The sequence below is a fragment of the Yersinia sp. 2466 StPb PI genome (genome assembly GCF_041538325.1).
Classification (GTDB): domain Bacteria; phylum Pseudomonadota; class Gammaproteobacteria; order Enterobacterales; family Enterobacteriaceae; genus Yersinia; species Yersinia enterocolitica_E.
Genome location: NZ_JAULSL010000001.1, coordinates 3,632,752 through 3,863,437 on the forward strand (window position 1 = coordinate 3,632,752; position 230,686 = coordinate 3,863,437).

A 230,686-nucleotide genomic window follows, 5' to 3' on the forward strand; every position below is an offset into this window, starting at 1 on the left:
GGGTTAACGTTCTGGTTGCCACTGATGTGGCTTCACGCGGCCTCGACATCGACGATATCAGTCATGTATTCAACTTTGATCTGCCGCTGACATCTGACGTCTATCTGCACCGTATTGGCCGTACTGGCCGCGCCGGGCGCAAAGGTGTTGCTATCTCATTAGTTGAAGCGCATGACCATCTATTGCTGGGTAAAATTGGCCGTTATCTGAACGAACCATTGAAGCCACGGGTTATTGATGAATTACGCCCGACCAGTAAGGCACCAAGCGAAAAAACCACCGGTAAGCCTTCTAAAAAGGTTTTAGCAAAGCGTAAAGAGCTAAAAGAAGCCAGCAAAGAGAAGGTAAAGGTTAAGGTACGTCACCGCGATGCCAAAAATGTTGGTAAGCGGCGTAAGCCAAAGGAAAAACCTGATACCAAGAGTGCTGATTGATTTAGCATTCTTGCGAAGAAGCCGCTTACAATAGCGGCTTTTTTATTATCAGCACGATGGCGACAACCTTACTGTATTTCGCACTCAAGTTGCGTTTTAGCCTATCCGGCTAATATTCTGCTACTGCTGATAAATCTCAGCGAGTTTCTTCCCGCGCAGCCAGGTATTCAATTGCTGGTGTTTTTGTTGCATTTCAGCACTTTGAATATTCAAAGGCGTCATGGCAAAATATTGTTGAAAGGTCGCCCCCTGCTTGTTGCGTAATTCAGGATCAGCACCGGCTTTTAATAGCCGCAATGCCAGATCTGGCGCATTGGTTTTGCCCGCTAAATGCAGTGGTGTATCCCCCATCCGATCAGCCATATTCGGATCGACCCCAGCAACTAACAGCAGGATAACCTGAACTCCGCGCCCCGCCATAACAGCCGCAGCCAATGGCGTCGCCAGTGTCACACTATTGCGCGCATTAGGTTTCATACGACCTTCAAGTAAAATTTGCAGGTAATGCGCATCTTGCACACTAGCCGCCGTATGCCAGGCGGTATCACCCCGCATGCCCGACTGAAATGGATCAGCATGCTCTTGCAGCAACGCCGCTAAACTTTCTGGCTGTTGGTTGAGAATAGCCCACTGCATCAGGGTTAGCGACCGATCACCTTGCTGCTGCAACAACTTTTCATTTGCTAACTGATGGATCTGTTTTACATCTCCGTGGACAATCGCATCAGCGATCGGTATTACAGTCGGATCAGTAAAAGCTGTATTAATATCTGTCATCGCCTGCCCCTCAAAACTTATTAATGGCATCAAAACACCGTAGATGGCATAACGCAAATGGCGCCTCACCCTCATTGCCAGTGTCGATTCAGGCATACTGCCGCTCCCAAGGTTGTTGTTCACTCATTGAGCTGATCACTTTATCAATACTGTGTGCCGATAAGCGGCGTTCAAGGTGCTTATGTGGCAGCCAATCATCTATCCCTGTGAGTTTGTCACTATTTGTCAGAGTGATTTTATGGCCTACCGCATCAGGAATTAACCACGTAGATTCCTGTGCATCTGTCAGCAAATCATATTGTTCGCTATAGCAGCGCACACCACCGTTTCCTGCTGAAATCCGTGCTTGAGTGGGGTCCATACCAAGGCGATTTATGGTATGGTCTGAAACACCCGCGGCATTAAATGTCACCGCAAATGTTCCACTCGCTAATGCTGCGGTCGCCGCCAAACCGCCCCCCAATGAGTGCCCGGTAATCACCAGCGCATCACCAAATGCCATTTTTGCTGTTTTCCCTACAGCAACGGCTTGATTATACTGTACATCATCGTAGCCAGTGGCTTGCCGGATGTTACTTAGCCAATCATTTACATCATTGGTACCGGCAAAGGATAAAACATACTGCTGATTATCATGATAAATCCCAGCCTGAAATCCTGAAGCACTATTAAATAAACTCGCCGGATCTATTCCCGCAGCCAGTAACTCACCATCACTCAAACGTGTAAACCCGCCGATGCTCCCAGCAGCAGGAGCGTAAACATCTTTAGCGAGTAATGCTAATGAATAGTCCCCTTGCTGTGATCCTTGTCCATTTGATATCGCAACATGCTCACTCCCCGTCGCAGATCCGTTACTTCGTGTCAGGCTAACGTTAGCTTGCATACTGTAACAAAGCTCATTACCTGCCAGCGTTGCTGCTGTATGATGAGTCGGTTGTCCCACTGAAGGCTTGTCCGCGGTGGTGACATCCCTCTTTGGCAGTTCCGATGGGTTCACTTGACTCATTAAACCTACTAATGCAGTAGGCCCAATCAAACTGACAGGTCCACTCATGCCAACTCCTTGTCGAAAGATAATCCAGATAATTAGTTCGGCGTTATGGGTTTATCTATCGACACATCGGATGAGTTCTTAAATAGAAATGATAAGATTTACTTATAAATATAGAGAAGTGTGATCGTTATCAAATTTATCGACCACTAAATAGCAGAGATGAAAAAGGGAGCCGAAGCTCCCTTAGAATTTTTGAATGACTTAAACGTTATGACAAAAATTACAGACTTTCAGTGAAAGTACGAGTAATCACATCACGTTGTTGTTCTGGTGTCAGAGAGTTAAAACGCACTGCATAGCCAGAAACACGAATCGTCAACTGAGGATATTTTTCTGGATTTTTCACTGCATCTTCCAGTGTTTCGCGGCGCAGAACGTTAACGTTCAAATGCTGACCACCTTCAACACGCACTGTTGGCTGCACTTCCAGTGGAACTTCGCGATATTCAATCTGGCCTAACTCACTGGCAGGAACTATCTGATCTTCGGCATAACCCGCTTTAGCGCAAACGCAGCGCAATTCAGATTTTTCATCATCCAACAGCCAAAAAGAGTTCAGTAAGGCTTCATTGTTAGCTTTAGTAATTTGAATACCAGTAATCATTTGGTGCCTCCATAATGCGGATATAAATTCCAAGGGGGAGAAACTATCTTGGTTATTTGGTAAAACCATTGTTGTCTTATTGTTCTGTATACCAGTCAGACCGTCGCAATTCTTTGACTTAAATCAATCTTTCGGCCATGTCAGTAATAACTCCATCGGCAAATTTATGTTTTATATCAATTTTATCAAAACGACTGACAGCAAATATTTTTGTAAATTTTCAACATTTTTTGCATAAAAAGGTCAAAAAATCATCATTACGTCACAGAGTCAGGTTTAACGGTTTCACTCACCGGTTTGAACCGGTAAGCTAACGCACATCAATACTTTGCAGAAACCAAGGAGAGTGTTTATGTCTGCCTCCCTTACCTGGCACGATGTGATCGGCCAGGAAAAAGAACAGCCTTACTTTAGAGATACACTGGCCTATGTGGCAGCAGAACGCAGTGCTGGCAAGACTATCTATCCTGCGCAAAAAGATGTATTTAACGCATTCCGCCTGACTGAATTGGATCAGGTTAAAGTGGTTATTTTAGGGCAAGACCCCTACCACGGCCCCAATCAAGCACATGGATTATCATTTTCTGTGTTACCTGGTGTGCCGGCGCCTCCCTCTTTGGTGAACATGTACAAAGAGTTGGCTACCGATATTCCAGGCTTTGAGCGCCCCAATCATGGCTTCTTGCAAAGCTGGGCCGAACAAGGGGTATTGCTGCTCAATACCGTGCTAACCGTTGAAGCAGGTAATGCGCACTCTCATGCTAACCTTGGTTGGGAAACCTTCACTGATAAAGTCATTGCAGCCCTGAATGAACATCGTGATGGGGTGATTTTTATGCTGTGGGGAGCACATGCCCAGAAGAAGGGCCGGATCATTGATACCCAACGCCACTTTATTTTAAAAGCGCCGCACCCATCGCCGCTGTCTGCCCATCGTGGTTTTCTTGGTTGTAAGCACTTTTCACAAGCAAATCAGCTACTGCAACAGCACAATCAACAAGCTATTGATTGGCAACCAAAACTACCAACAGCAGATTAAAATACCAAGATAGTTAAATAAAAAAAGGCACCCGAAGGTGCCTTTTTCACGTCAGGACACCTTAAGCTTTCGCTTTAGATACCGCAACCATTGCCGGGCGTAGCAAACGGCCATTTAGCGTATAGCCTTTTTGCATCACCATCATCACATGATTTGGTTCATGATCAGCAGATTCAAGCATCGTCATTGCCTGATGAACATCAGGATTAAACGGCACATGGGTATCAGCGACAACCTCAATGCCGAATTTACCTACTGCATCGAGCAGTGATTTCAGCGTCAACTCGACACCTTCAATCATCGAAGTCAGTTCGGCATTGCTTTTATCAGCAGTATCCAGTGCACGTTCCAGATTATCGATCACTGGCAATAATTCAGATGAAAATCTTTCCAGTGCAAACTTATGCGCTTTTTCAACATCCAATTCAGTACGACGACGGATATTCTCAACTTCAGCCTTAGCGCGTAGCAAGCTTTCGCGCTCACGCTGTACGGCTGCAGCCAACTGCGCTTCAAGCTCGGCAACACGCGGATCTACACCTTCACCCGTCTCTTGTGTCGCTTCCACTTGCTGCTCTGCTGCATTTTCCATTTCTTCCGAGACTTGCTCGTTTGGTGTTTTCTGTTCTTTACTACTCATGGATATCTCCGCGTTTTAGCATTAATCTCGCTACTTGGCTTATTATGGGGATCAAAACCGGGGATTCAAGGGAACCGGTCATAATGTGGGGTAAAAGACACCCCAGTAAGGAAAATCACGGCAATGAATAATAAAAGATTCAATTGTATTGGTATTGTCGGTCACCCACGGCATCCGGCTGCACTTGCCACCCATGAGATGCTCTACCACTGGTTAAACGCCAAAGGTTATGACGTGATGGTTGAACAGCAGATCGCCAAAGATCTAAATTTAACCGATGCCATTACCGGCAGCTTGGCTGATATTGGCCAAAAAGCCGATTTAGCCGTGGTGGTCGGGGGCGACGGCAATATGCTCGGTGCCGCGCGAGTACTCGCTCGCTATGATATCAAAGTCATCGGTGTCAACCGAGGCAATCTGGGCTTTCTGACTGATTTGGACCCGGATAATGCCCAACAACAACTTTCAGATGTACTGGAAGGCGAATACCTAAGCGAACAACGCTTCTTACTAGAAGTACAAGTGACTCGTACCAATCAGCAAAGCCGCATCAGCACAGCAATCAATGAAGTGGTTTTGCATCCGGGTAAAGTGGCACATATGATTGAATTCGAAGTGTATATCGATAACCGCTTCGCTTTTTCTCAACGTTCAGACGGCCTGATCATTGCCACCCCTACCGGCTCGACGGCTTATTCGCTCTCGGCTGGTGGTCCAATCCTCACCCCCACCCTAGACGCCATCGTATTGGTCCCGATGTTCCCACACACTCTAACCGCCAGACCTCTGGTCATTAATAGTAGCAGCACCATCCGATTGAAGTTTTCGCAAATCACCAGCGACCTGGAAATAAGCTGTGATAGCCAGATAGCACTACCGATTCAGGAGGGTGAAGAAGTATTAATTCGCCGTAGTGATTTTCACCTTAATCTTATTCATCCAAAGGACTACAGTTATTTCAATACGTTAAGTACAAAACTAGGTTGGTCGAAAAAATTATTCTAAAAAGTGCCGCAAGGACTTTACTGTATATAAAACCAGTCTATACTGTATTCAAATACAGCCATGTGTTTATGTACAGGAGATTTACCATGCTGGCCCAATTAACCATCAGTAATTTTGCAATTGTGCGTGAGTTAGAAATCGATTTTCAACCCGGGATGACAGCAATTACTGGCGAAACAGGGGCAGGTAAATCTATCGCCATAGATGCATTGGGGTTATGCCTTGGTAGCCGCTCAGATGGCAGCATGGTGCGTTTAGGTGCAACGCGTGCTGATATTTGTGCTCGCTTTTCACTGACAGACACCCCATCGGCCCGACAGTGGTTGGAAAATAACCATCTTGATGACAGTAATGAATGCCTATTGCGGCGGGCTATTGGAACCGATGGCCGCTCAAGAGGCTTTATTAATGGTACGGCAGTCCCCCTGTCACAACTGCGAGAGTTAGGCCAACATCTCATCCAGATTCACGGCCAACATGCCCATCAGTTGCTATTAAGACCAGATCATCAAAAACAGCTATTAGATGCCTACGCAGACCAGTCTGCTTTGCTGAGCGAAATGAAAACAGCCTATCAAATCTGGCACCAAAGCTGCCGGGCACTGGCACTCCATCAACAGCAATCTCTGGAACGTAACGCCCGAAAGGAATTATTGCAATATCAGTTGAAAGAACTAAATTCATTTGTCCCACAAGCGGGGGAATATGAACAAATTGATATCGAATATAAGCGTTTGGCAAACAGTGGGCAGTTGTTGTCACTCAGCCAACAAGCCTTACAATTGCTGTCGGATGATGAACAGAATAACATTCTCAGCCAGCTCTTCTCAGCCAAACACCAGTTAGCCGAACTGGCTGGCATGGATGAACAATTTAATAATTTATTAAATATGCTAGAAGAGGCTTCTATCCAAATCAGTGAAGCCAGTGATGAGCTACGCCATTATGCGGAGCAATTTGATATGGACCCTAACCGTTTGTATGAATTGGAACAACGGTTATCTCGTCAATTAAATCTGGCCCGTAAACACCATGTAGCACCAGAAGAGTTACCCTTGTTTCACCAGCAATTGCTGGATGAGCAAGAACAGCTGTCACGGCAAGAAAACGACCATGAGCAACTCAGCCACGCGGTAAATACTCACTATCAACACGCGTTAGAGATAGCTAACCGGTTGCACCAAGAACGCCAGCATTATGCTGATGAATTGGCCGCGCTAATTACCGAAAGCATGCATGAATTATCAATGCCACATGGCCAATTCACGATTGACACCCATTTTGAGCCAGAGCACCTCAGTGCTGAAGGGGCGACCCGCATTGAGTTCTGCGTCACTACCAACCCAGGTCAACCGCTACAAGCACTGGCCAAAGTCGCCTCCGGTGGTGAACTGTCTCGCATCGCATTGGCGATTCAGGTGATTACAGCGCGTAAAATGGATACTCCTGCGCTTATCTTCGATGAAGTTGATGTTGGTATCAGTGGACCAACGGCAGCCATAGTGGGCCGCCTGTTGCGTCAGCTTGGTGAATCGACTCAGGTTATGTGTGTGACCCACCTTCCACAAGTTGCGGGTTGTGGCCATCAACATTTCTTTGTGAGTAAACAAACCGATGGCACTGAAACCGAAACCCATATGCATCGGCTAGATAAAAAAGCCCGCTTGCAAGAGTTGGCGCGCCTTCTGGGCGGCAGTGAAGTGACGAAAAACACCTTGGCAAATGCAAAAGAATTGCTCGCAGCATAGAAAAGATTAACTTTTTTCCTTTCCAGAGGTCATACAGGTGCCCTGTAAAGGTTTCCAACTGCTGCAAGGTCTATTATCATCGTCATCCTACGCCCTAAAGGAATGTGATTACTATGCGCTGTAAAATGCTGACTGCCGCCGCTGTGATGCTTGCAATGCTTACTGCGGGTTGTTCAACGCTGGAGAAGGTGGTCTACCGGCCTGATATTAATCAGGGTAACTATTTATCATCTAATGACGCGTCCAAAATTCATAAAGGTATGACCCAGCAACAAGTGGCATATACCTTAGGCACACCAATGCTACAGGACCCGTTTGGCACCAAAACCTGGTTCTATGTGTTCCGCCAACAACCTGGCCACCAGAAAGTAACACAACAGACGTTGACGTTGACCTTTGATAGCAGCGGCGTGCTGACTGATATCAAAAACGAACCAACATTAGCAGGAAATTAATTTATCCGAAGATTGCAGAACAGATGAAGGGAACGAATACTGATTATGGTTTTAGGCAACAAGCCGCCTAATGCTTATGCAACCATAGGATGGCGTACGCTTTTTCTTCGATAGCAGTTCAGGGCTACAATAAAAATAAGGCACAGACGGTGCCTTATTTTTTTGCCTGTTCGGCGCGTTGTCGGCGTAACTCTTTAGGGTCTGCGCTCAGAGGGCGATAAATCTCAACACGATCACCCGTGGAAAGCTTATCTCCCAGCTTTACCGGGCGGCTGTAAACACCCACTTTATTTTTTGTCAGATCAATATCTGATCGTAACTCAAGTAAACCTGATGCTTTGATAGCATCCTCAACAGTACTGCCAGCCTCAAGTGAAACAGTCCGCAAATATTGGCGTTCAGGCAAGGCATAAACCACCTCAACGCGAATCTCAGACACTGTATACCTCTTTAGCACGTTGAGTGAACGCCTGCACCATATTGCCAGCTAATTCCTTGAATATTTTACCAAAAGCCAACTCAATCAGCTTATTGGTAAATTCAAAATCCAGGTGCAGTTCAACTTTACAAGCATCTGCACTTAATGGGGTAAAATGCCATCCGCCCATTAATTTCCGAAATGGCCCATCTACCAATTGCATATTAATGCTCTGGTTATCAGTCAATGTATTGCGTGTAGTAAACGTTTTACTGATACCAGCCTTGGCGACATCAACTGCGGCCGTCATTTCATTTTCAGTAACATCAAGCACCCGGCTGCCGGTGCAACCAGGCAAAAATTCTGGATAAGAGCGAACATCATTAACCAGTTGATACATCTGTTCTACGCTAAACGGAACCAACGCAGAGCGGCTAATCTGTGGCATAACATTTCCTGTGAGACATAAAACGCGCTGATAATACCATTTATCTACCGCCAGACAAAAAATCTGCTAGGCATTCTACGCAACAAATGAGACAAAATGCACAGGCATCCTGCGGGAAAGGATTTCATTCGCCTCCGCATACAGTATAATGATCAATACTATGACAAAGAAAAAAGCATACAAACCCGGTTCCGCAACCATTGCGCAAAATAAACGAGCCCGCCATGAATACTTCATTGAAGAAGAGTTCGAAGCGGGTCTTGCGCTGCAAGGTTGGGAAGTAAAATCTCTGCGTGCTGGCAAAGCCAACATTAGTGATAGCTACGTAACCTTTAGAAATGGCGAAGCCTTCTTGTTTGGCGCCACCATTACGCCGTTGAACGTTGCGTCGACTCATGTTGTCTGCGAGCCAATGCGTACCCGTAAACTGCTGCTAAACAAACGCGAGCTGGATTCGCTGCTCGGTAAAGTTAATCGCGACGGTTTTACCGTAGTTGCCCTTTCCGTATATTGGAAAAATGCTTGGGTTAAAGTTAAAATCGGTGTCGCAAAAGGTAAGAAAGATCACGATAAACGTGATGACATCAAAGATCGTGAATGGCAGGTCGATAAAGCCAGAATAATGAAACACGCTAACCGTTAAGTCTCTGGCTTATCAGCGTATAGTTCTGGTATACTATAGAAGTTCTTTGGGGCTGATTCTGGATTCGACGGGATTCGCGAAACCCAAGGTGCATGCCGAGGTGCGGAGGCCTCGTAAAAAACCGCAAAAAAAATAATTGCAAACGACTCGCAATACGAATCTGCTGCTTTAGCAGCTTAATCAGCCTAAGAAACTGAAGGTTCCCTCTCTCCCTAGCCTCCGCTCTTAGGACGGGGATCAAGAGAGGTCAAACCCAAAAGAGCTCGTGTGGAAACCTTGCCTGGGGTTGAAGCATTAAAACTAATCAGGATAGTTTGTTAGTGGCGTGTCCGTCCGCAGCTAACCGGCGAATGTAATGACTGGACTAAGCATGTAGTGCCGACGGCGTAGTAATTTCGGACGGGGGTTCAAATCCCCCCAGCTCCACCACATTTTGTTTTATTGAAGTATAGTAAAGTCTACTAAGCCCGCATGGAACCAGCCTTGCGGGCTTTTTTACGTCTATAGTAGTCTACCGAGAATTGCTAGAAACCACTACTTATGGCACCCTCCTTGGGACCCTACACAAAGGGTCCAAAACTTGAGGGTCCCAAAATGGCAAAACTCGCTAAAAAACTCACGGATACTGAAATCAAAAGCACTAAACCTGCAGACAAAGAAATCAACTTGTTTGACGGTGATGGCCTAATGCTAAGAATCGCCCCCCTCTCAAGGGGTGGAAAGAAAAATTGGTATTTCAGGTATGCAGTGCCAGTAACTAAAAAGCGAACAAAGATAAGCCTCGGAACCTACCCCCACCTCACGTTAGCAAGAGCAAGAGTTTTGCGGGATGAATACCTATCTTTACTTGCCAATGGCATCGATCCACAAGTCCATAACAACGATAAAGCTAATGCATTAAAGGATGCTACTGAGCACACGCTACAAGCCGTTGCTCGAAAGTGGTTAGATGAGAAGGTAAAGACATCTGGTATATCCAAAGACCATGCAGTAGACATTTGGCGTAGTCTTGAACGAAATATCTTCCCCGGATTAGGCAATGTTCCTATCAAAGAGATCCGGCCTAAGTTATTGAAGCAGCATCTTGACCCAATTGAACAACGCGGTGTATTGGAAACCCTGCGCCGAATCATTTCCCGCTTGAATGAAATCTTCCGCTGGGCAGCGACAGAAGAACTTATTGAGTTTAATCCTGCTGATAACCTCGGTCAGCGTTTTAGTAAACCTAAAAAGCAAAATATGCCCGCCCTTCCCCCCAGCGAACTACCAAGATTTATGGCTGCATTGGCGAATGCTTCCATACGGCTGGAAACACGTATGCTGATTGAATGGCAGTTACTTACTTGGGTTCGCCCCGGAGAGGCTGTTCGTGCGCGTTGGGCTGACATCGATACAGAAAACAAAATCTGGAACATCCCCCCTGAATTTATGAAGATGAAACGTCCTCATAAGGTGCCGCTCAGCAAAGAAGCTCTTCGTATACTAGAAAATATGCAGCCTATCAGTAGCCATCGTGAATGGGTGTTCCCCAGCATAAAAACTCCGCTGACCCATATGCATGAGCAAACAGCCAATGCAGCGTTAATCCGTATGGGTTTAGGTGGTGAATTGGTTGCCCACGGTATGCGATCTATCGCAAGGACTGCTGCAGAAGAAAGCGGTAAGTTCAGGACTGAAGTGCTTGAATCAGCTTTAGCTCATACCAAAAGCACTGAGATTATAGCTGCTTACAATCGTGCAGAGTATCTCGTCGAAAGAGCAGATCTTATGCAATGGTGGGGGGATTATATTCAAGTGCAGAAACATAAGGCTATTGCTGCGTGATAGTGATGCGCTCCTATTATTCCAACAAAGAAAGTCTGCGTTAAATGAGTAATCATACCCAAGCAGAAGTATGTGGTTGTGCTTTCCGTTCTAAGACTTGTAGCATATTGTGATTGAATCAAGTTTGTGGTCAAAGAACGCCAAATAATCCATCCGCGTCATACAGCTTATATGGGTGCAAGCATCTTGACTTGCGCAGGCCGATGATGCGGTGGTGGGGGAATTTAATCGGGATGGGATCATTAGGCCGTTTGAATTTGCTCATAAGTAGTAATCAATATATACAAGAACATACCCTTCATGATAAGAATATACCGAAGACATAGTATATGTAGCTTCACTATTTTCGGTTGTTAGAAATTGATTTAAGCATAAAAATATACCATAAAGTTAGACTATATTATTTAACTTTCAATTTAATCCACTAACAAGCTTGGTTTTTAATAGACTTTTAGCGTGAGCCTTAATAAAAGGTGGAGGCAATGCATTACCTATCATAAGAGCAATAGCGCCTTTCCCATGTTTTATATTAAATAAATAATCCACAGGAAACCCTTGCAATACAGCTGCTTCTCTTAAACTAATGACTCGATCTTCAGTTGGATGTAAGAATCGACCTTTGGATGGATTATTACATCCACTTGTAATTGTTGGAGAAACATCGTCCCAAGACATACGTCCATACACATCAAAAAAACCTGATACCTTTTTATGGCATGCTAAATGATATTCCTCAGGTAAATCAGTTCTACTCCCCCCATTTCTAGGAATATGCTTTATAATGTTCATAACATGCTGTGAACGATTTTCTTTTAAATAATGAAGAGGATCGTTGTTAGCAATTTTTAATTCAATATTAAAAATAGCCTCACGAATATTAACAATCTTCTTATTTTTTTCGGCCAAGTTCGGTTTATGACCTTTACAAGCTAAAAGTATTAATCTTTTTCTCCGCTGTGGTACACCATAGTCAGAAGCATTTAAAACATCAAAAGTAGACAAATAGCCATTAGAATCTAAAAACTGTAAAAGTTTATTAAATCGGCCATCTGATACTAAATTAGGTACATTCTCAAGCATAACCATTTTTGGTTTCATAACCTGAATGAAACGTATAAATTCGAAAATAAGATCATTTCTGCAATCTTCAATCGAAGAAATTTTATTTTTGGTTCTCAAACGGGAAAATCCTTGGCATGGAGGGCATCCGGCCAATAAAGTTAATTCTCCCGGATTCATATTTAGATCATGGAGAATTTTATTAGGATCTAAACTTCGAACATCTGCATGATACATTAAGGAATGGGGATGGTTCTGTTCATATGTTTCTTTTGCCTTAAGATCAATTTCTATTGCTGCCTTAACACTAAAACCTGCTTGTAATAATCCTTGACTTAATCCACCACAACCACTAAACATATCTAATGCACTGATTTCTATCCTATTTTTAGGTAATTGTGACATTTTAACTCCAAGATTATACTGCAAGTAACCACTCATTAAGCTTATCGACTATTTTAATCAAATTAGGATTATTGTCATCCATTTTATTTAGATAATGCACAGCTATTCCCGATAACTGCTGAGAATTTAAATCCGCCCCCCCTGCTTCGCGACAAAATCTTTCTTTATATTCTTGAGATGTAGGATATTCATCCATAATTCCCATTGCGTTCAATACTATTGCATCAGGACATTTTAAAGGTAAATAATCTAGTTGACTGCGAATCCAGCTTAAATAATCTAGTTTTTTACGAATCCTATCTTTATTTATCCCCTCAGAATCATTCCCACCATTAATAAGGAGTTTTGGCACGCAACCAATATTTGATTTTAATATATCATCTAAATTTTCATATTCCGATGGCGAAACTGTTTGAGGATTAGTAAATTCTTCAACATATTTTTTATCCCCATCTAAATATACGAAGCTATTTAAACCCGCCTGAATAAGCACTGGTATTTGATAAACTAAAATGGAGTCAGAGCCGCCTTCGGCTACCATTACTTCAAATGTATCGGCATCCCCTTTGTCTAAAATCTTCATGGCCCTGTCTATAACATTTTTAGCCATAATATCTTCAACATAGATTCTACGCTTTGAAGTCGTAGACTTACCAAGACGGTGTAATGCCACATGAGGGGAGCAACTATTAATTATCCGAGTTTTATTTTCCCCATTATCCTCTAAAACTTTTATCGCATCATAAGGAATATCTTCAATAAGATCCATTGAGTGGGTAGATACAATAACTTGTAGTTTCTTAATTATTATCAAATGCAATATAAATTTTAAAAGCTCTTTTTGTGCTCCGGGATGCAAAGATGTTTCAGGTTCATCTAAAAGAACAAGCGAATAATCTTTACAGGATAAAAGCTTAATAACAATGCTTACTACCGAAAGTTCTCCACTACCAGCGTATGCTTCTGAATATTTAATCCCCCGATCAAAAATCACGCTTACATCTTCACCTTCTTGTTTAGGGTAAAGAGAATGTCTTATATATTGTGCAGAAATGTAATCTCTGCCTAAAATAGATGAAATAAACTTCAATTCATTATCACTTAACATCCGATTTTCAAAAACACGTTCTCTTCCACCTCCGAGAGACCAACTGTTAACATTTCTATCAACTACCCTACGTAGCCTCTTTGAGCCATTTAACATCTCTTCATTTTTTTTACTTTGGCCTTTTTTTAACGAAGTAAAATCTTCACCTAAATGCATTGTTCTATCAAATGCACCTATAATCATTTTTAGGTTTAAATAAAGAACATCTTTTTGAACAGGATTCCAACGGTCAGAAGATTTTCTTGGAAAGTTATCAACAGGCATATCAACCATGCCATCACCTTTGCTTACTTTCGTCGGCTCCCAAACCTCATAACTTCGAGTATCCCTTTTTACTAATGATTTTCTTGTTTCAACAATGCTGTTATATTCAGTATGCCAATGACCATATACATATCGAGGTGGATTTTTATTAACTGAAAGAATAGGATCTAGTGCTGTTGAAAACCAAAACTTTGAAGTGCTATATCCCTCAGGCATTCCGAAAAGTGCATGGAGGATAGAGCTTTTACCTATTCCATTCGCACCAACTAATGCGGTAAATGGAAAATTGAAATCAACTCTTGCAAAATTTTCAAGCCCTTTAAAATTAGGAAACCTAGCATGCGTTATATAATTTTTGAAAAAACTATTTTTATCTTTTGATTTTATTTCTGAGACTAGCTCTTGAATACTATATTTCTCTAATGGTTTTTTCTTAGCCACTTTTAAGTCCCTAAGTTATCATTTAGCGTGAATAGTTTCGTATCTTTTCAAGCATATGTAGCCATTGAATTAGGCTGCAAAAACGCGTCGGTATACTATTAAATTATATCACTTATATGATAAGTGCAAAGCAAAATATCACCACAGTCAATAACCGGCAAGCAATTGTTTTTAAATAACTTTATTACATTTCTCATCAAAGAAATGTAAGGTAAATCACTATACCAAGTAAAAGAAAAGTTAACTTTCACTAAAAAAATCTAACCAAGGATCAATAATATACATGGATTATTATCCATTAGCTCAGTTAACAGGCGCACAGTAAAGATAACCAGCTGTGTAAGTTGCGTAAAAACCACCAACACCGACAACCACATAGTTGGCAGGGCATCGCCCCCCATCTCCTACATAGACATGTATCGCAGCATCAAAGTTGATGTTCATACCGCCAGAACGCCACGCTCCTGATTGGCAGAAAAGCGCCCCACCAGTATTTGACCGCCCAATAAGCCCATTAGGTGAACAGGTTGCGCCAGATACAGCAATCCCATTTATCTGAACATACTCATCTGTTGTGATACGTCCTGTCGACTGGATATAACCGGAATAAACACGCTTACTGCTGATATCTGCAGTCGTATTGATATTGCCGGTGGCGTTAATCACATTATTAACCTGAACAATACCGCCATAGGTTGAAGCACCACTGACCGATAAGGTGGATCTTACTTCTACAGGGCCAGTCAAAGTCGAATTCCCTACAACGGTTAAGGCACCGCCAACATTGGTTGCTCCTGTCGATTTTAATATCTCAGCCATCACAGTGCCTGCAGCGGTAATATCTTTGGCGTTTTTAATACTTTTGCCGCCCATATTCAGGTCTCCCGTCATTGGCAATGTGCCATCACGGCGCAGATAAACCGAATACATTGATGAATCATAGCCCACACGATAGGCCAATAAACCTTCTGTAGTGATATTGTTGTAGTCAGATGATTTTTCATTCCATTGACCACCATAGCCAGAAGCTACAGTGGGTGATCGGGTCATTCCGCTGTCTATTCCTGCCGATTGCATCGCTTTACCAAGGAGGTCATAGCGAACTTTTCCTCCTTCATTCCATATTGCCGTTGTCATCACAAGGCCATTGATCACATAGTTAGGAGCTATACCTGAACGTTTCAATAAAACCTTATATGAAGATTTATTGGCATTTATCCCGGTATAACTGACAGGCAATAGTCCTTCATTAATTAATGTCTGATAAGTGATTTCACAGCCATTGGATGAACAAACTCTTGGCCCCGGATCATTGGATTGACTGGTGCTGCTTGTCAGGGTTGAAAGCTTGTCATAGCGGATACTGATATAGCGATTAACTGCCTCACCAACTTGCTTTATCTGCGCTCCTACCGTATTAGCTATAGCAACTTCTTGCTCATTTTTCATATCTTGAAATTTAATAAAAGCCATTGCAGTGCCAACCCCTAAAACCAATACCAACTCTAATAAGGAAAATCCTTTTTTGTGCTGTTTAATCATTTTCTTGTCCTTTTTTATTTTCACGTAATCATTTAATTAACAAAAATAAAAAAGAGGTCAAGATGAACAAAGAATATTTTTAACATAGCGGAATAAAGAAATAGACTACCGCGCCCATCTGGGGCTTGCTCAACAGCTCACCGGCTTAAAAACAAGTTTTAAACCGGTTCACCGTTCGGACGTGAAATAAAATGATATCAGGATTTAGATTTATTAATGACAGTATCAAGATAAATCTGGCCTCGCTCACGATAGTTTTCAATATCACTCTCATGAAGAGAGTAAATATCCAGCAAGATACCAAACACTAGTTTCTTATCTACTTGACTAATATCACATCTTAAAACTTTAGCAACCTCTGCGCCTAAAATTATTTTCTGTCGTGTATTTAATTTTTTGTCGTCTTTTTTCTTTTTAGATTCCAAAAAGTAAAGTCGTTCTTGTGCTGTTGCGATTTGTTGTTTAATTGTCTTTTCTGTCATAAATCCCCCTTAGTATTTATTTTTATTTCTGTAAGGGATATTCACACTTTCATGATCAGAACTCAGTTGTTTCTTTATTGATTTTATCTTCAATCGAAACTTATTTTTCTCTTGTCTCTCTTTTGCTTTTTCCCTTATATATATTATTGTTTTTTCTGCTTCTAAATAGGCTTTTTCAAAATCAGTAAAGATCCCGTCATCAAGCAGCCTTTTGGCTTCTAAATCGATAGCCTCATCATTTTTTTTAAACATATATGCCCCTTGTATTTTACTCCTTTTCTATTCATTAGCATATTTACAATAAAAATCAATGTTATGAGTAATATTTATTTCACTATCCATAAGCTCAATAGTCCAATATTAATTCCCCACATTATTGCATTAACGCCAAGTAAAACTAATGCCACATCGTTAAGTTCACCAAACCTCATATTATTTCCTTTTTATATCTTCTCTTTATTATTTACATCATATTTATTTAAATAACAAACTATTGATAACACTAACTGCCATTAATCCGCCATGAAACGTATTTATGCAACACGATTGTAGATAATAGTTATTTCCAAAGCCTCTTACTCACCACGTTACTTAATTTTCCCCATTCCTGATTTTATTTTCATAGTCTAATAGATAACTCGTCTTGTTCTTCGGACATTCATTGCAAGCCATCTAATAACATTAACGGATAACATCTTCCTTTTATCTATATTGCGCCGCTTAATTCGGCGTTTTGTTTTCTCTTTATTTACAGTCTTTCATATTAGTTGTATTAATTAATAAGGAGAGCTTTTACATTGTTATCAAAACAATGCCCACTTATACACTCACTTCGTGAGCGTGTGGGGTCTACCTACGGTAGCCTGCCGCAGGCTAAAAAAAACCAAGGTCAAAACAAAAGTTTTTCTTACGAAAAACTAACAGCAGCATAGTTATATTTAAGGTTTGTATTTTATGGCGATATTTCATCTGGAGTTTAAAATTGTGAAACGGTCTGAGGGTATGTCTTCCTGTAGAAAGGCGGCTTATCATGCGCGTTGCAAAATAACAGATGATCGCACAGGTAATACTTACGATTTCAGCCACAGGATAGATTTATTCCATCATCAAATATTAGCACCAGTTTCTGCACCGGCTCGTATTATTGAAAGTTCAGCAACCTTATGGAATGAAGTCGAAAGAGCTGAACGCCAGAAAGACGGTCAGACAGCCCGTTATTTTGATGTTGCTATTCCCTGTGAGCTAAACAATGAGGATAAAATAAAACTGGTGTTGGAATACTGTCAAAATAATTTTGTCGATAAGGGAATGATTGCCGATATCGCATTCCACGATCTGGACAGTAATAATCCCCATGCACATGTGATGTTGACATTAAAGCCAATTACGGCTGAAGGCTTTGGCAAAAAGGATAGAAGCTGGAATGAGAAGATAAACGTGACCCTATGGCGTGAAGCGTGGTCTACCCTCACCAATGGTTATCTTGAAGCCGCTGGCACTGCAGAACGTATTGATCACCGTTCTATTGATGCTCAACACAATGAAGCCTTGGAAAATGCCGCTATTACATTGGATGTTGAAGACAAGGCGTTATGGCTTGCCAAGGCAACGTTAACCAGTCGTCCCCCGATGCAGCGTATTCACCGTGCTAAGTGGAAAAGCAAGAGTGTTCAGGAAAACCGTGCTGCTGAACAGGCTGTTCGTGATGAGATGAAACAGGAAGCTCAGGTCACCTACCGAACCTTTAAAGATCTGGACCAACAGATCATTATTGACCTCAGAAGCTTCACCGTGTCCGAGCTGCGTGAACCTGTTGAAATCGTATTGCCTGAAACGGGTTCGCAGTCATCATCAGAAGACCAACAGCCTGTTCTGATTGCTCCCACACCTTACACACGCACTAAATTGAAAACCCCATCCTCAGCAAAAACCAGAGCAGGTAAACGCGCTCCTGTTAAGTCTAAGAAGAAACAAGTTGAACCCCGTCAGGATGGTATCTTCAAGCGTTTCACTCTGTTGGTAGTAGGATATATAAGAGAGAAATTTGTCTGGGCCAAGAAGAAACCTACGGCCACTGACGTTGAGCACGATAAGCGCATTGCTGAAAACTATGTCTTTGATGAGGTGCTGGGTATCTATGTTCCCCGTGCTGAGTTTGAGAAACGAGCAAGGTTTAACAGTGATGACTATATACCGACGAAGGAGGAAATCAATCGTTTTCCAAGTCGCTACAAGCAGGAAAAACAAGATATTGATAACCGCATGAAACTCACACCATCCATGCAATCAAAGCAAACCGGAAAGAGCAATGTTTCAAGACTACGACCTCCGGGTTATAGGGATATATAACGATCGTAGACAATACAATATTCTTTTTAATTCATTGGCAATAATGTATCATTGATAATGAATCATACCTTACAACTAAGGATCATATTTTGTTAACCATTAACGAAATAAAAAAAGAAGCAATTAAGTTTCGGGAGTTGATCGAAAAATGTGATAAAGATAACACCTGTCTTGTTATCGATTCTTTTCCAGTTATGAGTTGCAAATTATCCTCAATGCTTCTTTCCTATCATTTTCTGACATTATGGCCTGAACTTGAGTTAAGAGGAGTAAGTGCTACGACTGGAAAAAATAGCCAAATAAGTCACTATTGGCTAGAGATTAATGACTTTGTAATTGATATAACAGGGGATCAATATAACCTTATTGATGACATAGAGCTAAACAAAAAGATTATACAAAGCAGACCATTCCCTGCCGTACATGTATCACAGATCAAAGAAAGCTATCTCTATAAATTATTTAAAATTAGAGAAAAAGAGTGTTTAGTGTGCGGATTTCCTACAATTAGAGAGTGTTTTATAGAAGAAATGGAACGCGGGTATAGCCAATTATTGAATCAAGAAAATGGATGATAGTAATAAAATGGCATCATACTTTAAAAGTTATCGTTATTATCCTCAGCTTAAAGTTAGCTGAATACATAGGGGAGATGAGCGTGATTTTTGTCGAACAACTTGAGTCTCATACTGGTTGTGGGATTGCGGTAGCAGCAATGCTAATGTCGAAACCTTATTCTGAAGCCAGTGACGTTGTTAAAAAAATCAAGCTTTGTAATTCAAACCTTAAAATTACAGTAAGTCAAATGCGGCAGATTCTCAATCATATATTTAATGTGAGAATCCAAGGGCGTCAAGTCTCATCATTTGTTATAAATAAAAATTATGTTTGCTATTGTAGGTATTTAGGATCAAAAAGCTACCATTGGATAATATATACAAATGGTAAATATTATGATCCCTTAGAAAAAGGACCAGAAAAATTCACTAAACATATGATAACATCGTTATTCGAACTTCCTGATAGCTTTCTTTAAAATCAACACCTATTTAACTAACTTTGCCGTACAATACTAGTCTCAGTCATAGAAATAATAAAGCCATGCATCACAAAACCATTTTATCTCTTCATCTTCTGATAAATACTCATAGCCAATAATATTTTCTTTTAGATATGATTCTTGTAGTGGTGTTAACTCCTTAAGCAGGATGTGCATTAAATCCTCTGAAGGATATTTATCAAACTCATCTCTTTTTATTCTTGTCTTATTTTCAATAATCACTAATGCTTTTAATATTTCATCTAAAACTTCTTTTTGCTTATCACTCATTATTAACTCCTTTGTTTATTATTATATACATTGCAAGTGAAATGAATGTCAAATATATCACATGATATTTTATTGTTTATTTTAAGATTGAACATTTATTAATGAGGTTATGAACGCTATGTACCACATAAAAAAACCACGCCTGTTTAATAAGACGTGGTTCAGGTTTATTCGAAATACTGATATTACATTCTTCGCCTGAAAACAATATTATCTTTAAAAGCGATCTTACCTACAACAAACCCTACAACAGCAATTATTGGCATACTGATTACAGTTCCGGCAATCCCTGCTGCCATACCTATAAAAGCAGACAGTCCAAAGGACAGCAGGATAATGGAAAAGGCATACCAACTGGGATAAGTGCCATACAATACTGAAGCTTGGCACCCTGTGCAGACGTGAACTCCACGCAAGCTCTCTTTGAAACAGTACGGGCATTTAATTGTATTATTTTCCATTTATCAATCCTTCTTAAACTTCACACCCTGATATATGATGCCATCATTGACTTTTTCGATTTTAAAAGTCCAAGCACCGAGATCTTTATTTTGTGTTTTGGCAACATAGACAGGCTTCTGACTTTCATCCCAGCTTTTCACGGTGAATACTCCGTCTTTAAACTTGATCACGTCTTTCTGAATATCAAGCCTCACCCCATATTGAGGACTTTCATAACTGCCATAGATGCCTTTATCACCGCAACCGAATAACAGAGCCGCGAGACCAACAACGAATAAAAAATTACGCATAGATTTAATCCTTTATTAATGACTGATAGTGCCGTCTTTGAGGACAACGAGACGAACCGGCATATCAGCATTGTTTACCGTAGTGAAACCACGAACTTCGAAATTATTGATAGTCCCGGTAATGCTGACCTTCTGACCTTTCCTGTAAGTAAGAACAGCATCATCAAGGCCAGAGTAGTAATTGATCCACACCATACCGCCGCAATAGCTGGTATCTGATGTTTTGAAGAGCAGGTAATAGTTGGCATGAGCCGCTTTTGGCATACCATTGAGCATATCGCTGGCACTCCTGCCTTTAGTGACTTCAAGAACAGTGGCATTAGCAATTGAGATCCGTTTACCCGTCCAGTTCTTTTCTGCTGCCATTGCATTTTCTTCATAGTCCTTACAGACAGGACCAAGGCCAGCAACTGAGGATGCCGGGCCGGTATCTTGTTTTGCTGTGGAAAGACCTAATGCGTTATCTACTGTTCCGTTCAATGAGGATAACGAGGTATTAATCGCCCCATTGACCTTATTCACGCCTTCATTAAGTTGCTGGCACCCTGATAAAGCTATAACCGTCAGTGCCAGCGATAGCGCAATGCTTTTACTCATACACACCCTCGAAAGAAGTCAGTTTGAGAGGATAAAGGCCGTTCCGGCACCAATAAGATGGCTCTATACGAGGCATCGATTGATACGAAGGAACAAACCAACTTTTTAACCAATTGATAGGATTAAATTATTTTTGTTTTTCGTCATATCGTTTGTAACGATCAAAATCAAACTTATGATAGCTATTACCTATCATAAATATATTATCGATCGTTTATATCAATTAAAAACTCGATCAATAAGAGCCAATTAATCGTTAAAAACTATCAATGTTAGTTTATAGATCGTTTTAATCGATCATTTTCTTGCTATATTGAGAGTGGATGAGTAGAGTGAGATGAAGCTCAGAGAGCGATTTAATGGCTTTTTAAGTAAAACAGATGAAAAAGTCATCTGACAATATGTAGTTATTCATACAATATCAGGGAAAGTTTTAACAACTTAAAGATCATGATTTATATAATGACTTAATAACAAGAAAGGCCAGCATCAGACTGGCCTTATTAAGACAAGAGATGTTTCAATTATTTCCTCCTCAAATCTGAGTTTTATCTAAGCATTTAATATGTTTCATCAAAATAAAATATTACCAAAGCACTGCAAACCAAATGCATTGAATGATTTATATTCATTGATATTTTTATCTTTAAATTTAACATCAAGTTTTATAAAAAAGTTTCCTGATATCATTGTTCTCTTCGTTTTAGCAAAAACTTATTGAGATCTTTTTTGAAAACATTTTTATCTTATGAGCTAAAGCTCATGGTGCTGTCGCACGGCTACGCCCCAACGATGATATCAAAATTGTTTTCTTCACTCGGTGAAGTAGTTTGCATCTATTTCAATGCTAAATATGAAGGTAAATGAAACAACAGTGAAGAAATAGTATCATTATCAATAAAAGATTACTCTTAATCCCATATATCGGAAAAATATAAATTGATAGCAGCGCTTTGTGATTGTCATTAACAATCACTCTGCTGTGAGGAGCTTGCCTCCGATAATGATGGATTTATCCATAAAAAATCGCGGCGTAGCCGCTAATACAATGACACGGAAAAACAAATTAACAGAACGTCATTGGGTGCCATTTTATTCGGCACTCGATAAACAAAAAGAAAAGCCCGTCATCTGTTATAAAAATCTAGGGCGAATGCCCAATCCTCTTAGTTCTTATATTTCTTATACTTCTTAAGGGAAAATAACTCATTTAGTAACAATGAGTTAGAAGTCTATTTTCTTCGTTATTGTAGATCTTTCTTCACGATTGTAGATTTTTCTTCGTGATTGATGGTGATTACTTCATTATTGATGGTATTTACTTCATTACTCCTATAAAAAATGAAGATAAAACTTCAAACTATATTTGACATTTCTATTAAAAATATTATATAGATTAAACATAATAATAAAAAGGAGTATTTATGGCTGGAAAAACATTTAACCAAAACCCATTTATTTTCGAAGATGATATTGAAATAGAAACCAGAGGCCGAAAAAGAACTGTGGCGCGTGGAGAGAAATTTCAAACACCCGAAGGTGATAAATATGAAAAAGTCATCCACTCGATACAAGAAGTGGATAAAGCCAAGTTCGTAAAAATATTCATATCACGAGTCCGGGTTTTATTTGATCTAACCCTTACCGGCAACAAGCTTTTTTATATTTTTATGTTCGTGATGTCTGACGTCATTGGTAAAGATGAAGTCTATATGAACTTTGAAAAAGCAAAAGACATTGCAGCTCAATGTGACTTTAATTTATCTAACCCTGTTTACTATAGGGGCATCAAAGAACTTATTGATAAAAAGATCATCGCACAAAGTAAATCAAAATATATATATTACATTAATCCTGCGGTTCTTTTTAATGGTGATAGAGCCAAGTTTATTGAAGAGATTAGAGTCAAGGAAGAAAAAAAGCTAAAGTAATATGTATTAGCTCAGACCTGATCTGACAGTTTTCTCTGGCAGAACGCAAACAAATCTGACAGTCTGCTTTGAGCGAGAAGCGGACATTTGTGCATTATGCTCATCGTCTCGATTAAACCTTTTTAAAGGCCTTAAATATGACTATGGGCCTGTGACGATTTACTCATGACTTTTCCGGCCGCAACCTAAGCTCGAAGCTCTTCATAAGATACAATGACGTGTTCCCGGAAGGCTGGACGGGAGGAAAGTCGCTCATAATAAGAAAGCAAAGCGGGCAAAGGTCGTCGAATCACGTTAATGTCGTAATAGCGGTATAAAACATGGCCAAGTTGGATGTCGGCTAGGGTAAAGGTATCGCCAGCTAGAAAACGATTCTTTCCGAGCTGCACTTCTGCCACAGAAAGATTCTTCTCCAAATTTGCCATAGCTTCTCTTATCTCATTTTCATCACGTTGTTTCTCCGGTGTGCGGACAACACGCCAGAACACCGGTGCGGTGAATGCCATCGCAACATTAATTTTTGACCACTCAGCCCAGCGATCAACATTCGCCTTTTTCAGTGCATCTGTAGGCCAGAAGCTTTCCGAGCCGTAGGAATTTGCCAGATAGCGGAGAATTGCGCCTGTTTCCCACAGTGGAAGAGCCGAACCATCCTGTAGAACCGGGACTGTTCGATTTGGGTTTAACGAAAAGAAAAAATCTGTATCAGTCCCCCCATATGTATGCCCTATATCGTGCCTTACATACGGCAGCTCCATTTCTCCAATGCACCACATCAATGCCTGTACATTCGAAGACGTTTTTCGACCCCATACGGTTAACATATTGATCCCTTCTCAGCCTTACATAGCGGTGCATTTATCATACGAATTCGATTTCGTACCAAAGTAGTGAACCAGTGTCATACTCGAGTTCTGATAGAAACTCCAGCAGTTGAAGAAGAAAACTTTTTTCGGAGTGTAGTCGTACACGGAATTAGTATTCTTCCGGAACGGTTAAACGTCCGCTGTTGGCACAAAGCTGCCTATCAGATTAGGTTAAGCTCTGTATCGTGACAATGGCAGATCAAGTCTGAGCCAATACAAGTAATATATGATACAACACTAAGAGAAACCGTAGATTATCTATCCCAGCCTCGTTAGAGGCCAGATATCAATCATAATGGTTAGACTAACCCTTCACTTATTTTTTCTTTCAGGATAACACCGAGCTTCTCTATGACTTGGTCTAAATCTACCTCATCAAGGTTTTCATTATATCCATAGGTCTCAACCATATTTTCAAAGTTATTGAATATATACATAACGATATTGTTTATCAGAAGTTTCAATAAAACATCGTTGCTTAATGAATCAGTTCTATTACCATTGTAATAGCTGCTGATTTCATCAATACTTTCCTGACATGCTATTAAGGATACTGCATAGAAGAAAAATGAATTTTTATTTTTAAAATCTTTGACAGTTAATCTATTTTTCATTTAACACCTCATTATATTTAGTTCAAATTGATGGCGTAGTTCTATCAGCCCCTTTCGGGGCTAAATAAGCATTACTGGTATTTTTATTAACTTACGATATGCGTTAATATAGAATGAATATTCCTATTAAAAATCAGCACTCGTTTATTTCTAATGCCTCGGTGTGAGTTTCAAACAGCGCTCTTTTCACTGCTTTGAAATCAACATCTGCTAGTTTTTCATCTGCGCCATAACGTTTGACATAGTGATTAAAGTTTTTCTCTATGAGACTTATTATTTCTGAAAAGAATGCATCCATAAATGGAATATTCATTGCTCGGTCACAAAATACACTATAACTTTCTTCTGTATCACTGACCGCCTCTACATAAATCTTCATTGATAACACATAAAAAAACTCTGTTGCTGTATTTTCAAAAGTTTTAATCTTCATATTTATCACCTTATTTTAGTTAAAAGAATTCCATACAGTTTTCATCTGTATTTTTATAACAATATTTTTATTTTACGATATTGAAATATCAGGCCGATTTATTTCGGGATAACTCAATCATCTGATCAATCCATTCATCTATTTCACTCTCGACAAATGCTATTGCACGCTCACCAAGCTTTATAGGTTCAGGGAAACGATCTTGACTAATAAGTTTATAGATCCAAGCTTTGCAAAGACCCGTTCTTTTCAGCACTTCAGGTAAACGGATAAATCTTTTTCTTTCTGTCATACATTTCTCCATTGTTGTTTTGATGGAGGTAGTATCTTCAGATCGCTTATGACGATCAACTCTCAAAAAGCACGAATTGATCAAGATGTGAGGGATTTTTAGGCAGATTAGAGATGGGAGTAACGAAAGCCAGTTGCCGTGGGCTTTGAAGCATTTTTGCAAAAAGTGCTATTTTTTTACTCTATTTGAAGTTATTTAATATTTTGTTATTTATCATGCGGTTAATTTCTTTGAGTTTAAATTCTGAACTATCATCTGTTATTCATCTTGCTTCAGGCTAAAAAATGTTTGGGTAGGTGTAAGATTTACCACTGAGCGTTAAATATGCTATTTCTGACCCTAATAGATTTTGATGCTTGTCGTGAGTTCAACTCCTCAGCATTAGCGTTATCGATGATTTTAACGCTGAAAGACGAAACAACTTTGCTCATGTTGTTTCTTTGGTCCCTTCATTGAACCCTCAATTAAATATAAAAACAAAATAATTATAAAAATCAATTTATTATACGCTTAATTACAGGGACCCCAGCACTTTTGATAGGACAGTGACCGGACAGTATCATATAAACCAGTGACTTATGATAAATGACCGGATGAAGCACTGACCTAGTTTGGACCAAAAGGATACGTAAAAAATACGCGGCTCCTTTGAAGATTAAAAAGCCTCTGCTAACCCAGAGGTTTTTTTTCGCCTATAGATCGCCGTCATGGGGTGTCGGGGGTAGGAGGTCGGAGGTCGGAGGTCGGAGGTCGGAGGTTCAAATCCTCTCATGCCGACTAAATATCCCAAATAAAACCAATCCGTTAGGGTTGGTTTTTTGTTTGTGGGATTTGGCAATGGTAAATTAATGGTAAGAGAATGGTAAAACTCCGTCTATATTTGGTCGCTATGGCTCAATATGTCTATTCAGTGTTGAGCCCCATTCACTACTTACCACCTTCATCTCACAACCGGTAATTCAGCCCACCCGGGATAGCATCTCACGTTTCATCTGCCATGCTTTCTGTATGCCTTGTCCGGCAAACCACACCTTTCCTTTGTCTGACCTATTAATATCGTCTAGCGCAGCCATCAGCACTGCACTGTTAATTTCTGGCTGATTATCATCAAATAATCCTAATTGAGCGATGCCCTGGCTGTAGAAATTACCTAGCATTACCCCGCTATTTTGATAACGATAGCATTTCCTATATTGCTGATAATATGGAATCAGGCTGGTTCTGCTGTAAACCGATAACCGGTAGTATCACTACTGAAAAAACTAAATTTTATGCCATTAAAAATGGTTGAGCTTGGTTCATTATCTTTTGTGCTGCTCTTATTCATTGCCATCAGTTTCATCATTATTATTCCTGGCTCACCCGTTTTCATCGTATTTTCTCCCAGCGTGGCGGAGAAAGCCGAAACAACCACAGCGCCAATATCTATACCAGACTTAGCAGTCCCATCGCCGCTTGTTATCAGGGTTATCTCTGATAATTTTTGACTGGGTTTGTCGATCGTTCCCACAATAACCAAATGATCATTAAAGGCATAATTGAACGTATTCTTAACTCCATTTTTTTTAAAATTAATTTTTAGTCTAAGCGAACTATTAGATGTTTCTAAGTTGGCATTCATTCTTTTTTCAAAAATGTCCGGGCTAATACCCAACGTCTTTATGCTTTCATTATTATCAGGATTGCGAGGTTCCTCTATAAGCACTTGAGGCGCGATTGATTTCGTCTTTTCTTCATGCTTATCAATTGTTTTTTCTGGTATAGTCGTTGTGACGGATGAGCGAGAGTTGGCTGATGTCAATATTGTCTCTTCCGGTATCGGGATTACCACAATAATCAAAAAAGTAAAAGCAACAACTGCACCAACAATAACCCCACTTGTTTTACTCATCAAGTCTCGATGCCCTTTATGAATGAAATATTTAGCTAAAAATTTAGCAACAATCACCCAGATTACTAGTGTTGCTATTAGTATTAATAGTTCTTTCATTTAGACTCCATTCGCTATTATTTGGCTTTAATCTGTTTACCACTCTGAATATTTAAGGTGGGTTTAATATTGAATTAACTCAGAATTAAAGTCTGTTTTGCTGTGATATACCATTCCATAACAGCAGAGATCTACCATAGATCTCCGTCCCAGTCATTGAATTATCGTTATTTGAGCTTGTGCTGATATTGCCTGTCCGGTTCCTGCAGACAAACGACTTGCTGTCATTGAAAGCTTTGCCGGTGTGCCGTGGAACATCCCGCAGCCATAAGTTGTATGATCCGGTATAGTCTAAGTCCCGCCAGAATGTTAGCTTTCTACAGAAAGTACCGATACTTCGATCCACTAGATAAATATTTCAAATGAAAAGCCACCGGCTTATAAGGCCAGTGGCTTAAACTCGTAGGTGGTTAAAATCGCTGATGAGTATCCTTCTTTGGATACTTAATCGAATACGCCATTTATTACTGATGCAACAATCGCTGTACTTAATGTAATAAGTACTAAGTCATTGCCAACTATACGCCACTCATATCCTGGGTAAGCAGGTAGCTGCCCCAGTAAAGATGCAGGAACTGCTTTCTTAGCGATGCCTGGTGGAAGCGGCTTACCCCGTGCCAGATTTTTAGCGATACCGGGAGGTAATGACTGATAACCAGTCAATCCGTAATTAACAGCTAATGGGCGCACACGGTCATAGGTTAGATTTACTGAAACTAAATTATCACTACCATTTTTGGCTTTACTCCCCTTATTAGCGGGTCCATTGCCCCCACTATTACCGTGGTTTCCGCCACTGTTTCCGTGTCCACCGCCATTCCCATTACCGGGATTAGCTATGGAAGGGGCTGAAGATAACGATAGAGAATCAATCAGCGCTAATGCGATCACAGACAAACGGTGCTTAAACATTTTCTATTACCTTTGCTAGTCGCTATATATAAATTAAATCTAGTTAATCCTATCTATATAAGCCATATAGAATGGTCTTATTTCATACAATGAAGCGGTAGCTGTTAAATACTAAACCTAAGAACACCACCATTAGCAATGGTAACTAATCAACATCGCGCCATATTTTGATCCCCCACCTTTTGGTGAGACAATTATTCAGGCATGAGGAATATCCTCATAATTTCCATATTGAACTTTATTTGCTATAGGAGTTAACTGAACGTACATATTGAGATAGAGGACCCTGTTATGCTCATTTATGGTGTTTTTGGTCGCCGCTTGGGTGTTAAAAGTGTTGCCAATGAATGGCAGCTATTCCGAGTAGATTGCAATGAGGGGAAATCATCTCGAATATATGACGTCATTATTCCTTCATTTTTGACTGAGGAGGAAATAGCTGCGTGGTTAGCTGATATCTACCATGAAGCCGCGAGTGAAAAACACCCCGATGTAAAAAGGATAAAATGAGTCGCTACAAGGGATGTTGGACAGAAATAATTGCCGCAGCGGAACAAATACCACCAGCCAAGCTAGCCTTAACTTTTGCGGTCATTTATACCTCGGCCTCGATTTTTTTTAATGCTTTACCAATTACCTCAACAGTCGCTGGGCGTTTATCCCCGCATCACTTTCCTACATGAGGATACGTTTAGGAATGCGACACGGATCTTAACTCAATTTTCATCAAAAAATACAATATATTCAAACGCCCAAAAACATAATAACGAACTCTCTTTATTAGTTAAAAAGCCTCAAAAGCGAGGCCTGAAAAGTGATTGCTAATACTGTTAGTTTATTAAAATTTAATGAATCAAATATAGATATCTATATTGCCATCTTGTGCTTTTATCTGGTCTACGTTCTCAATAGCACTACTTTTCCCATCATGCTTTAGCTGCGCTTGTTGTGCCTGACGACGTAACAACTCAGCCAGTTGCTGCTGTAACATCGTTAATTGAGCTTGAATACTTTTTCGCTGATCTTCTGACATATCAATGCCATCTTTGAGTTTTTGCGTAACCTCAGCGATTTTTGCTATTACATTCTTTATCTGAGATGCCAAATCATTTCCTGCACTTGCAGTATTCTTGCTGCCATTTCCCGTCGTTGCTGCTATTGGTAAACTCGCATTTATACCCATCGGACATATCCTTATCACTCGCTAAGTCAGTATAATGATTATCGGCAAAGGGCGACTTTATGTTAATAATTTCAGCAATCCAAATATGACCCCAATCTATAGCCACGCTGCTCAATGGCTTGCTTTAATGCCGGCGACGTCAGCACGTCCAACTCGGTCAAGCGTGGATAACAATAGCCGCTGGTCATGAGGATGTTATCAACAAACGCCGGATGGCACATAATCTCAAGTGAGTTAATTGCTTTTTGACTGGCATTTTCCAACAACTGCAAAAATGTCTGCTCAGATAAAGCCTCACCATAAAAACCGGCATCGAACCACTCACTGCTTCGCGGGTTATTAAGCACAATCTCATGCCGCTGTACTTCATTGCGATCAATACGCAGTGGAAGAGATTTCTCGTGGGCAAAAGCAACAACCAGCGGATAAATTTGCGGCAACATATGTATATGATGATGGCTGTCGATGTGAGTGGGTGCACGGCCGAAGACAGCAACAAACTTATCAAACTGAGCCGCCAACTCCCGAGCTATCTCGCCAGGATTCAGCTCACCCGCTTCGGCGCGTTGCCACAACCATTTGCCCAGAGCACCACTGGCATCAACTAATGATGGCATTGACGTTAACGGCCGCCCGTAAGTGAGAACAAAATGCATCCCCACAGCCAACGTTGGATTTTGCTTACTCAGTTCCGCTGCATGATAGATATCCGCACAATTCATCATCGCTGTAGTCGATGAGACAACACCATGCCGGAATGCTTCAATGATTCCGTAATTTTGACCTTTGCATAGACCAAAATCATCAGCATTAACAATAAGTAACTTTTCCATTGAGGGTACCTTGTCAGGCCATTCCAGTAGCAGCTATCTGGCCGGAAGCTAATCGGATAACCCCTCTCTGACGCAGTTGAACTTTTTGCGATAGTTCCCCGGCGTAAAAGAGGTGAGTTTTTTGAAGTTTTTAATAAATAACGTGGTATCGCTGTAACCTGCTTCAAAAGCAATGTCAGAGACCAGATAATTGGTCATTTCAAGTTGAGTTTTAGCAAAGTTAACTCTGATTTCATTGATAATCTGCATCGGCGTTTTTTGGTAATAACGCCGGGTAGCGCGGGTCAAATACTCTTGGGTTTTGCCAGACAGTTCGATCATATTCACCAGCGCTTTTTCACCAAACATCGACTTATCATGCATTTTGTCGATACTGGTCTTCAGCCACAGTGGAATATCGTCGTTAGTGTCACTTTCTTTATGATGGCTGATGCGGTTAGTGACATAAAAAGTCAGCAGTTCTACCAGTTCAGTAAGCTCATCGTCCCTAAAGTGTGGCGCAGAAATTGCCGATTCAATATAAGAGAGAAAATCACCCTTTAGGCGATAAGCCTGAGAGGCCACAATAGGCCGCGATAATAGATGAGAATAGTGCTCTTCAAAGAAGGTTTTACTTATTCCCACATTCAGAATACGGGTAGCACCAAACTCATAGAAACTTTTATGATGGGACCCCATCGGAATAAAAACAAAATCGCCGCGCTCTAAAAAGACTCGCTTACCGTTTATTTCCTGATAACACATACCGGTTAATATCAACGTATATTCATAATAATCATGCTGATGTAAGCCGGTGGCACTTTCCGTTTTGTTATAAATAAACAGATGGAATTCTTTTCCGTTAAAAAAATCTTTTTGACGTACTAATCTGACTTCCATCTTATTTACCTTCACCCTCGTTCAAAATAGCCAATGTGTTAGACAAAGTTCACTGTAACTTTCGATGCAATTCGATCAGCTCATCAATTAACTCTCTGGCTAACATTGCCGTCATCAAATGATCCTGAGCATGTACCAGCACCAATGTTACTTTGGTTTTCCCCTCACCTTGATCAGCTTCAATCAACCTGGTCTGAACTAAATGTGCTTCATTCAGCGCCAGACGAGATTGCACCATCAGCTCATCCGCTTGGGAAAAGTCACCCGCCTTGGCTTGTTTCAGAGCCTTGTAGGCCAAACTTCTGGCTTGCCCGGCGTTGATAATCAGCCCCATAACCACATCTTCCATCTCATCGGTAGGCTGCACCTCACCCACGATTTTATCTAAATCAAACATGCTATTGTTACTCCGTAAATTAAAGCCATTAATTAAAACCATTCTGCCTGGCGACATCAGCAAACCAGTAGCCACTTTGTTTCAATACTCGCGTCTGGTCGGCAATATTCAACCGAACTAAACCATAGCGGTTTTTGTATGCATTGAGCCAAGACCAGCAATCAATAAAGGTCCACAGATGATACCCTTTACAATTACTGCCCTCTTGTAATGCTTGATGTAGCCACTTCAAATGTGCACGGATAAATTCGATGCGATACTGGTCATCAACCCTACCTGATGGCGTGATAAACTGCTCTTCGCCCTCAACACCCATGCCATTCTCAGAGATATAACACGCAATATTGTTATAATTCTCTCTTAGATTTTTCAGGATGTCATACAGCCCTTTTTCGTAGATTTCCCAACCACGATGCGGGTTGATTTTGCGCCCTTGCATCGCATAAAAACTGAACAAATCCTCCGGCGTTTTCACCAGCCCTCGAGGGGTTGGGATATCTTTCGCCTGAACCCGTCTTGGCTGATAATAGTTAACCCCTAACAGATCAACGACGCCCGCCGCAATGCACTGGCAATCACCGTTTTCAATTTGTGGCAATAAGTCGTGCTCTCGCAGCAACGTAATCAGTTCATCAGGGTAAACCCCCTTGGTGACGGGATCGAGGAAGCTACGGTTAAGCAATAAATCGGCATGATTAGCTGCAATCAGGTCTGGCGCACTGTCGGAGCGAGGATAGGTCGGGGTGAGGTTCAAAATGATACCAATTTCCCCCCCCTGCTTTAGCTCTCGGTAGTTTTGCACCGCGTTGGCATGGGCCAATACGCTGTGATAAGCAACAGTCACCGCACGTTTAAAGTCAACCACACCAGGGTAATGCAGGTCGTTCAGGTAGCCGGCTTCAACAGGCACAATCGGCTCATTAAAAGTAAACCAATGCTTTACCCGATCACCAAACAACATAAAGCAGCTTTTAGCATAGCGGCCATAGGCTTCCACAACCGCACGATTTTCCCAACCGCCTTTCTCTTGCATGCATAACGGCATATCAAAATGATAGAGATTGATGAAAGGGGTAATGCCATTCGCCAGTAGGCTATCGATCACCGCGTTATAAAACGTGACAGCTTTGGGGTTAAGCTCACCGTCACCCTTTGGTATCAGCCGCGACCATGAAATCGATGTCCTGAACGTGTTATGGCCCAGTTGCTTTAATAGCAAAATATCTTGCTGATAGTTATCGTAAAAGGTGGAGGTGTTTTCAGGACCAATCTGACCATGAAAACGTTCCGGTGCAATTTCGTACCAATAATCGAAGATGTTCTTGCTCTTGCCATCCCGCAGTGACGCCCCTTCGGATTGGGCTGCGGAGGTGGCACTGCCCCACCAAAAATCATCGGGAAATTGATATTTCATACCGGCCTCCAGCCTTATACGATAAACAGATTTAACGCTTAGAATTTCAAGCTATCAGCAATCTCTTCTTCACTTTCAACCTGACGATCTATCTCGCTCTGCGCCTTATTGGCAATTATTACGAATGGCAAATACATCAATGTCGCGATACCTAAGTTGAATAAACTTAATAACATCGCGGCAATGCTGCCGTTGGTATTGAAGAAGGCACCTAAGCCGACCGGCATGGTCCACGGCGCAATATTGGTGATTGGCGGAATAAGGCCGGTGTAATACGCCACTGAAGTGATAATTGCTAATACCGGTTGAACCAAGATGAACGGAATAAAGAACAGCGGGTTCATTATGACCGGCAAACCAAATAGGATAGGTTCATTAATCTGGAAAATACTAGCCGGTGCACCCAATTTTGCTACCTGACGATAGTCTTCACGGCGAGAAGCAATAAAGATGGCAATAACCAGTCCAAGTGTTGCGCCAGTGCCTCCCAAGAAGATATAGGAGTCAACAAACGGCTTAGCCCACATATGGAATTCTTTACCGGCAGCCAGCGCCGCAGCAACAGAACCATACTGGGTATAGGTTGCGACATTCTCCAATGCAAATGGCATCATAATGCCACTTTCCAGTGCAGATAAGGCCATCGCACCGTGTATCCCGAAGAACCACAACAGTGAGGAGCACATGACATACACCCATCCCACAACACTGCCCATTTTCGACAACGGTGCTGAAATGGTGTCCATAATGATCTGGTGGAAGTTGGTGCCATGCAATCCAAGGGCATAAGCAATCACGCCCATGATGGAAAGAATGATAAACCCGGGAATTAATGCAGAGAAAGAACGGGAAACTGATGTCGGCACACTGTCTGGCAGGCGGATAACCCAGTTACGTCGCACGATAAAGGTAAAGAGCTCTGCAACCACCAAACCGATGATGATACCGGAGATAATATTCGCCCCTCCCAACCAATTAGCCCCGACGGCATAGGCCTCGCCAACACTGTATGGCGTCACGGTCATAAAGGCAGCAATTGCCAGCAGGGCCGCAGCCAGAGGATCGACCCTTTTCTCTTCAGCCAACGCCATACTGATAAAAAATGGTGTCATTAACGACATGATACCGAGAGTACCGTTATAAACGTTGCCGCCTATCGCTTTAAAACCATTGAGCATGGTAATGGTATCGGCATCTAATCGTACGCCCATTGAGAAAAAGAACGACCCTTCGCCAAAACTTAAGAAAACGTTGTTGATCAGTACAAACATGGCACCCGTCAGGGTTAACGGCATCAGCCGAATAAACCCATTCTTGATAGCATTAATATGTTGCTGTCTGCCTATTTTAATAGCAAAAGGCAAGATGACCCTTTCCAGAGAATTAATAAATGCGCTCACAGTGCACCCCTTATTGTTTTGCTTTTTTTATTGCGGCTACGGCAGCTTTTAATACCCCCAGACCGTCGACTTTGCCGTATAGGAGCGCGTCGATCACTTCAACGGGTTTATTGGGGAACATTTTTGCAACTTCAGGCAACATGTAAGCGATTTGTGGTCCTAACAAGATGACATCCGCTTGGGCACCATGTTCTGCGGCCAGGGCCTCGGGGTAAGCATTGATAATCACTGGCACCTCATACTTCTCTGCTTGTACTTTCATTTTGGAAACCAGTAGCGAGGTAGACATACCGGCTGAGCAAAATAGATAAATTTTTTTCTTTTCCATACCCAACACCTTTTGATGTTCAAAAGACACACGTTAACTGTATGCCAGTGCAATGGTGAATTCCCTTTATCTGTACTTTATCGTGCCCCTTGCCCAGCCCCATTGTTTCTGGTTGTCGGCAGTATATGGCGTTGATAGTTAAGACAGTAATTCAACTAGTCATATAATCGTCTCTAATTGACTTTTCACATTGATGCTCTTCACATTTCTAAGCAAATGCAATGTGATGTTTATCGCAAAATTATGATTCTTTTTCTAGGCGAATTAAGTTTAATGTAGTTATATATCATTAAGTTAATGATTATTCACTCATCAATTATGGATTTCTCGTACTCGCAATAGCCATGAGTGGCTGGCAGCATCATTAATTAGGACACCTTATCGGTTTGCAGAATTGTCTGAACTTAGCCTTTGCCACTTTTTCGTCTGCTCAGCTTGTGAGCTTTTTTTGTGAAACGAAATCAGAATGCACTCCTCAGCATGGCACTGGCTACAGTAATGTAGTCGCTGATTTTACTGGTGTTATTCGCTGACTTGCCCTTAATACTCTAAAGTTAACAGTTGTTGGCATTTTAAAGGAGCAACTGATGACAATATTGGGAAATAGAACACTGGGCTATAGCTTGAGTGGCCTGTTATTTAGCGTATTTGTTTCGATGACCGCCCTTGCCGCTCCGGCGGTGACCGTAACGGAATTACAGGATGGATTGGATCATCCATGGTCACTGGCATTTCTGCCTGATAATGGGGGAATATTAATCACTGAGCGTTCTGGGCAATTACGTTTATGGCAAGCAGGGAAGCCACTATCAGAACCTTTAAAGGGGGTACCAGAAGTCTATGCCAAGGGGCAAGGTGGTCTGCTAGAAGTGGCATTATCACCGACATTCTCTCAAGATCGCCGTATATACCTAAGTTTTGCTGAAGTGGGAAAAGAGGGTAAAGCGGGCACCGCCGTGGGTTATGGCCATCTTAATCCTCAGGGGACAGCCATTGAAAACTTCAAGGTATTCTTCCGCCAGCAACCCAAATTATCTACCGGCAACCATTTTGGTGGCAAATTAGCCTTTGATAAACAAGGCCATATCTTTATTACTCTGGGCGAAAACAATCAGCGCCCTACGGCTCAAGACTTAAGCCTACATCAAGGTAAAATCGTACGTCTGACACTTGATGGTAAGGTAGTAAAAGATAATCCATTTGCCAATAAGTCTCCGGCAAAGCCAGAGATCTGGTCCTATGGCCATCGCAATCCACAGGGTCTGGCGCTTAACCCATGGACTGAAGTAATGTGGGCTAATGAGCATGGTCCTAAAGGCGGCGATGAAATCAATATCCCGCAGGCCGGGAAAAACTACGGCTGGCCATTAGCCACTCATGGTGTTAACTACTCAGGTTTAGCCATTCCAGAGGCGAAAGGTACCCATGTCGAGGGTACCGAGCAACCGGCATATTACTGGGAGAAATCACCCGGTATCAGCGGCATGGCTTTCTATGACGCAGCCCGCTTCCCCACCTGGCAACATTCACTATTTATCGGGGCATTGGCACAGAAAGAGTTGATTCGCTTGCAGTTGGATGGTGACAAAGTGATCGCAGAGGAGCGTTTACTGGGTGATCGCGGTGAGCGTATCCGCGATGTCCGGGTCGGGCCAGATGGTTATGTCTATCTGCTAACTGATGAGAGTGACGGCAAACTACTGAAGCTAGGGCTGGCGGAGGACTCATCACCCAAAGCAAAATAAGGGTTTTGCCCCTAAAAAAGCCGGAGAACATCTTCGGCTTCTCACGTTATCACCGGTTAGCGGTCCGAAGAGGCCTGCCATAAATTAAGCTGACCCTCGGCCACATGCTGATCAATCTCACGTAACTCTTCAGCGCTGAAACTCAGGTTAGTCAGGGCTGCACAGTTTTCCTCCAACTGCTCTGGGCGGCTGGCACCGATCAATACCGAGGTCACACGATTATCTTTCAATAACCAGCTCAATGCCATTTGTGCCAATGATTGCCCACGTTGTTGAGCTAATGCATTCAGTGCCTTGATACTGCGCAGATTGGCGGCTGATAACATATTTTCCTTCAACGAGCCGCCCGCTTCTTTTTTCATTCGAGAATCATCGGGAATGCCATTGAGGTATTTCCCCGTCAACAGCCCTTGAGCCAATGGGGTAAAAGCAATACAACCCACCCCCTGTTGCTCCAGCGTATCTAACAAATGAGTCTGCTCAACCCAACGATTCAAAATATTGTAGGAAGGTTGATGAATAAGCAGCGGAACCTTCCATTGCTGCAATAGCTCGACCATTGTGGCGGTACGCTCAGAAGAATATGAAGAAATCCCCACATAGAGTGCCTTGCCACTTTGTACCGCCTGAGCCAGTGCCGAGGCGGTTTCTTCCATTGGCGTATTTTCATCTACACGGTGCGAATAGAAGATATCAACATAGTCCAGCCCCATACGCTGTAAGCTTTGATCCAGGCTGGCAAGCAGATATTTGCGCGAGCTGCCCGCACCATACGGGCCAGGCCACATGTTATAACCGGCTTTGGTCGAGATTATCAGCTCATCACGGTAAGGCTTAAAATCGTCGTGCAGCAATTTACCAAAATTTTGCTCGGCAGAGCCAGGAGGTGGGCCATAGTTGTTGGCCAAATCAAAATGAGTAATCCCTAGGTCAAAGGCTTTGCGCAATAATGTACGTTGCGATTCTAATGTATTGTTAAAACTGAAGTTATGCCACAGCCCAAGCGATAACGCCGGAAGCTGTAAGCCACTTTTTCCACAAAAACGATATTGCATTTGGTTATATCGGGAAGGGTCTGCTTGGTAGGGCATGATGGCTCCTGTCTCTGCTTATCGGATTTCTGAAACGGCATTTCTATTTTAACGCTATCCTTTGTCCCTGCAAGTGATACCCCCCACGCAATCGGTATAAAGTGCTATCTGTAGCGACCTGCGTTTATAAATTCACAAACCTGCATTTATCGCGTTTTTCGACCCGAATTATCTGTATGTATTCGGAGTGGTAAACCCAGATTAAGTGCAAATGAACCTGCATTTGATGGCGTCAACCTGCATTCCATTCAGACTAACCCACATTAACTGCAACCAGGCCCACTGGCACTGGAAGCGAAGCTGTGATTTGACGACATTTTGGTTTGAGGTACCAATGGTACTAATCGTGCTGTATATGGGGTTGTAAGCGCAAACCGCCGAAAATTCCGCGAGGGTGGATTGCAGTGACCTCTTGCCTTTCTGGATGATTTAGCAATAGGTTTTTGCATCAAATAAGCCGTTGATTTGCCGATGCCCTATAGTAACCAAGCATAAACGAACGTTTGTGCAACGGGGTTATGCCTCAAAAAATCGATTAACAGGCCAGACGGAATTTTCGGCGGTTTGCGCGTGGAACCCCCCTTAGCGACTATTTGCCACAGTGCCCTTTTTATGCTCTCCACTTACTAAGTAAAAATACCTAGTAGGTTAAGTAATCGAACGAATTGTTTCCTTGCTTCGGGCTGGTTATTTTAACTGAATCAATTGCGATGATGTAAATAATCCAGACTGCGATGTTCTACATCATCATTAATTTTCTTTAAAGCAAGGAACGTATGAATATTAAACCTCTTGTGCTGGCTATTTCTTTAGCGACTATTTCTGGCCAGGCTTTTGCTGATAATTATTTGCAAGGTTATTACGGTTCACTGAAGTTACTGCATGTTGAGCAATCTGCAAAAAATATGGACACCAGCAGCCGTCCGGGCGTTGGGAGTTTTGTCCGCGGTAACGAAAGAGAGAGCTTTTTTAATGGTGCTGCGGCCGCGGGCTATCAGTTTGGTAATGGCTGGCGCACTGAGGGTGAATACGTTTTCAAGAAAAAGAGCGAATACACCAGCGGTTCAACCACCTTTGCCAACAGCTTTAATCACCACAAAGTGGATGTACAACGTTTGATGCTCAATGCTTACCGTGACTACGCATTGGGTTATGATTTCTCGATTTATGGTACCCTTGGTTTAGGTATCGCTAAAGTAGAATCTGATGGCTGGCAGGGTAATACCTCGCGTCAATATGGTTCAAATACGCAAACCAACCTAGCTTACTCACTTGGTGCAGGGATCAGTTATGCGCCGATAAAGCGTCTTAACCTCGATCTGGGCTACCGTTACGTTGATATGGGCAACGTTGAAAGTGGCTACAATAACTTCAACAACGTTAGAGGGTTGAAAGACGAGCAAATGAAAGCCCGTCTGGTTTCCAGCGAAGTGGTGCTGGGTGCTCGTTATCTATTCTAATTTCTGCTGATCTTCATTTATTACGGTTCTGTCGCATTAGCGTAGGTATCCAAACTGTCCCCATTTAGGGCGCGATATCCGGTTACGTCGTTGTGCCAGATTTTTGACGTTCATCGCAGTAGCTACCGGCATTGGCATAGCCAGACTGATGAACCCGATGCTGAGCGAGTGGTTAAACGCAGCCGGGTCAAAGAAGCGTGGAACGCCAGCGGCGGCTCTGGCCAATTTTAGTTGACCACTATAAAGTCTGGATCAGATAATCTTGCACATACCCACCCACTCTTCAAAGAGATGTGCCTGTTCTTTTTCAGGCACTGTTAGTCGTTGGATTATATTTAACTATCTAGTCTTGATAAATTTGAAGAATGATGAGAGTGAATACTCTATGAATAGGTTACCAAAACTAAGCCAACTTAAAGCATTTCATGCCGTGATAAAGCATGGAAGTTATCGTGCTGCGGCTGAGGCATTAGGTCAAACTCAGCCATTACTGACTCGAGCGGTAAGAGACTTGGAAAAAACGTTAGGTGTTCCTTTATTGATAAGAGGAGCTAAGGGGATAGTGCTGACGGAAATGGGAAGAGTCTTCAGACCCAGAATGCAATTAATCTTAAATGAGATACAACGGGCCACTGATGAAATAGAACAGATTCACTTATCTTTAAGCGGAACTATCACACTAGGGTGTTCGTATTTACTATCCTTCTCTATTCTCCCTGATGTAATCATAAAGTTTCAAAAAAAATATCCACACGTCAATATAATCCTGAGCGAAGGGCAATTGTCAGAGCTGTTGCCTGATTTACGTATTGGTCAGATGGATTTCTTTGTTGGTATCGTTAACCCACATATATCACTCGGTAGCTTTGTTGAGAAGCCTCTGATGACATCAGAGTTTTGTGTCGTTGCCTCTAAAGGTCACCCGCTTGCTATGTGTACTTCATTAGCTGAATTGAAGGAAGCAAAGTGGTATCTACCAAAAGCTAGTGCAGGATATTACAGTGATATGAATAAATTTGTCTTCCCCAATGGTCGGAGTCCATTAGGTTCTCTAATTATTGGCGATTCAACAATACTGGGAGAACAACTTATTCTTAATGAAGGGTACTTAACTATCGCGCCAAAAGAATTACTAAACGTTCCCTATCTTAAAGACCGATTGTGTTATATCCCGATTAAAGAGTCTTTACCTCAGGGGCACTATAGTTTTATTCATAGCCAGAATGTGGCACTAACTCCAATGGCACAACGTTTAGTTGACGACATGATTTTGGCGTTCGAAGACTCAGCGATAAGGGCTGTATCATATTAAGGCAACAATCAAGTAACATACTGTTTTTTAGGCTCGCAGTGCTCGGGGATCACTGTTGCAAATAGTCACGAAAGGTAAGTTTCCTCTCAGGTCAAAGGCCTCAGAGACTGAAAACATAGTTCACCAGGCGCACTTCGCCCTGAAGATGGCCATAAAGCCTGTCCTTTGCGTAATGAGCGCATCACCTCAATGCCTTTAATCGTGACGTAAGCCGTCTTCATCGACTTGAAGCCCAGCATCAGATTGATTATCCACTTCAGCTTACTATGATCACATCCAATCACGTTGTAAGGTATTTCACCTGCCGATGCTCAACGCCAGGTGGACATATTCCCTCACTTGTCAGCAGCGCCAGTGCTCTGCCATAGGTCGGTGCCTTATCTGTAATGCGGTGTCGCGGCTATTCCCAATCTCTTCGGTTACCCAGCATTTTCTTCAAAAATCGATAGTCCGACCGTGGCTATCGACGGCCCAGTACAAATAAGCCCATTTACCGCTGATTTTGACGTAGGTTTCATCCAAATGCTAGGGATGCAGGTCGGTGAGATGATGCCAGTACCAGCGCAGCCATTTTTTCATTTCAGGGGCATAGCGCTGAATCCTTCCCCAATTAATTTATACTATGTTTATCCTCACCCAAGGGGTATGGTCAGAACATTCACAGAAATGATTCTATAAATACAAAATTATCTGGGAAATTTCACACAAATCTGGGTAATGACTCCGAAAATAAATAAACGAAATAAAACAGGTTTTAATGTGGTTTATTTAACAAAGAAAATGACAATAAAATCACAACCCATTGTTATTAAGCAATTAATTAATTTTTTAGTTCAAAATAAGCATCACGCACAACAGAAATGGCGACTTCCGCTACCGAGAAATATCTCATATTATTTGCACACAATTTAGCGAGAATGCTTATTAAATTGTTTACCTTAAAACAGAAATAAAAAATTAGAGATATTTAAAAATGCACCACCAACCTTTATGGAAGCTGTATTTCTGATTTAAAATAACATTACTTAATCATCACCAATGCATTCGATAAATATATCGAAAAGCAATAAAGATGATTATTCACTTTAGGTGAACATTCACCTGTTATATGAATTTATATTTCATATAGCTCAATTAAAACGTTAGGAATATATATGAAAAAGTTAGCTATTATTGTCTCAATCGTTGCTGCATTCGCGGGTGTTAACGCTGCTCAAGCCGCTTCTACCGGTACCATCACCTTTAACGGTGAACTGACAGCGTCTACTTGTGACGTATCCGTCGACGGCCAGGGTGCAGACGCAACAGTGGTACTGCCAACTGTCGGTACCAACCAGTTGACTTCTGCTAACCAGGTTGCTGGTAGCACAGGCTTTAACATGGCGCTGAGCGACTGTGCTGGCACCCTGAAAACAGTTTCTGCTTTCTTTGAAGCAGGCCCAAGTGTCGATGTGGTTACCGGTCACCTGAAAAATGTAAGCGGTACTGCCGGTCAGGTTAGCCTGGAACTGCTGGACGCGTCTAACGCCATGACGCCAATTAAAGCCGGTAACAGCAACCAGACGACCAGCACGACTTATATTGATGCTTCTACGGGTTCTGCTTCACTGCCGTATGCGGTTCAATATTATGCTGATGGCGCAACCACTGCCGGTACAGTTATCAGCAACGTGGTTTACTCTATTCAATACAAATAAGTATTAACGAGTAACATATAAATTTTAAAGGGCAGATATCTGCCCTTTTTGACGATAATAACTAAAATTAAAGCATGCACACATTCAATAAGTGTCGAGGTTGTTATGAACAGCACTAACCGTCTTTTATTAACAGTATTTTCAGCCTTGTTCTTGATTCTATTTGTCGGACGCTCTGTTCAGGCCAGTGTGGTTATTACCGGCACCCGGGTAATTTATCCGGAAAAACAAAAAGAAGTGACGGTAAAGGTTAATAACACCGGCACCGGCCCGGTGGTATTACAAAGCTGGATTGACAATGGGGATGTGAATGCCCGCCCGGAAACCTTGAAAGTGCCTTTTGTGCTTACGCCTCCAATCAATCGCGTCGAACCAAATAAAAGCCAGACATTACGCATCAGTTATACCGGAGCCTCTTTACCCACAGATAAAGAATCGGTGTTTTGGTTGAACGTATTGGAAATTCCCGCGAAAGTGGATTCGGGTAGCAGTCAGAATTATTTGCAGATGGCGTACCGCTCCCGTATTAAATTGTTTTTCCGTCCCGCAGGGTTAGTGGGTAATGCGAATGATGCTGCACAATCTTTAGTCTGGACCAAAGTCCCTGGCGGACTTAAAGCCACCAATCCGACACCGTTTCATGTTTCTTTGGTCACGGTGGGGATAACGGGCAGTAAAACAGCGCCAGTTGAAGGCCAAATGATTAGCCCTAATAATTCGCTGACCTTTTCGTTACCGGGAAATACCGCCGGCAATAACGTTGATTTTGAATTTGTTAATGATTATGGCGCACTCAATAAACTGAGTCAGCCCATTAAACCTTAATTTAATTTATATACAGCAGTTATACACAGCGTCCGCTGGTTATCTCGTGGGGGCGGAATACGTCTGTACACTACGGAATAATTGAATAATGAAACACCCTGCAATGCCTTTTTCAGCAGAACGGCGTACCCGCAATGTTGGTTTAACACCCGTTGCGGCGGCGGTTATTACCGTTTTTTTGTCACCAACTGTTTTTGCTGTTGATAGCATTGGAAAAACAGAGAGTACTGTATCACTTGAGCCTAATAAACCTCAGGCGGTGGAGTTTGACAGTATTTACTTAAATACCGAACACGGTGGTTCCGGCATTGATTTAAGCCGCTTCTCGAAAGGGGGCAGCGTGTTACCCGGCACTTACCGGGCTGACATTTATTTAAACAATACCCTGATTGGCAATGAGAATGTGGAATTTAAGGCCCGCGACGATAAAAGTGTCCATGCCTGCTTATCCTCGTCGGTCATTGCCAGTCTTAATCTCAAGACAGAAGTATTGCCGCCTGAATCACTGGCCCCGCTGAAAGAAGAGGACGGCTGTGTTGATCTGGCGTCGCTGATCCCCGATGCCCAGGTGGCTTTTGACAGCGGCGAACAACGGCTGGATATCGCTATTCCCCAGGCATTGTTACTCCGTACCGCCCGTGGCACCGTCAACCCCGCGTTGTGGGACAGCGGCGTGACGTCAGGGATGTTGGGCTATTCACTCAATGGCTACAGCTCCTCCGCCAACGGACAGACATTTAACTCGGCTTTTGCCGGGATTAACACCGGGGTAAACCTCGGCTCATGGTATTTCCGTCATAACGGCTCGTATAACTGGCAAGAAGACGGTGACAGCAAATACACCAGTATTAACAGTTATGTGCAGCGGGATGTCCCGGCTGCGCTGGGCCGGGTGTTGCTGGGACAATCCAATACCACCGGGCAGTTATTCGATACCGTGCCTTTCACTGGAGCACAATTCAGCACCGATGACCGCATGTTGCCAGAGTCCCTGCGTGGCTATGCGCCGGAAGTGCGCGGGATTGCCCGCACCAATGCGCTGGTGACCGTGCGCCAGAGTGGTCAGGTGTTGTATGAAACCACGGTTTCACCGGGCGAATTTATCATTGATGACCTCTATCCGACCGGTTACGGCGGCAATCTGGATGTCACGGTGCGTGAAGCCGACGGCAGCACACAGAATTTCCAGGTGCCGTTTGCGGCAGTGGCGCAATTGCTGCGCCCCGGTTCGCAGCGCTACAGCCTGACGGTGGGTAAAGTGCGCAATGATTCGCTCTCCTTTACCCCGGGTCTTTATCAGGGAACCTATCAGCGTGGTCTGAACAACAGCATTACCGGTTATACCGGGGCGCAGGCCAGTGAAGACTACTATGCCGTGCAGGTCGGGACTGCGTTCAGTACCCCGATTGGGGCGGTGGCGGTCGACGTGACCCAGGCCAATACCCGCCTGCGTAACGGCAATGAAAGTGGCCAGAGCTATCAGGTCAGTTACAGCAAGGTGATTGCTGAAACCAACAGTAACCTGAGTGTGGCGGCGCACCGCTTTTCGACTCAGGGCTATCTCGATTTCGCCACGGCGATGCAAACCCTTGATGCCGAACGTCAGGGCTATGACGCCAACAGTATCTACCGGGCAAAAAACCGCTTAACCGTGACCGCCAATCAGGGGTTACCGGACGGCTGGGGCCAGATGTATATCAGTGGTTCTTTGCAGGATTACTGGAATAAAGGTGGCAGTGACCAGCAGTATCAGGTGGGTTACAGCAACAACTATAAAAGCATGACCTACGGCGTCAGCGTGAACCGCAGCCGCTCCGGGTTTGGCGAGATGCAAAATACTTATCTGGTCAGTATGAGTTTCCCGTTGGGGCGTAATGACCAGCAGAACGTGCCGCAAATGCGACTGGAAATGAACCGCAATGGTCAGGGCAACTGGGGCGAACAGGCATCGGTTTCAGGCAGTGCTGGCGAGCAAAGCCAGTTCAGTTATGGGGCAACCGCCATGAACAGCAACGGCGGGTCGGGGGCCAGTGGCAGTGTCAATGGTCAGTACCGCGGTTCTAAAGCCACCAGTATGGCGTCTTACGGTGGTGGTCGCGACTATCAGAGTGGCTCGGTCGGCATTTCAGGCAGCATGATTGCCCACCCCGGTGGCGTGACATTAACGCCGTACAGCAGTGAGACCTTTGCGGTGGTGGAAGCGAAGGGCGCTGAAGGGGCCGAAGTGTCCGGTTACTCCGGCGTGAAAATTGACTCCCGGGGTTATGCCGTGGTGCCGTATCTGAGTGCCTATCAGATGAATGAGATAACCATCGATCCGAAGGGGACCTCTTATGACGTGGAGCTGGAATCCACCAGTCAGAAAGTGGCGCCGAATGCCGGTGCGGTGGTGATGGTGAAATATAAAAGTACCAAGGGCTATCCGATATTGGTCAATGCCACCCAGTCAGATGGCGAGCCGGTGCCGTTTGGGTCGCAAGTGTTAGACACCAAAGGTCAGGTAGTGGGTTCTGTCGGTCAGGGTGGTCAGATTTATGCGCGGGTGAGCGAGGAGCGTGGCCGTTTGCAAGTCAGTTGGGGTGAAGGTACCGGCCAGCAATGTTACCTGAACTATATTCTGCCGCCGCAATTAGCCAACGGTAAAGCCAGCGCGATGATGCGGTTTACCTCGACCTGTGTGCCTCAGGAGCAATCACTTCGTGAGTAAAGGCTTCGATATGACGTATTTTTTCAGCGGAAAAGACGATAACGCTGCAGGAAGGCACTAACCCAATGCTGTTTACTGCCAGAAAAAGAGGCAATGATGTATGAAACTATCTATGAATAAAGTGGGTGGGCTGTTTGGCGGCCTCTTGTTAAGTGTTATCAGTACCAGTAGCTGGGCCGTGGCGAATTGTTCATTTCCCGCTGGCTCGACTCAAACCGAAACAGTCCCCTTGAGTCCACCAGTGATTTCGGCAGGGGTCGATATTCCTGTGGGGACGGTTCTTTATCAAGGGGCCTGGGTGATGAAAAATACGCTTATGGAGTGCCAGTGGGCACAGGCTGACGTAGGTAAATCATTTTGGTACAGCAGTTCAACGTTGATTAGCCATGCCCCACTCCCTCTGAGCGGCTTGATGACCGGTCCGTTTGCGGGTGCCGTCTATCAGACCAATATTCCGGGGATTGGTGTGGCCATTTCACGAACCCCGGATGGCAATCCGATAATAGTTAACCGGCCTGCGGTAATCACGGATGTAGAGAACCCTATAAGGCAGGTAAGCAATGAATTAGGCGGCGCCTTGAATTTTGGCGGTTCAACACGTTATGTCTCGCTCATTAAAACGGGGGCTATTACCCCCGGTAGCTTTACGATTAGCGGTGCAAATTTCCCGAGTATCACGACTGCGATTGAGCCCGCGGTGAATACTCATGCGGGTTCTGTTCCCGTCACCGGGTTGCCGTTTACTTTTTACAATATCAATTTTCAGGGAACCCTGACGGTGTCTACGCAAACCTGCACCACACCAGATGTCACGGTTGCATTGGGACGTTATGACAAAAATGAAATTTTTAGGGGGATAAACTCAACAACACCTTGGATTGATGCGTCAATTAACCTTATAAATTGCCCTAGATTCTACGGTTTTTATAACAGTACCAATACGACGATATTGATGGATTACAATACCGGAATGGGGAGTCCATCCAACTCGCTCAATAACGGTATTGGCGTGCGCCTGACACCTGCTACCAATGTAATTGATGCCGCCAATGGGATTATGGCTATCGACTCGACGGTATCCGGTGCAGCATCGGGCGTAGGTATCCAGATTGGTTGGGGAAGTAGTAGCCAAACCCCAACGCTGTTTAACTTTGCGGCAGAACAAACAGTGACGCTGCCAAAAGACGGCAGTTCTACAATCCGTGTTCCGCTGTCTGCCCGTTATATTCAAACAGAAGCGAACGTCACACCGGGTAAAGCGAATGGTAAAGCCGTGTTCTTGATCAATTATTATTAATGTCCTACGTCGAATGCGTTATTAACCTCGCCCGAGGGAAGTGAATTTCCCATGGCGTGTTGGATAAATAACGTTGAACTTAATAAGTCCGTAATTTTAGGCTGTTGAGCGTAACGGTGATTTTTATTGTTCTGACAGGAAAGTATTTTTACGATTAACCGCTATTAAACCACGATGGATAAAGAGACCAAGGAAGGTCTCAACGCACACTCTTTAATCCACACCAGATATTTGATTTTGCGTTTAACTGTTTTTTATTCAATTAATCGTTAGATAATTTAAATGCAAAAGGTGATTTATGAGAGATATTGTTATATTCAGTGGCAGTGATTTAATCCGATTCGCCTTAAGAGCGATTATAGAGCCAGTGATCATTCACCAGCCTGATAGAGTCAGTACGGTCCTTAAGGTCTGTACCTCATTGCCAGAGTTTGAGCGTGAGATATTAACGTCCGTCAATCCGGTTGTTGTTTTTGATATTGATAATGTGCCCATAATTAATCAGTATTCTATACTAGAAAAGATTAAGAGAAAAATAAATAAAATCAATCTTGTTCTTTACTCTAAAGAAAGTAAATTATCAAATAATTATTCCTATTTTAAAGGTGTGGATGTAATACACCTTTGTAAAACAGCAACGCTCATGGAGATAGAATCAACCATATTTCAGTGTTTTCATAGACTTGTAACTTCCCGGAATAAAATTCCAAATATTTCCATGTCCCATGAAAATAAATCATTGAAATTAACTAGGCGGGAAAGTGAAATATTATCACTTTTAATGTTTGGTATGGACACTAAAGACATTGAGGATTTATTGAGTATTAATTTAAAAACAATCAGTTCTCATAAAATAAATATACTTAAGAAATATGAAGCGACTAGCTTGGTTGAACTCTATAATAAATGGAGGGAATTCCCGTTTTAAATACTACCTTACCTTTGTTTTGAAAAGGTATTGGATGTTTTAATGGTTTTGCATTGTCAGTATGCAACACTATTTGTGAATAATATTTACTTATGGTGTTGTTATTTATAAATATTTCCAGCGCATCGAGATACTGTATCCAGTCGCGGTCGCCACATTGATTACTAATATTCCACTATAAGCTTCAACTTTTTTGTGACAAATCACGTCTTTTGAGAAGAATACAATTATTTTTTTGTGCACGGTGTAGCTATATTTCCGACAATTGTGGTTGTTCCTTATTTTCCCCTCATATTCTACTGAATTCAACATGTTTATTACAAATCATTTTATTCCTATTTTGAATGGTTTTAGCAACAGGAAAATTTATACATTTTCAAAAGCTATTATTTATAACTAATCTGAGTTACTGCGAAGGTTTTTTCTTTATTAAGGTAGTTAATATTAATCATCTTGTTTTTTATATCAGAAACAGCACGCACCGTTTTACTGAGACGGTTAATGCTCGTGAGAGATTTTTCAAAGTCACTTGCTCTATATGTAGATTCTGTTATAGCACCTACAAATCTAATCTGACCATTTGCGAGGGCTGAATTTACACTAAACACAATGAAAATTGTCGCGATTAATTTTGATATCATTGAACACCTTCTATTGGTTAGAGGATCATCAACGGTACTTAATGAAACGTTACAATTTAACCATAGGACAGACAATAAAAAACGTCAATTGACTATTGGTGGCCAAATCACTGTAGGTGGAGAAAAGCGGCATTAAGCTGGCTACGCTGATTTCTGCTCTGTTCTATGATTTGGTTCAGGATAAAGCGGTACAAATTCCCAAGCAAGGCGAACGTCGGGAACGAGAATTGCAGGAGTTGATTAAGAAAAGTAAGCGTCCCGTCGCTCTGTTTGTGGATGAAGCGCATGATCTTAATGGTCATACCCTCATCGGTTTAAAGCGTTTGATGGAAGTCGTGGAGTTACGTGATCGTATTTTGGCTGCCGGATTACCTATTTAGTATCAAAAGTTGACCAGCTCATAGCGAATGATTACCTTCGAGTGCTTCTGGCGTTTAAAATTTTAGAGTTGCAGTTATTGTGGGTCCATGAAGATGGAATGCAGGTCAGCCCCATAAAATGCAGGTTCATTTGCAGATATAGTGGGTTTATATCCACTGATAATTGCAGTTAATGTGAGCCGAAAAACGCAATAAATGCAGGTTTGGCGGATTTCAAACGCAGGTTTCTACAGCTATCGTTGGCAGCAATAGCAATATAGTTTCACTAGGGAACAATACAGAAGATGAACTATATTAACTTCCGGTTATCTTCTTCACCGATCTTCATTTTATTTATATTAGTTCCGCGGATTAAACTCGAATAAAACATAATACTTAAGGCCGATAACTCGCCATATTCGAACGATCACGTAATTTATTTATACTACAATTATTCTTATTCTGACGAATTACCATTGAGGGGTTTGTTATGACTGTAATCGATGTAATGTGGGTTGGATTTGGTGGCGGTATCGGATCACTTTTACGTTGGTGGATAGGGCTGAGGGTTGGCAAAATATATCAAGGTAATTTTCCCCTAGGTACTTTTTTGATTAATATTTCTGGTGCCTTTGTTATTGGATATTTGAGTATTCTCTTTAGTGTTGACTGGCGTGATCGCTATGGCGACTTAATCAATGCAGCGGTACTAACCGGTATTCTTGGCGGTTATACCACCTTTAGTAGCATGCAATTGGATGCAGCAAAACTGGCCACTGCTCGTGGTAGAGCAATGGCTGCTGGATATTTAATTATTTCTGTCATCGTCGGTCTGGCAGCAGCGGCATTGGGTGCCTGGTTGGCTTATTAATCAGAGGGAAATGTTATGCTAAATCTTATTATTTTAGTCTTTGTTGGTGGTGCTTTTGGTGCCATGTGTCGCGAGTTTATTATGTTATCCGTGCCGCGACTGGCCGACGGCTTCCCAATGGATATTTTTGTCGCCAACATTATTGCAGCATTTTTATTAGGGCTGACTACCTCTTTATTTAAAAAAGATAAAATTAACCAATATGTGCATTTGATGGTCGCAACCGGGATCATGGGCGGTCTTTCAACCTTTTCCAGTTTTGTCTTTGGTGCGGTCGAAATGATGAGGAACCCTACAGGAATTTTAGTCTCAATCTGTTATTTGGTCGCCAGCCTGATCATAGGCTTCATCGCTGTTGAATTAGGTTTGATGATTGGCCCTAAAGAAAAACCAAAAGACCCACATGCAGCTACCCAATAAAATACTCTCCAACAATAAAACACCCTCAATGCTGAGGGTGTTTTTGTGTACTACTGCAGATTAAGCTCGCCAGATCAATCTAACTTCTGACAGTTACCAAAGAACATCTCCGTAATAAGATCGTTATTAATGGTATCGCCATTCAGAGTCCTAACCAGTAGTTCACTGCCAAGCAACGGCAATGAGAACACCATATCAGGATTTACCCGTTTAACTTTTTTCATATTCTGGCTTTCATTCACTAATGCCAGCGTCTTGGTGGACTCACCCGCAATTTCTTTGGCAGCTAAAATGGTAAAGGTATTATCAGCATCACTGTTACATAAGGCGATAATATATTTTGCTTTAGCCGCACCTGCCAGTTGCAATGTCGCAACCGATGATGGGTCGCCCTCGATAATATCTGCATCGGAAGGAAATTCATGCTGGCTACCGACGGCGCAAACCACAGTAACCTCATCACCCCGGTCACGTAGACCATTATAGACATTCAGTGCCAGGGAGTTGGTACCGACAATAATAAAATGATTTTTACGTTCCACGTGAGAAATCCTACCTTTAACTATACGTTTGATATTATTACTGATCATCGGTCCGGCAATAGAAGAAATTGAAGCAGCAAAGACCGTTATACCGGAAATAATCACCGTAAGAGTAAACATCCGTGCCAGCGTAGAGTGAGGAATAATATCCCCGAATCCCACTGTCGACATACAAACGATCGCAAAATAGAAAGCCGTAGGTAAATCGGTAACGGCCGGAGCAAACTCATCCCCCATATAGAGCGTACCGAGCATGCTATAGACGATCAATGATGCAATACTGACGACCGCAAAGAAGGTACCGCTGCCGAGGCTGTGATAATCAAAATCGCGCCAATAAAAAAGCAAGGCAACAATAATCACAAGAGAATAAGTCGTCAGCGTATTATGATCTTTAAGAATAAAGAGATTGATAGCAACGATAGTAAACAGCAATAACACGGTGAAAAACCATGCAATGCGGGTTCTCATCGAAAGTGCGATTGCCATCAATATCAATACCAGACCGATCATAAATCGAGGAATTTCAAATAATTCAAGAAAACTTAATGCCTCCTTCCATGTACTGAAATTGTTTACAGCATCGGTTGAATGAGATATCGCCCGCAACAGCACTGGGCTTAAGACCATATATCCATTTATTGCCACCAGAATAGCGAGGCAAAGTGGTATCGAAACTTTAGACTTAATTTCCTGTAATATTTTCATCAATAGAGTGACTAAAATTGTTATAGGTGAATTAAGTATAGATAAAAAATGAGAAAAATCATGGTTAAGTAGAATTATTTTTGATGAAAATCAAATAATAGTTGTATTTAATCGTGGGTTATTTGCCCTCATTTGTAGCTGCCTAATATTCACGGAGTGTAATTAAAATAAAGTAGTAAAATAACATTCATTACCATTCCTAGATAGATTACATCTATAATATATAAAGCCCACTTTACACATTGTAAAGTTATCCATACTGGATGACCAATTATATAATACGTTTAATTAATGGCGTTAATGCCATTAATATATAATAATACAGCAGCACTCAGGAATAGAACATTATCCTGAGTCGCCATAGCTGAGTGATATACATCACCCTTAGTTTAACTTTGTAAATATTCAATGATATTTGACAAATAAATAAGGAAATAAGCATGTCCTTCAAATCACTTCGTAATATTGCATTGACTGGTTTACTGCTTTCCGCTGCCGCAACAACCTTTGCAGCAACATCTACAACCACTAAAGCAACGGGCACGACCCCGAGTGATATGACCTGCAAAGAATTCCTCGATCTGAATCCTAAGTCATTTACTCCGGTTGTGTATTGGGTATTGAATGATGATACTCAATATAAGAAAGGCGATTATGTTGATCTGCAAGAAACTGATACTGTCGTGACACCGAAGGTAGTTGAAGTATGTAAGAAAGCACCTGAAAGTAAACTTTCTGAAATTAAACAGGATATTGTAGGTTTCGCTAAGAAACATATGTAACTTGTAGGTGCGCAACGTTAAACACAGAGTCGCGAAGTAAATAAGGCGCTAATTAACTTTAAATGTTTAATTAGCGCCTTATTTTTGTGATAAATGTAAAGTTAACGACTAACACTCAACTTATCATAACCTCGCACATAATAATTAACAGCCGAAATTATCCAGCATAATATAAACATGCCTATTATCCAGTAACCAATCTCGCCTAAATTCTCACTAATATTATTAATCGGCGTCCAGACTCCTCCGGTTAAATTCATTTTGTCTGCAATCAATCCTAACGCTTCAATCCCACCGATAAAGAAAGCAATAATAACCGACGCTGCCGTAATGGTAATATTATAATACAATTTTCGCACCGGTTTAGAGAAGGCCCAACCATAGGCACCAATCATGACAAAATTATCGAGTGAGTCGATCAATGCCATACCCGCTGCAAATAAAATTGGGAATACCATAATGGACCACAAGTTCATGCCATGAGTAGCACTGGCGGCAGAAATCCCTAACACCCCCACCTCGGTCGCCGTATCAAAACCCAAGCCAAATAAAAACCCCACCGGATACATGTGCCAACTTTTATTGACCATATTAAATACGCGTCTGAAAACTCTGGCCAGCAGCCCCCCATTGTTGACGACTAAAAGATCCAGTTCTTCTTCTTGATAAACATGGCCCGCTTTGACTTGTTTAAATTTTTTATACACTGAAAGCAAGATAGTTAAATTGAGAAAAGCGAATAGTAATAAAAATACCGATGACACCAGCGTACCAATCAACCCACCGGTTTCATGAAACCACGCCATATCATCTTTAAATGCCATAGCCGTCGCGGCAATAGCCAGCGAGGCTAATATCACAATAGTAGAGTGGCCGAGCGAGAAAAAAGTCCCGACAGCAATCGGCGTTTTACCTTGTTGCATAAGCTTGCGAGTAACATTATCGATAGCCGCAATATGATCCGCGTCAACAGCATGGCGCAGGCCAAAACTGTATGCCAGAAAAGCCATCCCCATCAGTACCGCATTATCATTAAATTCGGTAAAAGCCCAAACCCAAGCTAACCCATTAACTACCAGCAATCCGATAAGCAGATAGATGGCGTGGCGTTTGGTTTGCTGATTACCAAACGCCACTCTTTTTTCTGTCACTGTCGTCATGTTCGCACTCCAGATTATTTTCAGCCGTATAGCGATCAAATGTTCAGAGCAAAACGTCCAGAGCGGAATAGTTATTGTCGATGTGCTGGCATCACATCTTTATTCGGAACCAAGAACAGCCATGAAGCTAAAACAAACGGCATGGTCAGTGTTGGAATACCAATCGGTAACAATAAGGTATTCAGCGCCCCCTGAACCAACACGGTAAATATAACCCCCACAATGGTGTAAGCCAGCACACGCCAACTGGGTTTATTAAAGGTCGAGCCCAGAGCTATCGCGGTCAATACCGCACTGAAAGCATAAAGCCCGGCGTTAATATCATGGGGATTAGCATCTAGAAAAGCGGCGGTGAGGATGGCTAATATCGCACCACAAATGGCAAAAATAGCCGCCCACAAAGATTCCACCGCCAATCCGATAACAAATAGAATCCCTCCGACCAGGCTACTGAATAAGAATACCTGAGAAATACCGTTAAACATGCTGACAAAAGTATTGCCGCCACCAAAGATGCTCCCGGATTCCAATATAAATTGATGTGGCAAAGCCGGTGTGGGTAATGCGCTACTGTGCAAACCGCTAAAGGCGTAACTTGCCAGCAGAATCATCCAAGTGGTGAACACGAAGGGTGCAGTTAATGCCGCGACTTTCCAGGTTTTTAAAATATCGGCAATACACACGGTGGCGATTACCGACACGATACTGCCTAGCACAATGCAAGCCCATACCACCGGAGTTGCCATTAAAAATGTCGGGAGAGCCGCGCCAACCAAGCACCCATTATAGCCATACAACCCTGCACGCCATGATTTACGGTCACGCATGGTTAAACCGGTAAGCGTGGCAACCACCGTACCTAACACACAGCCATAGGCAACAGCCGGGTTACCTTCACCATAAGCACCGACAAATATGGCGATAAAAAAGAATAGCCCGGTGAGTGGATTATTCTGGAACATTACCTGAGCACAGCCACGCAGAGTTGTATCAATAAATTCAATAAAAACATTCGAAGCGGCCAGTTGTGTCCAGCCAGATTGGTTATCTGTTTTTGCATTCATTATCTTTACCCTTCTTACTTGAAGCTGCAGCAGTATTAGCTGCTCTCACGCACCCGAATCACTTACTGATGTAAGCTCATCGGGATTCATTCGTTTGCTGCCTTGCTGCAACTCCAATTAATTTGGGTAATCCCCTTCTAGCTTGAAGCTGCAGCAGTGTTAGCTGCTCTCACGCACCCGAATCACTTACTGATGTAAGCTCATCGGGATTCATTCGTTTGCTGCCTTGCTGCAACTCCAATTAATTTGGGTAATACCCTTCTAGCTTGAAGCTGCAGCAGTATTAGCTGCTCTCACGCACCCGAATCACTTACTGATGTAAGCTCATCGGGATTCATTCGTTTGCTGCCTTGCTGCAACTCCAATTAATTTGGGTAATACCCTTCTAGCTTGAAGCTGCAGCAGTATTAGCTGCTCTCACGCACCCGAATCACTTACTGATGTAAGCTCATCGGGATTCATTCGTTTGCTGCCTTGCTGCAACTCCAATTAATTTGGGTAATCCCCTTCTAGCTTGAAGCTGCAGCAGTGTTAGCTGCTCTCACGCACCCGAATCACTTACTGATGTAAGCTCATCGGGATTCATTCGTTTGCTGCCTTGCTGCAACTCCAATTAATTTGGGTAATACCCTTCTAGCTTGAAGCTGCAGCAGTATTAGCTGCTCTCACGCACCCGAATCACTTACTGATGTAAGCTCATCGGGATTCATTCGTTTGCTGCCTTGCTGCAACTCCAATTAATTTGGGTAATCCCCTTCTAGCTTGAAGCTGCAGCAGTGTTAGCTGCTCTCACGCACCCGAATCACTTACTGATGTAAGCTCATCGGGATTCATTCGTTTGCTGCCTTGCTGCTCTCGTTACTCGCCCATCCTTGGGCCTCGCCTCCATAATGTTGATTACCCAGCCTGAGTATTAGCGCCACAAAAACTGCGCCGGCAGCGTGATACCAAGAATCTCCTCACGAGCTATCTTCCAGAACTGGCGAATCTCGGCCTTCACTCCGCCGCTGTCGATACCCAGTGCTTTAAACACTAAACCACAGTCATTAGGTAAGCGTGTTGCCCCACTGGCGATACCGGCTTTAATGTCAAAATGGGCCGCCACCCGAGCCAGAATGCGGTCATGATGCTCTTTCGGGGTTAATAAAATCACGTTGCCGAAAGCATCAAATGTTTGCATCACACCAACAGCATCAAGACTCTCTGACTTCGGCTCCAGAACATATTTCTCAACAAATAGCTCTTTTCCTGCCAAATCATGGGCCGCCACTTTCGACGAATACACATCAAAGCCGAACCGTTCTTCGGCATGATGGTATTTACGCCCTGACATCAGTATTTCTGAATAAATTGCGCTTGCCGTCGGATGAATATTAATAGTGGTATCAGTAATAAAACGTGAATTACGATGTGGGATCAGCGGGTCCGGCATAAACTCCAGATAGCCTCCCTCTTCCACGGTGAAATTCTGTATCTGCGAGGCATAGTTCGCATTCATCATATGAACTTTGGTGGCCGACTGTGTGGTAACATGCGCGCAAGCTCCAGCCTCCACATGTATATCAGTTGCCAGCCGGTCCCCTTGTAAAATACACCCCGAGGTCGAAATCATGGTGACGCAAGGTAATTCAGGCATTTCTTCATCCCAGTACAGTGCTTTTTGTACCATCGACGGCACCCGTCTTTCCATTTCGGCCAAAATACTGCGATGCTCACGTTTGGCAAATCTCAGTTTGAGATAACCACTTTTCCCTACGGCCCCGCTACGCATCTGCACCGGTTCATCCTGATATCTCGCTAATTCCGGCGCGTTAACACCTAATGCGTGAGCGCGAACCCGTGAAGGTGTCTCCACGATATTCTGGCTCTGCGATGTCATGCATTTGCTCCTTCAGGCTGTACGTGAGTAAACAGAAAATCACGCATAATCATATCCACCAGCTCTTCAATCCCCTGACCGGTTTTACAGTTAGTCAAAATATAAGGGCGCGTGCCACGCACCACTTTGGTATCACTTTCCATCACATCCAAACTAGCGCCGACATAGGGGGCAAGATCAATCTTATTGATGACCAGAATGTCTGCCTGAACCAGTCCAGGGCCATTTTTGCGCGGAATTTTTTCCCCTTCAGCCACATCGATAACATAGATATAGAAGTCAGCCAGTGCCGGGCTGAAAGTCAGTGTCAGGTTGTCACCACCACTTTCAATCATAATCAGGTCACTGTCCGGGAAACGCTCTTCCATCTCTTCTACTGCGGCAATATTCATGCTTGGGTCTTCACGTACCGCGGTATGCGGGCAGGCACCAGTTTCAACCCCAAGGATTTTCTCTTCATCCAAAATGCCTTTCAGGGTACGTTTCACCTGCTTGGCATCTTCTGTTGTCACAATGTCATTAGTAATAATCAGTGGCTTAATCCCCCGTTTAATCAGAATCGGGGTGATCACTTCGATGATGGCGGTTTTACCTGAACCTACCGGGCCACCAATACCAATGCGGGTAATCTTTTTGCGTTTATCGGTTGAATGGCTATTCACGGGGTAATCCTCTTAATTTTGATCTGGCTTTAGCTCTGCACTCGGTTAATACAAAACCAAGCACTCAGAATACAATTTATTAATCAGTTAGTTACTAAATAATCTGACGTGTGCTTTCACATGCACCGCCGCCAATACATCCACAATCGGCACATAAGAAGACATCTGGTCAATATCACCTATCTCGGCAATATCACAGAACGTCTCAATGTCATGGTTCAACTCAAACAAGATGCGCTGGGTGTCGAAATGGGTCACGCGCATCAAACGCATAGCCGCACTTAATATCGTCATCGCTACACCGTATTGATGCATAACCACCACTTCCCGCTGCCTTATCCCTTGTGCAGCCATAACTACCGCCTGAGTCACCGGATAGGTGCCTGCGGTATTGCCACTTTTTATCTGCCCCAGCCACCAACTGATCAGCGGGTGCTCCACCACATGGATAGACATCTCCGCCAATTTTTTCCCCATTCGGGTTGCCATCAAGCGGCTTTCTTCATTTAACTTACGATTATTTACTGCCCAGTCAGCACGGATGATGCCATCACTATCATCCGCCATTACGGCCCGATGGGCCGCGACAACCCCCATACCATCACAGCTCGCTGCCTGCTTTAACGCCGTCAGGACAAAGCCTTTTAATGTGGGCACGTCATGAACCACGCCGGTTTGAATGGCTGATTCCACACCATTGGAAAACGTAAAGGCCCCGACCGGCAGTACGGAATCACCAAATTGCATGATACGAATCAGATCTGATGCATTCATTGCGGTGCCTCCCTGCCTCAATCAGTGTTTATGGTCGCTATCATGATCACCATGACTGTGATCGTGGTCGTGGCTATGGCTATGACCTTCACCATGAGAGTGAATACTGTGAATATGTAAGCCAGAACCATGGGGTTCATCCAGAGGGCTGGCAACATGAACATGGGTATCAGTGTCTTCAGCGCCACCAAACAACAGCCGTGCTTCAGAGTTGGTCAGCAATGGCAGAATCTCTGCCCCTTTAACAAAACGGAAAGGTAAGTGCTGGAAGCCATGTGTTCGCATGACCGAGTCCATCATGGTGGTAGCAACCGTTAGAGGTACGTACACCTCATTATTTTTAGTCACCGCTTTCCAATGCTGATTACCCAATGCGTGGCCCAGTTCGAAGCAGGTTTTAATCAACTCATCCGCTGAACGGTTTTTCAGTTCACTCAAATCAATCACCATCACATCGCGCAAATGGATCTGCACCACTACTGCTACGTTGCTTTCTTCATCCCATGTCAGCACATCACCATCAGCAAGTACCACGTTCCTGTCGAGAGAAATACCGAGATCCAACCCCTGCATGGTGGATTTACGGCAGCGGCTTTTTTGCGCTTCCCGTTGATCCAAAACCAACAGATCAACAGTGGCATTTTTAAGTTTCGCCTGCCAAACCGGATCCTTTTTCACATTGCCAAGAATGTGCTCTATCAAAATCATGTTGTTGACTCCTTGCCTGTGTCAGATTGCCCACAGTAATGAAATCCTTTTCTGTATCATTCATCCAAACGCGCCCCCTCCTTGGCACTAAATAATACTTACTGTGGGCAAGCTGAATTCTGAAGTAACGGATTAGCGTCCAAACCTCCTATTAACCAAAGAAATAGCGCTGGTTCATTGATGCTGTTTCGATAGGTTCACAGGTGGCATGTACGCCATCCACTTTCACCGCAAAGGTTTCAGGGTCCACTTCAATATTGGGGGTTTGATCATTACGCACCAGATCATGTTTAGAGATGGTACGGCAGTTTTTAACCGCCATAACCTGACGTTCCAGCCCAGCTTTCTCTTTCACGCCATCGTCGAGAGCGGCTTGGGAAACAAAGGTGACGCAAGTGTCTTGCAGGGTTTTGCCCATCGCACCAAACATTGGGCGATAGAATACCGGTTGTGGCGTTGGTAATGATGCGTTCGGGTCACCCATTGCCGCCCAGTTGATCATGCCACCTTTGATAACCATTTTAGGTTTAGCTCCGAAGAAGCGCGGATCCCACAGTACCAGGTCGGCCATTTTACCTACTTCGACTGAGCCGATAACATGGCTAACACCCTGTGCAATTGCGGGGTTAATAGTGATTTTTGCCACATAACGTAGTACACGGAAGTTATCGTTATTCGGTGCATCTTCTGGTAATTTCCCGCGTGATGCTTTCATCGCGTTAGCGGTTTGCATTACACGTAGCCAGTTTTCCCCGACGCGCCCCATGGCTTGCGAGTCACTAGAGAACATGGAGATAACACCCATATCGTGCAGAACGTTTTCTGCCGCGATGGTTTCCGGACGCACACGGCTTTCAGCAAATGAGACGTCAGCTGGCACATTTGGATTGAGGTTATGACATACCATGATCATGTCGAACAACTCAGCCTGACTGTTGACACCGTATGGTAGAGTTGGGTTGGTTGAGCTTGGCAACACGTTAGGTTGGCTGGCCACGCGGATAATATCGGGTGCATGCCCCCCACCCGCACCTTCAGTATGGAAGGTGTGAATAGTGCGGCCTTCGAATGCATCAATGGTATCTTCCACATAGCCACATTCGTTCAAACTGTCGGTATGTACCGAAACCTGAATATCCATCTCATCTGCCATGCGCAATGAGTGGCGCAGGGCATTGGCGGTCGCACCCCAGTCTTCATGGACTTTATAGCCAACCACACCAGCAATGGCTTGTTCCAGCAGTGGACCACGTCCGTAGGAGTTACCTTTACCCAGAATACCCACGTTGACAGGCAGACCTTCGATAGAACGTAACATCTGGCGAATATTCCATGGCCCCGGCGTCACAGTTGTCCCGTTGGTACCATCGGTTGGGCCAATCCCGCCACCAAAGAAGGTTGCCACACCGTTGGACAGCGCATGATAGGCCTGCTGTGGGGAGATTAAATGAATATGACTATCAATACCGGCAGCGGTCAGAATCAAATGCTCACCTGAAATGGCATCAGTACTGACACCGACCACCATTCCTGGTGTCACCCCATCCATCACACCTGGGTTACCACTTTTACCGATACCGGCAATTTTGCCATCGCGAATACCGACGTCAGCCTTAATTACCCCTAAACGAGCATCAACAATTGTGACGTTGGTTATCACTAAATCCAGCACACCATTATCGCGGGTCAGATGGTTATTCGCCCCCATCCCGTCACGCAATGACTTGCCACCACCGTAAACGGACTCTTCACCATATCCACGCAGGTCTTTTTCGATTTCGATAAACAGATTGGTGTCACCCAAACGGATTTTATCGCCAGTCGTTGGGCCAAATAGACCCGCGTATTCTTGCCGAGAAATTTGAGGCATCTGTCGCTCCTTTCTTTTTCCGGTACGTGTAACTATAGAGTTGATTACACATATATAGCTGATTACACGTATGTGAATTTCTATATTATAAAGGTGTCATTTAGACGATTTGAAACCACGCTCAGCCGCACGACGGATAGCCTCTAGCTTATCTGGGCGTTCGCTATTAGGCACCACGCCTTCGCCGGTCCAACCATCCACCAGATTGTTAAAGCCATACAGTGTTTGCTTGCCACCGAAAGGGATCAGCGGAACTTCGGTTTCATCACCGGGTTCAAAACGAATTGCGGTGGTTGAGGAGATATTGAGTCTCTTGCCATAAGCCGCAGCACGGTCGAACTCCAGTGCACGGTTAACTTCGAAGAAGTGGAAATGCGACCCCACTTGAATGGGTCGGTCACCGGTATTGCGAACTTTAACTTTGGTTACTGGCTTATTTTCATTAAAGGTGATCGGTGTATCAGCTAAAATACAGCCCCCGAGAGGGGTATTCTGTTCTGCATTATCTTTAGTGCTTTTCTTTGCGCTCATGCTTTAATCCTCTGCAATAATCAGTTCAGGTTTTACTCGCATGCTGCCATCGGTGTTATTTAATAGGATCGTGCACCGTGACCAACCGGCTACCGTCAGTAAAAATTGCCTCAACCTGAACATTCGGAATCAGATCAGCTACCCCGTCCATCACATCATCTTTAGTGAGAACTTTGCTGGCTTCTTTCATGACATCTTCTACCGATTTGCCATCTCTGGCCCCTTCCATTGCAGTCACGGTGATGATAGAAACGGCTTCGGGATAATTGAGTTTCAAGCCACGCGCTTTGCGTTTGAACGCCACATCAGACAGCGTGTAGATCATGAGTTTTTCAACTTCTCTTGGGGTGAGCTGCATAAGCCCTCCTGTATGGTGTTAAGAAAGTGAAAGTGAGAAAAACAACCTACTAGCTCTATAACTGCTAGCCCTCTAATTTGCCTTGTCAGTAAAGGGTTATCCCTTGTTATTACTGATAAAATAGGCTTTTGATGCCAGTTAATTAGTATATTTCAGAATTTAAGCGCATCCTCCTGCATATCTTGTTAGATTCTTCATTTGAGTTCTGCTTTTGCGTTTTAACCACCCTCAATATGCTGCCCGACATTTGCGCTGCAACTTAAAATATCGAAAGAACGACTGCCGCCCGTTATACAGCAAGATATTACAATCGTGTATAAAGGTGTTATCCCGCTGGATTGATTTGTATGATGAATTTTTGATGGGTATTTTTTACCGCTTTTAGTTATGCCAATCAATAGGTGAATGGCATCCGCTAATATTTTTTTACTAAAACAGAAAAGGATTACTGCATTTATCCACAGTAAACAACAAACGGATGAATCGATTAAACGTTTGCTTCCCATAGCTAACCAATCCCTTATTCAGCGCTCAGTTTCGGTATGTTCTTTTTGTAGCATAGATAATTATAAATCAATATGTTGCTATAAAAAAAACACCTCTAACCAATATAGACCAAAAACTGGAAAATTCATCATTAATTACCAACTTGATAAAAAACACTGTAGCGATGAGGGTAGGGTAATTAAATGTAATTGAAAATCAATTAGTTAGATGTAAAATGATGCGGTTTTATATTCATCACAAATAAAGAACACCAGAACTCCCACCAAAAATAGATGTTAAGTCGGCATGCTGAGACAGAAACAAAATCACACAAACCCTAAGGGGTGTTAGCCTGATAAGAATACGTTAAAATACTAATCACTGTGTATAGAATAGCCACCTACTTCAAGTTAATATTGAACGCTATCTCAATTTATTTATGTAAAGTTATCTTACCGTGATGTTAATTATCATCTCCACTGTATAACCCCGCGTTTTTATCATTATTTAAACAGAACATGATCCTAATCAATAATTCTATTTTCACTTGGAAATAAAACATCTCATACATTGAGTGACTATCACTCTAGATAATTATTTAATCGATTACATTTTAATTTACCGTTATTAACTCATCCTGTTTTTATCAATGCCAAACCAATTTGAGGCTTAACCACTGGTTTTTGATAAAGAGGGATTTTACTTTCACGCTCTGGTATCCATATACGTGAACACACCTTTTCCAATAAGGATTTATTGTGGCTGAAAACAATGAGCCCCAATGGGCGGTGTGCCGCTTCGTCTAATAAAACGCGCCAAATTTGTGCCTGAACATGTGCATCCAGTTGTGCCGTTACTTCATCGGCAATCAAGTATCGGGTGCGCGGATCCAGTGCCCGCAATAGTGCGATACGCGCCAACTCGCCCCCCGACAATTCATCAGGCCGGCGCTTCAACCAATCAGGATTAACGGCCATCCGCTCAAGCCAATGTGCTGCGGGTCGCCAGGCATCATGCAAGCTCTCCCCCGTAGTCCGGTAAGGATTGAAACTTTGTTCTGGATGCTGTGGCACTAACTGAATAGGACAATAACCTTTTTTTGCCAGTGGCGCGCCACCGAGCAAAATCTGGCCGGAAGTGGCTGACTGCCATTGTGCTAATACCCGGCCAAGGGTCGTTTTACCAAAACCACTGGGAGCCGAAATACCTAAGCGCTCTCCGGCTGTTAGAGAAAATGAGATGCTATCCCACAACAGTTTGCCACCTTGAACCACCGTCAGATTATCGACACTAAACATATTCGCCCACCTCCGACAAGGCTATGTGCTGACTGACAAATTGTTGCTCCGGTAGCGCCGCCCATAGTGACTGTAGCAAGGGGCTACCACCGTTATTCTTCAATTCTTCAGCACTCAGCGTCTCATGTAGCTTACCCTGATGTAACACCGCAATCTTATCGGCAAAACGTGCCGCCAATGCCAGATCATGAGTTACCCATAAAATGCCCCGCCCTTGTTGGCAAAAAGCCCGCAGGTGAGTCAGTAACTGGCAGGCATGCTCGTCATCGAGCCACGAGGTCACTTCATCAGCCAAAATATAGCGGGCATTGGTCAGGGTGGCACAACTGGTCAGCACCCGTTTTGCCATGCCGCCAGAGAGTTGGCGAGGGAAGTCATGCACCAACCTTGGCGCAAGATTGTAGGTTTGCAGTTGCATTGCCACATCTTCTAGCCGCAGTTTTACACCACTAAGCTGCGCGGCGCGGGTCATTTGTGAGCCGACTTTAATTAATGGATTTAGCGCGCTGACCCCTTGAGGAACGTAACATAACGTTTTTCCGCGCCGTTCAATTTTGTCTTGGGCGCACAACACCTCACCATCAAGGATAATCTCGCCATGACAACGCATATTGTCTGGCAATAAACCCAATGCACTTTGTAACAACAGACTTTTGCCTTCACCGCTACCGCCAACTAACGCCACCAGTTCCCCCGGATTCACCTCCAAAGAAATATTACTCAGCAGAGGATGCCAGGTTTTTCGCCCCAGCCAGCGGTAATGAGCAACATCAATAGCAAATTTTGCAAATTTCAACATCAGGTTATCCTCACCCAGAGTTGTTGCAGCGACCGGGCAAACTGGTCAAATACTAATACCAATCCCACCAAAATCAGGCCAGGGAAAAAAGCCAGCCACCATGCCCCACTGCTCAGGTAACGCAGTGCATCCGCTAATAAGATCCCCAACGACGGCTCATGAGGTGACAGCCCAAACCCAAGAAAACTGAGCGCTGCGCTGTGTAACACCGCATGGGGAAACATCAACAGTGTGCCAACAATCCATTGTGGCAGTAATAACGGTAGCAGATGATGACGCCAACGGTAAAAATTACTGTTACCCAACCGATGAGACAACATCACATAATCAGTCTCGCGAATACGTAAGATTTCTGCGCGTAAAATCAGGGCAAGCTTTGGCCAATGGGTGAGGGCTACCGCCAGAATAACGCCTTGTTTCCCGCCCCCCAAAGTGAAGCAGATCAGCACCAATAACAGCAAGTGGGGCAATGCCAACATACTGTCAATTAATCCGCGAATGATATAATCCAGCGTTTTATTGATAGCACACAAACTGGCAGTGAGCATCGCCAGCAGCCCACTGGCAAAAGCAGCAATCAGGCCAATTTGTAAACTGGTTGTCATACCCTGAAAACAGCGCAACCACAAGTCGCGCCCCAGACTATCAGTACCAAACCAATAAGCCGGTGATGGCGGCTGGCGGCGCGCCATCAGATCCATCGGAACTTCAATGGGATAAATAACCCAGCCATAAACAATTAAAATGAGTAATAGCGCCAATGAAACGAACAGCCGAAACAACGCCCGGTTTGGGTTATAAGTCATAATTGCCGCGCAGCTCCCCTATTTAAGCGGTGTAACAGTGCGTTGGCAACGCTGTTACCGCAAAAGACCAATATGGCGCAAAACATGACGATCCCCATCAGTAACGGAATATCGCCGTGAAGCCCGGCATCAATAGTGGCTTGCCCTAAGCCGGGATAGGCAAAAACTTTCTCCGCTAATAGCGAGCCACCCAGTAATTCCCCCACAGAGGCAAATTGCAGACAAAGCGCTGGCGTAATGGCATGGCGTAAAATATGGAAGTGAACCAATGACCAGCCCTTATCTCCCTGAGCACGTGCATAACGAATAAACTCGCTATTCATCACCTCAGCAACCCTGGCTCGGGTATGCAACGCAATATTGCCAACCCCCAATAATCCCAAGGCCAGCATCGGCAGAATGAGATGACGCAGTTTGTCGCTCCAACTGGCTGTTTCAGCATTGCTTCCAGGTGCCCATGCACAGCAAATCGGCGCCCAATTCAGCTTCACCGCAAATAATGACAGCAACAATAAACCAATCCAGAAAGTGGGTAGCGAAGCTAATAAATATGACAGGGTTGAGATCAAACGATCAGGCCAGCGATTAAGATAACGCCCCGCAGTCAGCCCCAGCAGTAGCCCAACAATGCCGGAGAATAGCCATGCCGAAAGCAGTAACGCAAACGAGGTGGCAAAACGTTCACCAATGACCTGTGAGACCGGCGCGTTATACAGCATGGAGTAACCCAAATCACCTTGCAAAACCTGAGTAAACCAATGCAGAAAACGCTGCCACAAAGGCAGATCCAACCCCCACCGCGCCGCAATCAGCGGATATTGTTCCGGTGGAACATGCAGCAGCTCACTGCCAATATAGGCGCGTATTGGGTCTACCGGGGAAAAACTCAGCAGCGTAAAAGTGCCTACTGCGGTGATTAGCAGCAGGCAAATTAAACGCAGAGTAAATAGCGAGACCCCCTTCATTACTGACAGGTCCATTTCCAGCTATCCAGGCTATTAAGCAGTGACCAGGAACCATGGATTTCCGGTGCCCCCTTACCTAAATCAACGCAATCATTAGCCAGGTAAGTATGCTGAATATTCAATAACCACGCCCACGCCGCATCACCGCGAATACCGGCACCGGTCGTTCCATCCCAATCAACCTGTTGCCAAAATGGCACTGCTTGTTCCCAGGTTGGCGCATCCAGTGCCTGTTGCAGATGTTTATCAACTACCGGATTCTGGTAGTAGCCTGGATTATAATATTCAACACCGGCAGCTTTACTGCTGTAGTGATGGTACAGCTCCATGGGATCAAGGCTACCCCAGCCAAACAACGTGGGGTTAGCATGCATATTACGTTCAACGGTTTCCCAGCTACCGGATTTCAAATCAACATCAATACCAATAGGTTTCAGCATCGAACGCAACGCCTGGGCTAAATCGCGGCGCGTAGTATCACCGCTGGTATACCAAAGCGTGATTTTGGCCGGCACCCCACTTTTTTCTCGAATACCCTCACTGTTCAGCGCCCAACCGGCCTGTTCTAATATCTGTTTGGCTTTTTCGCTATCACCATCTTTAATGGCCGAATCTGGGTTATTCCATGGCAGCCCCTGTACACCTGTATAGGCAGGAATAGCATGACCCTCCATAATTTGGTCGGCCAGGAGTTGGCGGTTAATGGCATAGTTAATGGCACGGCGGATAGCAACATCAGCCGTTACATCATTACCAATCGGATAACCCTGAGCATCTTTCTTACCCGCCGGAGTGGTCGGGAACACGATGCCACGGTTTTCTACACTTGGCCGCACCCATAACTTCATGTTATTGACCGGACCTGCCGCCATCGATGGTGGAATGCGGACGACCCCTAACTGCCCACTTTGCGCCGCGGCAAAGGCACTGTCTTCATCAAGAAAAACAAAAATCAGTTTATCGAAATCATTCTTATTACCGGCATAATGAGGATTGGCTTCCACGATCATTTGCTGACCAGGTTGGAAGCTCACCAAACGGTACGGGCCAGCACCAATAGGGTTTTGTGCATAGGTTTTGGCATTATATTTATCAGCAGAAACGATCCCCAGCGATCCCAACACATTTACAAAAGTACTTTGTGGCGCTTTCAATTGGATTCGAATATTGAGGGGATCGATTTCTTCGGCGCGGAGGAAATTACCCATATCGACTTTACCGCCACTGGCAGCAGCATTGTTATAGGTAAACACCACATCTTTGGCCGTCAGAGGAGATCCATCAGAGAATTTGAGGCCCGGCTTGAGCGTCAGAGTCCAGGTTTTACCGTCGTTGCTGGTTTTATACTGGCTCAGCAGAAAATTATTCCAGCTAAGATCTTCATTTTGTTTTAGCAACGGGCTATGCAATAGCAGATAACTGCCATGACTCCAGCCTAGCATTGGGTCAAAGCCTTCGGTGGGTTCATCACCGATAGCCAGTTGCAGTGTATGTGTTGCGGCACTAACGGGAACAGAAAAAACACTGAGTAGAGCGGCTGTGAGTAAGGTAGTTCGGAGCCATAGACGTTTAGACATGAATCATCCTTTGATAAATTAGCCAGTGAATATAGGGCATTGCCTGTCAGGCAAAGATTCAACAAATAATTAAGCGTAGCACTAAACATTAATATGGGTAATAGATGTCTTTTTTAGTATTAAAGACCAATTTCACAACTTTAGTTAGAACTTAACAGCATTCAACTAACAAAAGTCAGGTTTAGATGAGGTAAATCAAAAAAAAACAAGACAGATCTAAAATTGATTATAAATAAAATTGATCTACATCTATAAAAACGACAAAGATAGTAAATGAAATAGTCGATATATTCCTTATAATATCGCCTTGCAACAAGATTCGCCGATTAGTACCCACAAACCAAGAGATATAGCCTATTAATTCATGGCCGCGTTATTTTCAATCAAGAAGATTAATTATCGAGCCATTGGTGCAATTTTTATTTTTCCGTCAAGCATCGGAACACTGCGAGGATATTAAGATAAGTTCCAATCGGGAATTATTACCCATTGAGGGAAATCTATCATAATAATGAGAGAAAGAGAGTGATTGAGTAGACATTCTTTCGCACCAGAATAATTTTTCTGACACAGATTATCCCTCACAGCCCTTTACACGCCCACCCACCTTGAAGGTAAAATACTTGAATATCTGGGTATACATATCGATAGACATATCACAGGCCTGTCACGATCAACATCAGGTGTAGCTGGATTTTCGGACACCTGTAAATCATTTCATGCACGAAGCCGCTCTGTCGCCAGTTCGGGTTAATATACTGGTAATAAATAATGTTCCCAATTCCAATTAGAATAATACCCGCAGAATAGTACTCATATTATTACATTTATTTCTGTTACGTAATGCCGTTGCGATATCTGACAAAACCACACCAATACCTGGATATCATAACCTCCATCTAATTCACCGCTAAATCCTTTATGCGATAAATATTAAAGTAATGAAACTATACTATTTACACGTATATTAAAATTCACAATATGCAGTAGCTATTCTAGCGAACACACAAATTTACAGTAAATACTTAACCATTAGGCTGGTAGGTCATCTCGTAAAAATAAGCGCTAAACGGCAACTCATACAAAACTTGAGTACTCTCCAAAAGCGAAGGGAGGATTTTTGGCTCGCAGCGTGAATAGTCTTCTGTAGGATATTGGCGCTGACAGTATCCCCGAGGGCTATCGATAAAATCCATCTTAGGAATGCGTTTAAGCACTAAAACTTTCCCTTCACTGTTCCCCATTTGAGGTTCAATAAAAAAGAAGCTGAGCTGAGATATGAGCGCCGTAATGCTAATAGCCACTACGACTATCCACAGATAAATAGAACGCATACAGAATTCCTGCAATGAGTAAACACGATTACTCTATCAGCTAACCTATAATGAACGCCAAGAATAATAGCAGTGGTTGTCCATCGCAGGAGAAAAAGCACTTTTATATTCAAATATTGCAGCCACAGCTCACTGGATCCCTGGGTTTATCTATGTCCGTGATTTTCGTGTGCAGCGGTAACCCCTCATCACGCCAGCCGGTGACACCTCCTATCATCTCTTTAACCGCATAGCCAAGTTTGCTCAAATTAACGGCGGCGCGGTGAACACCGTTGCAGTGGGGACCAGCACAGTAAATCACAAATAATGTCTCTGGCGGATAGAGTGAAAGCAAAGTGGTATCCATTAATCGATGAGGAATATTGATAGCTCCCGGTAGGTGTAGCGTGGCAAACGCCGCCTCACTACGCACATCTACCAACACAAAATCTACATTACCTTGCTGCTGGCTGGTATAGACATCTGAGCAATCAGTTTCAAATGCTAAACGCTGGGAAAAGTACTGTAATGCGCGTTCTGCACAAGCCGCTGGGATCTGACTGACTAAACTGCTCATATGATTTCTCCATTCAATATTATGAAGCATCACTTTATGAAATGGCATTAGCCGATTACAGTGGCAGAAATGACAATAAACCACTGAGATACGCCAATGAATATTTCAACTGCATCAATATCTGCCAACAGACCAACGGAGGAGCCGGGATTAGTGGTGACGCTGGCTTACGACGGATTGTGCCTATTTGAGTTTGGTATTGCGCAGGAAATATTTGGTTTAGCTCGCCCTGAATTTGATTTTCCCTGGTACCGGCACCAAGTGGTCGGTGTAGAACAACACATCACTACGGCCAATGGCAGCCTACATATTCAAGTTGATACCGATTTGTCCCTACTGGAACAGGCTAAAACCATTGTGATACCCGGTTGGCGCAGCCCTGACGCCCTCCCTCCAACAGCACTTACCGAGGCTTTGCAGCAAGCAGTTGCACGTGGTGCACGCATTATATCCATCTGTTCTGGCGTTTTTGTACTGGCGGCTGCGGGGTTATTACAGGGGAAAAGCGCCACAACTCACTGGCGCTATACCGATTATCTGGCACAACACTATCCTGACATTCATGTCGATGCCAATGTGTTGTATGTAGATGAGGGGCAAATTATCACCTCTGCGGGTAGCAGTGCCGGTATTGATGCCTGCTTACATCTGATTACCCGTGATTTTGGGGCTAAAATCGCCAATCAGGTAGCACAGCGGTTAGTCATGGCTCCCCAGCGACGGGGCGGGCAACAGCAATTTATTCCGCTGCCGCTTGCCAAAGAAACGCATCGGGATATGGCAAAAATGATGCAGCAAGTGCGCGGGCAACTGGCCCAAAATTGGAGTGTCAGCCAAATGGCCGCCGAATTGGCGCTCAGTGACAGGACATTTTTACGGCATTTTTCTGCCGCCACGGGCCAATCACCCAAAATATGGTTACAGCACGAGAGAATGCACAAAGCGAAAGAATTACTAGAAAGGGATCAGATGAGTATTGCGAGGATTGCCGAATATTGCGGATTTCAGACCATTGAAGGTTTTAGAAATGCATTTCGCCAAAAAGTAGGGATCACACCTGCGGTGTATCGGCGGCAGTTTAAATATAACTAAGGGGGATATTCCAGAGTAATGAATCAATATCGACGATTTTAGAAAACTAAAAACCCCGCCGTGGCGAGGTTTTTAGGTTGTTGGTTAATCTTATTTTAGAGATAAGAATAATATTATTGAGGATATTATTGTCTGCTCCGGCTTAGGCCATCATCGCTATCGCAACTTTCCAACAATACTTTTTACCAACAATACGTTTACCAAAAAAAATCTGACCTGAGCCAGATTTAATTACAGCTAAACGTGATAGATAGCAGTGTAAATTACAGTGCTACTACGTTTACAGCTGAAGGGCCTTTCTGGCCTTGCTCGATGCTGAACTCTACGTTCTGGCCTTCATCAAGAGTTTTGTAATCAGTGCCCTGGATTGCAGAGAAATGTACGAATACATCTTTGCTACCGTCAGCAGGAGAAATAAAACCAAAACCTTTACCAGCGTCAAACCATTTTACTAAACCAGTCATTTTATTAGACATAGAGATATTTCCTTCATTATTTGTGCCAAAACGTGGCAATTGTGGTCTGCTGATCAAGAGTTACTTATGGGGGCACTAAAGAAGGAAATTCGTCGGAGAAGTGATGTCTAAAAAATATCGCTTTAACTAGGAACTGCTTTACTTAAATGGCTTACATAAATAGGTCTGTGCTACAAACCGATGAAGCTATTAACGCATGCTGAGATATTAATAGCAAGGCTTATTTATTTTGAGTATTAAATGAATGATAAAAACAAATCGTGCATAAATTATGATATACCCTAAATAATTCAAGTTGCAGGAAGGCAGCAACGAAATGAACCCACGGAGTTGAAATAACTCAATGACCTGGGTGAGTGATGGCAGCCAACGCACATGCAGTTTGAAGTATGACGGGTATAAAACCAACTGTCATACATCGTCCGGTGGCATCCTGTGCCGGGATAGAAAGACAGATTCTAGCGGGTGAGGTTATGCTCAGACTTCGTTATAATGCCAATGAAAATCGGAAGCCGTCATAAAGGAAAAGCAATGACAATGCGTGAGCTTGAAGTACAGTTTCTTAATGCAATGAGTGAGTTGCAGTCAACTTTTGAGAAGCAGCATCAGACATGGCAGGCAAGCTACAATGCATTGCAACATGAACTGGAGCAGTCAAAAGCACGGGAAACAGCATTGCGTGCTAAAAATGATATGTTGCTTAGAAAGCTTAATACTGCCAACACCTTGCCAGAACAACATTCATTAGTTAGGCAGATTAAAGTGTTAGGTGCACATCTTGATGCTCTGGCGAAAGATGCTGCCGCTTTCAATCATCATCTGAATAATCAGCAACAAAATAGCGATAATTTCAGTGGCGATAACCCTTAAACACTTCGTTGACTTTATCTACTCAGGCGATTTAACAGCCAGATAATTTTACGTTGTCAATTACACCTTTTATGGCGCAAAGAAACATTCAATGACGTGGATAATTATTGCTGTTTTGATCGTAGTTTTTATTGTCGGCTACCGTGTGTTGACATCAGATACCCGCAAAGCGGTGGATACACTGGCCAATTTACTGAAGATAAAACCGATTTACATTGAATCCATGTTGCAAGAGATGGGGCAACGTCAGACACAAATGTTTATCCGCTCCACCAGCAATGGCTATGCCGAGGATGTGAGAAAGGCAGCTTATCTGGTCTTTATTTACCAAACCTTTATCAAAGACTCTTCCGATGAAAATGTGATGCAATGGCGCAATACGCTGATTCGCTCACATATATCCCCAATGCTAACGGCCGAACATACCGAAGCGGCTTTGTTCTATTTCGCAGAACTGGATTTAGATGCCTTTGAATTGGCGCAATTCCGCCGACAATATAATATGCAGTTTAATCAGGAAGCTGACGCCGTATTGCATTGATTCTGGCGCTACGGCGCGGTGACATTTATTGCGCCAAGGCGAGCTAGTTTTACGGGTACATACTGTTTAGATAACGCAATAACATTTCTCTTGAGCTAAAACCGTGGGCAATACCGTAGCGGTCATCAGCTTCACCGGCCAGATAGAGCGGAAACTCCACATACTTATCACTGATACGAATAGTTGCCGTGGGTGTGGCAAACAACAAGCTTTTATCTTTATGCGCTGGGTGAATAACCAATGCTGTTCTGCCCATTCGGGCTTCACGGTTAACATAAACGTAATGCTCCGCTTTACGATAACCGTAAGCCTGATCAACCGTATAATCCCGATCAAAACCGGCATTCTCCAGGACCTTAGCCACTTCATCTGGCCGTAAATACATTTATTTCCCCTCTTTTTGACTACTATTGAGCGACCTTACCGTAATAAATAAGGGAAACCACGTATTTATTGGCTCAAAACGACTATTTCGGAATAGTCTACACGCCATGTTCATCTCATCAGCGTTGTTTCTACTCGACTGGCGCGTTAATAATCCGTTGCTGGCGTGGTAGCGTCGCACGCCAAAACCACCACAAAAAGAGGCTGACTGAGTTACGGATAATAAAATCTTATTCCGCCCCCAGTGAGGGCTTGTTTTCACGCCATTGCGATGGGGTAATGCCCTTAACTCGCATAAACTCGCGATTAAAATTTGATTTAGTCTGGAACCCCGCCTCTAGCATAATATCGATCACTGGCAGCTCCGTACGCATCAATAGCATCGCGGCATGATCGACCCGCAACTGATTAACGTATTGCGAAACATTTTGCCCCGTTTGCTGATTAATGGCCTGCGACACTTTGCGCGGGGCAACACCAACTTTGCGCGCCAACGTTGATAAGTTGAGTTGACTCTCCAGATACAGATTATTTTTCTTTAAGGTCAATAAGATGACAGAGAAAAGCGCCTCCAGCGATTCAGCTAATGGCTTATCATCCATTACCGCCAACTCAGCCGACACCGCAGCAATCGGCTCTTCACGATGTGCGCTGGTCGCTAGGGTGTAGCACATTGCCAACGTAATCAAAAGGTTGCTCAAGCTGGCTATTAACCCAGCCTGATTTCCGGCAAAAAATGCATAGTCAGCACTGATAATGATATCGCCCACCCCCGACCCAATCAGCAAGATAGCCATCAGAAGCCATAACCGGTAGCTAAGCCAAATTTTTTCCACAGAGATCTGTTGCAAACGATCCTCACCAGGGCGCAAGTAAACCAGCACCGCAAGGCCATAAGACAAATAACTGATAATGACCATTGCATCGAGCCACTGCGGCGCGATCCAGACACAAATTGCCGTACCGATAGGGCCTAAAGCATGTATCCCAAGCTGGCGAATACCCGCCCTCCTCTCCCCGGTTGTACTGAGGAGTGCTAAATAAGTCAGCGGGGGGATAGTCATAGCGACGATAGGTTGTAAGCCATTAAACAGGGCAAGATGATAGCCATAGCGCAAGCCAATCAACCCGCTTTGTAATGCACAAACCAGCAATAGCAGCAGTAATAATCCTCTCTGTTTACCGGATTTAATCAAATGATAAAACAAACCAATACATAAAATTGATAACAGAAAAGAGACGGGAATCAGTGGCATAACCCTTGCCTTAACAAGTGGATATCGTGAATAACGGTTTTGTAGTGTAGACAGCCAGATAAGCGAAAACAAGCAGGTTCAGGGACTGGATCATGATCGAGGTCGCGGCTAAATGCTCTTCCCTCTAAGGTGACAAATAACTCAATCAGTCAGGATATTAAATCATGAAAAATGCTGTGCTGTGCTTCTGTTTTTTGCTGTTTTTCCCGATGGTCAGTTATGGCTGGCAAACAGCGGTTACTCACATTTCATTCAATGACACTCAACGCCTGCGCCAACTTGATAGCTTAATTTATTATCCAACGGCGAAACAGGGAACAACGTCCCTACTGGGTGATAGTGCCGTCTTCAACGGTATCTCGGTTTTACCTGATGCCCCCCTTGCCACAGGCCAATTTCCATTGATTGTCCTCAGCCACGGCAGTGGTGGCAACAATACCAGTATGGCGTGGTTGGCAGATAAGTTGGTGCAGCAAGGTATGGTGGTAGTCGCAGCCAATCACCCAGGCAGTACCACTGGTAATTCTATTCCGGCCAAATCGGCACAGCTATGGTTACAAACTGAAGATATCTCTTTTATTATTAGCGCATTACTGTCTGATTCGCGCTGGAAGTCGGTACTGGATAATCAGCCTATTGGGGTAATTGGCCATTCGAAAGGGGGTTATAGTGCTATTGCGGCATTGGGTGCAACGCTTTCATTTCCACGTTTCATTGCCAGCTGCCAACAGCAGCCCGAACAAGCCAACTGCCAGTTTTATACCCGTGCGGACGTAAAATTAAAGGCACTTCCAGTGCGGAAATTTGAAGGGAATTATGCCGATAAACGTTTACGTTTTGCGGTCGCTTTGGACCCCGGCATGGTGCCCTTTTATCAAAACAGTAGCCTGTTTCATTTAACAGCCCCACTGCTTCTGATTAATGCTCACTATTTTATCTCACCGAATATGGCACTAAATCTGGGCGGGAGCGAGTGGATAAAGCAGCTTAATCCGCCGGGTATAACCACAAGAACCTTAGCCCACAGCGGACATTTCGATTTCCTGCCAACCTGTAAACCGGCAGCCCGCGCAGTTCTGGCAGAGGAAGGCGAAGACTTTATCTGTGCGACGTCAGTGACGGAAAGAGAAAAGTTACATCAGCAAACGGTTCAACAGATTGTTGAGTTCCTGCATCAACAACATATTTTGCACTGATATTTCAATATGATAATGGTGACGCACAAACCATGCAAACTGTGCGAGGCTAAATAAAGGTGTCGGTAAGAAACAGCACACAGGCAAGTGATACACCACATAGGGTCATCACACTGAAAATCAGCTCGAACAGATAACGATTGATCATGATGGTTAGCCTATAAAAAAAGACACCCGGCGTTAACCGGGTGTCTGGAATTGGCTAGACTGTGCGGTACTTAGTAGCCCGCATTCCGGCATAATTATGCTGCTGGCGCTGTTGCTGATTTTTTAACAGCTTTATGGTGTTTTTTAGCGGCTTGGGCTTTCTGAGCTGGCTGAGCTGGCGCTTTTTTCACGTGTTTTTTAGCGGCCTGTGCTTTTTGAGCAGGTGCTTTTTTCACATGTTTTTTAGCAGACTGTGCTTTTTGTTCTGTGGTTTGTTTGGTTGCTTTATGTTTTTTATGGTGAGTTGCTTTAGCTGGTGCTGCATTTTCTGCGGCAGGCGCAGCAGTAGTGCTGGTTGCAGTTGGTACTGCTGTAGCGGCCGCAGTAGTTTCAGCAGCGAAAGCAACAGAAGACAGACCCATGGTTGCAGCAACGATCAGCGCTAATACTTTTTTCATTTTAAAATCCTCAGAGTTTGTTTCGCTAAGCCCCCGGTGGGGCCGTTGAAAGAATCATAGAGGAATCAATTTTTCCTTTCCGTGAGTCATTGGTTTCGCTAAGTAACCAAATGTACAAAGTAATAGTGATTATTATTTACGCCATACATTATGAATCACGCTATTTAAAAGCAGCCCTGTTCGGGAGGCATGGTGGTTAATTCTCCCCTCGCCTTCGGATTAGTCCTGAAGCGCATGTCACAGCGACGTGATGGACTATGCTTAATGTTCATCAGGCAAAACGGAGAGTCAAATGTTCAAGAAATCAGAAAAAATTGAAAGAGATCTCAATCAGGACGTGACCCTTCTGGCAGATACTCTTGACGATGTATTGCGTTCATCAGGTGAGAAAACCAAAGAGGAACTGACCAAAGTGCGCCACAATGCCGAAGGTGTATTACGTGATGCGCGAGCGCGTTTCAACGGTTCGACCAGCCTAAAACAGCATGCCCGAGATGTTGCAGGTAACGCAGATGACTACATCCGCGACAAACCATGGCAAGGTGTCGGTATTGGTGCTGCGGTCGGTATCGTTCTGGGTGTGCTGTTAGCACGCCGTTAAAAATAATCTGATAGCTGATAAATCGCCGGTATCTTATCCCCCTCATTGCTGTGTCTACTTATAGGGATGACGATATCTGGCAGTTTGGTTAATCGGTGGCCCCAGTGATAATAGATGCACTGCGGGCCAATTCATTTACTCGGTAAATGGTGGTTATTAAGCAGACATAGAAGTAATAACTTTGGCCAATAGGGCCACCAGCCGATCAGTTTCTGCCACAGAAGTGAGATTAGTGAATCCCATCAACAATCCATTTCTACCGGTTGCCTGGCTCGTTTCCGCCAACGCCCAATCTGATAGCGCCTGAACCGCTAACCCTTGCTGCCGCGCCCGTATTGCTACGGCATAATCAGCAAAACCCTTATCCAATCGCGCCAGTAATTGTATCCCTCCAGCTTGCTGTTCAACCTCAACAACGCCTGCCAACTGACGCCTCAGACTTGTCGATAGCATCTCACGCCGTTCGGCATATAAATGACGCATACGTTTCAGATGGCGATAAAAATGCCCCTGATTGATAAACTCCGCCACACTGGCCTGTATCAGTGGTGGGCTGGTACAAATGCGTAACTGGCATCGCTGATTAAATAGTGCCACCCGTTCTGCTGGAACGACCAGATAAGCCAGCCTCAGTGCCGGAAACATCACTTTGCTGAAGGTACCGGCATAGAGCACCCGCCCCTGCCGGTCCAACGTTTTCAACGGTGGCAGTGGCCGCCCTTGATACCTGAACTCACTGTCATAGTCATCTTCAATAATCCATGCATGCTGCTGATCGGCCCAATCCAACAGGGCAATACGTCGTGCCAGACTGAGCGCCACCCCTAACGGGCTTTGATGGGCTGGGGTGACGATGGCAAAACGTGCCTGGGGGCAGTCGTTAATTGCCGCACCGACATCCATTCCGTCCTGATCAACTGCGACCGGATGCGGAATAAGCCCAGCTTCGCGAATCAGTTGCCGTGTCACAGGATAGCCGGGGTCCTCCAACCAGCCACGATCGCCCGGTTGCAGTAAGGTACTGATCACCAGATCCAGCAATGACTGATAGCCTGAGCAAATAAAAACTTGTTCAGGCTGGCAACTCACCCCGCGTGATAACTGTAAATAATGTGCTATTGCTTCGCGCAATAACGCCAGCCCGGTAGCGGGGGGATGTCCAAGGGATGATGCGGTGAGATTATGTAACTGTTTGGCCATGATTCGCCCCCATTGCGCTCGGGGGAAAGCGTCCAGCGCCGGTAATCCTAGCTCGAAGGGCCGCGCCACCGGACTAACCGTTGAGACTTTATTCACCACAACAGGCTGCGCACTCTGAGTTAATGGCAGCAAAGGGGTATCACGTAACTGAGCGGAAACGTAAGTCCCACTCTGCCCACGACTTTGCAAATACCCCTCGGCAATTAATTGACCATAGGCATTTTCCACCGTACCTCGTGCTACCCCCACTTCACTGGCTAGCACCCGAATCGAGGGTAACCGCGAGTCAGGCAGCAATGCTCCTTGCACGATGGCATCTTTAATACGCTGATAAAGCTGACGGTAGACCGGCTCGTTTTGTTGGCTATCCAGGCTCAGAAGATGTGAAAAAGACCTCATCATGACCCACTAAAATAAGTAATTTATGGCTCTATAGTATAGGTCATCACAGCGCTAGAGTAGCGCCATACTCTACGGTACCTCACAGGAACATATCATGGTTGAACAACGTCTTTATTTTTCCGAACTTTCACCTACAACCTATAAAGCACTGGTTAATGCGTCTCTCTCGTTAGATAAGAGTTCATTACCTAAAGCATTGATAGAAATGATTTTTATGCGGGTATCACAAATCAACGGCTGCGCATTCTGCTTGAATATGCACGGTAAATTCTTGCGTGAGAACGGTTTTGATAATGCCAAAATGGATGTGATAGCTGGCTGGCGACTCAGTAATGCATTTACTGAAGCAGAAAGAGCAGCATTAGACTGGGCAGAAGCGGTGACTTACATCACCACCAGTGGCACACCTGATAATATCTTCGCCGCCTTAAAAGTACATTTTACCGATGCTGAAATTTCCGATTTAACTTTTGCTATCAGTATCATGAATGCCTTTAACCGCTTAGCCGTCAGCCTGCGCCAGTAAATCATCTTGCCCGCAACAACTCCGCAATAGAAATATTTTTATCCTCCTTATTATTACTAAATCTACCGCCAGCCCCGTGCTGGCGGCCCTGTCGCTGAACAATGCATGAATTCTCAATAAATAACTACATGTAGTGTGGTTGAATTAAATAAACACTAGATATAGTATTTATTTTATCACCTACGGAAATGAAACCGCAGTTGATTATCAGAGGCAGGTCGTCGCGGCACCTTAACAACCTGACTAATCCGCCTTTCCTCATTACAAAAGGTAAATGCGAATCATGAGTATTATCATTTACAGCAAACCTGATTGTGTCCAGTGCAATGCCACTTACCGAGCATTCGACAAACAAGGAATATCCTATCAAACAATTGATTTAACAGCAGATTTGCAAGCATTAAATCATGTGAAATCTCTTGGTTATCAGCAGGTGCCAGTGATTATTGCCGGCAATGAACATTGGTCCGGCTTCCGCCCTGACAAAATTAACGCACTGGTTCAGGCCGTCAGTGCCTGATGGGGGGACAAGATGAATCCGCTGGTCTATTTTTCCAGCTCTTCGGAGAACACCCACCGTTTTGTCGGGAAGCTGGAACTCCCGGCAATACGTATCCCTATTGCCGGTGCCCGGAAAACACCGCAGATCGAGCAGCCCTATATTTTGTTAGTGCCCAGTTATGGCGGTGGCAGCCCGATAGGAGCAGTACCGATTCAGGTGATCCGTTTTCTAAATGATCCACACAACCGTTCATTGATTCGCGGCGTTATTGCGGCGGGTAACACTAATTTTGGCGACGCCTATTGCCTGGCAGGGAAAATCATCTCCCAAAAATGTCAGGTTCCTTATCTGTATCGCTTTGAACTACTGGGTACAGCAGAAGATGTGGCTAACGTGCGCAAGGGAGTAACTGAATTTTGGCAACGACAGAACTGAATATCACTGATCCATCCAGTAGCGAGCTTGACTATCACTCACTGAATGCGATGCTAAACCTCTATGATGCTGATGGACGTATCCAGTTTGATAAAGACCGGTTGGCGGCACGTCAATATTTCTTGCAACACGTCAATCAAAACACCGTGTTCTTCCACAATTTGCAAGAAAAACTCGATTATCTGGTCGAAGAAGGATATTACGAGAAAGAGGTGCTGGCTCAGTACGATTTCAGCTTTATCAAAAGCTTATTCCAGCAGGCCTATAGCAAAAAATTTCGTTTTCCCACTTTCCTTGGCGCCTTTAAATATTACACCAGCTATACCCTGAAAACCTTTGATGGCAAACGTTATCTGGAACGCTACGAAGACCGTGTTTGCATGGTGGCGCTGACACTGGCAGCAGGTGACCCGACACTGGCGCAAGAACTGGTAGAAGAGATAATCTCTGGTCGATTCCAACCGGCCACCCCGACATTCCTCAATTGTGGTAAAAAACAGCGTGGTGAGCTTGTCTCCTGCTTCTTGTTACGCATTGAAGATAATATGGAATCAATTGGCCGCTCCATTAACTCAGCACTGCAATTGTCCAAGCGTGGCGGCGGGGTCGCTTTCCTGCTAAGTAATATTCGTGAAGTCGGTGCGCCAATCAAACGGATTGAAAACCAATCCTCCGGCGTCATCCCTATCATGAAAATGCTGGAAGATGCCTTTTCTTATGCTAACCAGTTGGGCGCACGGCAAGGTGCGGGGGCAGTATATCTCCATGCCCATCATCCCGATATTTTACGTTTTCTGGATACCAAACGCGAAAACGCCGATGAAAAAGTTCGTATAAAAACCCTCTCATTAGGTGTGGTTATCCCGGATATTACCTTTGAGTTGGCGAAGAATAACGAAGAAATGTACCTGTTCTCTCCTTACGATGTAGAACAGGTTTACGGTTTACCGATGTCAGAAATCAGCATCAGCGAAAAATACCGCGAGATGGTCAATGACAAGCGCATCCATAAAAGCAAAATCAAGGCACGCGAGTTCTTCCAGATTCTAGCCGAGATCCAGTTTGAATCCGGCTATCCCTACATGATGTTTGAGGACACAGTTAATCGCGCCAATCCGATTAAAGGTCGAATCAATATGAGTAACCTGTGCTCAGAAATTTTGCAGGTTAATTCACCAACCGAATACAATGACGATCTTAGCTATCGCCATATCGGTAAAGATATCTCTTGTAACCTTGGTTCGATGAATATCGCGCATACCATGGATTCACCAGACTTTGGCAAATCGATTGAAACCGCTATTCGTGGGCTGACTGCCGTCTCCGATATGAGCAATATCCGCTCAGTACCTTCTATCGAGAAAGGTAATCAAGAATCCCATGCCATTGGCTTGGGGCAGATGAATCTGCACGGTTATCTGGCCCGCGAGCGTATTTTCTACGGCTCTGAAGAGGCGCTCGATTTTACTAATATCTACTTTTATAGCGTGGTATATCACGCCATCCGCGCCTCGAACCAACTGGCAATAGAACGAGGCCACCACTTTAAAGGCTTTGATGAGTCAGATTATGCCTCGGGTACTTATTTCACAAAATATATCGAGCAGAGCTGGCTGCCTAAAACCGCCAAAGTACAGGCACTATTTGCTCAGGCAGCTATTGTACTGCCCGACCAGCAAGATTGGGCCGCGTTACGCCAATCAGTGATGGAACACGGTATTTATAACCAGAACTTGCAGGCGGTGCCGCCTACCGGTTCTATTTCCTATATCAATCACTCGACATCGAGCATTCACCCGATTGTCTCACCGATTGAGATTCGTAAAGAAGGCAAGATTGGCCGAGTCTATTATCCCGCACCTTATATGACTAACGATAACCTTGAATATTATCAGGATGCTTATCAGATAGGGCCGGAGAAAATTATCGATACCTACGCTGAGGCAACACAGCATGTCGATCAAGGGCTATCACTGACCCTGTTCTTCCGTGATACCGCCAGTACCCGCGATATTAATAAAGCGCAAATTTATGCCTGGAAGAAAGGGATTAAGACCATTTATTACATCCGGCTGCGTCAGATGGCGCTTGAAGGCACTGAAGTCGAAGGTTGTGTTTCTTGCTCGCTGTAATTCGCGGCACTGAATGAATAAAAATGGTTGATAAGGAAAATGATATGAACGCAGTAAAACCGATAACACACGTCAGTGCCATTAACTGGAATAAGATTGAAGACGATAAAGACCTAGAAGTATGGAACCGCCTGACAGCTAATTTCTGGTTGCCGGAAAAAGTCCCACTATCAAATGACATTCCCTCTTGGGCAACGCTGACACCTAATGAACAACAGCTTACGATTCGGGTTTTTACCGGCCTGACACTGCTGGATACTATTCAGAATACATTGGGTGCGCCGGCACTGATTAAAGATGCCATTACCCCTCATGAGGAAGCGGTATTCTCAAATATCAGCTTTATGGAGGCGGTCCATGCTCGCTCTTATAGCTCTATTTTTTCTACTCTTTGCATGACATCTGATGTGGACGATGCCTATCGCTGGAGTGAAGAGAATGACCCACTACAAAATAAAGCCAATATTATCTTACAGCACTATCATAATGATGACCCACTGAAGAAAAAGATAGCCAGTGTATTTCTGGAATCATTTTTATTCTATTCCGGTTTCTATTTACCGATGTATTGGTCCAGCCGGGCAAAATTAACCAACACTGCCGATCTTATTCGATTAATCATCCGTGACGAGGCAGTACATGGTTATTATATCGGCTACAAATTTCAGAAAGGGTTGGAGAAAGTCGACAATAGTCGCCACCAGGAAATAAAGAACTTTGCCTTCGATCTGCTGCAAGACTTATATGACAATGAGGTGCGTTACACCGAGGATCTGTATGATAAGGTTGGCTGGACCGAAGATGTCAAAAAGTTCCTTCATTATAATGCTAATAAAGCATTAATGAATTTAGGTTATGAAGCCTTATTCCCTACCAGTCAGGCAGCAGTCAGTCCGGCCATTCTGGCGGCATTATCACCAAATGCAGACGAGAATCACGATTTCTTCTCCGGTTCTGGCTCCTCTTATGTGATTGGTAAGGCAGTCAACACCGAAGACGAAGATTGGGATTTTTAAGCGTTCCCTATCGGTGCCCCACCCTCACTTTTATGGCATAAAAATGAGGCGATCCACATCCACTGGCAGCCGCAGCAAGGCTGCCCTCTATTTGGTGATGATTTAATGCCTCAATCACCTTGTAAACTCACCACCACTCATCCGCTATATTTACCTACGCAATGAACAGAACCACAACTAAAAACTGAAATTATTACCTGACTACTAATTTAGGCGCAGGCCAGTATATAAGGGGGATTCAGCATGTCTCTTGTGACGATAAAAATGTCATATCAGCACGATGACGGATGCTCAAGCCCAAGGCTGACCACAAGAAGAATCGAGGGAATATAATCAATAACAGTATATTCAATAGAATGAATATATATGGACAATATTCACGCTATTAACTGGCTAATTATAGTCCACTTAGCATATCAATATTAAGCAAGATGTGAACATCAAAAAACCACAATATTAACGTATATAAATTAACAGATTAAAAAGATATATCCTGGGATAAGGTCTATTACAATTCAGATTATAAGAACATTGAGGGTTGTCTCAGATTCTCATTGTGTTAGGGTATATGGCGCTCTATTTTTTCATCAGGATAACATTGATCGAATAAACATAATTCAAAATTGACAGAGGAATACACCAGCTGCATGGCAATTAAACTCGAAGTAAAGAATCTATATAAAATATTTGGTGAGCATCCAGAACGGGCTTTTAAGCTGCTTGAATCAGGTAAGAATAAAGAGCAGATATTTGCCAAAACTGGTTTGTCCGTTGGCGTTAAAGATGCCAATCTGGCCATTGAAGAAGGCGAGATATTCGTCATCATGGGGTTATCCGGTTCTGGTAAATCCACCCTGGTACGCCTTCTCAATCGTCTGATAGAACCCACCCGTGGAGAAGTACTGATCGATGGCGAAGATATTGCCAAAATATCTGATAGTGCCCTGCGCACCGTACGCCGTAATAAGATCAGTATGGTCTTTCAGTCCTTTGCATTAATGCCCCATTTGAATGTTCTCGATAACACCGCATTCGGTATGGAGCTGGCTGGCGTCCCTTTGCAGGAACGTCACGACAAAGCGCTGGAAGCACTGCGTCAGGTGAGTCTGGAAAGCTACGCCCACTCCTACCCCGATGAACTTTCCGGCGGGATGCGTCAGCGCGTCGGTTTAGCCCGGGCGATGGCCAATAACCCTGACATCTTATTAATGGATGAGGCCTTTTCAGCGCTAGACCCCTTAATACGTACAGAAATGCAAGATGAGCTGGTCAAATTACAGGCCAAACATCAAAGGACCATTGTTTTTATCTCTCATGATTTGGATGAAGCCATGCGCATTGGTGATCGTATCGCCATTATGCAGGGCGGCGAAGTAGTACAGGTCGGCACCCCGGATGAAATACTGAATAATCCGGCTAATGACTATGTGCGCACCTTCTTCCGTGGCGTCGATATCAGCCACGTCTTTAGTGCCAAGGATATCGCGCGCCGTCGCCCGGTATCATTAATTCGTAAAACTCCGGGTTTCGGCCCTCGTTCAGCGTTAAAACTGCTTCAAGATGAAGACCGCGATTATGGCTATGTGCTGGAACGCGGGCAGAAGTTTATTGGCGTGGTATCGATAGATTCACTGAAAAAAGCCTTGGCGGAGAGCCAGTCGCTGGATAGTGCCTTACTGGCCGATCCAGCGCCGGTTCCCGCAGATATGCCCCTCAGTGAGTTGATTTCACTGGTTGCCCAGGCCCCGTGTGCGGTCCCTGTGGTCGGTGAAGACAACAGTTATATCGGTATTATTTCCAAGGCCATGCTGTTGCAGGCTTTAGATAAGGAGACGCCAAATGAGTGATCCAATTCAAAGCAGTACCCCCGTAGACAGTAATCCTTGGGCGACGGATGCGGCAGCTTCAGCAGCACCGGCGGCAACAGATACCGCCCCTCAGACACTGTCAGCCGCTGTTGACCCGTGGGGAGCGAGCATGGCTGAGGGTAGCCATGCCGCCAGCAGTACCAGCCATGAGGTTGCTTCTCAGGCCGTTCAGAGCACTGCGACACAAAGTACCGATTGGTTGAATAGTACTCCGGCCGCTGCTCCCGAGCATTTCAGTCTGATGGATCCGTTTCATAACACCTGGGTGCCACTGGATTCCTGGGTCACCCACGGTATCGACTGGGTTGTGCTGCATTTTCGCCCCCTGTTCCAGGGCATTCGCGTGCCGGTTGATTTTATTCTCAGTGGCTTTCAGCACCTACTACTGGGTATGCCAGCACCGATCGCCATTCTGGTTTTCGCGCTGATCGCCTGGCAGTTCTCCACCTTAGGAATGGGCGTAGCAACCCTGATATCACTGGTTGCTATTGGCGCTATCGGTGCGTGGTCACAAGCAATGGTGACACTGGCGCTGGTTCTGACTTCGCTGTTCTTCTGTATTCTTATCGGGCTACCGATGGGGATATGGCTGGCACGCAGTAATAATGCCGCACGTATAATTCGGCCGTTACTGGATGCCATGCAGACTACACCGGCATTCGTTTATCTGGTGCCCATCGTCATGCTGTTCGGTATCGGTAACGTCCCCGGCGTGGTCGTGACCATCATCTTTGCTCTGCCACCCATTGTTCGTCTGACCATTTTGGGCATCAAACAGGTACCAGAAGATCTTATCGAAGCCGCTGAATCCTTTGGTGCCAATCCACGCCAATTACTGTTCAAAGTGCAGTTACCGCTGGCGATGCCAACCATCATGGCGGGTGTGAACCAAACCCTGATGCTGGCACTGTCGATGGTAGTCATCGCCTCGATGATTGCTGTAGGGGGCTTAGGTCAAATGGTACTGCGCGGTATTGGCCGCCTTGATATGGGGCTGGCCGCAGTCGGCGGTGTCGGTATTGTGATTCTGGCGATCATCCTTGACCGCCTGACCCAATCATTAGGCCGCGATCGCCGTACCAAAGGCATTGGCCTCTGGTATACAGCCGGCCCGATTGGTCTTATCACCAAACCTTTTAGAAATACTAAGTAATTTCAAATTATTACGCTCAAATTTAAGCGTAATTGTCGCAGGCAGTTTGGACATGGACAGCGCGCAATCACCGCAATGTACACATAGTACGTAAGGATGATGAGCACTGTCCTCGTTCAAAATGGCAAGTAAAATAGCTTAAAAAGGAACAACTATGCGTTCGACAGGAATCTGGGCTTTGGCCCTCACCACACTGATCAGCACTCAGTTATCCGCCGCAGAATTACCGGGCAAAGGCATCACTGTCCAGCCGCTGCAAAGTACCATTTCGGAAGAGACCTTCCAGACCTCTCTGGTCAATAAAGCCTTGGAAAAACTCGGTTACGATGTCCAACCGACCAAAGAAGTAGATTACAACGTCGCGTATTCAACTATCGGCGCAGGTGATGCCACCTATCTGGCGGTAAACTGGGAACCACTGCATAACGACCAATATAATGCTGCCGGTGGCGATGCCAAATTTTATCGTCAGGGTAACTATATTGAAGGATTGGCACAGGGTTATCTGATCGATAAAAAAACCGCTGATAAATACCACATTACCAATATTGAGCAGCTAAAAGATCCGAAAGTCGCCAAATTGTTTGATGCTAATAACGATGGTAAAGCCGATCTAACCGGCTGTAACCCAGGTTGGGGCTGTGAAGCGCCGATAAATCATCAGATCAAAGCTTATGGTCTGAGCGATACCGTTATCCATAATCAGGGTAACTATGCCGCGATGATTGCCGATACGATTACACGTTACAAAGAAGGCAAACCAATCCTGTATTACACCTGGACACCTTATTGGGTCAGTGATGTATTGGTGCCGGGCCGTGACGTAGTATGGTTGCAGGTTCCATTCTCTTCCCTGCCAGATAAAACTATCGACACCAAGCTGTCTAACGGTGCGAACTACGGCTTCCCACCGAGTGTGATGCATATCGTGGCTAACAAAAAATGGGCTGAAGCTAACCCGGCCGCCGCTAAGCTGTTCTCTATCATGAAATTATCGATTAATGATGTGAATGCTCAGAACATGCGGATGCACGCGGGTGAATCGTCAGATGCCGATATTGAACGTCATGTGAATGGTTGGATTCAGGCCCATCAGGCCACCTTTGATGGTTGGGTAAAAACAGCCGCGCAAGCAGGTAATGCGAAAGCTACGCAGTAAATTCTACAATGGGTTTATTGATGTGTTACCCAAGGGGGGGGAGTTCTATTATTTTGCCCCCCAGCGGCTTCAAGTACCAAGGGTATACCCAAAGTAATTGGAGTTGCAGGTAGGCAGCAAGCGAATGCATCCCAATGAGCTTACACAGTCAAGTGATTTGGGTAAGTGAGCGTAGCTAACCCCCCAGCAGCTTCAAGTGCCAAGGGTATAGATACAACGAAGCCCTGAGTTAGCAATAACTCAGGGCTTCTGAATGTTGGCGGTGCGGACGGGACTCGAACCCGCGACCCCCGGCGTGACAGGCCGGTATTCTAACCGACTGAACTACCGCACCACGCTGCTGTTCCGGTTAAGAACGAGACGGATATTACGTATGGAATGCAATCTCGTCAATACTTTTTCCAGCAAAATAAGCCGGTTGCGCAGTTTTTCATCTGGAAATCATTTTATTCTGCATTTGCACTATCTTCCGATTCAAGCGGCATCCGCCACAAACAACTGCCGCCCTTCTTCATCACCAAATCCAGACGCGATTCATGGGCTGACAACTCCTCTTCAGCCGCATAAATTACTTTCAACGCAGATGCTGGCCGGGTAATACGCTGGATATTTTCAGAAGAATCATTCTGCGACTGATCACCTTCCATAGAGAAAGACAGAGACGTCTGGCCGCCGGTCATCGCCAGATAAACTTCTGCCAGAATTTCGGCATCGAGTAATGCGCCGTGCAACGTTCGCTTGGTATTATCTATCAGATAGCGATCGCATAACGCATCAAGGTTATTACGCTTGCCGGGGAACAGGCGGCGCGCCAATAACAGGCTATCGGTGATGGTACAGAAGGTTTCCGTTTTCGGAATATCCTGCTGCAACATACGGAACTCGTAATCCATAAAGCCGATATCAAACGCCGCATTATGAATGACTAGCTCAGCACCACGGATAAACTCGAGAAACTCCGGTGTAATATCAGCAAATGTGGGTTTATCGGCCAGAAACTCATCACTGATACCATGGACACCGTAGGCCTCTGGGTCGACCAGACGGTCCGGTTTCACATACACATGGAAGTTTCTGCCGGTCAGACGGCGGTTGATCACTTCAACAGCACCGATCTCAATAATCCGATGGCCTTCATAATGAACGCCCAGCTTATTCATACCAGTGGTTTCAGTATCCAGAACAATCTGTCTGGTCGGGGTAACTTGCATATTGCCAGTGCTCATAGCGCTCGTTTATGTCAGACTTAACGTTTAAACAGATAGGAAGAGTCTACCAGAGATGACTAAACAGGTAGAAATTTTCACCGACGGATCTTGCCTTGGCAATCCTGGCCCCGGTGGTTATGGCGCAATTATGCGTTACAAACAACATGAAAAGACCTTTAGTGCTGGCTACCGTTTGACAACCAACAACCGTATGGAGTTGATGGCTGCTATCGTCGCCTTGGAGGCATTGACATCACCTTGCCACGTGACGCTCAGCACTGACAGCCAATACGTGCGTCAGGGCATCACACAATGGATCCACAACTGGAAAAAGCGCGGGTGGAAAACCACAGACCGCAAACCGGTACGTAACGTCGATTTATGGCAACGGCTGGATCTGGCAATCCAAGGCCATACCGTACAATGGGAATGGGTTAAAGGCCATGCTGGCCATCCTGAAAATGAGCGCTGCGATGAACTGGCACGTCTTGCGGCCAATTCACCGACACAAGACGATATTGGTTATATCCCCAACTAACTCTTCTTACCTGACGTTGCCACGGTATTAGTGGCTTTCACACACCGAATCAAGGTTGGTCGCGATAACTTTTGGTTGCGCCAACCGCACGGCTAAACCAAGGCTTACGTGCACCAAACTTCATCGGATTAAATGTCAAAGGTATGGTGCGCTTACGGGCCACAATCAGGCTGACACACCCCAGCGCATGTAGATGGGTGCTGATAAAGCGCCCACCTTCTTTATGCCAGGGTAAAACGTGAAAGCACGACATATGCATAACTTCATAATTCAGCAAACTCAGCCAATCCAGCAAACGCATCTGAGTAAACATTCGGCTAATATAAGGCTGCCGCTGGCGTAATATTGGCACCAGCTTGCCGGCACCCAGCACACTCATCGGATTGAAGTTACTGATAATCAACCAGCCGTCATCAATAAGCACCCTATCTGCTTCACGCAAAATACGATGTGGGTCAGTGGCATAGGCTAAAGAATGAGATAACAGACAGGCGTCCACTGACTTTTCAGCAAAAGGTAACTGGTATGGGCTGGCCAGCACCTGCATATTAGTACCTTGTTCCCCCACATTAACCTGATGGGAGATAGCACATTTATCGCTGGCGATTTCCGCACTCAACTGGCCTATTTTCAACAGATGAAAACCAAATAGCTTCGGCCACCAAGGTTGTAATTGCTGTTCGAGCGCTGCGCGATAATACTCTCCCCAAGGTAACTCCGCCCAAGATGCAGGCGCATCGATCTGTTGGTGTGTTTGCGCTGGTTTCATGTTTCTACCCAATAGATTTCAAGGTGCAGGAAGGTGGCAAGTAAGTGAACCCCGATAAGCTAACCCCCGTAAGTGATGCGGATGAACGGGAGCCGCCAATACACCTGCGATTTGAAAGATGACGGGTATATTATCTTCTTTCACACTCAAGCGGTTGCCAACAAAAAAGAGGTATCCAATGAATCTTATCAGTATTCCGGCATTTCAAGACAATTACATTTGGTTATTGGCAAACCCACAAAAACACTGCGTTATTGTTGATCCGGGTGAATCAGCGCCGGTGCTGTCTGCACTGGCACAAGGCCAATACACTCCTCAGGCCATCCTGCTCACCCATCACCACAACGATCACGTCGGTGGTGTGGCACAATTACACCGCCATTTCCCCAATATTCCCGTCTATGGCCCGCAGGAAACAGCAAATAAAGGTGCGACAGTTATCGTAAATGGGGGTGATCACCTGACAATTGATGGTCAAAACTACACCATTATCGCCGTCCCTGGCCATACCCTTGGGCACATTGCATACTACAGCGAACCTTATCTTTTCTGCGGCGACACGCTTTTTTCTGCCGGCTGCGGCAGACTATTTGAAGGCACACCAGAGCAAATGTATGCGTCAATTCAACGGCTGGCGCAGCTTCCCGCTGAAACCTTAATTTGCAGCGCGCATGAATATACTCTCGCAAATCTTAAGTTTGCCCGTTTCATTTTGCCCGCAGATCAAGATATTGCTACATATCAACAACAAATCATGCAATTACGGGCAAAAAACCTACCTAGTTTGCCGGTAAAATTGCAATTAGAGCGTAAAATTAATGTTTTTTTACGTTGCGATGACATTGATTTACAAAGGAAAATAGGCGTCATCTCGCCACCAGCCTCACTTGCTTCAGTTTTTTCCGAATTACGCGCCCAGAAAGACCACTTCTGAGCTTTTAGTTGTGTTTTTTGTCGAAGCAAAGTATGATTGGTCGTCTTTTAAGCAACTGACATTGACACACACATGAAGACCAAAGCGATATTTCTCGCCTCAGTCTTGCTTGTTGGGTGCCAGACGTCCAAGCAGGACGTACAGGTTCCCGTACAGCATGCGCAGAGTTTGTCTTCAGCAGGTCAAGAGAGTGAAGCAGGAGAGTACACAAATAGCGTCCGAGAGGGCAGCGCGCGATGGCTTGATAGTGAAAGTGGCCTCGCGCAGCAAGATTTGTGGAACTTCATTAGCGACGAGCTGAAGATGAAGGTTCCGGAAAATTCCCGGATCCGTGAACAAAAGCAAAAATACTTAAGAAATAAGAGCTATCTCCACGATGTAACATTACGGGCAGAGCCGTACATGTACCTGATAGTCGAGCAGATTAAGAAACGTAAAATGCCGATGGAACTGGTACTGCTACCCATAGTGGAGAGCGCTTTTGACCCACACGCGACATCATCCGCCAACGCCGCAGGGCTATGGCAGATAGTGCCGAGTACAGGTCGAAACTATGGCTTGAAACAAAACCAATGGTATGACGGTCGCAGAGATGTGGTTGCGTCTACCAAAGCAGCGCTTGATATGATGGAGCGCCTGAACAAAATGTTTGACGGTGACTGGTTGTTAACAGTCGCTGCTTATAACAGTGGTGAAGGCAGAGTCATACAAGCGGTTAAGGCTAATAAGGCAAAGGGTAAACCGACCAACTTTTGGGCATTGTCGCTTCCACGTGAAACGTCAATTTATGTTCCAAAAATGCTGGCCTTGGGTGATTTAATCAAGAACAGCAAAAAGTACGGTATAAACTTGCCAGAACCCGACAAAGACCGTGCATTAGCACGTGTTGATGTAGGTCAGCAGATACAGCTAACTCAGGCGGCTGAGATGGCGGGGATGTCACTTACTAAGTTGAAATCCTTTAATTCTGGGTATAAGCGCAATGTAACGGCACCTGATGGACATGGTCCTCGTTATATTATGTTGCCAAAGGCCCATGCTGAGCAGCTTAAAGATTCATTGGCAGATACTGATATTGCCGCCGTTCAACCAACCAAGTTGGCACAGAACAGCTCAAAATCAGCATCAGGTTCGCAGTATAAAGTTCGCTCCGGTGATACCTTATCTACGATTGCCAAGCGGTTGAATATCAAGACCAGCGATTTGCAGAGTTGGAACAACTTACGTGCCAAGAGCACCTTAAAAGTTGGGCAAACCCTGCAACTGGCAAGCAATACAACGACCAGCAACAGCATCACCTATCAGGTTCGTAAAGGTGATTCTTTTGCCAGTATTGCCAAGCGTCACGGTGTAAACACCGACGATGTGATGCGATGGAATTCGGTAGTCAGCAAGGCTAATAGTTTACAACCAGGCTTGAAATTGACGTTGTTCGTTAACGGCAAATCGACCCCGGATACGTAGAGTCAGAATCGCGATTAAAGCTGTTAAAAAGCACCCTTCGGGGTGCTTTTTTTATGGCTGGAATTCAACCAGCAGTGGATTGTGATCAGAGGCTCGGGTCACTAATACTGATGCATCTGCCAGAGTAAGACCCCGATAAAAGACAAAATCAAGCGGTCGGCCAAACGCACGGCTACGGTTATCAGCCCGGAATTCAACTTCAGCTAACCCCACCACTTGGGCAAAACACTGTAAAGCATTAACCCGCTGTCGGCTCCAGGCATTAAAATCCCCCGCCAGAATCACCGGGCCACGATGCATCGCGATTTGTTCCCCAATGGGCTCGAGTTGTTTACTGTAAACATCAACACCAAGACTGAAATTCACCGCGTGAATATTAACCACCATCAATAAACGGCCGTCATGGATTGGGTAAACAGTAATTAAGGCCGATTTAGACAACCGCAGTAACGGCTCTCTCTCACGCAGGGGGCAACAGTAGACCGGATGGGTGGCTGCAAGCGTCATCACACCTGAAGGGTGCTGAGGCAGTGCAAAGGCAGGAACCTGATCGGCGGCCTGATAGTGAGACGTAGCAAACCGCACCAGCTCAGGTGTTGTTTGTGCTTCTTGCAGTAACATCAGTTGAGTATCACGCCCGAATTCTTTGAGCACCGAGAGCCATTGCGCCCGCTGCTGCTTAAAGATATTCCACACCATCACCCGCAAAAATTCAGATGTTGGCAATGGCGCGCCTGGCGGTAACCCCAGCCCCAGTTGCTTAGCAGAACCTGGGTAGATTTGTTCAACCGGTTGACCTGCAACATATCGCATTGCATATGTTCGTTTCGGCACTTTGATGGCCTATTCCTTATTCGAAATCACTCTGGCTCGAGAGGTAACAACAGCCGGTAGTTCACTGATTATACGCCCAGATGCTCCTGTCAGTAATTTCTTTTAGCCACGATATTATTCTGATGTTGGGATACACAAGCAGAGATTCAATCTATGTGATTCATAATGCACTAATAAGCCTTCTATTAACAAAGAAGCCCACAATCGCGGGCTTCAATAGATACTGGCAGGGATTTAGCTGACAGCAACTTGCCGTGGGTGCTTCTTATCCAGCTTGCCACTCAGTGTCACCAGTAATAGCGCACCAATAACAATCACGCCACCGATCCAAGGGGTCTGAGCCAACCCAACCCGGATAACTGTCTGCCCACCAATAATCGATCCTAACGCGATTCCGACATTAAACGCCGCGATATTCAGGCCCGAAGCCACGTCAACGGCATGTGGCGTATATTCTTCCGCTTTCTGCACCACATAAACTTGTAAACCGGGGACGTTACCAAAGGCAAAAATCCCCATGACCAGCAACGTAATTAATGCCGCAATACTGTGGTTAGCACTGAATTGGAAAACAAACAGTAAGACAGCAAGTGCGGTAAAAATAAAACTTAAAGCAGGTACTGCACCATGGCGGTCTGCGAGTTTACCGCCCCAGATATTGCCGATAGCGACCGATACCCCATACGCCAGTAAGATCCAACTCACTGCGGCAGGTGAGAATCCTGCCAGCTCTTGCATCACTGGCGCGAGGAAAGTAAACATGGTGAAGAAACCACCGTATCCCAAGGCGGTAATGGCATAAATCAGCAGTAAACGTGGGTGGGTGAGCACCTGTAGTTGCTGCTTTATACTGGCTGAAGCCTTATTGGGGATATTACTGGGAACCAAAATGGCGCTGGCAATAATGGCAATGACCCCAATCAGTGACACCGCAAGGAAAGTCTCCCGCCAGCCAAAATGCTGGCCGATAAATGTCCCGAGCGGAACCCCAGTCACCAGTGCCACCGTTAAACCACCAAACATAATAGCAATCGCCGACGCCGCTTTCTCCTTTGGCACCAAACTGGTAGCAATAGTCGAACCAATCGAGAAGAACACACCGTGAGCCAGACCGGTGAGTAAACGAGCAACCACCAGAGTCTCATAACCAGGTGATTGCCAGGCTAATAAGTTCCCTAGGGTGAACAAGACCATCAAGCCAATCAATAGCATTTTACGCGGTATGCGCCCGGTTAATGCGGTTAACACTGGAGCACCAATAGCAACGCCCAATGCATAGATTGAAACTAATAAACCGGCGGATGGCACAGAAACTGCCAGTTGTTCTGCGATGGTCGGAACCAGCCCGACAATCACAAATTCAGTGGTACCAATAGCGAATGCACTGATGGTCAGTGCCCATAATGCAAGTGGCATAATTACTCCAGAAATACGGGTCAATTTAATAGCGGCTATTATGTACCTATGGTTAAATGACAAAAATGCTCAAAATATCAAAATATTTTTGCTGGAGTGGCAACAATGAAAGCGCATTCAGATGAACTGATTACTTTTGTTACCGTAGTGGAATGTGGCAGTTTTAGCCGTGCGGCAGAGCAACTCGATCAAGCTAATTCAGTCGTCAGCCGGACAGTAAAAAAACTCGAAAGCAAGCTAGGGGTGACGCTGTTAAATCGCACAACCCGGCAAATCAGCTTGACACAAGAAGGCGAGCACTACTTTCGGCGAGTGCAAAATATTCTGCGGGAAATGGCCACGGCGGAAAACGAGATACTCGATAATCAGTTAAATCCCAAAGGATTGCTGCGTATCGATGCTTCTACTCCAGTGGTGTTGCACATTCTGGCTCCGCTGATGGCGGAGTTTCGTCAGCGTTATCCGTTGGTGACATTATCACTGGTTTCGTCAGAAACCTTTATTAACCTAATTGAAAGAAAGGTTGATATTGCTATCCGGGTCGGCACGTTACAGGACTCAACCTTACGAGCCAGAAAGCTGATGACCAGTTATCGCCATATTTTGGCCTCACCTGCCTACCTAAAGCAACATGGTACCCCGCAAACGGTGGCTGATTTACAGCATCATTTATGTCTGGGGTTCAATGATTTACCGGTGCTAAATCGTTGGCCGCTCGCAGGTGCTGATGGGCAACTTTATGAAATAAATTCAGATTTAACGTCAAATAATGGGGAGACGCAACGCCGCCTTTGCCTTGAGGGAAATGGCATTGCTTGCTTATCGGATTTCATGATCAGAGGCGATCTACAACGCGGGGACTTAGTGCCGCTACTGGTAGAACAGACTCTACCCGTCGTTATGCCGATTAATGCGGTGTATTACAGTGATCAGGTCGTCAGTAACCGGCTGCGTTGTTTTATTGATTTTATCAATGAACGTCTGGCACAAATGTTCCCTGCAAAATAAAAAACCACCCAACATAGGGTGGTTCAGATAATGGTTTAAAGCGTGATCAATCCCATGCAGGTGCCAGGCCTTCAGGGCTGACTAACCTCTCACCACGATCCAACGACGCTATCAGTGCCATATCTTCGGCACTCAAGCGCAATTCCTGCGCTAACATATTACTGGCCAGATTAGCGGCTTTGGTCGATGATGGGATCACACTATAGCCCAGTTGCATCGCCCAGCTTAAAATCACCTGAGCGGGAGTGGCACCATGTTGCTCCGCAATCGTTTTAATCACGGGTTCTTCTAGCGCTTTACCATAAGCCAGCGTCATATAAGAAGTGATCGCTATGCCATTTTCTCTCGCAAATTCAACGACCTTACTGTTCTGCAATAAGGGTGACAGTTCGATTTGGTTAGTAGCAATTACCTCGGCCCCCACCGCCGCAATGGCCTGTTTCATTAAATCGATGGTGAAGTTAGAAATACCAATCTGCCGGGTTAAGCCCAGCTCTTTGGCTTTCACTAATTCAGCCATAAATTCAGCGACGGGTACTTCATCGTTTGGTGAAGGCCAGTGAATCAATGTTAAATCCACATAGTCTGTTCTCAGCTTCTGCAAGCTCTCTTGCAGGCTAGGGATGAGCTTGCCCTGCGCTAAGTTAGCAATCCAAATCTTAGTGGTGATAAATAACTCATCACGCTGGATGCCGCTTTGCGCAATAGCTTGGCCAACAGCTGCTTCATTTTCATATATTTGTGCGGTATCGATAACACGATAGCCCGCGGTTAATGCCTGACTCACTGAATCAATAACAACTTGATCTTGAAGACGAAAAGTTCCCAGGCCGAATGCAGGTACGCTCATAGTAATTCCTCATTTTGAATTTTTATCGTGCTTAGACATGTTTAAAATTGGCTGATTACCGGGGGCCATTTACCCGAGCCACCCGGTAAAAATCTGAACTGATTATGCCCAGAGTTTTATTGCCAAAAAATGCCATATTCAACACAATACTTTTGATAAAAAATCAACAATGAGGAAAGCAATGGCGGTTACGGCCAGCGACGGATCACCAATGAGGTGTTAATGCCGCCAAACGCGAAGTTATTTGTCTGGAAGAATTCGGTATCAATATAACGCCCCTCGCCCATCAGGTAATCCAGGTCACCACAGGCAGGATCAGGGTCGGTCAGATTAATGGTTGGTGCGAAACGCCCGGCCCGCATCATCTCCAGACTCATCCAGGCTTCAAGAGCACCGCAAGCCCCTAAGGTATGACCAAAATAACTTTTCAAAGAGGAAATGGGGGTCCGGTTACCAAAAACAGCCGCCGTAGCCTGGCTTTCTGCAATATCGCCACGCTCAGTCGCGGTACCATGAGCACTGATATAGCCAATATCAGTGGCAGCCAGGCCCGAGCTTAGTAACGCCTTTTCAATGCAGATTTGCATGGTCTCTTTTTGTGGTTGAGTAATATGGCTGGCATCGCAATTAGTATAAAAACCAATGAGTTCACCGTAAATAGTGGCACCACGTGCTTTGGCGTGATCCAGTTCTTCCAGAATCAACGTGCCAGCCCCTTCACCAATAACCAAACCATCACGTTGGCGATCAAATGGCCTTGGTGATAATTTTGGTGAATCATTTAGCTGGCTAGTAGCAAACAAGGTATCAAATACCGCCGCCTCGGAAGGACACAGTTCCTCTGCACCACCAGCAACCATCACTTTCTGGTAGCCATGACGGATTGCTTCATAGGCATAACCAATTGCCTGACTACCTGACGTACAAGCACTTGAGGTAGGAATAACCCGCCCGCGCAACCCAAAAAACAGCCCAGTATTCACCGCCGCCGTATGCGGCATCATTTGCACATAGGTCGTGCCGGTAATATTGTTGGTGTGTTTTTCGGTTAACATCGTGGCAAATTCACTCACCGGCTTAGTGCTACCGGTAGAAGAGCCATAGGCAATCCCAGTATCCCCATTGGTAAGTACATCCTCCCCCATCAGACCCGCTTGCTCTAGCGCCAGCTCAGTGGCTCTGGTGGCCAATAAGGATACCCGCCCCATCGAGCGGATGCGTTTACGGGTGTAATGTGCGGGCACCACAAAATCATCAATCGGCGCACCTAAATGGGTATTCAACCCCTGATATTCTTCCCACTGCGGCATATATTGCACCGCATTTTGACCGGCATAAATACGTGCTGAAATATCCGCCCAGTTATTGCCAAAGGCAGTGACCCCACTCATGCCGGTAATCACAACTCTATTGATGGCAACCATCCTGCTGCTCATACCATTCCTCCATTAATTGAAATCACCTGACGCGTGACATAACCGGCGATATCTGACATCAGGTAACTGGCTAAACCAGCCACCTCTTCAGCTTCTCCCATCCGTTTAAGTGGGATCATCCGCATGGCTTCTTGCAGCGCGATAGGCTCCATATTGATCATGCCAGTATCAATCAACCCAGGTGCAATACAATTCACGGTAATCTTGCGTTTAGCCAACTCCAGCGCCAAAGCCTTACAAGCCCCGATAACCCCCGCTTTAGCCGCACTGTAATTCACCTGACCACGATTCCCCACCACACCGGAGACCGAAGAAAGCGCAATAATGCGCCCGCCGTTACGTAAACCGATCATCGGCATTACGCAGGGGTGCAACACATTATAGAAACTGTCCAGATTGGTATGAATGACGCCATCCCAATCTTCTTGCGTCAATGCTGGGAATGCACCATCACGCGTAATACCGGCATTGTTCACCACACCGTAGTAAGCGCCATGAGTGGCGATATCCTGCTCGAGTACCTCTTTACACTGCGGCCTGTCGCTGATATCAAAACAGATCAAGCGCCCTTCACCACCCGCCTCAATAATCTGAGCCAGTGTCGCTTCACCGCCAGTAAGATCTTGGTGATAATGAACAACCACTAAAAAACCATCCGCAGCCAGACGGTGTGCGATGGCCCGCCCGATCCCTTTGCTGGCCCCGGTGACTAAAACAGAACGCTTCATGCGCCTTTCCTCAATGTGAGTTTTTTTATTTCTTCGGCATCTGGCTGATAAGTATTTAGCCGACCACGAGCAACCTGCTTTCCAGCCATGTTGATACTGCACTCGAAACTGCCAATTTTTTCATCTTGCAGGATTAACTGGACACAAACCTGAAGTTCGCTACCCGCAGGAAATGCCGGTAATTCACAGCTGATAGCTCGCCCACCAAGTAGCATCCCTATCGTGGGAGGTATCGCTTGCGCCAAGCCATGCCAGCCACGCCACACGCCGATAGTTTGTGCCATTAATTCGATAGCAAACCAGTTGGGGAGGCAGCCCTGAGCATCGAGGAACGGCGCAAGCACCCCATGCTTACTCAAGGTGACCCTGCATTCAGCCCCGTCCTCCCCTACCCAATGGACGTTATCCAGCATCACCATTGGTGATTGATGTGGGAGGTAATGTTCAGCGGAATACGCCATCAGCCGGCTCCTAATATCACACACGCATTGTTGCCACCAAAAGCGAATGAGTTCGACAAAATAACCGGGGTTTTAAGTACTTCCGGCTTGGTGACCAAATTAATCTCGGCCAAAGTAGTATCCCAAGAAGCATGAGAAAAATCTTGTACTGGTAAGGGTAGAGTCCGGCTTAACATCAGCCAACTGAGTGCCGCCTCTGTGGCCCCAGCGGCCCCCAGCGTATGCCCGGTAAGATGTTTAGTTGAACTACAAGGGGTCTGATGACCAAAAACCCTATTCACGACCTGCGCTTCTATCTGATCATTTAACCGCGTCGCCGTGCCATGTAGATTGATGTAGCCCACATCAGCGGGCTGCAACCCTGCCTGACGTAATGCCATCCTGATAGCCTGTTCCGCCCCATGCCCTTCAGGATGGGGGGCGGACATATGCCAGGCATCGGAGGACTCCCCAACCCCGAGTAACGCTACAGGTGAAGGTTCACGTGATAATAAAATCAACGCCGCTGCCTCACCCACGTTGATCCCTTTGCGCTCGGCGGCAAAAGGGGTACAACGCTCAGCCGAAAGTGACTCCAGGCTATGAAAACCGTTGATGGGCATACGACATAAACTGTCAGCGCCACCGACTATCGCCGCATCGACTATTCCAGACTCAATCAAACGCTTACCGCTGATAATCGCCCGTACACTGGAAGAACAAGCCGTAGACACGGTATAACTCGGGCCATTCAGCCCCAAATAACGCGAGAGGAAGATGCTAGGATCGCCTAACTCCTGCTGTTGATAGTGATACCCTGGCGGAAACTGCCCGCCGACGTCACCAGAACCAGGCTGATATTCTCTAACCGCCCGTTCCCCCTCAAAAATACCTGAGGTGCTGGTTCCCATAATCACAGCAATCCGTGATACGCCATAGCGAAGAATGCATGCGGAAACCTCAGGTTGAATCTGCGACAATGCCGCCAACAACAGGCGATTATTCCGGCTATTGTGCTGTGAAAGTGGCTCGGGCAAGGTAGGCAATTCAGTATTCACCGCACCCAGCCAAATCGGCGAATCACCCAAGAGCCACCCTTGCTGGGGAGCCATGCCTGGGGCTAACCCGGCACGAAGGCTCGCACTCACTTCAGACAATGAGCTACCTAACGCATTAACCATGCCAACAGCAGAGAAATAGACCATCGCTGTTACTCCTCCACATTTTGGATAGTAATACGGTAGTGAAAGACAAATTGCTCAATAGTGATTGGCTTACGGGTGTTACCTGATAGCTGGTAGCGAATCTCTGTCACTATTTGGTTTTTGTCATCATAGAGTCTGCGTGTATCCCCTTCATCCACCAACCGCCAATTTCCGGGTAATAACGGACGCCATGATATGATGGGCCAATAACTCAGCATAATATCGGCAAGAACCTGATTTGCTGGAGGTAATCCAACAATTTTCATGGTTTGCTCTAAATGAATACCTTGCAGGTCATAGGAAACCTTGAACAAGCGGATCCCAAGCGGCGACAGCCCAACCAAGGTTAAGCGCTGCCCATCAGCCTGAAGTAACACTAATAATGACTGCTGCTTCCCCTGCGCTGTTGCAGTCAGTAATTGCTGCTGATTGATAGGTTGTGCCAAAGTCGGTTGCGGCAAAGCGACCCGCACCCCGGGCTTAAGCCAGGCTTTAGGCTGTGTTTGGTCCGGCGAACTGGCACACCCTACAATCAATAAGGCTAAAACGAGTAACACCCCACAGCGTTTATAATTCACTCAGGCTCTCCTTTTGGCTTGGGCAGCGCCAGAGGCGCTAATAAGAAGGCTGTAAACACACCACTACTCAGCACAATGCCAAAGCTACTGATGGCTTGGGTGTGGCTAAATACCAGCATGCCGAAAGTCAGTTGCGTGGTGAACACCGCCATAAAAATAGCAAACATTGACGTGCTAGGCGTCCCTCGGGGATTGGTAAAGAACAGGGTATAATTGATACCAATCCCCAGAACCAATATTAATGCCAGCAACGAGAAGAGATTTAACGAGTGGCCGGTAAGAGAAAGTACCGCCAGCCCCATCCCCAATGAAAGTAACGTCGGTGCCACACAATAGAGGCCGCGACGCAGACCCAGGCGCCAGCAATAGACTACAGCTATAGCAACCACTGCAATGAGTAACAACCATGATAGATAGGCGCGGTAGAGAGAAAATAGCGCATTGAACTCTGTTTTCCTGTCAACCCAAGTCACTCCTGGCACGGACTCCGCTAACTGTTGCAGTGCCGCCGGATTACTGACACCACTTACCGGCACCAACATCGCTGTGCGCCCATCAGGTAATGAGAGCCAAAGCAATCGCCAGCCCTCACTGACCACCGAGCCAAGCCATTGTTCCGGGGTCACCCATGTATGCTGGTTGCCTTGTGCTGGCAAATCTGGCAGAGAAACGCTAATACCCGCCTGTTGCAATTGGTGGATAATAGTTGGCGCGGTTTGTTCAAGTAATGCCAGATTTTGTTGCTGCCGCAATAATGATGGCAGCGGCAACACACGATAACTTTCAATCCATCCAGCCTTTTTCGCCTGTGATAGCTGTGGAGAGAATTGCTCCAGACGTTGCAATGCCTGTTCAGCATTATCACCATACACAACGAACCATTTTTGATCGCTGTGCTGACCGGTAAGTGCCGCAATGCGCTGTTCCTGTTGCTGGAACTCACGCGGCATCGCCTGCAATTCACTGATATCGTCATTAATTTTTAATGTGGCTAACCCACTGATAGTCAAAATAGCAATCAGGGCCGGCAAGCCTAAACGTAACATTCGGTTGTTTTGCCAACTCTCTAGCCACAGATAAATAAGCTTTAGGCGCGGAACCGGGCGCACCGGCAACCGTTTAGCCAATATCGGATACCAACACATCACCGTGATACAGGCGGCGGTTAGACCTGCGGCGGCAAAAACAGCCAATTGCTGCAACCCAGGGAAAGGCGCAATAAGCAGAATCAGATAGGCAATTACGGTGGTGAGTAGCGCCATTGACAGGGCTGGGAAAAGTTTTGCCAGGCTCTCCAATGGCGTCGTTTGGCCACCGTGCGCCATGCGGTCTGTCAGGTAATAAAGCGTGTAATCCGCTGAAATACCAATGATACTGGCACTCAATACCAGCGTCATAACATGGACTTCGCCAAAGACCAGTAACGTGGCAACCGCCCCAGCCAATGCCCCAATAGTTATTGATAAAAGGCATAAGGCGAGTGGCAATAGCGATTTAAACATTATCAATATCAGCAGGAATACACCGGCGACGGAGATCAAACCAATGGTCGAGATATCACTTTCAGCCTGCTGACTCGCGTAATTACTGTAAAAAAGGGTGCCGCGTTCCAAGACTTCAGTACCGGGCCAACGCTGCTGAAGTTGCTGCTTTAATTCAGCCAATGACTCAACGGTGCTACGGGCACTGGCCATATCATAAGATGAAGCGCGTAATTCACCGTGAATCAAATACCATGGGCGTCCCTGGCTATCTTTCGCCACCAGCCAGCCCTTACTGATACTTAATGCCCCACTGTTTTGTTGTTGTGCTAATTGAGAGCCACGAACCAACAGTAAAGGATCATACTGCAACTCTTTACCACTCACGCCAGCAAATGCCGAATACGCCAGCCCCAATATCCACTGAGCCTGTGCCGCTCCACCATGGCTTAATCGCAGACGGGTAGCCTCATCCAACAATACATTACGATGCTGAAAGAAAAAGGCGCCCCACGCCTGTAAACGTTGAGCAGTCATCTCACCACTGACCTGATGCAGCGCAGGCATTTTTTGTAACTGCTGCAACCACCAGTTCACCGGAGCCAATTGGTCTTCTGCTGGGCTAACCAGCCACACTAATTGGCGATCAAGACGCTGATTAAACCCTGCGGTTAATTCGACAGGTACGCCTGCCAACTCCTGCTTGGGCAATAGTGCCAAGACACTGCTGTTAATCTGACTACGAGGGATCAGCCAGAGTAATGTTGCCAGTAACAGCAAACAGATAAGTAACCAGCCGATAGCCAGTTTTCGATGGCAATCAGTGCGCAAAAAGCTGCTGTTCGGCATGGCTCAGTATCTTAGGTTCAGTTAATTGGTTGAAAAACCGGATGTGGGTCCCATCTCCCTGCATATCTTCAATATCGATAGTTTCCAGAAAATATTGACCGTGCAACGTGATGCTTTTAAAGAGCTTATCCAATGGTGTGGTTTTCGGGGTGAGTACTAACACCCAACGATCTTGACCACTATCAGTGAAAGCTAAGGTAAAATTCTGCTCCAAAATCGACGTATCAGCATGAAATAGTGCCGTTAATAAGTGATTAAATTGGAACATTTGCGGATTGCTGTCAGCAGTAATAACCTGCGCAGGCTGGCCGGCCATGGTTTGCACCATGCGCTTATCGTCGAGTAGCAGTGTCAGAACGAAAGGTTGCTGCTGTGACCACCACAGCCCTTTATCCTGTGAAATCAGTAAATTACCACTTGATTTTAAAGGTTTATTCATTCCACTAATACTGCGCTGCTGTTCAAATTCGGCGCGCAACACCGGTTGTTCGCTGAATCGTTGTTGTAACGATGCCAACGTTACCGCATGAGCGCTGATACTGAGACACAGTAAGAGAACGGTGAATATCGATTTCATGAGACGATACCCATTCTTTCCAGCAGTACCGGCGGTGAAACAAAGCTCATTTCTTTCGTGGATGCTTTAACGGCAACCTGAATGGTGTAGCCGGTTGTCATGCGCTTCCCGCTGGTCGCATCATAAATCTGGTAACCGATACGTAAGCGGTTCTCATATTCTTCAATAGAGGCACAAATATGAATACGCTGTTCAAATTCGAGCGGGGCAATGTATTTCACTCGCGTATCAACTATTGGCCACACATAGCCTGACGCCTGCATCGCGCGGTAACCATAATCAATTTGATTCAGTAAAGCCTCACGAGCAATTTCAAAATAACGGAAATAATTGCCATGCCACACCACCCCCATAGGGTCAATATCATGAAACGGGATATTGTGAACTATCCGGGTAGTAAAACGCGGGTCATCGGGTAAATTCATGTCACTGATTTCCTTGGTTTGGCTTTTCATCGTTTAAATGCCAAAAATCATAAAAATTAAACCAATCGAGCGGCGCTAATAAACTGTAGTGCTCCAGGCGGGCGGCGTAACTCTCCACTGCCTGTTGCAATGCCGACTGACGATTTGCTCGCGGTAATATCAATGGATCGGCGAAAGGTTCAAAATAAACATGTAATCGGGCAGCAGATGCGGGATCAATAACACCTGATGGTGCAGCCTCCTTCCCCTGCCTACCGAGTTTTAAACCAAACATCAAAAACACCGGGCAGCGCAATGCCGCAGCTAACGCAAACGGCCCAACCGGGAAAGGTGCTGGGTGGCCTAAGAAGGTGCTCCAAATGACTCTTGGTTGGTTATCTCGTTGATAAGGGCTGACGGAGGTTCTATCACCAACAATCGCGACCCACTCCCCTTCATCCAGCTTCTGGCGCAATAAAATGGCAGTATCAGGTCCAATAGAGGTTACCTGGATAAGGTTAATCAGTGCGTGTGGGTTAATCTCCTGCATGACCTGATTAAAACGGGCAGCATGCTGGGTAAAGACCAATGCATTAACTTTTACACCAACAGATAGCTCAGCCAAAGCGCGACAAGATTCAATATCACCTAAATGCGATGCCAGAATTAGCGCCCCCTGACGGCTGGCAATTTGTGCCTCACAGCGCTCACGCCCAACCAAAACCACATCTTTACCCATCACTAAATCCCCTTGCCAGCTCGCCAGTTTATCGAGCATAGACTCACCAAACCGCATGAAATGGCGGAAGCTGTTTAAGGATGCCGGTAAGGGGTGATTTTGCTGTTTGGCGAAAGCCGTAAGGTGTTGTAAATAATGGTTTGATGCCTGGCGCTGACGATGGCCGGTAAGCCAAAAATAGCCAATAACAGGATATAACAACAGGTTAAAAGTTGTGCGCCCCAGAATTTTATAACTGCGTAACATCAAGCGCATCCCCCACAAACCATTGCGTTCTTTCGTCTGGGACCAATGGTGCTCGGGCTTTTGCATATTACGCTTTAGCAACGCAGGAATACGCGGCAACATGCCAAAAAATAGCCGGGTATGCATCCACGAAATACGTAAGTTGTCATGCAGCGCATCAAAATGTGAAATACCTTCTGCGGGATAGGTGACCTGTGTTGGCAAGAACCGGCTCTCAGTTCCCTGCCAATATAATCTCACCATCACCTCAGTATCAAAATCCATTCGCACACCCAATGGGTGCCGGGCAGCCAAAGCCTGTGTTTCGGCAATCGGATAAACGCGAAAACCACACATACTGTCTTTCAGCGACAAAGATAAAGTTTCGATCCATACCCAGAAGTGGGTGATATAGCGGCCATAAAGCCGCGCCTTCGGTACAGACTCATCGTAAACCGGTCGCCCTGAAATTAGATGATGGGGGTATTTTTCCGCCTCGCCCAGCATTATTGGAATATCAGATAATTGGTGCTGGCCATCAGCATCGACTTGTAGCGCATGGCTGTAACCCTGCTTTTGTGCCACGGTCAGTCCATTCAGAACGGCATGCCCCTTCCCCCGATTTTCGGGTTGTGTTATTAGCACCACCCACGGGTATTTCGCCGCCAGGCGTGTTAGCTCATTGGCAGTATCAACATCACTGCCATCATCAATTATCAGACACGGCAATTGATACATAGCCAACTGAGATAAAACACCCGCCATAGTCTCACCATGATTGAAACAAGGGATAACCACGCACGGCGCGAAAGTGGTTACTGACATAGAGATATTTTTCCACTACTGGCAGTTATTTCGCCATGGACAAGGTACTTAAACATCAGTTTATGATTTGTTCGTTGCCAATTAAGTACGAGAGTGACTTCATCATCAGGCATCAGTGGCCGCTGGAATTTTACGACATCGATACTTCTCACGACCGGCAACTGACCCAGTAACTGATTGGCGTAGTGCATAACCCAATTGATTTGTGCGACGCCGGGCAATATTGAACAGGTGGGGAAATGACCACTAAACCACAGTAAATCAGCAGGTAATAAGAGATCGATGCTGGCAAAGTGATCACCTGTTATTTGCTGACTGACGACGACGGGCAACATCATAAGAATAGCTCCTGTAAGCGGGCATAATCACGCTTCCCTTGTGGATTCAGCGGGATAACATCAATCACACGTAAACGACGAGGAACAGAGACCGGCTCAAGCCAGTGACGCAAAGTATTGCGTAAGCTTTGAGTAAAAGACCTCAATGATTCTGCTGCAAGTTGCTCTTTACCTGTGTCGGTCAATACCACAACAGCAGCAATGTTCACTCTTTCGTTTTGGCTTAAGACCAATACCGTCGCATCTGCAATTTCAGGAAGTGACATTAAGCGCTGTTCTATCTCTGTGAGTGAAACACGCTTCTCTTCTATTTTAACTATTCGATCTTTACGCCCCAGCAGATAAAAACGCTGCCGGTTATCGGATAGCTCTATAATATCGCTCATTGGTATACCTGTTGATTCAGGTATCAAGGCAGAGTAAACAGTGAAAGTATTGTCGCTGTTGATGTCCAAACTGACACCGGAGAAAAACTGCCATGCTTGTTCAGGTGCTGATTGGTGGCGATAAGCAATAACACCGGTTTCAGTGGCACCATAAATCTCTGTTGGCAATGTACCCAGTGTATTTAAAGTAGATTGCGCATCCTGATAACTGAGCGGCCCGCCCGCGGAAAATATCTGTCGACACAAAATCGGCGACAATTTTGTATCCATGCGCTTTAGAAATGCCGGACTACTGATAAATATTGGTGAGCAAGATTCAGGTAGTGACTGAAGTTGTTCATGATAACCAATCAACTCAGCCTGAAAGGGAATACCCAGCGAGAGGGGTAAAAAGATACGAAAAGTCAGCCCGTATAAATGTTGATGAGACACCGACGCAACAATTAATGGGTTATTCTTTCTATCAAAGCGCCCTCCCCATTGAACAGCCAGCCAATGGCTTTCGGTATCCAAACTCGCAACAGATTTAACGACTGCTTTTGGAGCCCCCGTAGAACCCGAGGTGAAGAGGATTAATGACGCAGCAGAAGGCCAATCAGGTAATGGATGATAGGCAGTCTCACTAGAGGCATGGCTTGCGACTATAACGCTTGGACAGGCAAGATTCAGTAATTGATCCGTCAGCAGGCCATCAAACTCATGCAATTGCTCTTTGAGAACGGCCTCACGTGCATGGCCGAAAATTACCGGCGTTTTTTGGCAATACAGCGTAGCCAGCAGCGCAACAGTAAACCAATAGCTATTTTCAAAACATAATGCCCAGCGCTGATTGGGTAAAAAATTAATTTTATTAAATAGATAGGTAACATCGCACCTAAATTGACTCAAGGTTATGGTCTTTGCGCCACACATGGCGATAACCTGGTCATCATCCCGAGAATGATCCAACCAATTCGCCATGGGTAGATTTACTGCTGTTGAACCCTTTTCCTGATTATCCATTCCAGACCCATCAAAGAACCAATAAGTAAATAGCTCAAGCCACCGTTATATAAAGCCCATATATGCATATTGCCGTATAAACAGGTTGCCAGAGCAATGGTGCCATTTACTGCAAAAAATCCGCACCATACCTGTGTCACCTTTCGGGTATAAGCCACCGCTCGGGAAGATAATTCAGGCTCGGACAGCCTTGCCAATCTTTCAATGATGGGTGGGGGGCGAAATAAAGAATAGGAAAACAGCACCAGTAAAATGATGTTTACCGCGACAGGATAAAACAACAACCACTGCGCCTTGCCTAAACCCCAGCTTGCCAAAGACAGAATAATGCCAGCAAGCGCCAGCGCTTTACCTAACCAAAGTTGTTGCTTAATTTTGCTGCGCACGGCAAAGAGGCGCAATGTAAACATTAATAACAATATTGGCGCTAATACCTGCATTCCCCAGCGCGATAAACCAAACCATACCGCCAGTGGGTAGGCTGTAAGTGCAATAACGGTGAGGATTTTGAGCAAAACAGTCAGGCGACCAATGAATAAATTACGCTGATTAGCTGTCACCTGATTTCACCATTTACGACTTGGTGTTTAATAAATTATCGACGGCATCGACAATATCTTGAACCGTTCGAACGGATTTGAACATTTCCGGCATTATTTTTTTACCCGTCACTTTCTGCAAATGTACAACCAGATCGACAGCATCAATACTGTCTAGCTCTAACTCTTCATAAAGCCGTGATTCTGGTTTGATGTCAGCTTCATCAATTTCAAATAGCTTAACCAGAAGAGCTGTAATTTGCTGATAAATTTCTTGTTTTTCCATTATGACAATATCCTGTTAGTTACGCTGTTGAGAAATAAATTTCGCGAGCGTTTCTACCGAATAAAAGTGCTGACGCATATCTTCACTCTCAGCAGAGAGTACAACGCTATATCGGTTTTTGAGTGCTAATCCCAGTTCTAGCGCATCGATTGAATCTAAGCCTAAACCGTCACCAAATAATGCAGCCTGTGAGTCAATATCATCCACCGACATACCTTCCAGATTTAGGGCATCAATAATTAGCTGTTTAATCTCACAACTTAGTAATTCCATTAACTCTTTCTCTTAGATTCAGGCATTAATGCACAGGTTAAATGTTTAGTAAGTCGTCGTGCAGCAAGTGCTAACGATAAATCGCTATCTTGAATAAAGTCATTACTATTGATTTTATTTTGAACAATAATATTAAATTGAGGTTTTACCGGCGGTATATTATACCATTTTAGTTCTTTCGTCAGCATTGGTGGGTTGCAATCAATATATACTACGCGAATATCACACCCACTATGTAGCGCGATATTCGCCGCTCCTCGTTGCAAATTCAGTGCACAACCTGCGGTTGTCCTGGTCCCTTCAGGAAATATAAGGATACTTCCTCCTCGGCCTAAACGCGCTTTACAGTGTGCTAATAATTTATCTGATTCAGCATTAACTAAGTATCCTGCGGATTTAATCACACCGGAAACAAATATGTTATTTAACAACGCTTCTTTGACAATACAATCACATCTTGGCATGTGTGCTGCCAACAGCACATAATCTAATAAGCTAGGATGGTTAGCAACAATCAGACACCCCGAGTCCTCACAAAACAGCTCATTATTTTCTATTTGATAATCAAAAACACCCAGAAATTTAGCAATACGCAAGAACAGTTGAAAACTATAACGAATACTTTGCTGAGTGATCTGGTTACGCACTACTTCAGAGCGAACAATTAGGCGCAGAGAGGTAAACCATAGAATAGATAATAACAGCCCACCTAGGCCAAAAAGTGCAAAACAAAAACCGGTTGCAGCCACTCGCCATAACCGATTTAGCAAAGAAGAATGTTGGGGTGCAGTTTGTACTGCAAGAGAACTGTCCATCACTGACTCCAGTGCCAATTATTATGCTGGCCTTGTATAACGAAAGAACCCTTTTTGCTCAACCAATTACGTAAAAAACTAAGACCCTGAGGCAATTCAGAATTATTAACATCAATCTTAGAAATACGTTCACACTGTAAATCATCGCCGGTGGTTAACACTAATGCCAAGGCATAGGGCAACCCTATTGGAGAAGTCTGAGAATGATAAAAATCAGGCATTACTCCATCGAAATCGACCAATAACACACGCTCAGCGCCGCAAGCCAGCATCCCCATAGCTTCGACTATACCTTGTTGAAAACTATCTATGCCTGCGGCAAGAGACGTCACTGGCATGGTATTGCTCGCCATGATAGTTAACCAGCCGGAGGCAGTATTATGCACTGACATAGCAAAATCTGTTGGCGAAATATTCTGCTGCTGATGGAGGGATTGCAATATTTTATAAGTGCGCTCTAATTCCCCATGGCGACTGGTAAATATCGCCATATCAGCCGTGTCTTCCTCTAGTAACGAAAGCCCCGCTTCAACAGCTAGTCGGCTGCCTGTACTCATTCTTCTAGCGGACATCATAGGGATATGCGATGACTTGGGTAAATCCCCTTGCCATATCGCCGAGAGTGCCTCCTCCTGTGCCCAGGCAAGCCAGTGCTCTTGCGACTCCATACCAGGAGCCAAAGCACGCCAGTTCAATACATTCAATGAATGAGCCACGATATCAGAACTTCCAGACAGCAAAGCGAGATAATTTATTCTATTTTTAGGTAAAAAGCATTTAAAAACTTTATCTATTATCTTTTGGTTTAATTATCGGCCATTCACATCGCATTTTTTAAAAAATTAAAAAGTAAAATATTTTATTTATCGGCATAGCTTCAACATTCTTTAGATAAAAACTCAATAAAAGTAATTATAATTTTAAAATAAAAAATGACGCAAAATAACAATATAAATTTTACATTTATTTAAAACAAAACAAACATAAGAATATTTGTGTATTAGAATAAGTCAGAGTATTTTATCTCTGCTATTTAGCATTCTTCCGTTACTCCTATCATGGGTTAACATGAAAATCATTAATTAATTGGATCATCATGAAACTATTAAAAGCACTCTTGGTCGGGTTGGTATCTATCACATTTATTGTTGGATGTGCAGGTACGACGCCTATCCAAAACGTTAACCAAACGATAATTGGTAGTCACACGACTTCAGAAGTACAAAAAGCGATTCTGGCTGGTGGGATAAACCGTGGTTGGGTAATGATACCTGGCGCTGAAGGCGTGATTAACGGGAAGTTAATAAATCGCGATCACACTGTTGAAATCCAAATTAATTACAATGCTAATAATTACCAAATCAAATATATTGGCAGTACTAACATGGATGCCAAAAATGGGAAAATACACTCAAAATATAATCGCTGGATCGCTAACTTGAATAAAGATATCCAGATTCAACTAAATCGCCTGTCAATATAAAAACATTATATAACAAATAGTTATCTTAATTTTATGCTCACCATTAAAGCTGAATAATGCTAAATGGTGAGCTATTACCTGAATTACGAGGACGTAAGCTTGCGCTACGGATATGATAAAGACCAAATTAGTGCTTTGGCGGCAATCACTGAAGCTCAGAAAATAGCTTTTGCCCCTATGCTATTTCAAGCTGCGCTTAACCTGAGAGAGTCAGGAATCTTAGCTGCATTAGATGAATCAGGTAAAGGTGGTATTACACTCGATGAGCTTCAGACTCATTGCACACTAAGCCGATATGCAATCAGCATCCTGCTAGACATGGGGCTTAGCGGTAATATCCTCTACCAACAGGAAAACCGATTTTATCTGGGCAAGGTCGGTCACTACTTATTGCATGATCAAATGACCCGCGTAAATATGGACTTCACTCAGGACGTTTGTTATCAGGGTTTATTCAATCTAAAAGAAGCACTAGAGACAGGAAAGCCAGCCGGATTATCCGTATTTGGTGAATGGCCTACTATTTACCCTGCACTAAGCGAGTTGCCGACTGCCGCACGTGAAAGTTGGTTCGCCTTTGATCATTTTTATTCCGATAATGCCTTTCAGCTTGCGCTAAAAGCTATTTTTGATCTTGAACCAAAACATATATATGACATTGGTGCAAATACTGGGAAGTGGGCTTTACAGTGTGCGGCCTATGACCCTGATGTGAAAATAACATTGCTGGATTTGCCACAACAGTTAGTCTTAGCTAACGAGAACGTCAAAAGCAAAGGCTATAGCGACCGTATCAGTACATATCCTGTGGATCTGTTATTAGCTGATCGATTGCCAGCAGAAGCAGACGTTTGGTGGATGAGTCAGTTTCTAGACTGCTTTAGTGAAGAACTAATCGTCCATATTCTTAAGCTTATTCATCATGCAATGAAGCCCGATAGTTACGTATGCATCATGGAGATATTTTGGGATAGGCAACAATTTGAAGCTGGTGCATTCAGTTTGAATGCCTCATCTCTTTATTTTACATGTATGGCTAACGGTAATAGCCGTTTTTATCATTCAGATACTTTTTACCAGTGCTTATCTACCGCTGGATTCTACGTTGAGAAAGATATTGATGGTCTTGGTATTGGGCATACATTATTAATTTGCCGTAAAGAACCCGCATAACATTAAGCCCTCTGTCTGAGGGCTTACCCCATCAAGAATCGATATTTCCTTATTCCTATAGTGTATCCAGGCTGCTCTTAACCATTCTGTTCTGTTAAAAGTGTGGTAAATAACCCATTGAATTAAAATTATAAATAGCACAGAGAGCCAGATGGTGGAGTCGCAAACTGACAATAAGAGAGTTGTGGTTGGGTTTTGTCGCAGAAATATATCCAGCAGATCAACAATATATAAAAATTACAATGCAAAAAACCCTGAATCAGAGATCCAGGGTTTTGCAATAAGTGGCGGAACGGACGGGGCTCGAACCCGCGACCCCCTGCGTGACAGGCAGGTATTCTAACCAACTGAACTACCGCTCCACCGATTCTTTTACGCGTATCTTCCCGATACTTACCCTTGACAGGGCCAGCGCTCCGCGCTGTGCAAAACCGCTCTAAGCGATTTTGTTAGTTACCAGATGTCACTCTGGTAACTCGTGTTTGATGCCTGGCAGTGTCCTACTCTCGCATGGGGAGACCCCACACTACCATCGGCGCTACGGCGTTTCACTTCTGAGTTCGGCATGGGATCAGGTGGGACCACCGCACTATGGCCGCCAGGCAAATTCTGTCTAAACTAAACCCGCTATATGTCTCCACACAGCCAGCCAGCCCAATCTCGGAACTTCGCTGAAAATTTCTATCTCTCAATCTAAAACACCTTTGGTGTTGTAAGGTTAAGCCTCACGGATCATTAGTACTGGTTAGCTCAATGCATCGCTGCACTTACACACCCAGCCTATCAACGTCATAGTCTTTAACGTTCCTTCAGGGGGCTTAAAGCCCCAGGGAAGACTCATCTCGAGGCAAGTTTCCCGCTTAGATGCTTTCAGCGGTTATCTCTTCCGAATTTAGCTACCGGGCAATGCCATTGGCATGACAACCCGAACACCAGTGATTCGTCCACTCCGGTCCTCTCGTACTAGGAGCAGCCCCTCTCAATCTTCCAACGCCCACGGCAGATAGGGACCGAACTGTCTCACGACGTTCTAAACCCAGCTCGCGTACCACTTTAAATGGCGAACAGCCATACCCTTGGGACCTACTTCAGCCCCAGGATGTGATGAGCCGACATCGAGGTGCCAAACACCGCCGTCGATATGAACTCTTGGGCGGTATCAGCCTGTTATCCCCGGAGTACCTTTTATCCGTTGAGCGATGGCCCTTCCATTCAGAACCACCGGATCACTAAGACCTACTTTCGTACCTGCTCGAGCCGTCACTCTCGCAGTCAAGCTAGCTTATGCCTTTGCACTAACCTCACGATGTCCGACCGTGATTAGCTAACCTTCGTGCTCCTCCGTTACTCTTTGGGAGGAGACCGCCCCAGTCAAACTACCCACCAGACACTGTCCTCACCCCGGATCACGGGGCCGAGTTAGAACATCAAACATTAAAGGGTGGTATTTCAAGGTTGGCTCCATGCAGACTGGCGTCCACACTTCGATGCCTCCCACCTATCCTACACATCAAGGCTCAATGTTCAGTGTCAAGCTATAGTAAAGGTTCACGGGGTCTTTCCGTCTTGCCGCGGGTACACTGCATCTTCACAGCGAGTTCAATTTCACTGAGTCTCGGGTGGAGACAGCCTGGCCATCATTACGCCATTCGTGCAGGTCGGAACTTACCCGACAAGGAATTTCGCTACCTTAGGACCGTTATAGTTACGGCCGCCGTTTACTGGGGCTTCGATCAAGAGCTTCGCCTTGCGGCTGACCCCATCAATTAACCTTCCAGCACCGGGCAGGCGTCACACCGTATACGTCCACTTTCGTGTTTGCACAGTGCTGTGTTTTTATTAAACAGTTGCAGCCAGCTGGTATCTGCGACTGGCTTCGGCGCCGGGAGCAAGTCCCATTACCTAATGCCAGCGTGCCTTCTCCCGAAGTTACGGCACCATTTTGCCTAGTTCCTTCACCCGAGTTCTCTCAAGCGCCTGAGTATTCTCTACCTGACCACCTGTGTCGGTTTGGGGTACGATTTAATGTTACCTGATGCTTAGAGGCTTTTCCTGGAAGCTTGGCATCAACTACTTCACCACCGTAGTGGCTCGTCATCACACCTCAGCGTTGATAAGCAACCGGATTTACCAAGTCGCTCCGCCTACATGCTTAAACCGGGACAACCGTCGCCCGGCTAGCCTAGCCTTCTCCGTCCCCCCTTCGCAGTAACACCAAGTACAGGAATATTAACCTGTTTCCCATCGACTACGCTTTTCAGCCTCGCCTTAGGGGTCGACTCACCCTGCCCCGATTAACGTTGGACAGGAACCCTTGGTCTTCCGGCGTGCGGGTTTTTCACCCGCATTATCGTTACTTATGTCAGCATTCGCACTTCTGATACCTCCAGCAACCCTCACAGGTCACCTTCAACGGCTTACAGAACGCTCCCCTACCCAACAACACCTAAGTGTCGCTGCCGCAGCTTCGGTGCATGGTTTAGCCCCGTTACATCTTCCGCGCAGGCCGACTCGACCAGTGAGCTATTACGCTTTCTTTAAATGATGGCTGCTTCTAAGCCAACATCCTGGCTGTCTATGCCTTCCCACATCGTTTCCCACTTAACCATGACTTTGGGACCTTAGCTGGCGGTCTGGGTTGTTTCCCTCTTCACGACGGACGTTAGCACCCGCCGTGTGTCTCCCGTGATAACATTCTTCGGTATTCGGAGTTTGCATCGGTTTGGTAAGTCGGGATGACCCCCTAGCCGAAACAGTGCTCTACCCCCGAAGATGAGTTCACGAGGCGCTACCTAAATAGCTTTCGGGGAGAACCAGCTATCTCCCGGTTTGATTGGCCTTTCACCCCCAGCCACAAGTCATCCGCTAATTTTTCAACATTAGTCGGTTCGGTCCTCCAGTTAGTGTTACCCAACCTTCAACCTGCCCATGGCTAGATCACCGGGTTTCGGGTCTATACCTTGCAACTAGACGCCCAGTTAAGACTCGGTTTCCCTACGGCTCCCCTATTCGGTTAACCTTGCTACAAAATATAAGTCGCTGACCCATTATACAAAAGGTACGCAGTCACCCAACAAAGTAGGCTCCCACTGCTTGTACGTACACGGTTTCAGGTTCTATTTCACTCCCCTCGCCGGGGTTCTTTTCGCCTTTCCCTCACGGTACTGGTTCACTATCGGTCAGTCAGGAGTATTTAGCCTTGGAGGATGGTCCCCCCATATTCAGACAGGATGTCACGTGTCCCGCCCTACTCATCGAGTTCACAGCAAGTGTGTTTTGGTGTACGGGACTATCACCCTGTACCGTGCGACTTTCCAGACGCTTCCACTAACACACAAACTGATTCAGACTCTGGGCTCTTCCCCGTTCGCTCGCCGCTACTGGGGGAATCTCGGTTGATTTCTTTTCCTCGGGGTACTTAGATGTTTCAGTTCCCCCGGTTCGCCTTGCATGGCTATGTATTCACCATGCAATAGTGCAACGAATTGCACTGGGTTTCCCCATTCGGGTATCGTCGGTTATAACGCTTCATATCAGCTTACCGACGCTTTTCGCAGATTAGCACGCCCTTCATCGCCTCTGACTGCCTAGGCATCCACCGTGTACGCTTAGTCGCTTAACCTCACAACCCAAAGGTGTTTTTCGTTATTGGTGTGGCTGTGAACACACTCGGCTATGTTGTGCAGTGCGCGCAATCCTCATGAACGTTAAGTTCACTCCGGTTGCTGTGCGCTGTACGCCTTGCTGAGTGTCTTCTCGCTCACACTGCAACAATGATTACCCATTGGCATTGCGATTATTTGAGAGACTCTATTACAGGTTACTCTTTATCTCAGTACATCTACGGAGAGATAAATTTCGGCTGTAATGTTTCAATTTTCAGCTTGTTCCAGATTGTTAAAGAGCAATATCTTAAACACGACTCGTTAAAGTCATCTTTAAGATATTCAGTTGATAATGTCTTTCACACATTATCGGAGTGGCGTCCCCAAGGGGATTCGAACCCCTGTTACAGCCGTGAAAGGGCAGTGTCCTAGGCCTCTAGACGATGGGGACACAAAAATTTCTACTGAATCACTGATTCAGTATTTTTGTGTAAAGGTGAGAATGTGGTGACACATTCGAACGACTGATGCAGTAAAAACTCGATACCGAGGTCTTATTGCACAATCATCACCCTCATCAACAGGTGCTCTTGCTCATTTACATTCATCAGACAATCTGTGTGGACACTGCGCAATGCGTATCGTTAGGTAAGGAGGTGATCCAACCGCAGGTTCCCCTACGGTTACCTTGTTACGACTTCACCCCAGTCATGAATCACAAAGTGGTAAGCGCCCTCCCGAAGGTTAAGCTACCTACTTCTTTTGCAACCCACTCCCATGGTGTGACGGGCGGTGTGTACAAGGCCCGGGAACGTATTCACCGTAGCATTCTGATCTACGATTACTAGCGATTCCGACTTCATGGAGTCGAGTTGCAGACTCCAATCCGGACTACGACAGACTTTATGTGGTCCGCTTGCTCTCGCGAGTTCGCTTCACTTTGTATCTGCCATTGTAGCACGTGTGTAGCCCTACTCGTAAGGGCCATGATGACTTGACGTCATCCCCACCTTCCTCCGGTTTATCACCGGCAGTCTCCCTTGAGTTCCCACCATTACGTGCTGGCAACAAAGGATAAGGGTTGCGCTCGTTGCGGGACTTAACCCAACATTTCACAACACGAGCTGACGACAGCCATGCAGCACCTGTCTCACAGTTCCCGAAGGCACCGAAGCATCTCTGCTAAGTTCTGTGGATGTCAAGAGTAGGTAAGGTTCTTCGCGTTGCATCGAATTAAACCACATGCTCCACCGCTTGTGCGGGCCCCCGTCAATTCATTTGAGTTTTAACCTTGCGGCCGTACTCCCCAGGCGGTCGACTTAACGCGTTAGCTCCGGAAGCCACGCCTCAAGGGCACAACCTCCAAGTCGACATCGTTTACAGCGTGGACTACCAGGGTATCTAATCCTGTTTGCTCCCCACGCTTTCGCACCTGAGCGTCAGTCTTTGTCCAGGGGGCCGCCTTCGCCACCGGTATTCCTCCAGATCTCTACGCATTTCACCGCTACACCTGGAATTCTACCCCCCTCTACAAGACTCTAGCTTGCCAGTTTCAAATGCAGTTCCCACGTTAAGCGCGGGGATTTCACATCTGACTTAACAAACCGCCTGCGTGCGCTTTACGCCCAGTAATTCCGATTAACGCTTGCACCCTCCGTATTACCGCGGCTGCTGGCACGGAGTTAGCCGGTGCTTCTTCTGCGAGTAACGTCAATCAACCGTGCTATTAACACGATTGCCTTCCTCCTCGCTGAAAGTGCTTTACAACCCGAAGGCCTTCTTCACACACGCGGCATGGCTGCATCAGGCTTGCGCCCATTGTGCAATATTCCCCACTGCTGCCTCCCGTAGGAGTCTGGACCGTGTCTCAGTTCCAGTGTGGCTGGTCATCCTCTCAGACCAGCTAGGGATCGTCGCCTAGGTGAGCCATTACCCCACCTACTAGCTAATCCCATCTGGGCACATCCGATGGCGTGAGGCCCGAAGGTCCCCCACTTTGCTCTTGCGAGGTCATGCGGTATTAGCTACCGTTTCCAGTAGTTATCCCCCTCCATCAGGCAGTTTCCCAGACATTACTCACCCGTCCGCCGCTCGCCGGCAAAGTAGTAAACTACTTCCCGCTGCCGCTCGACTTGCATGTGTTAGGCCTGCCGCCAGCGTTCAATCTGAGCCATGATCAAACTCTTCAATTTAAGATTTGTTTGATTTGCTGCTAATAAAAGCAGCGATGCTCAAAGATTACTTTCTGCAAATAAGCATTCGAACCGAAGTTCAAATGTGTACTGCTTTGGTCACTCTTCAAGACTTTGATATTTCTTCTGCCTGTCGAAACAGGCTTCGATATCGTCTTGCGAGTGCCCACACAGATTGTCTGATAAATTGTTAAAGAGCGTTCGTTACCCGTTTGCCTTTCGGCGAATCTTACGGTAACGCGGGAGGCAGATAATACGCTTTCCCGCTACAGAGTCAACCACTTAATCAGTTAATTTTCTCTGTTCTTCCCGGCCACTCTGTGAAGTTGCTCACAGCGCCGTGTCGATGGATGCGCATTATAGGGAGCCGCCTCAGAATGGCAAGAGTTTATCTTAAAGTTTTTTCCAACTGCTGATTATTTGAACGCAAAGACTACTTATGACGCGTTTTTATCGCTTTTGGCAGGTCAGCCAGACTATTTAGCACCCAATCAGCTAGCGCCTCTCCTTCTGCGCTAACAGGCTTACCAGTGCGAACTAACACTTTAGTGCCGACATTAGCCGCTAATGCTGCCTGCATATCTTCAATTTTGTCACCAACCATATAAGAAGAAGCCATATCAATGTTCAATTCGCTTTGTGCTTGCAGTAACATGCCAGGCAGCGGTTTACGGCATTCACATGTTTCACTGAACTCCGCTACACTGCCATCGGGGTGATGCGGACAGAAGTAGATGCCGTCCAGGTCAACACCACGGTCAGCCAGAGACCAATCCATCCACTCGGTGAGACTTACAAATTGCTCTTCGGTAAACATACCGCGTGCAATACCTGATTGATTGGTTACCAATACCAAAGCGAAACCCATTTCTTTCAATTCACGACAAGCATCAATAACACCGTCTATAAACTGGAAGTTATCAATTTCGTGGACATAACCGTGATCAACATTAATTGTACCATCACGATCTAAAAATATTGCGGGGACGGGCTGAGTCACTTATCTGCTCCTGAGGGCTGTAAACCCCACTAGTATCGCATGTTTCATTACCGATTGAGAATGGAAGAGAATCGGTGTTGCCAGTTGACTTGGCCGTCTAGACGCCTTAACATCCAATCTATACTTTGGTTCCGCTGAAGTTTACTTTTTATCTAGCCACGGAAACGACGATAAAATAAGAATAATATGATTAAACTTTCTCACATCAGCAAAGTGTTCCAACAGGGTTCGCACACTATTACCGCACTTACAGACGTGAGTCTACACGTCCCTGCTGGACAAATTTATGGCGTTATCGGTGCATCAGGTGCGGGTAAAAGTACACTGATTCGCTGTGCCAATATGTTAGAGCGCCCTACCAGCGGCCAGGTTCTGGTTGATGGGCAAGATCTGACAACCTTATCTGAAGGTGAACTGACGCGCGCGCGTCGTCAAATCGGCATGATTTTTCAGCATTTCAATTTACTGTCATCTCGCACGGTGTATGGCAATATTGCGTTGCCTCTTGAGCTGGATAACACGTCACGCGCAGATATAAAGAAGAGAGTTACCGAACTGTTGGATCTGGTCGGTTTAGCGGATAAGCAAGATGCTTACCCGGCTAACTTGTCGGGCGGTCAGAAGCAGCGTGTTGCTATCGCGCGTGCTTTAGCCAGTAATCCAAAAGTCTTGTTGTGCGATGAAGCCACCAGCGCATTAGACCCGGCAACCACTCGTTCGATTCTGGAGCTACTTAAGGACATTAATCGTCGTCTGGGGCTGACTATTTTGCTTATTACTCATGAAATGGATGTGGTGAAACGCATCTGTGATCAGGTTGCTGTAATAAGTGAAGGCAAATTGATTGAGAAAGACAGTGTCAGTGAAGTGTTCTCGCATCCGAAAACTCCGCTGGCGCAACAATTTATCCAATCAACACTCCATTTGGATATTCCAGAAGATTACGCCCAGCGTATGACGCAGGAACCAACTGCAGATCGCGTTCCACTGCTGAAATTGGAGTTCACCGGTCAGTCCGTTGACGCACCACTCATTTCACAAGCGGTGCGCCGTTTCAATATTGATATCGGGATTCTCAGTTCGCAGATGGATTATGCCGGTGGCGTTAAGTTTGGTGTCATGTTAGCAGAGCTGCATGGCGACGATCAGGATGGCCTCGCTGCCATCAAGTTTTTGCAAGATCATCATGTAAAAGTAGAGGTTCTGGGTTATGTCTGAGGCAATGATGTGGTTAATGGGCCGAGGCGTCTGGGAAACTCTAATGATGACTTTTGTGTCTGGTTTCTTTGGCTTTGTGCTAGGGCTACCGGTTGGGGTGCTGCTGTATGTCACCCGCCCAGGGCAAATTATCGCTAACAATAAGATTTACCGCACCCTGTCTGGAGTTGTGAATATTTTCCGTTCCATACCTTTTATTATCTTATTGGTGTGGATGATTCCATTCACTCGAATGATTGTCGGTACATCGATTGGGTTACAGGCGGCGATTGTGCCACTAACGGTCGGTGCAGCCCCCTTTATTGCTCGTATGGTGGAGAATGCCCTACTAGAGATTCCATCTGGTTTGGTTGAGGCTGCCCGTGCGATGGGAGCGACCCCAATGCAAATTATTAAAAAGGTGTTGTTGCCCGAAGCCCTACCCGGCTTGGTGAATGCCGCCACTATTACATTAATTACCCTGGTCGGTTATTCCGCGATGGGTGGTGCAGTCGGTGCCGGTGGCTTAGGCCAGATCGGTTATCAGTATGGTTACATTGGCTATAACGCCACGGTAATGAATACTGTATTAGTATTATTAGTAATTTTGGTTTACCTGATTCAGTTCAGTGGCGATCGGATCGTAAAAGCCGTTACCCACAAATAGTTCTTAACACATCAATTACCCAAAGGAATTGATGTTGCAGGTAGGCGGCAAGCGAACATATCCCGATAAGCTTATTCAAGTAAGTGATTCGGGTAAGTGAAAGTTGCTAACAACCCTGCAGCGCCAAGTACCAAGGGTATAGCGACTGCCTCACACAGCGGCGCATCTTAACGAATGTCTATAGAGGAAGGGATATGTCTTTAAAATTCAAATCTATCGCGGCAGTCAGTGCACTGATTGGTACCTTAGCTCTGGTGGGTTGCGGCCCGGCAGAGAAAGATCCAAACCACATTAAAGTTGGTGTCATTGTGGGTGCCGAGCAACAAGTTGCTGAAGTTGCTCAAAAAGTGGCAAAAGATAAATATGGTCTGGATGTTGAACTGGTTACCTTTAACGACTATGTATTGCCAAACGAAGCATTGAGCAAAGGTGATATTGACCTGAATGCCTTCCAGCACAAGCCTTATCTGGATCAGCAAATTAAAGATCGTGGCTACAAGTTAGTGTCTGTGGGTAACTCATTCGTTTATCCAATTGCTGGTTACTCTAAGAAAATCAAGTCATTGGAAGAGTTACAACCGGGTTCTCAGGTCGCACTGCCAAATGACCCGACCAATCTGGGCCGTTCTCTGTTGCTGCTGCAAAAAGTGGGGCTGATTAAACTGAAAGACGGCGTTGGTCTGCTGCCAACCGTGTTGGATGTGGTTGAGAATCCTAAAAACCTGAAACTGGTTGAACTGGAAGCCCCTCAGTTACCACGTTCTTTGGATGACCAACAAATCGCCTTGGCGATTATCAATACCACCTACGCCAGCCAGATTGGCTTAACACCTGCTAAAGATGGCTTATTCGTGGAAGATAAAGAGTCACCTTACGTCAATCTGATCGTAGCCCGCGAAGACAATAAAGATGCGGAAAACGTGAAGAAATTCGTTCAGGCATATCAGTCTGATGAAGTTTACGATGCAGCAAACAAAGCATTCAACGGTGGTGCAGTAAAAGGCTGGTAAGTGTTAATTGGCTATTTTGCTGAATATGGCGTTAGCTAAAATCAGTGTTTGCTAAATATATTGCAAGACGGGCCATGGCCCGTCTTGTTATTTGCATCATAGATTGCTTCAATAGCGCCTCTTAAATAAAAAAGGCTGAGGAATCTCTATGCGTGCGTTACCTCTGTGTCTGTTAGCACTTTCGCTAACTGGATGCTCCATGCTTCAATCAAAGCCATCCACCACAGAAAGTCCGGTTAAGCAACCACCTCCGGTGACTAAACCCAGCCCAACGGCAGCCCCTCGTCCGGCACCGGTAAAACTTTATAAAAGTGCTGAAGAACTTGTTGGCAAGCCTTTCCGCGACTTAGGCGAAGTATCCGGTGAGTCTTGCCAATCTACCGTTCAAGACTCTCCAGCCAGTATCGCCACCGCCCGTAAGAGAATGCAGACCCGTGCTTCTTATATGAAAGCCAATGCGGTGCTGCTACACGGATGTGAAATACAAAGTGGCGTTCCTGGCTGCTATCAACAAGCGGTGTGCCAAGGTTCTGCACTGAACGTTTCATCAAAATGAGTGTATTTTCCTTCAATCAGATCGGGGTGATTCGCTCACCCTATAAAGAAAAGTTTGCGGTGCCAAGACAGCCCGGTCTAATTGAAGATGGCGGTGGTGAGTTACAGTTAGTGGCTCCCTATAATCAGCCGGAAGCCGTGCGTGGGTTATCTGACTTCAGTCATGTATGGGTGATGTTCGTTTTCCATCAAACCATGGCGGGGGGTTGGCGTCCGACGGTTCGCCCGCCACGTTTAGGCGGTAATACACGGATGGGCGTATTTGCCACTCGCTCCACTTTCCGGCCAAATCCTATCGGCATGTCGTTGATTGAGCTGAAAGGGATACGTTGCCAGGGCGCAGAGGTGATTCTGGAGTTGGGTAGTCTGGATCTGGTTGATGGTACCCCGGTGATTGACATTAAACCCTATCTGCCTTTTGCAGAGAGCCAGCCACTGGCGCGCGCTGGTTTTGCGCAGACAGCCCCAGATGCAGGTATGCCGGTGTGTTTCTCCGCCACCGCTGAGCAACAGTTAGTACAGCAGCAGACGCGTTATCCACATTTGCGGCGTTTTATCAGCCAGGTTTTGGCACAAGACCCCCGCCCAGCCTACCGTAAAGACGATAATGAAAGTCGTGAATACGCGGTTCTGTTGCTGGAATTTAATGTGCGTTGGCGGGTTATGGGCCAGCAAACAGAAGTGTTGTCGCTCGACCCACGCTAAATTTCAGCCAGTTCTCTTTTGACAACCCGTACTCGCTGGTAAACTAAACCACTTTTTACTTTTTGGACTGCCTCTACTTGTTGCAGTGCTAATGGAACCAAAACATCATGCGTACTAGCCAATATCTGCTCTCCACTCTAAAGGAGACACCTGCCGATGCTGAAGTGATCAGTCACCAACTGATGCTTCGTGCCGGGATGATCCGTAAACTGGCATCAGGTCTTTATACCTGGTTACCGACCGGAGTTAGGGTGTTGAAGAAAGTCGAAAACATCGTGCGCGAAGAAATGAATAACGCCGGTGCTATTGAGGTTTCAATGCCCGTCGTACAACCGGCTGATTTGTGGCAGGAGAGTGGTCGCTGGGAACAGTATGGTCCTGAGCTATTGCGTTTTGTCGATCGCGGCGAACGCCCTTTTGTGCTCGGCCCAACTCATGAAGAAGTAATTACTGACCTGATTCGCGGTGAGATCAACTCTTACAAACAGTTGCCGCTGAATTTTTTCCAAATCCAGACCAAGTTTCGTGATGAAGTTCGCCCACGTTTCGGCGTGATGCGTGCTCGCGAGTTCCTGATGAAAGATGCTTACTCTTTCCATACCACTCAGGAATCGTTGCAGGAAACTTACGACGCGATGTATGCGGCCTACAGTAAGATTTTCTCTCGTATGGATCTGAATTTCCGTGCAGTTCTGGCAGATACCGGTTCAATTGGTGGCAGTGCATCGCATGAATTCCAAGTGCTGGCCGAGAGTGGCGAAGACGACATTGTGTTCTCAACCAGTTCTGATTATGCCGCTAATATTGAGTTTGCTGAAGCAGTGGCTCCTGGTGAACCACGGGCTAGCGCCACGGAAGAGCTGCGTATCATTGATACCCCGAATGCAAAAACCATCGCTGAATTGGTCGAGCAGTTCAACCTTCCAATAGTGAAAACAGTGAAAACCTTATTAGTGCATGCTCACGAAGAGAGTGGTCACAAGCTGGTTGCGTTGCTGGTTCGCGGTGATCATGAACTCAATGAGATTAAAGCAGAGAAACTGCTACAAGTCGCCAAACCACTGACCTTTGCCAGCGAAGAAGAGATTCGTGCAGTGATTGGCGCAGGTCCAGGGTCATTAGGCCCGGTTAATTTGCAGTTGCCAATCGTGATTGACCGCAGTGTGGCAGCGATGAGTGATTTTGGTGCTGGCGCGAATATCGACGGCAAACACTACTTTGGTATTAATTGGGAGCGTGACTTACCGCTGCCACAAATTGCCGATTTACGTAATGTGGTTGAAGGCGATATCAGCCCTGATGGCAAAGGCACATTACTTATCAAGCGTGGTATTGAAGTCGGTCATATCTTCCAGCTAGGCACTAAATACTCGGAAGCGATGAAAGCCACGGTTCAGGGCGAAGATGGCCGTAACCAAGTGATGACCATGGGTTGTTACGGTATTGGCGTATCCCGTGTAGTAGCAGCGGCCATTGAGCAGAATCATGACGACCGTGGCATTATTTGGCCGGATGCGATTGCACCGTTCCAGGTAGCCATTTTGCCAATGAATATGCACAAATCTTTCCGCGTGAAAGAGTTGGCGGAAGAGCTGTATGCCACTCTGCGTTCCCATGGTATTGACGTGATTCTCGATGACCGCAAAGAACGCCCAGGCGTGATGTTTGCCGATATGGAGCTGATTGGCGTGCCACACAATATCGTGATTGGTGACCGCAATCTCGACAGCGAAGAGGTGGAATATAAAAACCGCCGTATTGGTGAGAAGCAGATGATTAAAACCAGCGAAATCATTGAGTTCCTGCTGGGCCAAATCAAGCGCTAATTGACCCTAAGTAAACCGCTGAGCCGCTGGATAGTTAACTCACTACCAGCGGCTTTTTATTGCAGCAACGGATAGATTCTATTTACTGCCGCAACTCTTACTGGCATTAAACTTAATGTTATCAGCCGGAATCAGCGTTTTGTCTGATTGCCCTTCTTCCATCGATGGCCGCACATCAAAATGGCCATTAAGGGTTAAAAATACCGGTTCACCGACCTTTTTACGGGCTTTTAAATATCCGGTTTCCAGTGCAATATTATTCTCGACTGGGAAGGTTCGGCCGGTAGCACAATCGGTAAATACGGCAGCATCAGCAAAATACTTATACATACCGCTCAACGGCATCGGCGTTTTGGGTAACGGCTGATCACTCGGGGTAAGCTGATAATTCAATGCTGACTGAATCGCCAATCCTTGTTGGTCGAGCATCACCAGATTTTTACCTACCGGCCGAAAGTAGCGTTTCTCCCCTTGCCCATTAGTAAGTACCAACTTATCAGCAGTACGCGCCCACTGACCGTATTCAGCAAAGGTTTGATCGCTCTCGTTGTTATCGCCAGCATGAGCAGTGCCACGATAAATTTCCTTCAGGATAAAAGTCCCATCGCTATCAAGGAACAGTGAGGTATCCAAACCACTGCAATCCGCGCAGGGTAATACGCCCTGATAGCTTTGCTGCATAGGTTGTAAAGCCTGTTCAACCGGTTGATGTCGATTGTTGCAACCTAATAATGACAGTGCACCTACTGCCAAAAATAGCGTTATTGTTAATTTTTTCACAGTTATTCTCCCATACTGTGTCCGATATATAAGGAATGAAGCCACATTAGTCACAATGTATAAATCCCAGGCTAAATAATGGCATCACTCCTGATGTATTTTGCCGCGCAGTGCTTTGGTCGCACCTTTGCGGACTTTGCCCTCGACTCGCCTTATTTTTGAGCCTTTGGTCGGTTTTGTCGCCCGACGAGCCTTTTCTACCACCATTGCCTGATGGATTAATGCCACCAGCCGCGCCAATGCCGCTTCGCGGTTCATATCTTGACTGCGGTATTCTTGCGCTTTGATGATAACGACACCCTCTGCCGTCATCAAATGGCTATTTAGCAATAATAACCTTTCTTTATAGTACTCTGGCAGGCTTGAAGCCTTAATGTCAAAGCGCAAATGAATGGCAGTTGAGGTTTTATTGACGTGCTGTCCCCCCGCGCCCTGCGCCCGGATCGCCGTCAGCTCAATCTCACTGTCAGGTAGACTGACATAATTAGATATAATCAGCACGCTTATTGCCCGTCGCCTTGCCATTCATCAAAACTAATTTCCAGATTATTCTGAGCATCCGACAACCAAATAGTTCCCTCTTGCAACGTAGCCTGTAACGACATATTACGATTCGCAAGTGCCGCCAACTTGGCCATCTGTTCATCACCCAAGAAGCGCACCCGCAAATTACGGTGCCCGGATAACTTATCTCGGGCTTGTGGCCACCACACCTTGGCGGCGCGTTCACTGTAGGCATACAGCACCACTTGCTGTGACTGATTACAGGCTTTACGCAGACGTTTCTCCTCTGGTAACCCCAGCTCAACCCACAATTCAATACCGTTATGGTCATTATGACGCCAAATCTCCGGCTCATCGTCAGCGCTCAGACCTTTAGTAAACTGCAAACGCTCATCAGCATGGCAGATCCATGCAAGTAACCTCAGCATCATACGTTGGTCAGTTTCGGAGGGGTGCTGCGCGATAGTCAGGTTAACATCCTGAAAAAAATTACGATCCATATCCGCAATGTTAACAGCAGCTTTATGGATGGTTGCTTTTAGTGCCATGGGTGACCTCTTAATTATCTGGCAGACAGTGTACTTGATCCAGTCTGCCAGCAGCCAGCCAACCCTGCATAAAGAGAACGATTAGTGGCATCAATGCGAAAAAGAAACCTTGTGCCACACTCTAATATCTCTATCACTCCTGTGCTATAGTCCTTATAAGTTCAGAGTTTATCTTCGTAGGTTGACAGTGTGTCGCTTCCGCTGAGAATCTACTGGGTTAAACTTTTCCAGGAGGATTACTGTGCAGCAATACTGTGAATTAGTACGCCGTTTTTATGCCCAAATTGGAAGTGGCGATCTGGGTTACGTACCAGACGCATTGCGCTGTGTATTGAAAGCATTGGACGAAGTTGCGGCTAACGACGCACTACCGTCCTCCGTTAGAGAACAGGCGGCCTTTGCCGCCGCTAACTTATTGGTGAGCGATTATGTCGATGAGTGAAGAGTATCAACCCATCAATTGTGATGACTACGATAATCTAGAGCTCGCCTGCCAACATCACCTGATACTGACGTTGAAGTTGAGAGGCGGTGAGATCGTAGAAGGTAAAGCCAGCGATCTGCTGCTGAGAAAAAAGGTCGAATACCTGATTATCGAGCAAGAAGGAACAATGCGCGAGTTGCGTCTGGACTATATTGCCAGCTTCAGTCACCCCGAGATAGGGACTGTTGTGGTGAGTGCATCATAGCTTCATCCCATTATATTGATGACGGGCCGCTGAAGAGTGGCCCGTTTTGCATTCAGGGCAGACCAAACCGAATCAAGGTTTTAAACTGGCATAGTAAGCCGCCAAATCAGAGAAATCCTCGTCGGTTAAAGGCACAACATAAGCCTGCATCACTCCAGCTTGCCCACCAGTACGCTCTCCTTTTTTATACGCTTTTAATGATTGTTCTAAATACATGGCATTTTGCCCAGCCAGATTAGGATACATCGGCACCGAAACCTTACCTTGTGCACCATGACAAGCCACACAACTGGCAGACTTAACTCGCCCCGCTTCGATATCATTTTTTGCCAACGCCGAGAAACTACTCAATCCCCATAACATCATTATACTGACGACTAATTTCATCATTGCTCCTCAAAATAGACTGTTCTGCGTGTTGTTATTTTATTATTCCGCGTTGGTCCAATTTAGGTACCAACAAGGTTCGCCTTCTTTTGCCTGGCCTGCCTGAGCCACAAACACTCCAGCCGCAGCAATTAATTGTTCGCCAAAGTAGAGTAGCGGAATACGCTCCCGTTGCCACGGCGGTACCCCCAACTCTTGCCAAATCTTTTTGCTATGGCGCGAATGATGCCGCCCGACAATCTTGATATCACCTTGTAAACCGAAACGGATGCTGATTACCTCGCCGGTTGCCGCAGCCCTGACCGCTTGCCCCCCTTCAGTAATAAAACTCAATACCCCCAGATTGGCAGGTAGAATCAAAGGGCCAGGGGGGATTGCGACATGATTAGGCCCAGCCTCAATGTTGGCCCAAGGTAGATGCCGTATATTTATTTCAGCCAGCGGTGGCAATAGATATAAATATTGCCGGAAGCGGCGAACCTGATGTGCCCCCAAAGTAAGCTGAGGCTCTGCATCTTGCCTTGCCATAGCAACTTCTAACCACAAACGTTGCAGTTGGTTTTGCGATGGCATCACTGCCCCCCATCTAGCCAGCCAACGGCGTAATATCGCCCCCCGTTTGGCTTCTGAGGCCAGTAATAACCCCTCAATAGAAAGCGCGCCATCCAGACTTTGCAGTTGTTGCAGATTATCTGCCAACAACTCATCCAATAATTGTTCCTGCGCAGCGCACAGACTTGCACTGCGCGCCGTCGCTTGAGCAAAATGCGGCCAGCGCTGATGAAGCAGAGGCAACACACTTAATCGCAAGAAGTTACGATCGAAACGATGGTCCTGATTGCTGTCATCTTCAATCCACCGTAGTTGCTGTGCTTGAGCATAGTTCTCAAGCGTTGCGCGGGAAAAGGCCAACAATGGCCGCAACAACTGGCTATGGGCAAACGGCATTCTGCCTGCCATTGAGGACAGCCCCGCCGGACCACTGCCCCGCTTAAGTGCCAGTAAGAAGGTTTCACACTGGTCATCCAGATGTTGAGCCGTAAGTAGCACTTCATTGGCAGCTAAATGTGAGGAAAATGCCTGATAGCGAGCCGTTCTGGCGGCAGCCTCTATTCCATTGTGTCGCGGATCAATCTTCACTCGCACTACTTCAAGTGGAACTTCCCATTGATCACACTGCTGCTGGCAATGTTTTACCCAACTGTCTGCCAATGGGTTTAATCCGTGATGAATATGAATCGCACGAACTTTCAGCTCAGGGAGCAATTGTTGGCGCAGGCTAACCAATAAATGCAGTAATACACTGGAATCCAACCCACCACTGAACCCCACCAGCACATGGCGATGATCACCCAATTGTGCGAACAAAGGATTGAGTAACACATTAGGCATAAAGGTGGCTGAGTTCATGTCATTCCAGCGTTATTTCGTATAGCTCCAGAGGTAAACCATCTGGATCAGTAAAGAAAGTAAAACGTGATTGGGTATAGGGATCAATGCGAACCGCTTCGCAAATCACACCGGTAGCCCCCAGTTCACTGACTGCCTGCTCAATATTATCAACCTGAAAAGCCAGGTGACGTAAACCACAAGCCTCTGGGCGGCTAGGTCGTGTTGACGGGGAGGGAAAAGAAAACAACTCGATAGTATATTGCCCATTTAAGGCTAAATCAGCTTTCCATGAGTCGCGTTCTTCACGATAGACCTCGCTTATCAAGCTGAACCCCAGCACCTCACAGTAGAATTTTTTACTGACCTGATAATCTGAGCCAATGATTGCAATATGATGTATCTGACGTATTGCTAACATGTATTACTCCAGTTTAATCATTTGTCTTCAGCACATTGACCCAATAGCGACCATCATCATCACGTTTAGCTCCGTGAATGTCGGTTTCAAACCCAGGATAATGCGCGCCAATTGCACACAGCATCAGCAGGAAGTCCAAGACTGCGCGGCTCTCTTCACTGATCATTTCACCTGGCATAACCAACGGTACCCCCGGTGGGTAAGGCAGGATCATGTTGGCCACGACTTTGCCTATCAAATCACGCATTTCGCAGGCCGCTATATTACCGCGAATCTGCTGTTGGAACATGTCATACGGCGTGAGTTTCATCTTTGGCAGTACATCAAAAGACTGGCGCATTAAACGGGGCAAGTCGTGTTTACGGATCAATTGGTGGATACCGGCGGCCAACTCCTGAATGCGCATATGGCGGTAAAAATCGGGATCTTCAGCAAACAGATCCGGCAGCATATTTTTAACCCGCAAGTTAAGATCATAAGCGCGTTTAAATTCAGTGAGGCCGCGTAATAAGCTCATCGCCTTGGTTTTATCAATGCCAATACTGAACAGGAACAGTAAATTATATGGCCCGGTTTTCTCTACCACAATGCCGCGTTCATCGAGAAATTTAGCGACTAATGCCGCAGGGATCCCTTCGTCTTCAAGTTCCCCCTCACTGCTCATACCCGGCGTCAGGATGGTCACTTTGATCGGATCCAGATACATATGGTCTGCATCCGCATTACTAAAGCCATGCCACTTTTGCCCCGGTTGCAACGGCCAACAGGCTATTTCGTCAATATCTTCTGGCTGCCAGACATCAAAGAACCAGTTGTCACTTTGTGAACGTAAACGGCGAACTTCTTTGCGAAAATGCATCGCACGCTCAATGGAGCGCATAATCATGCGCCTGCCCGGTTTACCACGCATCATTGCTGCGGCAGTTTCCATTGATGCCACAATGCCGTAATTCGGAGAGGTGGTGGTATGCATCATATAAGCTTCGTTAAAAGTGCCTTCATTGTAATCACCTTTAATATGAATCATCGAAGCTTGAGAGAATGCGGCCAACAATTTATGTGTCGATTGCGTTTCATAGAAAACTTTACCCGCAATCCGTTCCCCGCTCATGCCACTTTTCCCTTCATAAATCTCATGGAAATTGGTATAAGGCACCCAGGCGGAATCAAAGTGAATTGAAGGGACGTCCAGTGTCTGCTTAATATAATCAGTATTATAGAGCAGCCCATCATAGGTTGAGTTCGTTATCACCGCATGCACTGGCCAGCTGGCATTCTTGGTTTGTGCAATTTTCTCAGTAATAGATTCGCGCGTAAATTCGTGCTGCGGGATGCCGCCCAAAATACCGTAAGCATTACGGGCCGGGCGCAAATATAGCGGAATGATATTGGTCATCATCAAAAGATGTGTCAGAGACTTATGACAATTACGGTCAATCAATACCGTACTGCCCGAAGGGGACGAATACATGCCAATGATTTTATTTGCCGTTGATGTCCCGTTCGTCACCATATAACTCTGCTCAGCATTGAAAGTACGGGCAATATACTCTTCGGCTTCCAGATGCGGGCCACTGTGGTCTAATAGTGATCCGAGTTCAGTCACTGAAATCGACACATCAGCCTTGAGGGTGTTAGCACCAAAGAAATCATAGAATAAGCTGCCTACCGGGCTTTTTTGAAATGCCATCCCCGCCATATGCCCCGGCGTACAGAAGGTATATTTCCCTTCTTTGACGTAATTAAATAACGCCTTGGTTAGCGGCGGAGTGATGCTATCCATATACTCAGCGGTATATTGTTCAATATGCTGGGCAATATCATCTGCCGCATTTAACGTATATTCAAAGAAATAAAGAGCCATGCGCATTTCATTCAAACTGACATCCAATGAGGAGGTCGTATTGATAAATGCGTAAAGTGGGAGATATTCGTTCAGATCATTAATTTCAGTGCAAAGCTCATTACTGTGCTGGTCCCAATCGAAAATCACACCAATAATCCGCGCATTATGCTCGATCAGTTTAAGCAGATCACCACGATCCTGAGGGTAGATCAACTGAAAACCTTTAGCCAGCAGGGCATCGTTTAACTCACGAATAGGTTCATCTTTGTAGTAAACCCCCATCGGCCCCATGATTGCGATGATATTCATCGGTGAATCCTCATATTGTTCGCCAATTACCTATAACAACATGAAATTAAATTTTTGCCAAAATTATTATGGGGTTAGATATTATGACTCAGAATCTATAAGTAAAAAATCCGGCTCATAATATATGAGCCGGATTTCAATATTTCTCTGCGATGCCCAATAAATCGGGCATGCTTAATCAGCAATAACCGTAATTCATCAGACGCTGATAACGACGATTCAATAATTCTTCGTCATTCAAAACATCCAGATCACTAAGATCAGCCAACAGTTGCGCCTTCAAAGCAGCAGCAATAGTGATGTAATCACGGTGTGCGCCGCCTAAAGGTTCAGGGATAACCGAGTCAATCATCTTTAATTCTTTCAGACGATGAGCCGTAATACCCATGGCCTCTGCGGCTAACGGTGCTTTATCAGCACTTTTCCACAGAATAGATGCACAGCCCTCTGGGGAGATAACGGAATAGGTGCTGTATTGCAGCATATTCACTTTATCGCCAACACCAATGGCTAATGCGCCGCCTGAGCCACCTTCACCAATAACGGTACAGACGATAGGAACACTCAGGCGTGACATCTCACGCAGGTTACGTGCGATGGCTTCAGATTGACCACGCTCTTCTGCGCCAACACCAGGATATGCCCCCGGTGTATCAATGAAAGTAATGATTGGCAGCTTAAAGCGCTCAGCCATCTCCATCAGACGCAGTGCCTTACGATAACCTTCAGGCGCTGGCATACCAAAGTTACGGCGAATTTTTTCTTTGGTTTCACGGCCTTTTTGATGACCAATGATCATCACCGGGCGACCATCCAGACGAGCAATACCACCGACAATAGCTTTGTCGTCGGCATAAGCGCGATCACCCGCCAGTTCTTCGAAATCAGTAAAGATATTAGCGATATAATCCAGGGTATAAGGACGACGAGGGTGGCGTGCCAGTTGGGCAATCTGCCATGCGCCGAGGTCCGAGAAAATTTTCCGCGTCAGCTCAACACTTTTCTCACGCAGACGCTGGACCTCTTCATCCAGATTAATATCTAATTTTTCGTCTTGACGGCTGACTGCAGTCAGCGAGTCAATTTTCGCTTCCAGCTCTGCAATCGGCTGTTCAAAATCAAGAAAATTCAGACTCATAGCATTCCTATTTTAGTCAAATTCCAGTTCCACCTGCTCATTACCTATCAGCGTTCGCAAATCTATCAATAAGCGATCGGTGGGCGTCACGCGCCATGTGGCTCCAAACCGCAGCCGGGCGCGAGCATCTTCCCGTTGGTAATAAAGATGCACTGGGATCGTCCCCGCTCGATGGGGTTCCAACGACTGACGGAGACGGTTCAAAAGCTGGTCATCAATTTGCCTGTCGGTCAGCGATATAGCAAGCCCACGGGCATATTTTTCACGAGCTTCACTGATGTCCATTAACTCACGGGCGGTCATTTTAAGTCCACCACTAAAGTCATCAAAGCTGACCTGTCCAGTGGCTATCAGGATACGGTCTTTTTCCAATAAATGCTGATATTTTTCCAATGCATCGGTGAATAGCATCACCTCCAGACGCCCGGAGCGGTCATCCAAAGTACAAATACCAATGCGATTCCCGCGTTTTGTTACCATAACCCTTGCAGCGATTACCAGCCCTACCGCAGTGGTCATTTTGCCCCGATCCGTCGGATGCATATCTTTCAAACGCAGCCCGCCAGCATAACGTTCGATTTCCTTTAGATATTGAGTAATCGGGTGGCCGGTTAGGTATAACCCCAGCGTTTCCCGCTCACCGTCTAAAACAATTTGTTCCTGCCACCGCGGCACATTAGCATAAGATTGCTCAACCTGCTCAGGTGCATCAGCCAATACGCCAAACATATCGGCCTGACCAATGGCCTCTGCTTTCGCATGTTGGTCTGCGGCTTTTAACGCTTCGCCTAAGGAGCTCATTAATGCGGCACGGTGCGGCCCCAAACGGTCAAAAGCACCGGACATGATTAACTTTTCTAATATCCGCCGATTCAGCTTTTTCGTATCGACGCGGGCACATAAATCAAACAAATCTTTGAAGTGACCGCCCTCTTTACGCGCCTCCAGTATCGCGTCGATCGGCGCCTCACCAACCCCCTTGATAGCACCAATCCCGTAAACAATTTCACCCTCATCATTTACATGGAAGTGATACAGGCCACTGTTAATTTCTGGTGGCAGAATCTTCAGCCCCATACGCCAACATTCATCAACCAGGCCAACGACTTTATCGGTGTTATCCATATCGGCGGTCATTACCGCAGCCATAAATTCAGCCGGATAATGTGCTTTTAACCACAACGTCTGGTAGGACACCAAAGCATAAGCAGCGGAGTGAGATTTGTTAAAACCATAACCGGCAAACTTCTCTACCAAGTCAAAGATTTTTATCGCCAATTCACCGTCAACGCCCTGACTTTTGGCCCCATCTTCGAATACCGAACGCTGTTTTGCCATCTCTGCTGGGTTTTTCTTACCCATAGCTCGACGCAACATATCCGCGCCGCCAAGGGAGTAACCAGACAGAACCTGCGCAATCTGCATAACCTGTTCCTGATACAGGATGATGCCATAGGTCGGCTCCAGTACAGGCTTCAGGGATTCATGTTGCCATTCGATATCAGGATAGGACAGTGCTTCACGACCATGTTTACGGTCAATAAAGTTATCTACCATCCCTGATTGCAGCGGACCGGGGCGGAATAATGCCACCAGAGCTATCATATCCTCGAAGCAGTCTGGCTTCAGCCGCTTGATAAGATCCTTCATACCTCGGGATTCAAGCTGGAATACTGCTGTCGTTTCCGAACGTTGCAGCATATCGAAGCTTTGCTTATCTTCCAGCGGAATAGAGGCGATATCTATCGGTTCTAGCCCAGTTTTGGCGCGCTTGGCATTGATCATCTCCAGCGCCCAATTAATGATAGTTAGCGTACGCAAACCGAGGAAGTCGAACTTCACCAGACCGGCATATTCCACATCATTTTTATCGAACTGAGTAACCGGGTTTTTGCCTTCCGCATCACAATATAGCGGTGCAAAATCAGTAATTTTGGTCGGAGCAATAACCACCCCACCGGCGTGTTTCCCAGCGTTACGTGTTACCCCCTCCAGCTTACGCGCCATATCAATCAGCGCCCTAACCTCTTCATCGGCTTCATAAATTTCAGGAAGTTGCGGTTCAGCGGCAAAGGCTTTTTCCAGCGTCATTCCAGGATCTGGTGGCACCAATTTTGAGATACGATCGACAAAACCATAAGGGTGGCCCAGCACGCGACCCACATCGCGGATAACCGCTTTGGCAGCCATCGTACCGAAGGTAATAATCTGAGAAACTGCATCGCGTCCATACATTTCGGCCACATGTTCAATCACCAGATCACGTTTCTCCATACAGAAGTCAACGTCGAAGTCGGGCATTGATACACGTTCAGGGTTGAGAAAACGTTCGAACAGCAGGTCAAATTCCAGCGGATCCAGATCGGTAATCTTGAGCGCATATGCCACCAGAGAGCCTGCACCTGAGCCTCGCCCTGGCCCTACCGGAACACCATTATCTTTAGACCACTGGATAAATTCCATTACTATCAAGAAGTAACCAGGGAATCCCATCTGGTTGATAACTTTTAGCTCAATATCGAGCCGCTCGTCATACTCTGGCCGTTTTTGCGCCCGCACTTGCGAGTCGGGGAAGAGGAATTCCAACCGTTCTTCCAAACCTTGCTTTGATTTTTCTACCAAAAAATCTTCCGTGCTCATCTCACCGGTAGGGAACTGCGGTAGAAAGTATTCCCCAAGGCGGATGGTGACGTTACAACGTTTGGCTATTTCAACACTGTTGAGCAGCGCTTCAGGAATATCCGCGAACAGCTCACACATCTGTTCTTCATCGCGCATAAACTGCTGAGGACTATAATTTTTAGGCCGCTTAGGATCAACCAATGTAAAACCGTCATGAATAGCAACGCGGATCTCATGGGCGTCAAAGTCAGACTCAACGATAAAACGCACATCATTGGTCGCAACAACTGGCAGGCCGCGCTCAGTCGCTAGCGCGACTGCCGCATGAAGATAGTTCTCTTCGTCTGGCCGACCGGTACGGATTAGCTCCAAATAGTAACTGTCAGGGAAATGCTCTTGATAAAACTCAAGACACTGATCAACCTGAGTCTGATTACCGCGCAGCATAAACTTGCCGACATCCCCCATCCGGCCACCGGATAGCAGAATCAGCCCCTCTTTATGCTTGATCAGCCAATCGCGATCAATTATCGGACCAGCTGCGCCATAACCACGTTGATAAGCTTCGGAGATCAATAAGGTAAGGTTTTGATAACCTTCATTATTGCGTGCCAACACAGTAAGGTGAGCCAACTCATCACCCAAGATTTCACTTTGCACGTAGAAATCTGCGCCAATGATGGGTTTAATCCCAGCACCGTGGGCGCTACCGTAGAATTTCACCAAACCACAAAGGTTAGTGAAGTCAGTAATGGCCAGAGCGGGCATACCTAATGCAGCAGCTCTCTTCACCAAGGGTCCAATCTTGGCTAATCCATCGATCATGGAGTAATCGCTGTGAACACGCAGGTGGACAAAACGAGGTTCGGCCATATCCAGATACCAGAAATTAGTGGATTGAATCACACCCGCAGAACAGAGTGTCTGAGGGCATCATAACTATGAGTGTCTTTCAGCGACAATACCGGCTTATATCAGCCCTAGCACGCGCTTAACCGGGCCAAAGCTGCGCCGATGGTGCTCAGTTGCGCCTAGTGCTGCCAGCCGCTCCAGGTGGAATGCTGTCGGGTAGCCTTTGTGCTGCGCAAAACCATACTCGGGGAAAATGAGATCCAGTTCAGTCATTTCACGATCACGGGTCACTTTAGCCAGAATAGAGGCGGCACTGATCTCTGCAACTCGGCTGTCCCCTTTTACAACGGCTAATGACGGCATCGCCAGTTTTGGACAGCGATTACCATCAATCAACACATAATCGGGTGTGATATGTAATCCTGCTACCGCTCTTTGCATTGCCAGCATTGTTGCATGCAATATATTTAGGTGATCAATCTCTTCTGGCTCAGCGCGACCAAGGCTCCAGGACAGGGCCTTATCCGTAATTTCGTCATAAAGTGATAGACGCCGCTTCTCACTCAGTTTTTTCGAGTCTGCCAAACCGACAATTGGCCGTGTCGGATCGAGAATAACCGCCGCAGTGACAACAGCCCCCACTAATGGGCCACGGCCAACTTCATCCACACCGGCAATAAAATTCGCCTGCGGGTATATAAAAATATCTGTCATCGACCTGCTAACTCCAATACCGCCTGTGCTGCCTGTTCATCCGCGCCACAACGGATGCTCTGATGCAAAATCAGGAAACGTTCTTTTAACGCCTCAACTGCATCACCACCTTGTAATAGCGGTAACAATGCATCGGCTAATGTTTGTGGTTGGCACTCTTGCTGCAACAATTCTGTCACCAGCTCTTCGCCTGCCAACAGATTCGGTAATGAGACATAAGGTGTTTTAACTAATCGTTCTGCTAACCAGAAAGTGAAGGGTTTCATACGATAACCTACCACCATGGGGCATTTAGCCAACATGCATTCCAACGCCGCAGTGCCCGAGGCGAGCAAGGTAGCATCACTGGCAATCATCGCCACCCGGGCATTGCCATCTAATAAATGGACGGATAAGTCAGGGGCAATTTCAGCTTTAATTCGTTCGAACTGCTCACGACGCTTGCTGTTAACCAATGGAACCAGCACTTCCAGCTCAGGCAGCTGTTGCCTCAAGATGGCAGCAGTACGCAGAAAATCGGCACTGAGCATTTCCACTTCTGAATGGCGACTACCCGGCAACAGGGCCAGACATGGCGCATGTAACGCAATCCCCAATTCTGTTCTTGCCGCTTGCTTATCAGGGATTAAAGGCATGGCATCAGCCATGGTATGACCAATAAAGCGACATGGAACATTGAAACGATCGTAAAACGCTTTTTCAAAAGGAAGAAAAGCCAACACCATATCGGTCGCTTTACCAATTTTGAAAACGCGTTTTTGTCGCCAGGCCCAAACAGAGGGGCTGACATAATGAATGGTTCGGATGCCACGCTGTTTCAAACGCCCTTCGAGGGTGATATTGAAATCAGGCGCATCGATACCCACGAAAACATCTGGGGAGAGTTCACTAAAGCGTTGGGTCAGATCTTTGCGGATCTTGAGTAACCGTGGCAAGCGTTCTAATACTTCAACAACGCCCATCACTGCCAACTCTTCCATCTCATACCAGGCTTCACATCCCTCAGCTTGCATCAACGGCCCAGCAACACCAACAAAGCGGGCATCGGGAACCTGAGCTTTCAGCGCACGAATCAACCCAGCGCCTAAGATGTCGCCAGAAGTTTCTCCGGCGACTAAACCGATAGTTAAAGGACGCCCGGTATTCGACGGACAATCAACAGCTAATGGGCTATTTTGCATAAGTTAGCGAATAATGCCGCGAGTAGAGCGCGCAAAGAAATCACTGAATGCCTTAACCGCCGGAACCTGCTCCGCCAATTCGGCAATTTCTGGTTTCACTTCATCCAGCGTCCGACCACTGCGGTACAACAACTTGTAAGCATTACGGATCGCATGAAGTGATTCTTTGTCAAAACCGCGACGTTTTAACCCTTCAATATTGATACCAAATGGTGTTGCATGGTTGCCCTGAGCAATGACATAAGGAGGCACATCCTGAGCAACGCCTGAACAACCGCCCACCATCACATGCGCACCAATCACGCAGAATTGATGGATAGCCGTCATTCCGCCAATGATGGCAAAATCGTCAATTTCCACATGACCACCCAAAGTTGCATTGTTCGCAAGAATGCAACGATCACCAATGATACAGTCATGGGCGATATGGGCATTAATCATCAGCAAATTGTCGCTGCCTACTTTAGTTAATCCACCACCTTGGACCGTACCACGGTGGATAGATACGCTTTCACGGATACGGTTACGCGAACCGATCTCAACGCGAGTAGGCTCGCCTGCATATTTCAGATCCTGATTCGCCTCACCAATGGAGGCAAATTGGTAAATCTGATTGTCACAGCCAATCTTGGTTACACCATTAACGACGACATGGGATTTCAGTTCCGTGCCAGCGCCAATTTCCACCTGAGATCCGACAAAGCAGAAGGGGCCAATACGAACGCCGGCACCAATAATGGCACCTTCTTCGACGATAGAACTTGGATGGATAATGGCGGTTTTGTCAATCACGTATCAGGACTCCTTAACTGCGGGTTCGACAACAACAGACTTTGCAACAACAGCTTCTGCTGGTGGGGTTACTGGCCTGCTACGAGCACACATCATCGTGGCAGTACAGACGATTTCACCATCGACTTTCGCAACACCAGTAAAACGGGTCAGACCACGGCGTTCTTTAACGAACTGAACTTCCATGATCATTTGATCACCAGGCACTACCGGACGTTTGAAGCGAGCTTCATCAATGCCAGCAAAATAATAAAGTTCACCCGGCTCAAGTTTACCGCGGCTTTTAAATGCCAAGATACCGGTCGCCTGCGCCATCGCCTCTAAAATCAGCACGCCTGGGAAGATAGGTTTACCCGGGAAATGGCCTTGGAAAAATGGCTCGTTGAAAGAGACGTTCTTCACTGCACGCAGAAATTTTCCTTCTTCGAAATCAAGGACACGATCTACCAGCAAGAACGGAAAACGGTGCGGGAGTAGATCCAAAATCTCTTCAATATGCAGAGTATGAGTGTCAGTAGTCAAAATACTCTTCCTGTCTAAAAAACTAATGCTATCAACAACACGGCCTGCACTGCCCCAAAAGGGAGGCATTAGGCAGGCCGCAAATTAGGAACTCTGTATACCCTTCGAACTTGACGCAACAACGGCGTAACTGCACGTATTTACCTGAATCACTTGACACATAAGTTCATCAAGATTGATTTATTTTGTCAGGCTGCGACACCAATTTCTTTAAGTATCTACTTTTGGCATCACTTGCCAATAAGCTTAATTATTGACTCAGAGTATCAGTCTTGAGTGACTACTCTTTATCGATTTTACGCTCAATAGCTTTTAAGCGTTTATTAATTCCATCGATATTCATCACTAAAGCAGCGGTCTTGCGCCAAACTTTATTTGGTTGTAACGGAATGCCGGAGGAGTATAACCCAGGTTCAGTGATTGGGCGCATCACCATTCCCATTCCGGTGATGGTGACTTTGTCACAAATCTCCATATGACCATTGATCACACTCGCGCCGCCTATCATACAATAGCGGCCAACTTTCAGACTGCCTGCCATGATAACACCACCCGCAACCGCGGTATTGTCGCCAATCACAACGTTATGTGCAATCTGACATTGGTTATCAATGATGACGCCATTACCAATAATGGTATTATCTAGTGCACCACGGTCAATCGTGGTACAAGCGCCAATCTCAACACGGTCACCAATATGCACTGAACCGAGCTGTGGAATTTTTATCCAATTACCACGATCATTTGCATAACCAAAACCATCTGCACCAATGACCGTACCGGATTGAATCAAGCAGTTCTGCCCAATAACAACTTCATGATAAACGGAAACATTGGCCCACAAACGGCTACCAGCACCAATGTGAGTATTCTTGCCAATAAAGCAGCCAGCACCGATAACCACATTATCGCCTAGCACAACACCGGACTCTATCACTGCATTTGCACCGATAGAAACCGTCTCTCCCAACGTTACCAGTGGAGCGATAACTGCACTCGGTGCAATATCCTGGGCCGGTTGAGGTGTGGTATCCATTATCTGAGCCATACGTGCATAGGTTAAATACGGATTTTTAACCACTAGAGCTGCAGATTTACAGAAAGGTAAGTCAGCCTCAGTCAATACCACCGCACCTGCATTACAAGTAGCGAGTTGTTCTTGATAGCGACTATTTGACAAAAACGTGATTTGCGAAGGCTCGGCGGAATGCATAGAAGCGATGCCGGTGATGACGAAATCGCCATCACCGTACACCTGTGCATCCAACTGCTGAGCTAAATCAGCCAGTCGAATTGAAGGCATGTTTTATTTAACCTGTTTCAGCACGTCAGCAGTGATATCTTTAGAAGGGTCTGCATATGCAACAGCATTTGCATCAATCACCACATCATAACCACCTTTGCTAGCAACAGATTTAACAGCATCCTGAATACGGCTCAGAATTTTGTTACGCTCTTCCATCTGACGACGGCGATTATCTTGCTCAAAAGCCTGGGCTTTAGTAGAGAAAGTTTCACGCTGTTTCATTACGTCGCTTTCCAGCTTGGTACGATCACTGGCTTTCATGGTAGAACCGTCACGTTGCAGCTTCTGCATTTTAGTTTGCAGGTCGCGCTCCATTCCTTGCAGTTCGGTTGCACGGCCTTTGAATTCATTCTCCAGCTGCTTAGCTACGGTTTCACGCGCAGGTAATTGTTGGAAAATGCTGGAAACGTTAACAATAGCAATCTTGTCAGCGGCTTGAACGCTGGCAGAAGCTGCCAATGCTAAACCAAGACCTGCGGCACACAACCACTTTTTCACTATAAACTCCTTACCATTACCCGTTTGTGTCAGAGACACCTTGAAGTGCACTTAATACTGAATAGTGCCTAAAATAGCGCCAAACTCACTAGCGCTACCTTAGGTTATTTCAACTACCAGTGCTGTCTTTAAAATTCAGAACTACTTTGCCAATCAATTACCAAGTCTTACCAATGTTAAACTGGAATTGCTCTGACTTATCACCTTCGTAATCTTTAACCGGTTTAGCATATGAGAACACTAATGGACCCAATGGCGACATCCATTGTAATGACACACCGGCAGACACACGAATATTACTCGCCTTACTGTAATCAGGTACACCAGCAGCACGCGTCAGTGCGGTATTTTCCCAGTTAGTATCCCATACAGTACCTGAGTCAATGAAGAAGGAGGTCCGTACAGAGTTTGAGTATTTTTCACTGATAAACGGCGTCGGTGTAATCAGTTCTAAACTAGCCACCGCCATCGCGTTACCACCAACCGCATCGGTTGAATCTCTGATGGTCCCATTAGCATTATAGTATGCCGCTTTAGGACCGATATTATTTGATCGGAAACCACGGACAGTGCTGGAACCACCGGCATAGAAGTTCTCATAGAATGGCATCTCTTTCGAACCGATACCGTCGCCATAACCCAAGCGACCACGGCCTAAGAGCACCCATGAATGATCTTCATCTAACGGTTGGTAAGCAGATGTATCGAAAGTGATTTTATAGAACTCGTTATCAGAGCCAGGTACCGTCACTTTGGTATTAACTGATGATTTAACCCCTGACGTTGGGAAGAAACCACGGTCAAGGTTGTTATAAGTCCAACCCAGATTCAGTGTGAAGTCATCCGCTGTGAAGCTGGCACGATCAGTCAGATTAGGATCTTGACCAACAGAGTCAAGATATCGCCACATCGCGACTTGTGGTTCCATGTCAGACAGGGAGTTATGGACGTAACCTAAACCAACCCGTAATGAGTTATTCTCATTAATTGGGAAGCCTAAAGTACCGTCAATACCATAACTGCTGTTGGTATAGCCAGACAGGTCTGCGTTATCTGCTTTAAAATCATTATAGAAGATACGCCCGCCCAGACTTACACCATCAACGGTGAAGTAAGGGTCAGTTAAGGTAAATTCAGCATAAGTCTGATAGTCGTTCTTCGTACCATTAATACCGACGGTATTACCAGTACCCAACCAGTTATCTTGCTGAACCCCAACCTGGAAGCTGACACCACTTTCTGTGCCGTAACCAATACCAAAGTTTAAACTACCGGTATTGCGTTCCTTGACTTTATAAGTGACATCGACCTGATCAGCAGTTCCTGGAACACGTTGAGTTTCAACATCAACGGTTTCGAAATAGCCCAGACGGTTTAAACGTTCTTTGCCCGCTTCGACCTGATCATTACCCAACCATGCACCTTCCATCTGGCGCATTTCACGGCGCAATACGGAGTCTTTACTGGTGTCATTACCTTCGAAACGAACATTGCGGACATAGAAACGGTTACCCGCATCTACGTTGATATGCAGTTTGACTGTTTTATCAGCATCGTTAATTTCTGGTTGAGAGACCACACGCGGATAAGCATAGCCATAGCGGCCCAGCATCTTCTTGATGTCTTCTTCAATGCGTGTGACTTTACTGCCGTTAAACAATTCACCCGGTTCAATCGCTGCCAGCTTATCCGCTTCAGATTGATGCCCTGCAAGATTACCGCTCACAACAACGCTATTAAGCTTGTATTGATCGCCTTCGGTAATGTTGATGGTGATATAGATGCCTTTTTTATCTGGCGTCAAACTCACCTGAGTAGAATCGATATTAAATCGGGCGTAACCGCGATCTAAGTAGAAGCTGCGCAAGATTTCGAGATCACCGGCTAGCTTCTGCTTCTGATATTTACGATCACCAACCACGTTCCACCATGGCACTTCATCACGCAATTGGAAGCGTGAGATAAGCTCATCAGTTGTGAAACTGTGGTTACCTACGATGTTAATCTGCTGAATTTTTGCAGAGACACCTTCGGTAAAGACCAGTTTGATATCAACACGATTACGCGGTAGCGGTGTAACAACAGCCTTCACTGAAGCGCTGTATTTACCCACACTGTAGTAGAAGTCTTCGAGTCCTTTTTCAATGCTGGATATAGTGGTACGGTCCAGGGCTTCGCCAACCCGGACGCCAGAGGCTTCCAGATTCTGCTTAAGCATGTCATCTTTCACCGCTTTGTTACCGGAGAAAGTGATGCTGGCAATCGTTGGGCGTTCTTTGACTTGAACAATCAGCGTATCACCATCGCGCAGGACACGAACGTCCTCGAAGTTGCCTGTAGCAAACAACGCACGGATAGTTTTACCGATGTCATCATCACTGACGGTATCGCCTACGCGAACCGGCATATTAAGTAACGCCGCACCGACGGCGACCCGTTGCAGGCCTTCGAAATGAATATCTTTCACTACGAACCCGTCTGCACCGTATACGGTGGCGCTGCCAAACAGCAGCGACGCTATGAGCAACTTTTTCATCGCCATCGTTGTTATGCGTTCTTCCTAACCTATCCCCAGCCGTTAAAGACGGGAGAAATCATTGAAAAGTGCAAGCCCCATTAATAACACCAGCAAAATCGAGCCGATGCGATAACTGAAGTCCTGTACTCGCTCAGAAACCGGCCCACCCTTCAGCTTTTCTATCGCCAGGAAGAGCAGATGTCCACCATCTAATACCGGTAACGGGAACAAATTGATAATGCCCAAGTTGACACTGATTAGTGCCAAAAACATCAGGTAATACACCAATCCGTACTCAGCTGAAACCCCAGCGCCTTGTGCAATAGATATCGGGCCACTCAAGTTATTCAGTTTAACATCACCAGTAATCAGTTTACCCAACATGCCTACCGTCAACCGCATCAACTGCCAGGTTTTATCCCCAGCTTGGTAGAGTGCCGTGAACGGGCCATATTGGCGAATCGTTCTATATTCATCCGGAAGCGGTATAACTTTCGGCACTACACCCGCAAAACCTTCATTGCGGTTTTCTCCAACCGATTTTGTATCTGGTATTAAGGTTAAAGACAAGGGGGTACCACCCCTTTCAATATCTAACACCAGTGGCTTACCGGGGTTATCACGAACCTGTAAAACAAATGTTTGCCAACGATCCAGTGGCTGACCACCAACTTTAACTATCCTATCCCCTGCTTGTAAACCTGCCTTTTGTGCCGCAGACCCGGTTTGAACTTCAGCCAAGACAGATTCAATCTGCGGGCCTCGTGGAATAATACCCAACGCCACGACAGGATCTTGCTTATCAGGCTCGAACTGCCACTGTTGCAGATCCAGTGTCTTTTGCACCACATTAGCAGAACCAAATGGTGCCACACCCACCTGTGTTTGTTTATCACCGATTTTGCCGACGAGGGCCAAACGAACAGAGTCCCAGTCAGGCGTTTCGATACCATCTACAGACTTAAGTTCCATTCCTGGAGAAATATTGGCTTGTGCAGCAATGGATTGTGGCGAAATGTCACCCACTACCGGGCGCACACTTGGCACACCAATGATAAACACCAGCCAGTAAGCAATGACAGCAAAAAGGAAGTTGGCAATAGGGCCCGCGCTGACGATTGCCGCGCGTTGCAAAACAGTTTTATTATTAAAAGATTGATGACGAAGCTCAGGAGCAACAGCTTCAACACGCTCATCTAGCATCTTAACATAGCCGCCCAGCGGGATAAGGGCGATAACATACTCGGTACCTTGACGATCCGTCCGACGCCACAGCGCTTTACCAAAACCAATCGAAAAGCGTTCGACACGGACACCACAGCGCCGCGCCACCCAAAAGTGACCGAACTCATGCACTGTAATTAAGATCCCCAGTGCGATAATAAACGCGGCCAGGCTCCAGAGTATGCTCATCATATTCCCTAAACTCCCCGTCAGTGACGGATTAAAACACTAACAGCATTAAGCAGGCAAATACCGGCACAGCTGCGGTCAGGCTATCGATACGATCCAGTATCCCACCATGACCAGGAATCAGATGACCACTGTCTTTGATTCCCGCTTCACGTTTAAACATACTTTCGGTCAAATCGCCAAGTACTGAGGCCAATGCAGCCACCACGGAACAGATTAACAGTTTTTCCGGGATGATATCCAACGGAGCATAACGACCGAACAACCATGATATCAGAGCTGATGTCAGTAAACCGCCAATTAATCCTTCCCAGGTTTTACCTGGTGATACTTTAGGCGCTAATTTATGTTTACCGAATAATTTACCAAACATGTAAGCGCCAGAATCCGCACCCCATACCAAAAGCATCACATACAGCAGCCACCAGGCGCCGATATGGTGGTTCTGCTCATAACCATACTGACGTAATGCCACCATGCCCCAGAAAAAGGGAACAATAGTCAGAACGCCGAAAATTATACGTAACAGACGTGAATCGCGCCACAACGCCGCAGAGCGTGGGTAAGTAAGCACCAACAGCAATGCTGCGACCCACCAGCCCATAGAGAGCCAGAGAGGGACACTCACTTGTGGTAGATGAGCAGAATGCTGATAGGCAGGAAGGCTAAGCAGCATTGAGATCAGTAGAAAACCACAAAGTATTGCTAACCAAATACGCTGAGAACGACTGGCGAACCCAGCTAATTGCCCCCACTCCCAGGCTGCAAGCATACAGACAAAGAGAGTGACAATAGCAAAACCAACCGGCGGAAGCAGGAACAGGGCACCAATGACAACCGGAATCAAAATCAAAGCAGTTATGAGACGATACTTCAGCAAAAGTTCCCCCTAGGATGCAGTGGCATCGATAGGTGTAGTTCCCCCGAAGCGACGCTCGCGTTGTGCAAATGCATTCAGCGCACCTTCAAAGACATGTTCATCAAAATCAGGCCAGAGTACATCAGTAAAGTAAAGTTCAGCATAGGCAATTTGCCATAACAAAAAATTACTGATGCGATGTTCACCACCGGTTCTGATCACTAAATCCACCTCAGATTGCTCATGCAGGCAGATATGCGAGTTTAGCGATTCTTCACTGATATCTGTGGGCTGCAACTCACCTTGCTGTACTTGCTCAGCTAGATGGCGCACACCCTGAATAATATCCCAACGGCCACCATAATTGGCAGCGATGTTGAGTTTCAGACCGTCATTGTCGGCAGTTAGCGCTTCTGAGCGACGGATCCGTTGTTGTAAACGTTCACTAAATCGACTGATATCACCAATAACAGATAAACGAACATTATGTTTATGCAGACTTTTTACTTCACTGTCCAGCGCACGAACAAAAAGCTCCATCAGAGCGGTGACTTCCTGAGCAGGGCGATTCCAGTTTTCACTACTGAAAGCATAAAGCGTGAGCGCATCCAAATGGTGATTGGCAGCAAAACTTACTGCACGACGAACTGATTTCACTCCCGCTTTATGACCGAAGACCCTTAATTTACCCCGATTTTTAGCCCAACGCCCATTACCATCCATAATGATAGCGACATGACGCGGAATCAGGGGGCACAAGTTAGCCCTATCTTCATTTACAGACGACATAATGCGAACTCATTTCCTCAATAAATCAATTGTTCGTCCCGAACATTAGGCAGTAAGCCCACAAAAAAAGCCGTGTACCAAGTCACGGCTTCTTAAGTGACAGCCAAAATAGACGGTTTAAATACCTATTGGGCCACTAATCAACAGTCTATCTATCTATTGACGGTGCAGACTATACCATCTCAGCCTTGCCCTAACAAATTCCCAAAACAGCCAATACAACTTAATGATTCAATTTTTCTATTGCTTGAGCTGCCGTATCACGGGCTTGACGATCAATGATCAGCACCTCATCCACACTAGTGGGTTCAGCCAATGATAACTGTTCCACAACCCTAAGGTTGATGGCTGCAATATCAGTGAAACGAATGCGTGAAGCTAAAAATGCCATAACGGATATTTCGTTCGCGGCATTCAGTGCCGTCGTTGCTGCCTGGCCTGCATTAGAAGCATCAATAGCCAGCTTCAGGCATGGATAACGTTGATAATCCGGTTCAGCAAAAGTCAATTCATGTATCTTGCAGAAATCCAGTGGTTCGACACCTGAACTTACTCGCATAGGGTACGCCATCGCATGCGCAATCGGGGTACGCATATCTGGCGTTCCCATCTGTGCCAATACACTGCCATCATGGTAGCGTACCATCGAGTGAATGACAGATTGAGGATGTAAAATAACCTCTACCTGCTCTGCGCTGGCATTAAATAACCAACGGGCCTCGATATATTCAAGCCCTTTATTCATCATAGTCGCAGAGTCGACTGAAATTTTGCGCCCCATAGACCAGTTTGGATGAGCACAAGCCTGATCTGGTGTGACATCGGCAAATTGCGATAAAGGTATTTCACGTAGTGGGCCACCCGAGCCAGTTAAAATAATGCGCGAGACGCCATTCTCACTTAGTGAAGAGTAGCCTAGTTTACGCTGAATTTTCTCAGGTAAACTCTGAAAAATCGCATTATGTTCGCTGTCGATTGGCAGCAGTTGTGCATGGCTGTGTTTCACTTCATCCATGAAAAGCTTGCCGCAGGTAATCAGTGACTCTTTGTTAGCCAGTAATACCTGTTTACCTGCACGAATAGCCGCCAGCGTTGAAGACAGGCCTGCCACACCGACAATTGCTGCCATCACTTGATCAATATCGTCTAACGCAGCCAGTTCACCGGCCGCTTTTTCACCATGAAAAACTTCGGTTTTCGAACCGTGCTCAGCCAATAACTGGCGCAACGCTTTGGCCGATATTTCATCTGACATCGCGGCATAGCGAGGAGAAAACTCGAGGCATTGCATTGCCATCTGCTCGACATTGCGACCAGCCACAAGTGCAGTAACGTTGAATAATTCGGGATTAGCGCGGACAACACCCAAAGTGCTGTTACCGATGGAGCCAGTAGAACCAAGAATAGTCAGTTGCTTCATGAGAGTGCTCTGAATAACTGTTTTTATGATAGGCGAGAGCGCAACCGACCCGAATAACAGGTGGTCTAATAAAGATCCTCGGCCCAATTTTATAGCGTATTACTGCCGATATCGCATGACTCTACTAACCTAGTGAATCGGCAAAATAGTGATCCTGCTAAAAACAAAGCGCCACCTAAGCGACGCTCTGTTTTTTGTCAGTCAGAATTAGAAATCCATCAACTCAGCTTCTTTAGCCGCTAATGCAGTATCAACTTTCTTGATAAAAGCATCGGTCAGTTTTTGGATATCATCCTGAGAACGGCGGTCTTCATCTTCACTGATCTCTTTATCTTTCAGCAAAGCTTTCACTTTTTCGTTAGCATCACGGCGCACGTTACGAATCGATACACGGCCCTGCTCTGCTTCTGCACGAACAACTTTGATCAAGTCTTTACGGCGCTCTTCTGTCAATGCTGGCAGTGGAACACGAATAACGGTACCCGCGGAAGAAGGATTCAGCCCTAAATCGGAGGTCATGATCGCTTTCTCAACCGCGGCGCTAAGGCTGCGGTCAAACACGGTCAATGCCAGAGTACGGGAGTCTTCAACCACAATGTTAGCCAACTGGCGCAATGGCGTAGCAGTGCCATAATACTCAACCTGAATGCCATCAAGAATACTTGGAGAAGCACGACCGGTACGGATCTTACTGATATGGTTTTGGAAAGCTTCAAAGCATTTTTCCATACGCACTTCAGTATCTTTTCTAATTTCGTTAATCACGTTGTGAACCCTTGGAAACTGGTTACTTGGCAGGCCATAGCATGAGTATAGCCGGTGAATATACAAACCAACAGTTGCAGGCATTGGGGGCATATCTGAAAGCCGCATGCCCCTGACAATACAGGCTGCCGCTTATTTAGCGATCGCTGTCACTTCTTTAGTGATCAACGTCCCTTCATTCTCACCCATCACCACGCGACGCAGAGCGCCAGGTTTGTTCATATTGAAAACACGAATTGGCAAGTTATGATCACGGGCCAAAGTGAAGGCCGCCAGATCCATAACTTTTAGCTCGCGCTCCAGAACATCCTGATAGGTTAGCTGCTCAAACAGTGTTGCGTCAGGGTTTTTAACCGGATCTGCGGAGTAAACTCCATCAACTTTCGTCGCTTTCAGCACCACATCAGCTTCGATCTCGATACCACGCAGACAGGCCGCGGAATCGGTGGTGAAGAAAGGGTTACCTGTACCTGCGGCAAAAATCACCACACGGTTATGACGCAGCAAGCTGATAGCTTCAGCCCAACTGTAATTATCACACACACCATTAAGTGGAATAGCAGACATCAGGCGGGCGTTCACATAGGCACGGTGCAGTGCATCTCGCATTGCCAGGCCGTTCATTACGGTAGCCAGCATTCCCATGTGGTCGCCCACTACGCGGTTCATCCCAGCCTGTGCCAAACCGGCACCGCGGAATAGGTTACCACCGCCAATGACCACACCGACCTGAATGCCCAATTCGACCAGCTCTTTAACTTCTTGAGCCATGCGATCCAAAACGCTTGCGTCGATACCAAAACCTTCCGCGCCTTGCAGGGCTTCGCCGCTAAGCTTAAGCAGGATACGCTGATATACGGGTTTTGCATTGGTTGCCATGGTGTTCTGTCCTAAGCAGCAGTAATAAATATTGGGAACTTGACCGTCAAATGTTCAAAGCAATACCGTGTGCTGAAAACTGACAGGACTAAGCTTATACCCTAAATAATTCGAGTTGCAGGAAGACGACAACTGAGCGAATCCTCAGAAGCTTACATAAGTAAGTGACTGAAGTGAACGAAAGCAGTCAACGCACCTGTAATTTGAAGTATGACGGGTATCGAGTGGATAAAATGGAACCGCCGATTGGCGGCCCCATTTTTAGCATTAAGACTGTTTGCTCATTGCTGCAACTTCAGCAGCAAAGTCAGTCTCAACTTTCTCAATGCCTTCGCCCACTTCGAAGCGGATGAAGTTTGTTACGTCAGCTTTGTTCTCTTTCAACAAATCACCAACGGTTTTGCTTGGGTCCATAACGAAGTTCTGACCAGTCAGAGAAACTTCGCCGGTGAACTTACGCATACGGCCTTCAACCATCTTCTCAGCAATTTCACGTGGTTTGCCGGATTCGATAGCAATGTCCAACTGGATTTGGTGCTCGCGAGCAACAACTTCAGCAGGAACATCGTCTGGCTTAACATATTCTGGTTTGCTTGCAGCAATGTGCATAGCAATGTGCTTAACCAGCTCTTCATCAGCGCCAGTTGCTGCAACCATAACGCCGATACGAGCGCCGTGCAGATAAGTACCCAGAACATCGCCTTCCAGAGCAGCAATACGACGAATATTGATGTTCTCGCCGATTTTAGCTACCAGATTGGCGCGTTGCTCTTCAAACTTAGCTTTCAGAACGTCGATATTAGTGATTTTGTCAGCCAGAGCTGCGTTGATAACTTCTTCGCCAAATGCTTTGAAGCCAGCATCTTTAGCAACAAAGTCAGTTTCGCAGTTCAGTTCCAGAATCACACCGAACTTACCGTCGACTGAAAGTTGAGCCAGGATGATGCCTTCAGCAGCGATACGGCCTGCTTTCTTGGCAGCTTTAGCCTGACCAGATTTACGCATATTGTCGATGGCAAGCTCGATGTCGCCGTTAGCTTCAACCAACGCCTTTTTACATTCCATCATGCCTGCGGCAGTACGCTCACGCAGTTCTTTTACCAAAGCAGCGGTAATAGCAACCATTTAAATTTCCTCGGTTCTCTTGTGAAAACAAGATCTCACATTAGATACGCAAAGGGGGCCTATAAAGGCCCCCTAACCAACATATTTCAATACCTGGTTAATAAGGGCTCCAACGAGCCTGACTTATTATTCAGCTTCTACGAAGCTTTCTTCCGCTTGAACGGCCAGATCTTGAGAACGACCTTCAGTGACGGCAGTAGCAACGGCGTTCAGGTACAGTTTAACTGCACGGATCGCGTCATCGTTACCTGGGATGATGAAGTCAACGCCATCTGGATCGGAGTTAGTATCAACGATAGAGAATACCGGGATACCCAGGTTGTTAGCTTCTTTGATAGCGATGTGTTCGTGATCAGCATCAACAACAAACAGAGCGTCTGGTAAACCGCCCATGTCTTTGATACCGCCCAGGCTGTTTTCCAGCTTGTTCAGTTCACGAGTACGCATCAGCGCTTCTTTTTTGGTCAGCTTGTCAAAGGTGCCGTCTTGAGACTGGATTTCCAAATCTTTCAAACGTTTGATGGACTGACGAACAGTTTTCCAGTTAGTCAGCATCCCGCCCAACCAGCGATGGTTCACGAAGAACTGGTCGCAGTTGTTGGCAGCGTCTTTTACCGCTTCGCTTGCTGCGCGTTTAGTACCAACGAACAAGATCTTACCTTTACGGGAAGAGATCTTTTTCAATTCAGCCAGAGCTTCGTTGAACATTGGTACGGTCTTTTCCAGGTTGATGATGTGAACTTTGTTACGTGCGCCGAAGATGAAAGGCTTCATTTTCGGGTTCCAGTAACGGGTCTGGTGACCGAAGTGAACACCGGCCTGGAGCATGTCGCGCATGGAAACAGTTGCCATGATTAAAACCTCTATAGTATCAGTTGGGGTTATGCCTCCACGTGCCCCATAACGCCGACCCCATAAGAAATTGATAATCATCAAAAACTTTAGGGCACCCCGGCGTATGTGTCGACACGTGTGTGTTATTTACACATATGAGTGCGATTGGTATTACTCAGCTAAACAGCTACCTGCCATCAGGACATGCCCTGAAATCGGACCTGAAACGACAACATAATAGTGCGGTTTGCCGGCGCGCTTTATACCATAAACAGCCGCAACACACCAACTTTTGTTGCATTTAGTGTCGTCACTGCAAACGAAAGTTTGGCAGCTAATTGCAGGGCTGGTACCATTAGCGACAGGTTATTTAGGGTATATGATATTTATTACCTGCTTATTCATATTACGGCGGCTGGTTGGTATTCACAGCCCCTACGGACACTTTTGCATGGCAATCTCAATAAAAACACCTGAAGATATTCAAAAAATGCGCGTTGCTGGCCGCCTGGCTGCTGAAGTGCTGGAGATCATTGAACCTCACGTAAAACCGGGGGTAACCACTGGTGAACTCGATCGTATCTGCCACGATCATATCACCAACCATCAGCAGGCTATCTCTGCTTGTCTGGGTTACCACGGCTTTCCTAAATCGGTTTGTATTTCCATTAATGAAGTTATTTGTCACGGCATTCCAAGTGATGAGAAAGTGTTGAAAGACGGTGACATCGTCAATATCGACGTGACTGTTATTAAAGACGGTTTCCATGGCGATACATCAAAAATGTTTATCGTCGGCAAACCTACCATTTTAGGTGAGCGCCTGTGCCGCGTCACTCAAGAGAGCCTGTACCTGGCAATCAAAATGGTCAAACCGGGTATCCGCCTGCGCACTCTGGGTAAAGAGATCCAAAAATTTGTGGAAGCAGAGAACTTTTCTGTGGTGCGTGAATATTGTGGCCACGGTATTGGCGAAGGTTTCCATGAAGAACCACAAGTGCTGCACTACGATGCAGACGACGGTGGCGTAATCCTACAAACTGGTATGGCTTTCACCATTGAGCCTATGGTCAACGCAGGGGATTACCGAATTCGTACCATGAAAGATGGCTGGACGGTAAAAACTAAAGATCGCAGCTTGTCGGCACAGTATGAGCATACTATTGTGGTAACCGATAACGGCTGCGAAATAATGACGTTGCGAAAGGATGACACCATCCCCAACATCATAACGCACGAGTAATAATGACAAGCCGGCAGCCGCCGGCTTTTTTATGGGCTGCGTCTTTTTATCAGGTCGCATTTATCGGGTAAACATATGTCTGACAATCACACCGAGCACTCTGTATCCCCTGCGGTACCGAAGGTCATTCCTGAGCAGCCCGCACCACCGAGCACTTATCTCGATAGTGACCTTAATTGCCCGATTCTCAAGCAGCGGCTTGAGACTTTCCAACTTTGGCAGGCGGAAGCATTCAATGGCGGAATCAGTGCCGAGATATTAATTGCTGCGCGCAGTGATTACATTGACCGCCTGTTACGGCGGCTGTGGACCTTCTATGGCTTTGATGATGTGGCTGAAACCGCGCTGGTTGCTGTGGGCGGCTATGGCCGTGGTGAACTACACCCCTTATCAGATATTGATGTATTGGTTCTCAGCAGGCAGCGTCTAAGCGATGAAGATGCGCAACGCGTCGGCCAGTTGATCACTTTGCTATGGGACCTGAAACTGGAAGTCGGCCACAGCGTGCGCACACTGGAAGAGTGTTTGCTCGAGGGGTTAGCCGACCTCACTGTCGCCACCAATATGATTGAGTCACGCTTGATTTGCGGTGATGTAGCCCTGTTTTTACAGATGCAGAAGCACATTTTCAGCGACAATTTCTGGCCCTCTCCGCAATTTTTCCATGCCAAAATCACCGAACAACAAGAACGGCATAAACGCTACCATGGCACCAGTTATAACCTAGAGCCTGATATTAAAAGTAGCCCTGGTGGGTTACGGGATATCCACACCCTACAATGGGTAGCCCGCCGCCATTTTGGTGCCACATCCTTAAGTGAGATGGTTGATTTCGGTTTTCTGACCAAAGCTGAGCGCAATGAGCTGATTGAAAGCCAGAGTTTTCTGTGGCGCATCCGTTTCGCGCTGCATTTGGTATTAACTCGCTACGATAACCGCCTGCTGTTTGACCGCCAACTGAGTGTGGCTCAGCTTTTGCAATATCAGGGCGAAGGCAATGAACCGGTCGAACGGATGATGAAAGATTTTTATCGTATGACGCGCCGGGTCAGCGAACTGAACAACATGCTGCTACAACTGTTTGACGAAGCCATATTGGCGCTGGGTACCAATGAAAAACCACGTCCACTGGATGATGAATTTCAGTTACGCGGGGATTTGATAGATCTGCGTGATGAGAACTTATTTATCCAGCAGCCTGAAGCTATTATGCGCATGTTCTATCTGATGGTGCGCAATCAGGATATCAAAGGCATATATTCCACCACAGTACGCCGCTTACGCCATGCCCGGCGGCATCTGAAACAGCCTTTATGTAACATTCCTGAAGCCCGCAAGCTATTCATGGCCATTTTGCGCCACCCAGGTGCGGTTTCCCGAGCATTATTACCGATGCATCGCCACAGCGTGCTGTGGGCCTATATGCCACAATGGGGCAGTATCGTTGGCCAGATGCAGTTTGACCTGTTTCACGCCTACACCGTAGATGAGCACACTATCCGCGTGTTACTTAAACTCGAAAGCTTTGCCGATGAAAAAACCCGGCCACGCCATCCTCTCTGCGTCGAGCTTTACCCACGCCTGCCTCAACCTGAATTATTGTTGCTAGCAGCGCTGTTCCACGATATTGCCAAAGGGCGTGGGGGCGACCATTCAATACTGGGCGCTCACGACGTATTGGAATTTGCCGAGCAGCACGGCCTTAACTCGCGCGAAGCTCAACTTGTGGCTTGGTTAGTTCGTTGCCATCTCTTGATGTCAGTGACAGCTCAGCGTCGGGATATTCAGGACCCTGCGGTTATTCAGCAATTCTCCGCCGAAGTACAAAGCGAAACTCGCTTGCGCTATTTAGTCAGTCTGACGGTGGCTGATATTTGCGCCACCAATGAAAATTTGTGGAATAGCTGGAAACAGAGCCTGTTACGCGAACTTTATTTCGCTACAGAAAAACAGTTACGCCGTGGTATGCAAAACAGCCCGGATTTGCGCGAACGTGTCCGTCACCACCGGCTACAAGCTCTGGCGCTGCTGCGGATGGATAATATCGATGAAGAAGCATTGCACCGCATCTGGAGCCGCTGCCGGGCTGATTATTTCCTGCGTCATTCACCCAATCAATTAGCCTGGCATGCCCGCCACTTATTAGAGCATGACTCAACCAAGCCACTGGTGTTAGTTAGCCGTCAGGCAACACGGGGGGGAACCGAAATATTCATCTGGAGCCCTGACCGCCCATCACTGTTTGCTGCGGTGGTCGGTGAGCTGGATCGCCGCAATCTGAGTGTTCATGATGCACAGATTTTCACCAACCGTGATGGTATGGCGATGGATACCTTTATCGTATTGGAGCCAGATGGCAGTCCACTGGCTCAAGATAGACATCCCATCATTAGTCATGCCTTAGAACAAGCGATGACCCAGCCGAATTATCAACATCCGCGCGTCAGGCGGTTATCACCTAAATTACGGCATTTCAGTGTACCGACTGAAACCAATTTCTTGCCAACCCATAACGAGCGCCGTACTTATCTGGAGCTAATTGCACTGGACCAGCCGGGCTTACTGGCTCGGGTAGGTGGGATATTTGCAGATTTAGGGTTATCGCTGCATAGCGCACGTATCACAACTATTGGCGAGCGGGTGGAGGATTTATTTGTATTAGCAGACAAAGATCGCCGCGCTTTAAGTATTGAAACCCGCCGCGAATTAGCACAACGGTTGACAGATACCCTCAATCCGAACGATAAACTGTGATACAAATAACTTTTTAGTCATTAATTTTTCTTACAACCCATTTTGAAGGGAACAGGATGCAGCAACTACAGAACGTTATTGAAACCGCCTTCGAACGCCGTGCAGATATCACGCCGGCCAACGTTGATACCGTAACCCGCGAAGCGATTAACCACGTGATTGATCTGCTTGATACCGGTGCACTACGGGTGGCAGAAAAGATTGACGGCCAGTGGGTTACCCATCAATGGCTGAAGAAAGCGGTACTGCTGTCTTTCCGTATCAATGATAATCAGGTCATGGAAGGCGCAGAAACGCGTTACTACGACAAAGTACCAATGAAATTCGCCGGTTACGATGAAGCGCGGTTCCAACGTGAAGGCTTCCGTGTCGTACCACCAGCAACCGTACGTAAAGGCGCATTTATCGCTCGTAATACCGTACTGATGCCTTCTTATGTGAATATTGGCGCTTTCGTTGATGAAGGCACCATGGTCGATACCTGGGCAACTGTCGGTTCTTGCGCGCAAATTGGTAAGAATGTGCACTTGTCCGGTGGTGTCGGCATTGGTGGCGTGCTTGAGCCACTGCAAGCCAACCCAACCATCATTGAAGATAACTGCTTTGTCGGTGCGCGTTCAGAAGTGGTTGAAGGGGTTATCGTCGAAGAAGGTTCCGTTATCTCTATGGGCGTATTTATTGGGCAAAGCACCCGTATTTACGATCGTGAAACTGGTAAAATTCACTATGGCCGCGTTCCGGCCGGGTCTGTTGTCGTTTCCGGTAACCTGCCCTCGAAAGACGGTAGCTACAGCCTGTACTGTGCAGTTATCGTGAAGAAAGTTGACGCGAAAACCCGTGGAAAAGTCGGTATTAATGAGTTATTACGCACCATCGACTAAGATGAATATAGCGGGCTAATCACCCGCTATTTTTTTGCTTTGTGAAGTTATCGCCTGCAATCACATACTTTGGCGAAATTTACCGTCATAATCATAAACTGTGGAATATAAAATCAAAAAGGTGGCGCTATGTATGACAATCTGAAAAGCTTAGGAATCACACAACCAGAAGATGTCGATCGCTATAGCCTGCGTCAGGAGGCCAATAACGACATTCTGAAAATTTATTTCCGCAAAGATAAAGGCGAGTTTTTTGCTAAGAGTGTGAAATTCAAATATCCACGCCAACGCAAAACTGTAGTGGCGGATAACGCTGGACATGGTTACAAAGAAATCAATGAAATCAATCCTAATCTCCGTTACGTCATTGATGAGTTGGATCAACTGTGTAAGCGCGATCAGATTGAAGTGGATTTGAAACGCAAAATCCTGGATGACTTACGCCATTTAGAAAGCGTTGTCGCCAATAAGATTTCAGAAATTGAATCAGATTTAGAAAAGCTGACCAACGGCCGCTAAATCTAGCTGAACACGTATTGTGGCAGCACACTGCACGCCACAATACGTCATTGAGCAGAAGCTATGTTACTTAAGCAAGCGGCCCCATTTTTCTACCCACAACGCTGAAACCACTTCTGGCTCAGGGTGTTCCATCGCGTCAATATCCAGTCGTTCACCAATCCGGGTCGCCCCTTGCTCTTGCAGCAGTTCATCAAATGCTCGCCCTGCGCCGCAGAAATTATCATAACTGCTGTCACCTAGTGCAATGACGCCATAACGTAGCTCTGGCTGAAACCCTACCTGATCACGAACAGCGACGAACAGTGCTGCTATGCTGTCAGGGAAGTCGCCTTGTCCGGTAGTAGATGTGATAACCAGTGCATAATGTTGACGATAATACTGCCAGGCTTCTAAAGTCCCCTCTTCAAACAGTGTTACCTCATGCCCCTGCTCTTTCAGTATGTTTTCAGCTTCTTCCGCCACTAACAACGCATTACCGTAGACAGTGCCGACAAAAATCCCGACCTGAGCCATAAAAGATATTCCCTTTTAACCAGAAAAAATTATTCACTATCCTGACCTTCGGTCGCCGGAAACTCAACCCTTTCAAGATGAGGGGTAATACCCAACCAGCCAAAGTGTGACATCAAGCCTTGCCAGGATTCATCCCAACGCGCCGTAAGCGAAAGCACCTCACCAGTAACTGGATGATTCAATTGTAAATGGCTAGCGTGCAACATGAGCCGTGAGCAATCAAAGTGTTGGGCAATGCCTCTATTCTGACGCAAATCACCGTGGGCACTATCACCAATAATTGGGTGGCGTATATGTGCCATATGTCGCCGTAACTGATGCTTACGCCCTGTTTCCGGTTTCAGCTCCAATAAACTGAAGCGTGATGTGTCATAGCGCCCAATAGCAACAGGAACTTCCACTTGAGCCAAAGGCTGATAGTGGGTAACTGACGGTTGTGGTGCTTTATCTTGTTTGGAATGTTTATCCGCGATTTTATCCAGTTCTTCGCTCATCGCGTAATCAACCGTACCACCTTCCAGCACATAGCCACGAACCACCGCATGGTATATTTTCTGAATCTGGTGCTGTTCAAACTGCGCCGAAAGAGCACGGGCAACATCACTGGATAACGCCATCAGCAGCACACCTGATGTTGGGCGATCCAGACGGTGGACGGTATAAACATGCTGGCCAATCTGGTCGCGCACCGTTTGCATCACAAATACGGTTTCATTACTGTCCAACCAACTACGGTGAACCAGCCAACCGGCGGGTTTATTCACCGCAACTATATATTCATCTTGGTAAATTATTTCCAGCATTAGTTACTTTCTTTATTCAACAGATCATCGAGACACTGTAATTGTGCCAGCAGTATGGTGCAATCTGGCCGACTATCACCACTTAATGCCTCTTCAAAGTATGGCGTAATGGCGAAACGTGTCGGAAGTGGGTTATTCGATTCCAGCAATGCATACATTCGGGGAATCAGTACCCATTGCAACCACTGCTCGGCATCCATGGTATCGATACTGAAAGGCTCATTACTTTCGAAGGCTGCCGCTGGCGGTGGAACAACTTGCCAAAGATCAATTGCTCGCATGGCAAGCTCAATATCCCGTAAGTTCTGACGCACCTGATTTTCTATACTCATGATTATGCTCTCAACCAAAAAACAGCCATTCGCCGGGCTGGTCCAACGGCGGCCAAGCATACCATTGAAGAAGGCGATGCCCAAACTCACGCCATAGACAACAGAAGGATATTGGGCAAAATAAGCATAAAAAAAGGGGTACTGTTTTACCAGTACCCCTCAATTCGTTTCATAGCTATCCCGCTAAAAGTGATGCTCCCTGCTCAATCCATGAAAACTTTTCCGTGTGGTTATCCTAACCAGCAATCCGTCGCAGTGTCCTACACCATCCCGATGCTAATCCTGAGGTTATCCTAACCCACCATTCATCCTGAACCGGCTCTCAATCTCCATCCTGGAGGTGTCCTTTGTTCCATCCTGAAACATCCCTTCACTCGTCCTAAGCAGTCCCAGTGTTCTTCATCCTGAAGTGGTAGCATCCAGATACCGTCCTTCTCCGCCAGATCCTATCCGGCGATTAGAAGGATCGCTTAATCGACAAAGGGTGGCAAGGCACTGTAAGAATAATGATGCTGATACTTTTACATATAAAAAAATGAACGTTTATAACAAAATGATTTTATTGAAGATAAATTTGACACAAAAACTTTACAGTTAAAGAATAGAAGTGATGTCTCACAGCCGGTGTGAGAGATCTCGCACACCGACTTGACCAGAATAAACAATAACCACTCGCTTATTCAGGTAATACTGGACGCAATGCATCAAGAAAATGTATGAGAGTCGATGCCAGCAGGGTGCGCTTACTACTACCAAATTGCTCTAACACCACATTACCTGTGACATTGCACAATGAAGCCATTGTCATCTCTGACTCGGTGGTTGCTAAAAACAGCGTTGGCGAGAGTTTCAGCCTTTTTTGCGTGACCAGATGACCAATTAGATTCTCCTGTAAACGGATAAAATCATCTTCGCTCCACACTTGTAGCAGCGTAAAACGGTGATCACCTAAATCAGCCATCATGTCGCCAGCATATTGGCAGGTGTAAAACGCATGAATATCCGGGTGAAGCTGAATCTCCAACGCCCGTTCAATATTAGCCAATGTGGCATCGGCAACCGCTGGCTGTGGCAACCAAAATACCTGGCTGTCCTGAGTTTCCACGATGCAAGGTGAAGGAACACCATAAAGTTCTTCACTGGCGGGCAGATGCCCGGTCTGCTGCTGCCATAGATTGATATAACGTTGGGTAAAGCTATTCAGTGCCGTTGAAACATTCTGGTCCATTCTCGATTCTCAGTATCGCGGCGGCTTGCGCTGCATTTCTGAGTGTTACCCCAACTCAGAAATGCAGTTAAACGCGGCATAAATTGATAAACTAAAGCTATTGTACCTTTCTCTCATCATGGGAACAGCATGTCTTCATATCAAGACCATAAGGCTCTGGCGGAACTGACGCTGGGCAAACCAACCGCTTATCGCGATCACTATGACGTCACCTTGTTGCAAGCTGTGCCACGCAGCATGAACCGTGAACCTCTCGGTTTATATCCAGATAACCTGCCCTTTCATGGTGCAGATATCTGGACGCTCTATGAATTGTCTTGGCTAAACAGTAATGGCCTGCCACAAGTTGCCGTGGGTGAAATCAGCCTGAATGCGGATAGTACTAATCTGATTGAATCCAAAAGCTTTAAACTCTATCTCAACAGTTTTAACCAAACCGTGTTTGCTGATTGGGAAAGTGTTCGCGCCACATTGCAACGCGATTTGGCGGCCTGCGCTCAAGGTGATGTCAGTGTCACGCTATATCAACTCAATGAAATAACACATCAACCCATTGCCGATTTCTCGGGCGAATGTCTCGACCAACAGGATATTCGTATCAATAGCTATGAATTTAGCGCCGATTATCTGCAAGGGGCTACCACGGCCAACAGAGTAGAAGAGAGCCTGGTTAGCCATCTGCTCAAATCCAACTGCCTGATTACCCACCAGCCAGATTGGGGATCAGTACAAATCAGCTACAGTGGCCCACAGATTAACCGAGAGGCACTGCTACGCTATCTGGTCTCTTTCCGGCACCATAATGAATTTCACGAACAGTGTGTAGAGCGTATTTTCAACGACATAATGCGTTTTTGTCAGCCTGAAACACTGTCGGTCTATGCTCGTTATACCCGCCGTGGCGGACTGGATATCAACCCTTGGCGCTCCAATACTGATTTTTTTCCATCAACTGGCCGTATGGCCCGGCAATAAATATATGCGTACATGTACGCAACATTTAAGCACAACGCACGTTAGTATTGGCAAAAACCGAGGGACAACGTTAAGGTTAATTACCGTATCTTCACGCTATTTTTCAGTAGAGAAATCAGGGATAGATACTTAAAGATCTCTATGATATTCCACGGCAAAATAGAAAGCAGCATTCTGATATACCCAAAGTAATTGGTGTTGCTGGTAGGCAGCCAACACCCAGCAACGTTAAGTACGAAGGGTATACACGGACACTACCACCCTCCGGGGTGTAAAGGAGTAACTTTGATTACACATGTCAGCCCACTCGGCTCAATGGATCTGTTATCACAGCTCGAAGTGGATATGCTCAAACGTACAGCCAGCAGTGATCTGTACCGTTTATTCCGTAACTGCTCCTTGGCAGTTCTCAATTCAGGCAGCCTAACCGATAACAGCAAAGAGCTTTTATCGCGTTATGAAACTTTTGATATCAATGTATTGCGCCGTGAACGAGGTGTAAAACTCGAACTGGTAAATCCACCAGAACATGCTTTTGTTGATGGCAAAATTATTCGTTCATTACAGGCAAATCTGTTTGCGGTGTTACGCGATATTTTGTTTGTGAATGGTCAAATTGTTAGCGCTGGGCGTTTTCAACATCTCGATATGGAAAGCTCCAGCCATTTGACCAATCTGGTCTTTTCTATTTTACGTAATGCCCGAGCCCTCCATCTTGATGAAGACCCCAATATGATTGTGTGCTGGGGCGGCCATTCAATCAATGAAACTGAATACTTGTATGCCCGTAAAGTGGGGAGCCAACTGGGTTTACGAGAGTTAAATATTTGCACTGGCTGTGGGCCAGGAGCGATGGAAGCACCGATGAAGGGTGCCGCCGTTGGCCATGCCCAACAACGTTACAGAAATGGCCGTTTTATTGGTATGACTGAGCCTTCCATCATTGCAGCAGAGCCACCTAATCCGCTGGTCAATGAATTGATTATCATGCCGGATATTGAGAAACGGCTTGAAGCGTTCGTCCGCATCGCGCATGGCATCATTATTTTCCCAGGTGGCGTAGGGACAGCGGAAGAGTTGCTCTATCTGCTAGGCATATTAATGGATCCAGAGAACAGTGAGCAGGTACTGCCACTTATCTTAACCGGGCCAAAAGAGAGCGCGGATTATTTCCGAGTGGTGGATGAGTTCATCATGAACACTCTGGGTGATGGCGCGCGCAAATACTACAAGATAATTATCGATGACCCGGCTGAAGTCGCCCGTCAAATGAAGAAAGCGATGCCACTGGTGAAAGAAAACCGCCGTAATACGGGGGATGCTTATAGCTTCAACTGGTCTATCCGTATCAAGCCAGATTTACAGCATCCGTTTGAACCGAGTCATGAAAATATGGCGAATCTCAATCTGTCTCATAACCAGCCCCCTGAAGAACTGGCTGCGGCACTACGCCGTGCATTCTCAGGCATCGTTGCGGGTAACGTAAAAGAAGTGGGAATTCATGCCATCGAAGCCTATGGGCCTTATAAATTGCATGGCGATCCACAATTGATGAAACAAATGGATAGCTTACTGCAAGGATTTATTGCACAGCATCGAATGAAACTGCCTGGCACTGCTTATACCCCTTGCTACGAAATTTGCAGCTAAGCCTTAAATAGTAATACCTCACCGGGCAGCGCCAGCACTTAGTCGTGTGGCTGCCCGACATTAATCTGGCTTAATGACTATATAAGACAGGCTATGCAAATCCATCTTCTTATCGTTGATGCACTTAATCTGATTCGTCGCATCCATGCAGTACAAGGTTCACCTTGCATTAATGCCTGCCAGCATGCGTTGCAACAGCTTATTTCACATAGTTTACCCACCCACGCTGTCGCCGTGTTTGATGAGGATGATCGTTCCGATAGTTGGCGTCATCAATGCTTGCCTGATTACAAAGCTGGCCGCTCACCGATGCCGGACAACCTGCAACAAGAAATGCCGCAGATCCGTGAGGCGTTTAGTTCACTCGGGGTCGCTTGCTGGCATTCTCCTGGCAATGAAGCCGATGATCTGGCGGCAACTTTGGCGACCAAAATTGGTGGAGCCGGCCATCAAGTGACGATCGTTTCCACCGACAAAGGTTACTGCCAACTGTTAGCGCCAAATGTACAGATTCGCGATTACTTCCAAAAACGCTGGCTGGATATGCCATTTGTAAAACAAGAGTTTGGTGTATTGCCACACCAACTGCCTGACTATTGGGGGCTTGCGGGCATCAGCAGCAGCAAAATTCCAGGCGTCGCGGGGATAGGTGCCAAAACTGCCGCACTGCTATTGCAGCATGCCAGCAACCTTGAAGTGCTTTATCAAGATCTGGAATCAGTGCCGGAGAAATGGCGGAAGAAATTGCAGCAACACCAAGATATGGCATTTATCTGTAAGCAAATCGCTACACTGAAAACCGATTTGACATTAAGCGGTAATTTGCAACAACTTAGGTTACCTTAAAATTAAGGGGCCAAATGGCCCCTTGCGGATAACACGATACTCATATTCCAGTAATTGGAGCCACCGCTAAACCACTGCGGCTGCAAGTACCAAATATATATGACTATTGACGCTCATCCCGACGCCCCGGAACACCGGACCAAATACGACGCACATGCACCGTCACTTCTTCACGGTCATGATAGAGCTGTTTAGCTTGAATATGGGCATTGATACCGTTTTCTTTCAACTGTTCATCCATCATTTCCATATTTTCCAAAACGATTTCAAAACGTTTTTTCATCGGTAATTTCAAGTTGAAAATTGCCTCACGACACCAACCGTTTACCAACCACTTGATGATAAGTTGCGTCACTTTAGCCGGCTTTTCTACCATATCGCATACTAACCAATAGATATTGCTACGCGTTGGCTCATATTTAAAACCATCGACGCGATGATGGGTTACCTGTCCGGTATCCATCAGGCTTTGTGCCATCGCACCATTATCAATAGCCTGAACCATCATGCTGCGCTGCACTAATTGGTAGGTCCAACCACCGGGGCAAGCACCTAGATCAACTGCATGCATACCACTGGCCAAACGCTCCTCCCATTCATCCGCAGGGATAAACACATGAAAAGCTTCTTCCAGTTTTAAGGTTGAACGGCTTGGTGCGTCAGATGGGAACTTAAGACGGGGGATACCCATATAGAACGGCGAGTTATTATTGCTGTAAGAGTAGCCAACATAACAGCAGCCAGACGCGATAAAGAACACGTGTACCACTGGCCGATGAGGATTTTCACGGGCAGAAAGAATTTTTTGTTCCCGCATTGCGCTGCGTAAAGGTACCGTTAACTTACGGCAAAACTTAAGCAACTCTTTGCTTTCATTGGTATCAGGAACTTCAACACGTAACTCACCGGCTTTTTCAATAACACCGACTAACATCCCCACAATCGGTGAAACACGGTCTTCCGGCGGCAAATCTTTTAATAACTCACCCACCACCATCATCTGGCGGGCAAAAATCAACTCACGAAAAGGCACTTCACGAATCAAGCGATCGGCATCTTCCAACTGATAGCACTCAAACAGCACATAACCGCTGTTTTCTTTTACTCGAGCGAAACCAAAGATTTCAAGCTGTGCCGCTTTCGCGGTAATTTCTGCCGCACACTCTTTCTCAAAGCCAGAGCGGCAATATAAAGCAATTTTATTATTCATGGCGTTCTGCCCTTTTTCTTAGACGCAGCGCGCCAATCAACATCAAAATCCATCCCGCCAGAAAACATACGCCGCCGATTGGCGTGATATATACCCACAGTTTCAGGTGCGATAGAGCCAGGCAATATAAACTGCCGCTAAAGAGTAGCGTTCCGAGCGCTAACAAGGCACCACTCCAGTAAAACCAAATACTTACTTGCCGTTGCATCGCAACAGCTAACGCCAGAATCGCCAGCGTATGGAACCCTTGGTACTCCAGCCCAGTACGAACCCAGGCCATCTCATTCGGCCCCAGTGAGGCGCTCAATACATGAGCACCAAAGGCACCAAAAGCGACATAGAAAAAACCGCTCAGTGCGGCAAATATCAGCATTAAACGACCATTCATCGTCATTAACCTTAAATTAGATAGAGTTATACCCTTCGTACTCGACATTGCAGAAGTGCTAGCTGCGATTCCAATGACGTGGGTATATCGTTATATCGCCCGACAATAGCCCATTTTATCGTAGCGGGTTACCATCGTGAATGGGTTGTCATTACTACGCAGAATAGGGTGATTAATCAGTTCTCATAGCGAAAGCGTAACTTTTCTTGCTCGCTGGCAGCTCTTGCCAATATCCACTGACGAAAGGCGGCTATTTTACCTAGTTCTGCCTGACTGTCATGACAAACCAGATAAAAAGCATTTTTACTCACCAAAACATCATTAAACGGGCACACCAAGCGCCCTGCTTCAATCTCTGCCTGAGCCATGACGTTATTCACTAACGCAATACCTTGGCCGTGAACGGCAGCCTGAACCACCATCGCACTATGGCTGAATATCGGACCTTGTTGCACATTAATTTGAGGAACACCCAGTTGACGGGTATAGGCCATCCAATCCCGGCGGGAAGTATCATGCAACAACGTATGATTAGCCAGATCTGCCGGTACTTTTAATCCATGCTCACCCGTTAATAAAGTAGGCGCACAAACAGGAAGTAAGAATTCTGCATACAAACGCTCAGTACGCAAACCAGTCCAATTACCCCGGCCATAGAAAATAGCCACATCAACGTCATCAGCAAGTTTGTCCTCCTCCCGATCTACCGCCTGAATCCTGACATCGATCCCCGGATAAGCCGCATTAAATCCAGATAGACGAGGGACCAGCCATTGAATAGCAAAGCTAGGAGGGAGGCTTACAGTGAGCGCGCCTTTCGCGCTACGCGCCTGCAATTTACGAGTTGCTTCATTGATGGAGGTAAAAATCTCTTTAATATCGAGGTAGTAGCTTTGCCCCTCCTCAGTCAGTAACAGCGAGCGGTTACGACGGCGGAACAGTTTTAGCCCGAGAAAATCCTCCAGGGACTTTATCTGGTGACTAACAGCCGCTTGCGTGACAAATAATTCATCAGCAGCTTTAGTAAAACTCAAGTGGCGTGCGGCCGCATCGAAAACCCGCAAGGCGTTCAGGGGCGGTAATCGTTTTGACATGAATTGGATACTTTTTTATAACGGCTCATCCTTAGATGAAACCCTTTGTTTACTTATTAGTTTTTATAATCCGAGACATTATAAATTGTCCGTTGATGATGCGCCAGCAAATACCTATAGTGGCGGCACTTCCCAAGCCGGAACGAAAAGTAGGTTTAGTATCCAGGTACTGAAATGCTTTTGGCTTTGTGGTTGTGATGTTGTGTTTGCAAATGGTCTGGTAGTCCAGACATAGTAGCTAAGCTACTGTTTTTTTTCACTTCCTGTACATTTACCCTGTCTGTCCATAGTGATTTTATGCAGCACCGCTATTTTAGCGGTGCTTTTTTTTACCCTATTTTCAGCGCTTAAATTTAAACGCGACTTTGCATTGCACATAGTCAGAGCTTAAATTTAAGTTGTTGCAGAGGGTTTGATTGCCGTATTAGGCATCTTTTGAACGGTGACTTCGCGTTAAACTACTTACCCTCAGCCATTTCTTTTACTTCTGAACGGTTAATTTGCTGCTCGGTGCCGTTGGCATCGGTGTAGCTTATCATCCCAGTTTCATCATCTACTTTAGGTTTACCATCAGCAACGATAGTGCGACCATCATTGGTATGCATAACATAGTTGCTTGAACAGGCTGCTAAGGTAAAAGTGAGCATAAGTGCAGAAATTACGGCAGCTGTCTTTTTCATGGGTGACTCCTTGCAGATTAAAATGCTAAAAAACTCATTTTCATTACCAGACAAATGGTTATGTCCGTTACTATTTAGCATAACTCACTTATGACATATTTCCAGTGAACCGAGCCATTAGCGGGCAAATTATGAACAAAATGAGTCAAAATGAGACAGTTCCGAAGTAACCCAAAGGATGAGAACAACAGTATGAAAGCTTTTAATCCCACGGATTTTCGTCAGGAATTCCCGGCTATTAGTGATGAGATAACCTATCTGGACAGTGCGGCAACTGCGCTGAAACCCCGCGCCATGATTGAGGCGACACAACAGTTTTATCAGCAGGACTCCGCAACAGTACATCGCAGCCAACATCAATCAGCATTGTCATTGACGGTTCGTTTTGAGGAAACCCGCCAACAAGTGGCTGACTTTATCAATGCACCCGCAGCAGAAAATATCATTTGGACCAAAGGCACTACCGAAGCCATTAATTTAGTAGCACAAAGCTATGCCCGCCCTCGTCTGCAAACGGGTGATGAAATTATTGTCAGTGAAGCTGAACATCATGCCAACTTAATCCCCTGGCTTATGGTTGCAGAGCAGACAGGGGCCAGAATGGTTAAATTACCCATCGGCCTTGATCATCTCCCCGATTTACAGCAATTACCGCAATTGCTTAATGATAAAACACGCATATTGGCGCTGGGCCAAATGTCTAACGTCACGGGTGGTAGCCCCGAGTTAGCTCAGGCAATCGAACTTGCCCATCAATATAACTGTGTAGTGATGGTAGATGGGGCGCAAGGTGTTGTGCATAACCCGGCAGACGTTCAAGTGCTAGATATTGATTTTTACGCTTTCTCAGCCCACAAGCTTTATGGGCCGACCGGCATAGGCGTGCTGTACGGCAAGTCTGAATTACTCGACGAGATGCCAGCCTGGCACGGTGGCGGTAAAATGCTCACTCATGCTTCCTTCGGTGGATTTACGTCCCATGAGGTGCCATACCGTTTTGAGGCTGGTACGCCAAATATTGCTGGCGTCATTGGTTTCTCTGCCGTTCTTAGTTGGCTCGAACATATTGATCTGACAGAAGCAGAAACCTATAGCCAAGATTTAGCCACATTGGCAGAGAATAAACTGGCTAAATTACCGGGTTTTCGCAGCTTCCGTTGCCAGCAATCCAGTTTATTGGCGTTTACTTTCGATGGTGTGCACCATAGCGATTTAGTAACGTTATTGGCCGAACAGGGTATCGCACTGCGCGCCGGGCAACATTGCGCACAACCACTCATGGCAGCATTAGGGGTGAGTGGCAGCCTGCGTGCCTCATTCGCACCGTACAATACCGCGAACGATGTTGATATATTGTGTAACGCGATAGCTAAGGCTCTGGAACTATTGCAAGATTAAGAACTAACAGATAATAATTTCGCCCAATAACCACCGGTCTAATTGAGAAGATGATGATTGCCCCACACCCTTTTGGTCACGATATTACTGCTGCTAAACTGCTGGAGACATTCAGCGTTCATAAACAGTGGGAAGATCGTTATCGTCAGTTGATTTTGCTAGCAAAACAGCTTCCGTCATTACCGGAGCCACTAAAACAGAATGAACTGGAGCTAACTGGATGTGAAAATCGAGTGTGGCTGGGGCATCAACGCCTGCCGGATGGTAGCTTACATTTTTATGGTGATAGCGAAGGCCGCATTGTTCGTGGATTACTGGCGGTTATTTTAACTGCGGTGGAGGGGAAAACCCCACAGCAGGTATTAGCAGAAGACCCATTGGCGCTGTTTGAGCAGTTAGGGCTACGCCAGCAGCTAAGCACCTCGCGCGCCAGCGGTTTACTGGCGCTGGCACAAGGTGTAAAGGCTATCGCCGCCCAATATATAGAGTAGGGGTTATTTCACCTGACGGGCTGCTTTCGCCATCATTTTTTTCAATGCATGGGACACAGCAACAAAACCAAAGGTCGCAGTAACCATGGTTACCGAGCCAAAACCTGAAGTACAGTCCATTTTTTTAGGTCCTTCCGCTGTGCTGCGCGAAGCACAAACTGATCCATCAGCCTGGGGATAAACCAGTGGTTCGCTGGAAAAAACACAGTCGATCCCCAGTTTACCTTTGCTGTTTTTCACCACATTAAAGTCACTTTTCAACCTTTCACGTAGCTTAGCCGCCAGCGGATCCTGAATAGTTTTTGCCAGATCGACTACCTCAATACGTGTTGGATCGAACTTCCCACCTGCACCACCGGTGGTGACTACTGGGATTTTATAGCGGCGACAATAAGAGAGTAGTGCCGCCTTAGGCCGTACACTATCAATTGCATCAATGACATAGCTAAAATTGTTATTTAAAAGCTCCGCGACATTATCCGCAGTAATAAAATCATCAATACACGTCACGCGGCATTCAGGATTGATAGCCAGAATACGTTCCGCCATCACTTCGGTTTTAGCTTGGCCGACATTGTGCCGTAAGGCATGGATCTGACGATTAGTATTGGTTACGCAAACATCATCCATATCAATCAACGTAATCGCGCCGATACCAGTGCGCGCCAGCGCTTCCGCTGCCCATGAGCCGACACCGCCAATACCAATGACACAGATATGCGCCTGCGAAAACAGTTCCAGCGCCTGCTGACCATATAGACGCGCTATGCCACCAAACCGCTGTTGGTAAGCTTCGGAAAAGGCTGTGTTCATCAATGTGTTACCTTAATTGCTTCGAAATGACGTTAATAATATCGATGATATGAAGACAAAAGCGGCCAATTGGCCGCCTGATAAAGAGTGAAACCGACCGTATACCGGCAATTGTAGGTAATAAGGAAGCTTACTGACCCTGATTATTTACCAGTAATGATGAACCATTACCCGCTGGCGCGACTGTTTTGCCACCTTGATAAGCGGTAAATAGCGGTCCGCTGCTTTGGGCATTTTTCAGTACCCAAACCCGACCATAATGATTGTAGTACCCAGCAGCCTGCCCAGCTTCATGGCCAATCCCCTGATAGATATCAAAGTGCTGACCTTTAATCGCACCACCAACATCCAATGCCACCATCAGGCGCATCTGATATTGACCCGTGAATTTGCCCTGATTATCCAGCAAAGGCACTTCAGCTAGTAATGTGGTGCCTGGCGGAATCAAGGAACGATCAGATGCAACTGACGCTTTGGCAATCAATGGAACCGCACTGGCCCCTTTCACCGGCGCGTACATTTCTGGTTTAAAGAACACAAAGGACGGATTCTGCTCTAAAAGCTCTCTGACCTCAGCTTCACTATGGGTTTCAGCCCAGTGGCGGATGGCTTGCATCGACATATCTGCTTTAGCGACTTCGCTACGATCAATCAGCACTTTGCCAATACTACGGTAAGCATGGCCATTTTTACCTGCATAACCGAAGAAGGTCAGTGGTCGCCCATCGCCATAATCAACATAGCCGCTGCCCTGTACTTCCATCATAAAGTTATCCACCAGCGAATTGGTGTATGCGATAACTAAACTGCGGTTATCCAATGCACCTGCATAGATAGCAGCGCGATCGGGTAAACGGCGCTTTCCTTTAGCGGGCATCCGATAAAGTGGGTGGCGGAATTCACCTTGTGGCGTATAACGGGCCTGAAGCACCGGAGTGTAGTAGCCAGTAAACTGTACGTTACCGAAATTATCGACCCCCTCCATCTGATAGGCATTCAAACCAAATAAACTTAGCTTGCTGGTATCGGCCCCTGCCAACATCCAGTTTTCGACCGCATTGAATGTATTACTATTGCGGTTATAGAGACCCGGTGAAGATTGGTTAATCACTTTCACCTGATCAGAATAATCTTTTGCGTTAACTGGCTTACCTGTTGCATTTGGTTCATTCACCAGTTCCAGTGATTGCTCCAGACGCCCATCCTTATATTGCTGCCCACGATCGGTTGGCCGCGATTGGCACCCCGCCAGAACAGCAATCATTATTCCACTTAGTAGGTATTTGCCCCAACGACTTGTCATTTCACGCCTTCTTTTACTCATTTTATCTACTGGCGAACGATAACAAACGCCTATAGATAAAGGAATCGGCAGGTGGAAAAAAATCCTCCTGACCCCGTTATGGGGAAAAAGGAAACAGATAGTTGATAAATTAATCGAAAAAACCTATTTACCCTAATTAAGTGGCAAAAATACTTGCAACAGATCTCATCCAGAGTATAGTGCGCTCAATCGGACGCGGGGTGGAGCAGCCTGGTAGCTCGTCGGGCTCATAACCCGAAGGTCGTCGGTTCAAATCCGGCCCCCGCAACCAACCGATACTGGCTACCAGCAGTATCAAATGTCGTTCGATAGTCTTGAAAGTTAAGACGAATTAGGTAGAATAGTAGTGAGAAGCAAATAAAGTGTAGTGACGGACGCGGGGTGGAGCAGCCTGGTAGCTCGTCGGGCTCATAACCCGAAGGTCGTCGGTTCAAATCCGGCCCCCGCAACCAATTACACGACTAAGTAGTAAGATAGAAAATAGTATTAAGACGGACGCGGGGTGGAGCAGCCTGGTAGCTCGTCGGGCTCATAACCCGAAGGTCGTCGGTTCAAATCCGGCCCCCGCAACCAATTCTTAATCATTTTCATATCAACATCAGACACCCTCAAGGGTGTTTTTTTGTTTCTGGCTTTATACCCGTCATACTTCAAACCGCATGTGTGTTGGTTGCTTTCGTTCACCCGAATAATTGACTAACGTCAACTCAGCGGGATTATCTCAGTTGCCGCCTTCCTGCAACTCGAATTATTTAGGGTATATATCTCAATCAATAACAATGCCCTACGCGTTAAAGTCGGGCCATCGCCCCACCATTAGCAAAATAGGCTTTGATGCCAGCAAAAATAGATTCTGCGACTTGTTGCTGAAAACGGCTGGTACGTAGTTTGCGCTCTTCTTCCAGATTACTGATAAATGCTGTTTCAACCAAAATTGAAGGAATATCAGGTGCTTTCAATACAGCAAACCCCGCCTGATCGACACGGTTCTTATGCAGCGTATTAATCTTCCCCATGCGATTCAGCACTTCTTTACCAAACTTCAGGCTGTCATTAATCGTCGCCGTTTGCAGTAAATCAATCATGGTATGGTCCAGATAGCGATCACCACTTTTGCTAACCCCCCCAATCTGGTCGGCCTCATTCTGTGTCTGGGCCAGGAAACGCGCGGCGGTACTGGTTGCGCCCTTGGTTGATAGCGCAAAAACGGAGGAACCTCTGGCCGCCTGACTGGTAAATGCATCCGCATGAATTGAAATGAATAAATCTGCCCGCAGTTTGCGCGCCTTCGCTACCCGCACTTTCAACGGGATAAAAACATCTTCATTACGGGTCATAAACACCCGCATATTGGCTTCTTTTTGAATTAACGCCCGTAACCGACGGGCAATTTGTAGCACGATGTCTTTTTCACGGGTTTTATTTCTACCAATAGCACCGGGATCTTCTCCGCCGTGACCAGGATCCAGCATGATAACTATCGGTCTATCGCGCCCTGCTTTGCCTGCTTTTGGTGTCTCTGCGGGTAAGCTACGCTCCACGTCGCCTTTATTATAATCTTCCAATAATGCCAACAATGGATCGTCCTCAGCAGAGTTGTTGCCCTGAGCGGGATATAAATCCACCACTAAACGATTTCGAAATTCAGCAAAAGGTTTTAGAGTAAATAGCTGGGGGCTGATGCTCTGCTTCAACTCCAAAACCAAACGGACGGTATTTTTATCAAACTGCCCTACTCGGGCTTGCTTCAGATAAGGGTCACCGGACTGAACCTGATTAGTTATCTGTTTCAGGACGCTATTTAAATGTACCCCTTCAATATCAACCACAATACGATCAGGATTGGTAAGAGCGAACTGACGATACTTCAGCGGAGTATTGGATTCCAGCGTGACTCGGGTATAGGTTGAAGAGGGCCAAACCCGGACTGCAATAATATGTGAGGAAGCAGCAAATCCAACTCGACTAACACTCAGCATCCAGGCGCTCGCAGCACCTTGCAACAGACGACGACGCCCAGGATTATGATTTGAATCTGCCATGTAACTCCAAAGTAACTACCAAAATATGAATAAAAAGCGCACAAAAAAATTTATGTGCAAAAACTTTAACGAATCAATCCCACGCTGTCATTAGAAAAACATTTTTATGTTATTCAATTTATTAATACAGATACGCCATACATATGCATTTGATAGTAATTTGGTGCTTGCCATCTTGGTCAAAAAAGAATAAAAATACAAAAATACCGAATAAAAATTCAAAGAGGGTCTGCCGTGAAGGAACGTAGTACTGAACTGGTCCAGGGATTTCGCCACTCAGTTCCCTATATCAACGCGCACCGTGGCAAGACATTCGTTGTCATGTTGGGTGGCGAGGCGATTGAGCATGAAAACTTCGCGAATATCGTCAATGATATCGGTTTGTTGCATAGCCTTGGGATCAGGTTGGTCGTGGTATACGGTGCGCGCCCACAGATCGACAGCAATTTGGCACAGCATCATTACGAACCTATTTATCACAAGCATACCAGGGTAACAGATGCCCGAACTCTGGAAATGGTGAAACAAGCAGCCGGCCTATTGCAGTTGGATATCACTGCAAGACTATCAATGAGTCTCAATAATACCCCGCTACAAGGCGCACATATTAATGTAGTCAGTGGCAACTTCATTATTGCTCAGCCGCTGGGGGTGGATGATGGTGTGGATTATTGTCATAGCGGGCGTATTCGTCGTATCGATGAAGAGGCAATTCACCGTCAATTAGATAATGGCGCAATCGTGTTACTAGGCCCGGTTGCTGTATCGGTGACCGGCGAGAGCTTTAATCTCACATCAGAAGAAGTTGCCACCCAGTTAGCTATCAAACTGAAAGCAGAAAAGATGATCGGTTTCTGTTCATCCCAAGGGGTGACTGACAGTGAAGGTGACATTATTTCAGAGCTGTTCCCAAATGATGCTCAAAAACGGATTGAAGATCTGGAACAAGAGGGTGATTACAACTCCGGTACGGTACGCTTCCTACGTGGTGCAGTGAAAGCTTGCCGTAGCGGTGTGCGCCGGAGCCATTTACTGAGTTATCAGGAGGATGGAGCGCTAGTCCAAGAGCTATTCTCCCGCGATGGTATCGGTACTCAGATTGTTATGGAGAGTGCTGAACAAGTGCGCCGCGCTACCATCAATGATATTGGTGGCATACTTGAATTGATTCGCCCGCTGGAACAACAAGGCATTCTGGTGCGTCGTTCGCGGGAACAGCTTGAAATGGAAATCGACAAATTCACGATTATTGAACGGGATAATTTGACGATTGCCTGTGCAGCGCTCTATCCGTTCCCTGAAGAACAAATAGGTGAGATGGCCTGCGTGGCAGTACATCCTGACTATCGCAGCTCTTCTCGGGGAGAAATGCTATTAAAGCGCGTTGCTAATCAAGCGCGACAGATGGGGCTTAAAAAATTGTTTGTACTCACCACCCGCAGTATTCACTGGTTCCAAGAACGCGGTTTTACACCTGCCGAAGTAGAGGTTTTACCGATTCAGAAGCAGGAACTGTATAACTATCAGCGGCGCTCAAAGATTCTGTTGGCTGATTTATAGCCGTATTGATTATAAATATTGCGACCAAATGCTTTATCAGGGTTTTATTTAATTTATTCCCAACATAATTAGCGTTATAGGGAGGCCGCAAGCAGCGGCCCCCCTTGCCAGACCAAGGAATGGTCCGTGTAACGTGTTCCTTGTGGCTTCAAGCAGCAGCGTATAACTCACGTCAATGCATTCAAACGATCCACTAACCCACTCAGACGAAGAGTCGGTGTGCGTATCGCATTGCCCAATATCGTATCGCTACAATACAGAGTTAAACGCTGGCGGGCGCGAGTGATCGCGGTATAAACCAATTCGCGCGTTAATACCGGCATAAAAGTATTCGGTAATACCAGGGCGGTATGTTCAAACTCTGATCCTTGCGACTTATGAACTGTCATGGCATAAGCCGTTTCATGGCTGGGAAGACGGCTGGGTTGCACCGATTTTATGTTGCCATCCGGCAACTGGAAATACACCCGTAGCTCTCCTTCATCGTCATATAACGCGATACCAATATCGCCATTAAAGAGACCTAACGCACTGTCATTAAGCCCAATCATCACCGGCCGACCGGCATACCAACGCCCAGATGGGCCAGGTGCGCGCTCAATTAACCTCTTGCGATGCAACAACTGCTCAATCCGTTCATTCAAGCCACTGACACCAAATGGCCCACTTCGCAATGCACACAACAATTGATAACGACCAAATGCCGCCAGCACATCCACAGCATGCGCACCTGTAGCTGCCAATTGGAGGTAATGCTGATAGCCCGCAACGCAATCCTCCAGCAACCGTTGGTAGTCATCTGAATCCGTCAGAGAAAAATGTTCAACATCTGAATAGGCCCCCTTTAATACTGATAATGCATCCCGATACTTGCCTGCATTAACCGCTAAAGCGAGCTGCCCGATACCCGATTTCTCATCAAACCGATAGCTCTTACGCAATAAACACAGGCTATCACGCACATTGACCGTATCCGTAGAGACTGCTCCAATCGGTATATTTCCGGCCAATGTGCATCCTGTCAGCCGTGCTAACTGTTCTGCACGAGCCTTGCTATAACCCAACTCAGCAAAGCGACAAATATCCCCTAATACCGCCCCGGCCTCAACCGAAGCTAACTGATCTCGGTCCCCGAGGAAAATGACTTGAGCTTTAGCGGGCAAAGCGGCAATTAGCCGCGCCATCATGGGTAAATCCACCATAGACGCTTCATCTACCACCAGCACATCAAGATTTAGTGGATTACCTCGGTGATAACGCAAACGTTGACTATTTGGTTGAGCACCTAATAAACGGTGCAGAGTGGATGCTTGATCTGGGAATAACTTGCGCTCGGCGTCTGTAAGTGTGAGTTGGCGGATGGCATTCCCCAATGACTCAGTCAGCCGCGCAGCGGCTTTACCCGTTGGGGCAGCAAGCTGGATACGTAAACGCTGCCCTCGGCTAAGCTGTATCAGCGCAGTTAATAGCTTGGCTACTGTGGTGGTTTTCCCCGTCCCCGGCCCACCAGAAATCACCGAGATACGGCGAGTAGCGGCTACTGCGGCGGCCACCTTTTGCCAGTCAATCTCCGTGTCTGATCGACCAAATAGGCGGTCCAGTGTCTCTGTTAATAGGCTTTCGTTAATCCCCCTGGCCTCATTAACGAATAAAGCGGTATTGTCACTGGCAATAAACCGCACCACATCACCCTCGTACTGCCACATCCGTTGGAGATACAAACGTTCATTTTGCAACACCAACGGCGTTGGTAATGAGCCATCACTGACCGCTGGAGAATTATTTAATCCTTGTATCCAACGCGACAGCTCTGGAGCACCAGCAGCCAGCCATAATGCTTGAGATAACCCAGCCTGCCGCCCACCAAACAGTTGTTCTGGTTGCAGATAACTTAATGGCAGGCACACATGCCCGGCTCCCGCCTCGGCGCTGAGAATAGCCGCCGCCAATTGCAGCATAGGCTCATCATCCCCTGCAATCATGCGAGAAAATTGAACATCCAGAGGGCGTAGTAAGTGGTCACGAACCGCTTGGTCCAGTAGAACCATCATCTTGATGAATCCTCATCTGCCTGAGCTGTACCACTTTCATGACCTGAAAGTAGAACGACCTCATTGCCACTGAATAAACAATCCATTCCTTCAATCAGCTCCTGTTCAGGGCGACAACTAAAGATACCATTACCCGGATGTTGTTTATCGACACCACGCAAGAAGAGATAAATGACACCCCCGAAGTCCCGTTGATAGTCATAATCGCCCAAGCGATGACGTAAATAACGGTGTAAAGCCAAGGTATAAAGCTGATATTGCAGATCATAACGATGCTCAGCCATCGCTTGGGCCATCAATTGTACGGTATAAGCACTACTGTCTTCTCCCAGCCAGTTAGATTTGTAATCTAATAAGTAATACTTACCCTGCCAGCAGAAAACCAAGTCAATAAAGCCCTTAAGCATCCCTCTGACTTGCTGAAAATCTAACACCGGACACTGACGTGAGAGCGGGTCATAATGCTTGATTAAGGCATCTAATTGATTAGCGCGTAACAAAGTATCGATAGGCAAATAAAACTGTAGTTCCGCCTGCTTACTCTCCGGCGTCAATCCCGCCAGAGTTACGCCCGCATCGTTAAGGGGGACTTGCATAATGTCACTTAGCCATTGATACAACATTGGCGACCATTGTTCACCAAAGCCCTGTTGCTGTAGTTGCTGCGCCAGCCAGTCTGGCTCAATAGGTTGGCTAAAATCTAATGGCTCAAGTAAATCATGCAGGAAAGTCCCCGGTGCCGCCCCCCGCGGGAAGGTATGGGGCGTTAAATCAGCTGCGGTGATGAGTGCCTGCTCACCGACGGCATCACTATCTAGCCGTGGCAATAGCTCCTGTAAAGGGAGATTCAGAACCTGCGATTTGGCACCATGCTGCTGTAGGCCGGAATAACTGGTAACCCGCCAAAAGTCGTGCATTTGTCGGTTAAACTGGCGCGCGGCGAGTTCTGGCAAAACTTCAGGCCGTGGCTGCCAAGCTGTAGCGTCAGGACGTTCCGCCAGTGAGACCGAAATATCACCGCCCGAAAATGTGGTTAGCTCCGCCAACTTATCCGCCAGATATTGCGCGTCGCCAGCTTGTCCATGTTGAACCAAATAGCCTAAAGCGCTAAGGTGCATGTCGCTTTCGCCCTGTTTTTTCCGCCCGCCTTTAATCAGCGGCGCAATACCGATACTGCAATGATAAACCGCGCGGGTCAGCGCAACGTAGAGTAACCGTAAGTCTTCTGCCAACCGCTCTTCTTCCGCCAAAGCCTGGCTCTCTTCATCAGCATTCAGATCAAGCAGAGCCTCAAAGCTATGACGATCGTGATATAGCACGTCCTGCTGCTGACGGAAATTGCCGACAAAAGGGAGCCAAACCAACGGATACTCCAACCCTTTTGATTTATGAATTGTAATCACCTGAACCAAATGGCGATCACTTTCCAAACGCAATTGTTGATTATCTGACTGATGATTTGGTTGTGCTATTTGTTGTGCCAGCCAACGGATTAGTGCGTGCTCACTATCAAGCTGTGATGCGGCCTCTTGTAATAACTCTCCCAAATGCAGTAAGTCTGTCAGCCGACGCTCCCCACCAGGGGTCGCCAACAAGTTTTCAGCTAAATGACGCTGTGCCATTATTTCTCGCAGCATAGGAAGCACACCACGGCGCTGCCAATGTTGGCGATAGCCATCGAATTCATCGACCAGAGAATCCCAAGCCCGTTCATCGTGATTCAATGCATCCAGCATCTGTGCATCCAACCCTAGCATCCCGGTAGCCATCGCACTGCGTAAGGCTCTTTCCTGCTCAGGGGCCAATGCAGCTTGCAATAACCACAATAGATCTTTGGCTTCTGCAGTATCAAAAACACTGTCGCGATTGGATAAGTAAACCGATGGAATAGCTAAGGCACTCAGTGCATCTCGAACCAGCGCAGCCTCTGCCCGGCTACGAACCAAAATAGTAATATCAGATGCCTGAACCGGCCTTGAGCCTGTCGTTGTCACTAATTGCGCCAGCCCATTCTGCCCATCCACCAGCCAGTCACGGATTTGACTGGCGCACTGCCTGGCCATCAATTGCTGGTATTCACTAACCCCAACCCCTTCACCCGGTTGCAGCCAAAAAGAGATGGCTGGCTGTTTTTTCCCTTTAATTTCAAAAGATAGACAGCTATTTTTTTCAGCCGCCGCCACCTTGACAAAAGGGATTTGTTCAAACAGAAAGGGAACCTCAACCGAACTAAAAAGCCTGTTTACTGATTGAACCATCGGGAAAGAGGAACGCCAATTGGTCTCTAACGTGTAGTGGGCACTTACTTCTGAACGAGCACGAATATAGGTAAAGATATCTGCGCCACGGAAAGCATAAATAGCCTGTTTAGGGTCGCCAATCAGTAATAAACCACACTCACCTTGGTTACCATAAAGCGTGTGGAAAATACGGTATTGCTGAGGATCGGTATCCTGAAACTCATCAATCATTGCAACTGGATAACGGGTACGAATAGATTGAGCTAACAACTCACCACCTGGCTGCTGTAATGCCACATCCAATTTACTGAGCAAGTCATCAAAACCCAATTCTGCCCGCTGCCGTTTCTCCTGCTGGACGGAAGTTCGTATCTCGCTAATTGCGCGGGCTAAAATCAAATCTCTTAGTGTCAAAGGTTGTTCGAAGATGCGGTCTATCGCACTGAACACCGAGTGTTGGGGGATCGCACCTTTTTTGGTTTTCTCAGATAATATCGATTGGCGAAACTTTTCTAGCTCTTTAGGTAACTGATAATCACCGGTTTCCTGCTCTGCCCATATAGCGACCTTTTCTAGCCAGTTAGCTAAATATCGGCTGCTATAGCTGCGCTTATCAACGCCAGATGCACTAATTAAAGCTTCCAACTCATGAGCCACCGCACGCCATTGCGCTTTGACAGCATCAATTTGCACAACTATTTGCTGATGCCGGCTGAGTATCGTTTCATCATCACCTGGTGCTTGCCGAAATTTTGGTGTTTCACCTTGTAAATAAGCAGCAAGGTCTTTGAGCAATGCCTCCGGCCCGCTCCATTCCTGGCTGACTGCGCGTGCAACAGCCAACGGAAGCGGATAGCAATGACGCCGCCAAAAATCGGCACAGGCCTGTCTGCGTAAGGGCTGTTCATCCTGAACCAATGTTTGTTCAAACAAGATGCCAGATTCAAAAGCATTGTTCGTCAGCATTCTCTGACAAAAACCGTGAATAGTATAAATTGCGGCTTCATCCATCTGACGCTCAGCAGTAAGTAACTGTGCTGCGGCCTCGCCCAGATCACTAATTTCAGTTAATAAAGCCTTATGCATTAGGTCATCACTGACTCCCCGTACGCAAGCAATACGCAACCCATGGATATTGTCGCGAATTCGCCCCCTCAACTCTTCAGTTGCCGCCTCAGTAAAGGTCACCACCAGGATTTCCTCTACTGTCAGGGGACGACTGAATGCTGCCTCCCCTCCCAAACCAAGCAGCAATCGCAGATAAAGAACCCCAATGGTAAAGGTCTTACCAGTACCGGCAGAGGCTTCAATCAGCCTCTCACCGTATAAGGGGAGCGTCAGCGGCTCCAGCCGCTGGGGAGTCATTGATGTCATGGAGCTAATACCTTCTGCGGCAGGGTAGCCTGCAAGGCAGATGTTGTCGGATAGGTCGTCCATCCTTTAAGCACCGCATATCCGCCAGCCGTTTGCCCCTGACCTTTAACTTGAGAAAGCAGTGCCAGACCTTGCGGTTTAATAACCGCTTGCTGGAAGAAATCAGCTAATACAGTGCTATTAAGTTGCTTCACCTGAGCAATCATTTTTTCGCGACTATCAAACGCAAAATTATTACGATTGAAATCATTACTGTAACGACTAGCCTCTTCATCCAGAGTTTGTGGTCGTTGCAGTAATTGGTTAATTAGCCCTTGTTTATATTGTTCAAAATCAGCAGGTTTCATTTCACGCAGGCGCTTTTCTGCCTGTGGATAGAAGGCAAGATAGCGTTGATAAAGGTAATCAGGTTGCTTGCTGTTACTTTGCAGCAAGAACCCCAAGCCCCACTGTCGGCCAACCGACATCGGGAAGGCAAATACTGCATAGCCGAGTTGCTCTTCGGTTCGTAATTGATCATAGAACCACGGTTGAACAATTTGCCCCAGCAAAGCACTACGCGCCATACCATCAATTTCCGTATAGCCGGTTGGAACATAGACTGCCGCCAGCGCAGCATCAGAACTGCTGCCAAGCCGCTCCATATTGGCCAGTTGTGCCTTATCAACAACAACATCCTCGCCGGTCCACCAAGTAGTTCCCGTCAAAGCCAATTGTTTTTTCAACGATTCCGCCAGAGTGGTAACTTGCTGGGTAGTCATATTACCCACTGCCAATACTTCCAGCGCAGATTGCTTCAGCAAGCTATCACGATAAGTCAGCACATCTTGCACGCTGATAGTATCAAGCAATTTGCGCCGTTCGCTGCGTTCAGAATAAGGAACATGAGACAGCAATTTCGCTGGCTGAATCGCCAGTTCATAAGCTTTGCCTTTCTCAGCCACGTCCAACTGCTCGCGATACCAAGATTTAGCCTGCACTAATTGATCTTCTGTTGGCGTAAAACTGGAATAACCTTCAACCAGCGTGGTTAGCAATTGTGGCATCCGCTGTGTGAAGCCATTAGCACTGACATATAAACCGTTGTTAGGGGCGGTTGAGAAGCTGATTCCGCCGATCGAAGCCTGATAGCTCAGTTCATCCAGTGAAAGGCCGGCCAGATAATCAGTCAGGGCGAATAGTACCTGATGGCGGGCGGTATCCAACGCATGAGGATTGCGGAAAGCCAGCGCGATATCGGCTTTCGGTTCATCAGCAAAATACTGACTTGGCATGTAAAACACCCGTAACCCCGGTTGTTCCGCAACATTCTGTGGCCGGGTGATATTTTTATCTGCTTTGATCAGCGTAAAGTCATCTGGGATATAGGGGTTAAGTGCCGGTAGGCTCAGAGTGATATTCTCCCCAAGTTGTTGCCAGTCTTTCATCTCTTGTGGACTAATTTTATTGACCTGATAAGGGGCATCAACAAAATAGGCCACTTTATTGTGAGGCTCTTCAGGGCTGACAAACCAGATCCGCGCATTCTCTGGCGTCATTTCAGCCAACCGGGCAGCAATGGCCTTGGGATCATAATGATCCGCCAGATAGGGCGCATCAAGCACATGTGCGACAGGTACTCGCAACATCATATCCACCAGCCACTCGATGTAATCCATATCTCGCGTGATTGAGGGATAACGGAAATCCAGATTTAAAACATGGGCTATCTCATCGAAATAGCTCTGTTTAATGCCGTCTTTTTGCAACATTTTGATGTAATCAAAGATAGCGGCCACCACGACGTCACGTTTGGCCAAACCTTTATCCGTAAGTGATACCGAAATAGAGAACACCCCACCATTACGGTCTACCATTGGATCGGCACCGGCATTAATAGCATCTGCCAGCCCCTGTTTTTGTAGCCAGTCGGACAACGTATCTTTACTGCGATTACCAATCAAATAGCTAACATAGGTATCTGTTTTGCTGCGAAATTCTTCGCTATTGTTCTCAATGCGAAAGTCTATTTTTAACTGTTTACGCGGTTGGGCTGGAACATAATGAATAATAATACCGGTTTGGTCCGGTGTTACAGCAGGTACCGTAATTGGAGGGACTTTTGCCTCCCGATTCGGAATCCGGCCAAAGGTATCAGCCGCTAATTGTGCCAACTGCTCCAGAGACTGATTGCTATACAGCACCCCCACCATCAAATTGGCAGAATAGTAACGATGATAAAAACTCAGCAGCTCATCATGTAATTTGCCATCAGGCTTGTCTTTCAGCGTATCAAGATTACCCCCCGAAAAACGCGCACTAGGGTGTGCTGGATTAAGCGTTTCAGCATTAACCTGCGCCATGCGCATCCCATCGCGCGAGCGGGCCATCGTCAATTCAGCATTGACCGCATTACGTTCACGATCAGCATTGATAGGGTCTAACAAAGGCTGTGCAATAGCATCGGCTAAACGCTCAACTGCCGGAGCTAATGCATCATTTTCAATTTCAAAATAAAAAGCGGTTCGATAAGAAGCCGTACTCGCATTATGGCTACCGCCATGCTTTTTCAGAAACTCGGCAAAACTGCCTGGTTCAGGAAAACGCGTAGAACCCATCAATAACATGTGTTCCAGATAATGAGCTAAACCCAACTGGTTATTGGGATCTTCCAATGATCCGACAGGCAACGCCAGTGCTGCCAAGGATTTAGGTGCTTGCGCATCAGAAACTAGCAATACCGTCATACCATTAGGCAACTTTATTGCCTGGTATTTACGCAGGTCATGTTCACTTTTGTGAATGGCTTCTGCCAGAGGTTGCCACGCAGGCGCAGCAGCCCAACTGAGAGGTGCCAGCAAACCTAATAAGAAAAATATACCCATGATGCGAGCAAACTGTTTATGCATTCCGTTTCTCCCCTAACCCCTTAAAAATTACCGCTTAAAGCCGCAGCCAACTTTCTGGTATTGATATGTATGAAAGCCTGGTTTGGCCATCAGCAGTTCTCACGCCTTATTATGGCGGGCAATCGGTAATAAATAACGTTCCGTTTCATGTAATATCTTGTCGAGATGTGGATTATCCATCAGGCGGAACACCCTTTGCACATAGCTATCCTCACCTTCACCTGCAACTCGCTGATCACCCTGCCAAACTTGTAAAAGTTTCATGCGGGCTTTAGTTTGTGTTTCTTCATCCCACAAAATCTGACCTGACTCGCGTTCAAAGCACTGGCTCAGCCATGCCCAACCACTTTTGCTCAGCAATAACAGTGGTTCACACATTCCTTGCTGATACCCACTGATTAACTGTTGTAAATAGTGATGAGCCTCATCACGGCCCAAAGAATCATAGCGCCATGCAGTTCCTTTGCGACCATACATCCGGCTTTGCCCATCACCTCCACCAGCACAATAGACCAGATGTTCAATCCATAATAAAAGCCCGTCTATCGCCGTTAATGCCGCGGGACGCCAACGAATTAATCCATCTTCCTGAACCTGATGAATCCAACCTGTAAGGGTGATGTCACCCAATTCGATATTTAGCTCAATGCTATGATGCTCAAGGCGCTCGCTACGAATCTGTTCAGCTAATGGCACCATTTCCTCTTGCTGGCTTTCCCAATAAAGCTCACCGAACGATCCATAAGGCAGGCTACCGGCCGCTCGAGCTCGGGTAAACACGCTATTGATGTCTCCCTCATCTATCAATGCATTCAGTAACTGAGTATTAAACTGATAGCGGTTGAGGTTATCTAAAGTAAATGGCTCTTCATCAGGTAATTCTGTTTCTTCAATAACAAAATTCACTCCTAGCCGGAGTTGGAAGAATGCCCTCACAGGGTGGCGATAGAAGCGGATTAACTCATCCAATGTAATTTCAGATAAAGGTTCAGGCGATAATGGCTGATTAAACTCTGGATGCGGTCGCCCTTTGGACTCAGCAGAGGGTAGCCATTCAGCAGCGTAACTCTGTAACTCGCTATGCTGAATAAAATTTTCTGCCGCAAAAGGCATCCGCGCATGCCAGCAGAGTAAGTGCTGAATCACCCGCTGAGCGCTCTCATCAGCATTGAGCATTTCGTCACCCGGTAAATGATAACTTTGTGAGATATATTCAATCAGTTCACTGACCAACACTGATGGATAACGCTTACTGTTATCCTGGATAGAGCGCCCGATATAGCTGATATAGAGCTGTTGCTGAGCCGAAAGTAGCGCTTCGAGGAACAGATAGCGGTCATCGTCACGGCGGCTACGGTCACCACGGCGAACCTGCTTTGCCATCAAATCAAATCCCAGCGGCGGCAGCGTTCGTGGGTAAACGCCATCGTTCATCCCCAATAAGCAAACAACTTTAAATGGGATCGAGCGCATAGGCATTAGAGTACAGAAGTTGATTGGCCCGGCAAGGAAACGCTGGCTGATGCGCTCATTATCCAAGCGCGAAGCCAGTTCATCCCGTAACAGATTAAGTGGCACCACATCGGGATATTGGGCAGCAATACCATAGCTGATAACCTTCTGCCACTGTTGTTCAATCAGCACCAACACCGCTTCAGTGTCATTATCGGGTTCAAAGAAGGTATCCAATAATTGGCGGCACAGGGGTAACCATTCGCTGAGTGCTCGGGGTTCACTTAATTGCTGCCGCCATTGGCTTAGTTGCATCAACATATCTGCCAATTGCCCAGCGAGTTCAGCAGCTAAGCCACTCGACTCATCATATGGCAGAACACCCTGCCAATCTCCGGCGGTGCTATCCATGGCATAACCCAGCAACATGCGGGTGATACCAAAGTGCCAGGTATGCTGACCCGTCGCGGGTAAGGAGAGTTCCCGTACATTGTCATCATCCAGCCCCCAACGAATACCCGATTCCCCCACCCATTGCCGTAAGCGGCGCAAGCCATCTTCAGTAATACCAAACTTACTGGCTAAAGCAGGTACCTCCAACAGCGCCAACACTTGTTCAGAGGTGAAACGGCTTTGGGGGAGATCAAGTAAGGTAATAAAAGCCTGTAGCGCCGGATGGGCCTGACTGGCTTTACGGTCAGAAATCGCAAACGGCAGATAGCGGTCCCCTGTCGCATTACCAAATGTGGCCTGAATATAAGGGGTATAGCTGTCAATATCGGCAACCATCACAATGACATCGCGTGGAGTAAGTTCAGGATTAGTTGAGAATAAATTCAATAGGTTATCTTGCAAAACCTCAACTTCTCGCTGAGGACTATGGCAAACATGCAGGCTAAGAGATCGATCACTGAGATCTAATCGACGCTTTTGGTCGCTACGCGCTAAGGATTCCGCCGTGATGCCAATAATTGCGTGGTCTTCCAGCTCCAACATATCGTGCTGAATACCATGTAGTAGATTGTCAGGGTCAATATCAACAAAAGCGTGGACCTCTTGAATATCATCAACCTGAGATAATAAATACATATGATCCCGCCCGAGCCGCCCCCACGAGGCTAATAATGGGTTACTGAGTTCTTGTTCACCATTCGCATTAAAGAGCTGTTCAGCCTGCTCTGGCTGGCGGAACAGATTGACTTCAATTGATTCGCGATAATGTCTACGTTTGCGGCTTTGCAATTTAGCCAAAAAAGCATAATCCTGAATATCGCCCCAAGAATAGCGGCAAGGATTCGTAAACATCAGATGAATATCAATATGTTTACCCAGCGCTTGTAGAGCTTGTAAATAGATAGGAGGTAATGCCGATATGCCGCAAATAAATACCCGCTTGGGTAACCCAACGGGGCAGACATTCGCTTCAAGCAGGGTGCGGATAAACCGCTGGTAGAGATTGGCACGGTGCCATTCGGGCTGTTCCAATTGGCGGGTATAATTGGTCAGTTCCACCCACAACTTGGCTTGCCACAGTTGAGCATCGTCCAGATTGTCAATGAGTTGGCCCCGTTCCCAACTGGCAAGCCATTCAGGACGATACACTAAATATTGGTCGAAAAGGTCAGCAACCCGTGCTGCAAGTTGATGGATTTTGCGCTTATCATTATCGTCACTTAAATAGCGTTTCATGGGAGAAAATACCGGGCTTTCCAGTAAATCTGGCAGCAACCACATAAGTTTCCATGTCATGGCGTCTTTGCTAAATGCGCTTTCTTTTGGGATTCCGGGCAAAACACGGGTAAACATATCCCAGATAAAGGTTGCGGGCAGCGGAAACTCAATATTAGCTGCAATACTAAATTGTTGTGCCAGTTGCATTTGTAACCATTGTGCCATTCCTGGGCTTTGAACTAGCACCACTTCTTGCTGGAAAGGGTTATCCAACGGCTCTCGTTCTATCAGCGCAGTCGTTAGCGCTTTGAGTAAATCTAATTGATTAGAATGATAAACCGTGAACATGATTACTCCCTTAAGGCACTATGGAAAATAGCCATAAGTGATTAAACCAGTTTATTATCACTTGTGGGTAAATCCTGAGGCTTAATACTCTAACTTGATAATGAATGAGCGCAATAGGTTATCTCTATTATAAGACCGATATAGTCGCTCATCTGTATACCTCGGCGGTTCATCAATCAGGATCCCCTTGTTTGCCGCCTCAGCAACGTCGTATCTATGGGGGATAACTATGCCGTTAGCCACTTCCATTCGTAGAGCAAAACCAACGGGTTAACTCTGCTGACAGGTTTTTCCGTACCGCAAGAGTGAAATTAAGCTCGGCGCATTCCCCTTCAATTCGGCTAATGGACTGACGATATAACCAGTTAGGTTTCATTCCCGATATGAATCCCCTATCAGGTCTAGCCTCCCCTGCACTGTCAATATGTTGATGAAGCAGAAACCAAGCCTGACGCTGTTGCCACACAGAAGAGAAACCCTGTAAAAGAGTCTGATGGTATTGCAACAACCCCAGTAACGAGACAGAGAAAAACAGTGCCGCAATTAAGGCTTCAGGCAGGCTAAACCCTCGTTGGTTGCGAGGATCGCATTGGTCACTCCGTTTCATCAACAAGCACCTATTGCAGCATTTTAGTAATCGCAAAACTGTGCATCCTTATCAGGACAGAAATCCAACCAGCCATGAGCTGCCTTAACCAGTTGATAGTGACCCACAGACCCTTTGCCAATATTCAGCATGACCCGTTGATATAGCATCAAGGGTGGCTGTGAACCGAGGAGGTAACTCTCCCCTCTGAGAATAAAAAAACCGCTTAGTGATGCTGGTTTAACACAGGCCTTTAAGCCATATTGCTGCTGCTGAATGCAATACCATGTTGAACCTGTCCGCCATGGCAAACTGAACGACCAATCCTGACGTATCCCCCAGTTCAGTGATGATGTTGCCTGATTAAAAGCACGTAAATAGTGCTGTTCTTCAGATGTAATCTGTTGAATATTATCCAATTGACGGTGTAGTGCTGACAGCAGAAATAAACCAAGAGCGAAAAGTGTAGCGACGGCTGCCAATGTACTGGTCCCCCGTTGATGATTCAGCTTCATAGATTGTTCCCGCGTATCGTATAAGTAAGCTGATGATGGATTACCGGATTACCTGTTTTTTGCCCCGCTAATTGCACCCGATAAACCTGATTTGATGTTTGCTGAGGTAACCGACTAATAGAAAAATGGGTTATCGTTATCTCTTGTGGATCAAGCAGCTTTTCCCACCCACTGCCAGCGCAATTCAGTTCACCACGTTGGACCTCTAATGCTTTATTACGCAGGCGGTAGCCAAAGTATTCGGACTCCTGATGTTTCTCCCCTTCCCATCGACCATTTCGATTGAGATCGTAAGCAACTATCAGACACGAATTTGTCGCTTCTGCGGGATAATGATGGGTTGTAACCGCTTTTCCCTGACACTCGCCATGGCAAAATCCTGCACGCCGCAGATCTTTTTCTAGCACAACCATAACCTGACTCAGTGCCAACTCCAGATAATAGCGCTGCTGCAAAATTGATATTTGTTTGCGTAGCTTAGGGAAAACCTCTGCGGCACCAAGCATAATCAAACTACCAATGCTCAATGCCAACATCATTTCCGGTAGCGTAAAACCTGTTATACGTTTCCGCCCAGAACAGACCGATGCTGGCATATTTTTGACCATTATTAGCATATATGAATACCTGACATTGGCTGGCCCTCACTACACAGTCTTAAGCGCCCTCGACTGGAAATAACTAACCGGATAGACCCTGCCGGGTTACTGAGCATGATATTTCCTGCCTGTGCCGTATTCCTCACACCAAAGAAGCCCATCTCTTTTTGCAATGAAGTCGCAATAGCGACATCTGGGTAAGGTGGAATAAACACGCCGTCGGTAAGTGCCGAACAGCGAGCCGTAGGTTTATCACCACTTCCCAGGCACCCCTGGCCATTCTGCTGTATCCACAGCAATTCTGTGTCATTGCGACGATTAGCCTGTGCTTGTAAGTGTGTTAAGAAGGCGAGTAACTGACGAGCACTGTCTGCGAGCCGTTCCCGCTGCCGGTAATGATGCCAACTTTGCGCCCCCCAAAGTGCTGTTATACCCACTAATACAATCACCAGCAGCAATTCAATCAGGCTGATACCTTTTTGTTTTTTAAGAGAATTCCTACGAGTCAGGTAAGTTTTCGTTAATCTTATATTGGTGTCCATGGCGTAAGTTTACGTGGCTGAAATTTGAGGTCGAGTGACGAATTATCAGGGCTGGAAACGGTGCGCAAAATTTTATCTACGACGACATAAATGCAGAAAAGAGTGCGGCGCAGCTCGCATTTTTATTGCAGGAAGGATGCTGGTAGCAAAGAAAAGGGTTTGACGAAAATATACCCAATAGCTTTCCAGATGCAGGGAGGCAACAAGCAGAGGCAAGAGCTGGATATGGGAATGGGAATGGGAATGGGAATGGACCGAGTAAACAGGAGCAGCCCCCTGAAACTTGAAAGGTGACGGGTATAAAACCGGAGCCATTGCGGCTCCGGTCTAAAGATTAGATAGCAATCGGCGCTTTAATTCCTGGGTGAGGATCGTACCCCTCAATTTCAAAATCCTCAAAACGGTAATCAAACAAAGAGTCAGGTTTCCGTTTGATAATCAGTTTCGGCAATGCACGTGGCTCACGGCTTAATTGCAGATTTGTCTGCTCAATATGGTTGCTGTACAAGTGTGTATCCCCCCCTGTCCAGACAAAATCACCCACTTCCAAATCGCATTGCTGCGCCATCATATGTACCAGTAAAGCATAGCTGGCAATGTTAAATGGCAAGCCGAGGAATACATCACAAGAACGCTGATACAGTTGACAAGAAAGCTTGCCATCTGCCACGTAGAACTGGAAGAAAGCATGGCACGGCGCCAGTGCCATTTGCTCCAGTTCACCCACATTCCATGCTGAGACGATGATACGGCGTGAATCGGGATCCTGCTTAAGCTGTTTTACCACGTTGCTGAGTTGGTCAATCTTACGACCATCTGCAGCCCCCCAAGCCCGCCATTGCTTGCCATAAACCGGGCCAAGGTCGCCGTTTTCGTCAGCCCATTCATCCCAGATTGAGACATTATTTTCCTTCAAATAGCCAATATTAGTATCGCCATTGAGGAACCATAACAGCTCATGGATGATGGAGCGCAAATGGCAGCGCTTAGTGGTTACCAGTGGGAAACCGTCTTGTAAATTGAAACGCATCTGATGCCCGAAAATCGACACAGTACCGGTACCGGTACGGTCAGCTTTTGGAGTGCCTTCTTCCAGAACTTTTTTCATCAAATCCAGATACTGTTTCATGTTACCTCACGAAAGTTGTTGCGCAGGACGGCGATACGCCCAAATCATCATAATGATACCGGCCAGAATCATAGGTACAGAGAGTATCTGCCCCATGCTGATCACGCCATCGAACAAGCCGAGTTGAGCATCTGGCTGGCGGAAACACTCCACAATAATACGGAACGCACCATAACCAATCAGGAATAGGCCAGAAACACTGCCCATAGGACGCGGCTTACGGATAAATAGGTTCAGGATGATAAATAACACCACCCCTTCAAGAATCATTTCATACAGTTGCGAAGGATGACGCGGCAGTACACCGTATTGATTGAATATCGCCTGCCATTTCGCCGGGTCAGCAGCAACGATGGCGATATCTTCGCCACGAGAGGTTGGGAATAACATCGCCCACGGGGTATCGGTAGTCACACGGCCCCACAACTCGCCGTTGATAAAATTACCGAGCCGGCCCGCGCCTAAACCAAATGGAATAAGGGGAGCAATAAAGTCAGCGACCTGGAAGAAATTGCGTTTAGTGCGGCGGGCAAACCACAACATCACGCAGATGACACCAATCAAACCGCCATGGAATGACATACCGCCATCCCATACCTTAAACAGGTACAGTGGATTATCGAGGAACATCGGCAGGTTATAAAACAGCACATAACCGACACGGCCACCGACAAATACCCCGAGGAACCCCGCATACAGCAGGTTTTCGACTTCTTCTTTGGTCCAGCCACTACCCGGTTTATTTGCCCGACGAACCGCCAACCACATGGCGAAGACAAAACCCACCAGATACATTAAACCGTACCAATGAAGGGAAACCGGGCCAATGGAAAAAATGACCGGATCAAATTTAGGAAACGCCAGATAGCTATTGCTCATCTATCACCACGAAATGTCTCATATTTTGAGAAAATTAATGTTCTTGCCCGGTTAGGGCTACAGGTTGCGCATAATAGCATAGGCTTAGGCCGGTCTGGGCTGCACCAAACAGAAAAGTTCTGTAAACAACACAACCCCAGAAAGTGAATGTCACTCGCAAACAAACCAAAAAGCCTTGGAATAGTCGCCAGTGACTGGCACTAACAACGCTATAGCGCCAACGGGATACGCTTACTTCCCGCCGCGGATCAAGCCGCCTAAGCCCCTGCGTTCCATAAACGCGGCTGTTAAATGACGCACATCAGTGGTCATTTGGGCGCTCAATACTCGTTCGGCCAATGCTGCCGCATCTGCTAAATCGATATTGCGCAGCAGGTATTTAATTCGTGCCACACTGCGACCGTTCATACTGAGATTGCGATAACCCAGCCCGACCAGCAACAATGCGCCCATCGGGTCACCCGCCATTTCACCACAAAGGCTCACCTGCAAACCCGCTTGTGTCGCCTGCGTCAAAATATGGCTAAGCACCTGTAGCATCGCCGGATGCAGGCTGTCATACAGCGACGCAACGCGAGTATTATTGCGATCTACTGCCAGCAAATATTGGGTCAGATCATTGGTGCCAACTGAGATAAAATCTACTCGCGACTTGAGGTAGGGCAGCATAAAGATCATCGCGGGTACTTCTATCATTACCCCCAATTTAGGCTGTGGCAATTTATAGCCCAAGACTTCTTGAACCTCACGCCCAGCACGATCGATCAGGCGTTTAGCTTCATCGACTTCTTCCAGGCTGGTGATCATTGGCAATAGAATACCCAAATTACCGGTTCCGGCATTGGCACGCAGCATCGCTCGAACCTGGATCAAGAAGATCTCTGGCTGATCGAGCGTTACACGGATCCCGCGCCAACCCAGGCATGGGTTTTCTTCGCTGATGGGCATGTAGGGCAACTGTTTATCGGCACCGATATCCAAGGTACGTAACGTGACGGGTTTGTTGGGATAAAGCTGTAACATGCCTTGATATTGCGCAACTTGTTCCTCTTCCGATGGGAAGCCGCTTTGCAACATAAAAGGGATTTCAGTGCGGTATAGACCAACACCATCAACCCGCCCACCCAGCAATTGCTCATGTTCCGGGCTAAGACCCGCATTCAGCATCACCTGAATCCGCTCACCACTTTTCAGGGCCGCAGGTTGTTCGACATCGTCTTCAGCCAGCTTGCTGAGCTCAATCTCTTCAGTAACCAGCCGCTGATACTCTTTGACCAGTACCGGTTCGGGATCAACCAGCACCTCACCACGGTAGCCATCAACAATCAATAGCCGCTGGTTCAGCAAAGCAGGCTGGATATCAGCGCCCATCACCGTTGGGATGCCCATGGCGCGCACTAAAATCGCGGCATGCGAGTTAGCGGCACCATCACGCACCACCACCCCCGCCAGACGATCTTGTGGCACCTCGGCTAATAGAGTGGCGGTTAACTCATCGGCAACCAGGATAAAACGCTCAGGCCATTGGCTGGCCCCAGAGGTGCTATCATCGAGGTGGAACAACAAGCGCTGACCTAATGCCCGCAGGTCACTGGCTCGCTCACGCATATAGGTGTCTTGCAGGCTGGCAAATTGGGCGGCAAATTGTTCAACCACTTGTTTAACGGCCCATTCAGCCACCGAACCGGCGTCAATTTGCGCGAAAAGCTCACGCTTCAGGCGAGCATCATTTAACAGGTGCGAATAGAGATCGAAAATTGCCGCGCTCTCTTTTTGTGAGCTGGCAGCAAAACGCTTACTGAAGCGACGGAATTCTGCCGCAGCCTCTTCCAATGCCTGAGTCAGGCGTTCACGCTCCTGAACAGTATCGAGCGTTGAGGCCTCATAAACCAAATCAAGGGACGGTTGTGAAGTATCCTGCCAACCTTCCGCCACTGCCACGCCAGGAGCCGCCGCCAGCGCGCGGATTCGTGTTTGACGATATTGGCCAAAAATCGCATTCAGTTGCGATTGGGAGAGGATCCCCGCCAGTTGTGTGGCCAGCGTAACCATGAACGACTCTTCGCTCTCATCAAACTGGCGATGCTCGCGCTGCTGTACCACCAATACACCCAGCAACTGTCGACGATAAATAATAGGTACCCCGAGAAACGCCCGGAAGCGATCCTCTTTAACTTGTGGTACATATTTAAAACTGGGATGACTCTGAGCATCGGCCAGGTTAATGGGTTCGGCCAAACGCCCCACCAGCCCGACGATACCTTCGTCAAAAGCCAGCGTAATGGTGCGACCACGGGGCTTTTTCAAACCCCGTGTCGCCATCAGGTAGTAACAACGGCGGTCATTATCTGCCAGATATATCGAGCAGACTTCCGTGTCCATCGCCAGACAGGTTTCATTGACCAACAGCTCTAACGCATCCGTCAGGCTGGTTGCCATCGCCACTTTCTCAACTATTTCTCGCAAACGCATGAGCATGATCGGCTTAACTTAACCTCTTTTACGGCGATAAGCGGGCGGTACCCGTGGTGGAATAACCTCCTGCACAGGCATTACGGTTGCAGCAAATTCTTTCATCACACGACGATAAACATCACGTTTAAAAGAGACCACCTGACGCACCGGATACCAATAACTGACCCAGCGCCAGCCATCAAACTCCGGGGTACTGCTACGTTGCATGTTGATATCGGCTTCATTACACATTAACTGTAGTAGAAACCATCGTTGTTTTTGGCCGATGCACACCGGCTTTGTATCCCAACGCACCAAACGCTTTGGTAATTTGTAACGTAACCAGTTACGGGTTGAAGCCAGAATTCGGACATCCTTTTTGTTAAGTCCTACCTCTTCAAAAAGTTCGCGATACATTGCCTGCTCTGGTGTTTCACCGGGGTTTATTCCCCCTTGTGGGAACTGCCAAGAGTGCTGACCGTAACGCCTGGCCCACAACACTTCTCCCTGCCGATTACAAATTACGATACCCACGTTCGGGCGGTAGCCATCATCATCGATCACCGGACTACCTCGATAAGCTTAAAACTCAAAGATGCTCTGATTGTTTCACACTAGCAACAGGCGGTAAACCACTGCTTATCAGCCAGCTAAACCTGATAACTCGGGGATAACTCACAGATATAAGCAAAGTTATGAACACCCTCAGGGCTACGCACGACATTTTATTCACTTTTTCTGTGGATATAGGTGTGTAGAACTCTAGGGAAAAGTAGGTACAACTCATTTTAACGGAATAATACGACAAAAATATCTAAAAAAATAAATGATTAATTTCAATAAAATAACAGGTTTCCCACAGGTTTTCACGGCAGTAATATGTGATCTATCTCCGTTTTGGATCTGTAGCTGGCTAAAGATCCATCAATGTAGTTTTTATCCACAGATAATGCGTCAAAGTTATGCAAAAAAGAGTAAAACTCGCAAAAAAAGCCGTCGTCAAGGCTGTAAATTGAACCAGTGATCGGGATTTATTGGGGTTATCCCATAAATCTGTGGATAAATAGGTGTAAGATCCTGTTCATTATCGCTGTCAGTAGGTGCACAAGATAATCAGAATAAAAGTATTTCATCCGTGGGAGGAAAGAAAACTTCCGTTAAATCATGCTATTATTCATTCCATCCACAATGCATAACAATACATCTAGCGTCACTTTTAATTCAGCTTGTTTTTTAACCGACTTTAGCAGGTTTATCCCCATGTCTGTTTATTCACTGCCACCGGCACCACCCACTGATGAACATCAACTTTTTCAACGTGCTCAAGCTTTGTCAGGTTTTACCCTTGGCGAATTGGCAGCGCGTGCTCAATGGGTTATTCCGGCGGACTTAAAGAGGGTAAAAGGTTGGGTTGGTATGTTGCTGGAGTTTTATTTGGGGGCCAGTGCTGGCAGTAAACCTGAACAGGACTTTGCCGACATCGGCATTGAGCTGAAAACCATACCTATCAGCGCTCAGGGCAAACCATTGGAGACCACCTTTGTTTGTGTCGCCCCCCTGACCGGCAACAGTGGCATCACTTGGGAAAGCAGTCATGTGCGGCATAAACTGGCCCGAGTATTGTGGGTACCCGTAGAAGGAGAGCGGCAGATCCCGCTCGCGGAACGTAGAGTCGGCGCGCCTTTATTATGGAGCCCGAATGCGCAAGAAGAAGAACTACTGCGGCGTGACTGGGAAGAGTTAATGGACCTTATCGTTCTTGGCAAAGTAGAAACCATCACCGCTCGCCACGGTGAGGTACTCCAATTGCGCCCGAAGGCCGCCAATAGCCGTGCGTTAACTGAAGCCATCGGTGAAAAAGGGCAACCGATCATGACACTACCCCGTGGTTTTTATCTGAAAAAGACCTTTACTGGCCCGATGCTGGCCCGTCATTTCTTGTTGTAACCAGTGCGCTAGACTCCCTACTACAACACCAATTACTTTGACTCTGTTCCGATTAATAAATAAAAGCGTATAATTGTATTTTTGTGTTTCCGTAAGGTGTATAGGCGCAATGTTTGAATGGGTTGCCGATCCAAATGCCTGGTTGGCGCTAGGCACGCTGACTATCCTGGAGATTGTTCTTGGGATAGACAATATTATTTTCCTCTCTTTGGTGGTCGCAAAATTACCTAAAGCGCAACAAAACAGAGCCCGCCGTATTGGCTTGGCTGGGGCCATGTTAATGCGTCTCGCATTACTTGCTTCTATTGCCTGGGTTATCCGCCTGACCGAACCTCTGTTTACAGTGGCAGGCCACGGTGTCTCTATGCGGGACTTGATCCTGTTGTTAGGGGGGCTGTTCCTTATCTGGAAAGCCAGCAAGGAAATTCATGAAACCATTGAGGGGAGCGATACTGAACACACCAGTAATGTCAGTTCTTTCTTTGCGGCTATCGTGCAAATTATGCTGTTGGATATCATCTTTAGTCTGGATTCAGTGATAACAGCAGTTGGGCTGTCAGATCATCTGTTTATTATGATGGCTGCCGTGGTTATTTCTGTCGGCGTGATGATGTTTGCTGCCAGACCAATTGGTGAGTTTGTTAATCGCCATCCATCAGTCAAAATGCTGGCGCTCTCTTTCCTGATATTGGTCGGTTTCACGCTGATGTTGGAAAGTTTCCAGATCCACATTCCAAAAGGCTACATTTACTTCGCTATGTTCTTCTCAATGGGGGTTGAAACCCTGAATTTGATGCGCGGAAAAAAGAGTAAGCCAACTGATAAAAAAACATCTACTCAATAGATTTAAAGGTGCGAGAAGGCTGCTTGCAATAGAGAGGCCCAAGGATGGGCCGAGCAATACACTTGCAAGATAGCGGGTTCAACACCTTCCAGGAGCAGTTCACGGCCCCGTTTCCCACTTTTTTCTGTACTTTTCCCTTACACGCTTCCCCCAACTGCGGTGCTTCGATATAGTCGAATAAGGCAAGTTTTACTTATACCCAAAAAATTGGTGTTTCAGTAAGGCCAAACGAACACATCCTGAAGCAGTTATTCAAATAGAAAATTCGGGTGCGTGGGCGTAGCTAACGACGCTGCAATACCAACTACCAAAGGTATGGCCTGATAATTTCAGACATTAAGGAAGGTCGGCAATGCAATATCATCGTATCCCCCACAGTTCATTAGAAGTCAGCCTGCTGGGTCTGGGCACCATGACATTTGGTGAACAAAATAGTGAAGCCGATGCCCATGCGCAACTGGATTACGCCGTTGCGGCCGGTATTAACTTGATCGATACCGCAGAAATGTACCCAGTGCCCCCAAGGCCAGAAACCCAAGGGTTAACTGAGCAATACATTGGTAACTGGATAAAAGCACGCGGTGAGCGTGACAAAATCATTTTAGCCAGTAAAGTCTCCGGGCCATCACGCGGCAGCGATCAACCGATTCGCCCCAATATGGCACTGGACCGGAAAAATATCCGCATCGCGTTGGAAGATAGCCTTAGACGCCTCAATACTGATTATCTCGATATTTATCAGTTACATTGGCCACAACGTGAAACCAACTGTTTTGGTAAATTGAATTATCGCTACAGCGAACATACTGCAGTGGTCACCTTGCTTGAAACACTGGAAGCCCTGAACGAGCAGGTGCGGGCAGGGAAAATCCGTTATATCGGTGTATCAAATGAGACCCCATGGGGGGTGATGCGCTATCTGCAACTGGCAGAAAAACATGATTTACCGCGTATTGTCTCAATACAGAACCCCTACAGCCTGCTTAACCGCAGCTTTGAAGTTGGTTTGGCCGAGATAAGCCAACATGAAGGCATTGAGCTATTGGCTTATTCCAGCCTGGCCTTCGGCACCCTGAGCGGCAAATACCTTAATGGCGCAAAACCTACCGGCGCACGGAATACATTGTTCAGCCGTTTTACACGTTATACCGGGCCACAATCCGAGTTAGCGGTAGCGGAATATGTGGCACTGGCAAAACGTCATGGGCTGGACCCCGCACAGATGGCGCTGGCTTTCGTTCGCCAGCAACCGTTTGTGGCCAGTACACTGTTAGGTGCAACCACACTGGAACAACTGAAAAGTAATATTGATAGCCAGAATGTCGTTCTGGAGCAGGAGGTGCTTAATGCATTGGAAGAAATCCACACCCGCTTTACCTTCCCTGCACCTTAAATTCAGTTGAGTTCAAATAGCAAAAAGGCCGCTAATGCGGCCTACAACTCTTTTTTAAAATCAATCACTTACATATAAAACAGTCACTTATATGCGTGCTGCTGCGTGGTGAAACCTGCTCCCGCGTAGGTGATTTGGGCAATTTGTGGATCACTATCAGGTTTAGTCTTTACTTTGTTTGGCCATCTTTGCAGAAAGGTACGACCAGATCTAAAAGTTGGCTAAGTGCCAAAAGCTGACTTAGCGCCCCCAACATGTGCGGCTTTTAGTGAAGTCGAATCCGCAATAAAAAAACCATTGCCGTGACTGGATTAATTAACTTTCATTTGAACTATCAGTCGGCTCAGCCTTCAAAAAATCCTCCAATGTCATAGATTTGCTTTCGTCTCTCTCCAAATACTCATTGAATCTATCTTGAAAAACCTCATCTTTATACCTAACAACCCCAGGGCCCATCCGGCCTATATCAATGATGGCATCAAAAATCACATGCCTGATGTCAGTTGTCAGCGTTATAAAACTGTTCCAATCGATATTTATACGATTTAAAAATTCTTGGCCGAATCGCACTTCGTAGTAAGTACCATCACTTTTCAATAATGCAGATCGTCCAAAAGAGTTTCTGGCATCAGGTATTTCTCTAACGGCGACAATACCTGCAGAAGTGAGTAGCTCCTCAAATCCGATATTCCCTTCTGTTACAACATTAAAATCGGGGAAGTTAATCCCAGAAAGAAAATCGGCAAGTCGCCTGTATTTAATTACACCTCGCGCAACTTCTCTATTCTGAGCATTACCAATAGTTGAAATCATTGCTGTTTTCAAGTCTTCAATCTGCTCAGTGATTGTAAATAACTTTCTGCTCTCGACCTGTTGTTCTCTCTGTTCTCGAAGAAGACGCTGAAAGAGAAAACCCCACTGTTTTTTGAGATGATTTTCGATATCTTCAATTTTTCCGAACGGAATAATGCTGTTTCCTTTATTCCTGTGAGAAAGAAAATTGATAAATTCGAATATATACCTTGCTGTTTCGGGCTTATCGATAGAAGGGAATGTGATCTTATCAACTAGTTCTTTATTCTTCTGATATACATGATGATCATGCATCACTTTTTCATCGACAAAAGCAAATACTGGTACAGCTGCATCTATAGCTTTCAATACCTCTAATTGAGTTATCGATAGTTTTTCTGGATCATTCAACACTGTTACATCAAAACTGGTGTTAACTAGGTTTTCTAAATCTACATTTGACAATGCATCAGGTATTGCTTTCCCACCAAAGCGAGAGCCGATAAGAACTACAACGATATCGGAATTTGGCACTTCTTGAATACAACTTGTATGAGTGTGTGCCCTAGGATCATAAAGCACATCAGAATACTCACTTAAAATCGGGTCATAGCCTATTCTCAATAAAAATGAGCGAAGTTGCTCCCTTGCCATACCGAGGTCATAGCATGTTGACGACACAAATACTTTAGGACTTGGCACATGTTCTCCTTGAAAATTTTGCGTTTAACATAAAACTCCTTGCCCGGAAATAGGAAATTTTCTTACTTTTTCCTAATTTTAACTAATCCCAAATTAACGACTATGTGCATAATTTTCAATAGATTGTTTATTAAAACATAATAAATCTTCAACAAAACACATTCAGAGGATACGAAAAGTATTCTTAGATTTACTCATGAACAACCACTGAACTGAATATTTAGCCATCGGTTTAACATACTCTTCAGTCTACAGTATTAGTAGTTGAGAGAAGTTTATGACACTTAGCCGACTTTAAAATTTAATTACATCCAGAATAGCGAGAGTGTTAGATTGAGAATAAATCAGAGCGATTGTTCTGGAAAAACTCTAAAGTCGTGGCCAATTTTTGTTGACCACTACAGATAAATATATCGTTCTGATGTAGCCCTACGAGGAACCATACCCACTGTAATTATTTCTTCATCAACCTCTGGAACATATGAAACTACAGGGTCTTCTTTTCCATACTGCACGCACTGAAGTGAAACGCCTTTGTCACTAAGATATTTGGTGAATATCTCTTTAGTGACCTGTTTCAGATGTCCCTTGAATTTATCTGTAATCGGTAAGTCGATCATTTGGCACTTTCTGATTTCTTAAGAACTACTGGCCGTAGCCAAAGGGTTAAATCTAACTGCATCCTGCAAGTAGTCCGGTGCAAGATGCGCATAAGTCATGGTTTGCAAAATATTGGAGTGACCGAGTATCTTTTGCAGTGTCAAAATATTGCCTCCGTTCATCATAAAGTGGCTGGCAAAGGTATGCCGTAATGCATGGATTGCCTGACCTTTTGGTAAGTCGGGGGCAACCTCTTTAAGAGACTGCCGTACCAGCAAATAATCAACATCTGGAAAAACCTTTCCATTACCTTTTGCTTTCAGCTCTTTAAATAATTCCGACGAAATTGGCACTGTTCTGTTCTTGCCGTTCTTGGTATTAACGAAAGTCACACGTTGCTGAATAACATCATTTTGGGTCAGCTTAACAACCTCGCCCCACCTCGCGCCGGTGGATAGACATAGCTTTGCGGCCAGTTGTTCTTTACCCGTTAGTAAATCGAGTAAGGCGCTAATCTCATCTTTAGATAAAAATCCCATCTCACGCGCATGAATGCGCATCAAATTAATACCAATGATTGGATGTTCGTTGTGATAGTTACCGTTATCAATCAATACAGTGAACAGCGACGACAAAGCCCCTTGTTCGCGGTTGACTGTGGCCGGTTTTATTCCATTTTCAATACGTGCTGCTCGGTAGTCAGCAAAGCTGGCGCGGTTGACCTGCGATGCTTTGGGAAATCCCATAGCTTCATCAATGCGCTCTAATTTTTGCAATATGCTTTTACCTGCTTTCATTGTTTGGCCTTGGTATTTCCACCACAGCGCTATTAATTCTGTCAGAAGCCGGTTGTCTGCTGGTTTTTCCAGCCAGTCTTTATCATTTTGTGTAGCAATAGCCCAGCGTTCAAATTGCTGCGCCTCAGACTTAGTTTTAAACTTCTTCCTGATCCGCTTCCCTTCACGGCCTTGTGGTCGCACATCGACCATGTAGCCTTCAGCGCCAAGTGACTTAATACTCATCGAAGAAGTTCCTTTCGTAGCAAATCCCGCCTTTACCCCAAAATTTCTTTATTTTGTAGGCAATTAACCAACCTTCTGGCATTTTTGGTTCGCAGATGTGCTTTCTGGCCCATCAGGGGAGAGATCTGGTGAGATCTGGCCGATTTCTGGTGCGACATCCCCTGTCATTAACCACATCGTGTATTTCTTGAATTGGGGATTGTTAACTACAAGCTCAATAACTTTTAAACCAGCCTCTACCTGACCAGTTTCATAATTCTTAATTGTTCCGAGTGGGATACCTGCTTGTTCGGAAAAAGACTTCTGAGTTAGCCCTTCAGCTTTGCGGATGGCTTTTAGCTTTTGCGCATAAATGCTTGACAAGGTCACGTCCAAATGACTATCCTCTTATCAAGGTCACGTGTAAGTGACCTAAACAACTTAAAAGTGCGTGATCTTAGAGGGTATCACTTATGCTAAAGAAACAGAATAGAAGTGTGAATACGTCAATTATCAGGGAGTTGCCCCCAGATTATCCTTTTGGCGATAAGTTGTCTGAGTCCATCGCTGACTATGCCAAACGACTAGGTATCAACAAGAACACGATCCGCACCCAAGCTGATACCGGACGTTTACCTATCATCCAGCAAAAGAAAGGCTCAAAGCGTGAAGTGAATCTATATGCGATTTACTTAAACGCCCGCTATAAAGCCGAGCGCTATGTGGAGATGATGAATTGATTAGCCCATTGCAACTATCCGCTGCTGCAAGCCAATTAGTTTACAACCCATGTCATGCGCTGGTGAAAGTCAGCGAACACACCTGCGTTTATCGTGGATTCTCTATTACCCGCCTGAAGCGGAACAAAATAAATTTGATTACTCGCTACCAAGTGAGCCAAGGCGATCAGTCTTACGGCAAGTTTGACGCGCAGGCACAGGCGACGAATTACATTGATCGATTGCATGAGATGAAGGGTTAAAGCCCTCCCTCAAATAAATCAATTTGCGAAAGGGTTTTAAAGATAACTAGGAAAAGATAATGACTAGAACTGCGACACTAAAAAATAGTAATGGTGACCAGGTCGGGATTAGTTTTCGCTATTCAAACCATGGCAAAGGGCAAATCCTTAATGAGTCTGATTTTCTGGTTTTATTTCGGAAGCATTATCAATGTAAGTCTGGAGAGCAGCTGCGAGATCCTTCGCCATCTCAAGATTTAATGAAGTAAATAAAATTCCATCTTTAGGCAGTTTGCTTGGCGGGATTAAATCGTAGTGGAATCGAATACCTATATTTCTGCCGGAATCAATGTATCGGCACTCAATTTCGGCAGGAATGTAAACAGGAACAATTTTATTTTTCATAAATTCAATTTCCTTTGTGGTTGGTAGGTATAACGCCGGGGTTCCTTCTCACAGTATGAACCGGCGTAAAAACAGTACCACAAAAAAACGTGCGCCGGGCGCGATGCACTACCCCTGCAACTACTCATTTGATGGAGATCACTTTATGACCGCTAATCAATGTCCGTCACTGGCTGCAATGCTACGAAACGGCCAAGAAATGAACCGACGCCAGTTAACGCACCGTTTTCATTATCACGGTTGGTTAGAAACGCCAGACGGTCGACACTTCCAACCGAAAGCTAGCGAAGTGCAGTTTATCCCAGGACTGAGAACACCTTATATGGCGAAACCCAGAGCACCACGTCGCTGGTTTTCCCGCCTTATGGGGATATTCGCTTAACTCATCTTTGCCGGAGGTATTGCTATGCAAAAGTCTGCAAGAGCAATTGAACTCACAGCGGAGCAAATAAAAATCGGCCTTATTCAAACGGCCAACGTCCGGCTAATGCTTAACAAAGCATTAAGGAGAACGAACAGAGTTTCCGCATTTTTATCAGGTGTGTCATTTCGCCACAGAGGTTTGATTTACTTCACCGCTGGGCTGCATCGCGATAAACATAAATTGAAGTTTCACGAATTGGATGAATCGGATCGGTTGGCTGTTATTAAGGCGATGAGGGAATTATCGGAATTAACCGTCACATTCCCGAAAGAACTACCCGATGCTGATGCTGTAATCAATCAAGACCCGTAATTAATGACCAGAAAAACCACAGGCGTTTTATACCGCGCCGGGATTCCTATTGCCTGAAAACGAGGAATATCAAAATGATGAATCGCAGACTTGCCGCAATATCCGCTTCAACTGAAGCCATGCATCAACATTTAAATAATGCCCGAATAGAAGAACGCAAAGCCTTTGCGCTTAATCTATCAGAAAAGTTAACCGCCCTTTCCGATCATATATCTCAGCGCGACCTAAATAGCATTGAGGCTATTGAGCTAATCCGTCAGGTTGCTGAAAACCTCAAGGCTGTATCTGAGGGGCAACGTTAATGGCTGACTTAATCGATATCGCCCAAGAACGGCAAGAAATGGTATTAGCTGCCCAGATAGCCAATGCACGCTACAAGCCAATCACACCGTCTGCTTTTATCTGCGAATGCTGTGAGGCTGTAATTCCAGAGCAACGGCGCATCAGTGTGCCGGGAGTGATATTTTGTGTCACTTGCCAGCAAATCCATGAAGAGAAGAAAAAACACTATCGGGGTGCCTTATGAATCGCTCCCCGCTGAAATGGGCCGGTTCTAAAGCCCGAATTATGCCAACCTTACTTCAGCATTTACCAACGGGTAAACGACTGATAGAGCCGTTCGCTGGCTCCTGTTCTGTTATGTTAAATACGGATTATGATGAATATCTGATAACAGATATCAATGATGATCTGATTAACTTCTATGAAATGGCCAAAAGAGAAACGAGCGATTTAATCAATGTGGCTTCCTCACTGTTTCTCACTGCTAATTCCCACGAACAATATTATATTTTCCGCAAAATATTTAATGCACGAAACCGTGATGATATATCCAGAGCAGCTATCTTCCTTTACCTCAATCGCCACTGCTTTAATGGTATTTGTCGCTATAACCAACAAGGGCAATTTAACGTCCCGTATGGCAAATACAAAGCACCCTATTTCCCCGAATCCGAGATACGTTTCTTTGCTGAAAAAGCCAAGAAAGCGACCTTCTTATGTTGTGATTTTTCCGAAGCACTGGAAATGGCTGTTGCGGGTGATGTGATTTATTGCGATCCACCTTATATCCCAGTATCCCGTACCGCTGATTTTACGAGTTACCACACCGACGGTTTTAGCGCTGATCAGCAATTTCGGTTAGTTCGCCTACTGGCAAGAGCGGCTGAAAATGGTTGTCATGCTGTTGCGTCCAATAGCGATACCCCTGTCACCCGAGATCTCTACAGCTGCTTCACCCTTCACTCAATTAAGGCTCCGCGCTCTATCAGTTGTAAGGGGGATGGTAGAAAAAGCACTGGGGAAATCATCGCTACTCTTAGGCACAATTGAATGGCTAACCATTCTCGCGGTCGTAGCGCCCCAACCCCATCTGAACCTTACCCCGGTAACACTGAAACGTTTACCGGGGCTTACTCATGGAATGCGCCACGACCAGCAATTGCGACCGCTGCCGGTGAAAAACCGATCAGCGAGGATTTATTCAGGCGCTTTGCTCAAATCAATGAACCCATTCCGCGCGCGCGTCGTGTTATGCGCCGCCTTGAGTCGCTGCCTCACTATATCCGCCGTTACTACACCCAACGAGTGGAGAACATCAAACAAAACAGTGGAGCCAAACGAGCCAATAGCTACTTAATTAACTCAATCGAAAAGTATCTATTACCGCGTATCGACTCTGTAACTGACCAATATCAGATTGATATTCGGTCCCATGTATTACTCCCTTTCTACGATGATTTTCGCCGTATTCCTTACTATGGTAAGCGAGATATCAAACGGTTGGCCTATCGTCTGTCAGATTGCATGACTGGCGAGTTTATCCGCGAATATGACCATCAAATGGGATTGCCTGATGGTGATATTGAAACCGCAATTGTGTCCGGCTATGGTTATATCGGTTTTTTAACTCGTCAGCTAAATACTAACGCACCGGGCTGGGGATTATACGAAAGCCAAACGATGACAGCGGACGAAGCATTACGCGCCACTGCCCGTATTGAGTCCCCTTCATGGTGGTTACGCCGTCTGAAGCATATCCATGATCAGTGGCGTGAACACCTGATGATTGCGGCGGGTTATGTGCACGCCAAATCAGCACCCTATTGCAGTGATCCCGCCCTCAAGGAATGGCAAGCACAGAAGAGGTCTAACCGTGAATTCTTACAGGCGTTTGAGCTGGAAGATGAAGACGGAAACCGGATTTCGCTGGTTGATAAATACGACGGCAGTATAGCCAATCCTGCGATCCGCCGCTGTGAATTAATGACCCGAATGCGCGGGTTTGAGGATATCGCGGAACAAGAGAATTTAGCCGGTGATTTCTACACCTTAACAGCGCCGTCGAAATTCCATTCCATGCACAACAGTGGCAAGCGCAACCACAAATGGCGCGGTGCAAATCCACGGCAAACACAAAAGTATTTGTGTCGTATCTGGTCACAGGTCCGTGCAGCCTGGAAACGCGCGGGTATCCGGGTATTTGGTTTCCGTGTGGCGGAGCCTCACCACGACGAAACACCCCACTGGCATATGCTGCTATTTATGTTGCCTGCTGATATCGAACCGGCCCGTGACATTTTTTGCACCTATGCCCGTTGGGAAGATTCAGAAGAGTTGCAATCACAAGAAGCGCTTAAAGCCCGTTTTCATGTGGTACCCATTGATAAAGAACTGGGTAGCGCCACCGGCTACATAGCCAAATATATATCAAAGAATATCGACGGTTATGCGCTTGATGATGAGCTGGACGACGAAAGCGGAAAACCACTGAAGGAAACAGCCAAACGAGTCAGTGCCTGGGCGTCTCGTTGGCGTATTCGCCAGTTCCAGCAAATAGGTGGTGCGCCGGTCACGGTATACCGTGAATTACGCCGTCTGCGGGATAAGGAGCTGCGTTTATTCCCAGAGATATCACCAGCTCAGGTTGCCGCAGATGAAGGCAACTGGGCGGGTTACACCCTCGCACAAGGCGGCCCATTAGTCGCCCGCAAAGATTTGCGCGTTAGGCTCAATTACGACATCACCGAGAATGGCAACGATTACGGGGATAACGTCAGCCGGATCACTGGCGTCTTTGCCCCTGAATCGGGTTCTAATTCAATTATCTATACTCGCACCACCACTTACAAAATTGTCCCTAAAATCAAAGCTGATGCGGATTTTTCTGTTGACGTTCAGGGCGGCCCGCCGCCCCTTGGAGTTCTGTCAATAACTGTACGCGGTAGCGATCCTCAACCAGTAAGATCGATTGAAAGCACCCCGCCAAGCGCAGAATTTAGTTATCCAAAACTACCCAAGAACGCAACAGCCAAGCAGATAAAACGCTATCACCAGCAAACCAGCCAGCTTTTTGAAGATATGGGGCGCAAGGAACGGCGAGAACTGGCCGAACGTATCCGCAATGATGGGGATAAGGGTAAGAAAGTCTCTGATAATCGCGAGGTGAAAAAAGCAGAGATAGCGGCTCAGTATCAGCCTGTCGGTGAGTTAGCGGATCAGGTACTGAGCTTCCTGCGAAAAATCGGTATAGAGCCGGAGTCGTGGGAATTGCGGGCGCTGGCTATGGGGGGTAAGGTGGATTTTGGGGATGCTGTTTTCTACCTACAAAATGAGCAGTTGTTATGTGACAAACATCCAAAATAGCAGTAAAAAAAACACTATCTGCAATCAATTTTAGTGATCGTATTTGAGGATTAATTGACTTTATTACTTATCTATAATAAAAGTTAATAAAACATAACTATCTAGACATTATGAATAGAGAGCTTTTCCGTAACTTGACATTGTTATCCCAAAATCAGCCTTGGGTAGACAAGAAGATGGATCGCCTTGAAGATCTTTTATTTAAAGATTGTGACACACATGATGAGAGAGAACTGCTCATTAGCTTAGTTAGTAGAATCGAGTATTTAGATAGCGAAAGGTTCGTACAAATTCTTAAAGATCTAGCCTTGGATATAGTCAGTGACCCAGGGTTGCACGATAGATCTACTGTTGTTACAGCTATGACTATGGGTCATGATGCTGATAGTGGCCAATTAGTTCTATATTCATTAAAAACAATATTACAAGAGTTAGATTGGTCAAGTTATAAACATGTAAATAACGCAGCCCATGCATACAAAACAATAATGTCGTCTGCCCCACATAGAGACATAGTTCTAGTCGATGAATTTGTCGGTTCAGGCAAAACAGTCATTGACCGAGTGAAAAGTATAATAAACCAATTTGGGACCGATAAAAAAGACGAATTCTCTATTAAAGTAAAAGTTATTGCTGCCACAGAGGAAGGGTTAAATAACGTCAAAAAAGCAGGAATAAACATCAGCTCTCAAATAACCATGTCTAAGGGAATAACAGATTATTACCCAGAAGACATAAGAAAAGAATACATTGATAAAATGCTAAGACTTGAAGAAATTCTTTCTAAAAAATATAATGATAGATCACTTCCAAGCTTAGGATATGGATTTGCTGAAGCTTTGTATTATAGAGCTGATGGAAACATTCCAAACAGTGTTTTCCCAATATTCTGGTGGAACAGATATCGTAATGAAAGTACTAGATTAACGTTATTTACAAGAGCGATGGGGGATGCATAGTGAGTAATGTTAACAATATAGAATTTAAAATTCTGATTACGTTGTTCAAGGCTAGAGGGAAATTAGACAGTTTTTCAGCTTTTAATAGAGTTAAAATTCCTTTCCCCGATTTTAACCAAGCCGTAAAAAGGCTTGAAAAAATAGATTTTTTATATTCAAAGGAATTTATAATTGAATTAACCATAGCAGGGAAAGATTTCATATTAAAAAACTCATCTAACTATGGTGGAAGAAAGAAAGTATGGAGAAATGTTCCTCCTGATTTTATTTCTCCAAAATTAAATCCAGAAATAAAATATGTGCCAAGTATAAGATTGTTAGATAGAGATATATTTCCAATACATAGAAAATATAGAGCCTAAAAAGTAATTGACATTCAATAAAAGTCAGATAGTATAAAATCAGTGGCTTACAGAAGCTAGTATGTTAGAGTGGTGTCGCTCACTAGTTTAGGATCGCGTTAGCCCAGTCCGTAAACCTCTCGTTGTTCGGTTTACGGAAGTGGGCAATATAAAGCTCGTAGCTCGTTACTCGCTACTCACTTTATATTGCCGGTTCGATCCAGCAATTTTTTGCGTTATCGCAAAAAGTTGCTGCCTCGAACCACTGGCTTAAAGTATTGAAGGTATCTTCTGTAAGTCACAATTATGAATATGAAAAAAAATACTCTTGAGCATTGGTCTGAGTTCTTTCACGATAGAGGTATATCCTACGAATTATTCGAGGTATATCTAGTTTATATACAAAAATTAATCAGTACTGAATCTCCTATTATCTTCGAAAAAGAACATCTATCACAGTTGCTTGGGATAAATGAATCTATTCTTAATAAAATGATTAATAGTCCAAATAATTTTTATCGTAAATTTACCATTCCAAAAAGAAGAGGTGGCGACCGTAATATAGTTGCTCCATATCCTTCTCTACTTTCTTGTCAGCACTGGATATATAAAAATATCCTTTTAACTGAGCACCCCCACTACTCATGCCATGGATTCACCCCAAAAAAATCTATTATTTCTAATGCTAAAATTCATATTGGCTCTAAAACATTACTAAAAATGGATTTAGAAGATTTTTTTCCATCGATTCCAATTAATTGGGTTGTAAGATATTTTCAACAACGAGGGTATGCTAATAATGTTTCATTCTATTTAGCCGCATTATGTTGTTATGATGAACATCTAGCTCAAGGAGCAGCTACAAGCCCATACTTATCAAATCTACTTTTAAAAGGGTTAGATGAAAGGTTAACTAATCTTTGTCTGAAGTATAACTTAAAGTATTCCCGATATGCTGATGATCTAGCAATTTCTGGCGATTATGTTCCTCATACGCTGATCGAAGTCATAACAGAGATAGTTTCAGATTACGGTTTAAAGGTTAACACTAAAAAAACAGCATTACTTATTAATGCTCAAAAAAAAATAATAACTGGCATCGCGATTACCGAAGATAATATTCGTGTCCCCAGAAGTTTCCGCCGTGAATTAAAGAACACTATGAATTTCATATTAAAATATGGTTTTATATCGCATGTGACACAGTTAAAAATAAAAGATCCATATTATTTATTTTCATTAATCGGAAAGGTTAATTTCTTAATGCAAGTCGAACCAGAAAATAAAAACGCTCGCGAATGGAAATCTACATTAATAAACATCCTAAAGTCACAATAAGTTATTTTAATAAAATCCAAATGAAGCTAATACGAAAACTTCATTTGTTGTTTTAATGAAAAATATTTTCTAGCCTTTATATTCGTCATTTATGCACAGACACTCCAAAATTAAACCGTAAATTTTATATAAGCCCGCTTCGGCGGGTATTTTTTACCCGCAAAAGTACCCCGCAATTCTGCACAAGTTTGCACAATATTTTTGATGCTATTTAGCCCCTTTCAGCCCAGAACTGGCGCGGCCTGCTGCCAGTTGCACAAATGCACAAAAAGCGCCCCTTTTTGCGTGCAGGCGTGGAGGGGAGACAATCGCGCGCTGAAGGGTCTAAGGGAGGTCGGGCACCTTCGGCTGATTCGCTGCTTTTGGGTCATAGTGATGTGCATTCGGGTGATGGGTGTCGTGATCGGGTGCGTGAGGCGTGCGCCTCGCTATGAGCCGCACAGCGCGTTATAGCGTAATGGGAGAATTGCACACGGCGCAGGGCGCGCCGGTGTGGGTAGCTGACCGTGACGCTTACACTGGCGTAACCGCCTACTGGCTGGATCTGAATTTTGGTAAACCCAAAAAAGCCACGGTCAAACGCCGACGCCGACGCAGGAAAACCGCAACACCCGCGCCCGCCAAGAAAGCGAAAGAACCGGCATCAACCAGCAAAGAGGGTGGGTATCTGGAGGGTGAGGAGGGGAATGTTTTTGTGATGCGCGAAACGTTCAAGACAGAACGTGCAGCACGTCGCGCCGCTGCCGCGAAGTGGTCGAAACTGCAACGCGGCGCGGCTGAATTTACGATGACACTGGCACGCGGCCGTGCTGACTTATTCCCAGAACTGCCTGCTGTCATGCAAGGATTTAAACCAGAGATTGATCAGGCGGCATGGATAATTACCCAGGTCACGCACACTATCGGGGATAATGGATTTACTACCGCGCTAAATTTTGAGGTGAAAATATCCAGTTGGGATATGGCCGGAGAAGAAACAGAGTAAAAGAATTCAGGGAATGAATAGGTTATACTTTAGCCAAGCAAGAAAAGGTTGGAGTTATTATCATGATGTCATGCCCACAATGTGGTGCTGTTAGTCGCACCCGCACAAGCAGAATGATAACCGGCAATACCAAAGAGAATTACCACCAGTGCCAGAACCTGCTTTGCAGTTGTACGTTCACCACACTGCAATCAGTCGATAAAATCCTGTCCCGCCCCAGCCGTAATAACACCGCAACCCTACCCCGCGATCTGTTTCTGCCAGGGCATCTGGGTAACGACCAATTTGATCTGGGTTTTTGATACCCTCCCCGCTTTCAATCAGCCTGCCGCGTGCGGGCTTTTTTGTCGGCTCTTTCTTTCCCCACTCGTTCAAACTCATCCACTGTAAAGTTTGAAAAATAGGCTAATCCTGTATACAGACAAAAAGCTGTGATAAAGAGTGCAGCCCATAAAAATGGATAATCGACATTCAATACCATAGATGCAAAAAGAAGAAACCCACTGATTATGAGCATCACACATAGAAATACACTTGAAAGCTCATCTAAGGTTTTATAAATAAATCCATTAAGATCCCATCTCTTAAAAACGAATACCCACTTTAGGGACAGAGAAATGACATAAATTCCTGCTACGGAATATTTATAGATTTCATCATTACCTACCATAGAACCAAAAATGGTCAAGGCTCGCTCTTCACCGCCCCATAAGTAAGCGATAGCAGGAAAGCCACATCCGATGATAAATAAGTGTGCAAATATCTTCGCGCTATCTTCACGTAACTGATTGTAGATAGTTGCAAAAAACTTAATCCCTTTACTTAATCCTGAAAATTCCATTTCAAATCAACTCTATTGTTTTTTGAGATCCCGCCTCAAGCTAAGGCAAAAGCAAAAATTAGGAAGGATAGCCCCGAGCTGCGGTCAGCATGTGGACACAATTAAAATAAAATAGCTGAATTTCAATAAGTTACATTCAATAAAAAGGCCGCTAATTCGGCCTTAGACTACTGACAATAAATAATGCCGCACTCGGCGGCATTGATATTGACTATTATTCCATCACTTAGCCGCTTTACGGCGCAGTTGCTGCCACTGCCAGCCCCATAGCAACGCAATCGCCAGCGCGAAGAGCACACCGAAACCAACGCCAACCGCGACGACCGGCGCACCCAGCTTTACTACCACCGAGTACAGCCCCAGCATCAACAACATTGCGGTATTCTCACCCAGATTTTGCACTGCAATGGCATTCCCGGCGCCCACACTTTGTTTGCCGCGCTCTTGTAACAAGGCATTGAGCGGTACGACAAAGAAACCGCCTAAGATCCCGATAATAATCAACAGTAAATAGGCCATTGGCATACTGTGTTGCAGTGAGAATGCCGCCACCACCACACCAATTAATACCCCCGCCGGTAAACAGCGTTTTACTGTTTTAAGTGTCACGAAACGTGCCGCAGCACCCGCGCCAATCACAATCCCAATCGCCACCATGGCATTTAACAGCGTCGGGGTGGCGTTATCGGCAATCCCCAATGCTACCGGCACCCATAGCACCAGCAGGAAGCGCAACGTGACCCCTGCGCCCCAGAACAGGCTGGTCCCCGCCAGTGAGAAGCGAGTTTCGCCATCCCGCCACAGAATGCGGCATGCGGCAAAAAAACTGCCGGTCATGGCCCGTGGCCGCCATGAGCTGCCGGTTCGGGCAGCAGCCAGATGTGGGATAAATAGATTAGCCACCACCGCAATGGCATACACCAGCGCACAGACACTCAATGCCGCGATCAGATGCCAATCAGCCAGCACCCCACCGGCGACTGAACCGAGTAAAATAGCCGCAATGGTTGATGCCTCCATCATACCGTTGGCTTTAACCAACTGCTCGCCGGAAGTGATTTCTCCCAAGATGCCATATTTAGCTGGTGAATAAGCCGCGGCCCCGACTCCAACCAGGCTGTAACCAAGAAATGGATTCAGACCAAAACAGATAACTAATGCACCAGCCAACTTCAGGCCATTCGCGACCATCATCACACGCCCTTTGGCAAAGCTATCAGCCACTTGCCCGACAAACGGAGCCAGGATGATATAAGTGGCCACAAAGGCCATTTGCAAGATAGGCTGGCTCCAGTCGGGATATAACTGCTGCTTAATTAATGCCAAGGTGGCAAAAAGCAGTGCATTATCACCAAAAGCTGAGAAAAACTGAGCGCCAAGTACAGCGATCATTCCTCTGGAGAGCAAAGGCTTATCTGACAATTCTTGCTGACTCATTCGCTCATCTCCGCATCTTGTGCCATTTTAGTTAACGTAACAAAGTCAGGTTTACCACTCCCCAGTAGGGGTAATGCTTTCACCACTCTGATATCACGTGGAACTGCCAGTTCTGGCACCCCACCCTCACGTGCGGCTTTAATCAGCCGTTCGCGGGTAATTTCACTGTCAGTGGTAAACAGCACCAGTGCTTCTCCTTTGGCGCTGTCGGTTTTAGCCGCTGCGGCATGTTGCCCCTCGGGCGAGATACGTAATGCCAGTTGTTCGACACTCTCCAGTGATACCATTTCACCAGCTAATTTGGCAAAACGCTTCACCCGCCCGCGAATGGCGCAGAACCCCCGCTCATCGAGGGTGACAATATCACCGGTATCGTACCAACCCTCCTCACGCTCACCCTGAGCATTCTCCGCCGCCGGTTGTTCCAACACCCCCGGATGCTCTACGCGCAGATAACCGCGCATAATATTGGGGCCGCGCAATTGCAAACGCCCACCTTGCTCGATTCCCGGCACAGTTATCAAGCGCGCCTCCATACCAGGAAGAATGCGCCCAACGGTATTCACTTTCGCTGCCATCGGCACGTTAATCGCCACTACCGGCGCACATTCGGTGACGCCATACCCTTCCAGAATACGAATACCGAATTTGTCCTGCCAAATCTGTTTGGTGCTATCAGCCAGTTTTTCAGCCCCAGCCACCACATAACGCAACCGAGCAAAATCATAAGGATGAGCAAAGCGAGCATAGTTGCCCAAGAAAGTTGACGTGCCAAACAGCACGGTGCAGTTACGGTCATACACCAATTCTGGCACCACCCGATAATGCAGCGGGCTGGGATAAAGGAATACTCGGCTACCGGTCATCAGCGGAGTGAATAACCCCACCGTCAGGCCGAAAGCATGGAACAGCGGCAGCGAAGACATAAAGCGATCACGCGGGGTGAAATCAGCAATGGTGCGGATCTGCTCAACGTTAGCCAATATACTTGCATGAGAATGTACTACGCCTTTTGGGTTCCCCTCCGAGCCGGAAGTGAACAAAATCAGTGCGCTATCATCCGCCTGTTGTGGCAACATCGCCCGGCGCGGACAACATAAATGGAATAAAATCCACAATTTGTCGGCCAGCGTAACCGTGTCTTTTAAATCTTCCAGATAGACCCAATTTGCCTCAGTAACCTGTTCGGGCAAATGTGTCAGTTTGCCTTTTTCCAAAAACTGGCGCGAGGTGACGATGGTTTTCAACGACGCCGCAGTAATTGCACTCTTCAACCCTTTGGCACCCGAAGTGTAATTAAGCATTGCCGGAATACGGCCACGCAGAGAAGCACCAAAGATCGCCGCCGCAGTAATCGTCGCATTCGGTAATAACATCCCAACATGCTCGCCCTGCGCGGTGAAGCGTTGCAGGATACGGCTGACACCGAGGATTTTTTTCAGTAGCGTTTGATAACTGTCTTCTTTAAATGAAACATCCTCAATACAGGGTTTAAAACGCCCATAACGAGTTTGTGCCGATAACAACGCTTCAAACAGCGTTTCCCGTGGCACGATAGCCATACGCGCGGCCATCATAATGGCGTGTAAGTGTTCACCCGCCAACACCCGACGGTCACGGGCACGCGGCGCTTGCGGCATGGGTAACGTGGTCGCAGGCAAAACATGAATGCTGATTTTTGGGAACCAGCGGAGTTTGAGCACATCACCCAAACGCCCAAAATGAGTAAATTCTGGCCCTTCCAAACGGATTGGGACGACCGTAGCGCCTGATTTGGCGGCAATAAATGCAGCACCATCATAGATTTTCATCAATGAGCCGGTCACGGTAATACGCCCTTCAGGGAACACCACGACTGGCCTGCCTTGTTCCACCATCCTGACCAAATGTTTGATAGCCATTGGCTTGGTAGGATCAAGTGCGACAAAATCGATATAAGGTTTTAGCCAGCGCATATACCAGCTCTCAGAAACACTGGTATAGACCGCAAAAACCGGCTTGATCGGCAGAAATAATGCGAGCAAAGCCCCATCAAGGAAAGAGACATGATTCGGCGTAATTATCAGTTTTTGATGGGTAAACTGATCCGTCACACCATCAATGGTGACACGAAATAATCGACGAAAAAGAGCACGCAATAAGCGATAACCCATGTTTATTTCCCTATAAGACAATGAATATGAAAAAGAGAGAATACTATAATAGTGGCTAAAATATTGCTAAGAGGGGGCTGATAATCGCAACAGCAGGAAGAAATAAAAAAAAACCTACGCATCTGCGTAGGTTGGTGCAAATAAAAAACTGGCTTTTAACACACAGCGTATGTTGATTACTCACCAATTAATACCTCTGGGATGAACACTGTATCCGTTTCAGTGAAGCCACAGCCAGCAAGCAATCGCAACATTTACGTGCAAAGTGTAACCAGTAGTGAACATTGTCAGAAAGACGAAATAGGTTTGTAATTCATTGAGGTGCATTGCCAAAATAATGGGTGCTGCCGCTATCCCACCGGCAACACCCTAAGCCTGGCTAAGATAAAATTAGTACCGCGCCACCTCAACCAGACAACTCATTGCATTCGGGCCTTGAGTTAAACGCGAGGTACCAATGTCTAGCGTCAGAACGTTGGGGTTACCTGATTGTTCAACTTTATGCTGCTTGCCGCCGAAACCGGGATCAAACCAGGCCCCTGTTGCCATTAACACTACCCCTTGAGTAACACCATCAGTAATACGCACTCCCGCCAGACAATGACCCCGTAAGTTGCTGACCTGAACCTGACTGCCCTCAGTAATGTCACGTTTGGCTGCATCTTGTGGGTGCATATACAGCGTTTCACGGCCGGCAGTTTTATTCCCTTGCGCCAATGGTGCAGGATCAAGTTGGCTATGCAGACGATCCTCGGGTTGAATAGAGATCAGATGCAGCGGCCACTGCTCAGCTTGTGGTGCCCCTAACCACTCAACCGGTGGTTGCCACTCGGCATGAGGCGCAAAATCCTCATAGTGATAGCTGGCGATTTTCTCACTGAACAGCTCAATTTTGCCACTTGGCGTTTGCAGCGGATTAGTCTGTGGGTTTTCGCGAAAAGCATCAAAGAACACGAACTCCTTTGGCGGAGCAGGTAAATCAACATGGCCCCGTTGCCAGAAAGATTCAAAATCAGGCCATTCCACCCCGTGTGGCTGTTGTGCCACTCCGCACTCCTGGTAGATATGCCGAATCCAGGCCATTTCATCTCTATTTTCGGTAAATTCACTGCGATAACCCAGTCGTTCGGCCAGATCAGCGAAAATATCAAAATCGTTACGGGCCTGATGTTGTGGCGCAATCGCCTGATGCATCGCCAATACATAGCGATCCCGTGACGAGCCACCAATATCATTACGTTCCAGCGAACTGGTCACTGGCAGCACGATATCGGCCATTTTAGCCGCAGGTGTCCACCAGATATCCTGCACAATCACGGTGTCCGGCTTTTGCCACCCCTCCACCAGCCGATTCAATTGCTGATGATGGTGGAATGGATTGCCGCCAGCCCAATGCACTAAATGAATATCGGGGTAGGTATGGGTTTCCCCTTGGAACTGATACGGCTGCCCCGGTTGCAGCAACATGTCACAAATGCGGGCCACTGGAATAGCCAATCCAGAGGGGTTCTTACCCACAGGCATGCTTGGCCCCGGCGTGTCTATCCGCGGGTTACCCACACCGTTCATCGATCCATGACCAAATGAGAAGCCACCGCCGGGCAGCCCCACTTGCCCCAGCATGGCTGATAAGGCAATCACCATCCAGTAAGGTTGCTCCCCACGGTGCGCGCGCTGTACTGAATAGGAACAGGTCATAAAGCTGCGAACACCGATAAGTTGCTGGGCTAACAGGATAATTCTTGGTGCGGGAATACCGGTAATCTCGCTGGCCCACTCAGGGGTTTTAGCAATACCGTCATTCACCCCACGAATGTAATCAGCTAATTGCTCATAGCCCACGCAATGAGTAGCCAGAAAAGCCTCATCCTGCCCGTCAACACGTTGGATTTCATAAGCCAGCGCCAGCATCAGTGCTACATCTGTATTGGGACGAATCGGTATCCATTCGGCATTCACAAATGCCGGGCAATCATCCCGCATCGGGCTGATGTTAATCACTGGCGTGCCTTTTTGTGCCAGTTTTTCCAACCAGGGTTTTAATGAATGTTCCGCCGAGCCACCGGAAGAGACCTGAGCGTTTTTCAGTGCCAACCCGCCGAACGCAATAAACAGTTCACAATGCTCAACCACACTCGGCCATGATGTCACCCTGCCGGTCAACGGGCTAAAAGTACCAATCACATAAGGCAGAAAAAACTGTGCCGAGCCCCAACTGTAGTTGCCCAGTTGATCAACCCCGCCGCCGCCGCTGAAATAGAAACGCCGGACTAATGAACGCGCGTGATGTAAACGCCCGGCAGAAGACCAACCATAGGAGCCGGTAAATATCCCTGACAGGCCATAATGGTCCCTGACCCGGCGATTCTCTTGCGCCACTAAATCCAGCGCGACATCCCACTCCACCTCAACAAAGTCTTCCCGACCACGCAAAGTTCGATCACTTTTCTCTCGCTGCTGTAACCACGATCGGCGTATCGCCGGTTTGCGAATACGTTTATCGGAATAAACCATGGGTGTAATGGATTCCAACAACCGAGAAGGGTTGGGATCATTGGCAAATGGCTCGCAACGGATCAGTTTGCCATCTTCAACAACAGCGGTAAAAGCGCCCCAGTGGGCAAGCTGGGGGTAACGGATGATGGACATGGCTATCTCAGGCAATTAAATAGATCATAAAAATAACATTCAGCGGGCAGTAAGACCAAAGCACAATTTAGACTAAACATAATCGTTTTGTACTAACCGTTTCATTTAATGCGCTGGGTTAACCAAGGCAGGTCAAATCGAAACCTGTGGCTTGCGAAAACCACAGGTAATCGTGCTAATTGCTGTTTCTGTGATTTTTTCTCACCAAGTTGCGATCTTCCCCCCTTGCGGGCAACACCGTTTTCCGCAAAACTGAGGGATGTAAGCGATTACCCTGAAAATCTCTGGAAGAAAAATGGCCACTATTAAGGATGTTGCCAAGCTGGCGGGTGTTTCCGTCGCGACGGTATCTCGTGTTATCAATAATTCTCCCAAGGCCAGTGAGACATCACGTATGGCGGTCTGTAACGCCATGGAACAACTGCAATATCACCCAAACGCCAATGCGCGGGCGCTGGCCCAGCAATCAACTGAAACGGTAGGCATGATTGTTTCTGATGTGTCAGATCCATTCTTTGGATCGATGGTCAAAGCTGTCGAACAAGTGGCCTATGCCACCGGAAATTTCTTGCTGATTGGTAACGGTTACCATGACGAAGAGAAAGAGCGTCAGGCCATCGAACAACTGATTCGCCATCGTTGTGCCGCCCTGGTGGTTCATGCCAAAAAACTGTCCGATGAAGAATTGACATCATTAATGGAACAGATCCCCGGTATGGTGTTGATTAACCGCACATTACCGGGTTTCGAAACCCGCTGTGTCGCATTAGATGACCGTTATGGTGCCTGGTTGGCAACCCGCCATCTGATTCAGCAAGGGCATAAACGCATCGCTATTATTTGCTCTAATCACCAAATTTCCGATGCCATTGATCGCCTACAAGGCTATTTGGACGCACTAAAAGAGTTTGAGATTCCGGTTGATGACCGCTTAATATCCTACGGTACGCCAGATGAGATTGGCGGCGAACAGGCCATGACCGACCTGCTCGGCCGTGGTAGACACTTCACGGCAGTTACCTGTTATAACGACTCCATGGCTGCTGGCGCATTGTCTGTTCTCAGCGACAACAGCATCGAAGTGCCGCAAGAGATCTCACTGATTGGTTTTGATGATGTATTAATTTCTCGTTATCTGCGCCCCCGGCTGACCACCATCCGCTACCCGGTCGTTGCGATGGCGACACAGGCCGCAGAATTGGCGCTGGCGCTGGCCAACCATACCCCGTTGCCAGAAATCACCAATATGTTCAGCCCAACGCTGGTCCGCCGCCATTCTGTCGCCAGCCCGCAAACGCCCGCAGATGACTGAGAACTGTCGATAACAAAGAGCTGCAACCCGCCTGCGCTATGCTAAACTGCCGCGATATCCGGCAGTTATGCCACAAAAATCGCCCACTACGCCGCACCCAACGAGAGTGCCACGCACGGCAGTTATCGTGTTATGACACGGGCCGACTGGGGCAATAGCTACCCAGCCAAGAGGTTTACGATTGATGATTACCATGTTGGATGTCTCTTTGCGCGCCGGTGTTTCCAAGGCCACTGTCTCCCGGGTATTAAACGGCACCGGGCAGGTGAAGGAAAGCACCCGTGAGGCGGTGTTTAAGGCGATGGACGAACTGGGTTACCGCCCTAATTTTCTAGCACAATCACTGGCCAACAGAAGCTCCAACAGCATCGGGTTAGTGGTTTCGAACTTTGAAGGCCCCTACTTTGGCCGTTTACTCCAGCAGGCTGCGAAACTGATTGAAGCCAGTGGTAAGCATTTGATCGTGACAGATGGCCACGATACGCCACAAGGCGAACAGCAGGCAGTTCAGTTACTGGCTGACCGTTGCTGTGATGCCATTATTCTTTACACTCGCTCAATGTCTGAAGTTGATTTAATGCAATTGCTTGCCAACGTTGCCGCCCCCTTGATGGTTATTAATCGTGATTTACCCCAAGCCCGTGAGCGCTGTGTGTTCTTCGAACAGCAACAAGCTGCATTTAATGCGGTTAATTATCTGATACAGCAAGGGCATCGTGATATTGCCTATATTACCGGGCCAATCACCACCTCCACGGCCCAATCCCGCCTTGCCGGTTATCAGCAAGCGCTGGAGGCGCACGGAATCGCGCTGAATGAAGATCTGATTATCCATGGCGATAGTGGCGTACCTGACGGTTATCAAGGATGTCAGGCGCTATTGGCACGCGATATTAGCTTCAGCGCGCTGTTTATCTACAATGATGATATGACTATCGGGGCGATGAAAGCCCTTAATCAGGCGGGGAAAAAGCTACCACAAGATGTTTCGTTATTTGGTTTTGATGACGAACCTACCGCACCTTACCTGCAACCGGCACTCTCAACTGTGTATCTGCCAATTGATGCGATGATTGAAGCCGCCATTACTCAGGCGTTGAAGCTGATTGCGGGCAAACCGGTGCTACCGCTGCCCCCTTTCATCGGTGAGTTAAAATTACGTGATTCGGTGGTACCAGGGCCCTATTACCGCTGAGGACGTTTGTATCAAATGCAAATAGGATCAAATGCAGGTAACCGATAGCCTTGAGTTATGTCTCTGGCTATCGGCTGAGGACTTTTTTGTATAAGCTAATTCAACCTATCCTTTTGATAACAAAGTCGTTAAATCTGCTCTAATGCAATAAGTTCTTCAATGGTTTGCCGACGGCGAATTAAGCGTGGCTGCCCCTGTTCGAACAGCACTTCCGGCAATAATGGGCGGCTGTTGTAGTTCGAAGACATCGACGCACCATAAGCCCCGGTATCGTGGAATACCAAATAATCACCAATTTTAGCGGCTGGCAATGCGCGGGTTTCCAATCCACCACCCGCTTCCTGGGTGAATACATCACCTGACTCGCACAGCGGGCCGCCAACTACCGTATCAATCAACGGTGCCGATGTGAGGTCGCGCTCATCAGCAGGCAGCAACGAAATATGGTGATAACTGCCATACATTGCTGGCCGCATCAAATCGTTAAATCCGGCATCCACCAACACATAGTGGCGACGGCCCATATTTTTAACAGCCCGCACCTGCGCCACCAAAACACCTGACTCTGCCACCAGAAAGCGGCCTGGCTCAATTTCCAGACTAACCGGATGACCGAGATGGGCAGCAATTTGCTCTCTGGCTTTATTCCATAAGCCATAATAATGTTCGGTATCAATCTCATCATCACCAAATTGATAAGGGATCGATAACCCACCACCGGCAGAGATAGCGCTGATATCCTGCCCCAGTGCAATCACCTGCTGAACCATGGCATCACAAACTTGCTCCAGATGTTGATAATCAACACCAGAACCAATATGCATATGAACACCCACCAGCGTTAAACCATATTTTTTAATTTTCTCAATAGCTTGTGGTAAATCTTGATGCCAGATACCGTGTTTGCTGTTCTCACCGCCAGTATTGGTTTTTTGGCTATGACCATGGCCAAAACCCGGATTTATCCGCAACCAAACGGGGTGCCCTGGGGCATGTTGCCCCAGTTGATCTAGCATGTCGATTGAACCGGCATTGACCGGAATGTTTAATTCAGTCACCCGTAATAACGTGGCCTGATCCAGCAGATCTGCGGTAAATACGATCTCGGCCGGTTCCTGCCCCGGCTGGAAGCCAGCATGTATCGCACGTTCTATCTCACCCAACGAGACTGAATCGACTTTGACACCCTGCTCACGCATCAAACCGAGAATATGAATATTCGAACAGGCTTTCTGGGCAAAACGAATAACATCAAAGTTTCGTAATTGGTTGATTAGTTTAACAATAATCTCACCATCATACGCCCACACCGGGCAGCCAAATTGCTCAGGCAGAGCCAGCAGATTGTGGGCAGTCAGTGCCGAAGTGGTGTCATAAAGTGTGCGCGGCATAGGTTTTTCCTAATAATTGTTCATCAATATGTTGGGCGAAAAAAATGATTTCGCTGATACCTCATTATTAGCAACTGAATACCTGTTAGGAAAATATCTATTTACCGTGAGTCTATTCATTTATGATATGGCTTTCAGTAAACCGTCGCCACTTCAGGAGTGTTGTGATGCCCACCATTTCCCTACGACAAATCGAGATTTTTCATGGTGTCATGACCACCGGTAACCTGACTGAAGCCGCCTTATTACTCCAGACATCCCAACCCACCGTTAGCCGTGAACTGGCCCGCTTTGAGCAATTAGTCCAATTAACACTCTTCGAGCGTGTACGTGGCCGCCTCTATCCCACAGTACAAGGCTTGCGGCTATTTGAAGAGGTACAACGCTCTTATTACGGTCTTGATCGCATCCGACAAGCTGCTGAGGGTATTCGTCAATTCCAACAGGCGCAGCTTTCTATTGCCTGCCTACCGGTCTTTTCTCAATCGCTGCTACCCGCCGTGTGCAAACCCTTTATTGACCGCTACCCGGAAGTCAGTCTGAGCATCATCCCGCAGGAATCGCCCCTACTGGAAGAGTGGCTTTCAGCTCAGCGTCATGACCTTGGTCTGACAGAAAACACCCAGACTCCTGCCGGTACGTTGCGCCATCCTCTGATGACCGTGAATGAGATTTGCGTATTGCCCAGTGACCATCCGTTGCGGGATAAATCACTACTGACACCACAAGACTTCCAGGGTGAAAACTTTATCAGCTTGTCCGTTACCGACAGTTATCGCCAATTATTGGATAAACTATTTATTGAACAAAGCGTTAGCCGAAGGTTAGTGCTGGAAACCCACAGTGCTGCATCGGTCTGCGCCATGGTACGGGAAGGGGTGGGGGTATCGATTGTCAATCCACTCACGGCATTAGACTATATTAGCAAAGGGGGCGCTGAAGGTGTGTGCGTGCGGCCATTCAGCGTCGAAATCCCTTTTACTATCAGTTTGATACAACCGAAACATCGCCCATCATCTACTTTGGTAGATACGTTTATCGAGCATTTAAAGCAGCAGGCCATCACTTTCCAGCAGCGCCTAACCCAAGTGATTACCCAACAATATTAAGTTTTCGCAACGGGCCTAAACAGCTTTCACCTTACCGGCCCGCGCCCGGGAGAAGGTAAACAGACACAGTAGCAGCCCCATCACCGCCAGTGCTGCGGCGGCAAAGGGCACTGCGGTTAAACCTAACCCACGAGCAATCACCACACCACCAACCCATGCCCCTAAAGCATTGCCGACATTAAAGGCGGCAATATTCAGGGTCGACACCAGATTAGGTGCTTTTTTACCATAGGTAACCACATTGATTTGTAGTGCAGGTACTGCTGAGAAAGCTGCCGCTGACCATAGAAACAGCGTCACTTCTGCTGCCAATAATGAATAGCTGGTCCAACTGAACAAGGCAGAAAACAGCGCGATTAACAGGAAAGTCATCGTCAGACTGACGGAAAGGTGCCAATCGGCCAGCCGCCCCCCGACAATATTGCCCAATGTCAGACCAACCCCCATCAGCAACAATGTCCAACTGACACCATGTTCCGAAACCTGCGTCACTTCTGTCAGAATGGGGGCGATGTAAGTAAAGAGAGCAAACATAGCGGCGGCAAAAAAGACCGTCATCAATAAAGATAGCCAGATTCCCCCTCCGCGCAATGCGGCTATCTCTTTACGCAGTTCGGTCGGGGCCTCCTCCTGAGAAGAAGGTAATTTGCTGTAAAGGGCGGCCAGTGAGAATAAACCGATGACTGAAACCACCCAGAATGTTGAGCGCCAACCGAAGGCCTGCCCCAGCGCGGTCCCTAGGGGCACGCCCAACACATTGGCCAGCGTCAGGCCAGTAAACATCAGTGCCACCGCCGAAGCTCGTCGATTCGGCGCCACCAGATTGGCGGCAACCACGGCACCAATCCCAAAGAAAGCACCATGACACAGCGCCGTTATCACTCTGGCCAGCATCAGGAAATCATAGTTGTATGCCAGAGCACACATCAGGTTACCGATAATAAAGATCACCATTAATAGTAATAATGTCTTTTTACGTGGCAACTTTGCGGTCAGAACTGCCATGATAGGTGCGCCAATTGCCACTCCCAGCGCATAACCACTGATTAACCAACCGGCAGTTGGAATCGAGATATGTAAGTCACCCGCCACCTGAGGTAGCAGCCCCATAATGACAAATTCGGTGGTACCAATAGCAAAAGCACTCAGTGCCAATGCCAGCAGCGCAACAGGCATAATACCAGCTCCCAGTCAGACAATATCAGCTCGCAGTAGATAGCGGGCAAAACAAATTGTTGCCGATAATGGTTAATTAACCGGCACCATGTAGTGAGTCACAGAAGAGGTGAAACCGTGAGCATCGCCAAAAACGCAGTAATAACCTTATAAATTATAATTGTTTATTTTCTTAACTAACTAAATAGAAATAGCATGAGTTGAGGAATACTGACTAGTAGTGAACAAGGTTATAAATAGCGGAGTAACTAAAAAGGCAGCATTTGCTACGTATAATGCTATGAAATAAAAAGTAATTTATAGGCATCACCGATCACAAAAATATGTTTGAGAATGTAACTCACCGCTATAGCGTCAAGAAAGCAGAGTTAAGCCAATGGGGATTGGTTGCAAACCACTCCACGAGAAAATCTAACATTGTCCTTAATGTTGCTGGCATGTGCCGCCGTGAAGTATAGATACCGTAAATACCCATTGCTTGCGGCTGATAACCCGGTAATAAGCTGACCAAATCGCCTCGGGCGATATAGGGGGCGGCAGAATAACTGGGTTGCAGAGTAATCCCGGCCCCGTCCAACGCACCACTTAGCAAAACTACTGACTCATTGGCACTCAAATTGCCACTGACTGCAACGGCTGATTTTTCGCCCTGTAAATCAAAATGCCACAAACTTTTGCCAAAATATGAGTATGTCAGGCAGTTATGTACTGCCAAATCATAGGGTGTTTTGGGTATTCCGTTGGCTGACAGGTAGGCCGGAGAGGCACAGACAACGGAATGGCACATGGAAAGTGGCCGTGCAATTAAATTCGGGTCTAACTCATTGGTTATACGCAATGCTAAATCAATGCGTTCTTCTACCAGATTGACTGCCCGGTTATTGATTTGTAAATCAACCGCGACCTGGGGATAACGGCGTAAATAGTCAGTGACAGCAATCACCAAAGCACTCTGCCCAAGAGACTGAGAACAACTGATTCGCAATAAACCGCGCAATTCATCACTGCCTTGCCCTGCAATCACATCCATCTCTTGGGCAAACTCAAGCATACGTCGGCAACGTTCAAGGGTGGTTTCGCCAGCATGGGTCAGGCTCAGTTTTCGTGTTGTCCGATGTAACAGCCGCGCCCCCGCCCACTGCTCCATCTCAGCCAGATAGCGTGTCACCATCGCCCGTGACATCTCTAATGCTTCGGCGGCAGCAATCATACTGCCACGCTCGACAATCGCGACAAAAACCTCAGCAGCAGTGATCCTATCCATTATTAGCTCGATTTAAGCAACAAACAGTTGCTCATTATCAGGTTTTTCTATCGAACGATGCAATCTATTATCTAACCCATACCCCAGTCATCCTCAGGAAAACCGATATGTTTAACAAAACGCTATTACAAATGACCTTTGCCGGCCTGGCAACCTTCGCAGCCGTAGCAAACGCAAGTGCTGTCGAACAACTCAAAATGGAAGTCTATAATCCAGGCGAAAAGAGCATCTTCCCAGTCTCTTCTGAGATTATCAGCGGCAAAACCGAAGTGGTTCTGATTGATGCGCAATTTCAGCGCAATGACGCCGAAGCACTGGTGAAGAAAATCCAGCAAAGTGGCAAAAAACTGACCACCATTTATATCAGCCAAGCCGATCCTGATTTCTATTTCGGTCTGGATGTCATCACAAAAGCATTCCCACAAGCCAAGGTACTAGCCACACCCCAGACCATTGAAGAAATAGAAGCGACCAAAGACGGCAAAATGGCCTATTGGGGACCGATTCTAAAAGAAAATGCGCCTACCCGGATAATTGTTCCGCAAGCACTACAGGGCAAGAGTTTCACTATCGATGGGCAAAACATTGATGTTGAAGGGCTAGACGGCCCATCACCTGAAAAGACATTTGTCTGGATCCCATCCTTGAAAGCTGTTGTTGGCGGTGTCGCTGTCTCCGGTAATATCCATTTATGGGTCGCGGATACTCAAACCGCAGAATCACGCCAGCACTGGCTAACAACATTGGAAAAGATTAAAGCACTCAAACCAGTGACCGTGGTTCCTGGGCATTATCTCGATAACGCGCCACAAACATTGGCATCAGTGACCTTTACTCAGAACTATTTAACCACACTGAATACAGAGATTCCTAAGGCGAAGGATTCCGCAGCACTGATTGCGGCGATGAAAAAACACTATCCAGAGTTGAAAGATGAATCTAGCTTGGAGTTAAGTGCTAAGGTACTGAAAAACGAGATGAAATGGCCGCAATAAGCGGCGCTTAAAATGAATCAGTACGGCATTACCCTGTCATCAACCAAAGTGCCAGAAGGCGGTAACTTGAATGGTGACGGGGACTAAGAGGAGAACATAATGACCCCGCTAACTTTACATTACATTTTCGACCCTTTATGCGGTTGGTGCTATGGCGCAGCGCCATTGGTGCAAGCCGCACAAAGCATTCCTGATCTGACACTGGTACTGCACGGTGGTGGGATGATGTCTGGACCGAATCGTCGCCAGATAGATAGCCAATGGCGTGGTTATGTGATGCCTCATGACAAACGTATTGCCGAACTCACCGGACAAACGTTTGGTAAGGCTTATTTTAATCACTTGCTGAATGATACTTCAGCGATTATGGATTCCACGCCACCTATTGCCGCCATTTTAGCGGCTGAACAATTGGCCGGACAAGGCGCGGATATGCTCCATCACATCCAGCAAGCTCATTACGTAGAGGGCCGCCGTATCGCCGACACCTCGGTATTAATTGAACTTGCCACTGATATTGGGTTAAGCCGGACAGCATTTATCAACGCATTCAGTTCCGCCCAGACAGCATCGACTCAGCATATTGCTGATAGTCGCGCCTTACTGGCGAGGGTGCATGGACACGGCTTCCCAACCTTTGTGCTACAAGATAGGCAGGGAAAACTGTCCGCCCTACCCGCAAATGAATATTACGGTGATCCAATTGGATGGACCAAGATGCTGAAAAGCATGCTGGTGCACTAAAAGTTGGCAGGGGCCGCTTCATAACAACCTTGAGCCGACCGCCCAGTAGTCGGTAAACAAAAACGAGCAACAGATTGATTGAGCTGGAATGCTTGTTTTTGTAATACCTCCGATGCACCGGTGGATTGCTGGGCTAACTCAGCATTCAATTTTGTCACTTCATTAATCATCCCCACTTGTGTGGTTATCCCCTCAATACCTTGACTCTGATCGTGTGATGCAGCAGATATTTCCGCCATCAAATCAGTCACCTTTTTAACTGCATCAATAATAGCCCGTAAGTTATCACCTGACCGCGCTACCAAACCGCTCCCTGTGGAGATAGAGCTGGATGAATTATGAATAAGCCGCTTAATATTCAGCGCGGAATTGCCACTTTGATGTGCCAACAAGCCAACCTCTCGTGCTACAACGGAGAAACCGCGCCCATGCTCACCGGCGTGCGCTGCTTCAATGGCAGCATTTAATGCTAAAATATTGGTCTGAAAAGCCACCGATTCGATGAGCGTAATAATTGCCGTTATTTCCTGCGAACCGGCAGAAATATCAGCCATTGATACCACGACGCTAGACATCATTTCCCCGCCTTCACGGGCGATAACGCCGGTTTCATTAGCCAGAAGATTGGCTTGATCGGCACTCATCGTGTTCTGTTTTACCCGGGTAGTGAGCTGATACATGCTTTGTGTTGTTGCGGCCAGTGATTGTGCTTGCGACTGTGTTTGCTCAGCAAGACGATGGCTATCTGCGGCGATTTGATTAACACCTGTCAGGATGATTTCTGCACCTGCGCGAACCTGACTCACCAAGACAATTAAGCCTTGTTGCATTTGGCATATGCTATCAGCCAATTGACGAGCCTCGCGGCTGGTAAACGATGAATATGTAATCTGGCGTGATAAATCACCGGCGGCAATAATGTTAATATGGGAAATAAGGTCATTAAGTGGCCGGATAATTAAGCGTGTAACACCGAGCCAAACCGAAAAGGCAAGGCACAGCAATACCGTCAATGCTGTAATAACCCCCTGCTTTGCTGACGATAAGGACGATAATAGCTGGCTATCCATTACAGCCCGATTACTCTCACTTTGCTGCAAATAGTGGTAATACTTTTCGGTAAAATCACTTTGAAAGCCTTGTATCGGGACTTCAAAAAACCGATCAATATTACTGTTCTTTGACAACCCCTGCCCAAGCTCAGTCAAACCTTGATATAACTGCTGATAACTTTCCTTTAATGCAATGAATTCTGGTCGTTTATCGTGAACAGAAAGAAGTAATAACTCACGATAATTTTGCTGTGACTGCTGCATAGATTGCAGTGCTTCATTCAAAAGACTATGCCAGCTCCCCTCAGAACCGGTCTCTTTGTCCTCCATATAATAGATACCGGCCCGATTGAATTTGTCGCTAGCAATTAATAGCTCCATTCTGGCGCGATCCATCAACACTTCTTGCTGATGGCTATAGTGCGTTTTTTCAACATTAACGGTGGTACTATCCAATATATGAGATAAATACCCGATGGAAAATAACTGCAATAAGGAGAAAAGGCTAATAACGAGTATTAGACCAAACAATATACCGATTTTTCCATCGGAGATTGGGCCTAATCCTTTAACATGCGAGAGAAGCCTTATAACAAACAACCTGATGTGATATAACATTATTTTTACACCGACGATAATTAATATACCAACATTACTCGCCAAACATTACAAGTATATTTCAGGAGATTACATCATGTATCACTGCGTGTTAATAAGCGAAAATTATGAATAGGATGCCCCTGGGATTGTTCAATCAAAATAGTATTTTCATCTAATTTATAGAAAACAGGGTAACTTATTGCATAGGGTGTATTAAGGAAATCATATAAACAATTATCGTCATTATTATATATTGATAGAGATAACACATCACCGATAAAAACTCCTTTACTCGCATCAACCACACGAAAGACAATATTACGCCGTGCTTTCAAATCATGATTTTCACCATACACATCGGCAGATGAGTTTATCTCTCTTCCCATAATATTAACTCTGGAGTAAACATGATAAGTGTTAGGTGAATGATTAAAACAATAGTTAACCTCCCAATAGCCTTCAATCTCTTTCATTGGGTGAATATAAGAATATATACGCCCAGCGCCATACCCTAGCCCTATTGATATAAAAACACTAAAGATCAAAATAAATATTATTTTCGCTCGCATATCAGCTCCCCAGTTTGATATTTACAAGCAATATACTCCCCCTGTTTTGTTTTCTTTAAGTAAACGTAGGGTGCCTTGCGGTATGTGGATAAGAAAATTTCATCTAGCGTGTTATCCAAACCTATCAATATAGGCATGATTGTAGGATGTAATATCTTAATTGTATGGGAATTTAATGTCACATATAACGAAGTAAAAAAACAACTTATAAACACTGCCAGTAAAACAACTTTATAACGAAAACCAACGCCGGATAAAATATATTTATTATTTTTAACAACATCAAGACAATCTACTCCTCCCCCACCACCTCTTTCTTTTTCTTTACTTGAAATAAAAATCGGTTTAATACCAATGCAATATCCTTTTTTGGGGATAGTCGTCACTAATTCATGTGCTTTATCATCTAATGCATTACGCAAGTTACTAATTGTTTGTGTTAGTGTGTTATCTGTTACATAGCTACCTCCCCATATCTCCTTCTCAATATCATCGCGGGTGAGAGAGTCTGGATAATTATGGCATAATAAAAATAACACTTCAGACTCTTTATTCCTCATTTTTATGAAAGAACCCCCTTTATTGATTATTCTCTTTTGTGGAGTAAAGAGAATATCTCCAATCATTATTTCATCCATTTCCTTCCCCACATGGTAGTCATCACTAAATAAAATAGCAGAAATAGTGTTACCTGACAGTCTCCTTCAAACATTAATAAAGTTAAATTCGTTAGTTTTAAGCGAAAAATGATAGAGAACATAAGAATCAATAGCAAAGGTGAAAGTCTATCAATAAATATTGATAACCAACAAAAAATATCCACCATGAAAATTACATTTTTGAGATATTATTAGTAACAATGAAAAATCAAGAAGGTGAATGATCATAATGAAACTCAGGGTGATTTTATTTTTCACACCAATTATTTTTGGATGCCAAACACACAAAAATGAAAATTTAACTCAAAAAGTAAAAATAGAACAATTAACTGCATTAACGGCTGGGATGCGTTATCTAAAAGAAATATGTGGTATGGAAAAGTTACCAAGTGAAGAGAAAATAGTGAATAGTGCCATAACTATGATGAATTCTGATAACTCTCTCAGTTTACAGCAGAGTAGTCATTCGCGGTCAGAACTAACAGAGGTAAGATATGAAAAATTAAAAAATGACGGTATGAATAACGATTACAAATGTAAAGAGTTGAGCGAAATATTAAATAAATTCATTATTAAAATAAGCTAATAACCTCCCCTAGAAATAGATGAGCCACACTAGCCAGACAAATATAAGGGCCAAAGGCGATGTGTTTTACTTTCTTCTTTGACAAGAGAGAAATCACCATAGAGATAATGATACCTAAACTAGAGGATAACAATATCAACATGGGTATTGCTGATACACCAAACCAAGCTCCCATAGCTGCCATTAATTTAAAATCACCATATCCCATTCCCTCGACACCCTTAAATAACTTAAATAACCAATAGGGTAACCACAAAAAAACATAACCCACTACAGCACCTAGCACTGCAGATGACAGAGAACAAAAAACATTGTTTATATTAAAAACAAGTCCTATCCATAATAATGGCAATGTAATACAGTCTGGAAGTAAGTAACAATCAAGATCGATAAAAGACAACGTAATCAGCGACCAAATTAAAAGTAAACAGGCGACTGTTGAATAATCGCTTTCAGCCCAAAAGGCAACAAGTAAGGTTAAAATAGCCGTCAATAACTCTACAATTAGATAACGAGGATTAATTCTCTGATGGCAGCACCGGGATCTACCACATAATAATAACCAACTGACTACGGGGATATTGTACCTAATAAGTAACTGGCTATTGCAATTTGGGCAAAATGATTTTGGAAAACATAAATTAATGTTGTCTTTGAGGCTATCATCCTTAATTCGTCGACTGACGACCCTATGTTTGGGTGCAGTAGCAGAAAGCATAATTGGTAGCCGATAGATAACAACATTCAAAAAACTCCCTATGCATAGCCCAACAACAGTATAAAATAAAACACCGACCAGACTATAAGTATCAATCATAATTTAATTATATTCCTTTTGATTCTCGCTTTACAAAATAAATATTCCCCATTACATACTCACCACTTTCACTGTCATTACGATAAATATTCACATCACTAATATAAATATTATAGTAGTGAGACATAAAATGAATCACATCTAGTACGTTAGAAAATTTAACCCCATCAAATTTTATAGCAGCAGTTCCATCGGATAATGTCGATATCTGCAAGATGTTATTCCCGCCGTTAAAAATATTAATAATCTCTTTATCAAATTTGTCATGTGAATAATAATCATGCCATACCTTATACTGCCGACGTAGATTTAGATTTGTAGATTCTGTAGAATAATGAAGAATTTCATCCCTTAATAGCACCTGTTTCTGCCGTAATATATTACAATCCATCAAAATTTTAATTGTATAAAGTACCACAATAACCATCAATAAGAATGATAGGATGGTTCTTAATTGCCAAAAATAGTATAGAACAGAATGTGAATTTAACTTCATGGTGTATTATTAAAAATAATATCATGCGTACTATGGCCATTGGCTATTTTATTTAAAATCACTCCTTTAAGACTTTCATTTCCTTCGTTTAATTCAAGTGCTATAGCATCAGGTTCACTTGTGGAGATATTATATGACATCATTTGTGTATCTCTATTAAAGTTAACACTATTTACATGCAAATTAAACCTATCAATAACAACACCTGATTTGTGCATTAAATCAAGAAAGCTGGTTTTTGATAACATATCTCTATGATGACCGATGTAATCATTAAAATGACTTATATCATCAATGTCACTTTCATTAACTGGAAAAAAATTAGTATAAAAATATGT

General features: G+C 45.8%; 221 protein-coding genes, 6 tRNA genes, 3 rRNA genes, 1 other RNA gene and 4 pseudogenes (2 of these 235 running past the window's edge). 88 read left to right on the forward strand and 147 right to left on the reverse strand.

What is annotated here, in order from left to right:
* Positions 1-434, forward strand: the 3' portion of a protein-coding gene (gene srmB / locus Q2T72_RS16425) for an ATP-dependent RNA helicase SrmB (RefSeq protein ID WP_005188653.1). The gene continues 892 nt to the left of window position 1, outside the view; the window shows 434 of its 1,326 coding nt (coding positions 893-1,326); the start codon falls outside the window, past its left edge; the stop codon is at positions 432-434.
* 120 nt (positions 435-554) lie between these two features.
* Here srmB and Q2T72_RS16430 read toward each other — a convergent pair whose 3' ends face one another.
* The 3 genes from Q2T72_RS16430 to grcA all read right to left on the reverse strand — a co-directional run bounded on the left by Q2T72_RS16430 (position 555) and on the right by grcA (position 2,872).
* Positions 555-1,211, reverse strand: a complete 657-nt coding sequence (locus Q2T72_RS16430; RefSeq protein ID WP_372569480.1) for an ankyrin repeat domain-containing protein — start codon at positions 1,209-1,211, stop codon at positions 555-557.
* 88 nt (positions 1,212-1,299) lie between these two features.
* Entirely contained in the window at positions 1,300-2,268 is a 969-nt protein-coding gene (locus tag Q2T72_RS16435) for a DUF2974 domain-containing protein (protein WP_083163118.1), read from the reverse strand.
* Between the two features lie 220 nt (positions 2,269-2,488).
* On the reverse strand, positions 2,489-2,872 hold the full coding sequence (grcA, locus tag Q2T72_RS16440; RefSeq protein ID WP_005188661.1) for an autonomous glycyl radical cofactor GrcA: 384 nt from the start codon (positions 2,870-2,872) through the stop codon (positions 2,489-2,491).
* 352 nt (positions 2,873-3,224) lie between these two features.
* Here grcA and ung point away from each other — a divergent pair, with 352 nt between their 5' ends.
* Positions 3,225-3,911, forward strand: coding sequence for a uracil-DNA glycosylase (gene ung / locus Q2T72_RS16445; protein WP_372569481.1), 687 nt, complete (start codon positions 3,225-3,227; stop codon positions 3,909-3,911).
* A 61-nt stretch (positions 3,912-3,972) separates the two neighbouring features.
* Here the strand turns inward: ung and grpE are convergent, their stop codons facing one another.
* Positions 3,973-4,551 carry a nucleotide exchange factor GrpE gene (gene grpE / locus Q2T72_RS16450; protein ID WP_083163114.1) on the reverse strand — a complete coding sequence of 193 codons (579 nt, stop codon included), beginning with the start codon at positions 4,549-4,551 and terminating at the stop codon, positions 3,973-3,975.
* A gap of 123 nt (positions 4,552-4,674) precedes the next feature.
* Here grpE and nadK point away from each other — a divergent pair, with 123 nt between their 5' ends.
* The 3 genes from nadK to bamE all read left to right on the forward strand — a co-directional run bounded on the left by nadK (position 4,675) and on the right by bamE (position 7,759).
* Positions 4,675-5,556: an NAD(+) kinase gene (gene nadK, locus Q2T72_RS16455; protein ID WP_083163112.1), complete on the forward strand. Its 882-nt coding sequence runs from the start codon at positions 4,675-4,677 to the stop codon at positions 5,554-5,556.
* Positions 5,557-5,642: 86 nt separating this feature from the next.
* Positions 5,643-7,304: a DNA repair protein RecN gene (gene recN / locus Q2T72_RS16460; RefSeq protein WP_372569482.1), complete on the forward strand. Its 1,662-nt coding sequence runs from the start codon at positions 5,643-5,645 to the stop codon at positions 7,302-7,304.
* A gap of 113 nt (positions 7,305-7,417) precedes the next feature.
* Positions 7,418-7,759 (forward strand): outer membrane protein assembly factor BamE, encoded by a 342-nt coding sequence (gene bamE / locus Q2T72_RS16465; protein ID WP_372569483.1) that lies wholly within the window; start codon positions 7,418-7,420, stop codon positions 7,757-7,759.
* A 154-nt stretch (positions 7,760-7,913) separates the two neighbouring features.
* Here bamE and Q2T72_RS16470 read toward each other — a convergent pair whose 3' ends face one another.
* Positions 7,914-8,198 (reverse strand): RnfH family protein, encoded by a 285-nt coding sequence (locus tag Q2T72_RS16470; protein ID WP_083163106.1) that lies wholly within the window; start codon positions 8,196-8,198, stop codon positions 7,914-7,916.
* Complete coding sequence (locus Q2T72_RS16475; RefSeq protein ID WP_005188672.1) at positions 8,191-8,625, reverse strand: type II toxin-antitoxin system RatA family toxin; 435 nt, start codon at positions 8,623-8,625, stop codon at positions 8,191-8,193. The genes Q2T72_RS16470 and Q2T72_RS16475 overlap by 8 nt, the downstream gene beginning before the upstream one ends.
* A 160-nt stretch (positions 8,626-8,785) precedes the next feature.
* Between Q2T72_RS16475 and smpB the strand changes: the two genes are divergently transcribed.
* The 3 genes from smpB to Q2T72_RS16490 all read left to right on the forward strand — a co-directional run bounded on the left by smpB (position 8,786) and on the right by Q2T72_RS16490 (position 11,092).
* Positions 8,786-9,268, forward strand: a complete 483-nt coding sequence (smpB, locus tag Q2T72_RS16480; RefSeq protein ID WP_049608454.1) for an SsrA-binding protein SmpB — start codon at positions 8,786-8,788, stop codon at positions 9,266-9,268.
* Between the two features lie 48 nt (positions 9,269-9,316).
* Positions 9,317-9,697, forward strand: a transfer-messenger RNA (tmRNA) gene (gene ssrA / locus Q2T72_RS16485).
* A gap of 165 nt (positions 9,698-9,862) precedes the next feature.
* Positions 9,863-11,092, forward strand: coding sequence for an integrase domain-containing protein (locus Q2T72_RS16490; RefSeq protein ID WP_372569484.1), 1,230 nt, complete (start codon positions 9,863-9,865; stop codon positions 11,090-11,092).
* 411 nt (positions 11,093-11,503) lie between these two features.
* On the opposite strand, the gene Q2T72_RS16495 is transcribed toward Q2T72_RS16490, so the two are convergent.
* From Q2T72_RS16495 to Q2T72_RS16515, 5 genes are all read right to left on the reverse strand, one after another.
* Complete coding sequence (locus tag Q2T72_RS16495; RefSeq protein ID WP_372569485.1) at positions 11,504-12,556, reverse strand: DNA cytosine methyltransferase; 1,053 nt, start codon at positions 12,554-12,556, stop codon at positions 11,504-11,506.
* 13 nt (positions 12,557-12,569) lie between these two features.
* The gene (locus Q2T72_RS16500; RefSeq protein ID WP_372569487.1) at positions 12,570-14,369 is read right to left on the reverse strand and encodes an AAA family ATPase; all 1,800 of its coding nucleotides are present in this window, start codon (positions 14,367-14,369) and stop codon (positions 12,570-12,572) included.
* A gap of 303 nt (positions 14,370-14,672) precedes the next feature.
* Complete coding sequence (gene pilV, locus Q2T72_RS16505) at positions 14,673-15,911, reverse strand: shufflon system plasmid conjugative transfer pilus tip adhesin PilV (RefSeq protein ID WP_372569488.1); 1,239 nt, start codon at positions 15,909-15,911, stop codon at positions 14,673-14,675.
* 197 nt (positions 15,912-16,108) lie between these two features.
* Positions 16,109-16,393, reverse strand: a complete 285-nt coding sequence (locus tag Q2T72_RS16510; protein WP_372569489.1) for a conjugal transfer protein TraD — start codon at positions 16,391-16,393, stop codon at positions 16,109-16,111.
* Positions 16,394-16,402: 9 nt separating this feature from the next.
* Entirely contained in the window at positions 16,403-16,645 is a 243-nt protein-coding gene (locus tag Q2T72_RS16515; RefSeq protein ID WP_372569490.1) for a hypothetical protein, read from the reverse strand.
* A 702-nt stretch (positions 16,646-17,347) separates the two neighbouring features.
* Between Q2T72_RS16515 and mobQ the strand changes: the two genes are divergently transcribed.
* From mobQ to Q2T72_RS16530, 3 genes are all read left to right on the forward strand, one after another.
* Positions 17,348-18,742 carry a MobQ family relaxase gene (mobQ, locus tag Q2T72_RS16520; protein ID WP_372569491.1) on the forward strand — a complete coding sequence of 465 codons (1,395 nt, stop codon included), beginning with the start codon at positions 17,348-17,350 and terminating at the stop codon, positions 18,740-18,742.
* 89 nt (positions 18,743-18,831) lie between these two features.
* The gene (locus Q2T72_RS16525; protein ID WP_265316102.1) at positions 18,832-19,317 is read left to right on the forward strand and encodes a hypothetical protein; all 486 of its coding nucleotides are present in this window, start codon (positions 18,832-18,834) and stop codon (positions 19,315-19,317) included.
* Complete coding sequence (locus Q2T72_RS16530) at positions 19,314-19,778, forward strand: hypothetical protein (RefSeq protein WP_372569492.1); 465 nt, start codon at positions 19,314-19,316, stop codon at positions 19,776-19,778. Before Q2T72_RS16525 ends, Q2T72_RS16530 begins: the two co-directional genes overlap by 4 nt.
* Before the next feature lie 42 nt (positions 19,779-19,820).
* Here Q2T72_RS16530 and Q2T72_RS16535 read toward each other — a convergent pair whose 3' ends face one another.
* The 4 genes from Q2T72_RS16535 to Q2T72_RS16550 all read right to left on the reverse strand — a co-directional run bounded on the left by Q2T72_RS16535 (position 19,821) and on the right by Q2T72_RS16550 (position 21,421).
* On the reverse strand, positions 19,821-20,072 hold the full coding sequence (locus Q2T72_RS16535) for a hypothetical protein (protein ID WP_289832810.1): 252 nt from the start codon (positions 20,070-20,072) through the stop codon (positions 19,821-19,823).
* A gap of 185 nt (positions 20,073-20,257) precedes the next feature.
* Positions 20,258-20,533, reverse strand: a complete 276-nt coding sequence (locus Q2T72_RS16540) for a hypothetical protein (RefSeq protein WP_372569493.1) — start codon at positions 20,531-20,533, stop codon at positions 20,258-20,260.
* A 3-nt stretch (positions 20,534-20,536) separates the two neighbouring features.
* The gene (locus Q2T72_RS16545; protein ID WP_145582856.1) at positions 20,537-20,824 is read right to left on the reverse strand and encodes a hypothetical protein; all 288 of its coding nucleotides are present in this window, start codon (positions 20,822-20,824) and stop codon (positions 20,537-20,539) included.
* 15 nt (positions 20,825-20,839) lie between these two features.
* Entirely contained in the window at positions 20,840-21,421 is a 582-nt protein-coding gene (locus Q2T72_RS16550) for a hypothetical protein (RefSeq protein ID WP_372569494.1), read from the reverse strand.
* A 1,424-nt stretch (positions 21,422-22,845) separates the two neighbouring features.
* Between Q2T72_RS16550 and Q2T72_RS16555 the strand changes: the two genes are divergently transcribed.
* Positions 22,846-23,352 (forward strand): replication/maintenance protein RepL, encoded by a 507-nt coding sequence (locus Q2T72_RS16555; RefSeq protein ID WP_042570044.1) that lies wholly within the window; start codon positions 22,846-22,848, stop codon positions 23,350-23,352.
* 185 nt (positions 23,353-23,537) lie between these two features.
* Here Q2T72_RS16555 and Q2T72_RS16560 read toward each other — a convergent pair whose 3' ends face one another.
* The 7 genes and pseudogenes from Q2T72_RS16560 to Q2T72_RS16590 all read right to left on the reverse strand — a co-directional run bounded on the left by Q2T72_RS16560 (position 23,538) and on the right by Q2T72_RS16590 (position 28,459).
* Positions 23,538-24,176, reverse strand: a complete 639-nt coding sequence (locus Q2T72_RS16560; RefSeq protein WP_151426232.1) for a glutathione S-transferase family protein — start codon at positions 24,174-24,176, stop codon at positions 23,538-23,540.
* A 341-nt stretch (positions 24,177-24,517) separates the two neighbouring features.
* Positions 24,518-24,832 carry a hypothetical protein gene (locus Q2T72_RS16565; protein WP_050875322.1) on the reverse strand — a complete coding sequence of 105 codons (315 nt, stop codon included), beginning with the start codon at positions 24,830-24,832 and terminating at the stop codon, positions 24,518-24,520.
* 133 nt (positions 24,833-24,965) lie between these two features.
* Positions 24,966-25,265: a hypothetical protein gene (locus tag Q2T72_RS16570; RefSeq protein ID WP_005172864.1), complete on the reverse strand. Its 300-nt coding sequence runs from the start codon at positions 25,263-25,265 to the stop codon at positions 24,966-24,968.
* 88 nt (positions 25,266-25,353) lie between these two features.
* On the reverse strand, positions 25,354-25,557 hold the full coding sequence (locus Q2T72_RS16575) for an AlpA family transcriptional regulator (protein ID WP_038822827.1): 204 nt from the start codon (positions 25,555-25,557) through the stop codon (positions 25,354-25,356).
* Between the two features lie 959 nt (positions 25,558-26,516).
* Positions 26,517-26,750, reverse strand: a pseudogene (locus Q2T72_RS16580) (DUF4113 domain-containing protein); the annotation flags it as partial.
* Between the two features lie 17 nt (positions 26,751-26,767).
* Positions 26,768-27,547, reverse strand: coding sequence for a hypothetical protein (locus Q2T72_RS16585; protein WP_372569496.1), 780 nt, complete (start codon positions 27,545-27,547; stop codon positions 26,768-26,770).
* A 444-nt stretch (positions 27,548-27,991) separates the two neighbouring features.
* Entirely contained in the window at positions 27,992-28,459 is a 468-nt protein-coding gene (locus Q2T72_RS16590; protein ID WP_372569497.1) for an anti-virulence regulator CigR family protein, read from the reverse strand.
* A gap of 291 nt (positions 28,460-28,750) precedes the next feature.
* On the opposite strand from Q2T72_RS16590, the gene Q2T72_RS16595 reads away from it, so the two are divergent.
* Positions 28,751-28,969, forward strand: a complete 219-nt coding sequence (locus tag Q2T72_RS16595; RefSeq protein WP_083163090.1) for a hypothetical protein — start codon at positions 28,751-28,753, stop codon at positions 28,967-28,969.
* Positions 28,970-29,312: 343 nt separating this feature from the next.
* Here the strand turns inward: Q2T72_RS16595 and Q2T72_RS16600 are convergent, their stop codons facing one another.
* From Q2T72_RS16600 to Q2T72_RS16630, 7 genes are all read right to left on the reverse strand, one after another.
* The gene (locus tag Q2T72_RS16600) at positions 29,313-29,642 is read right to left on the reverse strand and encodes a FlxA-like family protein (protein WP_372569498.1); all 330 of its coding nucleotides are present in this window, start codon (positions 29,640-29,642) and stop codon (positions 29,313-29,315) included.
* A 71-nt stretch (positions 29,643-29,713) separates the two neighbouring features.
* Positions 29,714-30,475 (reverse strand): chitin disaccharide deacetylase, encoded by a 762-nt coding sequence (gene chbG / locus Q2T72_RS16605; protein WP_372569499.1) that lies wholly within the window; start codon positions 30,473-30,475, stop codon positions 29,714-29,716.
* Positions 30,476-30,523: 48 nt separating this feature from the next.
* Positions 30,524-31,354: a transcriptional regulator ChbR gene (gene chbR, locus Q2T72_RS16610; RefSeq protein ID WP_083163087.1), complete on the reverse strand. Its 831-nt coding sequence runs from the start codon at positions 31,352-31,354 to the stop codon at positions 30,524-30,526.
* Between the two features lie 49 nt (positions 31,355-31,403).
* The gene (gene chbA / locus Q2T72_RS16615; protein WP_083163086.1) at positions 31,404-31,751 is read right to left on the reverse strand and encodes a PTS N,N'-diacetylchitobiose transporter subunit IIA; all 348 of its coding nucleotides are present in this window, start codon (positions 31,749-31,751) and stop codon (positions 31,404-31,406) included.
* 28 nt (positions 31,752-31,779) lie between these two features.
* Complete coding sequence (locus Q2T72_RS16620; protein WP_372569500.1) at positions 31,780-33,165, reverse strand: glycoside hydrolase family 1 protein; 1,386 nt, start codon at positions 33,163-33,165, stop codon at positions 31,780-31,782.
* 38 nt (positions 33,166-33,203) lie between these two features.
* Positions 33,204-34,565, reverse strand: a complete 1,362-nt coding sequence (gene chbC / locus Q2T72_RS16625; RefSeq protein ID WP_083163081.1) for a PTS N,N'-diacetylchitobiose transporter subunit IIC — start codon at positions 34,563-34,565, stop codon at positions 33,204-33,206.
* A gap of 10 nt (positions 34,566-34,575) precedes the next feature.
* Entirely contained in the window at positions 34,576-34,893 is a 318-nt protein-coding gene (locus Q2T72_RS16630; RefSeq protein ID WP_005276021.1) for a PTS sugar transporter subunit IIB, read from the reverse strand.
* 587 nt (positions 34,894-35,480) lie between these two features.
* Between Q2T72_RS16630 and Q2T72_RS16635 the strand changes: the two genes are divergently transcribed.
* Positions 35,481-36,638, forward strand: coding sequence for a PQQ-dependent sugar dehydrogenase (locus Q2T72_RS16635; RefSeq protein WP_372569501.1), 1,158 nt, complete (start codon positions 35,481-35,483; stop codon positions 36,636-36,638).
* Positions 36,639-36,694: 56 nt separating this feature from the next.
* Here the strand turns inward: Q2T72_RS16635 and mgrA are convergent, their stop codons facing one another.
* The gene (mgrA, locus tag Q2T72_RS16640) at positions 36,695-37,729 is read right to left on the reverse strand and encodes an L-glyceraldehyde 3-phosphate reductase (protein ID WP_083163077.1); all 1,035 of its coding nucleotides are present in this window, start codon (positions 37,727-37,729) and stop codon (positions 36,695-36,697) included.
* Positions 37,730-38,505: 776 nt separating this feature from the next.
* Here mgrA and Q2T72_RS16645 point away from each other — a divergent pair.
* The 3 genes from Q2T72_RS16645 (at position 38,506) to Q2T72_RS16655 (ending at position 40,501) form a co-directional block, all read left to right on the forward strand.
* Positions 38,506-39,189 (forward strand): outer membrane protein, encoded by a 684-nt coding sequence (locus tag Q2T72_RS16645; protein WP_372569502.1) that lies wholly within the window; start codon positions 38,506-38,508, stop codon positions 39,187-39,189.
* 90 nt (positions 39,190-39,279) lie between these two features.
* Complete coding sequence (locus tag Q2T72_RS16650; RefSeq protein WP_372569503.1) at positions 39,280-39,420, forward strand: hypothetical protein; 141 nt, start codon at positions 39,280-39,282, stop codon at positions 39,418-39,420.
* A gap of 154 nt (positions 39,421-39,574) precedes the next feature.
* The gene (locus Q2T72_RS16655; protein ID WP_372569504.1) at positions 39,575-40,501 is read left to right on the forward strand and encodes a LysR substrate-binding domain-containing protein; all 927 of its coding nucleotides are present in this window, start codon (positions 39,575-39,577) and stop codon (positions 40,499-40,501) included.
* A gap of 100 nt (positions 40,502-40,601) precedes the next feature.
* Here the strand turns inward: Q2T72_RS16655 and Q2T72_RS16660 are convergent.
* Positions 40,602-41,101, reverse strand: a pseudogene (locus Q2T72_RS16660) (DDE-type integrase/transposase/recombinase); the annotation flags it as partial.
* 554 nt (positions 41,102-41,655) lie between these two features.
* Between Q2T72_RS16660 and Q2T72_RS16665 the strand changes: the two are divergent.
* The 8 genes and pseudogenes from Q2T72_RS16665 (at position 41,656) to crcB (ending at position 50,246) form a co-directional block, all read left to right on the forward strand.
* The gene (locus Q2T72_RS16665) at positions 41,656-42,198 is read left to right on the forward strand and encodes a fimbrial protein (RefSeq protein WP_372569505.1); all 543 of its coding nucleotides are present in this window, start codon (positions 41,656-41,658) and stop codon (positions 42,196-42,198) included.
* Between the two features lie 105 nt (positions 42,199-42,303).
* The gene (locus tag Q2T72_RS16670; RefSeq protein WP_372568463.1) at positions 42,304-43,023 is read left to right on the forward strand and encodes a molecular chaperone; all 720 of its coding nucleotides are present in this window, start codon (positions 42,304-42,306) and stop codon (positions 43,021-43,023) included.
* Positions 43,024-43,111: 88 nt separating this feature from the next.
* Positions 43,112-45,730, forward strand: a complete 2,619-nt coding sequence (locus Q2T72_RS16675) for a fimbria/pilus outer membrane usher protein (RefSeq protein ID WP_372569506.1) — start codon at positions 43,112-43,114, stop codon at positions 45,728-45,730.
* Between the two features lie 100 nt (positions 45,731-45,830).
* Positions 45,831-47,027: a fimbrial protein gene (locus tag Q2T72_RS16680; protein ID WP_372569507.1), complete on the forward strand. Its 1,197-nt coding sequence runs from the start codon at positions 45,831-45,833 to the stop codon at positions 47,025-47,027.
* A 298-nt stretch (positions 47,028-47,325) separates the two neighbouring features.
* Positions 47,326-47,955 (forward strand): LuxR C-terminal-related transcriptional regulator, encoded by a 630-nt coding sequence (locus Q2T72_RS16685; protein ID WP_372569508.1) that lies wholly within the window; start codon positions 47,326-47,328, stop codon positions 47,953-47,955.
* A 772-nt stretch (positions 47,956-48,727) separates the two neighbouring features.
* A pseudogene (locus Q2T72_RS16690) lies at positions 48,728-48,937 on the forward strand (AAA family ATPase); the annotation flags it as partial.
* A gap of 508 nt (positions 48,938-49,445) precedes the next feature.
* Positions 49,446-49,826 carry a CrcB family protein gene (locus Q2T72_RS16695; RefSeq protein ID WP_372569509.1) on the forward strand — a complete coding sequence of 127 codons (381 nt, stop codon included), beginning with the start codon at positions 49,446-49,448 and terminating at the stop codon, positions 49,824-49,826.
* Positions 49,827-49,841: 15 nt separating this feature from the next.
* Entirely contained in the window at positions 49,842-50,246 is a 405-nt protein-coding gene (gene crcB, locus Q2T72_RS16700; protein ID WP_083163073.1) for a fluoride efflux transporter CrcB, read from the forward strand.
* 74 nt (positions 50,247-50,320) lie between these two features.
* Here crcB and kch read toward each other — a convergent pair whose 3' ends face one another.
* Complete coding sequence (gene kch, locus Q2T72_RS16705; protein WP_372569510.1) at positions 50,321-51,496, reverse strand: voltage-gated potassium channel protein; 1,176 nt, start codon at positions 51,494-51,496, stop codon at positions 50,321-50,323.
* Positions 51,497-51,936: 440 nt separating this feature from the next.
* Here kch and hdeB point away from each other — a divergent pair, with 440 nt between their 5' ends.
* Positions 51,937-52,278 (forward strand): acid-activated periplasmic chaperone HdeB, encoded by a 342-nt coding sequence (hdeB, locus tag Q2T72_RS16710; RefSeq protein ID WP_083163069.1) that lies wholly within the window; start codon positions 51,937-51,939, stop codon positions 52,276-52,278.
* Between the two features lie 101 nt (positions 52,279-52,379).
* Here hdeB and Q2T72_RS16715 read toward each other — a convergent pair whose 3' ends face one another.
* The 17 genes from Q2T72_RS16715 to Q2T72_RS16795 all read right to left on the reverse strand — a co-directional run bounded on the left by Q2T72_RS16715 (position 52,380) and on the right by Q2T72_RS16795 (position 69,105).
* Positions 52,380-53,438: a HoxN/HupN/NixA family nickel/cobalt transporter gene (locus Q2T72_RS16715; protein ID WP_083163067.1), complete on the reverse strand. Its 1,059-nt coding sequence runs from the start codon at positions 53,436-53,438 to the stop codon at positions 52,380-52,382.
* A 71-nt stretch (positions 53,439-53,509) separates the two neighbouring features.
* Positions 53,510-54,502, reverse strand: a complete 993-nt coding sequence (gene yut, locus Q2T72_RS16720) for an urea transporter (RefSeq protein ID WP_083163065.1) — start codon at positions 54,500-54,502, stop codon at positions 53,510-53,512.
* Between the two features lie 913 nt (positions 54,503-55,415).
* Positions 55,416-56,381 carry an urease accessory protein UreD gene (locus tag Q2T72_RS16725; RefSeq protein WP_083163063.1) on the reverse strand — a complete coding sequence of 322 codons (966 nt, stop codon included), beginning with the start codon at positions 56,379-56,381 and terminating at the stop codon, positions 55,416-55,418.
* Positions 56,378-57,043: an urease accessory protein UreG gene (ureG, locus tag Q2T72_RS16730; protein ID WP_005188826.1), complete on the reverse strand. Its 666-nt coding sequence runs from the start codon at positions 57,041-57,043 to the stop codon at positions 56,378-56,380. The genes Q2T72_RS16725 and ureG overlap by 4 nt, the downstream gene beginning before the upstream one ends.
* Before the next feature lie 87 nt (positions 57,044-57,130).
* Entirely contained in the window at positions 57,131-57,817 is a 687-nt protein-coding gene (locus Q2T72_RS16735) for an urease accessory protein UreF (protein ID WP_083163061.1), read from the reverse strand.
* Between the two features lie 21 nt (positions 57,818-57,838).
* Entirely contained in the window at positions 57,839-58,525 is a 687-nt protein-coding gene (ureE, locus tag Q2T72_RS16740) for an urease accessory protein UreE (protein WP_083163059.1), read from the reverse strand.
* 151 nt (positions 58,526-58,676) lie between these two features.
* Positions 58,677-60,395, reverse strand: coding sequence for an urease subunit alpha (locus Q2T72_RS16745; protein WP_083163057.1), 1,719 nt, complete (start codon positions 60,393-60,395; stop codon positions 58,677-58,679).
* A 96-nt stretch (positions 60,396-60,491) separates the two neighbouring features.
* Entirely contained in the window at positions 60,492-60,926 is a 435-nt protein-coding gene (locus Q2T72_RS16750; RefSeq protein ID WP_083163055.1) for an urease subunit beta, read from the reverse strand.
* A gap of 55 nt (positions 60,927-60,981) precedes the next feature.
* Entirely contained in the window at positions 60,982-61,284 is a 303-nt protein-coding gene (locus Q2T72_RS16755) for an urease subunit gamma (RefSeq protein ID WP_002215288.1), read from the reverse strand.
* Between the two features lie 218 nt (positions 61,285-61,502).
* Positions 61,503-61,790 (reverse strand): hypothetical protein, encoded by a 288-nt coding sequence (locus Q2T72_RS16760; protein WP_227746584.1) that lies wholly within the window; start codon positions 61,788-61,790, stop codon positions 61,503-61,505.
* Between the two features lie 612 nt (positions 61,791-62,402).
* Positions 62,403-63,068 carry an ATP-binding cassette domain-containing protein gene (locus Q2T72_RS16765; RefSeq protein ID WP_083163053.1) on the reverse strand — a complete coding sequence of 222 codons (666 nt, stop codon included), beginning with the start codon at positions 63,066-63,068 and terminating at the stop codon, positions 62,403-62,405.
* Positions 63,061-63,867: an ATP-binding cassette domain-containing protein gene (locus tag Q2T72_RS16770; protein WP_372569511.1), complete on the reverse strand. Its 807-nt coding sequence runs from the start codon at positions 63,865-63,867 to the stop codon at positions 63,061-63,063. The genes Q2T72_RS16765 and Q2T72_RS16770 overlap by 8 nt, the downstream gene beginning before the upstream one ends.
* The gene (locus Q2T72_RS16775) at positions 63,867-64,673 is read right to left on the reverse strand and encodes an ABC transporter permease (protein ID WP_372559718.1); all 807 of its coding nucleotides are present in this window, start codon (positions 64,671-64,673) and stop codon (positions 63,867-63,869) included. Before Q2T72_RS16775 ends, Q2T72_RS16770 begins: the two co-directional genes overlap by 1 nt.
* Complete coding sequence (locus Q2T72_RS16780; RefSeq protein WP_083163047.1) at positions 64,670-65,638, reverse strand: ABC transporter permease; 969 nt, start codon at positions 65,636-65,638, stop codon at positions 64,670-64,672. The genes Q2T72_RS16775 and Q2T72_RS16780 overlap by 4 nt, the downstream gene beginning before the upstream one ends.
* The gene (locus tag Q2T72_RS16785) at positions 65,638-67,215 is read right to left on the reverse strand and encodes an ABC transporter substrate-binding protein (RefSeq protein WP_372569512.1); all 1,578 of its coding nucleotides are present in this window, start codon (positions 67,213-67,215) and stop codon (positions 65,638-65,640) included. The genes Q2T72_RS16780 and Q2T72_RS16785 overlap by 1 nt, the downstream gene beginning before the upstream one ends.
* Before the next feature lie 1,025 nt (positions 67,216-68,240).
* Positions 68,241-68,549 (reverse strand): DNA-directed RNA polymerase subunit beta, encoded by a 309-nt coding sequence (locus tag Q2T72_RS16790; RefSeq protein ID WP_083163043.1) that lies wholly within the window; start codon positions 68,547-68,549, stop codon positions 68,241-68,243.
* A 109-nt stretch (positions 68,550-68,658) separates the two neighbouring features.
* Positions 68,659-69,105, reverse strand: coding sequence for a rhodanese-like domain-containing protein (locus Q2T72_RS16795; protein WP_083163041.1), 447 nt, complete (start codon positions 69,103-69,105; stop codon positions 68,659-68,661).
* A gap of 96 nt (positions 69,106-69,201) precedes the next feature.
* Here Q2T72_RS16795 and ftrA point away from each other — a divergent pair, with 96 nt between their 5' ends.
* Positions 69,202-70,197, forward strand: a complete 996-nt coding sequence (gene ftrA / locus Q2T72_RS16800) for a transcriptional regulator FtrA (protein WP_372569513.1) — start codon at positions 69,202-69,204, stop codon at positions 70,195-70,197.
* 263 nt (positions 70,198-70,460) lie between these two features.
* On the opposite strand, the gene Q2T72_RS16805 is transcribed toward ftrA, so the two are convergent.
* Entirely contained in the window at positions 70,461-70,673 is a 213-nt protein-coding gene (locus Q2T72_RS16805) for a cold shock domain-containing protein (RefSeq protein WP_005275958.1), read from the reverse strand.
* A 531-nt stretch (positions 70,674-71,204) separates the two neighbouring features.
* Here Q2T72_RS16805 and Q2T72_RS16810 point away from each other — a divergent pair.
* Positions 71,205-71,543 carry an MbeD/MobD family mobilization/exclusion protein gene (locus Q2T72_RS16810; RefSeq protein WP_083163037.1) on the forward strand — a complete coding sequence of 113 codons (339 nt, stop codon included), beginning with the start codon at positions 71,205-71,207 and terminating at the stop codon, positions 71,541-71,543.
* A 91-nt stretch (positions 71,544-71,634) separates the two neighbouring features.
* A complete protein-coding gene (locus Q2T72_RS16815) occupies positions 71,635-72,084 on the forward strand; it encodes a DUF1198 domain-containing protein (RefSeq protein ID WP_083163035.1) in 450 nt (149 codons plus the stop codon).
* Positions 72,085-72,133: 49 nt separating this feature from the next.
* On the opposite strand, the gene Q2T72_RS16820 is transcribed toward Q2T72_RS16815, so the two are convergent.
* The gene (locus Q2T72_RS16820) at positions 72,134-72,469 is read right to left on the reverse strand and encodes a DUF2002 family protein (RefSeq protein ID WP_083163033.1); all 336 of its coding nucleotides are present in this window, start codon (positions 72,467-72,469) and stop codon (positions 72,134-72,136) included.
* Between the two features lie 229 nt (positions 72,470-72,698).
* Entirely contained in the window at positions 72,699-73,724 is a 1,026-nt protein-coding gene (locus tag Q2T72_RS16825; RefSeq protein ID WP_372569514.1) for a helix-turn-helix domain-containing protein, read from the reverse strand.
* 164 nt (positions 73,725-73,888) lie between these two features.
* On the opposite strand from Q2T72_RS16825, the gene Q2T72_RS16830 reads away from it, so the two are divergent.
* On the forward strand, positions 73,889-74,920 hold the full coding sequence (locus Q2T72_RS16830) for an alpha/beta hydrolase family protein (RefSeq protein WP_372569515.1): 1,032 nt from the start codon (positions 73,889-73,891) through the stop codon (positions 74,918-74,920).
* Between the two features lie 242 nt (positions 74,921-75,162).
* On the opposite strand, the gene asr is transcribed toward Q2T72_RS16830, so the two are convergent.
* Entirely contained in the window at positions 75,163-75,525 is a 363-nt protein-coding gene (asr, locus tag Q2T72_RS16835; protein ID WP_372569516.1) for an acid resistance repetitive basic protein Asr, read from the reverse strand.
* A gap of 292 nt (positions 75,526-75,817) precedes the next feature.
* Here asr and Q2T72_RS16840 point away from each other — a divergent pair, with 292 nt between their 5' ends.
* Entirely contained in the window at positions 75,818-76,126 is a 309-nt protein-coding gene (locus tag Q2T72_RS16840; protein ID WP_083163027.1) for a YqjD family protein, read from the forward strand.
* Between the two features lie 156 nt (positions 76,127-76,282).
* Here the strand turns inward: Q2T72_RS16840 and Q2T72_RS16845 are convergent, their stop codons facing one another.
* Entirely contained in the window at positions 76,283-77,728 is a 1,446-nt protein-coding gene (locus Q2T72_RS16845) for a PLP-dependent aminotransferase family protein (RefSeq protein ID WP_372569517.1), read from the reverse strand.
* Positions 77,729-77,822: 94 nt separating this feature from the next.
* Here Q2T72_RS16845 and Q2T72_RS16850 point away from each other — a divergent pair, with 94 nt between their 5' ends.
* The 8 genes from Q2T72_RS16850 (at position 77,823) to proX (ending at position 86,519) form a co-directional block, all read left to right on the forward strand.
* On the forward strand, positions 77,823-78,254 hold the full coding sequence (locus tag Q2T72_RS16850; protein ID WP_372569518.1) for a carboxymuconolactone decarboxylase family protein: 432 nt from the start codon (positions 77,823-77,825) through the stop codon (positions 78,252-78,254).
* 283 nt (positions 78,255-78,537) lie between these two features.
* Positions 78,538-78,774, forward strand: a complete 237-nt coding sequence (nrdH, locus tag Q2T72_RS16855; RefSeq protein WP_083163021.1) for a glutaredoxin-like protein NrdH — start codon at positions 78,538-78,540, stop codon at positions 78,772-78,774.
* A gap of 12 nt (positions 78,775-78,786) precedes the next feature.
* On the forward strand, positions 78,787-79,191 hold the full coding sequence (gene nrdI / locus Q2T72_RS16860) for a class Ib ribonucleoside-diphosphate reductase assembly flavoprotein NrdI (protein WP_372559730.1): 405 nt from the start codon (positions 78,787-78,789) through the stop codon (positions 79,189-79,191).
* Positions 79,173-81,323: a class 1b ribonucleoside-diphosphate reductase subunit alpha gene (gene nrdE / locus Q2T72_RS16865; protein ID WP_083163017.1), complete on the forward strand. Its 2,151-nt coding sequence runs from the start codon at positions 79,173-79,175 to the stop codon at positions 81,321-81,323. Before nrdI ends, nrdE begins: the two co-directional genes overlap by 19 nt.
* Positions 81,324-81,367: 44 nt before the next feature.
* Complete coding sequence (gene nrdF, locus Q2T72_RS16870) at positions 81,368-82,339, forward strand: class 1b ribonucleoside-diphosphate reductase subunit beta (RefSeq protein WP_372569519.1); 972 nt, start codon at positions 81,368-81,370, stop codon at positions 82,337-82,339.
* A 647-nt stretch (positions 82,340-82,986) separates the two neighbouring features.
* Positions 82,987-84,186 (forward strand): glycine betaine/L-proline ABC transporter ATP-binding protein ProV, encoded by a 1,200-nt coding sequence (proV, locus tag Q2T72_RS16875; RefSeq protein WP_083163015.1) that lies wholly within the window; start codon positions 82,987-82,989, stop codon positions 84,184-84,186.
* Positions 84,179-85,360 (forward strand): glycine betaine/L-proline ABC transporter permease ProW, encoded by a 1,182-nt coding sequence (gene proW, locus Q2T72_RS16880; RefSeq protein ID WP_083163013.1) that lies wholly within the window; start codon positions 84,179-84,181, stop codon positions 85,358-85,360. The genes proV and proW overlap by 8 nt, the downstream gene beginning before the upstream one ends.
* A 154-nt stretch (positions 85,361-85,514) precedes the next feature.
* Positions 85,515-86,519, forward strand: coding sequence for a glycine betaine/L-proline ABC transporter substrate-binding protein ProX (gene proX / locus Q2T72_RS16885; RefSeq protein ID WP_372569520.1), 1,005 nt, complete (start codon positions 85,515-85,517; stop codon positions 86,517-86,519).
* Between the two features lie 257 nt (positions 86,520-86,776).
* Here the strand turns inward: proX and Q2T72_RS16890 are convergent.
* Both Q2T72_RS16890 and dnaQ read right to left on the reverse strand, forming a co-directional pair.
* A tRNA-Asp gene (locus tag Q2T72_RS16890) sits at positions 86,777-86,853 on the reverse strand.
* A gap of 112 nt (positions 86,854-86,965) precedes the next feature.
* Positions 86,966-87,730 (reverse strand): DNA polymerase III subunit epsilon, encoded by a 765-nt coding sequence (gene dnaQ / locus Q2T72_RS16895; RefSeq protein WP_083163009.1) that lies wholly within the window; start codon positions 87,728-87,730, stop codon positions 86,966-86,968.
* 70 nt (positions 87,731-87,800) lie between these two features.
* On the opposite strand from dnaQ, the gene rnhA reads away from it, so the two are divergent.
* Positions 87,801-88,265 (forward strand): ribonuclease HI, encoded by a 465-nt coding sequence (rnhA, locus tag Q2T72_RS16900; protein WP_050074222.1) that lies wholly within the window; start codon positions 87,801-87,803, stop codon positions 88,263-88,265.
* A gap of 49 nt (positions 88,266-88,314) precedes the next feature.
* Here the strand turns inward: rnhA and Q2T72_RS16905 are convergent, their stop codons facing one another.
* The gene (locus Q2T72_RS16905) at positions 88,315-89,034 is read right to left on the reverse strand and encodes a class I SAM-dependent methyltransferase (protein WP_083163007.1); all 720 of its coding nucleotides are present in this window, start codon (positions 89,032-89,034) and stop codon (positions 88,315-88,317) included.
* A 178-nt stretch (positions 89,035-89,212) separates the two neighbouring features.
* Here Q2T72_RS16905 and gloB point away from each other — a divergent pair, with 178 nt between their 5' ends.
* Both gloB and mltD read left to right on the forward strand, forming a co-directional pair.
* Positions 89,213-89,968 (forward strand): hydroxyacylglutathione hydrolase, encoded by a 756-nt coding sequence (gene gloB / locus Q2T72_RS16910; RefSeq protein WP_372569521.1) that lies wholly within the window; start codon positions 89,213-89,215, stop codon positions 89,966-89,968.
* A 72-nt stretch (positions 89,969-90,040) separates the two neighbouring features.
* Positions 90,041-91,432 carry a murein transglycosylase D gene (gene mltD / locus Q2T72_RS16915; RefSeq protein WP_372569522.1) on the forward strand — a complete coding sequence of 464 codons (1,392 nt, stop codon included), beginning with the start codon at positions 90,041-90,043 and terminating at the stop codon, positions 91,430-91,432.
* A gap of 51 nt (positions 91,433-91,483) precedes the next feature.
* Here mltD and Q2T72_RS16920 read toward each other — a convergent pair whose 3' ends face one another.
* Both Q2T72_RS16920 and Q2T72_RS16925 read right to left on the reverse strand, forming a co-directional pair.
* Positions 91,484-92,266 carry an endonuclease/exonuclease/phosphatase family protein gene (locus Q2T72_RS16920; RefSeq protein WP_372569523.1) on the reverse strand — a complete coding sequence of 261 codons (783 nt, stop codon included), beginning with the start codon at positions 92,264-92,266 and terminating at the stop codon, positions 91,484-91,486.
* Positions 92,267-92,500: 234 nt separating this feature from the next.
* Positions 92,501-93,682, reverse strand: coding sequence for an MFS transporter (locus Q2T72_RS16925; RefSeq protein ID WP_083162999.1), 1,182 nt, complete (start codon positions 93,680-93,682; stop codon positions 92,501-92,503).
* 105 nt (positions 93,683-93,787) lie between these two features.
* On the opposite strand from Q2T72_RS16925, the gene yafC reads away from it, so the two are divergent.
* Complete coding sequence (gene yafC / locus Q2T72_RS16930; protein ID WP_083162996.1) at positions 93,788-94,690, forward strand: DNA-binding transcriptional regulator YafC; 903 nt, start codon at positions 93,788-93,790, stop codon at positions 94,688-94,690.
* Positions 94,691-94,736: 46 nt separating this feature from the next.
* On the opposite strand, the gene dkgB is transcribed toward yafC, so the two are convergent.
* The 17 genes from dkgB to Q2T72_RS17015 all read right to left on the reverse strand — a co-directional run bounded on the left by dkgB (position 94,737) and on the right by Q2T72_RS17015 (position 109,382).
* A complete protein-coding gene (gene dkgB / locus Q2T72_RS16935) occupies positions 94,737-95,540 on the reverse strand; it encodes a 2,5-didehydrogluconate reductase DkgB (RefSeq protein WP_083162994.1) in 804 nt (267 codons plus the stop codon).
* A 188-nt stretch (positions 95,541-95,728) separates the two neighbouring features.
* Complete coding sequence (locus Q2T72_RS16940) at positions 95,729-96,964, reverse strand: beta-ketoacyl-ACP synthase (protein WP_372569909.1); 1,236 nt, start codon at positions 96,962-96,964, stop codon at positions 95,729-95,731.
* A gap of 8 nt (positions 96,965-96,972) precedes the next feature.
* Positions 96,973-97,704 (reverse strand): 3-ketoacyl-ACP reductase FabG2, encoded by a 732-nt coding sequence (locus tag Q2T72_RS16945; RefSeq protein ID WP_083162990.1) that lies wholly within the window; start codon positions 97,702-97,704, stop codon positions 96,973-96,975.
* On the reverse strand, positions 97,701-98,165 hold the full coding sequence (locus Q2T72_RS16950; protein WP_083162988.1) for a hotdog family protein: 465 nt from the start codon (positions 98,163-98,165) through the stop codon (positions 97,701-97,703). Before Q2T72_RS16950 ends, Q2T72_RS16945 begins: the two co-directional genes overlap by 4 nt.
* Positions 98,165-99,349 (reverse strand): beta-ketoacyl-[acyl-carrier-protein] synthase family protein, encoded by a 1,185-nt coding sequence (locus Q2T72_RS16955; RefSeq protein WP_372569524.1) that lies wholly within the window; start codon positions 99,347-99,349, stop codon positions 98,165-98,167. Before Q2T72_RS16955 ends, Q2T72_RS16950 begins: the two co-directional genes overlap by 1 nt.
* A gap of 5 nt (positions 99,350-99,354) precedes the next feature.
* Positions 99,355-99,927, reverse strand: a complete 573-nt coding sequence (locus tag Q2T72_RS16960) for a DUF3261 domain-containing protein (protein ID WP_083162985.1) — start codon at positions 99,925-99,927, stop codon at positions 99,355-99,357.
* Positions 99,924-102,257: an MMPL family transporter gene (locus Q2T72_RS16965; protein WP_372569525.1), complete on the reverse strand. Its 2,334-nt coding sequence runs from the start codon at positions 102,255-102,257 to the stop codon at positions 99,924-99,926. The genes Q2T72_RS16960 and Q2T72_RS16965 overlap by 4 nt, the downstream gene beginning before the upstream one ends.
* A complete protein-coding gene (locus Q2T72_RS16970) occupies positions 102,229-102,834 on the reverse strand; it encodes an outer membrane lipoprotein carrier protein LolA (protein WP_083162984.1) in 606 nt (201 codons plus the stop codon). The genes Q2T72_RS16965 and Q2T72_RS16970 overlap by 29 nt, the downstream gene beginning before the upstream one ends.
* The gene (locus Q2T72_RS16975; protein ID WP_372559744.1) at positions 102,831-103,259 is read right to left on the reverse strand and encodes an acyl-CoA thioesterase; all 429 of its coding nucleotides are present in this window, start codon (positions 103,257-103,259) and stop codon (positions 102,831-102,833) included. The genes Q2T72_RS16970 and Q2T72_RS16975 overlap by 4 nt, the downstream gene beginning before the upstream one ends.
* Before the next feature lies 1 nt (position 103,260).
* Positions 103,261-105,027 carry a glycosyltransferase gene (locus tag Q2T72_RS16980; RefSeq protein ID WP_372569526.1) on the reverse strand — a complete coding sequence of 589 codons (1,767 nt, stop codon included), beginning with the start codon at positions 105,025-105,027 and terminating at the stop codon, positions 103,261-103,263.
* The gene (locus Q2T72_RS16985) at positions 105,018-105,365 is read right to left on the reverse strand and encodes a hydroxymyristoyl-ACP dehydratase (protein WP_372569527.1); all 348 of its coding nucleotides are present in this window, start codon (positions 105,363-105,365) and stop codon (positions 105,018-105,020) included. Before Q2T72_RS16985 ends, Q2T72_RS16980 begins: the two co-directional genes overlap by 10 nt.
* Positions 105,362-106,711, reverse strand: coding sequence for an AMP-binding protein (locus Q2T72_RS16990; protein WP_193784869.1), 1,350 nt, complete (start codon positions 106,709-106,711; stop codon positions 105,362-105,364). Before Q2T72_RS16990 ends, Q2T72_RS16985 begins: the two co-directional genes overlap by 4 nt.
* A gap of 8 nt (positions 106,712-106,719) precedes the next feature.
* Positions 106,720-107,313: a hypothetical protein gene (locus Q2T72_RS16995; RefSeq protein ID WP_083162979.1), complete on the reverse strand. Its 594-nt coding sequence runs from the start codon at positions 107,311-107,313 to the stop codon at positions 106,720-106,722.
* A gap of 13 nt (positions 107,314-107,326) precedes the next feature.
* Entirely contained in the window at positions 107,327-107,578 is a 252-nt protein-coding gene (locus Q2T72_RS17000; RefSeq protein WP_083162978.1) for an acyl carrier protein, read from the reverse strand.
* Positions 107,579-107,593: 15 nt separating this feature from the next.
* Positions 107,594-107,851 (reverse strand): phosphopantetheine-binding protein, encoded by a 258-nt coding sequence (locus tag Q2T72_RS17005; RefSeq protein WP_083162977.1) that lies wholly within the window; start codon positions 107,849-107,851, stop codon positions 107,594-107,596.
* Positions 107,851-108,666 (reverse strand): lysophospholipid acyltransferase family protein, encoded by an 816-nt coding sequence (locus Q2T72_RS17010; RefSeq protein WP_193784791.1) that lies wholly within the window; start codon positions 108,664-108,666, stop codon positions 107,851-107,853. The genes Q2T72_RS17005 and Q2T72_RS17010 overlap by 1 nt, the downstream gene beginning before the upstream one ends.
* On the reverse strand, positions 108,666-109,382 hold the full coding sequence (locus Q2T72_RS17015) for a beta-ketoacyl synthase chain length factor (RefSeq protein ID WP_372569528.1): 717 nt from the start codon (positions 109,380-109,382) through the stop codon (positions 108,666-108,668). Before Q2T72_RS17015 ends, Q2T72_RS17010 begins: the two co-directional genes overlap by 1 nt.
* 380 nt (positions 109,383-109,762) lie before the next feature.
* Here Q2T72_RS17015 and Q2T72_RS17020 point away from each other — a divergent pair, with 380 nt between their 5' ends.
* The gene (locus Q2T72_RS17020) at positions 109,763-110,149 is read left to right on the forward strand and encodes a hypothetical protein (protein WP_083162974.1); all 387 of its coding nucleotides are present in this window, start codon (positions 109,763-109,765) and stop codon (positions 110,147-110,149) included.
* A gap of 63 nt (positions 110,150-110,212) precedes the next feature.
* Positions 110,213-111,322 carry a methyltransferase gene (locus Q2T72_RS17025; protein WP_372569529.1) on the forward strand — a complete coding sequence of 370 codons (1,110 nt, stop codon included), beginning with the start codon at positions 110,213-110,215 and terminating at the stop codon, positions 111,320-111,322.
* Between the two features lie 285 nt (positions 111,323-111,607).
* Here Q2T72_RS17025 and Q2T72_RS17030 read toward each other — a convergent pair.
* The 6 genes from Q2T72_RS17030 to gmhB all read right to left on the reverse strand — a co-directional run bounded on the left by Q2T72_RS17030 (position 111,608) and on the right by gmhB (position 118,119).
* Positions 111,608-111,684, reverse strand: a tRNA-Asp gene (locus Q2T72_RS17030).
* Positions 111,685-111,809: 125 nt separating this feature from the next.
* A 5S ribosomal RNA gene (rrf, locus tag Q2T72_RS17035) occupies positions 111,810-111,925 on the reverse strand.
* A gap of 111 nt (positions 111,926-112,036) precedes the next feature.
* Positions 112,037-114,944, reverse strand: a 23S ribosomal RNA gene (locus tag Q2T72_RS17040).
* 358 nt (positions 114,945-115,302) lie between these two features.
* Positions 115,303-115,378 (reverse strand) — tRNA-Glu (locus tag Q2T72_RS17045).
* Between the two features lie 198 nt (positions 115,379-115,576).
* Positions 115,577-117,119 (reverse strand): 16S ribosomal RNA (locus Q2T72_RS17050).
* The 16S, 23S and 5S rRNA genes sit together here with 2 tRNA genes alongside, the layout of an rRNA operon.
* Positions 117,120-117,552: 433 nt before the next feature.
* Positions 117,553-118,119 (reverse strand): D-glycero-beta-D-manno-heptose 1,7-bisphosphate 7-phosphatase, encoded by a 567-nt coding sequence (gmhB, locus tag Q2T72_RS17055; protein ID WP_083162970.1) that lies wholly within the window; start codon positions 118,117-118,119, stop codon positions 117,553-117,555.
* Between the two features lie 186 nt (positions 118,120-118,305).
* On the opposite strand from gmhB, the gene metN reads away from it, so the two are divergent.
* From metN to proS, 6 genes are all read left to right on the forward strand, one after another.
* The gene (gene metN / locus Q2T72_RS17060) at positions 118,306-119,337 is read left to right on the forward strand and encodes a methionine ABC transporter ATP-binding protein MetN (protein WP_083162968.1); all 1,032 of its coding nucleotides are present in this window, start codon (positions 118,306-118,308) and stop codon (positions 119,335-119,337) included.
* A complete protein-coding gene (locus Q2T72_RS17065) occupies positions 119,330-119,983 on the forward strand; it encodes a methionine ABC transporter permease MetI (protein ID WP_050078607.1) in 654 nt (217 codons plus the stop codon). Before metN ends, Q2T72_RS17065 begins: the two co-directional genes overlap by 8 nt.
* 194 nt (positions 119,984-120,177) lie before the next feature.
* On the forward strand, positions 120,178-120,993 hold the full coding sequence (locus Q2T72_RS17070; protein ID WP_042569242.1) for a MetQ/NlpA family lipoprotein: 816 nt from the start codon (positions 120,178-120,180) through the stop codon (positions 120,991-120,993).
* Positions 120,994-121,141: 148 nt separating this feature from the next.
* A complete protein-coding gene (rcsF, locus tag Q2T72_RS17075) occupies positions 121,142-121,549 on the forward strand; it encodes an Rcs stress response system protein RcsF (protein ID WP_083162966.1) in 408 nt (135 codons plus the stop codon).
* Entirely contained in the window at positions 121,546-122,253 is a 708-nt protein-coding gene (tsaA, locus tag Q2T72_RS17080; protein WP_083162964.1) for a tRNA (N6-threonylcarbamoyladenosine(37)-N6)-methyltransferase TrmO, read from the forward strand. The genes rcsF and tsaA overlap by 4 nt, the downstream gene beginning before the upstream one ends.
* A 107-nt stretch (positions 122,254-122,360) precedes the next feature.
* Positions 122,361-124,079 carry a proline--tRNA ligase gene (gene proS / locus Q2T72_RS17085; RefSeq protein WP_372569530.1) on the forward strand — a complete coding sequence of 573 codons (1,719 nt, stop codon included), beginning with the start codon at positions 122,361-122,363 and terminating at the stop codon, positions 124,077-124,079.
* A 78-nt stretch (positions 124,080-124,157) separates the two neighbouring features.
* On the opposite strand, the gene nlpE is transcribed toward proS, so the two are convergent.
* The 3 genes from nlpE to Q2T72_RS17100 all read right to left on the reverse strand — a co-directional run bounded on the left by nlpE (position 124,158) and on the right by Q2T72_RS17100 (position 125,911).
* On the reverse strand, positions 124,158-124,859 hold the full coding sequence (gene nlpE / locus Q2T72_RS17090) for an envelope stress response activation lipoprotein NlpE (protein ID WP_193784790.1): 702 nt from the start codon (positions 124,857-124,859) through the stop codon (positions 124,158-124,160).
* Positions 124,860-124,943: 84 nt separating this feature from the next.
* Entirely contained in the window at positions 124,944-125,360 is a 417-nt protein-coding gene (gene arfB, locus Q2T72_RS17095; RefSeq protein ID WP_083162958.1) for an alternative ribosome rescue aminoacyl-tRNA hydrolase ArfB, read from the reverse strand.
* A 2-nt stretch (positions 125,361-125,362) separates the two neighbouring features.
* On the reverse strand, positions 125,363-125,911 hold the full coding sequence (locus tag Q2T72_RS17100; RefSeq protein WP_083162956.1) for a YaeQ family protein: 549 nt from the start codon (positions 125,909-125,911) through the stop codon (positions 125,363-125,365).
* Between the two features lie 241 nt (positions 125,912-126,152).
* Between Q2T72_RS17100 and Q2T72_RS17105 the strand changes: the two genes are divergently transcribed.
* Positions 126,153-126,353, forward strand: a complete 201-nt coding sequence (locus Q2T72_RS17105) for a YaeP family protein (protein WP_005185672.1) — start codon at positions 126,153-126,155, stop codon at positions 126,351-126,353.
* Positions 126,340-126,600 carry a Rho-binding antiterminator gene (gene rof / locus Q2T72_RS17110; protein ID WP_083162954.1) on the forward strand — a complete coding sequence of 87 codons (261 nt, stop codon included), beginning with the start codon at positions 126,340-126,342 and terminating at the stop codon, positions 126,598-126,600. The genes Q2T72_RS17105 and rof overlap by 14 nt, the downstream gene beginning before the upstream one ends.
* 72 nt (positions 126,601-126,672) lie before the next feature.
* Here rof and Q2T72_RS17115 read toward each other — a convergent pair whose 3' ends face one another.
* From Q2T72_RS17115 to rpsB, 21 genes are all read right to left on the reverse strand, one after another.
* The gene (locus tag Q2T72_RS17115) at positions 126,673-126,990 is read right to left on the reverse strand and encodes a cytochrome c (protein ID WP_083162952.1); all 318 of its coding nucleotides are present in this window, start codon (positions 126,988-126,990) and stop codon (positions 126,673-126,675) included.
* A gap of 39 nt (positions 126,991-127,029) precedes the next feature.
* Complete coding sequence (tilS, locus tag Q2T72_RS17120) at positions 127,030-128,397, reverse strand: tRNA lysidine(34) synthetase TilS (protein WP_372569531.1); 1,368 nt, start codon at positions 128,395-128,397, stop codon at positions 127,030-127,032.
* A 1-nt stretch (position 128,398) separates the two neighbouring features.
* Positions 128,399-128,797, reverse strand: coding sequence for a VOC family protein (locus Q2T72_RS17125; protein WP_083162947.1), 399 nt, complete (start codon positions 128,795-128,797; stop codon positions 128,399-128,401).
* Between the two features lie 13 nt (positions 128,798-128,810).
* On the reverse strand, positions 128,811-130,952 hold the full coding sequence (locus Q2T72_RS17130) for a lysine decarboxylase LdcC (protein ID WP_372569532.1): 2,142 nt from the start codon (positions 130,950-130,952) through the stop codon (positions 128,811-128,813).
* A gap of 178 nt (positions 130,953-131,130) precedes the next feature.
* Positions 131,131-132,090, reverse strand: coding sequence for an acetyl-CoA carboxylase carboxyl transferase subunit alpha (accA, locus tag Q2T72_RS17135; protein WP_083162942.1), 960 nt, complete (start codon positions 132,088-132,090; stop codon positions 131,131-131,133).
* A gap of 12 nt (positions 132,091-132,102) precedes the next feature.
* Complete coding sequence (dnaE, locus tag Q2T72_RS17140; protein ID WP_372569533.1) at positions 132,103-135,585, reverse strand: DNA polymerase III subunit alpha; 3,483 nt, start codon at positions 135,583-135,585, stop codon at positions 132,103-132,105.
* A gap of 96 nt (positions 135,586-135,681) precedes the next feature.
* Complete coding sequence (gene rnhB / locus Q2T72_RS17145) at positions 135,682-136,278, reverse strand: ribonuclease HII (RefSeq protein ID WP_083162939.1); 597 nt, start codon at positions 136,276-136,278, stop codon at positions 135,682-135,684.
* Positions 136,275-137,459 (reverse strand): lipid-A-disaccharide synthase, encoded by a 1,185-nt coding sequence (gene lpxB / locus Q2T72_RS17150; protein WP_083162937.1) that lies wholly within the window; start codon positions 137,457-137,459, stop codon positions 136,275-136,277. Before lpxB ends, rnhB begins: the two co-directional genes overlap by 4 nt.
* A 3-nt stretch (positions 137,460-137,462) precedes the next feature.
* The gene (gene lpxA, locus Q2T72_RS17155) at positions 137,463-138,251 is read right to left on the reverse strand and encodes an acyl-ACP--UDP-N-acetylglucosamine O-acyltransferase (protein ID WP_083162935.1); all 789 of its coding nucleotides are present in this window, start codon (positions 138,249-138,251) and stop codon (positions 137,463-137,465) included.
* A gap of 3 nt (positions 138,252-138,254) precedes the next feature.
* Positions 138,255-138,773: a 3-hydroxyacyl-ACP dehydratase FabZ gene (gene fabZ, locus Q2T72_RS17160; protein ID WP_083164110.1), complete on the reverse strand. Its 519-nt coding sequence runs from the start codon at positions 138,771-138,773 to the stop codon at positions 138,255-138,257.
* Between the two features lie 280 nt (positions 138,774-139,053).
* Positions 139,054-140,076 (reverse strand): UDP-3-O-(3-hydroxymyristoyl)glucosamine N-acyltransferase, encoded by a 1,023-nt coding sequence (gene lpxD, locus Q2T72_RS17165; protein ID WP_372569534.1) that lies wholly within the window; start codon positions 140,074-140,076, stop codon positions 139,054-139,056.
* A 3-nt stretch (positions 140,077-140,079) separates the two neighbouring features.
* Positions 140,080-140,577 (reverse strand): molecular chaperone Skp, encoded by a 498-nt coding sequence (skp, locus tag Q2T72_RS17170; protein ID WP_032820361.1) that lies wholly within the window; start codon positions 140,575-140,577, stop codon positions 140,080-140,082.
* Positions 140,578-140,734: 157 nt separating this feature from the next.
* Positions 140,735-143,119 carry an outer membrane protein assembly factor BamA gene (gene bamA / locus Q2T72_RS17175; RefSeq protein WP_083162931.1) on the reverse strand — a complete coding sequence of 795 codons (2,385 nt, stop codon included), beginning with the start codon at positions 143,117-143,119 and terminating at the stop codon, positions 140,735-140,737.
* 36 nt (positions 143,120-143,155) lie between these two features.
* Positions 143,156-144,511: a sigma E protease regulator RseP gene (gene rseP, locus Q2T72_RS17180; protein ID WP_083162929.1), complete on the reverse strand. Its 1,356-nt coding sequence runs from the start codon at positions 144,509-144,511 to the stop codon at positions 143,156-143,158.
* Positions 144,512-144,539: 28 nt separating this feature from the next.
* Positions 144,540-145,388 carry a phosphatidate cytidylyltransferase gene (gene cdsA / locus Q2T72_RS17185; RefSeq protein WP_083162927.1) on the reverse strand — a complete coding sequence of 283 codons (849 nt, stop codon included), beginning with the start codon at positions 145,386-145,388 and terminating at the stop codon, positions 144,540-144,542.
* 9 nt (positions 145,389-145,397) lie between these two features.
* The gene (ispU, locus tag Q2T72_RS17190) at positions 145,398-146,156 is read right to left on the reverse strand and encodes a (2E,6E)-farnesyl-diphosphate-specific ditrans,polycis-undecaprenyl-diphosphate synthase (RefSeq protein ID WP_083162925.1); all 759 of its coding nucleotides are present in this window, start codon (positions 146,154-146,156) and stop codon (positions 145,398-145,400) included.
* A 223-nt stretch (positions 146,157-146,379) separates the two neighbouring features.
* Positions 146,380-147,576 carry a 1-deoxy-D-xylulose-5-phosphate reductoisomerase gene (ispC, locus tag Q2T72_RS17195; protein ID WP_372569535.1) on the reverse strand — a complete coding sequence of 399 codons (1,197 nt, stop codon included), beginning with the start codon at positions 147,574-147,576 and terminating at the stop codon, positions 146,380-146,382.
* 207 nt (positions 147,577-147,783) lie between these two features.
* Positions 147,784-148,341: a ribosome recycling factor gene (gene frr / locus Q2T72_RS17200; protein WP_083162921.1), complete on the reverse strand. Its 558-nt coding sequence runs from the start codon at positions 148,339-148,341 to the stop codon at positions 147,784-147,786.
* Positions 148,342-148,473: 132 nt separating this feature from the next.
* The gene (gene pyrH, locus Q2T72_RS17205) at positions 148,474-149,220 is read right to left on the reverse strand and encodes a UMP kinase (RefSeq protein WP_083162919.1); all 747 of its coding nucleotides are present in this window, start codon (positions 149,218-149,220) and stop codon (positions 148,474-148,476) included.
* 267 nt (positions 149,221-149,487) lie between these two features.
* On the reverse strand, positions 149,488-150,345 hold the full coding sequence (gene tsf, locus Q2T72_RS17210; protein ID WP_372569536.1) for a translation elongation factor Ts: 858 nt from the start codon (positions 150,343-150,345) through the stop codon (positions 149,488-149,490).
* 126 nt (positions 150,346-150,471) lie between these two features.
* Complete coding sequence (gene rpsB, locus Q2T72_RS17215) at positions 150,472-151,197, reverse strand: 30S ribosomal protein S2 (protein ID WP_083164108.1); 726 nt, start codon at positions 151,195-151,197, stop codon at positions 150,472-150,474.
* A gap of 433 nt (positions 151,198-151,630) precedes the next feature.
* On the opposite strand from rpsB, the gene map reads away from it, so the two are divergent.
* The 4 genes from map (at position 151,631) to Q2T72_RS17235 (ending at position 156,576) form a co-directional block, all read left to right on the forward strand.
* Positions 151,631-152,422 (forward strand): type I methionyl aminopeptidase, encoded by a 792-nt coding sequence (gene map, locus Q2T72_RS17220; RefSeq protein WP_083162917.1) that lies wholly within the window; start codon positions 151,631-151,633, stop codon positions 152,420-152,422.
* A gap of 75 nt (positions 152,423-152,497) precedes the next feature.
* Positions 152,498-155,176 carry a bifunctional uridylyltransferase/uridylyl-removing protein GlnD gene (gene glnD, locus Q2T72_RS17225; RefSeq protein WP_083162915.1) on the forward strand — a complete coding sequence of 893 codons (2,679 nt, stop codon included), beginning with the start codon at positions 152,498-152,500 and terminating at the stop codon, positions 155,174-155,176.
* Between the two features lie 56 nt (positions 155,177-155,232).
* Positions 155,233-156,057 (forward strand): 2,3,4,5-tetrahydropyridine-2,6-dicarboxylate N-succinyltransferase, encoded by an 825-nt coding sequence (dapD, locus tag Q2T72_RS17230; RefSeq protein ID WP_372569537.1) that lies wholly within the window; start codon positions 155,233-155,235, stop codon positions 156,055-156,057.
* Positions 156,058-156,186: 129 nt separating this feature from the next.
* Positions 156,187-156,576 carry a DUF3461 family protein gene (locus Q2T72_RS17235; protein WP_004706707.1) on the forward strand — a complete coding sequence of 130 codons (390 nt, stop codon included), beginning with the start codon at positions 156,187-156,189 and terminating at the stop codon, positions 156,574-156,576.
* Between the two features lie 66 nt (positions 156,577-156,642).
* On the opposite strand, the gene Q2T72_RS17240 is transcribed toward Q2T72_RS17235, so the two are convergent.
* The 4 genes from Q2T72_RS17240 to syd form a co-directional block, all read right to left on the reverse strand.
* The gene (locus Q2T72_RS17240; protein WP_083162913.1) at positions 156,643-157,092 is read right to left on the reverse strand and encodes a flavodoxin; all 450 of its coding nucleotides are present in this window, start codon (positions 157,090-157,092) and stop codon (positions 156,643-156,645) included.
* 29 nt (positions 157,093-157,121) lie between these two features.
* Complete coding sequence (truC, locus tag Q2T72_RS17245) at positions 157,122-157,895, reverse strand: tRNA pseudouridine(65) synthase TruC (RefSeq protein ID WP_372569538.1); 774 nt, start codon at positions 157,893-157,895, stop codon at positions 157,122-157,124.
* Entirely contained in the window at positions 157,895-158,227 is a 333-nt protein-coding gene (locus tag Q2T72_RS17250) for a YqcC family protein (RefSeq protein WP_083164106.1), read from the reverse strand. Before Q2T72_RS17250 ends, truC begins: the two co-directional genes overlap by 1 nt.
* Before the next feature lie 676 nt (positions 158,228-158,903).
* Positions 158,904-159,455 carry a SecY-interacting protein gene (gene syd, locus Q2T72_RS17255; RefSeq protein WP_083162908.1) on the reverse strand — a complete coding sequence of 184 codons (552 nt, stop codon included), beginning with the start codon at positions 159,453-159,455 and terminating at the stop codon, positions 158,904-158,906.
* 129 nt (positions 159,456-159,584) lie between these two features.
* On the opposite strand from syd, the gene queF reads away from it, so the two are divergent.
* From queF to xni, 3 genes are all read left to right on the forward strand, one after another.
* Positions 159,585-160,430 (forward strand): NADPH-dependent 7-cyano-7-deazaguanine reductase QueF, encoded by an 846-nt coding sequence (gene queF / locus Q2T72_RS17260; RefSeq protein ID WP_372569539.1) that lies wholly within the window; start codon positions 159,585-159,587, stop codon positions 160,428-160,430.
* A gap of 285 nt (positions 160,431-160,715) precedes the next feature.
* Complete coding sequence (gene ppnN / locus Q2T72_RS17265) at positions 160,716-162,080, forward strand: nucleotide 5'-monophosphate nucleosidase PpnN (RefSeq protein ID WP_083162904.1); 1,365 nt, start codon at positions 160,716-160,718, stop codon at positions 162,078-162,080.
* 93 nt (positions 162,081-162,173) lie between these two features.
* Positions 162,174-162,926, forward strand: coding sequence for a flap endonuclease Xni (xni, locus tag Q2T72_RS17270; RefSeq protein WP_083162902.1), 753 nt, complete (start codon positions 162,174-162,176; stop codon positions 162,924-162,926).
* A gap of 103 nt (positions 162,927-163,029) precedes the next feature.
* Here the strand turns inward: xni and rlmM are convergent, their stop codons facing one another.
* From rlmM to Q2T72_RS17290, 4 genes are all read right to left on the reverse strand, one after another.
* Positions 163,030-164,136, reverse strand: coding sequence for a 23S rRNA (cytidine(2498)-2'-O)-methyltransferase RlmM (gene rlmM / locus Q2T72_RS17275; RefSeq protein ID WP_083162900.1), 1,107 nt, complete (start codon positions 164,134-164,136; stop codon positions 163,030-163,032).
* Positions 164,129-164,524, reverse strand: coding sequence for a DUF423 domain-containing protein (locus tag Q2T72_RS17280; RefSeq protein WP_083162898.1), 396 nt, complete (start codon positions 164,522-164,524; stop codon positions 164,129-164,131). The genes rlmM and Q2T72_RS17280 overlap by 8 nt, the downstream gene beginning before the upstream one ends.
* 176 nt (positions 164,525-164,700) lie before the next feature.
* Positions 164,701-165,618 (reverse strand): transcriptional regulator GcvA, encoded by a 918-nt coding sequence (locus Q2T72_RS17285; protein ID WP_083162896.1) that lies wholly within the window; start codon positions 165,616-165,618, stop codon positions 164,701-164,703.
* Positions 165,619-166,076: 458 nt separating this feature from the next.
* A complete protein-coding gene (locus tag Q2T72_RS17290) occupies positions 166,077-166,298 on the reverse strand; it encodes a YgdI/YgdR family lipoprotein (RefSeq protein WP_005166349.1) in 222 nt (73 codons plus the stop codon).
* A 192-nt stretch (positions 166,299-166,490) separates the two neighbouring features.
* Between Q2T72_RS17290 and csdA the strand changes: the two genes are divergently transcribed.
* Together csdA and csdE are read left to right on the forward strand one after the other, a co-directional pair.
* A complete protein-coding gene (gene csdA, locus Q2T72_RS17295) occupies positions 166,491-167,696 on the forward strand; it encodes a cysteine desulfurase CsdA (RefSeq protein WP_193784868.1) in 1,206 nt (401 codons plus the stop codon).
* A gap of 50 nt (positions 167,697-167,746) precedes the next feature.
* A complete protein-coding gene (gene csdE / locus Q2T72_RS17300; protein WP_083162892.1) occupies positions 167,747-168,187 on the forward strand; it encodes a cysteine desulfurase sulfur acceptor subunit CsdE in 441 nt (146 codons plus the stop codon).
* 3 nt (positions 168,188-168,190) lie between these two features.
* On the opposite strand, the gene tcdA is transcribed toward csdE, so the two are convergent.
* Both tcdA and mltA read right to left on the reverse strand, forming a co-directional pair.
* The gene (tcdA, locus tag Q2T72_RS17305) at positions 168,191-169,000 is read right to left on the reverse strand and encodes a tRNA cyclic N6-threonylcarbamoyladenosine(37) synthase TcdA (RefSeq protein ID WP_372569540.1); all 810 of its coding nucleotides are present in this window, start codon (positions 168,998-169,000) and stop codon (positions 168,191-168,193) included.
* A 130-nt stretch (positions 169,001-169,130) separates the two neighbouring features.
* Complete coding sequence (mltA, locus tag Q2T72_RS17310; RefSeq protein WP_372569541.1) at positions 169,131-170,303, reverse strand: murein transglycosylase A; 1,173 nt, start codon at positions 170,301-170,303, stop codon at positions 169,131-169,133.
* A gap of 215 nt (positions 170,304-170,518) precedes the next feature.
* On the opposite strand from mltA, the gene Q2T72_RS17315 reads away from it, so the two are divergent.
* From Q2T72_RS17315 to Q2T72_RS17325, 3 genes are all read left to right on the forward strand, one after another.
* Positions 170,519-170,595: transfer RNA gene (locus tag Q2T72_RS17315), tRNA-Met, on the forward strand.
* A gap of 104 nt (positions 170,596-170,699) precedes the next feature.
* Positions 170,700-170,776, forward strand: a tRNA-Met gene (locus tag Q2T72_RS17320).
* 44 nt (positions 170,777-170,820) lie between these two features.
* Positions 170,821-170,897: transfer RNA gene (locus Q2T72_RS17325), tRNA-Met, on the forward strand.
* Between the two features lie 218 nt (positions 170,898-171,115).
* Here the strand turns inward: Q2T72_RS17325 and amiC are convergent.
* Positions 171,116-172,366, reverse strand: coding sequence for an N-acetylmuramoyl-L-alanine amidase AmiC (gene amiC / locus Q2T72_RS17330; RefSeq protein ID WP_102970539.1), 1,251 nt, complete (start codon positions 172,364-172,366; stop codon positions 171,116-171,118).
* A gap of 234 nt (positions 172,367-172,600) precedes the next feature.
* On the opposite strand from amiC, the gene argA reads away from it, so the two are divergent.
* Entirely contained in the window at positions 172,601-173,926 is a 1,326-nt protein-coding gene (gene argA / locus Q2T72_RS17335) for an amino-acid N-acetyltransferase (RefSeq protein ID WP_083162886.1), read from the forward strand.
* 167 nt (positions 173,927-174,093) lie between these two features.
* Here argA and recD read toward each other — a convergent pair whose 3' ends face one another.
* The 12 genes from recD to rppH form a co-directional block, all read right to left on the reverse strand.
* Positions 174,094-175,974, reverse strand: a complete 1,881-nt coding sequence (recD, locus tag Q2T72_RS17340; protein ID WP_372569910.1) for an exodeoxyribonuclease V subunit alpha — start codon at positions 175,972-175,974, stop codon at positions 174,094-174,096.
* Complete coding sequence (recB, locus tag Q2T72_RS17345) at positions 175,974-179,591, reverse strand: exodeoxyribonuclease V subunit beta (RefSeq protein WP_372569911.1); 3,618 nt, start codon at positions 179,589-179,591, stop codon at positions 175,974-175,976. The genes recD and recB overlap by 1 nt, the downstream gene beginning before the upstream one ends.
* Positions 179,588-182,479 (reverse strand): pitrilysin, encoded by a 2,892-nt coding sequence (ptrA, locus tag Q2T72_RS17350; protein WP_372569542.1) that lies wholly within the window; start codon positions 182,477-182,479, stop codon positions 179,588-179,590. Before ptrA ends, recB begins: the two co-directional genes overlap by 4 nt.
* Before the next feature lie 99 nt (positions 182,480-182,578).
* A complete protein-coding gene (gene recC, locus Q2T72_RS17355) occupies positions 182,579-185,950 on the reverse strand; it encodes an exodeoxyribonuclease V subunit gamma (protein WP_372569543.1) in 3,372 nt (1,123 codons plus the stop codon).
* A 235-nt stretch (positions 185,951-186,185) separates the two neighbouring features.
* Positions 186,186-186,557 (reverse strand): prepilin-type N-terminal cleavage/methylation domain-containing protein, encoded by a 372-nt coding sequence (locus Q2T72_RS17360; protein WP_083162876.1) that lies wholly within the window; start codon positions 186,555-186,557, stop codon positions 186,186-186,188.
* A 23-nt stretch (positions 186,558-186,580) separates the two neighbouring features.
* Entirely contained in the window at positions 186,581-187,051 is a 471-nt protein-coding gene (locus tag Q2T72_RS17365) for a YgdB family protein (RefSeq protein WP_083162874.1), read from the reverse strand.
* The gene (locus tag Q2T72_RS17370) at positions 187,048-187,668 is read right to left on the reverse strand and encodes a prepilin peptidase-dependent protein (RefSeq protein ID WP_193784789.1); all 621 of its coding nucleotides are present in this window, start codon (positions 187,666-187,668) and stop codon (positions 187,048-187,050) included. Before Q2T72_RS17370 ends, Q2T72_RS17365 begins: the two co-directional genes overlap by 4 nt.
* The gene (locus Q2T72_RS17375; RefSeq protein WP_083162872.1) at positions 187,662-188,192 is read right to left on the reverse strand and encodes a prepilin peptidase-dependent protein; all 531 of its coding nucleotides are present in this window, start codon (positions 188,190-188,192) and stop codon (positions 187,662-187,664) included. Before Q2T72_RS17375 ends, Q2T72_RS17370 begins: the two co-directional genes overlap by 7 nt.
* A gap of 334 nt (positions 188,193-188,526) precedes the next feature.
* Complete coding sequence (thyA, locus tag Q2T72_RS17380; protein WP_083162868.1) at positions 188,527-189,321, reverse strand: thymidylate synthase; 795 nt, start codon at positions 189,319-189,321, stop codon at positions 188,527-188,529.
* 6 nt (positions 189,322-189,327) lie between these two features.
* Positions 189,328-190,200, reverse strand: a complete 873-nt coding sequence (lgt, locus tag Q2T72_RS17385; RefSeq protein WP_083162866.1) for a prolipoprotein diacylglyceryl transferase — start codon at positions 190,198-190,200, stop codon at positions 189,328-189,330.
* A gap of 231 nt (positions 190,201-190,431) precedes the next feature.
* Positions 190,432-192,678 carry a phosphoenolpyruvate--protein phosphotransferase gene (gene ptsP, locus Q2T72_RS17390; RefSeq protein ID WP_083162864.1) on the reverse strand — a complete coding sequence of 749 codons (2,247 nt, stop codon included), beginning with the start codon at positions 192,676-192,678 and terminating at the stop codon, positions 190,432-190,434.
* A gap of 12 nt (positions 192,679-192,690) precedes the next feature.
* Positions 192,691-193,218, reverse strand: a complete 528-nt coding sequence (gene rppH, locus Q2T72_RS17395) for an RNA pyrophosphohydrolase (RefSeq protein WP_083162862.1) — start codon at positions 193,216-193,218, stop codon at positions 192,691-192,693.
* 696 nt (positions 193,219-193,914) lie between these two features.
* Here rppH and mutH point away from each other — a divergent pair.
* The 3 genes from mutH (at position 193,915) to Q2T72_RS17410 (ending at position 196,838) form a co-directional block, all read left to right on the forward strand.
* Positions 193,915-194,601, forward strand: a complete 687-nt coding sequence (gene mutH / locus Q2T72_RS17400; protein ID WP_050073625.1) for a DNA mismatch repair endonuclease MutH — start codon at positions 193,915-193,917, stop codon at positions 194,599-194,601.
* A gap of 109 nt (positions 194,602-194,710) precedes the next feature.
* Positions 194,711-195,445: a TerC family protein gene (locus Q2T72_RS17405; protein WP_083162858.1), complete on the forward strand. Its 735-nt coding sequence runs from the start codon at positions 194,711-194,713 to the stop codon at positions 195,443-195,445.
* 352 nt (positions 195,446-195,797) lie between these two features.
* On the forward strand, positions 195,798-196,838 hold the full coding sequence (locus Q2T72_RS17410; RefSeq protein WP_372559792.1) for an NADP(H)-dependent aldo-keto reductase: 1,041 nt from the start codon (positions 195,798-195,800) through the stop codon (positions 196,836-196,838).
* A gap of 315 nt (positions 196,839-197,153) precedes the next feature.
* Here Q2T72_RS17410 and Q2T72_RS17415 read toward each other — a convergent pair whose 3' ends face one another.
* The 4 genes from Q2T72_RS17415 to Q2T72_RS17430 all read right to left on the reverse strand — a co-directional run bounded on the left by Q2T72_RS17415 (position 197,154) and on the right by Q2T72_RS17430 (position 200,317).
* Entirely contained in the window at positions 197,154-198,332 is a 1,179-nt protein-coding gene (locus Q2T72_RS17415) for a DUF4062 domain-containing protein (RefSeq protein WP_372569544.1), read from the reverse strand.
* A 398-nt stretch (positions 198,333-198,730) separates the two neighbouring features.
* Positions 198,731-198,952 (reverse strand): hypothetical protein, encoded by a 222-nt coding sequence (locus Q2T72_RS17420; RefSeq protein WP_372569545.1) that lies wholly within the window; start codon positions 198,950-198,952, stop codon positions 198,731-198,733.
* Positions 198,953-198,970: 18 nt separating this feature from the next.
* Positions 198,971-199,954 (reverse strand): tyrosine-type recombinase/integrase, encoded by a 984-nt coding sequence (locus Q2T72_RS17425; protein WP_372569546.1) that lies wholly within the window; start codon positions 199,952-199,954, stop codon positions 198,971-198,973.
* A gap of 63 nt (positions 199,955-200,017) precedes the next feature.
* Complete coding sequence (locus tag Q2T72_RS17430; protein ID WP_372569912.1) at positions 200,018-200,317, reverse strand: helix-turn-helix domain-containing protein; 300 nt, start codon at positions 200,315-200,317, stop codon at positions 200,018-200,020.
* An 89-nt stretch (positions 200,318-200,406) separates the two neighbouring features.
* Here Q2T72_RS17430 and Q2T72_RS17435 point away from each other — a divergent pair, with 89 nt between their 5' ends.
* Both Q2T72_RS17435 and Q2T72_RS17440 read left to right on the forward strand, forming a co-directional pair.
* Positions 200,407-200,673 carry a DNA-binding protein gene (locus tag Q2T72_RS17435; protein ID WP_372569547.1) on the forward strand — a complete coding sequence of 89 codons (267 nt, stop codon included), beginning with the start codon at positions 200,407-200,409 and terminating at the stop codon, positions 200,671-200,673.
* On the forward strand, positions 200,670-200,915 hold the full coding sequence (locus Q2T72_RS17440; protein WP_372569548.1) for a hypothetical protein: 246 nt from the start codon (positions 200,670-200,672) through the stop codon (positions 200,913-200,915). The genes Q2T72_RS17435 and Q2T72_RS17440 overlap by 4 nt, the downstream gene beginning before the upstream one ends.
* Positions 200,916-201,062: 147 nt before the next feature.
* Here Q2T72_RS17440 and Q2T72_RS17445 read toward each other — a convergent pair whose 3' ends face one another.
* On the reverse strand, positions 201,063-201,299 hold the full coding sequence (locus Q2T72_RS17445) for a hypothetical protein (protein ID WP_053008867.1): 237 nt from the start codon (positions 201,297-201,299) through the stop codon (positions 201,063-201,065).
* Positions 201,300-201,444: 145 nt separating this feature from the next.
* Between Q2T72_RS17445 and Q2T72_RS17450 the strand changes: the two genes are divergently transcribed.
* The 11 genes and pseudogenes from Q2T72_RS17450 to Q2T72_RS17500 all read left to right on the forward strand — a co-directional run bounded on the left by Q2T72_RS17450 (position 201,445) and on the right by Q2T72_RS17500 (position 209,605).
* A complete protein-coding gene (locus Q2T72_RS17450) occupies positions 201,445-201,681 on the forward strand; it encodes a phage filamentation protein Fil family protein (protein ID WP_050873239.1) in 237 nt (78 codons plus the stop codon).
* 24 nt (positions 201,682-201,705) lie between these two features.
* Positions 201,706-202,035, forward strand: a complete 330-nt coding sequence (locus tag Q2T72_RS17455; RefSeq protein ID WP_145567543.1) for a DUF5347 family protein — start codon at positions 201,706-201,708, stop codon at positions 202,033-202,035.
* A 74-nt stretch (positions 202,036-202,109) separates the two neighbouring features.
* Positions 202,110-202,337, forward strand: a complete 228-nt coding sequence (locus Q2T72_RS17460; RefSeq protein WP_049615886.1) for a DUF2732 family protein — start codon at positions 202,110-202,112, stop codon at positions 202,335-202,337.
* Positions 202,337-202,561, forward strand: coding sequence for a TraR/DksA family transcriptional regulator (locus Q2T72_RS17465; protein ID WP_372569549.1), 225 nt, complete (start codon positions 202,337-202,339; stop codon positions 202,559-202,561). The genes Q2T72_RS17460 and Q2T72_RS17465 overlap by 1 nt, the downstream gene beginning before the upstream one ends.
* Positions 202,558-203,367 carry a DNA adenine methylase gene (locus tag Q2T72_RS17470; RefSeq protein ID WP_372569550.1) on the forward strand — a complete coding sequence of 270 codons (810 nt, stop codon included), beginning with the start codon at positions 202,558-202,560 and terminating at the stop codon, positions 203,365-203,367. The genes Q2T72_RS17465 and Q2T72_RS17470 overlap by 4 nt, the downstream gene beginning before the upstream one ends.
* Positions 203,368-205,680 carry a replication endonuclease gene (locus tag Q2T72_RS17475; RefSeq protein ID WP_372569551.1) on the forward strand — a complete coding sequence of 771 codons (2,313 nt, stop codon included), beginning with the start codon at positions 203,368-203,370 and terminating at the stop codon, positions 205,678-205,680.
* Between the two features lie 176 nt (positions 205,681-205,856).
* Complete coding sequence (locus tag Q2T72_RS17480; RefSeq protein ID WP_372569552.1) at positions 205,857-206,639, forward strand: hypothetical protein; 783 nt, start codon at positions 205,857-205,859, stop codon at positions 206,637-206,639.
* Positions 206,639-207,001 (forward strand): hypothetical protein, encoded by a 363-nt coding sequence (locus tag Q2T72_RS17485; RefSeq protein WP_372569553.1) that lies wholly within the window; start codon positions 206,639-206,641, stop codon positions 206,999-207,001. Before Q2T72_RS17480 ends, Q2T72_RS17485 begins: the two co-directional genes overlap by 1 nt.
* 285 nt (positions 207,002-207,286) lie before the next feature.
* Positions 207,287-208,318, forward strand: a complete 1,032-nt coding sequence (locus Q2T72_RS17490) for a reverse transcriptase family protein (protein ID WP_372569554.1) — start codon at positions 207,287-207,289, stop codon at positions 208,316-208,318.
* 496 nt (positions 208,319-208,814) lie between these two features.
* Positions 208,815-209,303: pseudogene (locus tag Q2T72_RS17495) on the forward strand (phage late control D family protein); the annotation flags it as partial.
* A 62-nt stretch (positions 209,304-209,365) separates the two neighbouring features.
* Positions 209,366-209,605, forward strand: a complete 240-nt coding sequence (locus Q2T72_RS17500; RefSeq protein ID WP_050881602.1) for an ogr/Delta-like zinc finger family protein — start codon at positions 209,366-209,368, stop codon at positions 209,603-209,605.
* A 14-nt stretch (positions 209,606-209,619) separates the two neighbouring features.
* On the opposite strand, the gene Q2T72_RS17505 is transcribed toward Q2T72_RS17500, so the two are convergent.
* The 4 genes from Q2T72_RS17505 to Q2T72_RS17520 form a co-directional block, all read right to left on the reverse strand.
* Positions 209,620-210,144 carry a hypothetical protein gene (locus Q2T72_RS17505; RefSeq protein ID WP_050540416.1) on the reverse strand — a complete coding sequence of 175 codons (525 nt, stop codon included), beginning with the start codon at positions 210,142-210,144 and terminating at the stop codon, positions 209,620-209,622.
* A gap of 222 nt (positions 210,145-210,366) precedes the next feature.
* Positions 210,367-211,581, reverse strand: coding sequence for a lysophospholipid transporter LplT (gene lplT, locus Q2T72_RS17510; RefSeq protein WP_372569555.1), 1,215 nt, complete (start codon positions 211,579-211,581; stop codon positions 210,367-210,369).
* Positions 211,578-213,734 carry a bifunctional acyl-ACP--phospholipid O-acyltransferase/long-chain-fatty-acid--ACP ligase gene (gene aas / locus Q2T72_RS17515; protein WP_372569556.1) on the reverse strand — a complete coding sequence of 719 codons (2,157 nt, stop codon included), beginning with the start codon at positions 213,732-213,734 and terminating at the stop codon, positions 211,578-211,580. Before aas ends, lplT begins: the two co-directional genes overlap by 4 nt.
* A 390-nt stretch (positions 213,735-214,124) precedes the next feature.
* Positions 214,125-216,383, reverse strand: coding sequence for a molybdopterin guanine dinucleotide-containing S/N-oxide reductase (locus Q2T72_RS17520; RefSeq protein WP_372569557.1), 2,259 nt, complete (start codon positions 216,381-216,383; stop codon positions 214,125-214,127).
* 295 nt (positions 216,384-216,678) lie between these two features.
* Between Q2T72_RS17520 and galR the strand changes: the two genes are divergently transcribed.
* Both galR and Q2T72_RS17530 read left to right on the forward strand, forming a co-directional pair.
* Entirely contained in the window at positions 216,679-217,695 is a 1,017-nt protein-coding gene (gene galR, locus Q2T72_RS17525) for an HTH-type transcriptional regulator GalR (RefSeq protein ID WP_083162848.1), read from the forward strand.
* Positions 217,696-217,879: 184 nt separating this feature from the next.
* Positions 217,880-218,890, forward strand: a complete 1,011-nt coding sequence (locus Q2T72_RS17530) for a LacI family DNA-binding transcriptional regulator (protein ID WP_372569558.1) — start codon at positions 217,880-217,882, stop codon at positions 218,888-218,890.
* Between the two features lie 128 nt (positions 218,891-219,018).
* Here Q2T72_RS17530 and lysA read toward each other — a convergent pair whose 3' ends face one another.
* Complete coding sequence (lysA, locus tag Q2T72_RS17535) at positions 219,019-220,281, reverse strand: diaminopimelate decarboxylase (protein WP_372569559.1); 1,263 nt, start codon at positions 220,279-220,281, stop codon at positions 219,019-219,021.
* 167 nt (positions 220,282-220,448) lie between these two features.
* On the opposite strand from lysA, the gene Q2T72_RS17540 reads away from it, so the two are divergent.
* Entirely contained in the window at positions 220,449-221,390 is a 942-nt protein-coding gene (locus Q2T72_RS17540; RefSeq protein WP_083162840.1) for a LysR family transcriptional regulator, read from the forward strand.
* A 15-nt stretch (positions 221,391-221,405) separates the two neighbouring features.
* Here the strand turns inward: Q2T72_RS17540 and Q2T72_RS17545 are convergent, their stop codons facing one another.
* Positions 221,406-222,566 carry an MFS transporter gene (locus Q2T72_RS17545; protein ID WP_083162838.1) on the reverse strand — a complete coding sequence of 387 codons (1,161 nt, stop codon included), beginning with the start codon at positions 222,564-222,566 and terminating at the stop codon, positions 221,406-221,408.
* Between the two features lie 346 nt (positions 222,567-222,912).
* The gene (locus tag Q2T72_RS17550) at positions 222,913-223,830 is read right to left on the reverse strand and encodes a LysR family transcriptional regulator (protein WP_372569560.1); all 918 of its coding nucleotides are present in this window, start codon (positions 223,828-223,830) and stop codon (positions 222,913-222,915) included.
* Between the two features lie 107 nt (positions 223,831-223,937).
* On the opposite strand from Q2T72_RS17550, the gene Q2T72_RS17555 reads away from it, so the two are divergent.
* Both Q2T72_RS17555 and Q2T72_RS17560 read left to right on the forward strand, forming a co-directional pair.
* Positions 223,938-224,825, forward strand: a complete 888-nt coding sequence (locus Q2T72_RS17555; protein ID WP_083162834.1) for an MBL fold metallo-hydrolase — start codon at positions 223,938-223,940, stop codon at positions 224,823-224,825.
* A 99-nt stretch (positions 224,826-224,924) separates the two neighbouring features.
* Positions 224,925-225,569, forward strand: a complete 645-nt coding sequence (locus Q2T72_RS17560; protein ID WP_372569561.1) for a DsbA family protein — start codon at positions 224,925-224,927, stop codon at positions 225,567-225,569.
* On the opposite strand, the gene Q2T72_RS17565 is transcribed toward Q2T72_RS17560, so the two are convergent.
* From Q2T72_RS17565 to Q2T72_RS17575, 3 genes are all read right to left on the reverse strand, one after another.
* Positions 225,566-227,239, reverse strand: a complete 1,674-nt coding sequence (locus tag Q2T72_RS17565; protein WP_372569562.1) for a methyl-accepting chemotaxis protein — start codon at positions 227,237-227,239, stop codon at positions 225,566-225,568. The genes Q2T72_RS17560 and Q2T72_RS17565 overlap by 4 nt on opposite strands.
* Positions 227,240-227,313: 74 nt before the next feature.
* A complete protein-coding gene (locus Q2T72_RS17570; protein WP_083162827.1) occupies positions 227,314-227,790 on the reverse strand; it encodes a hypothetical protein in 477 nt (158 codons plus the stop codon).
* Positions 227,775-228,428, reverse strand: a complete 654-nt coding sequence (locus Q2T72_RS17575) for a transcriptional regulator (RefSeq protein WP_372569563.1) — start codon at positions 228,426-228,428, stop codon at positions 227,775-227,777. The genes Q2T72_RS17570 and Q2T72_RS17575 overlap by 16 nt, the downstream gene beginning before the upstream one ends.
* 250 nt (positions 228,429-228,678) lie before the next feature.
* Here Q2T72_RS17575 and gspS point away from each other — a divergent pair, with 250 nt between their 5' ends.
* A complete protein-coding gene (gene gspS / locus Q2T72_RS17580; RefSeq protein WP_193784788.1) occupies positions 228,679-229,035 on the forward strand; it encodes a type II secretion system pilot lipoprotein GspS in 357 nt (118 codons plus the stop codon).
* Here the strand turns inward: gspS and Q2T72_RS17585 are convergent.
* The 3 genes in view from Q2T72_RS17585 to gspL are tightly spaced (at most 7 nt apart) and all read right to left on the reverse strand, a layout consistent with a single transcriptional unit that may run on beyond the window.
* Positions 229,022-229,852 carry an A24 family peptidase gene (locus Q2T72_RS17585; RefSeq protein WP_372569564.1) on the reverse strand — a complete coding sequence of 277 codons (831 nt, stop codon included), beginning with the start codon at positions 229,850-229,852 and terminating at the stop codon, positions 229,022-229,024. The two genes, gspS and Q2T72_RS17585, sit on opposite strands and share 14 nt — an antisense overlap.
* Positions 229,853-229,859: 7 nt before the next feature.
* On the reverse strand, positions 229,860-230,348 hold the full coding sequence (locus Q2T72_RS17590) for a hypothetical protein (protein ID WP_372569565.1): 489 nt from the start codon (positions 230,346-230,348) through the stop codon (positions 229,860-229,862).
* A protein-coding gene (gene gspL / locus Q2T72_RS17595) for a type II secretion system protein GspL (RefSeq protein WP_372569567.1) crosses the window boundary here: on the reverse strand, positions 230,345-230,686 show its 3' end. 843 nt of this gene lie beyond the right edge of the window; the window shows 342 of its 1,185 coding nt (coding positions 844-1,185); its start codon lies beyond the right edge, outside the window — the gene reads right to left on this strand; the stop codon is at positions 230,345-230,347. Before gspL ends, Q2T72_RS17590 begins: the two co-directional genes overlap by 4 nt.

Excerpts from the sequence above, each read along its gene's own strand:
- Q2T72_RS16430 (WP_372569480.1), bottom strand. The coding sequence starts at position 1,211 with ATGACAGATATTAATACAGCTTTTACTGATCCGACTGTAATACCGATC.
- Q2T72_RS16435 (WP_083163118.1), bottom strand. The coding sequence starts at position 2,268 with ATGAGTGGACCTGTCAGTTTGATTGGGCCTACTGCATTAGTAGGTTTA.
- grcA (WP_005188661.1), bottom strand. The coding sequence starts at position 2,872 with ATGATTACTGGTATTCAAATTACTAAAGCTAACAATGAAGCCTTACTG.
- ung (WP_372569481.1), top strand. The coding sequence starts at position 3,225 with ATGTCTGCCTCCCTTACCTGGCACGATGTGATCGGCCAGGAAAAAGAA.
- grpE (WP_083163114.1), bottom strand. The coding sequence starts at position 4,551 with ATGAGTAGTAAAGAACAGAAAACACCAAACGAGCAAGTCTCGGAAGAA.
- nadK (WP_083163112.1), top strand. The coding sequence starts at position 4,675 with ATGAATAATAAAAGATTCAATTGTATTGGTATTGTCGGTCACCCACGG.
- recN (WP_372569482.1), top strand. The coding sequence starts at position 5,643 with ATGCTGGCCCAATTAACCATCAGTAATTTTGCAATTGTGCGTGAGTTA.
- bamE (WP_372569483.1), top strand. The coding sequence starts at position 7,418 with ATGCGCTGTAAAATGCTGACTGCCGCCGCTGTGATGCTTGCAATGCTT.
- Q2T72_RS16475 (WP_005188672.1), bottom strand. The coding sequence starts at position 8,625 with ATGCCACAGATTAGCCGCTCTGCGTTGGTTCCGTTTAGCGTAGAACAG.
- smpB (WP_049608454.1), top strand. The coding sequence starts at position 8,786 with ATGACAAAGAAAAAAGCATACAAACCCGGTTCCGCAACCATTGCGCAA.
- Q2T72_RS16490 (WP_372569484.1), top strand. The coding sequence starts at position 9,863 with ATGGCAAAACTCGCTAAAAAACTCACGGATACTGAAATCAAAAGCACT.
- Q2T72_RS16495 (WP_372569485.1), bottom strand. The coding sequence starts at position 12,556 with ATGTCACAATTACCTAAAAATAGGATAGAAATCAGTGCATTAGATATG.
- pilV (WP_372569488.1), bottom strand. The coding sequence starts at position 15,911 with ATGATTAAACAGCACAAAAAAGGATTTTCCTTATTAGAGTTGGTATTG.
- Q2T72_RS16510 (WP_372569489.1), bottom strand. The coding sequence starts at position 16,393 with ATGACAGAAAAGACAATTAAACAACAAATCGCAACAGCACAAGAACGA.
- Q2T72_RS16515 (WP_372569490.1), bottom strand. The coding sequence starts at position 16,645 with ATGTTTAAAAAAAATGATGAGGCTATCGATTTAGAAGCCAAAAGGCTG.
- mobQ (WP_372569491.1), top strand. The coding sequence starts at position 17,348 with ATGGCGATATTTCATCTGGAGTTTAAAATTGTGAAACGGTCTGAGGGT.
- Q2T72_RS16530 (WP_372569492.1), top strand. The coding sequence starts at position 19,314 with ATGATAGTAATAAAATGGCATCATACTTTAAAAGTTATCGTTATTATC.
- Q2T72_RS16535 (WP_289832810.1), bottom strand. The coding sequence starts at position 20,072 with ATGAGTGATAAGCAAAAAGAAGTTTTAGATGAAATATTAAAAGCATTA.
- Q2T72_RS16540 (WP_372569493.1), bottom strand. The coding sequence starts at position 20,533 with ATGGAAAATAATACAATTAAATGCCCGTACTGTTTCAAAGAGAGCTTG.
- Q2T72_RS16545 (WP_145582856.1), bottom strand. The coding sequence starts at position 20,824 with ATGCGTAATTTTTTATTCGTTGTTGGTCTCGCGGCTCTGTTATTCGGT.
- Q2T72_RS16550 (WP_372569494.1), bottom strand. The coding sequence starts at position 21,421 with ATGAGTAAAAGCATTGCGCTATCGCTGGCACTGACGGTTATAGCTTTA.
- Q2T72_RS16555 (WP_042570044.1), top strand. The coding sequence starts at position 22,846 with ATGGCTGGAAAAACATTTAACCAAAACCCATTTATTTTCGAAGATGAT.
- Q2T72_RS16560 (WP_151426232.1), bottom strand. The coding sequence starts at position 24,176 with ATGTTAACCGTATGGGGTCGAAAAACGTCTTCGAATGTACAGGCATTG.
- Q2T72_RS16565 (WP_050875322.1), bottom strand. The coding sequence starts at position 24,832 with ATGAAAAATAGATTAACTGTCAAAGATTTTAAAAATAAAAATTCATTT.
- Q2T72_RS16570 (WP_005172864.1), bottom strand. The coding sequence starts at position 25,265 with ATGAAGATTAAAACTTTTGAAAATACAGCAACAGAGTTTTTTTATGTG.
- Q2T72_RS16575 (WP_038822827.1), bottom strand. The coding sequence starts at position 25,557 with ATGACAGAAAGAAAAAGATTTATCCGTTTACCTGAAGTGCTGAAAAGA.
- Q2T72_RS16585 (WP_372569496.1), bottom strand. The coding sequence starts at position 27,547 with ATGAAAGAACTATTAATACTAATAGCAACACTAGTAATCTGGGTGATT.
- Q2T72_RS16590 (WP_372569497.1), bottom strand. The coding sequence starts at position 28,459 with ATGTTTAAGCACCGTTTGTCTGTGATCGCATTAGCGCTGATTGATTCT.
- Q2T72_RS16595 (WP_083163090.1), top strand. The coding sequence starts at position 28,751 with ATGCTCATTTATGGTGTTTTTGGTCGCCGCTTGGGTGTTAAAAGTGTT.
- Q2T72_RS16600 (WP_372569498.1), bottom strand. The coding sequence starts at position 29,642 with ATGGGTATAAATGCGAGTTTACCAATAGCAGCAACGACGGGAAATGGC.
- chbG (WP_372569499.1), bottom strand. The coding sequence starts at position 30,475 with ATGGAAAAGTTACTTATTGTTAATGCTGATGATTTTGGTCTATGCAAA.
- chbR (WP_083163087.1), bottom strand. The coding sequence starts at position 31,354 with ATGGAAGTCAGATTAGTACGTCAAAAAGATTTTTTTAACGGAAAAGAA.
- chbA (WP_083163086.1), bottom strand. The coding sequence starts at position 31,751 with ATGTTTGATTTAGATAAAATCGTGGGTGAGGTGCAGCCTACCGATGAG.
- Q2T72_RS16620 (WP_372569500.1), bottom strand. The coding sequence starts at position 33,165 with ATGAAATATCAATTTCCCGATGATTTTTGGTGGGGCAGTGCCACCTCC.
- Q2T72_RS16630 (WP_005276021.1), bottom strand. The coding sequence starts at position 34,893 with ATGGAAAAGAAAAAAATTTATCTATTTTGCTCAGCCGGTATGTCTACC.
- Q2T72_RS16635 (WP_372569501.1), top strand. The coding sequence starts at position 35,481 with ATGACAATATTGGGAAATAGAACACTGGGCTATAGCTTGAGTGGCCTG.
- mgrA (WP_083163077.1), bottom strand. The coding sequence starts at position 37,729 with ATGCCCTACCAAGCAGACCCTTCCCGATATAACCAAATGCAATATCGT.
- Q2T72_RS16645 (WP_372569502.1), top strand. The coding sequence starts at position 38,506 with ATGAATATTAAACCTCTTGTGCTGGCTATTTCTTTAGCGACTATTTCT.
- Q2T72_RS16655 (WP_372569504.1), top strand. The coding sequence starts at position 39,575 with ATGAATAGGTTACCAAAACTAAGCCAACTTAAAGCATTTCATGCCGTG.
- Q2T72_RS16665 (WP_372569505.1), top strand. The coding sequence starts at position 41,656 with ATGAAAAAGTTAGCTATTATTGTCTCAATCGTTGCTGCATTCGCGGGT.
- Q2T72_RS16670 (WP_372568463.1), top strand. The coding sequence starts at position 42,304 with ATGAACAGCACTAACCGTCTTTTATTAACAGTATTTTCAGCCTTGTTC.
- Q2T72_RS16675 (WP_372569506.1), top strand. The coding sequence starts at position 43,112 with ATGAAACACCCTGCAATGCCTTTTTCAGCAGAACGGCGTACCCGCAAT.
- Q2T72_RS16680 (WP_372569507.1), top strand. The coding sequence starts at position 45,831 with ATGAAACTATCTATGAATAAAGTGGGTGGGCTGTTTGGCGGCCTCTTG.
- Q2T72_RS16685 (WP_372569508.1), top strand. The coding sequence starts at position 47,326 with ATGAGAGATATTGTTATATTCAGTGGCAGTGATTTAATCCGATTCGCC.
- Q2T72_RS16695 (WP_372569509.1), top strand. The coding sequence starts at position 49,446 with ATGACTGTAATCGATGTAATGTGGGTTGGATTTGGTGGCGGTATCGGA.
- crcB (WP_083163073.1), top strand. The coding sequence starts at position 49,842 with ATGCTAAATCTTATTATTTTAGTCTTTGTTGGTGGTGCTTTTGGTGCC.
- kch (WP_372569510.1), bottom strand. The coding sequence starts at position 51,496 with ATGAAAATATTACAGGAAATTAAGTCTAAAGTTTCGATACCACTTTGC.
- hdeB (WP_083163069.1), top strand. The coding sequence starts at position 51,937 with ATGTCCTTCAAATCACTTCGTAATATTGCATTGACTGGTTTACTGCTT.
- Q2T72_RS16715 (WP_083163067.1), bottom strand. The coding sequence starts at position 53,438 with ATGACGACAGTGACAGAAAAAAGAGTGGCGTTTGGTAATCAGCAAACC.
- yut (WP_083163065.1), bottom strand. The coding sequence starts at position 54,502 with ATGAATGCAAAAACAGATAACCAATCTGGCTGGACACAACTGGCCGCT.
- Q2T72_RS16725 (WP_083163063.1), bottom strand. The coding sequence starts at position 56,381 with ATGACATCGCAGAGCCAGAATATCGTGGAGACACCTTCACGGGTTCGC.
- Q2T72_RS16735 (WP_083163061.1), bottom strand. The coding sequence starts at position 57,817 with ATGAATGCATCAGATCTGATTCGTATCATGCAATTTGGTGATTCCGTA.
- ureE (WP_083163059.1), bottom strand. The coding sequence starts at position 58,525 with ATGATTTTGATAGAGCACATTCTTGGCAATGTGAAAAAGGATCCGGTT.
- Q2T72_RS16745 (WP_083163057.1), bottom strand. The coding sequence starts at position 60,395 with ATGCCTCAAATTTCTCGGCAAGAATACGCGGGTCTATTTGGCCCAACG.
- Q2T72_RS16750 (WP_083163055.1), bottom strand. The coding sequence starts at position 60,926 with ATGAGCGCAAAGAAAAGCACTAAAGATAATGCAGAACAGAATACCCCT.
- Q2T72_RS16755 (WP_002215288.1), bottom strand. The coding sequence starts at position 61,284 with ATGCAGCTCACCCCAAGAGAAGTTGAAAAACTCATGATCTACACGCTG.
- Q2T72_RS16760 (WP_227746584.1), bottom strand. The coding sequence starts at position 61,790 with ATGGGAAGCAAACGTTTAATCGATTCATCCGTTTGTTGTTTACTGTGG.
- Q2T72_RS16765 (WP_083163053.1), bottom strand. The coding sequence starts at position 63,068 with ATGTTTAGTGTCGATAATCTGACGGTGGTTCAAGGTGGCAAACTGTTG.
- Q2T72_RS16770 (WP_372569511.1), bottom strand. The coding sequence starts at position 63,867 with ATGTTGAAATTTGCAAAATTTGCTATTGATGTTGCTCATTACCGCTGG.
- Q2T72_RS16775 (WP_372559718.1), bottom strand. The coding sequence starts at position 64,673 with ATGACTTATAACCCAAACCGGGCGTTGTTTCGGCTGTTCGTTTCATTG.
- Q2T72_RS16780 (WP_083163047.1), bottom strand. The coding sequence starts at position 65,638 with ATGAAGGGGGTCTCGCTATTTACTCTGCGTTTAATTTGCCTGCTGCTA.
- Q2T72_RS16785 (WP_372569512.1), bottom strand. The coding sequence starts at position 67,215 with ATGTCTAAACGTCTATGGCTCCGAACTACCTTACTCACAGCCGCTCTA.
- Q2T72_RS16790 (WP_083163043.1), bottom strand. The coding sequence starts at position 68,549 with ATGCGTTCTATTTATCTGTGGATAGTCGTAGTGGCTATTAGCATTACG.
- Q2T72_RS16795 (WP_083163041.1), bottom strand. The coding sequence starts at position 69,105 with ATGAGCAGTTTAGTCAGTCAGATCCCAGCGGCTTGTGCAGAACGCGCA.
- ftrA (WP_372569513.1), top strand. The coding sequence starts at position 69,202 with ATGAATATTTCAACTGCATCAATATCTGCCAACAGACCAACGGAGGAG.
- Q2T72_RS16805 (WP_005275958.1), bottom strand. The coding sequence starts at position 70,673 with ATGTCTAATAAAATGACTGGTTTAGTAAAATGGTTTGACGCTGGTAAA.
- Q2T72_RS16810 (WP_083163037.1), top strand. The coding sequence starts at position 71,205 with ATGACAATGCGTGAGCTTGAAGTACAGTTTCTTAATGCAATGAGTGAG.
- Q2T72_RS16815 (WP_083163035.1), top strand. The coding sequence starts at position 71,635 with ATGACGTGGATAATTATTGCTGTTTTGATCGTAGTTTTTATTGTCGGC.
- Q2T72_RS16820 (WP_083163033.1), bottom strand. The coding sequence starts at position 72,469 with ATGTATTTACGGCCAGATGAAGTGGCTAAGGTCCTGGAGAATGCCGGT.
- Q2T72_RS16825 (WP_372569514.1), bottom strand. The coding sequence starts at position 73,724 with ATGCCACTGATTCCCGTCTCTTTTCTGTTATCAATTTTATGTATTGGT.
- Q2T72_RS16830 (WP_372569515.1), top strand. The coding sequence starts at position 73,889 with ATGAAAAATGCTGTGCTGTGCTTCTGTTTTTTGCTGTTTTTCCCGATG.
- asr (WP_372569516.1), bottom strand. The coding sequence starts at position 75,525 with ATGAAAAAAGTATTAGCGCTGATCGTTGCTGCAACCATGGGTCTGTCT.
- Q2T72_RS16840 (WP_083163027.1), top strand. The coding sequence starts at position 75,818 with ATGTTCAAGAAATCAGAAAAAATTGAAAGAGATCTCAATCAGGACGTG.
- Q2T72_RS16845 (WP_372569517.1), bottom strand. The coding sequence starts at position 77,728 with ATGATGAGGTCTTTTTCACATCTTCTGAGCCTGGATAGCCAACAAAAC.
- Q2T72_RS16850 (WP_372569518.1), top strand. The coding sequence starts at position 77,823 with ATGGTTGAACAACGTCTTTATTTTTCCGAACTTTCACCTACAACCTAT.
- nrdH (WP_083163021.1), top strand. The coding sequence starts at position 78,538 with ATGAGTATTATCATTTACAGCAAACCTGATTGTGTCCAGTGCAATGCC.
- nrdI (WP_372559730.1), top strand. The coding sequence starts at position 78,787 with ATGAATCCGCTGGTCTATTTTTCCAGCTCTTCGGAGAACACCCACCGT.
- nrdF (WP_372569519.1), top strand. The coding sequence starts at position 81,368 with ATGAACGCAGTAAAACCGATAACACACGTCAGTGCCATTAACTGGAAT.
- proV (WP_083163015.1), top strand. The coding sequence starts at position 82,987 with ATGGCAATTAAACTCGAAGTAAAGAATCTATATAAAATATTTGGTGAG.
- proW (WP_083163013.1), top strand. The coding sequence starts at position 84,179 with ATGAGTGATCCAATTCAAAGCAGTACCCCCGTAGACAGTAATCCTTGG.
- proX (WP_372569520.1), top strand. The coding sequence starts at position 85,515 with ATGCGTTCGACAGGAATCTGGGCTTTGGCCCTCACCACACTGATCAGC.
- dnaQ (WP_083163009.1), bottom strand. The coding sequence starts at position 87,730 with ATGCAAGTTACCCCGACCAGACAGATTGTTCTGGATACTGAAACCACT.
- rnhA (WP_050074222.1), top strand. The coding sequence starts at position 87,801 with ATGACTAAACAGGTAGAAATTTTCACCGACGGATCTTGCCTTGGCAAT.
- Q2T72_RS16905 (WP_083163007.1), bottom strand. The coding sequence starts at position 89,034 with ATGAAACCAGCGCAAACACACCAACAGATCGATGCGCCTGCATCTTGG.
- gloB (WP_372569521.1), top strand. The coding sequence starts at position 89,213 with ATGAATCTTATCAGTATTCCGGCATTTCAAGACAATTACATTTGGTTA.
- mltD (WP_372569522.1), top strand. The coding sequence starts at position 90,041 with ATGAAGACCAAAGCGATATTTCTCGCCTCAGTCTTGCTTGTTGGGTGC.
- Q2T72_RS16925 (WP_083162999.1), bottom strand. The coding sequence starts at position 93,682 with ATGCCACTTGCATTATGGGCACTGACCATCAGTGCATTCGCTATTGGT.
- yafC (WP_083162996.1), top strand. The coding sequence starts at position 93,788 with ATGAAAGCGCATTCAGATGAACTGATTACTTTTGTTACCGTAGTGGAA.
- dkgB (WP_083162994.1), bottom strand. The coding sequence starts at position 95,540 with ATGAGCGTACCTGCATTCGGCCTGGGAACTTTTCGTCTTCAAGATCAA.
- Q2T72_RS16940 (WP_372569909.1), bottom strand. The coding sequence starts at position 96,964 with ATGGTTGCCATCAATAGAGTTGTGATTACCGGCATGAGTGGGGTCACT.
- Q2T72_RS16945 (WP_083162990.1), bottom strand. The coding sequence starts at position 97,704 with ATGAAGCGTTCTGTTTTAGTCACCGGGGCCAGCAAAGGGATCGGGCGG.
- Q2T72_RS16950 (WP_083162988.1), bottom strand. The coding sequence starts at position 98,165 with ATGGCGTATTCCGCTGAACATTACCTCCCACATCAATCACCAATGGTG.
- Q2T72_RS16955 (WP_372569524.1), bottom strand. The coding sequence starts at position 99,349 with ATGGTCTATTTCTCTGCTGTTGGCATGGTTAATGCGTTAGGTAGCTCA.
- Q2T72_RS16965 (WP_372569525.1), bottom strand. The coding sequence starts at position 102,257 with ATGCCGAACAGCAGCTTTTTGCGCACTGATTGCCATCGAAAACTGGCT.
- Q2T72_RS16970 (WP_083162984.1), bottom strand. The coding sequence starts at position 102,834 with ATGAAATCGATATTCACCGTTCTCTTACTGTGTCTCAGTATCAGCGCT.
- Q2T72_RS16975 (WP_372559744.1), bottom strand. The coding sequence starts at position 103,259 with ATGAATTTACCCGATGACCCGCGTTTTACTACCCGGATAGTTCACAAT.
- Q2T72_RS16980 (WP_372569526.1), bottom strand. The coding sequence starts at position 105,027 with ATGTCAGTAACCACTTTCGCGCCGTGCGTGGTTATCCCTTGTTTCAAT.
- Q2T72_RS16985 (WP_372569527.1), bottom strand. The coding sequence starts at position 105,365 with ATGATGTTGCCCGTCGTCGTCAGTCAGCAAATAACAGGTGATCACTTT.
- Q2T72_RS16990 (WP_193784869.1), bottom strand. The coding sequence starts at position 106,711 with ATGGCGAATTGGTTGGATCATTCTCGGGATGATGACCAGGTTATCGCC.
- Q2T72_RS17000 (WP_083162978.1), bottom strand. The coding sequence starts at position 107,578 with ATGGAAAAACAAGAAATTTATCAGCAAATTACAGCTCTTCTGGTTAAG.
- Q2T72_RS17005 (WP_083162977.1), bottom strand. The coding sequence starts at position 107,851 with ATGGAATTACTAAGTTGTGAGATTAAACAGCTAATTATTGATGCCCTA.
- Q2T72_RS17010 (WP_193784791.1), bottom strand. The coding sequence starts at position 108,666 with ATGGACAGTTCTCTTGCAGTACAAACTGCACCCCAACATTCTTCTTTG.
- Q2T72_RS17020 (WP_083162974.1), top strand. The coding sequence starts at position 109,763 with ATGAAACTATTAAAAGCACTCTTGGTCGGGTTGGTATCTATCACATTT.
- Q2T72_RS17025 (WP_372569529.1), top strand. The coding sequence starts at position 110,213 with ATGGTGAGCTATTACCTGAATTACGAGGACGTAAGCTTGCGCTACGGA.
- metN (WP_083162968.1), top strand. The coding sequence starts at position 118,306 with ATGATTAAACTTTCTCACATCAGCAAAGTGTTCCAACAGGGTTCGCAC.
- Q2T72_RS17065 (WP_050078607.1), top strand. The coding sequence starts at position 119,330 with ATGTCTGAGGCAATGATGTGGTTAATGGGCCGAGGCGTCTGGGAAACT.
- Q2T72_RS17070 (WP_042569242.1), top strand. The coding sequence starts at position 120,178 with ATGTCTTTAAAATTCAAATCTATCGCGGCAGTCAGTGCACTGATTGGT.
- rcsF (WP_083162966.1), top strand. The coding sequence starts at position 121,142 with ATGCGTGCGTTACCTCTGTGTCTGTTAGCACTTTCGCTAACTGGATGC.
- tsaA (WP_083162964.1), top strand. The coding sequence starts at position 121,546 with ATGAGTGTATTTTCCTTCAATCAGATCGGGGTGATTCGCTCACCCTAT.
- proS (WP_372569530.1), top strand. The coding sequence starts at position 122,361 with ATGCGTACTAGCCAATATCTGCTCTCCACTCTAAAGGAGACACCTGCC.
- Q2T72_RS17100 (WP_083162956.1), bottom strand. The coding sequence starts at position 125,911 with ATGGCACTAAAAGCAACCATCCATAAAGCTGCTGTTAACATTGCGGAT.
- rof (WP_083162954.1), top strand. The coding sequence starts at position 126,340 with ATGTCGATGAGTGAAGAGTATCAACCCATCAATTGTGATGACTACGAT.
- Q2T72_RS17115 (WP_083162952.1), bottom strand. The coding sequence starts at position 126,990 with ATGATGAAATTAGTCGTCAGTATAATGATGTTATGGGGATTGAGTAGT.
- tilS (WP_372569531.1), bottom strand. The coding sequence starts at position 128,397 with ATGAACTCAGCCACCTTTATGCCTAATGTGTTACTCAATCCTTTGTTC.
- Q2T72_RS17125 (WP_083162947.1), bottom strand. The coding sequence starts at position 128,797 with ATGTTAGCAATACGTCAGATACATCATATTGCAATCATTGGCTCAGAT.
- Q2T72_RS17130 (WP_372569532.1), bottom strand. The coding sequence starts at position 130,952 with ATGAATATCATCGCAATCATGGGGCCGATGGGGGTTTACTACAAAGAT.
- accA (WP_083162942.1), bottom strand. The coding sequence starts at position 132,090 with ATGAGTCTGAATTTTCTTGATTTTGAACAGCCGATTGCAGAGCTGGAA.
- dnaE (WP_372569533.1), bottom strand. The coding sequence starts at position 135,585 with ATGGCCGAACCTCGTTTTGTCCACCTGCGTGTTCACAGCGATTACTCC.
- rnhB (WP_083162939.1), bottom strand. The coding sequence starts at position 136,278 with ATGACAGATATTTTTATATACCCGCAGGCGAATTTTATTGCCGGTGTG.
- lpxB (WP_083162937.1), bottom strand. The coding sequence starts at position 137,459 with ATGCAAAATAGCCCATTAGCTGTTGATTGTCCGTCGAATACCGGGCGT.
- lpxD (WP_372569534.1), bottom strand. The coding sequence starts at position 140,076 with ATGCCTTCAATTCGACTGGCTGATTTAGCTCAGCAGTTGGATGCACAG.
- bamA (WP_083162931.1), bottom strand. The coding sequence starts at position 143,119 with ATGGCGATGAAAAAGTTGCTCATAGCGTCGCTGCTGTTTGGCAGCGCC.
- rseP (WP_083162929.1), bottom strand. The coding sequence starts at position 144,511 with ATGATGAGCATACTCTGGAGCCTGGCCGCGTTTATTATCGCACTGGGG.
- ispU (WP_083162925.1), bottom strand. The coding sequence starts at position 146,156 with ATGTCGTCTGTAAATGAAGATAGGGCTAACTTGTGCCCCCTGATTCCG.
- ispC (WP_372569535.1), bottom strand. The coding sequence starts at position 147,576 with ATGAAGCAACTGACTATTCTTGGTTCTACTGGCTCCATCGGTAACAGC.
- pyrH (WP_083162919.1), bottom strand. The coding sequence starts at position 149,220 with ATGGCAACCAATGCAAAACCCGTATATCAGCGTATCCTGCTTAAGCTT.
- tsf (WP_372569536.1), bottom strand. The coding sequence starts at position 150,345 with ATGGTTGCTATTACCGCTGCTTTGGTAAAAGAACTGCGTGAGCGTACT.
- rpsB (WP_083164108.1), bottom strand. The coding sequence starts at position 151,197 with ATGGCAACTGTTTCCATGCGCGACATGCTCCAGGCCGGTGTTCACTTC.
- map (WP_083162917.1), top strand. The coding sequence starts at position 151,631 with ATGGCAATCTCAATAAAAACACCTGAAGATATTCAAAAAATGCGCGTT.
- glnD (WP_083162915.1), top strand. The coding sequence starts at position 152,498 with ATGTCTGACAATCACACCGAGCACTCTGTATCCCCTGCGGTACCGAAG.
- dapD (WP_372569537.1), top strand. The coding sequence starts at position 155,233 with ATGCAGCAACTACAGAACGTTATTGAAACCGCCTTCGAACGCCGTGCA.
- Q2T72_RS17235 (WP_004706707.1), top strand. The coding sequence starts at position 156,187 with ATGTATGACAATCTGAAAAGCTTAGGAATCACACAACCAGAAGATGTC.
- Q2T72_RS17240 (WP_083162913.1), bottom strand. The coding sequence starts at position 157,092 with ATGGCTCAGGTCGGGATTTTTGTCGGCACTGTCTACGGTAATGCGTTG.
- truC (WP_372569538.1), bottom strand. The coding sequence starts at position 157,895 with ATGCTGGAAATAATTTACCAAGATGAATATATAGTTGCGGTGAATAAA.
- Q2T72_RS17250 (WP_083164106.1), bottom strand. The coding sequence starts at position 158,227 with ATGAGTATAGAAAATCAGGTGCGTCAGAACTTACGGGATATTGAGCTT.
- syd (WP_083162908.1), bottom strand. The coding sequence starts at position 159,455 with ATGGACCAGAATGTTTCAACGGCACTGAATAGCTTTACCCAACGTTAT.
- queF (WP_372569539.1), top strand. The coding sequence starts at position 159,585 with ATGTCTTCATATCAAGACCATAAGGCTCTGGCGGAACTGACGCTGGGC.
- xni (WP_083162902.1), top strand. The coding sequence starts at position 162,174 with ATGCAAATCCATCTTCTTATCGTTGATGCACTTAATCTGATTCGTCGC.
- rlmM (WP_083162900.1), bottom strand. The coding sequence starts at position 164,136 with ATGAATAATAAAATTGCTTTATATTGCCGCTCTGGCTTTGAGAAAGAG.
- Q2T72_RS17280 (WP_083162898.1), bottom strand. The coding sequence starts at position 164,524 with ATGAATGGTCGTTTAATGCTGATATTTGCCGCACTGAGCGGTTTTTTC.
- Q2T72_RS17285 (WP_083162896.1), bottom strand. The coding sequence starts at position 165,618 with ATGTCAAAACGATTACCGCCCCTGAACGCCTTGCGGGTTTTCGATGCG.
- Q2T72_RS17290 (WP_005166349.1), bottom strand. The coding sequence starts at position 166,298 with ATGAAAAAGACAGCTGCCGTAATTTCTGCACTTATGCTCACTTTTACC.
- csdA (WP_193784868.1), top strand. The coding sequence starts at position 166,491 with ATGAAAGCTTTTAATCCCACGGATTTTCGTCAGGAATTCCCGGCTATT.
- csdE (WP_083162892.1), top strand. The coding sequence starts at position 167,747 with ATGATGATTGCCCCACACCCTTTTGGTCACGATATTACTGCTGCTAAA.
- tcdA (WP_372569540.1), bottom strand. The coding sequence starts at position 169,000 with ATGAACACAGCCTTTTCCGAAGCTTACCAACAGCGGTTTGGTGGCATA.
- mltA (WP_372569541.1), bottom strand. The coding sequence starts at position 170,303 with ATGACAAGTCGTTGGGGCAAATACCTACTAAGTGGAATAATGATTGCT.
- amiC (WP_102970539.1), bottom strand. The coding sequence starts at position 172,366 with ATGGCAGATTCAAATCATAATCCTGGGCGTCGTCGTCTGTTGCAAGGT.
- recD (WP_372569910.1), bottom strand. The coding sequence starts at position 175,974 with ATGGTTCTACTGGACCAAGCGGTTCGTGACCACTTACTACGCCCTCTG.
- recB (WP_372569911.1), bottom strand. The coding sequence starts at position 179,591 with ATGACATCAATGACTCCCCAGCGGCTGGAGCCGCTGACGCTCCCCTTA.
- ptrA (WP_372569542.1), bottom strand. The coding sequence starts at position 182,479 with ATGCATAAACAGTTTGCTCGCATCATGGGTATATTTTTCTTATTAGGT.
- recC (WP_372569543.1), bottom strand. The coding sequence starts at position 185,950 with ATGTTCACGGTTTATCATTCTAATCAATTAGATTTACTCAAAGCGCTA.
- Q2T72_RS17360 (WP_083162876.1), bottom strand. The coding sequence starts at position 186,557 with ATGAAACGGAGTGACCAATGCGATCCTCGCAACCAACGAGGGTTTAGC.
- Q2T72_RS17365 (WP_083162874.1), bottom strand. The coding sequence starts at position 187,051 with ATGAAGCTGAATCATCAACGGGGGACCAGTACATTGGCAGCCGTCGCT.
- Q2T72_RS17370 (WP_193784789.1), bottom strand. The coding sequence starts at position 187,668 with ATGCTAATAATGGTCAAAAATATGCCAGCATCGGTCTGTTCTGGGCGG.
- Q2T72_RS17375 (WP_083162872.1), bottom strand. The coding sequence starts at position 188,192 with ATGGACACCAATATAAGATTAACGAAAACTTACCTGACTCGTAGGAAT.
- thyA (WP_083162868.1), bottom strand. The coding sequence starts at position 189,321 with ATGAAACAGTATCTGGATTTGATGAAAAAAGTTCTGGAAGAAGGCACT.
- lgt (WP_083162866.1), bottom strand. The coding sequence starts at position 190,200 with ATGAGCAATAGCTATCTGGCGTTTCCTAAATTTGATCCGGTCATTTTT.
- ptsP (WP_083162864.1), bottom strand. The coding sequence starts at position 192,678 with ATGCTCATGCGTTTGCGAGAAATAGTTGAGAAAGTGGCGATGGCAACC.
- mutH (WP_050073625.1), top strand. The coding sequence starts at position 193,915 with ATGTCTGTTTATTCACTGCCACCGGCACCACCCACTGATGAACATCAA.
- Q2T72_RS17405 (WP_083162858.1), top strand. The coding sequence starts at position 194,711 with ATGTTTGAATGGGTTGCCGATCCAAATGCCTGGTTGGCGCTAGGCACG.
- Q2T72_RS17410 (WP_372559792.1), top strand. The coding sequence starts at position 195,798 with ATGCAATATCATCGTATCCCCCACAGTTCATTAGAAGTCAGCCTGCTG.
- Q2T72_RS17420 (WP_372569545.1), bottom strand. The coding sequence starts at position 198,952 with ATGATCGACTTACCGATTACAGATAAATTCAAGGGACATCTGAAACAG.
- Q2T72_RS17425 (WP_372569546.1), bottom strand. The coding sequence starts at position 199,954 with ATGAGTATTAAGTCACTTGGCGCTGAAGGCTACATGGTCGATGTGCGA.
- Q2T72_RS17435 (WP_372569547.1), top strand. The coding sequence starts at position 200,407 with ATGCTAAAGAAACAGAATAGAAGTGTGAATACGTCAATTATCAGGGAG.
- Q2T72_RS17445 (WP_053008867.1), bottom strand. The coding sequence starts at position 201,299 with ATGAAAAATAAAATTGTTCCTGTTTACATTCCTGCCGAAATTGAGTGC.
- Q2T72_RS17450 (WP_050873239.1), top strand. The coding sequence starts at position 201,445 with ATGACCGCTAATCAATGTCCGTCACTGGCTGCAATGCTACGAAACGGC.
- Q2T72_RS17455 (WP_145567543.1), top strand. The coding sequence starts at position 201,706 with ATGCAAAAGTCTGCAAGAGCAATTGAACTCACAGCGGAGCAAATAAAA.
- Q2T72_RS17460 (WP_049615886.1), top strand. The coding sequence starts at position 202,110 with ATGATGAATCGCAGACTTGCCGCAATATCCGCTTCAACTGAAGCCATG.
- Q2T72_RS17465 (WP_372569549.1), top strand. The coding sequence starts at position 202,337 with ATGGCTGACTTAATCGATATCGCCCAAGAACGGCAAGAAATGGTATTA.
- Q2T72_RS17470 (WP_372569550.1), top strand. The coding sequence starts at position 202,558 with ATGAATCGCTCCCCGCTGAAATGGGCCGGTTCTAAAGCCCGAATTATG.
- Q2T72_RS17475 (WP_372569551.1), top strand. The coding sequence starts at position 203,368 with ATGGCTAACCATTCTCGCGGTCGTAGCGCCCCAACCCCATCTGAACCT.
- Q2T72_RS17480 (WP_372569552.1), top strand. The coding sequence starts at position 205,857 with ATGGATCGCCTTGAAGATCTTTTATTTAAAGATTGTGACACACATGAT.
- Q2T72_RS17490 (WP_372569554.1), top strand. The coding sequence starts at position 207,287 with ATGAATATGAAAAAAAATACTCTTGAGCATTGGTCTGAGTTCTTTCAC.
- Q2T72_RS17500 (WP_050881602.1), top strand. The coding sequence starts at position 209,366 with ATGATGTCATGCCCACAATGTGGTGCTGTTAGTCGCACCCGCACAAGC.
- Q2T72_RS17505 (WP_050540416.1), bottom strand. The coding sequence starts at position 210,144 with ATGGAATTTTCAGGATTAAGTAAAGGGATTAAGTTTTTTGCAACTATC.
- lplT (WP_372569555.1), bottom strand. The coding sequence starts at position 211,581 with ATGAGTCAGCAAGAATTGTCAGATAAGCCTTTGCTCTCCAGAGGAATG.
- aas (WP_372569556.1), bottom strand. The coding sequence starts at position 213,734 with ATGGGTTATCGCTTATTGCGTGCTCTTTTTCGTCGATTATTTCGTGTC.
- Q2T72_RS17520 (WP_372569557.1), bottom strand. The coding sequence starts at position 216,383 with ATGTCCATCATCCGTTACCCCCAGCTTGCCCACTGGGGCGCTTTTACC.
- galR (WP_083162848.1), top strand. The coding sequence starts at position 216,679 with ATGGCCACTATTAAGGATGTTGCCAAGCTGGCGGGTGTTTCCGTCGCG.
- Q2T72_RS17530 (WP_372569558.1), top strand. The coding sequence starts at position 217,880 with ATGATTACCATGTTGGATGTCTCTTTGCGCGCCGGTGTTTCCAAGGCC.
- lysA (WP_372569559.1), bottom strand. The coding sequence starts at position 220,281 with ATGCCGCGCACACTTTATGACACCACTTCGGCACTGACTGCCCACAAT.
- Q2T72_RS17540 (WP_083162840.1), top strand. The coding sequence starts at position 220,449 with ATGCCCACCATTTCCCTACGACAAATCGAGATTTTTCATGGTGTCATG.
- Q2T72_RS17545 (WP_083162838.1), bottom strand. The coding sequence starts at position 222,566 with ATGCCTGTTGCGCTGCTGGCATTGGCACTGAGTGCTTTTGCTATTGGT.
- Q2T72_RS17550 (WP_372569560.1), bottom strand. The coding sequence starts at position 223,830 with ATGGATAGGATCACTGCTGCTGAGGTTTTTGTCGCGATTGTCGAGCGT.
- Q2T72_RS17555 (WP_083162834.1), top strand. The coding sequence starts at position 223,938 with ATGTTTAACAAAACGCTATTACAAATGACCTTTGCCGGCCTGGCAACC.
- Q2T72_RS17560 (WP_372569561.1), top strand. The coding sequence starts at position 224,925 with ATGACCCCGCTAACTTTACATTACATTTTCGACCCTTTATGCGGTTGG.
- Q2T72_RS17565 (WP_372569562.1), bottom strand. The coding sequence starts at position 227,239 with ATGTTATATCACATCAGGTTGTTTGTTATAAGGCTTCTCTCGCATGTT.
- Q2T72_RS17570 (WP_083162827.1), bottom strand. The coding sequence starts at position 227,790 with ATGCGAGCGAAAATAATATTTATTTTGATCTTTAGTGTTTTTATATCA.
- Q2T72_RS17575 (WP_372569563.1), bottom strand. The coding sequence starts at position 228,428 with ATGGATGAAATAATGATTGGAGATATTCTCTTTACTCCACAAAAGAGA.
- gspS (WP_193784788.1), top strand. The coding sequence starts at position 228,679 with ATGAAACTCAGGGTGATTTTATTTTTCACACCAATTATTTTTGGATGC.
- Q2T72_RS17585 (WP_372569564.1), bottom strand. The coding sequence starts at position 229,852 with ATGATTGATACTTATAGTCTGGTCGGTGTTTTATTTTATACTGTTGTT.
- Q2T72_RS17590 (WP_372569565.1), bottom strand. The coding sequence starts at position 230,348 with ATGAAGTTAAATTCACATTCTGTTCTATACTATTTTTGGCAATTAAGA.